This window comes from Micromonospora sp. RL09-050-HVF-A, assembly GCF_019374995.1.
Taxonomy (GTDB): Bacteria; Actinomycetota; Actinomycetes; order Mycobacteriales; family Micromonosporaceae; genus Micromonospora; species Micromonospora antibiotica.
On sequence record NZ_JAGKQP010000002.1, the window covers coordinates 3,343,397 to 3,574,082 of the forward strand.

Consider the following 230,686-nt stretch of genomic DNA (forward strand, 5'->3'; position numbering starts at 1 on the left):
GGCGAGCGGTAGATCGGCAGCTCGATCCCCCTATAGCCGTCCCCGCTGATGTCTCATGGACGCCCTGTCGAGCTGATGACGTAGACGAATCGCCACTCCGGCCGACAGACCATGCAGAGCATTGATGAACACCATCCACGAAAAGAAGGGTCCGCTCCGACCGCCGACGACCGACGGGTCGGGATCGGGATCAGTGGCTGACGGCGGGATCGGTGCCGGTCACCGGGACCGGGATAGGGAAAGGGATAGGGATCGAGAACGGATGTAATCCGGGGTCGGCGGGTCGGCGGGTCGGCGGGTCGGCGGGTCGGCGGGTCGAGGGGTCGGCGGGGCCGGCGGGGTCGGCGACCGTGAATCGTTTACGGCATCAGCTCTAAAGGAAGCGAACCACTACCACCCTGCCCGCCAGGAGGATGCCGTCCCGTTGGACGCCGGCCGGGCCAAGCCCCGAGGGCGGCACCATCACCGCTCGACAGCGGACACGGTGGGATTCGGCTCCGGCGGCATCGTCGGGACGGATGTGGGACCCTCGACCGGTGGGCACAATGTCCGGAAAGCGGCATTGGCGGTTGGCGGCAGGATCGTCAGCGGGTTCGTGGACGGGTGCGCTGGTCTGGGCGGTTCCGCTGCTGGTCACCCTGGCCGCCGGCTGCTACGGGATCAGCCAGGCCCAGCCCTGGCGCGACGAGTTGGCCACCTGGAGCGCGGCCACCCGAGGTGTCGGGGACGTGTTCCGGCTCACCCGAACCGTCGATGCGGCGACCGGGGCGTACTACCTGCTGGTGCACGGCTGGACCGGGGTGTTCGGCGACTCGGTGGCGGCGCTGCGGTTGCCCTCGGTGCTGGCGATGGCGGGGGCGGCGGGCTTCACGGCCGTACTCGGTCGGCGGTTGTTCGGGGCACGTGCCGGCCTGGTCGCCGGCCTGCTCTTCGCGGTCCTGCCGGGTACCTCCCGGTATGCCCAGGAGGCCCGGCCCTACGCGCTGGTGACCTTCTTCGCGGTGCTGGCCACCGTGCTGCTGGCCCGCGCGTTGGACGGCCCGGGGTGGCAGCGCTGGTCCTGCTACGCCGCAGCCGTCGCCGGGCTCGGTCTGGCCCATCTGCTCGCCCTGGGCCTGCTCGCCGCGCACGCCGTGGTGGTGCTGGCCGCCCGGGTCCACGGCCGTCCGACCGCCGACCCCACCGGTCCGCCCGCCAACAGCAACAGCCGACCGGGCAACAACCAACCAGGCAACAGCAGACCGAAAGATAGCGGGCGGGGCGACAGCAGACCGGGCAAAGGCGGACCAGGCGAAGGCGGACCAGGCGAAGGCGGACCAGGCGAAGGCGGACCAGGCGAAGGCGGACCAGGCGAAGGCGGACCAGGCAACAGCAGACTGGGTGATAGCGGACCGGGCAAAGGCGGACCGGGTAACAGCGGGCGGTGGGACCGGCGGTTGGGGTGGTGGGCGGTGGCCGTGCTGGTCGCCGGGGTGGTGCTGTCACCGCTACTGGTCACCGCGCAGGGGCAGCGGTCCCACCAGCTCGACTGGGTCGCCCCGGCCCGGCTGGCCGACCTGGCGGCGTTGCCGGGCGGGCTGGCGCAGAGCGGCGTGGTGGGCGGGCTGCTGGTCGGACTCGCCGCGCTCGGGGCCGCCCGCTCGGGGCGGCGCGGTCTGCTCCCCGACGCCTGCGTGGTGCTGCCGGTCCTGCTGCTCTTCGTCGCCGCGCTGGCCGTACCCCTGTGGGTGCCGCGTTACCTGTTCTTCACGGTGCCCTTCGCCTGCCTGCTCGCCGGTGCCGCCCTGGCCGCGCCGCCGCCCACGGCCCGGACGGGAGCGGTGGCGGTGGTGGCGCTGGCCGCGCTGCTCGGGCTACCGGACCAGGCGGCGGTACGGCACAGCCACGGCTGGCCGCGCAGCGCGACCGTCGACTACCGGGGGGCGGCGGCGGTGATCGCCGCCGGGCAGCGGCCCGGTGACGCGGTGGTCTACTCGCCCCGCGACGGTTGGCTCTTCCTCGACCTCGGCATCGACTACCACCTGGCCCGGACAGCCGGGGACCGGACAGCCGGGTCCGCCGCCGGGGTGCGACCCCGGGACGTGCTGGTCACCAGCGGGCGGCAGGACCGAGCCGATCTGTGGGTCGACGAGTGCCCCCGACCCACCGGGTGCCTGGCTGGCGTGGACCGGGTCTGGCTGGTGGTGGCCGGGCGACACGACGATCCGCTCGCGGCGGTGCCGGGCGGCAAGGGCGACGCGCTGCGGGCCGGGTTCACCGTCGAGCAGGTCCGACCCCGGCCGGGGGTGACGGTGGCGCTGCTCGTCCGTCGGCGTTGACCACACCCGCCCGGCCCGGCGGACGCCGGGCGGGTGCCCGGCGCAGCTCCCCCGTCAGGCCGGTTTGCGTTCCAGCAGGACCACCCGGACCCGGTCGAACCGCTCGACGTGCCGGATGAGGAAACGCTGCCGTAGCAGGGCCTCACGGGCCGGTGGCAGTCCGGCCAGCGGGTCGTTGAGGTGGCCCGTCTCCACCAGCCAGATCCGCCTGGTGTCGCCGAGGCAGGGCAACGGCTCCCGGCACTCGCGGGCGGTCAGCCAGCCGGTCTGCCGGGCCGGTACGGCCACGAAGACGTCCCGGGGGTGCACTTGGTCGCGCAGCCCGTAGTCGGTGGCCTTGCGGGCCACGTCGCTGGAGCCACCGAACCCGTCGTTGTAGGCGACCCCGTCGCCCGGCTTGACCTGCTTGCCCAGGTAGCGGACCGCGTCGAGGTAGCGGGGCTGCCCGTCGGCCTCGTTGGAGCGCACCCGCTCCTGCGCCGGCAGGGTCTGCCAGGCCAGCACCGGCAGCAGCACCAACGCGCCGGCCAGCCAGGCCGCCGGCACCCGCCCCCGGATCGCCAGCCGGGCGGTGCGGCAGACCGCGAACGCGGCGAGCAGCGCCCACGCCGGCACGGTGAACAGGAAGTACCGGGCCAGGAACAGGTGCACCACGCTGAACGTCAGGTAACCGGCGACCGGGGGCAGCACGGCCCAGATCAGCAGCATCAGCACGGTGTTCCGCCACTGCCGGCCGGCCACCGCCACCGCGAGGGCGGCGAACGCCGCGACCAGCGCCAACGCGGCCGTCGTGCCGGTCAGGTTCGCCAGGAAGCGCAGCACGGCGTCGCCGTCGTTCTCCACCCAGGAGATCTGCCCGGACTGCCGGCTGCCGAGGATCAGCACCGGGAGGACGAACAGCCCGGCGATGCCGGTGGACGCCGCCCACCGCCACCGGGGCTCCTCGCCGCGCACCGACCGCCACAGGTGGAACAGGTGCGCGACCACCACCAGCAGCGCGACGAAGTGCAGCCAGCCGACCAGCACCAGCAGCACGCCGTACGCCCACCAGCGGCCCCGGGTCGGCCGGTCCACCGCGCGCAGGAAGAGCCAGGTGGCCGCCACCGCCGCCAGGGTGACCAGGGCGTACGAGCGGGCTTCCTGGGCGTACCGGGAGACGGTGGGCAGCAGGGCGAAGACCAGGCCGGCCAGCACCCCGACCGGGGTGTCGAAGAGTCGCCGCCCGATCAGGGTGACCAGCCCGGCGGTGAGCCCGATCGCGAGCACCGACGGCAGCCGCAGGGCGGTCGTCGAGTCCCCGGTCAGCGTGGTCAGCACCGACATGATCACGTAGTAGCCGGCGTGCACCAGGTCGATGTTGCCGACCAGCATCCGGAACTGCTCGACCGACAGTGACGTGACGTGCCAGGTGACCAGTTCGTCGTTCCACAGGTCCCGGGCGTCCAGCCGCCACCAGCCGAGGCCGAGCGCGACGACGGTCGGCAGCAGCGCCCACCAGCCGCCGCCCCGGCCCGCCGCCCGCCGGGGTACGGCGTGACCGGTGACCTCCGCCGGGTCGGCCTGCCCGGTCCACTGGATAGCCGGCGCGGTCACTTCACGGTCCGGATGTCGAAGCCGAAGGTGTCCTTGGCGGCGGACCGGCGGAACGCGCGCAGCGCGGCGTCGTCCCGGTCGATGTTCCACTTCCCGGAGCCGTTGATGTTGAAGTACGCCACCCCGAGGAGGTCCTTGCGCTTGGTCACGTTGGTGAGCAGGTCGGTGATCTGGGCCGGTCGTCGGCTGCTCGGTTCGGCCCCGGTCTCCACGATCAGCAGCGGACGCCTGGTGAAGGTGCGGATCTGGGTGATGGTGGGGACGAAGAGGTCCTGGAACGTCTTGAGGCCACGGTTGGTGTAGTACCCGTCCATGCCGACCCAGTCGACGTAGGCGTCCCCGGGGTAGAGCGCCCTGATGCTGACCTTGCGCAGGTAGTTGACGACGTTCGGGGTCCACGTCCAGATCACGTTGGTGGCGCCCTGCTGGGTGAAGATGTCGTGCAGGTGCCGCCAGGCGGCGACGTACTCGCTGGCCTTGGTCTGCTTCGTCCCCCAGGAGTACCAGTGCCCGTTCATCTCGTGGGCGAAGGTGAGGGCGATCGGCAGGTTCAGGGTGCGCACGGCGGCGGCGAACTCCTTGACGTACGCGTCGTGCTTGCCGGCGGCGATGTCCCGCAGCGGCACGTCGTACGGCTCCCAGCGGATCACCGCCAGCGCGCCGTAGTTGTGCAGCTCGCGGACCTCGCTGGCGGCGAACCTGTCGTCGAAGCTCTCGAAGATCGCCACCAGGTTGGGGGTCTTGCCGGTTTCCTCGGCGAAGGCGCGGACCCGGCCCATCTCGGCACCGCCGGTCACGGTGACGCCGAGGTACTTGCCCTTGGGTGACTTCAGCGCGGTGACGTCGTACGCCGGAATCTGTTCCTCGGCAGCGGCGGCCCCGCCCGGCCCGCCGGCGGACCCGGCGACCTTGATGTCGACCCGGCGCAGCACGGCGAACTCGGTGAACGCCAGCGCGACCACCAGCAGGAAGGTGACGAGGTATTTCGTCCTCACCGGACGACCTCGACGTCGCGTTCCGGGTCGACCAGCAGCGCCTGCCCGACGACGGCCAGGTAGAAGACCGCGCTGAGCAGGGCCGGTACGAAGATCCACGGTTCGGGTTCGACGAGCATCCGCCAGCCGGCGACACCGGCCCAGACCAGGCCGGTGCCGGCGGTCCAGACCTTCATGGCGGTCCACAGCCGTCGGGTCTTGCTCTTCTTGGCGGTGCCGCCGGTGGGCTGCCAGCCCATCCGCCGGCCCCGGACGATGTCGATGATGGCGAAGGCGTGCGCCCAGCCGTAGAGCATCTTGACCGTCCAGCTCTCCAGGCCGTAGCGGCTGCGGTGCCAGAACGGAAAGATGATCATGTTGTAGACCACGCTGGGCAGGATCAGCAGGTAGTTGGCGAGCGCGATCTGGTGCGCGAACGCGGTGAGCATCAACACCGGGATGACCGGCGCGACGAAGGTGAACAGCCCCGTGTGCAGGTAGTAGCAGAAGCCGGAGATGTAGCTGAGCCGGGCCCGCAGCCGCAACTTCGTCGACCAGAACTTCCTCGACCCGAGCAGGCTCATCGAGCCGGCGCACCAGCGGTACTGCTGGGTGAAGAACGAGTCCACGTCCGACGGGCAGAGCCCGGCGGCCAGCACGACCGGGATGTACCGCAGGTTCCACCCCTTCATCCGCAGGTCGAAGCCGGTGTGCACGTCCTCGGAGTGCTCGATCAGGGTGGACCCGCCGATGGAGAACAGCGCGTCGCGGCGGTAGACGGCACAACTGCCCACGCAGATCGCCGAGTCGTGGGCCTGTCGGGACACCTGCACCGACCGGTAGAACAGCTCCTGCACCGCCCCGGCTCCCCGCTCCACCCAGGTCTGCCCCAGGTGCACCCGGAAGAACTGCGGCGACTGCACGATGCCCGCGTTCGGCTCGGCGTCGAACCAGGGCAGCATCTGGTCGAGCATGTCCTTACGCGGGACGAAGTCGGCGTCCAGCACCAGGATGAAGTCGCTCATGGTGCGTTCGAAGGCGTACCGCATGTTGCCGGCCTTCTTGAACCAGCCCCGGTTGGGTCGCCGCTGGTAGACGAAGCCGAAGGCGAGCGCCATCCGTTCCATCGCCTCGTTGGGCGAGTCGTCGAGCACGTAGACGGTGACCTCGCCCCGGTAGTGGCGGCCCATCGCCCGCACGTGCTCCCAGGTGTTGCGCAGCACGTGCGCAGGCTCGCCGCAGACCGGCAGGAACACGTCGACGCTCGGGTAGCGGGCCGGCCGCCAGGTGCGCACCAGTTCCTGGTGGCGGGCCAGGTCGAAGCCCGGGGTGAAGAGGTTCACCGCCAGCGAGATGAGGTAGTAGACGACGGTGAAGAACAGCAGCGGGGCGAGCAGCCACAGCCACGGGGTGAGCCGGACGAAGAGCAGTTGGCTGGTGATCAGGCAGCCGAAGCTGACCAGCGACGGCACCATCAGGGCGGCCAGTCGCCGCTTGCGGTAGGAGAACAGCTCGGCGTCCGTCGGCGGCAACGGCACCGGGGCGTACGCGGGCCGGTGCGCCTCGTCGGAGGGCTTGCGGGGGGTCCACTTCGACGTCTGACGCGGCACCCGGAACTCGGCGGTCGGCGACAGCACCGCAGCCGGATCGACCGCAGGCGGTGAGGTCATCGCTTCGTCTCCCCCGCCCACCGGGCGCACGCGCTCCCCGACAGGGCGAGCGGATGTCGCCGGACGCGTCCAGGAAGCCGGGCACGGTGAGCTGGCCGTGTCTGCTTGGTGGTGAAGCTAGAAAACTATTCAGTCGGCTGCAAGGTGTCAATGCCCGCCAATCGACCGAAAGCCTCACCGGGCCGCAGATCGTACGTCGCTCTACTCACATTCATCCCGGCGTCACCACCGGGCAACCGGGCCGTCGGGCGGCCGGTTCAGGCCTTGGCCAGCGGGAGCACCAGCACCGCCTCGGTGCCGCCGGTCGGGCCGGGACGCAGCTCGATGCTGCCCCGCAGCTCCCCGGTCACCAGCGCCCGGACGATCTGCAGACCGAGCCGCCCACCCTTGGCGGCGTCGAACTCGGCCGGCAGGCCGCGCCCGTTGTCCGCCACCGAGACGTGCAGCTGCTTACGCTGCCGGTGCGCCGTGACGACCACCTCCGGGCGGGCCTCCGACTCCGGGACGTCGACCCCCTCCTCGGCCGGCGGGAAGCCGTGCTCGACGGCGTTGAGCAGCAACTCGTTGAGCACCATCACCAGCGAGGTGGCGATCTCGGCGGGCAGCACCCCGAAGCTGCCGGTCCGGCGCATCCCGACGCTCACCTCGGTCGCGGCCACCTCGGTCGCCGCGCTCGCCACCCGGTCGACGATCCCGTCGAACTCGACCGCCTCGTCGCTGGACATGGAGAGCGTCTCGTGCACCAGGGCGATGGAGGCGACCCGGCGTACCGACTCCTCCAGGGCGACCCGGGCCTCCGGCATCGACACCCGCCGGGCCTGCAGGCGCAGCAGCGCGGCGACGGTCTGCAGGTTGTTCTTCACCCGGTGGTGGATCTCCCGGATGGTGGCGTCCTTGGTGATCAGGGCCCGGTCGCGGCGGCGTACCTCGGTGATGTCGCGGACCAGGACCAGCGCGCCGATCGGCACCCCGGCGGGCATCAGCGGCAGGGCCCGGGTGAGCATCGTCGCCCCCCGGGCGTCGATCTCCCGCCGGGGCGGGCCCTCGCCGCGCAGCGCGGCGAGGATGCCGTTGGCCGCCTCGGTGCCGTCCAGCGGGTCGCTGGCCAGCCGGCGGTGCAGCTTGGCCAGGTCCTCGCCCACCAGGTGGGAGGCGTAACCCAACCGGCGGTACGCCGACTGCGCGTTCGGGCTGGCGTAGGTGACCTTGCCGCCCGCGTCGAGGCGGACCAACCCGTCGCCGACCCGGGGCGCGGAGGTGGTCTCGCCCGGGTGCCGGGGCGGCGGGAAGGTGCCGTCGGCGATCATCTGGGCCAGGTCGTCGGCGGTGGTGAGGTAGTTCAGCTCCAACTGGCTGGGGGTGCGGGCGGTGGACAGGTTGGTGTCCCGGCCGACCACCGCGATCACCTCGCCGGCCTCCCCGTCGGCGGTGCGCAGCCGGACCGGGATCGCCTCGTGCCGGGCGGGCACGTCGCCGTACCAGACCGGGTCGCCCTCCCGCCAGATCCGGCCCTGCCGGTACGCCACCTCCAGGTGGGCCACCTCCGGCCCGCCCACGATCCGCCCCACCTGGTCGTCCAGGTAGGCGGTCGGGGCGGTCGTCGGGCGGACCTGGGCGACGCAGAGGAACGTGCCGTCGTCGTCCACCGGCACCCACAGCAACAGGTCGGCGAAGGACAGGTCGGACAGCAACTGCCAGTCCCCGGCGATGCGGTGCAGGTGGTCGATGTCGGCCGGGCGGAGCTGGGTGTGCTCCTCGGCGAGGTCGCGCAGCGTGGACACGAGACACAGCGTGCCACGCCCACCCCGACCCCGTCCCGCTGGCCGGCCCGGCTCACATCGTCGCGGTGACCTTCTTCAGCCCGCGTGGGGCGTCCGGGTCCTCACCCCGGGCCAACGCCAGGGCGAGCGCGAGGCGCTGCAACGGCAGGATGTCCAGCAGCGGGGCGTACCGCTCGTCGACCTCGGGCACGGCCATCCGGGTGACCCCCTCGACCTCGGCCGAGCCGACCACCACCACGTCGGCGCGGCGTTCGCCGAGGCGGGGCAGCACCTCACCCATGGACCGGCCGCCGGGGCCGGAGCCGACCACGGCCAGCACCGGCACGTCCGGGTCGGTCATCGCGAGCGGGCCGTGCAGCAGGTCCGCGCCGGAGAAGGCCAGCGCCGGCAGGTAGGAGGTCTCCATCAGCTTGAGCGCCGCCTCCCGGGCGGTCGGGTACGCGTACCCCCGGCCGGTGGTGACGAGCTGGCCGGCGAACCGGTAGCGCGGGGCGAGCTGGGCCGGGGTGGGGTCGGCGAGGGTGTGCTCGGCCAGCTCGGGGAGGCGTTCCAGGGCGGCCCGCTGGTCGGCCGGCAGCACCCCGTCCCCGGCCCGGATGCCCTCCACCAGCAGCAGCAGGGCGAGCAGTTCGGCGGTGTAGGTCTTCGTCGCGGCGACCGCCCGCTCGTGCCCGGCGGCGATGTCGACGCCCAGCTCGGCGGTCTGCGCCAACGGCGAGTCGGGGTCGTTGGTGACCGCCAGGGTGAGCGCGCCGGCCTCGCGGGCGGTGCGCAGCACCTCGGTCAGGTCGGGTGAGCCGCCGCTCTGGCTGACCCCGACGACCAGCGCGTCGGAGAGGTCGGGGCGGGCCCCGTAGACGGTGACCGCGCTGGGCGAGGCGAGCCCGGCGGGCAGTCCGAGCCGGATCTCGGTGAGGTACGCCCCGTAGAGGGCGGCGTGGTCGGAGGTGCCCCGGGCGGTGAAGACGACGTGCCGGGGCGGCGTCGCGCGACGGCCGCCGCGACCCGGGCGATCGCCCCGGCGTGCTCGGCGGAGAGCAGCCGCGCGTAACCGGCCGGCTGCTCGGCGATGTCGGCGGCCATCCCGGCCCCTGGATGTGTCACGGAGACTCCCCCTCCTTGCGCATTTGCCGCGCGTTTCATGTTCAGTCTTGCACGAACGAGCCATTCTCACCATTGCTGCGAGCACTAACGCGCAGGAGATCCACACTTGTTGCCGGCATCCCCTACGCTTGCCCAGCCCTGGCAACCCCCCTGCGAGCGAGAGGCCGACGTGTCGGAGGAGCCACCCGCGCTGACCGCGGCGGAGGAACTCGCCCTCGCCCGGATCGCGCTCGACGAGGGCGACCTGGCCCACGCCGCCGACCACCTCGCCGCCGCGCTGGTGCTGGCACCGACCCTGCCCGACACCCACGAGACGCTCACCCGGATCGCCACCGCGGCCGGCGGTGACCTCGACCTCTTCCCGCTCGGCCACCGCGCACACGTCGGGGCCGTGGTCGCCCGCGCCCACCTGCTCGCCGCCGCCGGCCGGCCCGCCGAAGGGCTGGACCTGCTGGTCGCCGCCACCGGTCACGCCCCCGGCGTCGACTGGGCCGGGGTGCCCTGGGTGACCGACCCCGAGCTGGCGCAACGGCTCGACCCGGACCGCTGCGCCCGGATCCTCATGCAGGTCTGCGCCGCCGTGCCCGACCCGGTGCCCCGGACCGGCCGGGCACCCCTGCAGCCGTACCTCACCCTGGCCCGGCACGCGGTCGCCGCGCACCCCCGGCACGCCCTGCTGCTCGGGGCGGCGTCCGCGCTGGCCCGGCGGCTCGGCGAGGTCACCCTCGCGGTCACCTGGGCCAGCCGCGGGGTACGCGAGGCGCCGTCCAAGCTCGGCGAGGTCTGGCTCGGGTACGCCTACCGCAGCGCCGGCCGCACCCGGGAGGCCCTGGCCGCCCTGGAACGGGCCGTCGCGCACGACCCCGACGACCTCGCCGTCTATGCCGACATCGCCGGCACCCTGGCCGACCACGGCCAGCTCGACCAGGCCCTCGGCTGGATCGACCGGGCGCTGGCCCGCGACCCGAGCTTCGACTGCGCGGTGCACACCGCGCACCGGCTGCGGTTCCTGCGCGACGGCGACGTCGGGCACATGGTCGCCCTCGCCGACTTCACCCGCGACCACCCCGACGACACCCACGAGCACACCGACCTCGCCGAGTCCTGCCGGGGACGCCCCTGGCTGGGGCAGGTCACCCCGGCGACGGGCGCGATGGTCGACGCGTTGCGCCGGGCGCTCGCCGCCGACGGCTTCCCCGACGCGGCGGTCCGCCTCGACTCGGTCGAACCGCCGAGCGCGATGCGTACCGTCACCGCCGCCGTGCCCGGCCTGCACGTCGAGGTCACCGGCGTCGCCGAGCCGGACCCACGCGAGCCACGCCGGGCCACCGAGTGCCGGCTCTGGCGCTACGACGGCACCACCGCCGCGCCCACCCTGCCGGCCCCGTCCACCGTCGCCGCCGACCGGGTACGCCAACTCGCCCACCCGGCCTGGCCGCACCCACCGGCCGCCTACGACGCGGCGGTCGGGCTGGCTACCCTGGAGTTGGCCGACCTGCTGGGCCTGCTGGTGCACCCGCCCGAGGCACCGCCGACCGCGCTGGGTCGGGTGCTCACCGGCCAGGACCCGTCACTGTGGGTGCGCTGCGTCCAGGTCTGGGCCTGCCTGGGTCTGCTGCACCACCGCACCGACGAACCCTGGGCCGCCTCGACCCGCCGTCGGGTGCTGGTGGAACTGATCTGGGGCGTCGAGGACTGGATCACCGAGGCGGCACTGTTCGCCCTGGTCACCGCCGCCTGGGTGGACCCGGCGGTGCGCCCCGACGTGGCCGGGCTGGTGGCCGAGCGCCTCGCCGACGTGGCGACCGTCGCCCAGGGCCGGCCGGTGCCGATCGCCATCTCCCTGGCCCACCTGGCGCTGGCCACCCCGACCGTGGACCCGGACACCACCGCGCTGGCCCACCGGCTGCTCGCCACCCCGGCCCGCCCCGCCGGACCGGCCACCTGGCCCGCGCCTGGCGTCGCCTCACCGCCCTGGTCCGCCGCCACCCCTGACGCCGCGCGGCCGGCCCTGACGCCACGCGGCCGGCCCGTACCCCCGGGAGGGGATGGACCGGCCGCGACGAACGGGACGGGATCGGGTCAGGAGACCGGGGCCTTGCCGAGGGCGACCTCGGCCTGCTCCTCGCCGGTGGCCTCCGGCGGCGGGACGGCGTTCGCCGTGCGCAGCGGGATCTCCCGGATGAACCAGGCGAGCACCGGCACCGCGATCGTGATGATCATGGCCCAGAAGAAGACGTGCGAGATGGCGTCGGAGAGGCCGCCGAGCACCACCTCACGTGCCTGCGCCGGCAACTCCTTGAGCTTGGTCAGGTCCATCCCCCGGCCCTCGCCGGTGCCACCTTCGAACGCGCTGCCGGCCGGCGAGTCGGCGAGCCGGTTGGCGAAGATCGCGCCGAACAGCGAGATGCCGAACGAACCGCCGATGGAGCGGAAGAAGGTGGCCGCGCCGCTGGCCGCACCGAGGTCCTTCTGCTCCACGCTGTTCTGCGCGATGAGCATGGAGGTCTGCATCAGGAAGCCCATGCCGGCACCGAGGACCAGCATGTAGAGCGACGACTCGACCTTGCCGGTGTCGACCTCCAGCAGGGACAGCAATGCCATGCCGACGGCCATCACCACACCACCGACGATCGGGAACACCCGGTAGCGCCCGGTCCGGGTGATGGCCCGGCCGACCACCAGCGACACCACCAGCATGCCGAACATCAGCGGGAGCAGCAGCAGACCGCTGTTGGTGGCGGAGGCACCCTGCACGGTCTGCTGGTAGAGCGGCAGGAAGTTCATCGCGCCGAACATCGCGAAGCCGAGCAGGAAGCCGATCATCGAGATCAGCGCGAAGTTGCGGTTGGCGAAGAGGCCGAGCGGCAGGATCGGCTCGGCGACCCGACGCTCGACGAGAGCGAAGGCCACCAGGCTCACCAGCGCCAGCGCGGCGAGACCGAAGATCTGCGGGGACGCCCAGTCGTATTCGTTCCCGCCCCAGGTGGTGACCAGGACGATCGCGGTGATGCCGACGGACAGCAGTCCCGCGCCCAGCCAGTCGATCCGGTGCTCGGTGCGGTACTTCGGCAGGTGCATCGTGGTCGCCAGGATCAGCAGCGCGAGCCCACCGAGCGGCAGGTTGACGTAGAACGCCCAGCGCCAGGAGAGGTTGTCGGTGATGAAGCCGCCGACCAGCGGGCCGGCGACCATGGCGATCGCCATGATGCCGGCGATCATGCCCTGGTAGCGGCCCCGCTCCCGGGGCGGCACCAGGTCACCGATGATCGCCATCACGCCGACCATCAGGCCACCGGCACCGAGCCCCTGCACGGCCCGGAAGGCGATCAGCTCGACCATCCCGTTGCCGGTGCCGCCGAGCAGCGCCGAACCGGACATCCCGCAGAGCGCCGACCCGATCAGGAAGATGACCACCGAGGTCAGGAAGATCGCCTTGCGGCCGTACAGGTCACCGAGCTTGCCCCAGATCGGGGTGGAGACGGTGGTGCCGAGCACGTACGCGGTGACCACCCAGGTGAAGTGGTTGACGCCACCGAACTCGCTGACGATCCGCGGCAGCGCCGTGCTGACGATCATGTTGTCGAGCATCGCGAGCATCATCGCGATCATCAGACCGAACAGCACCACCCGGATGTTGGGTTTCGCCGTCGCCTGGGTTTCCTGAGTCATGGGTAAGCTCCCCCGAGATATGTCGCACTTACTTGCCGCCCGGCTAGTCACCTTACTAGCCGCACGGTAAGTTGGACAGCCGGACCCCGTCAAGCGAGTTGGGTGGTAATGGTGAGTCAGAGCACAGGTGGCACGCGGGAGCGCATTCAGGCTGTCGCGCTGGAGCTCTTCACCGAGCAGGGGTACGAGAAGACCTCGCTCCGCGAGATCGCCGAGCGCCTCGGGGTGACCAAGGCCGCCCTCTACTACCACTTCAAGAGCAAGGAGGAGATCGTCAACAGCTACGTCGAGGACCGGTTGCACCGGATGGACGAGCTGATCGACTGGGCCCGCGACCAGCCGGCCACCCAGGCCACCCGGCACGCCCTGGTCAGCCAGTACGCCGACACGATGTTCGCCCCCGGGCAGTCCGTGGTGATGCGCTTCTTCGAACAGAACCAGACCGTGCTCAAGAGCCTCGTCGCCGGCCAACAGATGCGCGAGCGGATGTTCCGCCTGGCCGACGCGATCTGCCAGGGCGACGACTCACCCCGGGCCCAACTGCGGGCCACGCTCGTCCTGTTCGCCGTGCACAGCAGTTGGTTCGCCGTGCGGACACCGGACATCAGCGACGACGAACGCAAGAAGATCGCCCTTGAGGTGGCCGACGAGCTGCTGAACGGCATCGAGGAGAGCTGACCGACCGGGCGGGACCCGGGGCGCACGGGCAGGCCAGGGCCACGAACGGATGCACGCCCCCGCCCCGGGCCGGTGCCTCGCCGGGGGGACGGGACAGCCGACGCCGGGCGGGTCCCGGGCGGATGAAGGTCAGTCGGTGGGCGGGCGGGCCCAGGTGAGGAAGCGGTCGGTCACGTCGACCGGGCGACCGCTGTCGAGCTGCGCGAGGTGGTCCTCCGCCTCCACTTTCCAGCCCGCGAGCAGCGTCAGCAGTCGGGGCCGGTCGTCGGCGTACTTCGCCAGCAGGGCGAGTTTCGCCTCCCCGCAGGGCCACGGGTGCGCGTCCACCCGGCACAGCCAGGTCGGGGGCAGGGGCGTGTGCCGACCCGGGATCACACCGGTCACGAGGTCGACACCCTTCGCGGGACCGGCCCGCGGGCTACCGGCGTGCGGGCTGCCGGCGTGCGGACCGGGGCCTTCAGGCGCCCGGCACCGGAAGGCTGGAGGAACAGGGTCCGCCGGGAGACCGCGTCGCCTGCGGCGTCGAGCACGTACGCGTCGACCCACACCCACCCGTCGTACGTGTGCCAGTCGGTCAGTACCCGGATGACCCGGACCGTGATCGGCCGGACGAACTGCACGCTTGCGGCGCGGGACAGGCGCAGCACGTCGCCGGAGCGAACCAGCGGCGGGGTCACCGCGCGGGCCTCCGCTCCCGCCAGCGGTGCCCGGGAGTGACGTTCGCCAGGCGGCCGGGACCCCGCCACGGCGGGACGACCGGGCCGATCGGACCGGGCAGGTACGGGCGCGCGGGCGGCGGCTCGGCGGCCGGCTTCGGTTCCGGTGCCGGTGGCGGGTCGGCAGGCTTCGGCTTATCGGGCACGGTGCTCCCCTGACGTCGTGGCGTTGGAGAGGGGCCGCCTCTCACCCCTCGAAAGAGACGGCCCCCCAGCAAACGCGACCGGCGGGTGTCCTCTTCGACCGGCGGCGTCGCTCTACACACGACTCTTGCAGGCAGTTGCGGGACGGGTACACAGCGTTAGATCATGGCAACGGGACCGTCGGGACGTCCCGAGTGCGCTACAGAGGGGTAACGGGGATGAATCACGCGGTGAAGGTCGCGATGCTCGACGCAGGCGAGACCGCCGAAAGCCTGGCAGCCCAGGTGGGCGTCGACCCGAAGACAGCGGCGCGGTGGGTGAGTCACGGACGCATCCCGCGCGCCCGGCACCGGGTGCGGGTCGCTTCGATCCTCGGGCGGGACGTGCTCGACCTCTGGCCGGACGCGTTGAAGCGCCGCGAACCGGCATGGTTCCGGCGGTGGGCGGACATCGAGCGCGAGGCGGTCGAGCTGCGGTGGTTCGAGCTGGCGTGGGTGCCGGGTCTACTTCAGACCGAGGCGTACGCGCGGGCGACGCTGTCGATGGAGGCGCTGTTACCCGAGCAGGTCGACGAGTTGGTGACGGCGCGCATGGCACGCCAGGCGATCTTGCAGCGGGGCCGGCCACCGCACCTCATCGCGGTCGTAGACGAGACTGCCCTCCGGAGACGCGTCGGCCGCGACCGCGCAATCATGCGCGAGCAGTGCGAGCACATCGCCGCGTGCGCCGATCTGCCCTCCGTGCAGGTGCACGTGGTTCCACTCGATACTCCGATGTATCTCGGGATGGGCGGGCCGTTCATCATGGCCGAGCTTCCGGACGGGGCCCGGGTCGCACACGAGGACGGTCAGGTCCGGGCTCACATCACGGAAGATGCGGCGGAAATTGCTACCCTGGAGAGCAGGTGGGCGCGCATAGTGGGCGAGGCTCTACCTCGGATGCTATCGCTCAAACTCATCAGGGAAGTGGCAGCGACATGGACATGACCGGCGCGCAGTGGCACAAGAGCACCAAGAGCGGCAGCAACGGCGGGGCGTGTGTCGAGGTGGCCGACAACCTGCCCGGCGTCGTCCTCGTACGGGACACCAAGGACCGCGACGGCGCAACGCTGATGTTCGCTCCCGGCGCGTGGCGTGGGTTCGTGACCTTCGCGAAGGCATCCCGCTAGACAAGGCGTTGGGGCCCCGGCCGGACGGCGGTCGGGGGCCACCTGCTGTCCGGGGCCACCGTGACCCAGCGACCCCGGCGTGGGTCCACTCGACCCGGCGCCCCCGAGGTGTCCACCCGCCTGGAAGCCGAAGCCCACCGACGCGGGATCACCCCGAGCGCCCTGATCTGCGAACTGGTCGACGCGGGACTCACCCCGGCCACCGACGACACCACCGTCACCGTCCGAGCCGCCGACCTACGCCGCGCGATCGACCACGTCATCCACGACGCCGCAGCCTGACCTGAGGTTACTGCCGGTTGTTACCCGCTTGGAGTGGCCGGTAGCACCGCCGGTGCTACCAGCGGGAGTACGCTGCCACCATGACCGCGAAACGCTCCATCAGCGTGCCCGACGACGTCGCCGAGTGGCTCGACGGCCAGCCCAACGTCAGCGCCGCCATCACCGCAGCCGTCCGGGCCCAGATGGCCGGCACCCAACTCGACGAAGTGCTGCGCCGCGCCGGCATCGAGGTCACCGAAGCCGGCAAGGCCCGCTGGCGCGACCGCCTGGCCGCGCCGATCCCCGACGACGCCCTCGCCGAGGGGCAGCGGATGCTCGACGAGGGCGCGTGAGCGACAACCAGGTCGCCGTGGTCCTGGACGCCACCGCCCTCGCCGCGTACGTCGACGGGCAGCTCGCCGTCGGCGAGCTGATCGCCGAGGTCGCCGACGAAGACCGCACCGTCGGCGTGCCGGCGGCCTGCCTCGCCGCCGCCTATGCCGCCACCAGCAGCGACGTCGGCACGGCCCTGCTCACCCTCCTGACCACCACACCCGCCATCACCGTGCTGCCCCTCGGAGCCGAACCCGGCGTCGACGACGCCCGCCAAGCCGGCGTCCTCGCCCGCGCCGCAGACGGCGACATCGCCCTCGGGCACGCCGCCCGCACTGCCATCGCCCACCAGGCCCATCTGGCCACCACCGACCCCAATCCGGCCGCCGCCGTGCTGCCCGCCGGCTGGAGCATTCTCGACCTCAGCCAGGCGTGACCGGTGCCTCTGCGGCACCCCAGCCGGCGGTGAGGATCCGCCGGCGCGTCGCGCGGCGTGTGGTGATCGCGCGCTTACTGTCTGCGGGTGCTGCTGACTTACCTGGACGAGTCGTACACCGATCGCTGGTACTGGATGGGCGCGCTACTTGTCCCCGACGTCGTGGCCATCCCGTTGAGCACAGCCTTGGACGAGGTGATGCTCGACGCGGCGAAGGCCTACGGCGTCGCGGCGGAGTCTGAGCTTCATGGCTACGACCTGTTCCAGGGCCGAGCGCCGTGGACAGGTCTGCCGCCCCGGGCCCGAATCGCGGTGTACAACTCCGCGCTCAAGGCCATCGGCTCGCACGAGGTCACGATCATCCTGCGAGGGGTCGACCGCCATGGCCTCACCCGTCGGTACGCCACACCAAAGCCGGCACACGAGGTGGTGCTGTCACACCTGCTCGAACGCATCGACGGGTACGCGGCGATGCGCGAGCAGCTGGTCCTGGTCATCGCCGACGAGGTCGACAACCCGGCAACCCATCGTTCCGACCTGAGCCGCTACCGGACTGCTGGAACCGGCGGCTACCGATCTCGCCGGCTCACCCACATCGTCGACACACTGCACTTCGCCCCATCGCATGCCTCACGGCTCGTGCAGGCCGTCGACCTGGTGACATTCCTGTTCCGCCGAATAGCCAGCGGTACCGTAGCGGACCCGCGCGAGATGGCCGCGAACGAACGGCTGTGGTCGTGGGTCGAGCCGCGCCGCTACCACTCCTGGTGCTGGTCCCCGACCGCCCCTCAGATGCACGAAGGGCCCGCGTGAGCGGGCCCTAAGGCGGCTGCGGGAACCCCCGAAAGGGCCTCCTGCGCTCCCCAGATTAGCAGCAAGTTGTGCGCGACACACAAACTTCGCGAATCGGCTTGGGGTCGGGTGCCGGGTGCCACCGGGGTATGACCCCGATGTCGCCGACGAAGACCGCACCGTCGGTGTGCCGGCTGTCTGCTCGCCGCCGTCTACGCGGCCACGAGCAGCGACGTCGGCACTGCCCTGCTCACCCTGCTGACCACCACGCCCGCTGTCGCCGTGCTGCCTCTTCGCGGCCGAGCCCGGCGTCGACGACGCCCGCCAGCCCGGCGTCCTCGCTGACGCCGCAGGCGGCCACATCGCCCTCGGTCACGCTACCCGCGCGGCCATCGTTCACCAGACGCACCTAGCCGCCACTGACCTGCCACGGGCGTGGCACAGATGGGCAGCGCGGATGGCGCGGTCGCAGCGTTCCCAACCCTGTGCAGGCCCGCCGCGATGCCATCCCGGTGTTACCCCTCGGGCTGCTCACCGTCGCCGCGCTGTTCAAGCAGAGCCCTCAGGTTGCTCATCGCCGGCCGGTGGCCGGTGCCGGCTGCGCGTCGATACCACTGCTCCGCCTCGTCTTGGCTGCCGCGCTGTTCGAGCAGAATCCCCAGGTTGTACATCGCGTCGGTGTGGCCGGTGTCGGCTGCGCGTCGATACCACTGCTCCGCCTCCTCCTGGCTATCGCCGCGCTGTTTGAGCAGAATCCCCAGGTTGTTCATTGCGTCGGTGTGGCCGGTGTCGGCTGCACGTCGGAACCACTGCTCCGCCTCCTCCTGGCTATCACCGCGCTTGGCAAGTAGAACGCCCAGGTTGCTCATCGCCCTGGTGTGGCCGGTGTCGGCTGCACGCCGATACCACTGCTCCGCCTCATCTTGGCTGCCGCGCTGTTCAAGCAGAACGCCCAGGTTGCTCATCGCCTCGGTGTGGCCGGTGTCGGCTGCACGCCGATACCACTGCTCCGCCTCATCTTGGCTGCCGCGCTGTTCAAGCAGAACGCCCAGGTTGCTCATCGCCCTGGTGTCGCCGGTGTCGGCTGCACGCCGGAACCACTGCTCCGCCTCCTCCTGGCTGCCGCGCTGTTCAAGCAGAACGCCCAGGTTGTACATCGCCTCGGTGTGGCCGGTGTCGGCTGCACGCCGGAACCACTGCTCCGCCTCCTCCTGGCTGCCGCGCTGTTCAAGCAGAACGCCCAGGTTGCTCATCGCGTCGGTGTGGCCGGTGTCGGCTGCATGCCGGAACCACTGCTCCGCCTCCTCCTGGCTATCACCGCCCCGGGCAAGCAGAACGCCCAGGTTGAACATCGCGTCGGTGTGGCCGGTGTCGGCTGCGGTGCGCCACGCCTGTTCGGCGATGTCTAACCGTTGGGTGAAATAGGCATGAGTGCCGATGGTGGCGGCTTGGGGGGTGGTGGCGATGGGGAGCAGGGTGTTCCAGACATGGTCGGGGACTGGGGTGGCTGCGAGGGGGCCTTGGCCGGTGGTGGTGCGGTCGAGGAGGTAGTCGGAGGCGGTGTAGGTGTCGTTGTCGTGGGGCAGGAGGCAGGAGCTGGCGCCGAGGACCCGTTCGCATGCCCATTGGAGTCCTTGAGTGATGGTGGGTAGATCGGCGCGGTGTCTCCAGGCGGGGGACAGGTAGGGGCGGTAGAGCTTGGCGAGAATGTCGCGGGAGACGGGAGTGGTGTAGCCGGCGCGGCGACAGTCCACCGCGGCGCTGATGAGGGCGTGTCCGACTTCGAACGAGGGGCCGTCGCCGACCGACCAGCGGCGCATCATGGCCGGGCCGGCGGCGAGGTATTCGGCGAACCCGACCCCGGCGGTTAGCGCAGCCGTGATCCGGTCGTCGCCAGTGGCCTCGGCGGCGGTGCGCTCGGAGTCGGTGAGGTGCTGACCGACCGGGATGCGACGTCGGCCGCGGATCTGGGCCACCAGTTTCGCCGCAGCCTCGTCCAGCCCGGCTGTGATGAGTTCTTGGCCTTGGCCGCCTCGGGTGGCGGCGTGGTCGAGGCGGGATAGTTCCTCGTCGCGGATGGTGGCCACCACCACCACGTCGGCCCGCCCGGAGGGGCACAGACGTTGAAGTAGCGCCTGGTCGATGCCTCCGGGGGTGAGGAAGCGCTCCAGGTCGTCGAGCCACACGACCGCATCGCTGATCGGATAGCCGGCCTCGACCAGATCTCTCAGCGCCCCTGCGTACGCCGGGGTGAGTAGCTGGTGGTGCGGGCGGAGGCGGTGGATGGCCTCGAACGCGCTGCGGCTCTTGCCGGCGGCTGCCTTGCCGTGCAGCAGCACGATCCCGCCTTCGGCGATGGCCCATTCCAGATCATCGTCACCAGTGCGGGGAACGTAGCGAGGAAGGTCCTGGTCATGGCGGTCGGTGGTATCGATGGCAGGTTTGACGCCCAGGTCCAGCGGGTCGACCTGCTCCACCAACGGCGGCCGTCCGTCGTCGCGAAGATGCAGCAGGCACCCGAGGGGCACGGACTCAGTCGGGCTGGCGGTGCCGGGTTTTTTGCCTGGTCGCGCCGTGCGCCAGCCGACCACCAGCCCTACCGCTCCGAGGAGCCCGAAACCGATGCTGGTGATTTTCTCAGCCCGGTCCAGACCTTGCTTCACCAGGAAGTACACCACCGGGACAACGACTGCGACCGAGGAGAACAGCAACACGATCTGGCGGAGTCGTCGCCGCACCGACATGAAGGCCACACGTCATTCTGAAGGTGACCGGCAAGAAGCGCAGACCCGCCATCTCACCCACGCTAGCCCGCCCATCAGCTGAGAGCATTCTCGACCTCAGCCAGGCGTAGACGGCGTGCTCGTCTTCTTCAGGCGTCACGGGTGGCCAACGAAGATGACGGCCGCCGATGTCGGGTGCTCCGAGCACGACGGGCAGCGCATGGCCCGATGTGACGAGGGGTGCGACGCCGTCCACGGCCAGGCGGCGGGCAGACCGGTGCGACCCGGTCAGGCCGGGCCGGCGGGCAGGGCCATGCGCAGGGCGAGCAGGTCGACGCCGGGCAGCGGAGACCAGTCCCGCTCCGGGGTACGCACGAAGCCGAGCCCCGCGTACAGCCGGTGGGCGGCGTCGGCGAGCCCGCTGCGGACGCAGATGACCATCGCCGAGCAGCCCTGGTCCACGGCCCGGGACAGGCAGGCCCGGACCAGCGCCGCGCCCGCGCCCCGGCCCTGGGCGGCCGGGTCCACCGCCAACATCCGGAACTCCGCCTCACCCGGCCGGGACAGCTCCGCGTACGGGCTGCCGGGCAGCACGTAGGTGACCGAGCCGAGCACGGCACCGGTCGGCTCGTCGACGGCGACCAGGATCTCGCCGTGCTCCGCCCGGCCGGCCACGTCGGCCAGCACCCCGCCGTAACCGTTCTCGCCCTTGAGCTGGCCGTCGGCCTCGTAGGCGGCGACGGTCAGCCGGGCCACCGCCGGAAACTCGGCCGGCCCGGCCCGCCGGACCAGCAGCCCGGTCGACCGGTCGCCGGGAATCAACCGATCACCGCGATCAGGTCACCGTCCTGCACCACGTCGCCCTCGTTGACCGCGAGCTGCTCGACCACCCCGTCGGACTCGGCGACGACCGGGATCTCCATCTTCATCGACTCCAGGATCACCAACGTGTCCCCCTCGGAGACGGTGTCACCGGTCGACGCCACGACCTTCCACACGTTGGCCACCATCTCGGCGCGGATCTCCTCGGCCATCACGGCCCTCCCTCTCCACCGGGTGTGTCTGCGTCGGTATCCAATCACGTGCCGCCCCCGCGCGGGCGACGAGCGCCGACACCGGCCAGGCCACGCCCACCGACGTACCGCTGCCGCCCCGGCGCACGACGGCGGGTGCCGGCCGCACTAGCATCATCAGGTCGGACCCCGACGCCGGGAGGACCGGCGGCGTGCCCCGACGTCCAGGGTCGCCGCAGCAGGGGTCGGACCCATCACGAGGAGGTCAGCATGGCGAAGAAGGCCCGTAAGAAGAAGGCCCGTAAGAAGAGCGGCGCGAACCACGGCAAGCGCCCCAACTCCTGAGTCGTCCCGGCGGTCCACCGCCGCGACGCCAGGGCCGGCCGGAGCCGGACACACCGGTGGCCCGGGTCGACGTCGACCCGGGCCACCGGTGTGCGTGCCGTCAGCCGGCCGGTGCGGGCCGGATTTCATTCGACGCCGGGTGGGGTGCGGGCACCGGCGCGTCGGGCGGCTGCGGGGTCACCCGGCCGCCGCAGGGTCACTCGGCGAGTTCGCGGGACTCGCTGGCCTCGAAGACCACCAGCTCGGTGAGGCGTACCCGCAGCCGCTCGCGCAGCTGGTCGGGGGCGGTCTCGTTGCCGCAGCAGCGGGCCACCAGCGCCCGTACCTCCTGCTCGATGCCGTACTCACGCAGGCAGGGCCCGCACTCGTCCAGGTGGTAGCGGATCAGCGAACGGCGTTCCTCGGCACACTCCAGGTCCAGGTAGAGGTAGACCTCGGCGAGCACTTCCCGGCAGTCCGTCTCGTGCGGCTTTCCGCAGCTCATGTCACACCTCCCGACTGGCAGTGGCGGTGGTGGTCGAGCCCTTCGCGGGCTGCGCGGCGCTGAAGCCACGCTCCGCGGCGTACCGCTCGAGCAGCTTGCGCAGATTGCGACGCCCGCGGTGCAACCGGGACATCACGGTGCCGATCGGCGTGCCCATGATGTCGGCGACCTCCTTGTACGAGAAGCCCTCGACATCGGTCAGATAGACCGCCAACCGGAACTCCTCCGGCAACTGCTGCAGGGCCTCCTTGACGTCGCTGTCGGGCAGCCGGTCCAACGCCTCGGTCTCGGCCGACCGCAACCCGCTGGAGGTGTGCGACTCGGCCTCGGCGAGCTGCCAGTCGGTGATCTCCTCGGTGGGCGCCTGGATGGGCTGGCGCTGCCGCTTGCGGTAGGAGTTGATGTAGGTGTTGGTCAGGATCCGGTAGAGCCAGGCCTTCAGGTTGGTGCCCTGCTCGAACTGGTGGAAGGCGGCGTACGCCTTCAGGTACGTCTCCTGGACCAGATCCTCGGCATCGGCCGGGTTGCGTGTCATCCGCAGCCCGGCGGCGTAGAGCTGATCGACGAAGGGCATCGCGTCCCGCTCGAAGCGGGCCTTACGCTCGTCCGTCTTCTCGGTGGTCAACCGCACATCCCCTCGCGTCGGATGCTGTCCCGCCGAGGATACGCGGCCGAACCGGCCCACAGCTTCGGTTCCGCCGGGTGTGCTGGTGCTCACCACCTCGTGACCGGTCCCCACCGCCGGCCAGTCCGGGCCGTCCAGCAGCTGTCTGAGCTGCCGTGCGCCCTGCTCGTCCCGCTCCCGGTTCCGTGTCTCGGTCGGCACCGGTCACCCCCCTCGCCAGATTCTTCGTCCGGGAGGCGTAACACCCGACCGCAGGCCGGGCATTCCGCCGGCCCCCGCTCCTGGTCCCGACCCACCGGTCGGCTACCGGCGGGCTGGGACCAGGAAGGGCCTGGGAGGGACGGTCCCGACCACCCGAACCGGAAGGTCGACACCATCGGATGCAACGACGGCTCCGGCGGGGCGGAAACGGGTGGTCACCGCGTCGGTCCGCGCCGGGGCGACCGGTCGACGCGGCGCGGGACGACCCGGTCCGGGCGGATCAGCGGGCCCAGCCGTGTGCGCGCAGCCAGGTGAGCACCACCCCGGCCGTGCCGGTCGGATCCCGGCGCAGGTCGTGACGTTCGCCACCGCGTACCACCACCTCGACCGGGCCGGCGGCGGTGGGCGTCCCGAACGGGTCCCGGTCGCCGTTGACCACCAGCGTCGGCAGCCCGGTGACCAGTTCGTCGGCCCGGGAGCGCTCCGGCCGCCCCGGCGGGTGCAGCGGAAAGGCCAACGCGACCACCCCGGCCGCACCCACCGCGCGGGCCGTCCGACAGGCCACCCGGGCACCGCTGGACCGCCCACCGACCAGCAGGGGCAGCTCGGGATGCCGGTGGCGCAGCGCGGCCAGCACCGCCGTCCACGCCTCGTCCAGGTGCCCGGCCGGGGCCGGGGCCCGGCGACCGGCCACCCGGTAGGGCTGGGTCACCCGGGCCACCACCACCCCGGCGTCGCGGGCGGCGTCGCGCAGGGCGAGCAGGTCCGGCGCGTCCACCGCACCACCGGCGCCGTGGCCGAGCACGAGCAGCGACGTCGGCGCGGCGGCCGGCAGGTCGGTGTCGACCCGGGCCGGGCCCCGGGGGGTGTCGAGTTGCGTGGGGTGCGGCACCCGGCCATTCTGCGCCGCCCCGACGGGTCAGCTCAGCGGAACCAGGGTGAGCAGCCGGTCCCGCACCGGTGGGCCGGCGTCGTCGGCCGCGGCGGGATCGGATCCGACCTCGCCACGCCAGGCGACCAGCATGGCCCGGCGCTCACGTGGGGTGGTGCCACCCCACACCCCGTGGGTGTCGCCCACCTCCAACGCCCAGGCCAGGCAGGATCCCTGGACGTCACAGCTGCGGCAGAGCGCCACCGCCGAGTCGGCTGGTTCGTTGGGTGCCGGAAAGAACGTCTCCGGATCCACACTCTGACAGGTTCCTCTGGTCCGCCAGGCATCGTCGGAACGGCGGTCCCGCAACGCGCGCAGCAGTCGCGGATCCCGTCGTGCGGCGGCCACCTCGTGCGGTCGGGGCATACGCGCCCGGGTCATCACACCCACCTCCCCCGTGGGACCGGCAAGATCGACGGGCGTCGTTCACACTGCGCGAAGACGCTCCCAGTGCCAGCGCTGTGTTCTATCGCACTGTTGGCTACGGGGACAAGGGGTCTGCCGGAAAGATGGCTAAAGGTCCGAGCGACGTTTCGCCCGGAACTCTGGCAATTCGTACGCGACAATGTCGCCAATCGCGTTCAGAACAGCGCAGTCTCCCCGTGGGAGCGTTCCCGGTCCACCGGCACCCGGGCGGTCAACTCCGGGCCGTTGTTGCGCACGTTGCCCACCGCCGTCCCGACCGGACGGATCTCCAACCCGGCGAGCCACCCCGCCGGCGGCGGGACCAGCAGCGCCGCCGGATCGTCGGCCGGGGCGAGCCAGTCCGTCCACCGGTCCGACGGCAACAACAGCGGCATCCGGTCGTGCACCTCGGCCAACTCGCCCACCGCCGCCGTGGTCAGCACGCTGAACGTGAGCGACTCCTCCCAGCGGGACCAGATGCCGGCCAACGCCAGCACCGAGCCGTCCCGCGGGGTCATGAAGTAGGGCTGCTTCGCGCCACCGGACCCGCGTACCCACTCGTACCAGCCGTCGGCCGGGACCAGGCAGCGCCGACGGGCGAACGGCACGGCGTACGCCCGGCTGGTGGCGACCGTCTCGGCCCGGGCGTTGATCATGCGGGCCGCGCCGGAGGCCGACTTCGCCCAGTGCGGCACCAGGCCCCAGCGGCCGACCGACAACACCCGCCCCTGCTCGGTGTCGACCCGGACCACCGGCACCGAATCGGTCGGCGCGACGTTGTGGTCCGGCCCGAGCCGACCCTCGGTGTCGTCGTACGACTCGAAGACGGCGCTCAGGTCCCCGGCACTGCGGGTCGTCGCATACCTGCCGCACATGCCGCATACGCTAACGCCCCGCCCCGTCGTGGGTTGTCCCGCCAACCGGGAGTCAGCCGGACGGTCGGCTCGAAATCGTCGCCGGGTTGGCAGAATGTGACCGTGGGAAACCTGACCGCCACCCGTCCGCAACAACCCTGGGCCGCGCCGACCGCCAGTGACCCGGTCACCGCGACGCTGCGCCTACCCGGCTCCAAGTCGATGACCGCCCGCGCCCTGGTGCTCAGCGCGCTGGCCGGCGGCCCGTCAACGCTGCACGGGCCGCTACGGGCCCGCGACACCGAACTCATGGCGGGCGGGCTGCGCGCGATGGGCGCGCACGTCTCCGTCTCCGACGACGACCGCTGGCTGGTCCGGCCGCACCGGCTCGTCGGCCCGGCCCACGTCGACGTCGGCCTCGCCGGCACGGTGATGCGGTTCGTCCCACCGGTCGCCGGCCTCACCGAAGGGCAAGTCACCTTCGACGGCGACCCGCAGGCCCGGGTCCGGCCGCTCGGCCCGCTGATCGGCGCGCTGCGCTCCCTCGGCGTCCGGATCGACGCGCCCGAGACCGGCAGCCTCCCCCTGGTGGTGCAGGGCACCGGTGGGGTCGCCGGTGGCGAGGTGGTGATCGACGCCTCCGCCTCCAGCCAGCTCGTCTCCGGCCTGCTGCTCGCCGGGGCCCGCTTCGACCGGGGCGTGGTGGTCCGGCACCAGGGCCCACCGGTGCCGTCCGCGCCGCACCTGCGGATGACGGTGCAGATGCTGCGGGCCGCCGGAGCAGCCGTCGACGACAGCGTCCCCGACGTCTGGGTGGTCGAGCCGGGGCCGCTCGCCGGCCGGAGCTGGGAGATCGAGCCCGACCTCTCCGGCGCGGTCCCCTTCTTCGCCGCCGCCCTGGTCACCGGCGGTGAGGTCACGTTGCAGGGGTGGCCGCACAACAGCGTCCAGCCGGTCGAGCAGCTCCGCTCGCTGCTGCACCGGATGGGCGGCGAGGTCACCCTGACCACCGCCGGGCTGACCGTCCGCGGCACCGGCACCGTGCACGGGCTGACCGCCGACCTGTCCGACGTCAGCGAGCTGACCCCGGCCCTGACCGCACTGGCCATGCTGGCCGACTCGCCGTCGACCTTCACCGGCATCGGGCACATCCGGGGGCACGAGACCGACCGGCTCGCCGCCCTGGCCCGGGAGTTCACCGGGCTCGGCGCCGACCTGACCGAAACCGCCGACGGGCTGGAGATCCGACCCCGGCCGCTGCACGGGGGAGCCTTCCGCACCTACGCCGACCACCGGATGGCGCACGCCGCCGCGGTGGCCGGGCTCGCCGTCGCAGGCATCGAGGTCGACGACGTGGCATGCACCTCCAAGACCATGCCGGAATTCCCGGCACTATGGTCGGCGATGGTGACCGGCAAGAGCTGACGACGGAGGGGGCAGGTCCTGACGACCAAACGACGGGAGTACGACGAGGACGACGTACGGGTCCGGCCCGGCCGGTCCTCACGTCCCCGTACCCGCACCCGCCCCCGACACGACGACGCGGTCGACGGGTTCGTCATCGCCGTCGACCGGGGCCGGTACACCTGCGTACTCCCCGACGCCCCCGACGGTGCCGCGATAACCGCCATGCGGGCCCGCGAACTGGGCCGCAAGTCGGTGGTGGTCGGTGACCGGGTGAGCCTGGTCGGCGACGTCTCCGGCACCGACGGGGCGCTGGCCCGGATCGTCCGGATCACCGAACGGCGCTCGGTGCTGCGGCGCACCGCCGACGACGACGAGAACACCGCCGAGGGGCGGCTGGAACGGGTGGTGGTCGCCAACGCCGACCAGCTGGTGATCGTCAGCGCGCTGGCCGACCCGCCACCCCGGACCGGCTTCATCGACCGGTGCCTCGTCGCCGCATACGACGCCGGCATCGAGCCGCTGCTCTGCCTGACCAAAGCCGACCTGGCCGGCCCCGAACAGGTGGTCGGCTACTACACCGAGCTGGAACTGCCGTACGTGCTGGTCCGGCCCGACTCCGACCTCGACGCACTGCGCGCCCTGCTCGCCGGCCGGGTGTCGGTGCTGGTGGGGCACTCCGGGGTGGGCAAGTCGACGCTGGTCAACCGGCTGGTGCCGGAGGCGCTGCGGGCGGTCGGCGTGGTCAGCGCGATCGGCCGGGGCCGGCACACCTCCACCAGCGCGGTGGCGCTGCGGCTGCCCCGGACCCCCGGCGGCGACGGGGACCCGGGCTGGATCGTGGACACCCCCGGCATCCGCAGCTTCGGGCTGGCCCACGTCTCGGCCGAGAGCCTGCTGCACGGCTTCCCCGACCTGGTCGAGGGAACGGTGGACTGCCCGCCCAACTGCCCGCACACCCCGGACGAGGCGGACTGCGCCCTGGACGCCTGGGTCACCGCCGGCAAGGCCGACCAGCGCCGACTGGCCTCGTACCGTCGCCTGCTGGCCTCCCGGGCCGGCGAGGGCGACCCCCGCGAGGTGGAGCGCAACCCCGGCGATCCCCTGGCCGGCTCCTGACCTAGCGGGCCAAGCGGTCCAGCAGCTCGCCGAGCAGCGCCCGTTCGCCAGGGGTGAGGTCGCCCGGGTCGTCGCCGACCAGTGCGCGCAACGTCAGTGCGGCGCTCGCCCGGGTGGCGGGGGCATCGGCGGAGGGGGTGTGCAGGACCCCGGCCAGCGCGGCCTCGCGGACGCGTTCGGACAGCCCGAAGTCCGGCTCCGGCTGGCTGATCAAGGTGAGCGTGATGCCGACGTTGGCGGCGAGCACCTGTTCGGCGGCGTCGGCCGCCGGCACCTTGAGCATGCCCTGGGCGGCGGCGCCGGTGAGCCGCTCGCGCAGCGCGGCGTGCGCGGGAGCGGTGACGGCGCAGGGCCTTCCCGGTTCGGCCCGGCCGTAAAGCAGTCCGTAGAACGACGGGTGCTCCAGCCCGAACCGTACGTGGCGGTCCCAGCCCTCCCGCAGGTCGCCCAGCGGGTCGCCGGAACTCTCGACCGCCGTGTACTGGGTGAAGCCGTGGTTGACCACGGCGTCGATCAGGCCCTGCTTGCTGCCGAAGTGGTGGTAGAGCGTCGGGGCCTGCACCCCGGCGCGTTCGCACACCGCCCTCGTGGACACCGTGCCGCTGCTCTCCAGCAACTCCGCCGCGGCGAGCAGGAGTCGATCCCGCGCGTTCTGCATGGTTGCTACAGTAGCGCATGTAGCGCTACATTGGCCCCTGTAGCGAAAGGAGAAGTCCCATGAGAACGTGGTTCATCACCGGTGGAACGCCAGGAGGGTTCGGCCTGTTCTATGCCGAGGCCGCACTGAAGCAGGGCGACCAGGTGGCGGTGACCTCCCGTCGCCCCTCCGAACTGCGAGAATGGGCCGAACCGTACGGTGCCCGGGTGCTCGTACTCCCGCTCGACGTCACCGATGCCGAGCAGGTGCGGGCGGCGGTCCGCACGGCGGAGGAGCGGTTCGGCGGGATCGACGTGCTGGTCAACAACGCGGGCCGCGGCTGGTTCGGCTCGGTCGAGGGCGCCCCCGACAAGACGATCCGCCGCACGTTCGACCTCAACCTGTTCGCCGTGGTCGAGGTGATCCGCGCGGTCCTGCCCGGCATGCGGGCACGCGGCGACGGCTGGATCGTGAACATGTCGTCGGTGGCGGGCCTCGTCAGCGCACCAGGATTCGGCTACTACTCCGCGGCGAAGTTCGCCCTCGAAGGACTGTCGGAGACGCTGCGCCACGAAGTCGAACAGTTCGGGGTACGCGTGCTCCTCGTAGAACCTGGAGCATTCCGCACCAACGCCTTCGCCGGCTTCCAGGACGAACCCGTCAACGAGACCGTCGACGCCTACGTGCCGCTGGTCGAGGGCGTCAAGGCGGCATTCGTGGACCACAACGGCAGGCAGGAGGGCGACCCCGAGCGCGGCGTCCAGGCCGTGATCGGCGCGCTGGCCGCGCCCGTCCCGCCGCACCGGATCGTGCTCGGCAACTCCGGCTACGACGCCGTCGTCGCGATGCACGAGAACGCCCTCACGGAACTACGCTCGAACGAGAAGCTCTCGCGCTCGGCGGACTTCTGAGCCTGCCGACTGAGACCGCGTCGGAGCCTGCCGACAGGAACCGCGTCGGAGGAGCCTGCCGGCAGGAGCCGCGCGGCGCCTGCCGACAGGGCCGCGTCGGCAACCGTCGGAAGTCGGCCGTGCCGCGAACGCGCGGAGCCGCGCCGGGGCGGACCGGGTCACCACACACCACCGAACCGACGGGGCCCTCGCCGACCGTCATCCCGCACCTGAACTGATCACCATGCCGCACGGCCCGTGGCGGGACGGCACCCGCAGCATCACCGTGCCGCCGAGCCGCCACAGGAACACGCCCGGACGCACCCGCGCCCCGGCAACCCGAGAAGACCGGAGAGCAGAGATGGACACCGTCACCCTTCCCCAGGCCGTCGAGAACTTCGTCGCCGCCACCAACGCCCACGACCCGAACGCGCTGGCCGCGGTCTTCGCCGACGGGGCCACCGTGCACGACGACGGGACGGCCTACACCGGCGAGTCCGCGATCCGCGAGTGGATCCAGGTGCACCTGATCAACCCGAAGATCGTGATCACGCCGACCTCGTTCGTCGACGACCGGCTGGTGGCCTCCGGGGACGGGGAGTTCCCCGGCGGGCCCCTGTCCTTCGCGTTCGTGTTCGGCATCAAGGACGACCAGGTCACCGACCTCGCGATCACCCCCGTCTGACCCCTCCCCGACCACAGCCACCCCACCCCTCCCAGCCCTCTCACCGCCCCTCCCCCGCCCCGGCCTCGCCGCCGGCCTCGCCGCCTCACCGCCCACCCACCCCGCCCCACCCACCCCGCCCGGCCCCGCCGCCCGGCACTCCTCTCCCGCCCCGCCTCACCGTCTCGCCTCGCTGCCCAGCCCCCTCTCCCGCCCCGGTGATCAAGAGGTTTGCGTCAGGTGATCAAGAGGTTTACGTCATCCCGGAGCCCTCCCATGACGCAAACCTCTTGATCACGCGCGCGGGAAGTGGGTGGGAGCGGGAGGGGAGGTGGGAGGGGCGGGGGCGGGGGCGGGGCGGGGGCGGGGGTTAGGGTTTTGGGGTGACGGGGCATGTGGGGGATGTTGATCTTGCTCATCGGCTTGCGGATGCTGCCGATGCCATCTCGATGAGCCGGTTCCGGGCGCTGGATCTGCGGGTGACGGCGAAGCCGGACCTGACTCCCGTCTCCGACGCGGACACCTCGGTGGAGCGGGAGATCCGGGCGCTGCTGGCCGACCAGCGGCCCGGCGACGGGCTGCTCGGCGAGGAGTACGGCGCACAGCCGGCCACCGGCCCGCACGACCGACGGTGGGTGATCGACCCGATCGACGGCACCAAGAACTTCGTCCGGGGTGTGCCGGTGTGGGCCACCCTGATCGCCCTGCTGGAGGGGGACCGGCCGGTGGTCGGGCTGGTCTCCGCCCCGGCGCTGGGCCGACGCTGGTGGGGCGCCCCCGGCCTGGGCGCGTACGCCGGACCGGACGCCGCCTCCGGCGAGCCGATCCGGGTCTCCGGGGTCCGCGACCTCGCCGACGCCAGCGTCTGCTACTCGTCGCTGACGGGGTGGGAGGCCGCCGACCGGCTGGACGCGGTGCTCCAGTTGATGCGCGACACCTGGCGCAGCCGCGCCTACGGCGACTTCTACGGCTACATGTTGCTTGCCGAGGGGGCACTGGACGTGATGGTGGAGCCGGAATTGTCGCTCTGGGACATTGCCGCGCTGGTGCCGATCGTGACCGCCGCCGGGGGCACCATCACCACCCTGGACGGCACTCCCGCCCCTGGTGGGAGCGTGTCCGGTGAGATCAGCGCGATCGCCACCAACGGTCCGCTGCACGCCGACGTCCTCTCCCGGCTGGGTCGGCCGACCGAGCGCTGAGGCCACCAGCCCTCTATTCTCGCCTGGTGGTGTCCTCCGGCTGGTGCTTCCTCGCGGCGATGATCGTCGCGTACGGCTTCGCCAACATGCTCCAGTCGGTGGCCGCCGCCCGGACGACCGTGCACCACACCTTCGACCCGGGGCTGCTGCTGCGGCTGGCCGGGCACCGGACGTACCTGATCGGGTTGCTCTGCCAGGTGACCGGCTTCGTGCTGGCCTTCCTGGCCCGCCGGGACCTGCCGTTGTTCCTGGTCCAGGCGAGCGTGGCGGCGGGGCTGGGGGTGACCGCCCTGCTGGGGGTGGTGGTGCTCAAGTGGCGGCTGCCCGCCGCCGAGGTGGCGCTGCTGGTGCTGCTCTTCGCCGGGATCACCGCGCTGGTGCTCTCCGCCCAGCCGGCCCCCTCCAAAGGGCTCGGCACCGCCGGCCTGGTCGCCCTGGCGGTGGCGCTCGGCGGGATCGGGCTGCTCGGCTTCTTCGCGGTACGCCTGCACGGGGCGCCCGGTTCGGTGGCGCTCGGTTCCCTGGCCGGGCTGGCGTTCTCCGCCGCCGCGGTGGCCGCCCGCCCGTTGGCCTCCGCCCCGTCGGCCGAGGCGTTCGTCCGTGACCCGCTGCTCTACCTGTTGATCGCCCACTCGCTGGTGGGTCAACTGCTGCTCGGGCTGGCGATGCAGCGGGGCTCCACGACGGCCGCCGTAGCCGCGATGGACGCCGCCGGTGCGGTGCCCGCCGCGATCGTCGGTCTGCTGCTGCTCAACGACAAGATCTGGCCGGGCCGGGAGTGGCTGGCCGCCGTCGGCTTCCTGATCACCCTCGCCTCGGTGATCGGGCTCACCCGGTACGCCGCACCGCAGCACCACCACACGGTGACCCGCCCCCGGGAACGCGCCATGGTCGGCGCGGTCCCCCGCGTCTGAGCGGACGGCCCGGAAACCACGACCGCCCGAAAGCCACGACCGCCCGGAAACCACAACCGCCCGGAAACCACAACCGCCTGGAAACCACGACCGCCCGGAAACCACGACCGCCCGAAAACCACAACCGCCCCGAAGCCACGACCGCCCCGAAGTCACGACCGTCCGGATCTCCCGGCCCGGTCAGACGCCGACCGGGCCGGCGGTCGCGCCCTTGACCGGGGCGTCAGTGTCGGCCTCGGCCACCGTCGCGGCACCCTCTTCGACCGACGGGTCGACGCCGCCCCCGACCGGCACCACGTCGGGCACCTCGACCGGCGTACGCCGGCCCACCACCCGCTCGTAGAGCCGCTCCAGCGCGCCGGCCGTCCGTTCCCAGGTGTAGCTGCACCGCACCCGGTCCACCGCGGCGTGCCCGTACGCGAACCGGCCCGGGTTGTCGGCGAGCAGGCGGCGCAGCGTCATGCCCAGCGTGCGGACGTCGCCGGGGGGCACCAGCCGGCCGGTGACCTCGTCGACCACCGCGTCGGCGATCCCGCCCACGGCGTAGCCGACCACCGGCACCCCGCAGGCCATCGCCTCCAGCGACACCCGCCCCGCACAGGAGTAGTGCGGGGTGCAGGCCACCACGTCGGCGGAGCGGTACCAGGTCGCCAACTGGTCGTGCGGCACCGCGCCGACCAGCGTGACCTGGTCGGCGACCCCGGTGCGCTCGGCCAGTTCCCGCAGCCGACGGGCCTCCGCGTGGGTGGCCAACTGGTCGGCCGGCGGCCCTCCGGCGATCACCAGCTCCGCGTCGCCGACCAGCCGCATCGCCCGGATCAGGTCGTCCTGCCCGTGCCCGGGGGAGAGTCCGCCGACGGAGAGGATCCGGGCCCGCTGCTCGCGGGGGGCGGCCTCGCCGTCGGGGTGGAACCGCTCGACGTCCACGCCGGTCGGCACCATCGCCACCGAGGTCCGTTGCAGCCCCATCCGGGTCAGCTCGTCGACCTCGGCGTTGCACTGGGCCACGGCGACGTCCACCGCCCGGGTGAGGGCCCGCTCCAGGGGGATCCGCTCATCCGGGCCGTCGTACTGGTGGCCGAGGTGACGGCGTTGTTCGACGCCGAGCGAATGGAAGGTCTGCACCACCGGGATGTCCGTTTCGCGGACGGCGTGCGCGGCGGCCAGGCCACCGATCCAGTAGTGCCCGTGCACCACCTCGGGCGCCCACTCCCCGGCCCAGTGCTCGGCCAGCCAGCGGCCCAGCTCGGGGACGTACGGGACCAGGTCGGCGGTGGCGGTGGGCTGCGCCGGGCCGACGGGCACCCGTTGCACCCGGTAGCCGTCGACCTCGACGCTCGCCGGCAGGGCGGGATCGTCGCGGCGCTCGTACACCCGGACGTCGTGGCCGCGTGCGGCCAGTTCGCCGGCGACCCGGGCGACGTGCTCGTGGGTACCGACGGGTGGTTCTGCCGCGGACCGGGACGGCCCGGCGTGCGCGCAGACGAGGCCGACGCGCATGGTGCACCTCCATGCGATCTGCGAGGGTGGTCTCCGGTCAGAGCGTCCCATTAACCGGGGTCCCACGAGCCGAAACCTCGCAGATCGGAAGCGGTCAGCGGCTGGTGGCGGCGGCGGTGGGCGGCGCCGCCACCCGTCGGGCCGCCCGCCGGGTGGCGCCGCACGATCAGTCGGCGTCCCCCGGCATGACCCGGCCGCCCCGGGGGTACCGACCAGAGATGCCGCTGACCCGCATCCCCGTCGAGGCCACCACGCTGGTCCCCGACGCTCCGGGCGGGATCGACGCCAGCCCGGCGTACCCCGTCCCCCGACACGGCGTCGCCGTGGGCACGCCGGGCGTCGCCGCCCGGCCCGACCGGGCGGGACGACGATGAGCCGCTCCGACCTGCCGCCGACCCGTCGCCCGGGGGCCGGTCCCCCCGGGACGGCCCCTCCACCAGCGGTGGGGTGCCGGGTGGCCGTCGACGACTCGTCGGCGGTGGTGTGGCTCAGCGGGGTGCTCGAACCGGCCGACCACGACCGGGTCCGCGACGCCCTGCTCGCCCGGCTCGGTGACCGGCCCGGCCCGATCGTGGTCGACGTGTCGGGGCTGCGGTCCGCCGGGCCCACCGTCGACCGCCTGCTGGCTGAGGTACGACGGACGGTGCGCGACTGGCCGGCGGCCGACCTGCTGGTGGTCGACCCCGCCGGGACGGTCAGCGGGGAGCTGGCGGTCCACGCCACCCGCGACGGGGCGACGGCCGCGTTGGCCCGTACGCCGATGGCGGCGGTGCTGACCGAGGAACTGGCCCCGGCGGTCGGTGCGGCCCGGCGGGCCCGGGAACTGGTGACCGACGGCTGCGCCCGGTGGGGCGTGCCGGAGCTGGCCGAACCGGCCTGCATCGCGGTCACCGAGCTGGTCAACAACGTGGTGGCGCACGCGGCGACCCCGATGACGCTGCGGTTGGCCCCGGAGGGCGGCACCCTGCACGTGGCCGTCCGGGACCACTCCCGGCAGCAGCCGAGGTATGCGGGGTTGGCCCCGCTCACCTCGGCCGGCGGCCGGGGCCTGCTGCTCATCGACACGGTGGCCCGCCGCTGGGGCAGCACCCTGCTCCCGGATGGCAAGGTGATCTGGTGCGTGTTGCACACCGAGGACGAGTCATCCTGGCATCACGACTGATTTCTGCATTTTCGTCCCGATCCGGGGAGCGGGACCCGGTTACCCGGCCCCCGCCAGTGGGTAGTGCTCAGCCATGCGCGACGACGAGTTCCCGACCCCCGTGTCCGACCCCGAGGCGCTCGGCCTGCCCGACACCGCCGACGACGACTCGACCGCCAACGACGACGTGCTGACCGGCCGGGAGGCCGACGGCCCGGACCCGGCCCAGCTGCCCGGCGACCGGACCCCGGTCGCGGTCGACCACTTCGGCACCACCGCCGACGAGCAGCTCGACGGCGAGTCGTTGGACTACAAGCTCGCCCGCGAGCAGTACGAACGGCGGGCCGACGATCCGCTCGCCGGCCCGGTCGACCCGGACATCGCCGCCGAGGCGGAGAACGAGGAGGCCGCCGCGCAGGCCCAACTCGACGCCGACGTGCTGAACCCGGGCCCCACCTCGGACCCGAACTCCCCGGTCTCGCTCTATGACCACGGTCAGCTCGGCACGGTCGCCGACGCCCAGGTGGGCCGCCTGGTCGAACCGGACGAGGGTGCCCGCACCGACCAGGAGACCGACAGCATCGCGTACGACGCGGGTGCGGCCGGCGGCGGCGCGAGCGCCGAAGAGCTGGCCATCCACGAGACCCGGCCGCCCGAGGCGCACTGACCCCGGCCGTCCCGGCCCCGCACTGCCCAGTCGCCCAGCCCAGCACTGCCCCGGCCGTTCAGGCCCCGCACTGCCCAGTCGCCCAGGACCGCACTGCTCAGTCGTCCAGGCCCCGCTCGATCGCGTAGCGGGTCAGCTCCACCCGGTTGTGCAGTTGGAGCTTGCCCAGCGTGTTCTGCACGTGGTTCTGCACGGTGCGGTGCGACAACCCGAGCCGCCCGGCGATCTGCTTGTAGGACAGCCCCTTCGCCACCAGCCGCAGCACCTCGGTCTCCCGTTCGGTGAGCCGGGGTGCCGCGTCGTGTCCGCCGTCGGCCGAACCGCCGGCCGACGGCGGGTCGGCGGCGAGCCGCCGGTACTCACCCAGCACCAGGCCGGCCAGGCCGGGGGTGAAGACCGGCTCACCGGCTGCCGTGCGGCGCACCGCGTCCAGGAACTCCGCCGGGCCCGCCGACTTCAGCAGGTAACCGGTGGCCCCGGCCTTCACCGCGTCCAGGACGCCCTGCTGCTCGCCGCTGGCCGACAGCATCAGCACCCGCACCCGGGGCAGCGCGGCGCGCAGCCCCTGGATCACCTCCACCCCGGAGATGTCCGGCAACTGGAGGTCGAGCACCACCAGGTCGGGTCGGGCGGCGGCGGCCACCCGGACCGCCTGGCGGCCCTCGCCGCTGGTCGCCACCACCAGGTGGCCGGCCTCGGTGAGGTCCCGGGCCACCCCCTCCCGCCACATCGGGTGGTCGTCGACCACCATCACCCGGGTCCCGGTCATCGGTTCCTCCTCGGCACCATCAGTTCGAGTTCGGTGCCCTCCCCCGGCGTCGAGACGATCCGCGTCTCGCCCCCGAGATCGGCTATCCGACCACGGATGGCCTGGGCCACCCCCAGCCGCCCCTGCCTGGCCGCCTCGGCCAGCCGCCCCTGCGGGATGCCCGGACCGGCGTCGCGGACCGACACGGTCACCGTCTCCCCCTCGTCCTCGACCAGCACCCAGGCCCGCCCGTCGGCGTGCCGCCGCACGTTGTCCAGCGCCGCCGCCGTCGCGGCGGCCACCTCCAGGGCCACCGGGGCGGGCAGCGGCACCGGGGTGGCCGGGGCGGAGACCTGCACCGCCGCCGAGGCGTACCCGGCCAGCAGGGAGCGCAGGTCCACCTCGCCCACCGGGTCGGCGGGGGAGGTCGGCGGCGCACCGGAGATCAACGCGCGCAGCGCCACCTCCTGCTGACCGGCGAGCCGGGCCAGCTCACCGGCCTCCCCGTCGAGGTGTGCCCCGCGCCGCTGGACCAACGCCAGCACCTGGAGCACCGAGTCGTGGATGTCGCGGGCCAGCCGCTCCCGTTCCCGGGTCGCCGCCTCCAGCTCCACCGCCCGCTGCAACCGCTGCTCGGCGGTCACCGCCAACCGGGCCACGTGCCCCACCACCACCCCGGCGAGCAGCAGCAGGATCACCCCGGTCAGCGAGGACGGGCCGACCCGGCCCCGGGTGGCCAGGTCCGTGCCGCCGACCAGCAGGGCGGCCACCGTGCCGCGCCGCCGTCCGCCGGACACCGCCCAGGCCAGCACCGGCCCGGCCAGCCAGGCCACGGCCAGGGCCGGCACCCCCGCCGCCAGCGCCGGACGGCCCACCACCCACGGCGTGACGGCCAGGATCGACAGGACCACACCGAGGTCGGCCAGGAGCAGCGGCCAGCCCCGGTTGGCCGGCCGGGCGTAGCCGACCGCGGTCACCCCGGACCAGGCCAGCATCACCAGGAGTACGCCACCGGCGGCGACCGGGTGGGCGTACCGGTCGGCGTCGCGCAGGACCAGCAGCCCGACGTACGCCAGCGAGGCGAAGCGGAAGACCGCGACGGAGCGCCAGAGCGGGACCTCGAAACCACCCGGCGGGGACGACGGCATGGGCGTCACCATGCCACAGCCACCCCGGTGACCCGCCGGGCCGGCCGGTGCGGCACGGACAACCCTGACGTACGGTAGAAACAGCGCGAAAGACTCCGAGATCGCTGCCGGGACAGGGCCCATGACGAACGCAGAACTTCCCACACCGCGTACGGTGGTGCCCATCGAATCTTCCCTTCTCATCGCCGAGGCGTTCGACCAGGCGCAGGTGACCGAGCTGAGACACTCGGTCAGCTCCTGCGCGCACGCCGCCGGGCTGTCCGGCCAACGCCTCGACGACTTCGTGCTGGCGGTCAACGAGCTGATCACCAATGCCGTCCGCCACGGCGGCGGTCAGGGCTGGCTGCGGCTCTGGCGACGCCCCGGCGAGCTGGTCTGCGAGGTCGCCGACCACGGCAACGGCATGAGCGAGCAGCAGCTCGACGACCGCAGCCGGCCGGCCCCGGACACCGCCGGCGGCTGGGGGCTGTGGCTGGCCCGGGAGCTCAGCGACGCGATGGAGGTCGAGAGCGGCGCGGCCGGCACCACGGTCCGGATCAGCGCCGCCGCCAACTGACACCACCGGGCGGCCCTCCGCCGGGGGCCGAGCTGGGCCGGCGCGCAGAGCCGCACCCGGGGCCGGCCGCCGGGCCGGTCAGCCGAACAGGGCGCTGACCGACTCGCCGTTGTGGATCCGCCGCATCGCCTCGGCCAGCGCCGGGGCCACCGAGAGCACCGTCAACTCCGGCACCCGCTTCTCCGGCGGGATCGGCACCGTGTTGGTGCAGACGATCTCGCGCACCCCCTCGGTGGCGCTGAGCCGCTCCAACGCGCCGCTGGAGAACAGGCCGTGGGTGCAGGCCAGCCGGATCGACCGGACGTTGCGCTCCCGCAGGTGGGCGATCAGCTCGATCACCGTGCTGCCCTTGGCGATCTCGTCGTCCAGCACGATCACGTCCCGGTCGGTCACCTCACCGATCACCGTGCTGATGGTGACCCGGTCGTCGCTGAACCGCTGCTTGGCCCCCGCCGCGACGGGGGTGCCGAGCATCCGGGCGAACGCCGCAGCCTCCTTCGCGTTACCCAGGTCCGGCGAGACCACCACCGTGTTGCCCAGGTCGTCCCCCCGGAAGTGGGCGGCCAGCTCCCGCAGGGCGTGCAGGTGGTCGACCGGGACGCTGAAGAAGCCGTGCACCTGCGGCGAGTGCAGGGTCATCGCCAGCACCCGCTGGGCGCCGGCCGAGGTGAGCAGGTCGGCCACCAGCCGGGCCCCGATCGAGATGCGCGGGGCGTCCTTCTTGTCCGACCGGGCGTACGCGTAGTGCGGCAGCACCACGGTGATCCGCCCGGCCGACGCCCCCCGGGCCGCGTCGATCATGAGCAGCAGCTCGACCAGGTTCTCCTGGACGGGCGGCACCAGGGGCTGGATCAGGAAGACGTCCCGCTCCCGGCAGTTCGCCTGCAACTGCACCTCAAGGCAGTCGTTGGCGAACCGGGACACCCGCACCGGGTGCAGCGGCACCCCCAGGTGGGCACAGATCTCGGCGGCGAGGTCGGGATGGGCGGTTCCACTGAACACGGCGATGTCGCGCACGTCTGGAGATCGTACGGAGCCACCGTGGTTCTCCGGAGCGCACCCGGCCGGTACGGTGCCGAAATGACCGGAGAGTACGTCGCCGCCATCGACCAGGGCACCACCTCGTCGCGCTGCATCGTCTTCGACCGGGCCGGTGGGATCGTCGCCGTCGCCCAACGCGAGCACCGGCAGATCTTCCCCCGGCCCGGCTGGGTGGAGCACGACGCCGAGGAGATCTGGGCCAACGTCGAACAGGTGGTCCGTGACGCGCTGGCCGCCGCCGGTACCGGCCCCGACGGGTTGGCCGCCGTCGGCATCACCAACCAACGGGAGACCACCGTGGTCTGGGACCGGGCGACCGGCCGGCCGGTCGCCAACGCCATCGTCTGGCAGGACACCCGCACCGGCCCGCTGCTGCGCGACCTGGCCGGGTCGTACGGCGAGGAGAAGCTGCGGGCCCGGACCGGCCTCACCCTGGCCACCTACTTCGCCGGCCCGAAGCTGCGCTGGCTGCTGGACAACGTCGACGGGCTGCGCGGGCGTGCCGAGCGGGGCGAGGTGCTCTTCGGCACCATGGACAGCTGGTTGATCTGGAAGCTGACCGGCCGGCACGTCACCGACGTGACCAACGCCAGCCGGACCATGCTGATGGACCTGGAGACCCTCGACTGGGACCCGGAGCTGCTCGACGCGCTGGGCGTACCGGCCGGGATGCTGCCGCAGATCCGCAGCTCGGCGGAGGTCTACGGGACGGCCCACGGGGTGCTCGCCGGGGTGTCGGTGGCCAGTGCGCTCGGCGACCAGCAGGCCGCCCTGTTCGGGCAGACCTGTTTCCAGCCCGGCGAGGCGAAGTGCACCTACGGCACCGGCAGTTTCCTGCTGCTCAACACCGGGGCCAGCCCGGTGCCGTCCACCCACGGCCTGCTGACCACGGTGGCCTACCGGATCGACGGCCAGCCGGCCGCGTACGCCCTGGAGGGGGCGATCGCGGTGACCGGTTCGCTGGTGCAGTGGTTGCGGGACAACCTCGGGTTGATCTCGTCGGCGGCCGAGATCGAGGAGTTGGCCGCCAGCGTGGACGACAACGGCGGCTGTTACGTGGTGCCCGCCTTCTCCGGGTTGTTCGCGCCGCACTGGCGTCCCGACGCCCGGGGGGTGATCGCCGGGCTGACCGGTTACATCACCAAGGGGCACCTGGCCCGGGCGGCGCTGGAGGCGTCGGCCTGGCAGACCCGCGAGGTGGTCGACGCGATGAACGCCGACTCCGACGTGGCGTTGCGTCGGTTGCGGGTGGACGGTGGGATGACCGCCAACGGGCTGCTGATGCAGTTCCTCGCCGACGTGCTGGCGGTGCCGGTGGTCCGCTCCCGGATCACCGAGACCACCTGCCTCGGCGCGGCGTACGCGGCCGGCCTGGCGGTCGGCTACTGGCCGGATCTGGCCACCCTGCGCGCCCAGTGGCGTTCCGACGCGCAGTGGGAGTCCCGGATGGACCCGGCGGACCGGCAGCGCGAACTGGGCCGGTGGCGCAAGGCGGTCGCCCGCACGCTCGACTGGGTCGACTGACCCCCATGGCGACCCGCCGGTCGATCGGTTCCCGACGCCCCGACCGATACGATCGGTCGGGGGGATGCCACATGCAGACAGTCGGTCCGTACGCGCTGCACCGCAAGCTCAGTTCGTGCGAGCTGGGCGAGGTGTGGGCCGCGCGGGACACCGCCGAGCGGCCGTTCACCGTGGCCGTGCTCGCGCCGGCCGCCGCCGAGGGCGGCTGGCGGGAGGCGTTCGCCGCCGCGGCCAACACGCTCGCCCGGTCCGACGGCCTGCCGATCACCGGGGCCAACCACACCGGACCGGTCCCCTGGGTGGCCTGCGCCGCCGAGCAGGGCGCGGGGGCCGCGCACGTCTTCCTCGCCCTCGGCCAGCGCCTCGTCCCGGCCGGGGAGCCCCCGACCGGGGTCGGGCCGCAGCGGCTCGGCCCGCCCGGTGCGACCGCCCCGGTGAGCCCGGCGGCCGGCGCGGCACCGGTGACCGGCCCGCCGGCCGGGCGTGCCGACGGTGGCGCGACCGGTTCCCCGGTGGACGGGTCACGCCCGGCGACGGCTGTGGCCACCTCCGCCGGGCCGGTCACCGACGGCACCGCGACCCCGGCCGGCGTACCCCGGTCGTCGGGGCCGACCTCGCCCGCCGCCCGGCCGGCCCCGCAACCGCCGGCCCCGCCCCGGACGACGCCGCAGCAGGGGGTGCCGGCCGGGCAGCGGGCAGCCCCGGTGCCCTACCCGCAGCCACCGGTCGCGCCCCGACCCGCGCCGGCCGGGTACCCGGGGGCCTACCCGTCGGGCGCGGCCCGTGGCCGGGGCGTACCGGCTGGTGGTTGGCGCTGGTGGCGCTGGTCGCGGTGGGCGCGACGGCGATCGGCGCGGCCGGCGGGTTCGGCGTCGCGAGGTGGTCCGCCGACGACCCGACGACCGTCGCCGCCACGGCGGCACCGACCCCGAGCGTCGACCTGGGGCTACCGGGCACACCGCCGCGTCAGCCGGGCGTGGAACCCCCGGTCGGCGGCGGTTGGCCGACCGGGGCGCCGACCTTCGCCGCCACCGACCCGACCCGGGAGATCACCGGCCTGGCCGGGGTCGACTTCAGCTTCCGGGTGCCCACCGGGTGGAGCTGCACCGAGGCCGGCCGCACCAGCGGTTCGGCGCACTACCGGTGCGGCGTCCCGGCCGCCGACGGGTCGATCATCGGTGGCGACCTGGTCGTCCGGCAGTGCCCCCGGCTCTGCACCGACGAGCGCCGCACCGCGCTGCGCCGGCAGGAGGAGGCATGGGGGTTGCAGTGGGTACGCAGTGGCGAGTTCACCACCTGGGCCGAGACCGCCCGGGTGGACGGCGCGTCCCGCTACGGCCTGGTCTACCTCTCCTACTGGCGCAGCGTGCCGGAGGACGCGATCGACAGGCAGCTGGTGCTGCGGATGACCGCCCCCCTGGACCGTGCGGACGAGGTACGCAAGGTGGCCGCCTCGGTGCGCGAGGCCACCTTCACCATCTGACGCGGGGGCGAGACCACCCCCACTCGACCGGTACCCTTCGACCGGACGTCGACGACGAACCGGTCCGTCCTTCCACGACCGAGCGGGACCATGGTGCGCATGCTGACTGTCTCCCCTGACCGACCCGGTGCCTGTCCGACCATCACGGACGCGCTGGAGATCGCGCCGGACGACGCGGTCGTCTCGATCGAGCCCGGCGTCTACCCCGAGGCGCTCCGGTTGACCGGCCGACGGGTCCGCCTGGTGGCCGCTGGTGAGGCCGGTTCGGTCACCGTGGACGGTCGGGCCACCGGTCGACCGACGGTGGCCTGCGACGGTGGTGAGGTGCTGTTGCAGGGGCTGATCATCCAGGCCGCCGACCACCCGGCCGTGGACGCCGTCGGCGGTCGGCTCCGGATGGAGAAGTGCCAGGCCAGCGCGGGCTACGCCGCAGCCGTGTCGGTCCGCGACGGGGCCCGGATCGAGGCCGTGGAGGTGACCGTCACCGGTGGACAGCACGGGCTGGTCGTCTCCGACGCGGGCGGCACGGTCGAGCAGTGCGAGATCCGGGACGTCACCGACGACGGGATCATCGTGCGGCTCGGTGCCGACCCGACCATCCGCAACTGCACCGTCGGCAACGCCGGCTTCCGGGGTGTGTACGTCTACCAGGCGGCCCGACCCACCATCGAGCGTTGTGACGTCTCCGGCACCGGCGACGCCGGGATCGTGGTGGCGTTGCAGAGCAGCCCCACCATCGTGGACTGCTGGGTGCACGACACCCGGGGTGTCGGCATCGACGTCGGCCGGGGCTGCGGTGGGACGATCGAGGGCAGCCACACCGAGCGGACCGCCGCTCCGGGCGTCCGGCTCGCCGAGGGGTCGACCACCGTGTTCCGGGCGGCCGAGGCGAGCGGGCGACCGTTGGCCGGGGTGAGCGCGGGCGGCGGCCCGGTCGGGCAGGACGAGCACAAGGTCGAGGAGCTGCTCGCCGAGCTGGACTCGATGATCGGCCTGGCCGGGGTGAAGGCCGAGGTGCGCTCGCTGATCGACGAGATCCAGGTCAACGAGTGGCGGCGCAACGCCGGCCTGCCGGTGGGCGCGGTGAGCCACCACCTGATCTTCACGGGCGCCCCGGGCACCGGCAAGACGACAGTGGCCCGGGTCTACGGGCGGCTGCTCAAGGCGCTCGGGGTGCTGCCCAACGGCCAGTTCCGCGAGGTGTCCCGGCGGGACCTGGTCGGCCAGTACATCGGGCACACCGCCGAGAAGACCTCGTCGGTGTTCACCGAGGCGCTGGGCGGGGTGCTGTTCATCGACGAGGCGTACACCCTGTCCCGGGCCGGTGGTGCCGGCGGCGACTTCGGCCAGGAGGCCATCGACACCCTGGTCAAGCTGATGGAGGACCACCGCGAGCAGGTGGCGGTGATCGTCGCCGGTTACACCACCGAGATGGCCGCCTTCCTGGACGCCAACTCCGGGCTGGCCTCCCGGTTCGCCAAGACGTTGGAGTTCGAGAACTACAGCCCGGTCCAGTTGGTCGACATCGTCGGGCGGATCGCCCGCAACGACGAGTACCTGCTCGCCGACGGGCTGGCCGACGGCCTGCTGGAGTGGTTCGGCCAGATCGAACGGGACCAGAACTTCGGCAACGCCCGGGAGGCCCGCAAGCTGCTGGAGGGGATGCGCAAGGCGCAGTCCGGGCGGCTGCGTGCGCTGGGCCGGATGCCGAGCCGGGACGACCTGCGCACCCTCGTCCTGGACGACCTGCTCGCCGCCACCCGGTGACCGGGATGTCGCCCACCGGGGGCACCGGTGCCCGCAGCGACGCGCCGACCGCCCTGATCGTCCGGGTCCGCGACGCGCCACCCGAGCCGGCCGCCCCGTGGCGGCCCACCGAGGCCGACCAGCCGGCCCCGCCGGAGCCGCTGGACGCGCCCTGGCTGCGTCACCTGGCCCGGCTGTTGCCGATGGCCGTCGTCGCCGTCCTCGGCGGGATCGGGTTGAACCGGCCCGGCCTGTGGGAGGACGAGCTGGCCACCTGGGGCATGGTGACCGTCGGGTTCGACGACTTCGTCGCGGTGCTGCGTAACGTCGACGCCTCCATCGGCCCGTACTACCTGCTGCTGCGCGGGTGGGTGGCGCTGGCCGGCAGCTCCGACGTCGCGCTGCGGGTGCCGTCGCTGCTGGCCATGACGGCGGCGGCCGGCCTGGTCGCCGCGATCGGCCTGCGGATCGGCGGGCTACGGGTCGGGCTGGTCGCCGGCCTGCTGTTCGCGGTGCTGCCGACCACCTCCCGGTACGCCCAGGAGGCCCGACCGTACGCGTTCGCGGTGTGCGCCGCCGCGCTGGCCACCCTGCTGCTGATCCGGCTGCTGGAACGCCCCCGGTTCCTGCGCTACCTGGGCTACGCCACCGTGGTGGCGTTGCTCGGGTTGCTGCACCTGGTCGGGTTGCTGCTGCTCGCCGCGCACGCGGTGGTGGCCTGGCGGGGCGCGCAGCGGCGGCGTTCCCTCGTCGGCTGGCTCGGCGCGGCGGTGGCCGGCGTGCTGCCGGTCCTGCCGGTGCTCTGGTTCGGCCGCCTACAGACCGGTACGCAGATCAACTGGATTCCGCCGGTCACCCTGGACCGCCTGGTCGACACCCCGGAGGCGCTGTTCGGCGGGCCGCTGCTCGCCGGTGCGGTGCTCGCCCTGGCCTTCCTCGGCATGTCGATGCGGGAGCGGGCGGCGGTGGCCACCACCTGGCTGGTGCTGCCCGCCCTGGGCCTGCTGGTCGCCGCCCAGCTCACCCCGCTCTGGCTGCCCCGCTACCTGCTGTTCACGGTGCCGGCCTGGGCGCTGGTCGCTTCGTTGGCCCTGCGCCGCAGCTCGCTGCTGCGCGGCACGGCCGCGATGCTGGCGGTCGGGTTACTCGGCATCCCGATGCAGGTGGAGATCCGTGGGGTCACCGGCCACAGCCAGGGCACCAAGGAGATCGCCGCGGTGCTGCGGGCGCACGCACGCCCCGGCGACATCCTGGTGTACGGCCCGTTCGACGCCGGTGACCAGCGCACCAGCCGGGACGCGGTGAACCGGTACGTCGACGAGAGCTGGCGACCCCGGGACGTGCTGATGACCGTTCCGGCCCGCCGGCAGGGCACGCTGGGCGCGCGGGAGTGCGCCGACCGGGACGTCCCGGTGTGCCTGGGTCGCCCGGAGCGGGTGTGGATCGTGCGTAAGGGGGCGTTCGACAACCCGGTGCAGCGGATCGGGGCGGCGAAGGAGGCCGTGCTCAAGCCGTACGCCGTCGAGCGCACCTGGCGGGTCCGGGGCTTCAGCATCGGGCTGCTGGTGCGCAAGCCCGAGGTGACGAAGTGAGCACCCGGGCCGGCGGGGGCCGCACCGACGAGACGACGGAGTTCCACCGCCCGGTGCCACCGCCCCGCCCCGGCCCGCCGGCACCACAGCGCGGCCCGGCACCACAGGCCGGCCCGCCGGCACCGCAGCACGGCCCGGCACCGCAGCGCCGCCCCACGACCCGGCGCGGCCCGGCAGTGCAGCCCGACGCCACACCGGTCGGCCCGACAGCCGCCCGACAGGGGTCGGCGGTGCCCCCGCAGCGGCCGGCGGTTCCGCAGCGGGGGCCGGTGCCCCCGGCGTGGCCGGGACGGGCGGGCGAGCCGGGTCGGCCGGCGGCGGTGCCGACGCCCCGCGAACCGACGGCGGTGCCGGGTGGCCGGATGCCGGCGGCCCGGACACCGGCGGTGGTGCCGGCCGGCCGCGAACCGGCGGCGGTGCCGACGCCACGGGCGCCGACGGCGCGGCAGGTGGTGGCACCGGCGGCGCTGGGCCGCCCGACGACCGTCGACCCGGCGCTGCCGTTGCCGCCGGACGACGACGAGAAGGCCGCCTACCGGCACCGCCGGCTACCGGTGCTGATGATCGCCTCGTTCGTCAGCTTCACCGGGCTGCTCACCAGCCAGTTGCTCTTCGTCCGGATGGCACCCTGGCTGCTGGCGCTGCTGCCGCTGTTCGGCTTCACCGTCCTCTACTACCTGATCTCGGCGACGGTGAACATCGGCACGCCCGGGTTCGACCTAGACCGGCACCGACGGCTGGTCCGCGACTTCCGGCCGGCCGTCCACCCGTCGGTCGACGTGTTCCTGCCGGTGTGCGGCGAGGCGACCGAGGTGCTGCGCAACACCTGGGAGCACGTCAGCCGGATGGTCGACCACTACCCGGGCCGGGTGCACGTCTACGTGCTCGACGACTCGGCCACCGACGAGCGGGAGGCGATGGCGCTCGCCTTCGGCTTCGTCTACCAGCGCCGCCCCAACCGGGGCTGGTACAAGAAGGCCGGCAACATGCGGTACGCGTACCAGCGCACGCTGGGCGAGCACATCCTGGTGCTCGACGCCGACTTCACCCCCCGACACGACATGCTCGACGAGATGGTGCCCTACCTGGCCGCCGAGCCGGATCTCGGGATCGTGCAGTCGCCGCAGTACTTCCGGGTGCACGCCGGCCAGGGCTGGCTGGAACGCGGGGCCGGGGCGGTACAGGAGCTGTTCTACCGGATGGTGCAGGTGTCCCGGCAGCACCACGAGGCGGCGATCTGCGTCGGCAGCTGCGCGCTCTACCGTCGGGAGGCGCTCGACGCGATCGGCGGTTCCACGCTGATCGAGCACTCCGAGGACGTCCACACCGGGTTCGACATGCGGCGGCGTGGCTGGCGGCTGCGCTACCTCCCGGTGCCGCTGGCCACCGGGTTGTGCCCGGCCGACGTCAGCTCGTTCTTCACCCAGCAGTACCGCTGGTGTGCCGGGTCGATGAGCCTGCTCGGGTCGACGAAGTTCTGGAACACCCGGATGCGGCTGCGCACCCGGCTGTCGTACCTCTCCGGGTTCTGCTACTACCTGCACACGGCGCTGTTCACCTTCGTCGGGCCGCTGGTGCCGATCGTGCTGCTGGCCTGGTTCCCGCAGTCGGTGGCCCCGGCCAACTACCTGTGGATCGTGCCCAGCCTGATCTACAACCTGGTGGTGTTCCCGCTCTGGCACCGGTGCGCCTACCGGGTGGAGGCGTGGACCGTCAAGATGGTCTACGGCTGGTCGCACGCCTTCGCGATCTGGGACCTGCTGCGCGGGCAGAGCATGGGCTGGCAGCCCACCGGCGGCACGGGACGGAAGAACAGGACGGGTCGACTGTGGTGGGGAATGGCCGTCTGCACGGCGGGCAGTGGCGCACTGTGGACCGGCCTGGCAGCCCACCGGATGATCACCGACCAGCTGTGGACCTTCGCGCCGGCCTTCCTCGGGGGAGCGTTCTACCTGGCCGTCGCGTTGCAGGCGCTGCTGGTGAAGCCGGCGCGGGACATCCGGCCGGGGCGTTCCCGGTGACCTCCCGCCAACTGTTCACCATCGTGACGATGTTCGTGATCGGGGTCTTCGGCTACGCCGCGCTCGCGCCCGCCCCGGCCGGCCGCCCGGCCCGGTTCGCCACCGGACCCAGCGCGTCGCCCTCCCCCACCGGCCCGCCCCCGGCGTACGACGTCCGCCCGCTGGTGCAACCGCAGGGCCGCTACCTGGGGGTGGCGCTGAGCGGGGCGCCGCAGGACATGAGCCGGGTCGACCGGTTCGCCGACCTGGTCGGCAGCAAGCCCAACATCATCACCATCTACGAGAGCTTCGACGACGAGTTCGCCGCCGCCGAGGTCCGCCGCGTCCACCAGTACGGCGCACTACCGATCGTCCGCTGGGAACCGTTCAAGGCGAAACTCAAGGACATCGCCGCCGGGCGGCACGACCCGTACCTGGTGGAGTTCGCCGTCGCGGTACGCCGGCTCAACCTGCCGGTGGCGCTCACCATCGCACACGAGATGAACGGCCACTGGTACTCCTGGGGCGCGCACGACAACACGGCCAAGGACTTCGTCGCCGCCTGGCGGCACATCCACGCCGTCTTCGCCCGCGCCGACGCCACGAACGTCATCTGGACCTGGACCCCGAACGTGATCAACCCGGTCCCCTCGGTGAAACTCGCCCCGCTCTACCCCGGCGACGCGTACGTGGACTGGGTCGGCATCGACGGCTACTTCACCCGACGCGGCGAGCAGACCTTCGACGACCTCTTCGCACCCACCATCAGGCAGGTCCGCAAGTTCACCGCCCGACCACTGCTGATCGTGGAGACCGGGGCCGAACCGGGCACGATGCGCCGCCGCGCGGTCGACGAACTCTTCACCGCGATGCGGAAACGACCCGACCTGCTCGGGTTCGTCTACTTCAACCAGAAGGGCTCCGGCGACTGGGTCATCGACTCGGACCGACCGGCGGTGGCCGCGTACCGGGCCGGGGTGGCCGCCGACCCCCGGATCGCTTTCCGGGTGAACTGACAGGCCGCCCAGTTCCCGGCCCTGGAAGACTTCGCCCTCGACTCCGCGGTCGACTGTGGACCAGCCCGACCCGGGCCCGCCACGAGCCGGCCTGCGGACGAGTCGACCTGCAACGGACCGGCCGCCTCGGCAGCCCGGCGGCGGGTGCCCGGCCGCCGACCCCACGGGCCCCGGGTGGCGGCGGCGGGTTCCTATGATGAGGGCGGCCCACCGTGGGTGGGCCACACGGGTCGAGGCGTCTGGGGGGCAGCCGGAGATGACCGGAGCACCACGACCGGGACACACCACCCTCCGGCCGGAACACTCCGACGCCCGCCTGCACCTGGCCCCCCGTCGCCGTCCCGGCCGGATCGGTGAGCTGCACGTCCTGCAACTGCTCCTGGTGGAGGCGGTGCTGATCAGCGTCCTCGCCAGTGGACTGTTCGGCATGCCGGTGCTGGTCGTCGCCGCGCTCTGCGGCGTACTCCTGCTGACCGTGGTGTTCCTGCGCTCGCGGGGCCGCTGGTGGCTGGAGAAGCGGTCGCTGGCCCGGCAGCACCGGCGGCGGGCCGCCGCGGCGGTGCCGGTGGCCGCCGACGCGGGGTTGGACGCCCTGCAACGACTCGCCCCCGGCCTGTCGGTGGGCACCGTGGCGCTGGCCGACGGGACCCGGATCGGGGTGGCCCGCGACGACGCCGGCTGGTTCGCGGTGGCCGCCGTCGGCGGGTCCGGGCCGACCGGTGACGCGCCGGGCGGCCTGCCGCTGGACGTGCTGGCCACCGCACTGGCGGAATCCGGGCAGCCGGGCGCCGTGCTCCAGGTGGTGACCAGCACCGTCCCGGCCGGCGGGCCGGGTGACGACCCGACCGCCCCGGCCCGGGAGTCCTACCGGCAGTTGCTGGCCGGCCTCGACGGCGGTCCGGTCCCGGGGGCGCGGGCGACCTGGGTGGCGGTCCGGCTGGACGCCCGCGCGCTGGCCGAGGCGATCGGCGACTACGCGGTCGACCTGGGGATCGCCCCGTCGGTGGTGGCCGCGCTGGCCCGCCAGGTCGGCAGGTCACTGCGCCGGTGCGGGGTCGAGCACCGCTTGCTGGACGCCCACGGCCTGCTCGCCGCCGTCGGCCGGTCCTGTGGGTTCACCCCGGGCGTCCCGCTCGGCGCAACCCCGGTCCGCGAGGAGTGGTCGGCGTGGCACTGCGGCCCGCTCGCGCACCGCTCGTTCTGGATCCGCCGCTGGCCCCCCGTCGACCGGGCGGCGGCCATGCTCGGCTGGCTGGAGACCCTGCCCGCCTCGCTGGTGACGGTGTCGTTGACGGCCGCCTCCAACGGGCCGGGGGAGGATCTCGACCTGCGGGGGCTGGTCCGCGTCACCGGGCCGACGGAGCTGCTGCCGCAGCTGTGCGGGCCGGCCGTCGACGGGGTACGGCAGGCGGGCGGGGAACTCTTTCCCCTCGACGGCGAACACGGCCCGGCGGTGTACGCGTCGGCACCGACGGGGGGTGGCGCGGGATGACCGGACCGGATGACGAACGACGCACGACGGTGCCGGCCACCTTCGGCGCGTCCCCGGCCCGGCCGGCCGGGCCGTACCGGGAGCCGGCCGGTGAGCCGTACCCGGCGGAGCCGGCCGGTGAGCCGTACCCGCAGGGCCCGACCGAGGGGTCGTATCCGCAGGATTCGACCGGTGGACCTCGCTCCCCGGGTCAGGCCGGTGGGGCGTACCGCCCGGGGCCGGCGGCTGCCGGGGCGTACCCGGGCGGACCGGTCGCCGCTGCCACCGCACCAACGCCGGTCACCGCACCGCCGGTCACCGCACCGCCGGTCGCTGCGGACGCACCGGTGCTGGCTGCCTCAGGCGCCCGGACCGGTGGCGACGCCGACGCGGCCGGCACCGCCACCGCCACCGCGCTGGCCACCGCCGACCCGCTGACCCGGTCCCTCGCCAGTCCGCTGGCCGCCCCGGAAAGCCATCCACCCGCTCCACCGGGGCCACCGCCGGCCCACGGCCTCGGGGCCGAGGACGTCCCCGGCCGTGGCGGGCCGTCCGGGCGGTTGCCCCGGCTGCGGATCGGCACCCACGCGGTCTCCCCGGCGGCCCTCGCCCGGCTCAGCCCCACCCCGCTGCCGGCCGGTCTGGTGCTCGGGGCGGACCGCCGCCGGGCAGCGGTCACGATCCGGCTGTTCCGCCCGGAACCGACCCGGGTGACCCTGGTCGGCGGGGTGTGGGCGGGGCAGCTCGTCGCCTTCCGGGCGCTGGCCCTGGGGGCCCGGGTCGTCGTGCTCACCGCCGACCCGGCCGGCTGGGCCGGATTCGGCACGGCGGCGCTCGGCCGGGCCGCCGACCGGGTCGAGATACACGCCGACGGCCGCCCGCTGCCCACCGCCGGCACCGCCCAGCAGCCCGTCCTGATCGTCCGCGACCTACCGCCCGGCGCGACCGCCCCGACCACACCCGGGTCGACGTCCCCCGACCCGACCGCGTCCGGGACGGCGTCCCCCGGGGTGTGGCAGGCCGAGCTGACCGTGTTGCGGCGGCTCGATGCCGGCACCGCGCCCGCCCTGCACGACAGCGATCTCTGCGTGCTGCAACGGCTCTCCGCCGACGAGTCGGCGACGGCGCAGCAGGCGCTGCGGCTGCCCCCGGACGGCGGCCGGTTCCTCCAGGTGATGGCCGACGACATGCTCACCCTGGTCGGTGGCGGCACGGACCGGCACCTGTGGATCAGCCAGACGTCGGTCGAGCAGCACCTGCTGGGCGCACCCCGCCGCTGACGAGCAGCCCGGCCAGGCGCTTCTTCCGGCTGTTCTCCCGGACGATCCAGGCCACGTCGCCGTCGTCGACGCCGGCCAGCGCCCGGAACAGCGGCAGGCCGGCAGCCGGATCGGCAGCCACCGCGACACTCCAGCAGTAGCCCAACGCCTGACGCAGGGCCCGGACGTCGTCGTCGCGGCGACGGCCGGACGGCAGCGCGGCCAGCCCCGCCGTCGCCCGGTCGCACAGGACGACGGCGCGGGCGGCGGCCTCCGGGTGGGTCAGCAGTCGCGGTTCGCAGACGGCCGCGACGGCCGCCCGCCGGACCAGCGGGTGCGGGTCCCCGGCCCACGCCGTGCCGAGGTCGAGCAGGCTCGGCAGGTCGGCGTCGCCGAGCCGCTGCAACGCCAGGGCCACCGCCTCGCGTACCCGCCAGCGGGGGTCGGTGGCGTGGTCGTGCAGGCGTGCCTCGATGCGTCTGGGGGCCCGCCCGCCGGCCGCCAGCAGACGACCCAGACCGAGCACCCCGCAGAACACCAGATACTCGTCGTCGGTGCCGATCAGATGGTCGAACGAGGCGGGCCCGCCCTCGTCGGCGACGGCCTGGGCGAGCTCAAGGTTGGCCCGTGGCCCGGGCAGCCCCGAATGCTCCCGCAGGAACGCCGGCCACCGCGCGGGACCCCGCTCCCGCAGCTCGGTCCGGTACTGGTCACGCCGGCTCACCAGCGCAGCGTAACCCGCCCGATCCCCATGCAGAGTCGGCCCGACACGCGCACCCTCGGATGGGTAACTCCCGGCCGTCACCCAAACGGGTCGTACTCTCACGTTGCGCTGCTCTGCTACGTCGACGAGTCGTGCACCGCCCGGGGTCTACCGGGTCGGAGCGTTGCTGGTGCCCGACACCGTGGCGATCCCGCTCAGCGAGGCTCTCGATCGCGTCATGGTCGACGCCGCGAAGACGTACGGGGTTCCCGCCGACGCGGAGCTGCACGGCTACGAGATCTTCCACTCAACGAGCAACTCTGGTCGCTCGTCGAGCCACGCCGCCACCACTCGTGGTGCTGGGATCCGCTGCGAAGGCAAACCCGAGACGGATGCACGAGAGGCCCGCATCAGCGGGCCTCAAGGCGGGCGCGGGAGCCCGGCGGGCGTCCTGCATCATCCAGGCTAGCAGGCAGTTCTGCTCTTCGGGAGCAGAACCGACCGTCGGACCGACGGCCCCGCTCACGCCGGGGGCACCAGGGGGAGTTGGACGAGTTGGGCGCCGTGGCGCCGGGTGAACAGCCAACCCCGGCCGGCGGGCAGCCGCTGCGGCCTGACGGTGCCGAACAGCGCGCCCTCCTCCCGCGGCCCGGACATCATGATGCCCGGGGAGGCCAGTTCCCTGATCCGCCCGATCATCGGGTCGAACATGGCCCGTCCGGCACCGCCGATCCGTCGGGTCAGCACCAGGTGCAGGCCGATGTCGCGGGCCTGCGGCAGGTACTCCAGCAGCGGCGCGAGCGGGTTGACCGCCGCCCCGGCCACCAGGTCGTAGTCGTCGACCAGCAGGTAGAGCTCCGGCCCCTTCCACCAGCTGCGGTCGCGCAGTTGCTCGGCGGTGACGTCCCGCCCCGGCAACCGCTCCCCCATCACCGTGGACACCTGCTTGACCAGGTCGGCGGTGACCTGCGGGGAGGTGCCGTAACCGATCAGGTGCTCGGAGTCCACCGCGCCGAGCAGGCTACGCCGGAAGTCGACCAGGATGATCCGGGCCTGCGCCGGGTCGTTGCCCTCGACGATGCTGCGGGCCAGCCCACGCAGGAAGGTGCTCTTGCCGCACTCGACGTCCCCGAAGAGCAGCAGGTGCGGCTCGGCGGTGAAGTCGAGGCGTACCGGCTGGAGGTCGGTCTCGGCGATGCCGATCGGGATCAGGCCGCCCTGCGCGGCGGGCAGCGCCTCGAAGGGTAGCTCGGCGGGGAGCAGCCGCACCGCCGGGGCACCTGCCGACGTCCAGTGCTGCTGCACCTGCCTGACCAGGTCGGCCAGCGCGTCCGGCAGGTCGTCGACCACGGGCCGGCCGTCGAGGCGGGGCAGGCCGGCGAGGAAGTGCAGGCCGTCGGGGGTGAGCCCGTGGCCGTGCTGCTCCGGCACGTTCACTGCGGCCCGCCGGTTGATCACCGAGTCGGCCGGCTCGCCGAGGCGCAGCTCCACCTTCGCACCGAACATGTCCCGCACCGCGGGCCGGACGTCCATCCACCTGTTGGTCGCGGCCAGGATGTGGATGCCGTAGCCGAGCCCCCGATTCGCCAGCTCGGTGACCAGGGGTTCCAGGTCCTCGAACTCGGCCCGCAGCGCCGCCCAGCCGTCCACCACCAGGAACACGTCACCGAACGGGTCCTCCTGGAAACGGCCCTCCCGGCGGGCCCGCCGGTAGGCCGCCGCGCCCTCCACCGCGTGCGTGGTGAACAACGCGTCCCGGGCCTGCATCAACCCGTGCAGCTCGGCGATGGTCCGCCGGACCTTGTCCACCTCACGTCGGCTGGCCACCCCGCCGACGTGCGGCAGGCCGGCCAGCGCGGCCAGGGTGCCGCCGCCGAAGTCGAGGCAGTAGAACTGCGCCTCGCGCGGGGTGTTGCCCAGGGCCAGGCTGGTGATCAGGGTACGCAGCAGGTTGCTCTTGCCGGTCTGCGGTGCGCCCACCACCATCACGTTGCCGGCCGCCCCGGCCAGGTCCAACCAGAGCGGGTCGCGGCGCTGCTCCAGCGGTTTGTCGACGATGCCGGCGACACCGTGCAGTGCGCCGTGCCGGTCCTCGGCGGCGATCGTCAGGCCCCGCACCGGGGACACCTGCACCGGTGGCAGCAGCGCGTCGAGGGTGGGCGGCTCCTCCAGCGGCGGCAACCAGACCTGGTGGGCGGCCGGCCCGTGCCCCCGCATCCGCGCCACCAGCACGTCGAGCAGGCTCTCCCCGACATGCTCGTCGACCGGGGCCCGGGTGGGCTCGTCCGGCTCGTCGTCGGTGGCGAGCGGGACGTAGTCGGTGGTGTAGTCGCGTACCGGGTCGATCAGCCGGCCACCGACGGTGGGCACCCCGCCGTGCTGCCGGACCGCCCCCGAGACGTACGCGGCCTTGAACCGGATCAGCCCCTCGGTGCCGGCCTTGAGGTAGCCGTGCCCCGGCGAGCGGGGCAGCTCGTACGCGTCGGCCACCCCGAGCACCGCGCGGGACTCCATCGAGGAGAACGTCCGCAACCCCAGCCGGTACGACAGGTGCGTCTCCAGGCCCCGCAGCCGCCCCTCCTCCAGCCGCTGCGAGGCCAGCAGCAGGTGCATGCCCAGCGACCGGCCCACCCGGCCGATCTGCACGAACATGTCGATGAAGTCCGGTCGGGCGCTGAGCAGCTCGCTGAACTCGTCCACCACGATCAGCAGGCTGGGCAGCGGGGCGAGCGGCACCCCGGCCGCGCGGGCCCGCTCGTAGTCGCGCTGCGAGGCGTAGTTGCCGGCCCGGCGCAGCAGCTCCTGCCGGCGGGTGATCTCGCCCTGGATCGCCCCGAGCATCCGGTCGACCAGGAACAACTCGTCGGCCAGGTTGGTGATCACGGCACTGGTGTGCGGCAGCCGGTCCAGTGCGGCGAAGGTGGCACCGCCCTTGAAGTCGACAAGCACCAGGTTGAGGATCTCCGGGCTGTGCGTGACGGTCAGCGCCAGCACCAGCGTCCGCAGCAGCTCGCTCTTGCCGGAGCCGGTCGCGCCGACGAGCAGCCCGTGCGGGCCCATCCCCTCCTGGGCGGACTCCTTGAGATCCAGCTCGATCGGCCGGCCGCTCTCGTTGACCCCGATCGGCACCCGCAACCGACTGCGGTTGGGCCGGCTGCCCCAGGCGGTGGCCAGGTCCAGCTCGTAGGGGTCACCGAGGCCGAGCAGATCGGCCAACCCCAGGTCGGCGGCGACGGTCGGCTGGTCGGCGTACGACGCGGCGGACAGCCGCAGCGGGGACAACTCCCGGGCCAGCACCTCGGCCCGGGCCGGATCGAGGGTGTCGGCCCGGCCGACCCGGGTGCTGCCGTCCATCGTGGTGCCCGAGATGGTGCCGTCCTCGGCGACGTCGAGCACCACGGAGGTCTCGTCGAGCAGGCGCGGGGGGTGACCGGTGAGGTCCAGCAGGGTCACCCCGGCGACCCCGCCCTCGGTCATCAGGTGGTCGGAGCCGGCGACCTGCCCGCCGTCGATCACCACCAGCACGTACGGCGCGACGGTCGCCGTCGCCGACGGGTCGAAGCGCGGCCGGTTGGCGAGCACGTCGACGAGCATCGCCTCCAGCGCCACCACGGTCGGGGCGAAGAGCCGGATCGGCCCGACCGCGTCGAGTTTCGTCGGGTGCTGGGCGTGCGGCAGCCACTTCGCCCACTCCCACCCGGCCCGGCGGTCGGGGTCGACGCAGAGCGCGACCAGCAGGTCGTCGGGGGCGTGGAAGGTGGTCAACTGGGCCACCACCGCGCGGACCAGCCCGCGTACGGCGTCGTCGGCCCCGCGCAGGTGGACGTGGGAGAAGTCGCGCAGGGCGATCGCCACCGGCAGGTCGGGCACCACCGAGTAGGTGGCGACGAACCGGCGCAGCGCCACCGCGCACAGCGGCTCCAACTCGTCCACCGGGCGGGTCTGCGGTGGGATCAGCGGGGTGGCGACCTCCTGCGGGCCGAGCCCGATGCGGACCACGCTGAAGTCGGCGTCGCCCCGCCGACGCTCCCACAGCCGACCACTGGTCACCGTGGACCAGAGCGAGTCCGGGTCGGGGTGCCGGTAGTGGATGGCCTCCCGCTGCTGGCGGACCGTGTTGCGGACCTGGGCCCGCAGCTGGGTGAGGCGGCGCAGGTACTGCCGGCGTGCCTCGATCATCTCGCGTTTGCCCGGCCCGGACTGGTTGACCACCATCACCGCGATCATGCCGAGGATGGAGACCCCGTACATGCCACCGACCACATAGGTCATCACGCCACCGCGCTGCATGCCCATCATCAGGCCCATCGCCGCGGCACCGGCCGCCATCGGCAGGATCATCAGCATCCGGGTCCAGCCCCGGCCGCCGGCCGCCGGCACCTCCGGCGGCGGGTCGAGCAGCACCTCCCCGGTCGGCAGCGGGGGTGCCGGCCGGCGGGGTGGACGCTTGACGACCACCAACGACGACATCTCCCCCGTACCTCCCACCACATAGGTCACCGGCGGCCCACTCTATCGACCGGTCGCCCCTGGCAGGGACCGCCGTCCGCCCGTCGGCCGGACCCCCCGACGGGCGGCCCCGCCGTGCTACCTTGACCGCCGCGGAGGGCCCAGGAGGCGACCGCGCGGACGCGTGGCACACGGGGAGGTGACCAGCGTGACGGCCCCGGGCGGTCTCAGTCTGGCCAGGGTGACGATCGCCGCTCCCCAGCGGCGGATGAACGTGGCGTTGCCCAACGGCATGCTCGTCGGGGAGTTGTTGCCGCACCTGCTCCGGCATGCCGGGGAGGGTCTCGGCGACGTCGGTGAGCAGCAGGGCGGCTGGGTGCTCCGACGCGCCACCGGCACCCTGTTGGAGGCCACCCGCAACCTCGCCGTGCAGGGCGTCCGCGACGGCGAGCTGCTGCACCTCACGCCGGGCCGCGACGAATGGCCCGAGCTGGCGTACGACGACGTGGTCGAGGTGATCGCCAGCGGCGCGCGCCGGACCGGTCGGTCGTGGAGCAACGACGCCACCCGGCGGGCCGGGTTGACGGTGACCGCCGCGCTGCTCGGATTCGGGCTGTTCGCCCTGCTCGCGGTCGGCTCGCCGTGGCGGGCCCCGGGCCTGCTGGCGCTGGGGGTCGCGGCGCTGCTGGCGGTCGCCGGGCCGGTGCTGTCGCGGGCCGTGCCCGACGCGACCGCCGGTGCCGTGGTCGCCGCGGCCGGCCTGCCCTACGCCCTGCTCGGCGGGGCGTTGCTCGCCGCCCCGGACGGGGTGCGGATCGTCGACCTGGGCGCACCGAGCCTGCTGCTCGGCTCCGCCGCGCTGCTGGTCTTCGGCATCGCCGGGTACGCGGCGGTGGGTGGGGTGCAGCGGCTGTTCATGGCCGGGGCTGCCGCCGGCCTGACCGGCGTGCTGGCCGCGCTGCTCTGCTACGGCGGGGTCTCCCCCGCCGGGGCGGCGGCGGCGACGTTGACCACGGTGATCGGTCTGCTGCCCGGTTACCCGTTGATCGCCGGCTGGTTGGGCAGGCTGCCGGTGCCGGAGCTGCCCGACCGGCCGGAGGAGATCCTCAAGGACCGGCCGGTGCCCGAGCGGGCGAGGGTCTTCGTGACGGTGGCGCGGGCCACCGAGCTGCTCACCGGGATGCTGCTGTCCGCGTCGGTCTGCGGCGCGCTCGCCATCGCGTTCCTGCTGACCGAGGACCGCACCCCGGCCGGCGTGTTGCTGGCGCTCTGCGGTGCCGGTGCGCTGCTGCTGCGCGGGCGACTGTTCCCGACCGCCGCGCAGCGGGTGCCGCTGCTGGTCAGTGGCCTGTTGGGGCTGTCGGCGCTGACCGTCGCCGCGCTGTTGGCCACCACATCGGGCGGTGACCGGATGCTGATCGGGCTCGGTGTGGTCGCCGTGGCGGCGGTGACCCTGGTCGCCGGCCTGCTCTACAGCCGTCGCCGGCCGTCACCCTATCTGGGCCGGGCCGCCGACATCGCCGACGTGATCGCCATCATGGCGTTGATTCCGCTGGCCTGCGCGGTCATCGGCCTGTTCGGGGCGATCCGGGGGATGTTCGCCTCGATCGGCGGGTGAGGCGACGATGACGACCCGCCGCGACCAGCTCCAGTCCTACCAGTTCATGACCCAGCGGGTGATGTCCGCGTTCGTGATGCGCGAGACCGACCCGCAGCAGTCGCCGCTGCGTCGGGGCATCGGCGCGTTGTTCGGCGGCCTGATGGTGGCCGTCCTGGTCGCCGCCGGGGTGGGCATCTACGGGTTGCTCACCAAGGTCGGCGGGGACAGTTGGCGCAAGCCCGGCTCGGTGGTGGTCGAGAAGGAGACCGGCGCCACCTACGTCTATCTGGACGGCCGGCTGCACCCGACGCTCAACTACGCCTCCGCGTTGCTGGCCGCCGGTCGCCCCGGCACCCCCGTGGTACGCGTCTCCAGCAGCACCCTCAGCGCGGTCCCCCGGGGTGTGACGATGGGCATCCCGAACGCCCCGGCCTCGCTGCCGGCAGCGGACCGGCAGGCGGGTCTGCCGTGGACGGTCTGCTCCGCCCCGGCGACCGACGACACCGGCCGCACCACCGACACGGTGACCCTGGCGCTGGCCGCCCGCCCGGTCGACGGGCGGGGCGTCGGCGACGACGGGCTGCTCGTCAAGGACGCCACGCTGGGCATGAACTACCTGGTCTGGCACGGTCGCCGGCACCTGGTGCAGGGTTCCCGGGTGGTCGTGCCCGCCCTGTTCGGGGCGGTCACCCCGACCCCCGTCGGCACCGCCTGGCTGAACGCGCTGCCCGCCGGGGTGGACCTCGCCGCCCTGCCCGTCGCCGACCGGGACGACCCGTCCCGGGAGGTGCCCGGCCGCCGCAACGGTGACGTGCTGGTCACCCAGACCGCTTCCGGCCCGCAGCACTACCTGGTGCTCACCGACGGGGTCGCCCCGATCACCCCGGTGCAGCAGGCCATCCAGACCGGCCAGTCGGGGCGGCAACCGGCGCCGGTCGCCGTCTCCGCGGTCACGGCGCTGCCGAAGAGCGGGCAGCTACCCCGCCCGGCGGACCGGGGCCAGCCGCCCGCCACCCCACCGAAGCTGCTCGGCCCGGAGCCCGGCCAGCAGCTCTGTGCCGCCACCTCCGACGCCGGCACCCCGCCGGAGCTGACCGTGGGCGGCACGCTGCCCGGCGCGGACCGGGCCGCGCCGACCGGTTCCGTCTCCCCGGACGGCGTCCCGCTCGCCGACCGGATCGCCGCCCCCGCCGGCCGGGTCACCGTGCTGAAGCTGCTCGGCAGCCCCGGGGCCTACAGCATCGTCACCGACCTGGGCATCCGGTACGCGGTGCCGTCGGCCGAGGCGTTGCGCCTGCTCGGCTACCCGGCGGAGGGTGCGTTGGTGGTGCCGCCGAGCCTGACCATGCTGGTCCCGACCGGCCCGACCCTGGACCCACGGGGCGCGGTCCGTCCCGCCCCGGTCACCGTCGGGGGCTGACCGACCCCACCGGGCGTACCGGCCCGCCCGACCGCTGTCCCGGGCGGCCCGCCCCGGCCGGGCACGGCCCTGAACTGCGGGCGGTGTTCATCGGCCGGGGCCGGGTTCCGGGTCGTCGAAGAGCTGCACCGGGGGGCCCGGTTCGGTGGGCTGCGCCGACCGGGCGGGTGCCGGCGCGACGGCGGCCCGCCACCGGCGGCGGCGCACCCTGGGCAGGGTCAGTGCGACCGCACAGATCACCAGGACGGTGCCGAGGGCGAGCACGGCACCGGCCAGCGCGATCCGCCGGCTCTCCCGCAGCGCCGGGTCGGGCCGGTCGACGGCAGGCCGGAACCGGGGCAGCGGGGCGGGTCTGGCCTGCGGCAGCAGTTGGTCGTTGAGCGCCCCGTACGGGTTGACCGTGCCGTGGCCGTACTCGGCGCGGTCGGCGCCGGGGACCGCCGTCACCGTCAACAGCCGGACCAGTTCGCTGCGCGGTGCACCGCCCCGCTTGGCCAGGGTGAGGGCGACCGCAGCGGCCACGAACCCGCACGCCAACGCGGTGCCGTCGGCGGCCTCGACCAGCCCGCTGCCGCGCTGGGTGGTGGTGACGGCGACGCCCGGCGCGACCAGGTCCAGGTACGGCCCGTACTGCGATTTCGGCCACCGCCGCCCGTCCGGGCCGATCGCCCCGACGGCGAGGACCTCCGGGTAGCCGGCCGGGTAGGACACCGGGTTACCGTCCCCGCCCCGGTCGCCGCTGGCACCCACCACCAGCACACCCCGGACGACGGCCCGCCGCACCGACGTCCGCAGGGCCGCGCTGTCCCGGTCGGCGGCCACGGTCACCGCGACCACCCGGGCACCCCGGTCGACGGCCCAGTCGATGCCCCGGGCCAGCACCCCCGGGTCGACCGGGGCGGCACCGAACGCCCGGTCGTCGACCACCCGTACCGGCAGCACCCGGGCGCTCGGCGCGAGCCCCGCGAACGGCGACGGGCCGGCCTGCCGGGCGACGATCAGCCCGGCCACCCGGGTGCCCTGGCCGGTGCAGTCGGTGTCGGCCCGGCCGCTGCCCCGGACCGCGTCATAGCCGGGCTCGACCCGCCCCCGCAACTGCGGGTGGTCACCGTCCACTCCGGAGCCGAGCACCGCGACGGTGACCCCGGCACCCTGGCTGAACGGCCACACCTGTTCCGGGGCGAGCACCTGCTGGGCCCAGGACGGCGCGGCGACCTGCCCACCGGCCTGCGCACAGTCGGGTGCCGCCGCAGCGGGCGGCACCGGCCCGGCCAGCAGTCCGGCGGCGAGCCCGACGACCACCCCACCCGCCACCCGACGCCGGCCCGCGCGGGCCGGGCCGCCCGTCGCCGGCCTGTCGGCCACCGGACCACCCGACCGGGTCACGCCGCCGGCCACCGGACCGCCCGACCGGGTCACGCCGCCGGTCGCCGGACCGCCCGACCGGTGCGGGTCGGCGATGACCGTCCGGGCCCGTGCCTGCGTGGCGTCCGGCTGTCGCCCGCGCCGTCCGTACCCCGTCATGTGTTCCTCCGTCCCGGCCTCACGCCGCCGGCTGCCGGCGGGCCGGCGGCAACGCCGACCCGGTCCGCTCGTCCTCGACCCGGGTCACCCGCCCCCCGGCCACCGCCTCCACGGCCAGGTCACGCAGCGGACCCGGCACCGCCCGCAGGGCGTGCCAGAAGACGCCGAAGCTGTCGGCGCAGCGGTGCAGCAGCCGGTTGCCGACGTCGGCGGCGGTGTCGTCGTCGCGGGCCCGGGGGTCGTCGTCGTCCCAGTACCAGACCGACCCCTCGTCGCCGCCGGCCACCCGGACGGCGAGCAGCCCACCCTGCACGTGCCCGACCGCCAGCCAGTCGGCGGTGAACCGGTCGGTGAACCAGGCGTTGGCGTGGCACAGGTCCTGCATCCGGTCGGTGCGGGCCACCCCGAACAGCGGCTGGTCGACCACGAAGCCGAACCGGGGGTGCACCGCCGGCCAGTCCGGCCAGCCACCGTTGGTGCGGGCCAGGAAGTCCCGGTAGCCGGCCGGCAGGGCGCAGCCGAGCCGCTGCTCGACGCGGGCCACCGCCGGTGGGCTGAGCCGTTCGGCGAACCGCAGCGGCGGCGGCTCGGCAGTCTCCACCGGCAGCCCGCGCCGCCGGGGGTCGGCGTCGCCGGTGCCCACCCCGCCCAGGTGCCGCAGCGCCACGTGCAACTCCGCCGGCACCAGCGCGACCCGCCGGCTGCGTGCCAGATGCGCCCAGACCCACCCCGCCGGGGTACGCCCGGACGCGTCCGGGTCGGCCGGGTCGGGTACGGCCAGGTTGGCGGTGAGCACGTCCAACACCCGGGCCGCGTCCACCCCGATGCCCGGCGGCAGTGGCGGCAGCTCGACCACCGCCCGCGCGTACGGCGTCCAGTCCGGAAAGCCGTACGGGTCGACCGGCACCCCCTGCCGGTAGCGGACCCGCAGCATCGGCGCGACCGGATGGACCACCCCGAAGGCGTACCGGGCACCGGGGATCAGCGTCGCCCCGCTCACCGGCCCCACCCGGCATCGGCCGGCCGCCCGGCGACGGCCCCGGCGGAGTTCGGGTCGTCGGTGGCGGCCCCGGCGCTGGTGACCTCGTCGGGGCCCGTCTCGTCGGGGGTGGGCCAGAGCAGGAGGAACGGCACCTGGTCGGCGGGGACGGTGATGCCGGCCGGGGAGTCCGGGTCGACGGCCAGGGCGTGCCCCGGCGGCCAGACGGTGAGCAGGGCGGCCATCGTGGCCCGCAGGCTCGGCGTGCCGTCCGGGTAGGCCCGCGCGAAACGTTCCGGGGCGGTGAACACCTCGATCACCGGCGTCTCCCCCGCGTCGACCGCACGCCACGGGAAGTCCGGGTCGACCAGCCGGGCCGGGTCGGGCACCGGGGCACCGGTGGGGAGCACCACCAGCGCGTCGAGCAGCGCATCCAGGTAACCGACGGAGTCGCCCCGCTCGGCCGCGTCCCGCAACAGCGCGGCGGTGTCCGGCTCGTCCGCCGGGCCCGGGGCGGGTGCCGGTGGGGCGGGCGCGGCAGCCGGATCGTCCGACCCGTCGGCCGTCGCGGCGGCGATCTCGTCGTCGGCCGCCGCCTCGGCCAGCTCGGTGAGCAGCTCCGCCCCGGCGGGCACGGCCAGCTCCCCGTCCGCCGCCGCCCGGACCGCCTCCACCGGCAGGTACGCGTCCAGCGGGGTGCCCGGGTTGACCGCCAGCCGCCACCCGGCCACCGGCCACCGCTCGCACAGCTCGTCGTACCCGGTCACGGTGTACGCGTCGGCGACGCCGGCGACCTGCGGCACCATCGACTCCAGCGAGGTGAACACGGGCAGGAACGGCTGTCCGAAAAGGTCCATCGTGACGAACCGCTGACCGCCGTCGGCCGGCTCGTCGGCACGCAACTGCGGCAGGAACAGCTCGGCCCGGGTGAGGATGCGGAAGAACCCGGTGCGGTCGTCGTCGCGCGCCGCGCGCAGCAACGCCCGTTCGGTGTCGTTGGCCGGCTGCCACGACTCGTCCACGACGGGTCTCCTCCCTGCCCGGTGCCGACCTGAGCCTAGCGATGTCCCACCGGCGGGCGGGACCCGCAGCGGGCGCACGCTAGGCTACGGGCCGGTCGCCGTCCGCCGCCGTTGCGCAGGAGGTTCCATGCGACGTGTCGCCGCTGTGGCCGCTGTGGCCGCCACTGTGGCCGGTTGTTCCGCCGGCCCGTCGCCCGCCCCCGCACCGGCCCCGGTGGAGTACGTGGTCACGCTCACCGTCGAGGTGGTCGGCGGCGGGGGTGGGCTGTTCGGGATGGCGGTCACCTGGGGGCACAGCGCGCTGAAGGCACAGTCCGCCACCAGCCTGACCTGGGCCTGGTCCCACGCGGTGACGCTGCGTCATCCCGACGTCGAACGGGTGTGGGTGTCGGCGACGCCGCAGGCCCGGCCGGGGGTCGACGAGCGGTTGGCGTACGCCGGCGGGATCCCGACGTTGCACTGCACGATCCTGTTCGACGACCGGATCGTGCAGGACCAGACCAGCATCTCCCCGACGTGCGTGGCGAACCTGTCGGCCAGCCCACCGGCCGGCAGGGCCGCCACCCCCGCGCAGCGGTCGGGCGGCACCGCCGACTGACCGCGTCCACCCCCGACGGCTCAGCCCAGGCGGCGCAGCGCCCCCACGTACGCCGACCGCACCGCGACCAGCCGGCCGGCCCGGAACCGGCCCGGTTCCCGCTGGTAGACCGTGCGGCCCAGCGCCGTCCAGACCGCCGTGAACGGCACCCGGGCCCCGCCGGGCGGCACGAACTTCACCACCTCGTCGAGCGCGGCGACGGCGGCGGTCAGCCGGGACCGGCACCGCCGACGGTCCGCCTCCGGCAGGGTCCGCGCCCCGGCCGGCACCGCCCGGGCGTGGTTCTCGGCCACCCACAGCCACTCCCCGGCGTCGATCAGCCGGGACGGCTCCGGGCCGCCGTACCGGAAGCCCTCCTCGACGCCGACGGGCGCGGCGGGCAGCCGGAACAGGAACTCGCGGGCCGCGCCGCACCCCTGGCACGCGCCGGTGTAGCGGCGGGCCAGGTCGCCGTCGGGCAGGGTGAGCACGGTGGAGGCGCGCGGGAAGCGCCCCTGCCCGCAGCCGCACGGTTGCAGGTCCATGTAGAGGTGGGCCTCGTGGGTGGAGCGCGCGGCCAGCGGCGTCACGCCGGGCTCCACGGCATGTGGTCGAGGTGGAAGTCGCGGACCACCTCGATCCGGCGACGACGGAACCGCCCCGGCTCCCGCTGGTAGACCGTCCGCCCCCGGGTCGACCAGAAGGCCGCCTCCGGCACCGCGTCGCCGGTCTCAGGCAGGAACTTACGGACCTCCTCCAGGGCGGCCACGGCGGTCCACCGCAGGTCCGCCGCCTCGGCGTCGTCGCCCTGCCGCTCGGCCACCTCCGCCGCCTCCCCGCACCAGTCGGCGACGAGCAGCCACTCACCGGGGTCGAGTAGGGCGGACGGCTGCGGGCCGCCGAACCTGCTGCGGGGGTGCGGACCGGCGTCGGCGGGTGCCGTCCAGGTCCGGACGGCGGGCAGCAGGGTCACTCGGTGTCCCGGTAGTGGCCGGTGTCCGGGTCGAGGCCCATGATCTCCCGGGCCTGGCGCATGTACTCGCGCTGCGCCTGTGCCGACGGCGGCCGACGCTGCGCCGAGTCGGCGCCCTCGGGGGTGAAGTCGGCGTCGTCCACCTGGTGCGTGGCCTGCCACCGGGCGTGCAGGTCGGCCAGGTCGCGCAGCCGGCGCTGCCGCTCCGGGTCGTCGGTCATCGCCATCGGGTCACCTCCGGATGCCGTCCGCCGCCGGGCGGACCGCCCGCCCGGCCCGACGGGCCGGGGCTGGTCTCTGCTGGCCGGCCGGTTCCGGCGGTCCGACCGGTCACGGCAGCGGACGCTCCACCCGCTCGGCGACCGTCTCCCGGACCCAGGTCGCCGCCCGGTCCGGTCCACCCGTCACCGTCCACCGGTACACGTCCACCGCGGAGCGGATCTCCAACAGGTAGTGGTTGTGCGAGAAGAACCGCAGGGTCCAGCCCCCGTCCGGGTCGGGCACGAACGTCGGGGGCGTCACCGCAGGCGCGTCCGGCACCGCGAGCACGTGGGTGAAATGGTCGGGGTCACGGATCAACCAGCCGGCGCGGGTGCCCTCGGTCACCGAGAAGGGGCGCACCACCGAGCCGTCGATCGTCCATGCCGAGCACAGCTCACCCAGCAGCTCCGCGTACGCCGACGGCTCCAGCCCGGCACCCACCCGGCGGCCCAGCTCGGCCATCACCCCGGGCCGGTTGAGGTGCAGCGTCCCGCCCGACGTGGTGCGCAGCAGGCCATGGGTGACGAACATGGGTTGCCGTGCCGCCACCACCCGGACCGCCTCGGCCAGCCAGTCCGCGTCGACGACGGCCCACTGTGCCGGCCGGGCCCGGTAACGGAACCGGTCGGTCTTCACGGTGACCGACTCCGGGCCTACCCACACCTGTCCGGTGGCCTCGTCGGGGGCCAGCACGTACCGCTGGAGCGCCCCGGTCGTCCACTCCGTGTCCACCAGCAACCTCCCCGTCCGGCCGTCGGCGCACGTCATTCTGCCACCCGACCCGCCAGGCGTCGGCCCGCGCGGCGCCCTGCCGGGTTCACCGCGTCCTGCCGGCGTCACCGCCGCCGTCGTCGTTCAGGCGAGCGGCAGCCGGGTGCCGACCGTCCGGCGTGACCAGGACGCCGGTCCGGCCGGGTCACCGGTCACCTCCCACTCGTGGACGTCGACCGCCGCCGCCAGCGCCTCCAACAGGTGGTAGTCGTGCGACCAGAAGCGCAGCGTCCAGCTTCCGTCGGCCCGACCGGCGAACGTCGGGGGCCCGACCGGGGGTGCCGACGGCACCAGAAAAGCGGTGCGGAAGTGGTCCGGGTCGCGGATCAGCCAGCCCGGCGGGAACCCGGGGGTCGCGGAGAACGCGTACCCGAACCGGCCGTCGGGCGTCGCGCCGGAGTGGAGGACGGCGAGCAGTTCGGCGTACGCCACCGGATCGAGGTCCACCCCTACCCGTCGGCCCAGCGCCGCCATCGTGGCCGGCGAGTTCAACACCACGCCCTCGCCGGCACGGGGGAACAGCAGGCCGAAGGTGGTGGTCACGGCACCGTTCGTGCCGACCACCTCGATCACCTCGTCGACCCAGCTCTCCCGCGCCACCGCCCAGTCCGCCGGCCGCGCCTCGTAGCCCATCTGGGCCGTCTCCAGCCCCAGCAGGGCCGGCCCGCCGAACGTACGCCTCACCCGTTCGTCGCCGGTGAAGACGGCACGTTCGAGCATGTCGATCACCCGTCGGGTGTCCATCCACTCCTCCGTACCTGGCTGGGGTCGATCGGCGGGCCGGTGCGCCCGGTGGCGGGCACGCCGGTCACGACGGCACCCAGGGCACCCGGTTGAGGTAGAGGTCCAGCAGGACCTGCAACCGGCGACGCCGGAACCGGCCGGGTTCCCGGTGATAGACCGTACGGCCCCGCACCGACCAGAACGCCGACTCGGGTACGGCCTCCCCGTCGGCCGGGAGGAACTTGCGCACCTCCTCGATCGCGGCCACCGCGGTCCACAGTGAGTCCGCCGCCCCCGTGTCGTCGCCCCGGGCATCCGACGACGACCATGCCTCGACACACCAGTCGGCGACGAGCATCCACTCGCCGGGGTCGAGCAGCAGGGAGGGTCCATCCCCACCGAACCGGGTCCTCGGACGTGGCCCCGGCGGGGCCGGTCCGTCGCCATCCTCGGAAACCTCGAACAGGAACTCCCGGTTCTCGTCGCAGTCGGCGCAGCGGCCGGCGTACCGGTGAGCCCGCCGCGACCGCACCGTCACGGGCCCGTCCCGCCAGGCGGTTTCCATCGAGCCGCAGCGCGGGCAGGGGTGCAGGTCGAGATAGATGTCGGCCTCGTCCCGGGTACGCAGCGCCGGCAGCAGCACCACGCCGCCCTCGTCGTGCGGGTTCCCGACCGAACAGGAACCCGTCGACGCGCCCTCCGGCTGCCGCCGGTCGGGTTCTCCACCGGCCGGGGTCATCGGTCGGTACGGCGACGCAGGTCGTCGGCCAGCTCGCGGGCCAGCACGCTGAGCGAGCCGTCGGAGCGGACCGGGCCACAGCTGAATCCGGGCCGGACCCGGGCCGCCAGTTCCCGCAGCATCGCCGCGACGACCAGGCCACGGGCGCTCGACATCGACACCAGCCCGGGGGCGGCCCGACCGAGCCGTTCCTCGGTCGGGCGTCCCGCGTCGACAGTCGCCCGCCACTGGGCGGCCTTCTCGTCGAGCCCGACCCTTCGCGCCGTCGTACGACCGCTGGCGTCCCGCTGGTAGTCGGGCCAGATCAGCAGCTCCCGGGTGGGGTCGGCCGGTGGGACCGGGACGGTCAGGTCGTCGTCGCTCATCGCCACGTCCCCTCAGTAACCGGTGCCCGACTCAAGGTGCCGGGCGAGCCGCGTCGCCAGCTCCGCCAGCGAATCGTCGGCCCGCACCGCCGGCGTGGACCTCCCGGGCTCGACCCTGGCCGCGAACTCCTCCAGCAGGGCCGCCACCACGTGCGCCCGCGCGGTCGAGAAGGCGATCACGTCGCCGCCCTCCTCCGGCGCGTCCACCGTCGACTCGGCCGCCCGGCCGGACTCCAGGGCCCGCCGCCACAGGTCGGCCGCCTCGGCCAGCCCGATGGGCCGCCGTACGCCGGGCCCGTCGCCGGCCGGCCCGTGGTCGTACTGGCAGAGCAGGTGCGCGGCGGCGTCCCGGTCCGGATCAGCGTCGGTCATCAGGCTGCGCCCTTCCCTCGTCGACACCTGCACGGTCGGCCGGTCGGCTCCGTCCCCACGCTAGCGGCCCGACGCCGGACGGTCGACGTCGGGAGACGGCACGTCGGGCGTCGGCGCGTCGGCGTCGCCGTCGTGCCCGGACCCGGTGCCGGCGGAGTCCGGGCGGGACCCGGCATCCGGACGGGACACCGGCCCCGGGTGGGACCCGGCTTCCGTCGGGCGTGACAACACCTCCAGCAGCTCCCGGGCCGCGTTGCCCGGCGGATACCTGACGTCGAGGTAGCGGCGCAGGTCGAGCGCCCGGTCACGCTGGGTCGACAGCTCGCCCAGGAGCCGCTGCACGTGCTCGGCCCACACCGGGACCCGCTCGTCGGCCACCCGGTCCAGCAGCGCCCGCTGGTCCGCCGGGTCGACCGTGCCGTCCGGGCGGGTGATCGCCGCGAGTCCGCTCCGCCACGCGGCGACGGTGACCCCGTCCCGTACCGTGGCCGCCTCGCCCAGGGCTGCCGGCACGTACCTCGGGTCGCCGAAGAACAGGCCCGCGCCGGTGCCCTCGCCGACCAGCACGGGCACCCCGGCCCGGGCGGCCTCACTGGCCACCAGGCCGAAGCCCTCGTGGATCGACGGCATCAGCACCAGGTCGGCGGTGTACAGGTCGGTCATCAGCTCCGGGCTGCCCGGTTTCACGAACGGCAGCACCCGGATCTCGGTCCCGGCGAGGTGGGCGAGCCGTTCGGTCTGCGCCGCGACGTCGGCGGGGGGCGCACCGCGCACGGTGAGCCGGACGTCGACCCCCTCGGCACGCAGGTGACGGATCAGCTTCGCGGCGAAGTCGATGCCCTTGATCGGGTCGGTGGCGCGACCCTGGACGACCAGGTCGAAGCCCACCTTGTCGGCCGGCCGGACGGCCGGCTCGCCCGGCAGGCGGGGCATGTCCGAGACGATCTCGTGGGTCCGGGGCGGGTGGGCCGTCCCCTCACCGGCCAGCCGGGCCGCCTCCTGACCGAGCAGCGGACCCAACCCGGTCACCAGGTCGGCACCGGCCATCAGGCGACGTTCCGTCTCGGCGTGTCCGAGACCCTCACCCGGGTTGCCCCGCAGACCGTCGAGCACCTCCGGCGCGGTGTGCAGCACGTGGACGTAGCGGGCCCCGGGGTAGAGCTGCTCCACCAGCAGCCGGGCCACGCCACCGCTGAACCGCGAGTGGCCGACCACGACGTCCACCTCGGGCGGCAGGTTCTCGAAGAGCATCAGCAGCGCCCGCGTGTCGGGCAGGCCCTTGGCGTCCAGCACCCCCCACACCGGCCGTACGCCCGTCACCTCCAGGTTGTCGGCGACGCGTTCCCGGACCAGTTCCGGCTGGTCAGGGTCGACCGCGGACACCCGCGCGTGCACCTGCGCCCCGGCCGCCGCGAACGCCTCGGTCAGCTCCCGGTTGGCCGTCGGCACCCCGCCGAGCTTCGAGTGCCACTCGGTGCAGGTGGTCATCACCCGCAGCCGCCCGGCGGTCTCCCCGCTCGGGGCCGGGTTCCGACGGACCACCTCGTACGGCGAGAGTTCGCCGAACCAGTCGCCGTCGGCGACCCGGCCGCCCCGCACCCCGGCCGCCGCCAGGCCGTCGTGCACGACCTGCGCGGTCACCTCCGGTCCGAACCGTCCGGTGAGGTGCCGCCGCAGCTCCAGCGCGCGCTCGCGGCCGGCGACGGCGTGGTCGGTCAGCCCCTGGACGCGGTCCGCCCAGGCGGTGGGGGCGGACCGGGGTTCGTCGACCACGGAGTCCCGACCCAGGCCGGCCGGGACCCGGTCGGGGTCGGTGAGCAGCCGGCCGGCACCGGTCGCGCCGTCGACCAGGACGGGGACGCCGTGCTCGGCGGCGAGGACAAATCCGGGGTCGTAGCCGCCCCGGGACGACGCCAGCACGACGTCCGCCGCGTGGAACGTCGCGGTGACCGCTTCCGCCTCCGTCGGCAGCGCACGGACCTCCACGAACGTGCCGGCGAGCGTGCTCAACTCCCGGCTCAGCACCTGCCGCACGCCGGGGTCGGACTCCACACTGGTCACCACCAGCCGGGCACCGTCCAGACCCCGGGACCGCAACTCGGCCACCACCCGGGCGGCCTGGCGGTGGGCGGCCGAGTCGCCGTCGTACACCAGGAGCCTCGGGCCTGCGCCGGGGCCGTCACCGGCGGGCGGCACCGGACGGGGCACGAACCCCGGCGTCACCTCGCGGATCTCCGGCATCCGCCCGCCCAGCCCGGTCAGCCCCTGCCGCAGCCCGTCCGCCACGTCCGGGCCGACGGCCACCACCAGGTCCGCCCGGGACAGCACCCGCAGGTGTTCCGGGTCGGTCGGCACCCGGTCGAGGAGCTGCACGACCGTGGCGTCCGGATAGGCGTCCCGCCGGACGTCCGCGATGCCCGCCGTCTGCCCGTGGCCGACCAGCACGTCCACGTCGCCGGGCAGCCCGTCGGGGCGCAGCAGCGGGCTCAGCGACCCGGTGACGCCCGGGACGGGATCGGCGCCGAACACCCGCACCCCGGGGGCCGGCGTGGACGGCTGTGCCCCCGGCACCCGGATCCTCAGCTCGTCGCCGCGCCCACCGAGGGCCTCGGCCACCCGGTGCACCGTCCCGCCGGGGGCGACCCCCTCGGCGAAGCCGAGCATCCGCAGCGTCGGAGTCCGGGCCGGCGGGTCGGCGCCGACGAGCGCCTCCCGGCCGGCGTCGCTCAGCCGCCCGTCGAGCAACCGCAGCCGGGTCGCCAGGCCCGGATCGTCCGGGTGCAGCCCGAGATGGTCGCGCAGGGCCCGCAGTTCGGTGCGGGCGTACGCCGCCTGCGCCGGGTCGTGCAGCAGGTCGGCCAGCACCTCCGCCTCGGCCAGCCGGCCCAGGTCGTGCGGGCTCAGGCCGACGCCGTCGGCCAGCGCCCCGGGGGTCAACGCGTCCGGGGCGAACGGGTCCAGCCCACCGGCCGCCCGCTCGCTGATCGCGGTCAGCTCGGCGGCCTCGTGGGCGACGGCCCGCGCCACGGTGACGTCCGCCGCCCGGTCGGACAGTTCGATCCGCCACCCTCCCCCGTCCGGCGGGACGGTGCCGTGCGGCAGGTCCCGGCCGGCCACGTCGACCGGCACCGACCGGGCCACCGCGCCGTCGGGCAGCGCGTCCGCCGGCACGGCGGTCAACTCCAGCCGTACGTCCCGCAGCGGGCTGTCGGCCGGCAACCGGCCCATGGTCTGCCGCAGGGCGTCGTCGCCGAGCTGCCGTACCAGCTCCGGCTCGGGGGTGTCCCGGCCGTACCCGTGGAACTGCGCGTCGGGGACGCGGGCCGCGGTGACCGGCGGATGGCCGCCGCTGAGCAGGCCGTGGATCGCCGACGGGTCGGGCACCCGGGGCAACCCGACGGTGTACGCGGAGCGGGGGTGCAGCGGGCCGGTGTCGCTGACCGGTTTGACGCCCTTCCAGTCCGCGCCGAGCAGGGCCCGCTTGCCGATCCACGAGGCGTCCCGCCCCTGGTGGTGTTCCCCCCAGCCGGCCTGGCTGATCTCGAACGGGGTCGGATACCGGCTGCTGCCGAAGGGGTGCCGGGCCGCCCGGTCCAGGATCTCCCGCCCCGCCTCCCGCTGCCGGTACGCCTCGGCGAGCACCCGCTGCGGATCGGTGGTGCCGTAACGCGCCCGGAGCCGGTCGGGGTTGACGGGGCCGTCGGTGGAGCGGCCGGCCAGCGCGATGTCGGCGTCCACCTCGCGCAGTTCGGCCCGGAGCCGGTCCAGCACGGCGTTCGCCCGGTGCCCGGTGTCCGGCGCCCAGTCGTAGCCGTCGCGCGCCCACGCGTACCCGCCGACGGTGGAGGCGGCGTGCACCTCGATCCGCTGCACGCCCGACTCCCGGTACCAGTCCTCCAGGTAGGCGTTCCACTCCCGGGCGAAGCCCCGACCCTGCACACTCTCCGCGAGCCGCAGCGAGGTGTGCTCCACGAAGAGACTGCCGTCGTGGTCGCGCTGGAACACCCGCACGACCCGCCCGACGCTGCCACGTTCCGGATCGACGATGTCGGCCCGGACGATCACCTGGTCCCGGTGCACACCGACGCTGTACTCGTCGGCCAGGTCGACGCGAATCCGCAGGCCGGCGAACTCACGCCCGTCCAACTGGGCGGCGACCTCCGCGCGGACGACGTCCGACCAGGCCGCCACCTCCTCGTCGGAGGAGGGGAGCAGTTCGTCCAGCGACGGTCGGCGGTCCTCCTGCCGCCACCGACGGTCGGTCCAGAGCTCGTCGTGACGGGAGTGGTCGCGTCCGTCGACGTGCGGAGAGTCCTGCGGCTGGGGAGCCTCGGGGACCGGTTCCAACTGGTGGACGGGATACCCGCGCCGGGCGAGGTCGGCGTCGAACCGGTCCAGCTCCGCACGCAGCCGTGCCTGGTCGATCGGGTCCGTCGCGGCACGCAGCTCCTCCAGCGCGTACCGTCGTTCCTCGGCGCGTAGCAGGGTGGCGGCATCCACCGCCGGGCCGGGCGGGCGCAGCCCACCCCGGGCGGGTCCGGCCTCCCCCGTCGCCTCCCGGTGCGACCGGGAACCGTCGGAGGCCCACGGTCGCGGCTCACCGGGAGGCTGCCGGTCGACCGGTTCCGACCACCCGGCCGGAGCCCTCTGCGGATCGTCGCCCCGGGGCCGGCCCTGCCCCTCCGGGGCCGGCGGAGGTTCCTCCGTCGACCGGAACACACCGGCGACCCGGTCGACGATGCGCCGCAGCCCACCCCGGGGCCGTTCGGGGCCGGATCGGACGGGTGGAACCCGGGACGGTCCGCCCGGCCCCCGGGACCCCACTCCGCGAGCGGCGGGGGTGCGGCGGGGTCCTGGTGAACGGTCGGGGCAGAGCCACCCCGGTCACGCAGGGGCGGTTCCACCCGCGCCGCCTGTTCCCTGCCCAGGGCATCCAGGTCGAGGCCGAACCGTTCGGCGACATCACGGCTCATCGGGCCGTGGAGGGTTCCCTGTCGCCGCTGCTCCGCCAGGGGGTGGGTGGCCTCCTCGATCGCCTGCCGCGCTCGTTCCACGAAGCTCTCCGGCGGCAGCTCGGCGAGCCGCCGGAGCATGTCCGGGGAGAGTGCCGACCGGCTGGTGGGCGCGACGTAGCGGCTGGTTACGTACTCCTGGAGCTGCCGGGGGGTGAGGTCGGCCAGCGACCGGTAGCCGTCGGAGCGCGGCAGGCGCGGGTCTGCGGAATGGTCGGCCGAACGGAATCCGGCGAGCCCCCGCAGGAACTGCTGCTGCACGGTGAACGCCTGGAACTCACCCTCGAAGCGGAGGCTGACCAGGACTTCGTCCCGCGCGGTACGCGGAAGCCGGCCCTCGGCCACCGCTTCGAGCAGGTGCGACCCGATGTGGTCCGGGTTCGGTTGGAGGCGGTGCATGCCCTCGTGCAGCACGGTCGCGGCGAGGGCACTGATCGGTCGCGGCTGCCCGCCGTCCTCCGCAGCGACGAAGGTCAGCCCGTGCCGGGAGTCGAAACCACCACGCGCACCCTGCGCGATCCACTGTTCGAGGGCGGGCGTGTACGCCTCGGCCGGCACCAGGGCACGGGCGGAGTCGGGGTCCTTCGGGATGACGCGTTCGAAGGTGTCGGCCGCGTGCCGCTCGAACGCCGGCCCGAGCACGTCACCGATCTTCGCCACCGCGATCGCCTGGTCGATGACGTGGAACCGGTGGGTGACCGGGTCCACGCTGACCACCCGGTGCGCCATCTCGACGGAGTTGAGCGGGTCCACCCCGTCCAGGTCCCGCCAGCCCGGGTCGGCGTGTTCCCCGCCCCGGGAGAAGTCCCGCCAGTCGCGGTAGCGGTCGGCGTACCCGTCGACCGCCCGGCTCAGCGCGCGTACCTCCCGCACGACGTCACCGAGCGGGCCGCCGTCGCGGGCCCGGTCGGCGGCTGCCTGCAACCGGTCGGCCTGCCCGGCCACCGCGTCGAGGTCGGCGAGCCGGCCGGCGACCGCCGCCTGCGGGTACCGGGCGAGCAGGTGCTCCTTCGCCCTGCCCACCAGCTCGTGCACCTGCTCGGGTAGTTCCGCGCCGGTCCGGGTGCGGTGGGCGGGGAAGTTGCCGCTCGGCGCGAGTTCCTGGCTGATCGGCAGCTCGCCGCCGGCCCGTGACGGCCCGTCCGACGGCACGTCGACGGTCCGGGGTGTGGCGGTATCCGGCACGGCGGCGGGTGGTGCGGCGTTCGGGTCGGCCGGGGTCCGCTGCGCGACCAGCGCGGTCGTCTCCGCGCGCAGCCGGGCCACCACGGCGTCGATCTCCGCCTGGCTGCGCGGCAGGTAGGAGCCGTCCTGCTGGCGTACCGCGAGGTGTTCCCGGGCCCAGTCCCGCAGCTGCCCGGGGGTCGCCGGGTCGCCGGCGAGCAGGCCGCGCACGGTGTCCGGGGTCAGCGGCGTCGGCGGTGCCGGCGCGGGGGCGGCGGCGTCCCGGAAACCGACCGCGTCGGCGTCCAGCACCGGCGGGTCGGGTCGCACCGGCGCCTCCAGCGCCGCGAGCGACGGCTCCGGCGGCGTCCGCGCCGGTCCGGGTCGCGCCGGCCCGTCCGGCGGCGTCGCCCCGTCCCGTCCCCCTTCCGGTACGCCGTCCGCTGCCACGCCCTCCGTCGGCACGCCGTCAGCCGGTACGCCCTCCGTCGGCACGCCGGACCGGCCGGGCTCGACGGGACGGTCGAGCACCTGGTGGATCTCGTGGTGCAGGGTGCGCCAGGCGTCGCCGAGTTGCCGGTCGACGAAGGCGGCCCGCGCGGCCGGGTCGGTCGGCAGGTGCTCCGGCAGGACGACCCCGGCCGGGTCCCGCTGCACCCACTGCCCGTGCTCGACCGTCATTCCCGGCCGCAGCACCACCGGTTGCCCGGGTGGTAGCGCCGAGTTGACCTGGAGCACCACCCCGACGCGGAGCCCGTCCGGGTACTCGACGGTGAGCAGCCGGGACGACTCGTCCCAGCTCGCCCGGTGCGGCTGGTCCACCGGCCCGGCGGCCCGGCCGGCCAGCAGCTGACCGACGTGCCCGTCGAACGTCGACCGCACCACCTCGGGCAGCGGCACCGAGGGCCCGATCGGGTGCGACCCGGCCGGCACCAGCTCGACCGGGACGTGTCCCTGCGCTACGCCGCGTAGCTGCCCCCCGGCGGCCAGCTCGCCGCTTCGGCCTGCATCCGCAGGATCCTGCCGTACGCCTTCCGGTACCGCATGTCCGCCGGCCCGTCCAGGACCGGCCCCTTCCGGGACCCCTTCTGGATGACCAGCCGACGGTTCTTCTCCGGGTAGCCGAACCTGTACTCGATCTCCCGACTGTCCTCCCGGACCAGTTCGAACTCCACCAGAATCGCCATCACCGGTTCTCCTCGGCCACGAGTTGTCCAGGTCCTCTCCGGCCCGGCCGGGCGCGACCCGCTCCCAGTCGGCCCGGTCGACCCGGCCCCCGCCGCTGGCCGGCCCACCGTCCCCTGTGGTCGGCGACGACTCGGTGCGGACGGACGGTGGGGGCGGGCCGTCAACCTGGTCACGGCGGACCAGGTCAGGGTCGTGACGGGCCGGGTCAGGATCGTGACGGGCCGGCTCAAGGACGGGACGGACCAGATCAGGATCGTGACGGGCCGGGTCAGGGTCGCGGCGGGGCGGGTCGGCGTCGGGGCGGGTGGGGCTGCCGTCGGGTGGACTTCCGCTGCGCTGCGGCGGGGTGTCGGCAGTCGCCGACCGGGTGGTCTGCTCACCGGCAGCCCACTCACCGGCCGGCCGGAGCGGCCCGGCAGGTCGCACTCCCCCCTCCGGGCTGCGTACCGGTGTCGGGTGGGCGGGCTGGCGCGGGCCGCCGCCGTCCCCGCCTCCGGTGCCGCCCACCAGGTCGGTGCGTTGCGGCAGGTCGGCCGGGGGCAGCTCGGGTCGCGGCGGGTGCGGGCCACCCGGGCCGCCGGGGGTGGGCCCGTCGCCGTCGACCACCGTCGGGTCGGGCGACCGGACGCCGTCGCGGGCGAGCACGGTGCCGTCGGCGGCGATGGCCCCGCCGTCGAACCGTTGGCCGTCGCCGTCGACGTGGGCCCAGATCGCGCCCCGTTCGCTGTAGGTGACCCGCAGGCCGGCGGCCCGGTCGACGGCGGCCATCCCCTCGGGGAGCACCATCACGTCGCGCCCGATCCGCAGGTTCGTACCGCCGACCCGGACGGTGTCCAGTTTGTTCTGCGCACCGAAGATGACGCCGGCCTTGGCCCCCTCCGCGCCGCCGTGCAGCGCGTTCTGCAGGTCGAACTTCCCCTGCGCGGCGTCGGTCGCGCCGGTCACCAGGGCGCCGGTGACCCCACCGCCGATGACATGGCCGGGGATGCCGCCGAACATGGACGCCCCGAACAGCCCACCCTGGACGGTGGAGACGCCGAGCTGACCGAGGTCGAGGCTGGCCCGTTCGCCCCCGGCGATCTGGTACATCTGGCCCAGCAGGTTGCCGCCGCCCATGAATCCCGCCCCGAACGCCACCCGCTGACCCAGGTACCTCGTCAGCTCCCGGCCGAAGGTGGTGGTGGCGATCTCACGGGTCGCGTACTGGCTCAGGGTGGCCCGGCTGAGCTGCTCGAAAGCCTCGGTGCCGGCCAGGCGTACGCCGCCACGGGTGGCGAGGTCGGTGCCGACCCGGGCACCGAACTTGCGCAGCAACTGTTCCTCGATCTCCCGGGCGAGCTGGTTGCGGGCGGCGAGCAGGCTGCGCCCGGCCAGCCGTCGGGATTCCAGCCCGGCCTCCCGGCCGAGTTGACGCAGCAGTTCCCGGTTGGTGACGCCGCGCAGCCACTGACCGGCCATCCGGTCGGCGACCGACCGGGCGATGACGTTGCGCGGCAGGGTGTTGCGGGCCAGGGTGCCGGCACCCTGCCGGATCACCGTCGGCAGGGTCTGCCGGACGAAGGCGGGGACCTGGGTCCGCGCGAAGCGCGGCAGCTGGGTGGTGACCAGCCGGGGGACCTGGGTGCGGACCAGGTTCGGCAGTTGGGTCCGCACCAGGGTCGGCAGGGTACGGGTCAGCAGCGCGGTCACCTCGGCGAGGGCGGCGCGGACGGAGATGCTGCCGATGGCCCGTACGGCGTTGGTGGCGGCGGCCCCGATCGCGGCCCGGCAGGCGGCGAACGCCCCCGGGATGCCGGCGGTGGACAGGCCGAGCGACGGGATGGCGGCGGCGACCAGCATGAACAGCGAGACGGCGAGCATGATCAGGCCGAGCAGGGCCATGAACTTCATCAGCTCGACCTGGAGGCCGAAGCTCTGTACCGCCTCCTCCATGGACGCGAGGGTGTCGACCGTGCCGGCGAGCGACTCCAGGTAGGACAACCATTCCCGGGTGAACACCTCGGCGGCCCCGTCGCCGCTCCAGTTGGTCAGGATGCCGTCGGCGGCGTGCACCGCCTCCTCGTAGAAGGCCGCGAGTTCCTGCGTCGCGGCACCCCAGGCGTCGGAAAGCTCATAGACGGCGTCGATGTCCGACTCGGGGATCTTGCCGATGAGGATCTCACCGACGGTGGAGCGGACGCCCGGGATGGCGGCTTCGAGGTCGGAGAACCACTCCAGGATCTCGGCGAGGGCGTGGTCACTCTCGCTCACGCGGGGTCCTCCCCGGCACCGTCGGGTCCCCCGGCCGGCCGCCTCGGGTCAGCGCCGGCCACCGGCCCGGTCGATGTCGGTGGCGTTGTCGTCGTCGGTGCCGGTGTAGCTCCACATGGCGTCGGCCACGTACGCGCCGAGCTTGTCCATCGCCTCGCCGAGCTTGGGCACGGTGGCCTTGATCGCCTCGTTCATCTGCTGCCCACCACCGCCGGAGACCTCGACCGACTTGTGGTACGTCTTGAGGAACTCCTCGGTGAACTCGTCGCGCGGCAGCGTCCCGGGCGCGGCCTCCAGCGTGGTGATCGCGCCGAGCTTGCCGTCCATCGCGGTGGACATCGACTGCCCGTTGATCCGGAGCCGGTTGGCGATGCCGAGGATGTCGGCGACGCTCGTCCTGATCTCGACGAAGCTACTCATCGTCGTCCCCCTTCAGGCGCACGTCGGCGTCGTGGCTGTGCAGCAGCTTCTCCAACTGGGCCCCACCGGGGGACATCCGGCGCAGGTCGGGGGCGATGCTGCCGTCGAGGATCTCCTTGGACTGCTCGGCGGCGTCCTCCACGGCGAGCCGCACGGTCGCCACGATGGTGGCGGCCAGCGCCTTGGAGTTGGGGTTGCGGAACACCCGCGGGTCGATGTCCAGCTCCAGCAGGTGCCCCCGGGGGCCGACGACCGCCTTGACGGTGCGGTCGTCCGACCAGGCGGTGCCGGTCACCCGGAGCATCCGACGCTGCACGTCGTCCATTCCGGACCAGGCCTTCTTGAGGTCACCGATCATGGCGGTCAACGCGCCGAAGTTCGGTCGTTCCTCCATCGTCCCTCCCCCGAGGTCCCTTCCGCCGGGCAGCCTAACCGGGCCGACCCGGCCCCGGCCGCCCCGCCGGTCCGACGCCCTCCGGCCGGGAGGGCGTCGGACCGGACGGTCACATACCGGCGGCGATCTGCTGGTCGACCTGCTGCATCCGCTCGGCCGACGCGCCGAGCTTCACGCCGACCCGGGTCAGCGCCTCCTTGATCTCGGTGGCGCCCTGGTTCCACTTCTGCCGGGCCTCGTCGCACGCCTGCCCCGCCGGCCCCTGCCAGTCCTGCGCGAAGAGCTGGGTGAACTGGGTGTAGAGGTCCTGGAGGCTGCCGTCCATCTGGCCCTGGTAGGTGCCGATGGCGGTGGCCACGTCGGAGATCTGGGCGAAGTTGTAGGTGATGGGACTGCTCACTGGGGGGTCACCTTTCGCTGGTCACAGCGGCACGGGTCGCCCGGGAGGGTCGACGCGGCCGCGGCGGATACCGGCGGCGTCAGCCGCGCAGGATGCTCATCACGCTGGCGTCGCCGGTCTCGGCGGCGGCCTGGCGGATCTCGGTCGCGGCGTCCTCGTCGTTCATGCCGTACTGGGTGGCGGCGCTGGTCATCTTGCCGGACAGCTCGTCGAGCGCCGAGATGATCTTCTTCAGGCCGTCGTTGAGCTGCACGGAGACGTCCTGAAGCGCGTTGTTCGCCGAGCCGCGCATGCCGCTGCCGCCCAGGGCCTGCACCCGCTCGATGAGCCGTGCCATGCCCAGCGCGAGGCCCTCTCCGGTGTCGTTGCAGCGCGTCGCCATCTGGTTCAGCTGATCCTGGGTGGCGTGAACCTGACCCAGTCCAGGAGTGTCGGTCAAGGTGGACTCACCCGCTCCTCTGCTTGCGCCCCCCGGTCAGGGAAGCGTCCCCTCGATGGTGGTGGCCGTCGTGGCCGACCCTGACGGTAGCGCCCCGTAACGAATCGGGCTACCTCACTACGTCCAGAGTGGCTGGTCGGGGTGGCGACAGCGGCGATACCGGGTCCCGGCGGTGGTCGGCAGCGGTTACGCTCGGGGCGTTTTCCGGTGACACTCGGGCGGGGGCCCGCCGCACCAGGGGAGGTTCGGTGGCCGAGGACGACGGCAGCACGGGCGGCAGCAACCCGTACCAGCACGAGACCGAACAGAACACCCGGACCGACTGGCTGGGCGATCAGAAACCCGTCGACGTCGATCCGGACGGGCTGGTCGACTACGGCAAGAACATGGTCGTCATCCAGGAGAACCTGCAGAGCCACGGTGGCCGGTTGAGCCAGCTCGGCCAGTTGCCGCATCGCGCCTGGGAGGGCGCCGCGCTACCCGAGGGCGTCTACGTCCGCACCCAGCTCACCCTGAACTACGCCGAGTTCCAGCAGTACCTGACCTACCTGGGTGCGGCGCTGACCAACATCGGCATGGCCGCGCAGACGGTGGCGGACGCCTACGCCAACACCGACGGCTGGTCGGCGGCCTCGCTGGACGCGGTCCGGTTCGCCTTCGGCGAGGCCGACGCGCCACGTCCGGCCGGGCTGCCGCCGTTCGTCTCCGGCAAGACCTGGTGGGACCAGTACCTCGAAACGGTGTCGAGCGGTCAGGCCAACGCCGCGCCGACCCCCGAGCAGTTCGTCGACCAGGGTCAGCCCCGGGTCGCCCCGGACGGCAGCATCACCTTCACCGCGCTCGGCCCCGGCGGCGTGGTGCGCACCATCGTGCAGCGGTCGTTGCCCGGTGGCGTGGGCACCGAGACGGTCACCACCACGGCCGACGCCACCGGCAAGGTGCTCGACAGCAGCACCAGCCGGACGACCACGGTCGTCACCGGCAACTCGACGGTGGTCACCACCACCAACACCGACGCCGAGGGCCGGCGCACCGGCGGCAGCCGGGAGACCACGTCGTACGGCGTCGACGGCGGTCACACGGTGACCAGCGAGCAGCTCGACGCCGGGAACAAGCCGACCGCCACCCGGGTCGACGCGCAGCACGCCGACGGGACGCACACGATCACCACGACCGACGGCAAGGGCACCGTCACGCAGGAACTGCACATCGGTCAGGACACCGAGGGCGTGGACCCGGCCGAGCTGACCGACTCCCCCGCCAAGCGGGCGCTGGACGAGATCAAGCAGCACGACTACGGCATCTGAGCCCGGGGAGGACACCATGGCCGACTACTGGGGTGCCCAGGCCACGTACGCGCACGGTGGCCCGCGCGGCGAGGGCACCCGGTACGTCATGCCGCCGGAGAACCGGGACCTGAAGTTCACCCCGGCACCGGGCGGCGAGGGCGGGGCCACCATCGAGGCGGTCCGTCAGCAGGTGCTGGGGCAGCACCCGGAGGACATCTCGGCGCTGGCCGACCAGTGGCAGAACGCCTACAACCTGTTGCAGAGCATCCACCAGCAGTTGTTGTCCGCCAGCCAGACCCTGCACGACGAGCACTGGAAGTCCCCGCAGGCCCGCGACGCGTTCCTCAAGGCGGGGCCGGGCAAGACGCTGGCGTACCTCGACGAGTGGATGGACGCGGCCCAGCACAACGTGACCGCGCTGCGGGCGATGGTCGGCATCGCCCGCGACTCCCGGGCGGAGATGGAGCGGCTCTGGACGGAATACCGGGAGGCCATCGACGACGCTAAGAACTCCGACGGCTGGACGCAGTTCTCCGAGGGTTTCAAGCAGGGCTTCACCCTGGGTCTGTACGACGGCGAGAAGGGCATCCAGGCGGCCGAGGCCGAGGCGGTCCAGGAGAAACAGCAGGAGTTCAACCGCCGGGCGCAGGAGTTGGCCCGACGTACCGCCGACGACTACGTCGAGACGTTGAGCAAGGTCAGCGGCGGGCACGGTCCGCCGTTCTTCCCGATGGACGCGGTGCTCAACCCGGTCGGTCACCCGCCGTGGCGCGGGCCGGTCGGCGTGCCGCCACCGGTGGGGCCGCCCGGTGTGCGTCCGCCCGGCGGGACGAACCAGCCCTCGACTCCGGTGCGGGCGGTGCCCCGACCCACCCCGACCGATCCGGATCAGTTGGCCCGGCAGGTGCTGGACACCCTCAGGCCGCCGCCGGAGACCGGGGCGCCGGTTCCTACGCCCGGCACCGACGAGCGGGCGGGTCCCGCCGTGACGCCGCCGCCGGTGGTCGCGCCGCCGCTGGTCGCGCCGCCACCCGGCCTGCCCACCGGTTCACCCGGGTTGAGCGGCGTGAACGCCAATGCCAACGCCGCCGGGGTGGGCCGGGCCGGGCTGGTCCGGCCGCCGGGCCTGGACGGGCTCACCGGTGAGCGGGGTGGGTTGCGCAGCGGGGTGCTGCGCGGTGGTGCCGGAGCGCCGGGAGTCACCGAGCCGCCCCAGGCGTCGTTGCGTTCCCCCGGTGCGAACGCCACCCCGCCACCGACGGGCGGCCGGGCCGCGCCGCCGGGCGGGCTTCGCCGGCCCGGTGCCCCGTCGGCGGCGACCCCACCGCCGGGGGTACGGGGTGCCGGCGGCCCTTCGACGACGGGGGCGCCGCACTCGCCGGGCACCCGCCGGCCGGGCACCGGGCAGGGGGAGGACGAGGCGCGACGCGGGTCCGTCCGCCCGGGTGCCGGCGACGCCGACCTGTTCGGCCGGCCGGCCGGTGAGACCACCGCACCGGTGTTGCACAGCCGTCGTCCGGAGGTTCGACGGGCGGCCGGCGGTGGCCGCGCCACGGGGGAGCGGGCCGGCGACGCCGCTGCGGCGACCCGGCCGGGCACCACCCCGTCCGTGCTGGGCAACCCGGCCAGGAGTGTCGCGGTGCCGGGGACGCCCCGGTCGAAGCGACGTGACCGGGGCGACGCGGCACGCCCGGCGGCCTCGGGCGGCGAGTGGCTGGCCGACGGCCGGTCGGAGGCGACCGCACCGGTGCTGGACGCGCCGGCCGCGCCACCGTCCGGCGGGCGGGTGTCCCGGCTGGAGGAGGTGCCGGGCGCGTTGCGGGGTCGCCCGTCGGCCGGGCCGGCACCCCGACCGGCACGGGGCGGGCAGCCGGTGCCGCCGGAGCTGGCTCCCCGGCGGGCCACCGCCGCGCGGCACGACGACCGGGACGAGGGCCGCGACGGCCCGGGGATCGTCACCGACGAGCAGGCGTTCAGCGTGGAGACCCCGGGTGGCGGTGTGCTCGGCAAGCAGGCCGAGGACCGCTCCTACCGGGCCGAGCCGAAGACCGTCCTGGGCGGCAACTGACCCTGTTCCCGGCCGGCCCGTGCAGCGCCGGCCGGGAACGGTGGGTCAGGACCAGCGTTCGCCGGTGAGCCGCTCGTAGACGTCGACGTAGCGGGCCCGGGTCGCCTCGACCACGTCGGCCGGGACCTCGGGCGCGGGGGGCTGCTTGTTCCAGCCGCTGCTGGTCGCCCAGTCCCGGACGTACTGCTTGTCGTAGGAGAACTGGGTGCGACCCGGCTGGTACGACTCGGCCGGCCAGTAGCGGGACGAGTCGGAGGTGAGCACCTCGTCGCCGAGGACCAGGGTGCCGTCCGCCGCCCAGCCCAGTTCGATCTTGGTGTCGGCGACCAGGATGCCCCGGTCGGCGGCGAGTTCCGCGCCCCGCCGGTAGACGTCGAGGGTGATCTGGCGCAGCCGCTCGGCGGTCTCGGCACCCACCTTGTCCACCACCTCGGCGAAGGTGATCGGCTCGTCGTGCTCCCCGGCCGGCGCCTTGGTCGACGGGGTGAAGATCGGCTCCGGCAGGATCGACGCCTCGACCAGGCCACGTGGCAGCGGCACGCCGGAGACCGCGCCGGTGCGCTCGTACTCCGTGCGGCCACCGCCGGTCAGGTAACCCCGGGCGACGCACTCGACGGGCACCATGTCCAGCCGGCGGCAGCGGATCGCCCGACCGGCGAACTCGGCGGGCACCTCGGTGGCGGAGATGACGTGGTTCGGCACCAGGTCGGCGAGTTGCTCGAACCACCAGAGCGACAGGGCGGTGAGCAGCCGACCCTTGTCCGGGATCGGGGTGGGTAGCACCACGTCGTAGACGGAGATCCGGTCGGAGGCGACCAGGATCAGGTCGTCGCCGTCGGTGTAGACGTCCCGGACCTTGCCCGAGTGCAAAAGTTCCACGCGCCCTAGTACACCACGGGTGCCCGGCCCGCCGGTGCGCCCACCCGGAGCCGGGGCGGCCGGCAGGCCGACCGGCCCGTTGACACCCACCTGCGCCACCTGCGTGAATGATCCGGCTACCGGCCCACCCCTTCCCAGGAGCACCCGTTGCCCGCTGTGCGTCCCCCGCTGCCCCGACCCGGCATCGACCCGGCCCGCCGGCGGCTGCTCGGTGCACTGCTCGGGCTGCCGGTGCTGGCCACCGGCGGCCTCAGCGGGTGCGGCGTCGAGGAGGAGTCACCGGTACAGGACGGCCCGGTGGAGCTCTCCGTCTTCTGGTACGGCGGCACCAAGCGGGCGGAGGCCACCGAACGGGCCCTGCGGCTCTATTCGGCCCGGAACCCGCTGGTCACCTTCCGGGTGACCTGGCAGGGGCAGGGCGGCTACTACGACCGGCTCGCCACCCAGGCCGGCGGCGGTAACGTGCCCGACCTGTTCCAGATCGACGACTCGATGCTCGGCGAGTACGCCCAGCGCGGCATCCTCCTGGACCTCGGCGGCTACGTCGACGACGGCCGGATCAACCTGAACACCCTGCCGCCCGGCCTGGTGGACTACGGGAAGATCGACGACCGGGTCTACGGCGTGCCGGCCGCGCAGACCCACGCCGCCGTGGTGTTCAACCGCGCTCTGCTCCGCCGGCTCGGGGAGCCCGAGCCGACCACCGCGATGACCTGGGCCGACTACCTGAGCTGGGCGGCCCGGGTGACCCGGGCCGGCGGCGGCCGGGTCGCCGGCTCGATGGACCCGTCGGGCGACCACCGCGCACTGTGGCTCTGGCTGCGTGGCCTGGGCACCAAGTTCTACCAGGGACGCCAGTTGGGTTTCGGCTCGGCGGCGCTGCTGGACTGGTTCGAGTTCTGGGAGCGGGCCCGCAGCCAGCAGGCCACTCCGGCGGCAGCGCTGGTCGACCGGGCCGACGGCGGCGAGCCGGCCCGACAACTGGTCGTCACCGGGCACACCGCCGCGTCGTTCGCCTGGTCCCACCAGTTGCCCGAACTTCAGCGCTACTGCGACGACGAGTTGACCCTGGTCGGCTTCCCCGGCCCCCGGGCCGCCCAGTGGGACCGGGCGTCGATGTACTGGGCCGGGTTCCGGGGCACCCGTCATCCGCAGGTGGTGGCGGACGTGGTCGACTTCCTGACCAGCAGTGTGGAGGTGGGCCGGCTGCTCGGCGTGGAACGGGGGCTGCCGGCCAGCCTGACGGTGCGGCAGGCGGTGGTCCAGACCATCGACGATCCGCTGGCCGAGCAGGTCGCCGCCCTCGGTGAGGCGCTGCGCCAGCAGGTGGGCCCGGCACCCGAACCGCCGCCGAAGGGGCACGGCGAGGTGCGTGACCTGCTCACCGAGGCGGCCCGGAGCATCCGCGCGGGGCGCTCCGGGGCGCGGGCGGCGACTACCCAGTTCATGGCCCGGGCCCAGGCGGCCCTGGCCCGGTGACGGGTCAGGGCCGCCTGGGCCCGGTGACGGATCAGCGCGGCGGACGGCTGCGGCGGTTGCGCATCAGCAGGACCACCAGCAGGACGATGCCCCCGACCACCACCAGGCAGCAGAGCAGCCCGATGACGCCGAATCCACCGCCCCTCGACCGGCGACGGGCGGCCTCCACCACCAGTTCGCCGGTGCCTGTGGACGCCCACGCGGCCACCGGCACGAAGACCGAGAGGACGACCGCGCCGAACACCGCGCTCAGCCGGCCCCACCACGTCACGGCAGTTGACTTGTTGATCCCAGTAGACATGCCCTCATCCTGACCGAGGAGAGCAAGTCCGGCACCCCGAAGCACCCGCCCACCCGGCCCCAGCTCCGCCCGGGCTGAGCTCCGCCCGCCGCCGCCCGCTCCGCCCGGGGCTGAGCTGGGCCCGGGGGCTGGGCCGGGGTGCCGGAGGCGACAGGCGGGTCGCCGGAGACGGGCCACAGACGGCGACAGGCCCCGGAGGGTAAAATCCGGGGCCTGTCGTAACAGTAGCGGGGACAGGATTTGAACCTGCGACCTCTGGGTTATGAGCCCAGCGAGCTACCGAGCTGCTCCACCCCGCGTCGGCTAGATAAGCTTAACCCACCCGCCAGACGGAGATCAGCCGGCCCCCCAATCCGCCATCCGCCCAGCTCACGCCCGCCCACCACGCCGCACCACGGCTCCACGGCTCCACGGCTCCACGGTGTCGGGGCACGGTCACCGGGCAGCGGGACCAGATTGCCGGTGGAGAGGCGACATGCCGGTGAGGATGCGCGGTAAACGCAATCTGATCCTGGGCTACCCACCCCCGACGGGCAACTTCGTGAACCCGCAAACGAACGTGGGAACCCGGAAAGGGCCCAGCAGAACCGGTGGAAGAACCACAAACCGGTGGGTCGACGAGGGAACCCGGAGAGAGAAAACGACAGGCCCCGGAGAAGAAACTCCGGGGCCTGTCGAACAGTAGCGGGGACAGGATTTGAACCTGCGACCTCTGGGTTATGAGCCCAGCGAGCTACCGAGCTGCTCCACCCCGCGTCGCCTGGTTAACCGTAGCGCACCGACCCCCGGGCCCGCAAAACGGCCCCGGACGGGTCACCGTGGGCCCTGCGGATCAGGCCCGGCGCAGCTCGACCGACACCGGCCCGTCGCCCTCCGCGTCGCGTACCACCTGCGCCGGGGACGGGCAGCGGCGTCGCCGGTGGCGGGGCGACCGGCCGCAACGGCGACGGGCCCCCGATCCCGACTCGGATCGTGGGGCCCGTCGACGCGGGAGCGGGTGGGTCAGCCGCCGGAGGACGGTGCCGGCGTGGCGGGTGGGTTGCCGCCGGACGGAGCCGCCGGGTTGCCCTGCTGAGCCTGCTGGAAAGCGGTGATCGCCTCGTCCAGCGCCTTCAACGCCCGGCCGTACCGCTCGAAGTCGCCGGACGCCTGCGCGGCCTTGACCTCGGCGATCGCCGTCTGGACCCGCTGGGCGGCGGCAGCCAGGTCACCGCTGGGCGGTGGGCTGCCCGCCCCGGCCGAGGGTGAGGCCGACGGCGACGCCGAGGGGGAGGTCGGCGGGGGTGGCGTCTCGCCGCTCGGCGGTGGGGTGCTCCCCTGCCCGGCCCGTTTGCCCTGCTCGACGAGCTGCTTGATGCCGTCGCTGACGTTGTTGGCCAGGACCACGTACGAGCCGCCGTCGCCGTAGGACAGGAGCACCTTCTGCAACAGCGGGTACGCGTCCTGCTGGTTGCTCTTGACGTAGACCGGCTCGACGTAGAGCATCCCGTCGGCGAACGGCAACGACAGCAGGTTGCCGTACTGCACCTGCGCCTGGTTGGAGGAGAGCAGGTTCAGCTCGGTCCGGATGGTCGCGTTGTTGGTCATCTGCTGGTGCACCTGCACCGGGCCGGAGATCCGGGTCTGGTCGGGTAGCTCCAGCACCTCCAGCTTCGGCTGCCCGTCGACGTACGACCCGGAGATCAGCGCGGCGAGGTTCTGCCGTCCGTTCGGGGTGACCGCCGAGGTGAGCTGGAACCGTGGGGCGTCCTGGTTGGGGAACTGGGTGAACAGGTAGTACGGCGGCTGCTTCTGCCCGCTGTCCGGCGCGTCCGGCACGTTGGGCACCTGCCAGAAGTCCTGGCCGGAGTAGAAGTCGCCGGGGTTGGTGACGTGGAACTTGGTGAGCAGGTTGCGCTGCACCTTGAACATGTCGGCCGGGTAGCGGAAGTGCGCGGCCAGGTCGGCCGGGATGGCGCTCTTGGGCAGCACCAGGTCCCCGCCGAACGCCTTGTTCCACGCCTTGAGCACCGGGTCGCCGTCGTCGAACTCGTAGAGGCGGACCGTGCCGTCGTACGCGTCGACGGTGGCCTTCACCGAGTTGCGCATGTAGTTGACGTTCTCCCGGGCCAGCTGGAAGGTGCCCCGGTTGGTCAGCTCGTCGGTGGTCTCCTGCTGGAGGTTGATCCGCTCGGCGTACGGGTAGGTCGCCGCCGTGGTGTAGCCGTCGATGATCCACTGGACCTTGCCGCCCACCACCGCCGGGTACGGGTCGCCGTCCAGGGTGAGGAACGGGGCGACCTTCTCCACCCGGTCCCGGGGGTTACGCACGTACAGCAGCTTGGAGTTGTCGTTGACCGCCTCGGAGAGCAGGAAGTTCGTCTCCTGCTCCTTGATCGAGTAGAGCAGCCGCCTGGTGAACGAGCCGATCTCGACGCCGCCCTCACCGGTGTAGGTGTAGTACTGCTCGCCGCCGGTGGTCGGGGTGGGCCGGTCGAACTCGGCGTTCTTGCCCTTCTCGGTCTGCCCGACGATGGCGTAGTCGTCGGCCTGCATCCGCTCGCCGTAGTAGATCCGCGGCTGGCTGGCCGGGATCTGCTCGGCCTGCGAGGAGCACGCCTCCTGCGCCTTCTCGCCGAGGAAGCCGGAGACGAAGTACGGCTGCCCGCCGCAGACCACCTGGTTGGCCGGGGCCGCGACCAGGCCGTAGCCGTGGGTGTAGACGGTGTGCCGGTTGATCCAGTTGTTCTGCTGGTCGGTCAGCTCGCCGTAGTTGATCTCCCGGACCCCGACCACGTAGTCGGAGGTCTTGTTCTCCACCGAGTAGCGGTCGATGTCCAGCTTGGGACCGAAGTCGTAGAACCCCCGGACCTGCTGGAGCTGGGTGTACGTCTCGGAGACCAGCTGCGGGTCGAGCAGCCGGACGTTCGGCACCACCGAGGTGTCGGTGGCCAGGCTGGGCGGGGGGACCAGGTTGCTGGCCGCGTACCCCTTGGTCTGCACCTCGGATATGTCGAACGCGGCGCGGGTGGCGTCGATGCTGCGCTGGATGTACGGGGCCTCCTTGTCCCGGGCGCTCGGCTTGACCTCGAAGGTCTGCACCGCCCACGGGTAGATGCCGCCGATCGCGACGGCGGAGACCCCGAGCAGGGCCAGCGAGATGCCCGGCCAGACCAGGTTCCGCATCACCGCGTTGGAGAAGACGATGATGGCGATCGCCACCACCACCGAGATGTACGCCAGGATCTCCTTGGCCGGCAGCAGCGCGTTGACGTCGGCGTAGCCCGCGCCGTACAGCTTGGCGCCCTCGTTGTACTCCAGCAGCATGGCCCGCCGGTCCAGCACGTACGCGATGGCCTTGAGTAGGACGAAGACCGCGACCAGCGTGCTCAGGTGGGCCCGCGCGGCGCCTGTCATCCGGTCGCCGACGCCCTGCAGGCGTACCCCGCCGAAGATGTAGTGCACCGCCAGCGCGCCGATCAGGGCCAGCACCACGGCGGTGAAGCCGACCCCGAGCAGGTAACGCCAGAACGGCAACTGGAAGACGTAGAAGCCGACGTCGATGCCGAACTCCGGGTCCTTGACGCCGAAGTCGCCACCGTTACGGAACAGCAGCCACTGGGTCCAGCGGCCCTGCGCGGAGAGCCCGGCGAACAGGCCGAGCACCACGGCGGTCAGGCTGATCCAGGTGCCGATCCGGGGGGCGAGCAGCATCCGGTACCGCTCGAGGGTGGCCTGCTCCAGCGAGTGTGGGCGCAACGTCGGCCGCAGCCGGTACGCCAACCACAGGTTGCCGCCGACGAACGCGGCCAGGCCCAGCCCGACGGTCAGGAAGAGCAGCGTCCGGGTCAGCAGCACGCCGGTGAAGACCTGGGTGTAGCGGACCTCGTCGAACCAGAGCCAGTCGGTCCACGCCTGCACCCCCCAGCCCAGAAGGGTGAACAGGAGGAACACCCCGACCAGGACGCCGATGGTGACGCGTCCGCGCCGACTCATCCTCGGCAGGGGGCTGCTACGCATGGCCACTGTTTGGCTCCGCACGCTCGATGTGATCGGCTCCGGACAGGCACCCAGAGTACGGGGTGTTCCTGAACGTCACGGGTCAGGTCGTGCCCGGCCGGTCCGGCGTGCCCGCCCTCAGCAGCGGGTCGGCTCCGCACCGGCGCGCAGGGCGTCCAACGCGGTCAATGCCTCGTCCAGCGAACCGACCTTGAGCATGGGCAGGCCGGGCTGCGGGTTGCGGACCGCCTCGGCACAGTTGTCGGCGGGCACCAGGAACGCCTTGGCCCCGGCCTTCTTCGCCCCGACCAGCTTCTGGGCGATGCCGCCGATCGGGCCGACCCGACCCTCGTCGTCGATGGTGCCGGTGCCGGCGATGACCTTCCCGCCGGTCAGGTCCTCGGGCTTGAGCTTGTCGATGATGCCGAGGGCGAACATCAGCCCGGCGCTCGGACCACCGATGTCCTTCAGGTCGATCTTCAGGGTGAACGGGTGCGGCTGCCGCTGGTCGGGGACCACCCCGATCCGGGGTCGGCCGTCGGACTCCCGGCTGGTCACGGTGGCGGTGCCGGGGGCGCCGTCGCGGACGTACCCGATGGTCAGCGCGGTGCCGGCGGGCTTGCCCCGGACCAGCTCGACCAGCCGGGACGCCGAGGTGACCTTCGCGCCGTCGACGGTGGTGACCACGTCGCCGGCCTTGAGCGAACCGGCCGCCGGCCCGTCCGCGGCGACCTCCTTCGCCACCACCTCGACCGGGTAGCCGAGCTTGACCAGCGCGGCGGTCTCGGCGCTGCTCTGCGAGTTCTGGAAGTCCTCGGCGTTGCGCTTCTCGACCTCCTCCTGCGACTCGCCCGGCGGGTAGACCAGTTCCCGGGGGACCACCGCCTCGTCCTTCGACAGCCAACCGACGATCGCGGCACGCAGCTTCACCGTCGGCTGCACGCCGACCGTGGTCATCCGGAGCTGACCGGCGGAGGTGGACGTCTCCCGGCCGGTGACCTGGATGACCTCCCGGCCGTCGGAGGTGCCGAGGGTGTTCACCGTCGGCCCGGGGCCGAGCACCACGTACGGGATGGGCGCGCCGAGCACGCCGATGCTCAGCAGGGTGGTGAGCAGAGCACCGAGGAGGACGGTCACGCCACGACGTCTCATGCGGCAGAGCGTACCGACCGGGGGCGGCGGGTCCGGCAGGCTACGGCGGACTTCGCCCTCAGCGCAACGCCGACGGCGGCTACCAGGGGCGCGGCGCGCGTACCGTAGACGTCGTGCCTGATATTCCGTTCGGTTTCGCGCTCCCGGGTGGGCAACCACCAGACCCCAACGATCCCGCGCAGATGCAGCAGTTCATGTCGCAGTTGCAGCACCTGCTCTCCGCGCCGGGCAGCGGGCCGGTCAACTGGGACCTGGCCCGCCAGGTGGCCGCCAGCCAGCTCGCGGCCACGGGTGACCCGATGGCCTCACCGTACGAGCGGCACGCGGTGGAGGAGGCGCTGCGGCTGGCCGACCTCTGGCTGGAGCCGGCGTCGGCCTGGCCGACCGGCATCCGCCTCTCCGTGGCGTGGAACCGCAACGAGTGGATCTACAAGACGCTTGACGTCTGGCGCAAGCTCTGCGACCCGGTCGCCAGCCGGATGGTCGGCGCGATGGGTGACCTGGTCCCGCCGGAGGCCCGCGCCCAGCTCGGCCCGATGCAGTCGATGGTCGCCACCCTGGGTGGCGCGCTCTTCGGCGGCCAGCTCGGCCAGGCCCTCGGGCAGCTCGCCGCCGAGGTGCTCTCCGCCGGTGACATCGGCCTGCCGCTCGGCCCGGCCGGCACCGCCGCGCTGATCCCGGCCAACATCCGGGTGTACGGCGAGGGCCTGGAGCTGCCCGAGGACGAGGTACGCCTCTACGTGGCCCTGCGCGAGGCGGCCCACCAGCGGCTCTTCGAGCACGTCCCGTGGCTGCGCGGGCACGTGCTGACCGCGGTGGAGAACTACGCGTCGGGCATCCGGGTCAACCGGGAGGCGATCGAGGAGGCGATGGGCCGGGTCGACCCGACCGACCCGGAGTCGATGCAGGCGATCGCCCTGGAGGGGATCTTCACCCCGGAGGACACCCCGGCGCAGAAGGCGTCCCTGGCCCGGTTGGAGACGGCGCTCGCGCTGGTCGAGGGCTGGGTCTGCCACGTGGTGGACAGCGCGGCGGCCGACCGGCTGCCCAACGTGGTCCGCCTCGGCGAGGCGTTCCGTCGCCGCCGGGCGGCCGGTGGGCCGGCCGAGCAGACCTTCGCCGCGCTGGTCGGCCTGGAGCTGCGACCGCGCCGGCTGCGGGAGGCGTCGGCGCTCTGGGCGGCGCTGACCGAGCACCGGGGCATCGCCGGCCGGGACGCGGTCTGGGGCCACCCCGACCTGCTCCCGTCGGACGCGGACTTCGCCGACCCGGTGGCCTTCGCGACCACCTCGACGGATCTCGACGACGAGCTGGCCACCTTCGACTTCACCGCTCCCGGCGGCCCCGAGGAGCAGGCGCCGGGCAGCCGTCCCCGCACCGACGACACCGACGGCGACACCGACCGGCCCTGACCGCTGCGGACCAGCCGCGACACCGGCCGGACCCGCCCGATCACCGGGCAGGCCCGGCCGGTCGCCGTTGGTGGTCAGGTGCGGTGGCCGGTCAGGTGCGGTGGCCGGAGAGCAGGGCGCGGGTCGCCTCCCAGCCCTCGACGGCCGGGTCGAGGGCGGCCAGGTCGGCCGGGCCGCGCAGCCGGTGCCAGCCGGGGGTGACCGCCACGTCGGTCGGGGCGGGCGCCGCGCGCCGCAGGTCCGCCGGCCCGGCGGCGTCCAGGTCCAGCGCCGGCAGCCAGCCGGGTACGGGTAACCGGCACGCCACGCCGAGCAGCCCGGGGCCACCGCCCTCGACCGGAGCGACGGCGACGGGTCGACTGGTCAGCGGTCGGAGCAGCTTGCCGAGGGTGAGCCCCGGCAGGTCGGGGGCGTCGGCGACGACCACGGCAGCCTGGTCGTACCCGTCGAGGGCGGCCAGCACGGCGTCGACGGTCGGCTCGGGCACCTCGTACACGGGGGTGTCGGGCCAGCGCACCGCGTCGGCCAGCCAGCGGTCGGCCGGGGTGACCGCGAGCGCGGTCTCCACCTCGGCGAGGGTGGCGAACAGGTCCACCACGTCCTCGGCCAGCGCGGTACGCCAGCGCGTCAGCTCGACGCCGGGCGGCGACCAGGCGACCGGAGCGAGCAACGCCACCACCACCCGTCGGAGCATTCCCCGACTGTAGTGGGCACCCTGCGGGTGATCGACTCCTGTGGGCCGAAGTGGTGGCGTCGACGCCCGGCGGACCCCGCTACCTGCGCCCGGACGAGTCGATCTGCACCTGGACGAGTCGATCGACCCACGGCCGGACGGTCGACGGGGGTGGCGGTCAGCCGGCCACCGGGACGGCCGAGGCGGCGGCCACGCCCTCCAGATAGCCCCGGGCCCGTTCGGTCTTGGCGTACCGGCCGACCAGGGCCCAGAAGCGGGCGTTGTGGCTCGGCACGATGAGGTGCGCCAACTCGTGCAGCAGCACGTAGTCGAGCACCCACTCGGGCATGTCCTGGAGCCGGTGCGAGATCCGGATGGTCCGGTCGGCGGGGGTGCAGGACCCCCATCGGCCGTTCTGGTTGGTGACCCACCGGACGCTGGCCGGCAGGGTCTCTCCGCCCTGGTCGGACAGGTACAGGTTGATCAGGCGGAGGGCCCGGTCGAGCAGCTCGTTGTCGTTGCGGGCCAACCGGCCCTCCCGGGCGGCGAGCCGGGCGAGCATCCGGTCGACCCACTCGCTCTCCTCGGCTCGGGAGAACTGGTCCGGGATGAGCACCACGACCCGTTCGCCGTCCCGGTAGGCGGACACCGTCCGTCGCCGGCGCTGACTGCGCCGTACCTCGACGACTGGCTTCCGCGCCGCCATCAGTGGGCCGCGCAGCCGTGGTTTCCTGCCACGAGGGAAAGCTAATGCGTACTGACCAGGGGTCCGCAAGGGTCAACACCCCGACACGCGCCCAGAAAATGGGGGTTAGTAGTAAGGAGTCCGAAAAAAACTGGTGGTGACCATGAGGCTGGACCCTCGTCACCCTTCGTGGCGAGACCGACCGCCCCCCACCGGGCGCGATCTCCACCGTAGTTGATCAGCTCCGGTAGCGTCGCCGCACCCCCGTCCGGGGGACCTCCCCTGGCACTCCACACGGCGTGTCCCCGGCAAACTCACTTATCCCGCCTATTTCGGGATGCACACTCTCGACGTCGACTTGCTCACAGTGTCGATGCACAGCTGACATGGAACCGCCCAGAGCTGGGTAGGGTCCGCCAACCGGCGGTCACGTGGGTGGCCGCGGAGAAGGACCCGGCGCCGCGCCCCGCGTGGCCCGCCGCCGGGAGAACCGCCGGACCGACGTGCCCGGCGGACGAGACGAGGAGGCTACCGTGGCCGACCAGGCCCAGACCTACAACGGTTACTGCGTGAAGTGCAAGGAGAAGCGGGACTTCGAGGGGCACGTCGAGGTCTCGAAGACCGGGATGAACATGGCCAAGGGCAAGTGTCCGGTGTGCGGCACAACAGTGAACCGCATCCTGGGCAAGGCCAAGGTCTGACCCGTCCGGGTACGACGCCGGAGGGGCGGCCGGTCGGCCGCCCCTCCGGCACGTCCAGCCAGCCCACGGAGACGACCCGGCCGACCGATCCGCGACGACGCCCTCCGATCGGTGGGCAGCGCCCGCCGAGCGGAGGGCAGCGCGCACCGATCGCAGGGCAGCGCCCACCGGACGGCCGGCCCACAGCAGCCGCCCACTCCCCCGCCGGGCGATCTGTCAGCTGCCCGACATGACGCGCGGTGAGCTGTGGATAACCCGCCAACTCCTGTGGACAACGCTGGATCTGGCGCTGCGCACCTGTGGACAACGATCGACTCACCGCAGGGATTCGGTCACGATTCGTCATCGTGGCCCCCTCTCCTCCCGCACCCAGCGACGCTGCACTACTCCGCCCCGTACTGGTGCCGGGTCTGACCCGGCTCTGGCGCGACCGGCACACCCTGCAACTGGGGTTGAACCCGGGTCGGGCCGTGCTGCTGGAAGTGACCGATTCGCGGGTCACCCGGCTGCTCGACCTGCTCGACGGCACCCGGAGCGTCCGCGGCGTCCTGGCGGACGCGGTGCACGCCCAGATCGACCCCGGCCAGGCGCGCGGGTTGATCGACACGCTGCACGCGGCCGGGCTGGTCGTACCGGCGCACACCCTGCTCCCCCGCGAGCTGACCGGCCCGGACCGGCTCCGGCTCGCCGCGGAGGCCGCAGCACTCGCCCTGGCCGCGCCCGCCCTGCCCGGCACCCCTGCCCAGGTGCTCCGCCGACGACGCGCCGCCCGGGTGGTGGTGGCCGGGGCCGGCCGGCTCGGCGCACCGGTCGCCGTGGCCCTGGCCCAGGCCGGTGTCGGGCACGTGGCAGCCGAGCTGACCGGCCCGGTGGACCCGGTCGACCTGGTCGGGTCCGGGTTGGCCGCGACCGACGTGGGGCGACCGCTCACCGAGGCGGTCCGGGACGCCGTCGCCCGCACCGCCCCGGGCACCCGGACGCACCCGGCCGGCCGACGCCCGGCCGCCCTGGTGGTGCACCTCGGCACGGACCGCCCGACGGACCTGCTCGCCACCGGGTACGCCCGCCGTCGCCAACCGCACCTGCTGCTCACCCTCCGGGAGGGGGTGCCGGTGGTCGGTCCCCTGGTCCGGCCACCGGTGGGCCCCTGCCTGCACTGTCTGGATCTGCACCGCACCGATCGCGACCCGGGCTGGCCGGGGTTGGCCGCGCAGCTCGCCACCGGCCCGGCCGACCGGTCCTGCGGCACGGCCACCCTGCTCAGCGCCGTCGGCTATGCGGTCGCCGAGGCCCTGGCCCAGGTCGACGGGGGCACCCCGGAGACGGTGGGCTGCGCGGTGGAGATCGGGTCGGCCGGCCGGTTCCGACGTCGGGCCTGGGCCCCGCACCCCGGCTGTTCCTGCTCCGGCCCCGGTCGCCCGCAGTGACGGGTGGGAGCGCGGTGGGCGTCCCACCGGGCCCGCGGAATGGGGTATGCGCCGACCCAGCCCAGCTTGGAGCAGCAGCGGGGCCGAGAAGTCGGTAACAATGGCCAGGTGACCGACATCCCGCGCCGCGCCGTGTCCCGGACCGCCAAGCTCGCCGCTCTGCCGCTCGGCTTCGCCGGTCGGACCGTCCTCGGGATGGGTAAGCGCGTCACCGGCATCGCCTCCGACGTCATCTCCGCCGAGATCCAGCAACGCACCGCCGAGCAGCTGTTCAGCGTCCTCGGGCAGCTCAAAGGCGGGGCGATGAAGTTCGGCCAGGCGTTGTCGGTGTTCGAGGCGGCGTTGCCTGACGAGATCGCCGCGCCCTACCGGCAGGCGTTGACCAAGCTCCAGGAGGCCGCCCCACCGCTGCCGGTGGCGAGCGTGCACAAGGTGCTCGCGGAGCAGCTCGGGCCGGACTGGCGGGACCGGTTCGTGGAGTTCGACGACACCCCGGCCGCGGCGGCCAGCATCGGCCAGGTGCACCGGGCGGTGTGGCGGGACCCGGAGACCGGGGTGTCCCGGTCCGCCGCCGTCAAGATCCAGTACCCGGGTGCGGGGGACGCGCTGCTCGCCGACCTCAAGCAGCTCTCCCGGCTGGGCGGGATGTTCCGGGCCATCCAACCCGGCCTGGACGTCAAGCCGCTCCTGGCCGAACTGCGGGAGCGGATCACCGAGGAGTTGGACTACGAGCTGGAGGCCGAGTCACAACGCGCCTTCGCCGCCGCGTACGCCGACGACCCGGAGATCTTCATCCCGGCGGTGCTCTCCGCCTCGCCCCGGGTCCTGGTCACCGAGTGGATCGAGGGGACACCGCTCGCGGACATCATCCGGGAGGGCACCGACGAGCAGCGCAACTCCGCCGGTCGGCTGATGGCGACCCTGCACCTGTCCGCCCCGCCCCGGGCCGGGCTGCTGCACGCCGACCCGCACCCGGGCAACTTCCGGTTGCTGCCCGACGGCCGGCTCGGTGTGATCGACTTCGGCGCGGTGGCCCGGATGCCCGAGGGTACCCCGGAGCCGATCGGCCGGTTGCTCGGGTTGTCGCTGCGTGGCGACGCCGACGCGGTCGTCGCCGGGTTACGCGAGGAAGGCTTCGTCAAGGCGACCGAGCCGATCGACGCGCAGGCGCTGCTGGACTACATCCGGCCCATGCTGGACCCGGTGGCGCAGGAGGAGTTCCGGTTCACCCGGGCCTGGCTCCGCGCCGAGGCGACCCGGCTGGCCAGCCCGAAGTCGCCCGCCTTCCAGCTCAGCCGGCAGCTCAACCTACCGCCGTCGTACCTGCTCATCCACCGGGTGACGCTGGGCTCGATCGGGGTGCTCTGCCAGTTGGAGGCGAAGGCGCCCTACCGGGGCATCCTGGAGCGCTGGCTGCCCGGTTTCGCCCCGGTGGCCTGACCGACGCGCGGCAGCGGGACCGGCGGCGGGCCGGCCCGGCCGACGGACGACGCGGGGGCGGTGACCGGAACCCGGTCACCGCCCCCGCGTATCGCAGGTGGTCCTAGAGAACGCCCAGGTCGCGAGCCGACTGGCTCCGGCTGCTCATCGCGACGGTACGGGCAGAACGGTGCGCCTCAGTGCTCGTGGTGGTACGACCGGCCTGAGGCTGGCGCATTCGAGCCCGGGACAACGCTTCGTGGAGTAGTTGCATCTCGGTTCCGTTCGGCAGGTGCAGCATCGTGGTCAACTTTCTCGCGGCCGATGGTCATCGGCGGGTGGGTGGAACGGATCGGGTAGGTCAGGCTGCCAGCCGGACCGCACTGCGCGAGGTGGCCACACCACTGGCCGCCATCCGCGCCTCGGCCTCGACCTGAAGGGCCGCGTCACGGGCGAGGTCCTCCTTGCGCGGACGGCCCCGGGGCCGCTTGCGCGGGACGACCGCGCCACGCTCGAAGATCTCGCCGCCCCAGACGCCCCAGGGCTCGGCCCGCTCGACCGCACCGGCCAGGCACTCGACGCGCAGCGGGCAGTCCCCGCAGAGCGACTTGGCCAGCTCCAGGTCGGTGGGCGAGTCGGAGAACCACAGGTCGGGGTCGAACTTCCGGCAGGGCAGGTTCGCCTCCAGCTCGACGCTCACGTCGAGGGGGGCCAACGCCAGACTCATCTCCCGGTCACCTCTCTCTCACTTCGATCTCGTGGATCGCAATTCCGACGTACTTCGACGGGCAAAAAACTGAGGCCGCGGATCCCGGTGAGCGGGTTCCGCGGCCTCGAGGTGAGCCGGTGGTCTGAGTGTCAGACCGGTCTACCTCGAGGTGGAACGCCGCGGACATCCATGCGCTGCTTAGCGACATCAATGCCCAGACCCGTGAAGCCACTGGTCCCCTCGGCTCCCGCAGTGGGTGCAACAGTCAGGTTCAGCTCGGCCTGAACCGAGACCTGGTGCACCTGCGGGTTCGACGGTCGCGGAGCGGCAAGGGCCACCCGGACAGCCGACAGCGGAGCGAAGGCAGCTGGCATCGCCGCCGGACGCTCATAAGTGATGATCTCCACGGTTGCCACCTCCCTCACGTTCCTCGTGCCGATTCGGACTCAGCCCCCGTGAGCAGCCGTTATGGCGCTGCTCCCGAGGTGCGTCCTGAGGCTATTCCTCGCCACGGGGCGAGGGCAAACGAATTTACGACGAGATTTCGAGAGTTTTCTCCGGGCCGATCTCGTCGACCGTCGCGCCCGCCACCAACGCCAGCACCGCCTCGCCGTACAGGCCGAGTTTGCGGGGGCCGATGCCGGCGATGGCGATCAGCTCCTCGACCCGGCCCGGTCGCCGTTCGGCCAGCGCGACCAGGGTGGCGTCGGTGAAGACCACGTACGCCGGGACCCGCTGCGCCCCGGCCACCCGGGCCCGCCAGTCACCCAACCGCTCGTAAAGATTCTCGTCAATGTCCGACGGGCAGGTCGGGCAGCGGCCCAGTTTGCGGTCCGCCCCGGCGAGCAGGGTCGCGCCGCAGATCCGGCAGGACACCACCTGGGTCCGCCGACGTTCCACCGCCCGTTTCGCCCCGGCCACCCCGCCCGACCGGCCCGCACCGGCCCGCTCGCCCCCACCGGTCCGGTCCAGCTGGGGCAGGAACCGCGACGGCCGGCGGGCCCGACCACCGGGCGAGCGGGCCGAGGCGTACGACAGCCAGAGCCACTGCCGGGCCCGGGTGATCCCGACGTAGAGCAGCCGCCGCTCCTCCTCGACCTGCTCCGGGGTACGCGCGTACGAGGTGGGCAGGGTGCCTTCGGAGAGGCCGACCAGGAACACCGCGTCCCACTCCAGCCCCTTGGCCGAGTGCAGGGAGGCCAGGGTCACCCCGTCCACCGTCGGCACGTGCTGCTGGGCGGCCCGACGGGCCAACTCGTCGTTGAAGTCCGCCAGGGTCGCCTGACGTTCCACCGTCGCCGCCTCGCCGATCGGCAGCACCTCGGGGCTGGCCGCGTACTCCTCGGCGAGCTGGACCAGGGCGGCGAGGGCCTCCCAGCGCTCCCGGGCGGCACCACCGGGCGGGGCGGCGTCGGGGGCCCAGCCGACCGCGGTCAACGCCTCCCGGACGGCGATCGGCAGCGGGGTGTCGCCCGGGATCGACCGGGTGGCGGCCCGCAGCGCCACCATCGCCTGGCGTACCTCGGCACGCTCGAAGAACCGCTCCGCCCCCTGCACCACGTACGGGACGCCGACCTCGGTCAACGCCTTCTCGTACGCCTCCGACTGGGCGTTGGTGCGAAACAGCACGGCGATCTCCTTGGCCGGGGTGCCCCCGTCGACCAGGGTCCGGCAGCGGGCCGCCACCGCGGTCGCCTCGGCCGGCTCGTCGGTGAAGATCCGCAGCTCCGGTTCGGGGCCGGGCGGGCGCTGGCCGTGCAGCTCCAGCCGCAGCCGCGCCTCGGTGCCCCGGGCCTGCCCGATCACCGCGTTGGCCAACCCGACGACCTGCGGGGTGGACCGGTAGTCACGCACCAGCCGGACCACCGTGGCCGCCCGGTGCCGACGCGGGAAGTCGATCAGGTACGCCGAGGTGGCCCCGGTGAACGAGTAGATCGTCTGGCTGGCGTCCCCGACCACTGTCACGTCGTCCCGGCCGCCCAGCCAGGCGTCGAGCAGCCGCTGCTGGAGCGGGTTGACGTCCTGGTACTCGTCGACGACGAAGTGCCGGTACTGGCCGCGTACCTGCTCGGCGACGTCCGGGTGCTCCTCGATGCCCCACACCGCGGCGCGCAGCATGTCCTCGAAGTCGATCACCCCGGAGGACCGCTTCAACCGTTCGTACGCGGTGAAGACCTCGGCCACCGTCGCCGGCTCGTACGGCGTCTCGCGCAGCGCCCGGGCCGCGGCGACCACGTAGTCCCCCGGCTCGACCAGCGACGACTTGGCCCACTCGATCTCACCGGACAGGTCCCGGGCGGCGGCCCGGTCGGCCCGCAGGCCGACCTTGGCGGCGGCCAGGGTGACCACCCGGACCTTGCTGTCCAGCAGTTCCGGCATGGCCCGGCCGGACAGTAGCCGGGGCGCGAAGTAGCGCACCTGACGCAGCGCCGCCGCGTGGAACGTCCGCGCCTGCACCCCGGGCACCCCGAGCCCGGTGAGTCGGGCCCGCATCTCGGCGGCGGCCCGTGCGGTGAAGGTGACCGCCAGCACGTGTCGTCCGACGATCTCCCCGGTCAGCACCCGGTGGGCGATCCGGGAGGTGACCGCGCGGGTCTTGCCGGTGCCGGCGCCGGCCAGGATGCAGACCGGGCCGGCCGGGGCGGTCACCGCCGACCGCTGCTCCGGATCCAGCCCGGCGAGGACCGACTCCGCTGAGTGAACCACCACAGCGAGGAATCATCTCAGCTCCGGCCGGTGTTGTACCGGTCAGCCTGGCCTGACCGGGCCGGGGCGCGGCGAACCGTGGAGGATCCGACGATGTTGACCATGTATTCCACCCCGTGGTGCGGCTACTGCCACCGGCTGAAGTCGCAGCTGGACCGGGAAGGCATCGGGTACGAGGTGGTCGACATCGAGCAGGACCCGAAGGCCGCCGACTTCGTGATGAAGGTCAACGGTGGCAACCAGACCGTCCCGACGCTGCGCTTCGCCGACGGCAGTGCCCTGACCAACCCCTCCATCACCCAGGTCAAGCAGCACCTGGCCACGATCACGGGCTGACCCCGTCGACCCGCCGCGGGGAGCGGCCGGCCCCACCGGGCCGGCCGCTCCCCGCGGTTGCGGGGTCACCGACCGGGGAGCCGGTGGATGGTGGGATCGGGCAGCGGCCGGCGGGGTGCCGGGATGTGGGCGGCCGGTGTGGGCGGGACCGGCGTCGGGGGTGTGGGCGGGACCGGTGTGGACGGGACCGGGGCGGACGGGACCGGCGTCGGCGGGGCGGGCAGCCGCGGCGGGGTGAGCCGGCGACCCTGCCAGAGCCAGAGGCCGGCGACCGTGGTGACCACCCCCACCAGGACGAAGAGCAGCCGGTAGTCGAACACGCCGACCAGCAGCGCCCCCGTCCCGATGGAGACCGCCTGCGGCCCACTGACCAGCGCCTCGGAGGCCGCGGTGACCCGACCGAGCAGTCCCGGCGGGGTACGCCGCTGGACCAGCGTGGTCAGCCCGACCATGGTCAGTGGCAGGGACAGCCCGGCGAGCAGCAGGGCCAGCACCCCGAGGCGCAGGTCCGGCCAGGCCAGGGCCAGTGCGGCCGGACCGAACAGGGTCACCCCGGCGGCGAGCGCCCCCAGTTCGCCGACCCGACGCACGACCGTCGGCGAGAGCAGGCCGCCCACCAGGCCCCCGATCCCCTGCACGGTGATCAGCACCCCGACGAAGGCGGCGTCCCGGCGTAGTCCCTGATCGACGTACGCGAAGATCAGCGATTCGGTGAAGCCCATCACGAGTGAGCCCAACCCGTACCCGAGCAGGGCCCGGCGCAGGGCCGCCTCGTGGGTGAGGTGGCGCAGCCCGGCGCCCAACTCGGCCGGCCAACGCAGGGTGGCGGTGGCGGGCGCGTGCTCGGTCACCCGCAGCAGCCCCACCACGGCGGCGGCGACCACGAAGCCGCTCATCGCCAGGCTGGTCAGCAGCCAGCCGCCGACCGCCGCGTACAGGGCCGCCCCGGCCAGCGGGCCGCCCAGGCGCAGGCCCTGCCGGACGGTCTGCAACGCCCCGTTCGCGTCGGCCAGCAGCTCGCTCGGCACGATCTGGCGGAGCAGCCCGCTCAGGGTCGCGTGCAACGTCAGGTAGGACAACCCGTAACAGGCTGCCACCACGTAGATGATCCAGACGTCGGCCCGGTCACGGACCAGGAAGAGCGGGCTGAGCACCAGCGCCGTGCCCAGGTTGGCGACCACGAAGAACGGTCGGCGACGGTAGCGGTCGACGACCCAGCCGATCAGCGGGGCCAGGATCATCGGCGCGATGATCGCGAAGATGGTCGCGCCGGCCAGCCCGTCGGAGCCGGTCAGGTCCTTGACCCAGATGGCGAGGGCGAGCAGCAGCAGCGACTCGGCCGCCATGCTGGCCAGCAGGGCGACGAAGAGCAGTCGGAAGTCGGGGCGGCGCAGGACGGTGCGCATGGGGTTCCCTCCGGCGGGGGGTGGCGTCCGGTGGACGCGTACGGGGGAACTGCCGCCAGCTGGGACGACGTCGTCCCCGGGCTCGGCCGGCACGTTCCACAGTCCTCTTTTTGACGCAAGACACGCCCTCGTCGGGACCTCCGACGCCGGTCGCGACGTCCATACTGACCGTGGGGGGCGAATTTCATACAGTTACCGCCGCGCCTCGCGACGGTCGACGGAATCGAGGACACCGTGCCTCCAGCCGTACCGAGTCCGATCCTGCGCCGACGCAGGCTCGGCAATGACCTGCGCCGCCTGCGCGAGGCGGCGGGACTCACCGGTGACCAGGTGATCGACCGGATCGGCTGGGCGTCGGCGTCGAAACTCTCCCGGCTGGAGAACGGCCGCAGCCGGCCCGACCCGGAGGACGTCAGCGTCCTGCTCGACCTCTACGGCGCCACCGCCGACCTGCGCCACGAACTGCTCGCCATCACCGACGAGGCCGGCGACATGCGCGCCTGGCGCAAGTCGTACCCGGTGATGACGCAGCAGCAGTTGGGCTGGGCGGAGCTGGAGGCGGGGTGCGCCCAGATCCGTGAGTACAACCCGGTCCTGGTGCCGGGGCTCCTGCAGACCGAGGGGTACGCCCGACTGCGGATCCTCTCGGCCGACGCCGCCGCCGCCGAGTCGGCGGAGCCGCCCGGGGACGACCCGGAGACCGAGGTCAAGGCCCGGCTGGGACGGCAGTCCCTGCTGGACCGGGCGGACGGCCCCCGGTACACGGCGGTGTTGGAGGAGGCGGCGCTGGGCCGGCGGGCCTGCCCGCCGGAGGTGCTGCGGGAGCAGCTCGCCCACCTCTGCGAGCTGGCCATGCTGCCGAACGTGACCCTGCACCTGCTGCTGCGGGACACCCGGATCGGGGAGTTCTACCTGCCACCGACGGCCTTCTCGCTCTACCGGTTCGCCGATTCGCAGGATCCGGAGACGTTGGCGATCGAAGGAGGCTTCATCGACGTCATGTCGACCGAGGTATCCACGGTAAATCGCTATAAAGTGGCATTTGAGTGGCTCTGCTCGGCGGCGCTCTCCGCATCGGACACCCTTACCTGGCTCTTCGCGGCAACGGGACGGCTGACCGACACGGCGGCCTCGTCCGTGGTGGCTCCGGGACCGACAGCAGCGCCGGCCCAACGCCGCCGGCAACCGGGGCGCCTGACGGAACGGTGACCCACACCGATCCGCCGGGGCCGGGCGACCGCCACTCGTTCCGTCGAGGCAGTTCCAGAAAGCAGGAGCAGAACCATGAACGAGATCCAGACCGTGCCCGCCGACGCGCGCTGGCACAAGAGCACCCGCAGCCAGACCTCCAACTGTGTGGAGGTCGCCCACCTGCGTACCGCGACGGTCGAGGTGGCGCTGCGGGACAGCAAGGACCCGAACGGCCCGGTGCTGCTGTTCCCGAGGGCCGGCTGGCTCGGCTTCCTCGCTGGCACCAAGAACGGACAGTTCGCTCTGGACTGATCCCGGTCGCTCAGGGTGGGGCCGTCGGCAGGATTGCCGGCGGCCCCACCGTCGTCCGGCGGCCCCGAACCCGTCATCCCCGGACGGCAACCGGTCTGACCAGGCATCGGATGATCGGACAGGGACCCGGTCGATCGCCGCGTTTCACTTGCTGGGACCCCGCGCGGGCGTAACATGACGATTCAGTGACGTGGAAGTTCCACCACGTACCGGCCACCCGCGGTCCGTCCGGAGACAGCCATGCGTTTCCTGATCGTTCGTACCGACATCCGCACCGCCGCCGACATCGACCTCGCCGCCGCCTGGGCCGGCGGGGGCTGCCTACGCAACGAAACCACCACCCCGGAGTTCCGCCGGCAGACCGTCCACGCCGAGGACCGGGACGCGGCCCTGCTGCTGGCCCGCGCCCTGTCCACGGTGGGCGCGGTCCGCGCCGGCCGGCAGCGGGTCAAGGTGCTTCCGCTCGACGAGCCGGGCCGACGCTCCCGCAGACAGCACCCGCCCGGCTGACCGACGTCAGTCGGCAGACCCGCACGGCGTCGGTACGCCACCCGACCGGTCAGCAGTGCCCGTCGAGCCAGCGGTGGATCAGGAAGAGGGCGATCGACGACGGCGGCGGCAGGAGCACCCGGTCGCCGTCCCCGGCGTCCACCGCCCGACCGGCCAGTACCGCGCCGATGTCCCGCCGGGTGAACCACCGGGCGTACGCGATCTCCGTCGGGTCGACCCGCACCGGCTCCCGGGGGTCCGCCTCGGCCAGGTAGCCCAGCATCAGCGAGCCGGGAAACGGCCAGGCCTGGCTGCCCGCGTACGTGATCCGCTCGACCCCGACGCCGACCTCCTCGCGGACCTCGCGCAGCACCGCCGCCTCCGCCGACTCCCCCGGCTCCACGTAGCCGGCGAGACAGGAGAACCGCCGCTGCCCCGGGGTACGCGGCCAGGTGGCGTTGTTGCCGAGCAGGCAGCGACCCTCCGGTCCGCCCATCCCGTCGTGCACCAGGACGATCATCGCCGGGTCGGTCCGCGGCCACATCCGCTGGCCGTCCGTGCCCACCCGTGTCCAGCCGCCCTCGGCGACCTCGGTCCGGTGCCCCGACCGGGGTGACCAGCCGTGCCCCAGGTGCCAGTTGACCAGGGCGAGCGCCGTGGTGAAGATCCCCGCGTCCCGGTCGTCGAGCAGGTGGCCGATCTCCCGCAGGTTGGCCGCCCGGGTGCCCGGCAGGTCGGGGAGCGGGGCGTCCACCGCGAAGACCGGCACCCCGTCGGGCTCCACCCCCAGGAAGAGCGGGTACGCCTCCCCCGGCGGGCCGACCTCGGCGGCTTCCCGCAGCACCAGCACCGGCGGGTTCGCCTCGGTGTGCACCAGCGCCCGCCCGTCCCGGGTCGAGTCCAACACCAGCACCCGGGCCCGCTGCCACGCCTGCGCCAACCACTGCGGGTCGGTACGCCGGTGCGCCGCCCGGTCCAACGTGGACCGGGCCAGCGGGGGCGCGGCCTCCCCGCTCACGCCGACTCCGTCCGCACCGGGGTGAGGGCGGACAGTGGTCCGGCGACCCGCTCGGCGTCACCGAGCACCACCACGACCGCCCGCGCCGGGGCAAGATACCGGGCACCCGCCTCGGCGACGTCGTCGACGGTGGCCTTCGCCAGCCGGGCGGCGTGCTCGGCGAGGAAGTCCAGGCGCAGCCCGCTGCCCGCGTACGCGCTGGTCAACGCGGCCAGCCCGGCCTGGGTGGAGATGCCGAGCTGGAGGGTGCCCAGGGCGTACTGGCGGGCCTGCTCCAACTCGTCCGCCCCGGGCGGCACCGAGGCCAGCCGGCCCAGCTCGTACGTCGTCTCCAGCAGGGCCGGGCCGGTCACCTCGGTGGCCACCTCGGCCCCGGCGACCAGCACCGACCCGGCCACCGAGTGCTCGACCGACGAGTGCGGGCCGTAGGTGTACCCCTTGTCCTCCCGGATGTTCTCCGTCCAGCGGGACGAGAAGTAACCGCCGAAGATCAGATTGGCCAGTTGCAGCGCGGCGTGGTCCGGGTGGGTGCGGGGCACCGCCGGCAGCGCGATCCGCAGCGACGACTGCACCGAACCGGGCCGGTCCACCAGCAGCAGCGGACCGGGTTCCAGCGGGGGTGCCGGCGGCAGGGCGGCACCCCGGCTGTCCCCGGTCCAGCCGGCCAGGGCCTTCTCCGCCGCGTCCAACGCGCGTTCCGGCTGCACGTCGCCGACCAGCACCAGCACCGCCTCGGCCGGGTGCACCCGCTCGGCGTGCAGCCGGCGCAGCGCCGCCGGACGGACCGCGCGGACCTGGTCCGGTTCCGGGGTCTGCACCGCGTACGGGTGCCGGCCGTAGATCCGCCGCAGCAGCGCGGTACGGGCCAGGTGGGCCGGCTGGCTCTGCGCCACCTGGATCCGGTCCACCAGCCGGTCCCGCTCGGTCTGCACCCAGTCGGCCGGGTAGCTGGCGTCGGTCAGCACGTCCGCCAGGATCTCCAGCATCCGGTCCAACCCGGTGACCAGACCCGCACCGGAGAGCATCAGCCGGTCCGGGTCGGCCCCGGCCGAGAGCCCGCCGCCGACCTTCTGCAACTCGGCGGCGATCTGGGTGGCGGTGAGGGTGCCGGTTCCGGCCAGCACGGTCTCGGCGAGCATCGCCCCCCGGGCCAGGTGGGTCCGGCCGAACGGCATCCACAGCCGCAACTCCACCAGGGGGACGGCGGGCCGGCGTACCGCGAGCACGGTGAGCCCGTTGGGAAGCCTGCGCTCGGCCTGCTTGGGCAGCTTGAGCCGCCGGGTCGGACCGAGCGCCGGCAGCGCCCGGGTGACGCTGGTCATTTGGCACCTCCTGGGATGACCTCGATGGAGGCGCGGCGCTCCGGGCGCAGGGTGGCGGCGGCGGCGCGGACCTGGTCCTCGGTGACCTCGCCGACCAGCCGGGGCAGGTCGTTGAGCAGGCCCGGCTCGCCGCGCTGCTGTTCCAGCACCGCCATCCGCAGCGCCCGGCCGAGCACCGCGTCGGTGTCCCGCAGCAGGTGGGTGGCCATCCGTGCCTGGGTACGGGCCAACTCGCCGTCGGTCAGCCCGTCGGTGGCCAGCCGGTCCAGTTCCTCGTCGATCGTGCGCAACGCCTTGTCCACGTCGCCGCCGGGCGGCAGGTGCGCCTGGAGCAGCAGTGCGGTGGGGTCGCGGACGTCGAACGGGTCACCCATGAAGCCGAGGTAGCCGCCGAGGCCGGTGACGCTGCGGTCGCGCTGGACCATCCGCTCCACCAACCGGGACGCGTCCCCGTCGGTGAGCACCTCGGCGAGCACCACGTAGGGCAGGTAGCCGGCGAAGTCGACGACCGGGTCGGGCACCCGCCACGCCGAGGCCACCGCCGGCAACGGGGCCAACTGATCGGTGTACGAGGTGCGCCGCTCGACGGTCAGGTCCGGCTCGGTGAAGTCCGGACGCTCCGGGGCGGGTCGGGCCGGCACGTCACCGAAGTGCCGTTCGACCAGGGTGGTCGCCTCCGCGACGTCGATGTCCCCGCTGACCGCCAGGACGGCGTTGCCGCTGGCGTAGTAGCGGCGGAAGAAGTCGGCGGCGTCGGCGACGGTGGCGGACTCCAGGTCGTCGAACGAGCCGTAACCGTCGTGCGCGTTGGGGAAGGTGTCGAACATGACCGGCGGCAGGGTCAGCCAGGGAAACCCGCCGTACGGCCGGTTGAGCACGTTGACCCGGATCTCCTCCTTGACCACGTCGACCTGGTTGCGCAGGTTCTCCTCGGTCAGCCGGGGGCCGCGCATCCGGTCGGCCTCCAGGAACAGCGCCCGTTCCAGGGCGTTGCCGGGAAGCGTCTCGTAGTAGTCGGTGTAGTCCAGGTGGGTGGAGCCGTTGAAGGTGCCGCCGGCGCCCTGCACGTGCCGGAAGTGGGCAAGCTTCTCCAGGTTCTCCGAGCCCTGGAACATCAGGTGCTCGAAGAGGTGGGCGAAGCCGGTACGCCCCTGCGGCTCGGAGCGGATGCCGACGTCGTAGACGACCGCGACGCCGATCACCGGGGCGCTGCGGTCCGGGGTGAGGACCACCCGTAGGCCGTTGTCGAGGGTGAACCGCTCGACCGGGTATTTCGTCGCTGGAATTCTCGCTCTCCGGGTCGGCACGTGATCGACCCTAGCGTGTCGCCAGCGGTGACACGGCCGTCCGCGACCCGCGTCTCAGTGCGACACCGCGACGGGCAGCGCGGTGACCCGGGGCAGCACCTCCGCGCCGACGCGTTCCGCCTCCTCCCGGTGCGGCCAGCCGGAGAGGATGAACTCGTCGACGCCGCTGTGGGCGTACTCGTCGAGCCGGGCGGCGACCTCGGCGTAGCTGCCGACCAGCGCGGTGCCCGCCCCCTCGCGGACCAGGCCGATGCCGGCCCACAGGTTCGTCGCGACGGCGAGGCGTCCGCTGCCGCCGCCGTGCAGCGCGGTCATCCGGGCCTGGCCGACGGAGTCCATCCGGCCGAACCGGGCCTGGGCGGCGGCGATCCGCTCCGGGCTCATCCCGGCCCGCAGCCGGTCGGCCTCGGCCCACGCCTCGGCGGCGGTGTGCCGGGCGATGACGTGCAGCCGCAGCCCGGTGCGCAGGGTGCGGCCCTGCTCGGCGGCGCGGGCGCGGACCCGGGCCACCCGGGTGGCGATCGCCGCCGGTGGCTCGCCCCACATCAGGTACGCGTCGGCCTGCCGGGCGGCGACCGCCTCGGCGGCCGGGGACGCGCCGCCGAGGTAGACCGGGGGCGGGTCGACCAACGGGCTGGCGAGCCCACCGCCGTCGATCCGGTAGTGCTCACCGGCGAAGTCGAACGGGCCGCCGCGCCAGGAGCGGCGGAGCACCTCGATGAATTCCCCGGTACGGGCGTAGCGGGCGTCGTGGTCGAGGAAGTCGCCGTACGCCCGCTGCTCGGTGGGGTCGCCGCCGGTGACGATGTTCAGCGCGAGCCGGCCGCCGGAGACCGCCTGGAACGCCTCGGCCTGCTGGGCGACCAGGGTGGGCAGGGCGAAGCCGGCGCGGACGGCGACCAGCAGGCCGATCCGTTCGGTGTGCTGGGTGACGGCGGCGCAGACGATCCACGGGTCGGGGCAGCCGGAGCCGACCGGGGTGAGCAGTGCGCGGAACCCGCCCGCCTCGGCGGCCCGGGCCACCTCGGTCAGATATCCGATCGTGGCGGCCCGTGCGTGCCGGGCCGCGCCTGCGGCGACGGTGGCCGCGCCGACCTGGTCGCCGTCGCCGGAGGTGGGGAGGAACCAGTGGAAGGTCATGTCGGCAGCCCTCTCGCCGTGTCCCGCCCGGTCTGCCTCGCCGGGGCAGCTAAACCTATCAAGAAGGTAGGAAAACCAGGAATATCTGAGACCCGACATCCCATGATGTGGATGGCGCTTGACGTCAATGGACCCCTGGCCCACTCTTCCTACCAACTAAATAGGAATACTGCGGATTGGACAGATGATGAGACGGCTCCCCTTCCGTCGGCTGATCTCCCTCGCCACCCTCGCCGTCATCGGCGCGGCCACGATGGGCACCACCGCCGCGTGCGGCGACGACGACAGCGCCGGCGGCGACTCCGGCCCGGTCACCCTGCGGCTGGGCTACTTCCCCAACATCACGCACGCCCCGGCCGTGGTGGGGGTGGAGAAGAAGATCTTCGAGGACAAGCTCGGCAGCGACGTCAAGCTGGAGACCAAGACGTTCAACGCCGGCCCGGCCGCCATCGAGGCGATCTTCTCCGGCGCGCTCGACGCCACGTACATCGGCCCGAACCCGACGGTGAACGCGTTCTCCAAGTCCAAGGGCGAGGCCGTCCGGGTCATCTCCGGCGCCGCCTCCGGCGGGGTCGCCCTGGTGGTCAAGCCCGGGATCACCTCGGTCGAGCAGCTGCGCGGCAAGAAGATCGCCACCCCCCAGCTCGGCAACACCCAGGACGTCGCCATCCGCTACTGGCTCAAGGAGAAGGGCCTCAAGACCACCAAGGAGGGCGGCGGCGACGTCAAGATCGTCCCGCAGGAGAACGCCCAGACCGTGGAGACCTTCTCCAGCGGCGCGATCGACGGCGCGTGGGTGCCCGAGCCGTTCGTCTCCCGGCTGGTCAACGCGGGCGGCAAGGTCCTCGTCGACGAGCGGGACCTCTGGCCGGACAAGAAGTTCGTCATCACCAACCTGATCGTCTCCACCAAGTTCCTCAAGGCCCACCCCGACGCGGTGAAGAAGCTGGTCGAGGGGCAGGTCGCGGCGAACGACTTCGTCAACACCAAGCCGGACGAGGCCCAGCAGGCCATCTCCGACCACATCGGCAAGATCACCGGCAAGCCGCTGGACCTCAAGCTGATCAAGCAGGCCTGGCCCACCCTGCTGTTCACCAACGACCCGATCGCGTCCTCGCTCAAGACCGGGCTGGACCACGCCGTCGCCGTCGAACTGACCCAGCCCGTCGACCTGAACGGCCTCTACGACCTGAAGTACCTCAACGAGGTGCTCAAGACGCAGGGCCAGGCCGAGGTCACCCAGCCGTGACGTCGACCACGACACCGCCGCAGAGCGCGACCGCCGCGGTCGCGCTCTCCGGCGTGACCAAGGTGTACGGGCGCGGGACGAACGCCGTCCTCGCCCTGGACGGGGTCAGCCTCGACGTCCGGCCCGGCGAGTTCGTCTGCCTCGTCGGCGCGTCCGGCTGCGGCAAGAGCACCCTGCTCAACCTCGTCGCCGGGCTGGACCGCGCGCAGGGCGGCACCATCACGGTGGCCGACGACGCCCACCCCGGCCTGATGTTCCAGGAGCCGGCGCTCTTCCCGTGGCTGACCGTCGAGGCCAACGTCGAGGTGCCGTTGAAGCTGCGCGGGCTGCCCCGGGCCGAGCGTCGGGAGCGGGTGGCCGAGCTGCTGAGCACCGTCCACCTGTCCGACTTCGGCCGCAAACGGCCGCACGAGCTGTCCGGCGGCATGCGGCAGCGGGTCGCCCTGGCCCGCACCCTCGCCCTGGACACCCCGGTCCTGCTGATGGACGAGCCGTTCGGCGCGCTCGACGCGATGACCCGGGACATCCTGCACGACGAGCTGGAACGGATCTGGGCCGAGCGGCAGCTCACCGTGCTGTTCGTGACGCACAACGTCCGTGAGGCGGCCCGGCTCGCCGACCGGATCATCCTGCTCAGCAGCAGGCCCGGCCGGATCATCTGGTCCACCGAGGTGAACGTGTCCCGCCCCCGGCGTATCGACTCCCCCGAGGTGGCCGCGATCGCCTCCGAGGTCACCGACCGACTCCGTACCGAGGTGGGCCGCCATGGCAAGTGACACCCTGACCGGCTCGGCCCGCACCGACGCGGAGATCTCCGGGCTGGACGCGCTGGAGATCGCCGGTCGCGACAAGGAGGTCTCCCGGGGGGCCCGGCTCTGGGCGTCCACCTGGCCCAAGCTCGCCGCGCTCGCCATCGCCATCGGGTTGTGGCAGGTGGTGGTCTGGAGCGGCTGGAAGCCGCCGTACTCGCTGCCCGGCCCGGTCACCGTCGCCGAGGAACTGGCCCGGCAGGCCAGCGGGCGGCAACTCTGGGACGGGCTCGCCACCACCCTGCAACGGGCCGCCCTGGGCTACCTCTTCTCCGTCGCGGTCGGCCTGCTGGTCGGCCTGGCGGTGGCCCGGTCCAAGGTGCTCCGGGCGGCGATCGGCTCGATGATCACCGCGTTGCAGACGATGCCGTCGATCGCCTGGTTCCCGCTGGCCATCCTGCTGTTCGAGCTGAGCGAGAAGGCGATCTTCTTCGTGGTGGTGCTCGGTGCCGCGCCGTCCATCGCCAACGGGGTGATCAGCGGCGTCGACTACGTGCCGCCGCTGCTGGTCCGGGCCGGCCGCAACCTCGGCGCCCGGGGGCTGAACCTCTACCGGTACGTCATCGCGCCGGCCGCGCTGCCCGCCATCGTCGCCGGGCTCAAGCAGGGCTGGGCCTTCTCCTGGCGCAGCCTGATGGCCGGTGAGCTGCTGGTGGTCGGCATCTCACAGACGTCCCTGGGTGCCCAGCTCACCTACTCACGGGAGTTGTCCGACGCGCCCTGGCTGCTCGCCACGATGATCGTCATCCTGGTCGTCGGGCTGGTGGTCGACGCCGCGTTCGGGGCGGCCGACCGGGCGATCCGCCGCCGCTGGGGCGTACTGGACCAGGCTGGTCAGTGACGTGTACATCTCCGCGCGCAGTGACTATGCGCTCCGGGCCATGCTCGCCGTCGCCGCGTCCGGCGACGGCGAGACCACCCACTCCACGGATGGGCCCGGCCGCCCCGAGGGCGGCAGCGGGCCCGAGGGCGGCAGCGGTCGGCCTGACAGCGGCGACCGGTTCGAGGACGGCCGGTCCGGGGGTGGTGGCGACCGTGGGAGCCCTGGTGGCGGCGGTGGGGGCCGTGGCGGTGGCGGTGGCGGTGAACTCGTCAAGGCGGCGTGCCTGGCGCAGGCGCAGGGTATTCCGCTGAGCTTCCTTCAGGGCATCCTGCTCGACCTGCGCCGCGCGGGTCTGCTGCACAGTCACCGGGGCACCGAGGGCGGCTACGCGCTGACCCGACCCGCCTCGCAGATCAGCGTCGGGGACGTGCTGCGTGCCGTCGGTGGATCACTGACCACCGTCCGTGGGCTGCCCGCCGAGGACGCCGGCTACCACGGGGTGGCGACCGGCCTGCGCGACGTCTGGCTCGCCGTGGACGGCGCGATCGCCGTGGTGGTCGACCAGACCACCCTGACCGACCTGCTGGTCCGCCAGGACCATGCCCCGGCCCCACTGCCGACGCCCAGCCGCTGACCCGGTTCGACCGGTGACGCCGGCCGGCCCGCCTGCGGGCAGGGTCCGGACGCGGTGCCGTTCGGCCGCTGACGACACCCGACCGGCCGCACCGTTCGGCTGCGACGACACCTGACAAGCCGCGCCGTTCGGCTGCGAAGACACCCGACCGGCCGCGCCGTTCGATCGCTCACGGCAGCCGACCCGCTGACCGCCTGCGAACCGCTGGTCCGGGGTGTCCGTCCGACCGTCGACCCCCCAGGATCCGACGGTCGGACGGGCACCCGGGCCCTCGGCCCCGCGGGCCCCACGGCCCCCGCGGGGTCGACTCAGCCGGCGGTCAGCTCGACCGTCGGCGGGCGCCCCTCGTCAGGGCTGTGCAACTCGACCAGCCCGGCCGGGGCGGTCCGCCCCGGCCTCGGGTGCCAGGGCGCGAACGCCGCGACCATGGCGAGCAGGAGCCCGGCACCGGCCACGGCTAACACCACCATCAGCTCGCGTCCCGCTCCCGACTCGACGTCGCCCCCCATGGTCACCCCTCCCGTGCCCGACCGTGCCGGCCGGTTCTTCCCCCGCGAGCAAGCTTCGACCAGCCGGGCACGGTGGAACAGTCACCGATCGGACGCAATAGAGCCGGCAAACCGACCCACCCGCCACCATGATCACCGAGGGTCTCCGCCCGACCCCGCACCGTCCATCGGCCGGCGGCACCCGACCCTCACCCGGCCCGAAAGCACGATCGACTCAGCCGGGCCGATGTGCGGCATCGTCGACACGATGACACCGCAACACGGCCCGGCTGAGTCGAACGTGACCAAGCCCGGCGGACGGCCCGGGTCGGGCGGGGACCGGTCGGTCAGGCGGTACGGGGGCGACGCGGTCGACGGGACCGGCCCGACGCCCGGTGCGACCGACCACCCTCGCCACCGCCACCGGTGCCGCCACCGACAGCGGCACGCGGCCGGGCGGCCGGGGTGGGCGTCGGGACGACGATCGTCACCGGCACACCGGACGGCTCACGGGCCCCGGTCACCCGGGCCAGCGCTCCGTCGCCGAGGCGTACCTGGGTGGACTGCGGCTTGATGCCGGCCACGCTCATCAGCCGGGAGACGTCCCGGCGCTGCTCCGGCAGGACCAGGGTGACCACCTGACCGGCCTCACCGGCGCGGGCGGTACGGCCACCCCGGTGCAGGTAGTCCTTCGCCTCGGTCGGCGGGTCCACGTTGACCACCATGTCCAGACCGTCGACGTGGATGCCCCGGGCCGCCACGTCGGTGGCGACCAGCGCGGTCACCTGGCCGGTGCGGAACTGCTCCAGGATCCGGGTGCGCTGCGGCTGGGACTTCCCCCCGTGCAGCGCCGCGGCGCGGACGCCCTTGGCGAGCAGCTGGCGGGCCATCCGGTCGGCCCGGTGCTTCGTCGCCATGAACAGGATGGTGCGGCCCTCGCGGGCGGCGATCTGGGTGAGCGCGGTGGGCTTGTCGACCGCGTCGACGTGCAGCACGTGGTGGGTCATCGCGGTCACCGTGGCGGTGCCCGGGTCTACCGAGTGCGACACCGGGTTGCTGAGGAACCGGCGGACGAGGCGGTCCACCCCGCCGTCCAGGGTGGCCGAGAAGAGCATCCGCTGGCCGTTCGGGGCGACCTGCTCCAGCAGCTTGGTCACCTGCGGCAGGAAGCCCATGTCGGCCATCTGGTCGGCCTCGTCCAGCACGGTGATGGCGACCTGGTCGAGGCGGGCGTCGCCCCGGTTGATCAGGTCGTGCAACCGGCCGGGGGTGGCCACCAGCACCTCGGTGCCGGCGCGCAGCGCGTCCGCCTGCCGCTGGAGGGAGAGCCCCCCGACCACGGTGGCGCAGCGCAACCCCAGCGCCCGGGCGTACGGGGTGAGTGCCGTGGTGACCTGGGCGGCCAGCTCACGGGTGGGGACCAGCACCAGGGCGAGCGGGCGACCCGGGCGGGCCCGGTGACCGGCGGTGCGGTGCAGCAGCGGGAGCCCGAAGGCGAGGGTCTTGCCCGAGCCGGTGCGGCCCCGGCCGAGCACGTCCCGGCCGGCCAGCGAGTCCGGCAGGGTGGCCGTCTGGATCGGGAACGGCTCGGTGATGCCCTGCTTGGTCAGCTCGGCGAGCAGCGCCGGCGCGAGGCCGGTCGCGGCGAAGGTGGGAATGGTCATGGTCATGCGGAATGCCTTCCTCGACGCGGCACGTGTCGAGGGAGGGCGCCGAGACTCGGCGCGGTCTCCGACGGAGCAGTCCGTCGAAGACTCACAAGCACGAACCGATGGGGTACGGGCCGGTCCGCCGCAGCACGCCGCGTCCCGCCGGAGCGGGGGCGGCGCGGCGGACCGGTCCGTCACCGGGTCCGGAGGACCCGGTGGGTGTTACGGACGATCCGAAGATCAGAGCGGGCGGATGTTCTCCGCCTGCGGGCCCTTCTGGCCCTGGGTCACCTCGAACTCGACCCGCTGGTTCTCGTCCAGGCTCCGGTAGCCGGAGGACTGGATCGCCGAGAAGTGGGCGAAGACGTCGGCGCCGCCGCCGTCCGGGGTGATGAAGCCGAAGCCCTTGTCAGCGTTGAACCACTTGACGGTGCCAATTGCCATCTGTTTCGTCTCCTTGACGGAACGTCGAACCCGCACCTGTTGCGGGCCCGAAGAGGAGCGCCCCGCGCGGGATGCGCGAATCGCCTGTTGTTTTTGGTCGCCCCGCCCGGAGAGCTCCGGACACAACAAAGAGCGCCTGGGGCCACAATCCGCCAGGCGCACACAGAGTCTCTGGAAACCAAAACTGCAACAAGAACAACCTACCACGGATCTTCGGGAGCGCCACCCCCCGCTGGAATTTCCGGCAACCCGGCGATGATCGTGGTCAGCCCGTCGGCGTCCAGCAGGTCCGCCGGCCGCACCGTCACCCCCTCCCGGACGTAGTGGAAGGCCGCCCCCACCCGGTCCACCGGCACTCCGGCCAGCTCCGCCCAGGCCAGCCGGTACACGGCCAGCTGCACCGCGACCACCTCGGCCTCAACCCCGGTCGGCTGCCGGCCGGTCTTCCAGTCGACCACGTCGTACCGGCCGCCGGGGCGGGTGAACACGGCGTCCATCCGGCCCCGCACCACCACGCCGGCCAGCACCGTGGCGAACGGCACCTCGACCTCCACCGGCACCCGGTCGGCCCACTCGCTGGCCAGGAAGCGCTCCTGGAGCTCGGCCAGCGCCGCGTCGGGGGCGGCGTCCGCGTCGGCCGCACCCGGCAACTCGTCCACGTCGAGCAGCCGGTCGGCCCCGAAGCGGGCCTCCAGCCACGCGTGGAAGGCGGTACCCCGCCGGGCGTACGGGCTGGGCGGGGCCGGCATCGGCCGGCGCAGCGTACGGGCCAGCTGCGCCGGGTCCCGGCGCAGCGCCACCAACTGGGTGACCGACAGGTGCCCGGGTAGCACCACCTCCACCGCCTCGGCCTGCCGCAGCAGCTCCGCCCGCTCGGCCAGGAGCAGATCCGCCTCCCGCCGCCACCGCGCCACCTCCGGATCGGGCTCCGGACCCGCCGCCTCCGGACCAGCCGCCCCCCTGCCCGCCGCCGGCGTGCCCGTGGGAGGCGGGGCCACCGCCTGGGGGGCCACCACCTGCGAGGCCACCACCTGCGGGGCCGCCGCCTGGAGGGCCACCACCTGCGGGGCCGCCGCCTGCGGAGACACCGCCTGGGGGGCCACCACCTGTGGGTCGCCGGGCACCACGGCGGGCGCGGGATCGCGGCGGGCCGCGTCGGGGTCGGCGAGGAAGCGGCGGACCAGGGCCGCCGCCTCGGTCAACGCCGGCCGGCGGGGGCCCAGCGGGTCGGCCGGCCACTCCGCCCGCAGCACCACCTCGGTGGTCGGATTGACCGCGTCACCGGCCGGCTCGGGCGTCCACTCGTCGACCAGCAGGCCGTCCCCACCGGCCAGGCAGGCGTCGTACACCTCGCGGAGCAGCACCGACGGGCCCCGGAACCGTTTGGTCCCCTCCCCCCACCAGTAGCCGGAGCAGAGCAGCAGCCGCCGGGGCCGGGTCACCGCCACGTACGCCAGCCGGCGTTCCTCACGCTCGTCGTGGGCCCGCCAGGCGTCGGTGAAGTCGGACACCACCCGGGCCACCCCGCGCTGGTCTATCACCTCGGTCAGGTCGAGCGTGGGCAACCCGTCGGCGTCGCCGCGCAACGGGAACGGCAGCACCCCGAGCCCACCCAGCCAGTGGTCGGAGCTACGGACCTGACCGGGCCAGCTGCCCCGGGTCAACCCGGCGACCGCCACGACGTCCCACTCCAGGCCCTTGGCGGCGTGTGCGGTGAGCACCTGCACCGCGCCCTCCACCACCTCCACCTCGCCCGGGGACAGCCCACGTTCCTCGTCCTCGGCGGCGGCCAGGTAGGCCAGGAAACCGGCGAGCGTCGCCGCCGGGGTCTCGCCGCTGAACCGGGCCGCCACGTCACCGAGCGCGTCCAGGTGCCCCCGGGCCAGTCCGGCGTCGCCGGTGCCGTCCCGGCCGGCCCGGACCGCCACCTCGACGTCCAGCCCGATGGTGCGTTCCACGTCCGCGATCAGCTCCGGCAGCGTCTGGTCCAGCCGGTAGCGCAGCAGGGCCAGCTCCATCCCGTACGACCGCAGCCGCGCGTAGCCCTCCGCCGAGTACGTCTGCGCCGGCCCCAGATCGGCCAGCGCCTCCACCAGGGTCGCCTCGTCGAGGGTGTCCACGACGATCTCCGACCCGTCGTCGCCGGTCAGCTCCCGGCGGGCCCGGGCGATGACCCGCGCCCGCCGGTGCAGGGCGACCAGGTCACGCGGCCCGATCCGCCAGCGCGCCCCGGTGAGCAGCCGCAGCAGCGCCGCACCGTCGGTCGGGTCGGCGAGCACCCGCAGCGTGCAGACCACGTCCCGTACCTCAGGGGTGTCCAGCAGCCCGCCCAGGCCGACCACCTCGACCGGCAGCCCCCGGGCCCGCAGGGCGGCCTCGATCGCCGGGATCTGGCTGCGCAGCCGGACCAGCACGGCGGTGGCGGGGCGCTGCGGCACCGGGATGTGCTCGGGCAGCGCGCCGGGCATCCGGGCCGCCCCCCGCCAGGCGGCGAGCACACTGTCGGCGATCCAGTCCGCCTCGTCGACGTACGTGGGCAGCAGCGCGCAGTGCACGGTGCCGGCGGCCCGTCCGCGCGGGCTGCGGTGCGGGATCGGGTCGCGGACGCTCAGCGCGGCGTGCAGCTCCGGCACCCGGGCGCCGGCGGCCCGCAGCGGCACCGACAGCGCGTTGGCCACGCCGAGGATCTCCGGCCGGTTACGCCAGCTGGTGGTGAGGCTCATCGCCTCGGCGGGGGCACCGTCGGCGCGGGCGAAGTCGGTGGGGAACCGGTCCAGCGTGCCGGCGCTGGCCCCCCGCCACCCGTAGATCGACTGGCAGGGGTCGCCGACGGCGGTGACCGGGTGACCGCCGCCGAAGAGGTGGTTGAGCAGCACCACCTGGGCGTGGCTGGTGTCCTGGTACTCGTCGAGCAGCACCACCCGGAAGCGGTCCCGCTCGACCGCGCCGACCGCCGGGTGGTCCCGGGCCACCCGGGCGGCACGGGCGAGCTGGTCGGCGAAGTCCATCGCCTCGAAGTCGTCCTTGCGCCGGGCGTACGCCCGCACCAGCGGCAGCAGCTTCAGCCGGGTGCGTTGCAGCTGGAGGGCCTTGCGGACGTCGGCGTAGACCCGGCCCGGGTGGGACTGCACCTCGGCGAAGAACCGGCCCGTCCAGGCGGCCAGGGTGTCCGGGTCGACCAGGTGCTCGTCCAACTCGCCGGCCAGCGCGAGCACGGCGTCGGTGATGGTGCTCGGCATCCGGTCGACCTCGGACATGTCGCCGTCGTAGTTGCGCACCAGCAGATCGACGAGCTGCCACCGGGACGCCTCGGTGAGCAGCCGGGTGGTCGGCTCGTAGCCGGCCCGTAGCCCGTGCTCGGTGACGATCCGCCCGGCGTACGAGTGGTAGGTGGAGACGGTGGGCTCGCCGGCCAGCGGGTCGTCCAGCGGGTTGCGGGCCCGCCGCCCGAGCCGCCGCACCAGCTGGTCGAGCCGGGTCCGCACCCGGTGCGCCAACTCACCGGCCGCCTTGCGGGTGAAGGTCAGCCCGAGGATCTGCTCCGGGCGGACGTAGGAGTTGGCGACCAGCCAGACCACCCGGGCGGCCATCGTCTCGGTCTTGCCCGAACCGGCACCCGCCACCACCAGCAGCGGCGCGACCGGTGCCGCGATGATCGCGGCCTGTTCGGCGGTGGGGGCGGGTAGCCGGAGCAGCCGGGCCAGCTCCACCGGCGTGTAGCGCGGCCCGGCGTCGGCGGCGCGGGGCGCGGGGGTGGCCGCGCTGAACAGCGTCGGTTGGGTCACCCCTCCCCCTCGTGGCCGGTCGCCGGTGGCTCCACGACCTGGCGGCCCTGCCCGGAGACGGGGCAGCTGGTCCGCACCGGGCAGACCCGGCACTTCGCGTTGGCGACGGCGGCGAAGGTCGAGGCGGCCATCGTATCGGCGGTGCGCCGGACCAGGGCGGTGGCCCAGCCGGCCTCGGGGCCCTGCCCGGCGGCGGCCTGGGTCTGCTCGCGGGCGTCCTTCGCACCGGTACCGAGCTGCACCAGCGCCGCGCCCCCGGCCTCGTCGCCGAACTCGGCGAACCCGCCCGCCTCCACCGCCGCCTGGTACGCCCCGAGCTGCGGATGCTCGGCCACCTCCCGCTCGGTGACCATCGTCGACTTGCCGGTCTTGAGGTCGATCACCACGAGCCGGCCGTCGGCGTCGACCTCCAGCCGGTCGACCCGGCCGGTCAGCTCGATCGGACGGGTCGGGTCGTCGAGGCGGACCGCGAACTCGTGTTCGATGGCGAGCAGCCGACGCGGGTTGCCGGCCAGCCAGCGCAGCAGCTTGTCCACCATGGCCTCGGCGCGGTCCCGTTCCGGGCCGACCATCCACCGGGCGGCCAGCTCGATCGCGTCGAACCGGGCGGCCACGTACTCCAGCAGGGCCGTGCGGTCGGCGCTGGCGTCCTCGGCCAGCATCGCGGCGGCGTGCACCAGGTTGCCGACGCCCTGGGCGGCGCTGGCCGGCCCGCTGCCGCCGTGCCGTTCGAGCAGCCAGCGCAGGCTGCACCGCAGCGCGCTCTCCATCCCCGACGGGGTGACCCGGACCGGTTCGCCCTCGTCGGCCAACGGCCGGTCGTCGGAGAGGCTGCGCAACCCCCACCAGTCGTCCGGGTGCGCGCCGGGAATGCCGGCGGCGGCCAGCCGGGCCAGTTCGGCCGCCGCCGCACGCCGCCGGGCCACCGACGCCGCCGGATCGACGACTGCGGTACGCAGCTCAGCCACCAGCGCGGAGAGGGTGAGCGCCCGGGGTGGCCGCCCCACGGGCAACTCGCCGGGCAGGGCGTCACCGGCCTCCCCGGGCCCCGCCGCCGACCCCTGGTCAGCCGCCTCGGCGCCGTGGCGGCGGGCGGTCGGCGGATCGTGGCGGGAGGGTGCCCCTGCGGGGGCCGGCTCCGGCCGCGGGTCCTGGTTGTCCACGCCGGCAGTGGGCAGGGCCGGCGTGGTGCTGTCACCCTGCGCCCGGTCGGCACCGACGCCGCCGACGGACGGGGTCCGAGCGGGGCCCCCGGGCGAGGTCGGGGGCCGGGTCGGGGTCGGGATCGGATCGTCGGGCGGGATCGGATCGTCAGGCGGGATCGGATCGTCAGGCGGGATCGGATCGTCAGGCGGGGTGGGGTCGTCGCCGGAGGTGCCGGTGACGCCGAGTTCGTGCAGGAAGCGGCTGGGCTGCTCCTCGTGGTCGTCGCCACCGACGGCCGCCGAGGCGACGGCGGTGACCAGCAGCCGACGCCGGGCCCGGGTCACCGCCACGTGGAACAGCCGGCGTTCCTCGTCGAGCAGGGCGGAGGTCTGCCCGACCAGGCCGGCCCGGGTGCCGGTGCCGTCCGCCCGGCCGACCAGCACGTCGACCAGCCGTTCGGAGCCGAGCAGGCTGCCGCGCAGCCGCAGGTCGGGCCAGACGCCCTCCTGCACGCCGGCCACCGCGACGAGGTCCCACTCCAGTCCCTTGGCGGCGTGCGCGGTGAGCAGGCGGACCGCCTCGCCCCGGTCGGCGCTGGCCGCCAGGGTGTCCGCCGGCAGATCCTGGCCGAGGACGTGGTCGAGGAATACCTCGGTACGCGCGCCGGGCAGCCGGTCGACGAACCGGGCCGCCGCGTCGAAGAGCACCAGCACCGCGTCGAGGTCCCGGTCGGCGGCCTCGGCCCGCCAACGCTGGGCGGTCTCGTGCTCCCCGGTGGCCTCCCGGCCCCGGTTGATCGCCCCCGCCCAGCGTTCGGCGAGCCCGCTGGCGTCCCACACCGCCCAGAGCACGTCCTCGGCGGTGGCCCCGGGCACCGCCGCCGCCGTCCGCGCGGTGGCGAGCAGCTCCGCCACCGTCCGGGCCGGCTCGACCCAGCGGCGTTCGATGCCGGCCAGCTCCGCCGGGTCGGCCAGCGCCTCGACGATCAGCTCGCCGGAGGGCCGCCGGTCGCCCCGGGCCAGCGCGAGCGCCCGCAGCCCCTGCCGCAGCCGCCGCTCGGCCAGCGGGTCGGCCCCGCCCAGCGGCGAGTGCAGCAGGGCGACCGCGGACTCCTCGTCCAGCCGGGCCGGTTCGAGCGCGCAGCGCAGCAGGAGCAGCAGCGGGGCGACCGCGGGTTGCAGGTGCAGCGGCAGGTCCTCGCCGTGCACGACGGTGGGCACCCCGGCGGCGTGCAACGCCCGCCGCAGCGCCGGCAGGTGCAGGTGGGTCGAGCGGACCAGCACCGCCATCGCCGACCAGGGCACCCCGTCGAGTAGGTGGGCGGAGCGCAGCGCGTGGGCCAACCAGGCGGCCTCGCTGGTGGCCGAACGGAAGGTACGCACCTGCACGCTGCCGGGTGGCGCGTCGGGCAGCGGTCGTAGCCGCCGGTGCCCGGCCGGCCCGCGCAACCGCCGGGCCAGGCGACCGGTGGCCCCGAGCAGCACCGCACCCGCGCGGTAGGACGTGGTGAGGGTGACCTGCGCCGCCGGGGCCCCGGAGGCCGTCCGGAACCGGTGCGGGAAGGCGGTCACCACGGCCGGGTCGGCACCCCGGAAGGCGTACGTGGAGGAGTCCGGGTCGGCGAAGGCCACCAGGGAACGGCCACCACCGGCCAGGACGGCCAGCAGGTCCTGCTGGGCCGGGTCGGTGTCGGCCAGTTCGTCGACGTAGACGTGGGCCAGCCGGCGACGCTCGGCCTCCAGCAGCTCCGGATCGTCGAGGAGCATGCCGGTGGCCGCCCGCACCAGCTCGGCCGGGTCGTACGCCACGGAGCCCCGGTTGCTGACGTCGCGCAGCGCGAGGACGGCGACGTACTCCCGGAGGAACCGGGCGGCGGCCGGCCAGTCGGTGCGGCCCAGCTTCTCCCCCAGCCGGGCCAGCTCGACCGGCCCGACGCCGCGTTCGGCGGCCCGCATCAGCAGGTCACGCAGCTGGCCGGCGAACGCCCGGGTACGCAGGGCGGGGAGCAGGTCGTCCGGCCAACCGACCGGGTCGTCGGGTTCGGTGCCGACGACGTCCAGCAGCTCCCGGATGATCAGATCCTGCTCGGGCCCGGTGAGCAGCCGGGGGGACGGCTCGCCGCGTTCGGCGGCGGCCCGGCGCAGCAGGCCGAAGGCGTACGCCGGGAAGGTGCGCACCAGCGGCTCGCGCAGCACCCGGTGGCCGTCGGCGGCGATCCGGGCCTCGATCCGGTGCCGCAGCCCGGTGGCCTGCCGACGGCTGAAGGTGAGCACCAGCAGGCGCTCCGGGTCGACCCCCTCGGCGACCCGGGCGGCGACCGCCTCGACCAGGGTGCCGGTCTTGCCGGTGCCCGGCCCGCCGAGGACCAGCATCGGCCCGGCGGTGTGCGCCACGACCTCCGCCTGGAGCGGATCGGGCCGACGCGCCGGCGGGTGGGTGGCCCCACTCGCCGTTGCCCGGGGCCGCAACTCCCCCCGGGGGTACGCGGCATCGCCCGCCGACCCCCCGGGCCGCGGCTCCCCCTCGACGCCTGACCCGGCCCGATCCGGGCCCACGGTCGCCCCGCCGTGCCGACCGTCCCCCGGACGCTCGCGGCGGACCGGCCGCCTTCCGGGCCCGATCCGGCAGGTCGGCGCACCAGCCGGTACCCCTGCACCCCCACATCCCACCACGCGGGTACGACACCACCCACCGCACCACCCCGCCCGGGCCCGGCCGGTGGCCGGCGGTCGGAAGTCGGTGCCGGCCACCCGGCCCGAACCCGCACCGCCCGGCCCCGGCGACGGGTGGGGATCAGGGCAGTTGGGACTCCAGGGCGTCCAGCGCGGTCGAGACGGTGGGGGCGACAGTGAGCAGGCCCAGGCCGGCCGGCTTGAGGAAGGTCTGTTCGGTGATGGTGCCCAGCCAGTCGAGCAATGGACGGTAGAAGCCGTCGGTGTCGACCAGCACCATCGGCTTGGTGTGCATGGCCAGGGTGGCCGTGGTCCAGACCTCGAACAGCTCGTCCAGGGTGCCCAGTCCGCCGGGCAGGGTGAGGAACGCGTCCGACTTCTCGATCATGATGGTCTTGCGGCTGGCCATGCCGTCGGTGACGAGCAGTTCGTCCGAGGCCAGGTCGGCGACCTCCAGGTCCACCAGCGCCTGCGGGATCACCCCGACGGTGCGCCCACCGGCCGCCCGCGCCCCGTCGACGAGGGCGCCCATCATGCCGACGCAGCCACCGCCGCTGACCAGCGTGTGCCCGCGCCGGGCCAGCTCCGCGCCGGTCTCGGCCGCCAGATCCAACCAGCGCTGGTCGAGGGTACGGGAGGACGCGCAGAAGACACAGATCGCCGCCACCGGCTCAGCCCTCCCGACCGTCGACGACACCCCGGCCCGCCCCGGACCCCGGCTCACCGGACCCTGACTCACCGGACCCCGGCTCACCAGGCCCGGCCGGACCGGACGCGGGGCTGCCTGGCGGCGGGCTACCGGAATCGGCGCTGCTCGACGTCGGACTGCCGGACGCGTGGCTGCCCGATGGGTGACTGCCCGATGGGTGGCTGCCCGACGCGGGACTGCCGGGCGAGAGACTGCCCGACGCGGGACTGCCCGACGCGGGACTGCCCGACGCGGGACTGCCCGACGCGGGACTGCCCGACGCGGGGGTGCCGGGCTTCGTGTCGGTGGCGTCTGCGACGGCGGCGGCCCGGCGGGCGGCCTGTTGGTCGGCGGCGGTCCGGGCGACCGCCTCCTCACGTACCGCCTCCTGGTCGACGGCGAGGGCCGCCTCGGCCTCGACGATGTGCCGTACCGCCGCGTCGACGTCGTCGGTGAGGCAGATCAGCTCCAGGTCCACCGGGCCGATCTTGCCCTCGGCAGCCATGCTGTCCCGCAGCCAGTCGAGCAGCCCCCGCCAGTAGTCGGTGCCCATCAGCACCACCGGGAAGCGGGTCACCTTGCCGGTCTGCACCAGGGTGAGCGCCTCGAACAGCTCGTCCATGGTGCCGAAGCCGCCGGGCAGCACGACGAACGCCTGGGCGTACTTGACGAACATGGTCTTGCGGGCGAAAAAGTAGCGGAAGTCGATGGCCAGGTCGACCCAGTCGTTGAGCCCCTGCTCGAAGGGAAGTTCGATGCCCAGCCCGACGGAGAGGCCGCCGGCTTCACTGGCACCCCGGTTGGCCGCCTCCATCACTCCGGGGCCACCGCCGGTGATCACCGCGTAACCGGCCCGGGCGAGGCCGGCCCCCAACTCCTCGGCCAGCCGGCACTCCGGACTGTCGGGTTTACTACGCGCGGAGCCGAAGACACTCACCGCGGGCGGCAGGTCGGCCAGCGTGTCGAAGCCCTCGACGAACTCGGCGAGGATCCGCAGCGCGCGCCAGGCGTCCTTGGTTTTCCAGTCGCTGCGCCCCCGGGAGTCCAACAACCGCTGGTCAGCGGTGCTGGTGGGGATCGCGCCACGGCGCAGCGTGACCGCTCCCCGGTGCCGCTCCGGATCGCGGCCCGGCCGCCGCCCGTTGGTCTGACTCATGACAGCCACCGTAGTGGAGGCGCACGTCAGGGCGGTGCCGGCCGACAGGTCGGAGAAAAAGTTCGCGATCATGGGCAACTAATTCTGTCGCCCGTACGTCTTACTATTCACATACCGGGTATGGCCCGGCGCGCGCCTTCGGGGGAGGAGCAAGCGTGATCAGCAACAACGAGCGGATGCGTATCCGCCGGCAGATGCAGCGACGGATCAACGAGGTGGTGGCCGAGCGCCGCCGCGCCCGACAGCTGGAGGTGCCGGTGGAACCCGCCGCCCAGCCCGTCGAGCCCACCGAACCCGACAATCCCCGCCTCACCACCGTCTGACACCCACCACCCGCCCAACCAGCCCCACCCCGCTCCCCACCCAATCAGCCTCACCCCACCAGCCTCACCCAACCAGCCTCACCCTGAGTTTCACCCCACCAGCCCCACCACGGCCCCGGCGGTCCCCGACCCCGGGGCCTCACCATGCATCCCCCACCCCTTCCAGCGCCCACACCCCACCCGCGCCCCTCCCCGCACTGGCGATCAAGAAGTTTGCGGCTGGTGATCAAGAAGTTTGCGGGCCGGGAGAGCGCTCCCCGTGACGCAAACCTCTTGATCACCGGGCCGAGCCGGGGCGCGGGCGGAGCGCGGGGTGGGGTGGGTTGGGGTGGGTTGGGGTGGGTTGGGGTGGGGGTGGGTTAGGCGGGGGTCAGCCAGCGGTGGAGGGTGGCGGCGCCGTCGCGGATCTTGGTCAGTTCGACGTGCTCGTCCTTGTGGTGGGCCAGGTTGGGGTCGCCCGGGCCGAAGTTCAGCGCCGGGATGCCCATCGCCGCGAACCGGGCGACGTCCGTCCAGCCCAGCTTGCCCCTCGGGGCCGAGCCCACCGCCGCCAGGAACTCCTGGGCCACCGGGGCCTTGAGGCCGGGGAGTGCGCCGGCCGCCGCGTCGGTGACCGTCAACTCGTAGCCGGCGAGCACTTCGCGCAGGTGCGCCTCGGCTGCCGCCGGGTCGCGGTCCGGGGCGAACCGGTAGTTGATCTCGATCTCGCAGCGGTCGGGGACGACGTTGCCGGCCACCCCGCCGCCGATCCGCACCGCGTTCAGGCCCTCACGGAAGTCGCAGCCGTCGATGGTGACCCGCCGCGCCTCGTACGTCGAGAGCCGGCGCAGCACCTCGCCCGCCCCGTGGATGGCGTTCACCCCACGCCAGGACCGGGCCGCGTGGGCCCGCTCGCCGTGCAGGGTGACGACCGCCCGCATGGTGCCCTGACAGCCGACCTCGACGATGCCGTACGTCGGCTCCAGCAGCACCGCGAAGTCGGCCTGGAGCCACTCCGGGTGCGCCCCACCGACCAGGGTGAGGCCGTTGTACCGGGACTCGATCTCCTCGGCCTCGTAGAACAGGTACGTCACGTCGTAGCGGGGGTCGGGCAGGGTCACCGCCAGGTGCAGCGCGAAGGCCACCCCGGACTTCATGTCGGAGGTGCCGCAGCCGTACATCAGGTCGCCGCGCATGGTCGACGGGAAGTTGTCGTTGAGGGGCACCGTGTCCAGGTGCCCGGCGAGCACCACCCGGGAGTCCCGGCCGAGGTCCGTGCGCGCCATCACCGTGTTGCCGTGCCGGAAGGTGCTCAGGTGCGGCACCCGGCGCAGCACCTCCTCGACGCAGTCGGCGATCGCCTTCTCGTCGAGGGAGACGGACTCGATGTCGACCAGGGCACGGGTCAGCGCCACCGGATCGGCCAGGACCTCGGGGGTAAGCGGGTTCTCCATGGTTCGCACGGTACCGTCCTGAACGGTGGGCGCGAGGGGTGAGCCCACCGGCCCCGCAGCCGCGAACGAGAGGGTAGAACAGTGACGTCCCAATCCGCCTGGGGAATCGGCGTGGCCACCGTGACCGCCGCCGAGCAGGTGCTCGACACCTGGTACCCGACCGGCAAGCTGGGCCTGGGTGAGCTGCCGCTGGTCCCCGGCGAGGACCAGGCCGACGTGCTCGACCTGCCACCCGGCGCGATCGGCGAGCGGGCCCTGCCGGGTCTGCGTACGGTGCAGGTGGTCACCGTGATCGGCGCGCTGGACGAGCCGATCAAGGACGCCGCCGACGCGTACCTGCGGCTGCACCTGCTCTCCCACCGCCTGGTGCGGCCCAACGAGCTGAACCTCGACGGCATCTTCGGCAAACTGGCGAACGTGGCCTGGACCTCGGCCGGGCCGTGCCCGCCGGAGCGGGTCGACGAGCTGCGGGTGATCGAGCGGGCCGCCGGCCGCCACCTGGCCGTGTACGGGGTGGACAAGTTCCCCCGGATGACCGACTACGTGGTGCCCGCCGGGGTGCGGATCGCCGACGCGGACCGGGTCCGGCTCGGCGCCCACCTCGCCACGGGAACCACCGTGATGCAGGAGGGTTTCGTCAACTTCAACGCCGGCACGCTGGGCACCTCGATGGTCGAGGGCCGGATCGTGCAGGGCGTGGTGGTCGGTGACGGCTCCGACATCGGCGGCGGCGCGTCGATCATGGGGACCCTCTCCGGTGGCGGCACCGACCGGGTCCGCATCGGTGAGCGGAGCCTGGTCGGCGCGAACGCCGGGGTCGGCATCTCGCTCGGCGACGACTGTGTGGTCGAGGCCGGCTGCTACGTCACCGCCGCCTCCAAGATCACTCTGCCGGACGGCCGGGTGGTCAAGGCCCGTGAGCTGTCCGGCGTCGACGGGCTGCTGTTCTGGCGTAACTCGGTGACCGGCGCGTTGGAGGCGAAGCCGCGCACGGGTCGGGGCATCGAGCTGAACGCCGCCCTGCACGCCAACGACTGAACCGCCCGAAACGCCGACGCCCGGGCCGCCCTGCACGCCAACAACCGAACCGCCCGAGACGCCGACGACCGGGCCGCCCTGCACGCCGACGCCCGAGCCGCCCGGCGGCGTGCGGGCCGCCGTCGGTGCGCGCACGGGCTCCGGGCCCGCGACGTCACCGTCGCGGGCCCGGACGTCGGGTCACTTCAGGCGGTACGCCTGGATGATCCGGGTGCTCGCGGTGTTGCCGTCGGTGTCCCGGGCGGTCGCCCGCAGGGACGCGTACCCGGCACCGGCCGGGTGCTTGACCAGCGCCACCGTGCCCTGGCCCGGCACCTTCACCACGGTCGCCCGCCGCCAGGTCTTCCCGCCGTCGTACGACACGTCGACGCTGAGCTTCGCCAGCTTGGCGGTGCCGGCGCCCGCCTGCCGCCGCACCTGCACCGGTACGGCGAAGACCTGCCCGGCCGGGGCGGTGTTGTCGGCGTTCAGCCGCGGGGTGAACCGGATCTCCGACAGCTGCAGCCGCTTCGGCGTGTCACCCGCCACGTGCCCCGAGCGGAAGGTCCAGCTCGCCTCCACCTCGGTGCTGAGGTCGGTGAGGTTCCGCTTGGCCCCGACGGTCAGCTTGTAGTCGGCGTCCCCCTTCGGCACGGTGAACTCGCCGTACCCCGAGGTGTCGAGCTCCTCCACCAGCTTGCCGTTGCGCCACAGGACGGTACGGGCGGTGTCGTTGAGCGACACCCCGATGTGCCCGGCCGCGTCACTGTGCAGTGCCACGCTCACCAGGATGGTGTCCCCGATCCGGGTGACGCTCTCCTCCGGCCAGCGTGGGGTGGGCAGGGACGGCCCGAGCGGCGCGGCCCCCCAGGTCTCGGTGACCCGGCGGCCTGCCTGGTAGGCGGCGGACCGGCTCAGGAGGATCGCCTGGAGGTCCAGCCAGCCATCCTCGGTCCGGGTGCCGAAGTCCAGTTCGGAGTCCCAGCGCACACCCTTGGTGCTGTAGTGCTCGACCCGCTGGCCGGGCACGTCGGTGGCGAGCCCGACGGCCCAGCCGCCGGTGTTGTAGCCGTTGTCCGGGAAGACCAGCCGCTCGGCTTCCATCTTCGGGTACGGGTCACGGAACCTGTGCACCACCGTGGCCAGGTCACGCTTGCGGTAGTCGCGGACGAAACCACTGGGCAGCCTGCCCGGGATGGTCTCGGCCAGCGCGTACAGGTAGGGGCTGTGCTCGGCTTCGAGGTCGGCCCACTGGCTGTTGACGGTGGCGACGAACTCGTCGGCCGACACCGCCCTGCCGAGCTGCCCGGTGGACAGTCCGTCGAAGGTGTCGAAGGAGACGATGCCGGAGCCGAAGCTGCCGCCGTCGGGGGTGAGGAAGTTGGCGCTGACGTCGACCAGGGCGACCTTCGCGTCGGCCTGCGGGACGGTCATCCGCACCGGCTTGGCCTTGCGCAGATCGATGGTGACCGCCGTGTCGCCGTCGACCACCAGCTCCGGCTGGGCGAGCAGGGCCAGCCCGCCCGACTGCTCGTCCGGCCCCGGCTCGAAGAAGACGCTGCTCAGCCCGTACCTGCCCTTGGGGACCCGGACCTCGGCGACGCCGTCGAAGTCGGTGACGTCCACCAGGTCGTACCCGGTGAGGTCGGCCAGGGTGGTCGAGTAGTCGCCGCCGGGCTTTCCGCTGCGGTCGAGGTGGGTGAGCGTGACGGTGTAGCTCTCCACCTCCCGGTGCACGGCCAGCGGGGTCACCGCGACGGTGGACCCCGACCGGGCCACCACCCGACCGGTCCAGTAGCCGTCGACACCGAGTCGGGTGTCGGCGGTGACGGTGGTCTCGGCCCGACCGCCGGCCGGGACGGTGATCCGGTTGACGCCGAGGGTGAACATGCCGGCCGGCGCGGCCTTCCCGCCCGGTCCCTGCACCTCAAGGGTCAGGTCGAGGGTGACCGGGGCCGTCCCGGCGTTGTGCCAGGCGACGGTCCGGGTGATCGGGGCGTCGTCGCCGTGCGGCCAGAGGGCCCGACCGAACGAGACGCTGACCGGGTCGGTGGTGACCTGCTCGGTGATCGCCCGGGTCAGGTCCACCCGACCGGCGCCCTGTTCGTATGCGGTCTGCGTGGGGTGCGGCTTGGCGGCGGCCATCAGGGTCGCCTTGAGCTGCCCGGCCTTCCAGCCGGGGTGCTGCTGGGCCAGCAACGCCACCGAGCCGGCGACGTGCGGGGTGGCCATCGAGGTGCCGGAGAGTGCGACGTACTGCGTCCCCACCGGGTCACCGATCTGGCCGTCGACGGAGCGGGCGGCCACGATGTCGACGCCGGGTGCGGTGATGTCGGGCTTGAGCGCGTCGTCACCGACCCGGGGACCCCGGCTGGAGAAGTCGGCCAGTTCGTCGTCCCGGTCGACCGCGCCGACGGTGAGCGCGGCGTCGGCGCTGCCAGGTGAGCCGACCGAGCCGTCCCGGCCGTCGTTGCCGGCGGCGATGACGAAGAGGCTGCCGGTCTGGGCGGTCAGCGTCTGGACGGCCTCCTCCAGCGGGTCGACCTCCGGGGTGTCCGTGCCACCGAGGCTGAGGTTGACCACGGCGGCCTTCTTGTCGACAGTGGCCCACTGCATGCCGGCCAGGATCGACGACTCGGCGCAGCCGAACTCCTCGCAGACCTTGCCGTCGAGGAGCTTCGCGTCCGGCGCGACGCCCTTGTACTTCCCACCGGAGGCGGCACCGCTGCCGGCGATGGTGGACGCGACGTGGGTGCCGTGCCCGACGGTGTCCTTCTGGTCCGGCGTGTCGCTGAAGTTGCGTGCCTCGCTCACCTTGCCGGCCAGGTCCGGGTGGGTGGCGTCGACGCCGGTGTCCAGCACCGCGACGGTCACCCCCTTGCCGGTGTAACCGGCCGCCCATGCGGTCGGCGCACCGATCTGGGGCACGCTGTGGTCGAGGGAGAGTGCGCGACGACCGTCCAACCAGATCCGCTCGACGCCCCCTGCCGCGCCGAGTCGGGCACTGCCGGCACCGGTGAGCGTGGACCAGACCGCGCCGGCTGAGGACTTGCCGGCGGTCAGGGCCGCGCCCTGGATCGCCGGGAGCTCGCGGGTCACCCGGGTGCCGGGCAGCGCGGTCGCGCCACGCCGGGACTGCTCCGAGCGGTACGACACCAGCAGTGGCAGATTGTCCCGGTGGGCGTCGTCGTAGCGGGCGGCGATCAGCGCGGTGACGTCGAACAGCCGCCGGTCGACCTGGCCCGAGCGCAGCAGCGGCAGCGCGTCGCGGGGCACCACGTTGAGGTGGCCGTGTTCGCGGCGGACCAGGAACTGCTGGTGCTTGCGGCCGACGCCGGGGCGCACGGCGGCGCCACCGGTGCGGGTGACGGTGACCTGGTCCCCGGTGATCAGGGTGACCGTGGTGGAGCCGGCGGCCGGCGTGGTGGGCCGGGACGCGGGCGGGGCGGCCGGGGCGGCGTTCGCGCCCGTCGCCGGCAGACCGAGAGCCAGGGCGAGCACCAACCCGCCGGCCGCGGTTCTTCTGCTTCCGTGCAACGGATCCTCCTTCTGGGGCGTTTCATGACCGGAGTCACATCGACGCCTAGAATTACATACCCGGTATGCAAATAGAAGGCCGAATGATGACCGTCCGGACACATTGCTGCGACAGGACCGACCCACTTCCCACCCCGGGGACGACCGACCGGTGACCATGGCCTGGTGACGTCCATGAGGGAACGCATGCTCGCCGGCGAGCCGTACATCGCGAACGAGCCCGAGATCATCGCCGACCTGGACCGCGCGGCGCGGCTCACCGAACGCTTCAACCGCAGCGCCGCCGACGACCCGCAGGGCCGGCTCGCCACCCTGCGCGACCTGCTCGGCAGCCTCGGCGAGGGCGCCTGGGTACGCCCGCCGCTGCACTGCGACTACGGCTGGCAGACCCACCTCGGGGCCCGCAGCTTCGTCAACTTCAACGCGGTCCTGCTCGACGTGGCCCGGATCACCATCGGCGCGGACGTCCAGATCGGACCCAACGTGCAACTGCTCACCGCCACCCACCCGGTCGAGGCGGAGCCCCGCCGGGCCAAGTGGGAGTCCGCCCAGCCGATCACCATCGGCGACAACGTCTGGCTCGGCGGCGGGGTGATCGTCCTCGCCGGAGTGACCATCGGGGCGAACACGGTGGTCGGGGCCGGCGCGGTGGTCACCCGCGACCTACCGGCCAACGTGGTCGCCGTGGGTAACCCAGCACGGGTGATCCGTACCCTGAAATAGCGGCTGAGCTGCGAGAACACCGGACAGATCGGTGGGCGAATCAGGAAATCCGATGCACTCTGGGTAGTGAAGACGTCACCAGGGAGCACCGATGGCCGAGCGTGTACTCGAACTCCGGGTGCACGGCGTGTCGAACACCCCGCCCGACCAGATCCTCGGCCTGCCCACCGACCCGACCGGTGTCGGCCAGCCGCCCCGACTCGTCTCCGGCGGTGACGTCACGGGCTTCTACCGCGCCAGCGACTCCGCCCCGGACGACCCGGTCGTCGTCGAGGCGTACAGCTGGGGGCAGTTGACGTCGGGGGCGCGGACCGCACGTGACGTCGAACGGGCCCTGTGGACGCTGCTGCTGCCGTTCACCCTGGCCAACGTCGCGCTGTACGCCCGCCCCGGCATCCCGCCCGACCCGGACACCGAACGCTGGGGCAGCCGCTCCGGCATCACCGCCTGGCTGATCCGGCTGTTCTGTCTGAGCCTCACCGGCACCCTGGTGCTCGCCGCCGCCGGCGTCGGGGTCGACCTGATCGCCTGGCAGTGCATCGATCAGGAGTGCCTGCGGCAACTGCCCGGCTCGTGGGAGTTCCTCGGCCGGGGCTGGTGGCGCACGGACGCCCACGCGCTCGCCGCCGGCCTGCTGGTGCCGTTGTCCATGCTGCTGGTGCTCGGCGTCGTCGCTTGGCGCACCTACCAGTACGAGGCCGAGATGCCCGCCGACCCCCGCCCCCCGCTGGCCGACGACGGGGAACAACCCGCCGCTGCCGGGCCCGGCCTGGCCAACCCGTTGCAGGACCCCACCTTCTGGAGCGGGGAGGGCCAACTGCGCCGCGCCGCCGTCCTGCACCTGTGCGTCGGCGCGGCGCTCGCCGCCGCGGTACCCGTCGGCGCAGTGCTGGTGATGGACCCGGCCCGGGGCGTACGGGCCGTGATCGCCGCCCCGACCGTCACCGCCCTGGTCGTGGTGGTGGCGATCGCGGTGGTGGCGGTGGGCCGGCCCTGGCTGACCCGGCGCAGCGGGGCCACCCCGCTCGGCCGGTGGAGCCTCGCCGTCGGCGTGCTCACCGGCCTGGCCCTGGTCGGCACCTTCACCCTCCTGCTGCTGCCGGACGGCCCCGCCGGCACCCCGCTGGCGCAGTGGCGTCCGCCCGCCGGGTGCGCCCGTGACCCGGGCCTCGCCGGCTGCCTCACCGACCACTCCCTGCCCGGCTACGACGGTCTCGTCGCCTGGCTCGCCACCTACCAGGTGCTGCTGCTGATCGCCATCGGCACGGTCGCCCGGTCGGGACGACGCGCCCTGCTCCTCCCCGGCACGGTCGGCGTGCTGCTGCCCCTCGGGATGGCCTGGCGCGACGGCTGGCTGCCCGGCCTCCCCACCGCCCCCGACGGGCTGCTGATCTGGATGCTCGCCGCACCGGCCATCGCGGTCGCCGCGATCGGGTTGCTGCTGCCGCGCACCGGCAGCGACGACGACCAGCAACCGCTCGGCACGTACACCGACGTGGCCTGGGGCGGCCGGGGGGCGGCGGTGATCGCCGGCTTCGGCTGGATGATGGCCATCGCCTACTGTGCCGGCCTGCTCTACTGGATCGCCGACCGGCTCGACGGTCCCGCCTCACCCAGCGGATTCTCCCCGATCGCGCCGCCGCTGCCGGTAATCTGGGCCGGCCTGGCCTTCACCGTCGCCACCGCCGCCCTGATCGGCACGCTGATCCGCGCCGCAATGATCTTCGGCGGGCTGCGTCGCGCCGAGTACACCCGGCTCACCGCCGGCCGGCGGGACCTCTCCGCGCACGACCTGCGCCGCTGCCGGGACGTCAGCACCTTCCGCGCGCTGCACCGCCTGGTCGGCGAACACGCGGTACGGCTGATCGGCCACTACGCCGCCATCGCGGCGGTGCTGGTGGCCTTCTCCTGCGTGGCCGCGCTCACCCGTACCCGCCCCGCACCGGCCGGCGCGTCGGGCTGGGTGGGTCTGGTACGCGCCGCCGCCGACCTCGGCGACACCATGCTGGGCTGGCTCCCCCTGGTGGTCGCCGGCCTGGGCCTGCTCGTCTACCGCAACGACACCGTCCGGCGCAGCGTCGGGGTGCTCTGGGACATCGGCACCTTCTGGCCGCGCGCCGCGCACCCGCTCGCCCCGCCCAGCTATGCGGAACGGGCCGTACCCGAGTTGCAGACCCGGGTCGCCGGAATCCTGGCGCTGAGCGAACAGGACCCGCGCCGGATGGACGGGGTGATCCTCTCCGGGCACAGCCAGGGCACGGTGATCTGCGCGGCGACGCTGCTCCAGCTCCCGGCCCGGTGGCGGCGGCGGATCTGGTTCCTGTCGTACGGCTGCCAGCTCACCCGGCTCTACGGACGGGTCTTCCCCGCCTACTTCGGCCCGGACCGGCTCCGGGTGCTCGCCGACAACCTGACCTGGCCCTCCGGCCACGTCGCGTGGACCAACTTCTGGCGCGACACCGACCCCCTCGGCTGGCGGGTCAGCGCCGGGGAACGGGACGTGCCGGTGACCGACCCGGAGGCGCTGCACCCCAGCGGGGGTGAGGTCGCCGACCCGCCGATCCGCAACCACAGCGGCTATCCGGAGGCGTTGGAGTTCCACCGGGAACGGACCCTGGTGGCCCGGCTGCTGCGGCGTACCGTCCCGTCACCCCGGGTCGGTTGACCGGATCACCAGGTCGGCCCGGTCGGCGGTGCCCGCCACCAGCGCGGCGTTCGCCTCGTCGCTGCCGTACGCCCAGGTGTGCGCCGCCTCCGGCGACCGCCCGTACGCCACGTGCCGCGCCACCAACCGACGCAACCGCAGCTCGGCGTCCAGGTCGAGGAACCACGCCTCGTGCAGCAACGACCGCACCTCGTCCCAGGGGGGATCGTCGAGCAGCAGATAGTTGCCCTCGGTCACCACCAGCCGGACCGAGGGCGGCACCTCCACCGCCCCGGCCACCGGCTCCTCCAGATCACGGCGGAACAGCGGCGCGTACACGGCGGTCGGCTCCAACCGGCGCAACCGGCGCAGCAACGACACGTACCCGTTGGCGTCGAAGGTGTCGACCGCGCCCTTGCGGTCGGCCCGGCCCAGCCGGACCAGCTCCGCCTGGGCGAGGTGGAAACCGTCCATCGGCACCAGCCGGGCGGTCGGGCCGACCGCCGCGACGATCCGCTCGGCCAGCGTGGACTTGCCCGCCCCGGGCGCACCGGTGATGCCCAGCAGCTGCCGGGGGCCGGCGTCGGCCAGCGACCGGGCCCGGGCCACCAGGTCGTCGAGGGAGCACGGACGCGCCTCGGGCATCAGGTCAGGACCGGCTCGCTGATGGTGAACCGGGCCCGCACCACCGCGTGCACCGACTGCGGGCGGGGGTCGAGTTCCAGCTCCGGTGCGCCGGCCATCCGGTCCTGGCGGGCGTACATCGCCCCACCCCCGGCGAACCCCTCGTCGGTGTCGGCCAGCTCCAGCAGGGCGGTCACCCGGGCACCGAGCGCCTCGGCGTACTCCCGGGCCCGGCGCAACGCGTCGGCGATCGCCTCGTGCCGGGCCTCCCGGTGGGCCGGGCTGTCCGGCCGCAGCGACCACCAGGGGCCGGCCACCTCGACGTGGTCCAGCTCGGCCAGCCGCAACATCAGCTCGGCCAGGGAGCCGAAGTCGGTGACGGTGACCGTGGTGGAGACGCTGCCCAGGTAGCCGACGACCCGCTCACCGGACCGGTTCGTCTCGGGTCGCACCCGCAGCTCCCCGGCCTCCCGGCGGTCCACCGCCGGCTCGTGCTCGTCGAGCAGCACCCGGACGGCGGCGGCCCGCTCGGCGAGCCGGGTCAGGGCGACCTGACGGTCCCGTTCCCGGGCCGTCGCGGTCACCTCGAACCGGGCCAGCTCGGGTGCCACCTCCCGGTACGCCTCACCGCGTACCGCCACCACCGGTCCGTCCGCCACGCACCCACCCTAACGGCGCAACCGGACCGCCGCCGGTTTCCGCACGGTCAGGCCGGGGCCTCGGCGGGCCGCAGACCGGTGTACGTCACCGTCTCCCCCGCCACCGTGCAACCGGTGAGGTGCCCACCGGACTCACCCACCGACCGGACGAACGCCAACTCCTGCGCCGGGTCCCCGGCGAGGGCGAACCGCCGGTGGACGGGTCGCACGTCGCCCGGCGGCAGCCGTACCGTCCGGGCCCGCTCGTAGTGCGCCACCAGCGCGGGCAGGTCGTCGTCGCGGACCGCCTCGGTCAGCCCGTCGAGCGCCGCCCGCACCTCGGCCAACTGCCGCAGCACCTGCTCCCGGTTGGCCAGCAGCATGTCGGCGGTACGCCGGGCCGGGGTCGTCGCGACCCGGGTGCCGTCACGGAAGCTGCCCGCCGCGAGCCGGACCACCGCGTCCCGCACCGCCGAGTCGGCGGCGGCCCCGGCCAGGCTGCCGGCCAGCAGGTGCGGTACGTGGGAGGAGAGCGCCACCACGGAGTCGTGCACCCCCGGCGACATCGGTACGACGTGCGCGGCGAAGACGTCGACGATGAGCCCGACCAGCGTCCGGAACGGCACCAACCCGTCGACGCTCGGGCAGAGCACCCAGGCCGCGTCGACGAACAGCCCGGCCAGCGCGGCCGTCAGCCCGGCCCGTTCGGTGCCGGCCATCGGGTGACCGGGGACGAACCGGCCGGTCAGCCCGTGCGCCCCGGCGAACCCGGCGACGGCCGCCTTGGTGCTGCCCACGTCGGTGACGACACACCGGTCGTCGGTCAGCCCGGACACGGTGAGCAGGGTCTGCGGCAGACTCGGCAGGGGACCACCGAGGAACACCACGTCCCGGTCCCGGACCGCGTCGGCCAGCTCGTCGGGGAAGGTGAGGCCCCGGCGACGGCCCTCGGCCCGGGTCGCCGGGTCCGGGTCCCAGCCGGCCACCGGCGTACCCGCCTCGTGCAGCCGCAGCAGGATCGAACCGCCGATCAGGCCGGTGCCGACCACGGCGACCCGGGGCCGGCCCACCTCGTCACCCACCGCAGCCGCCCCTACGGCTGGGCGAGCCGCTGGGCGACCGCCGCGACGTGCGCGTCCGACCCGGTCAACGCCACCCGGACGTGCCGCTGCCCGGCCGGGCCGTAGAAGGCCCCGGCGGCGACCAGGATGCCCCGTCGGGCCAGCCGGTCGACGGTGTCCCAGCAGTCCTCGTCGCGGGTGACCCAGAGGTAGAGGCCCGCCTCGGAGTGGTCCACCCGGAAGCCCGCCCGGGTGAACGCGGCGAGCAGTGTCTCCCGCCGGGCCCGGTAGCGTTCCCGCTGCTCGTCGGCGTGCGCCTGGTCGGCCAGCGCGGCCACCATCGCGGCCTGCACCGGAGCCGGGACGATCATGCCGGCGTGCTTGCGGATCTTCAGCAGCTCGGCGACGAGCGCCGGGTCACCGGCGACGAACCCGGCCCGGTAGCCGGCCAGGTTGGACCGCTTGGACAGCGAGTGCACCGCCAGCACCGAGTCGTACGACCCGCCGCAGACCTCCGGCGCGAGCGCCGACACCGGCGCGGCGTCGGCCGTCCAGCCCAGCGGCAGGTAGCACTCGTCGCTGGCCACCACGGCACCGCGCTCCCGGGCCCAGTCGACCACCTTGCGCAGGTGGGCGGCGGGCAGCACCCGACCGGTCGGGTTGCCGGGCGAGTTGACCCAGACCAGGCGTACCCGGGAGGTGGGGCCGACCGCGGTCAGCGAGTCGGCGCGGACGGTGGTGGCGCCGGCCAGCCGGGCCCCGTCCTCATATGTCGGATAGGCGACCGACGGCACCACGACCACGTCGCCGGGGCCGATCCCGAGCAGGGTGGGCAGCCAGGCGACCAGTTCCTTGGAACCGATCGTCGGCAGCACCCCGAGCCCGTCGGCACCCGCACCGCAGGCGCGGGCCACCCAGCCGGCGATGGCGTCGCGTAGCGCCGGGGTGCCCGCCGTCAGCGGGTAGCCCGGCGCGTCGGCGGCGTCCGCCAGCGCCTGCCGGATCACCGGGGGCACCGGGTCGACCGGCGTGCCCATGGAGAGGTTGATCAGGCCGTCCGGGTGCGCCGCGGCCAGGGCGGCCGCGGCGTCCAGCGTGTCCCAGGTGAACTCGGGCAACCGCGCCGACACCGGACCGGGCCGGGCCGGGCCCGACGCGGACCCGGCCGACGACCCCGACGCACCACCGGCCGGCACCACCGACCCGGGGCCGACCGGCACCACAGCCGGCCCGGCCGGCGAGCCCGGCACCGCAGCCGGCGAGCCCGGTGTCCCGGCTGCCGGCCGGTTCAGTGGCCCTCGCCGCGCGGCGGCTGGCCGGCGACGAACGTCGCGTCCTTCTCCACCTTGCCGATCTTCGACGCGCCGCCCGGCGAGCCCAGGTCCTCGAAGAACTCGTAGTTGGCCCCGGTGTAGTCCTTCCACTGCTCCGGGACGTCGTCCTCGTAGAAGATGGCCTCCACCGGGCAGACCGGCTCACAGGCACCACAGTCGACGCATTCGTCGGGGTGGATGTAGAGCATCCGGTTGCCCTCGTAAATGCAGTCGACCGGGCATTCCTCGATGCATGCCTTGTCGAGCACATCCACGCACGGCTCGGCGATGATGTAGGTCACCGGTCTTCTCCTCCGCCAGACTCGTCGCGATCACCCGCGACGCTAAGAGCCTAGTATCTCGCCGGGGAGGAGGTCGATCGTGCTCCGACAGCAGGATGTGGGACACCGGATCGTGGTTCGCCGCATTGTGGGGATTCGCGAGGGCCGGCCCCTCTTTTCGGACGCCCTCGGTGAGCTGGTCGAGCTGAGCGAGACTCATCTCACCATCGCCACCGCCCAGGGCCGGCTCCGGGTGCCGGTGGCCGAGGTGCACCGGGCCAAGCGGGTGCCCCCCACCCGCCGGCCCACCGCCTCGGCCGTGGTCGAACTGGAACTCGCCGCCGACGAGGCGTGGCCGGCACCGGTACGCGCCCGGCTCGGCGACTGGCTGCTGCGCTCCGCCGACGGCTGGACCGGCCGGGCCAATTCGGCGCTGCCGGTCGGCGACCCGGACCGCCCGCTGCCGGCGGCGATCGACGCGATCGAACGCTGGTACGCCGAACACGGCCAACCCGCCATGGTCAACACGCCGTTGCCGCTGGCCGTGCCGGTCGGCGCCGAACTGGACGCCCGGGGCTGGACCGCCCGGCCGCTGACCCTGGTGCAGACCGTCCCGCTGGCCACGCTGCGGCCGGCGGAGCCGCCCCCCGCATCGCCCCCCGGTCCCACCCCGCAAGGCCCGGCCGGCGGTGCGGCGGTCGCCCTCACCGGCGTGCCGTCCGAGGAGTGGCTCGCGGTCGCCGCCGGGCGCAAGGGCGGCCTGCCGGACTCCGCCCGGCACATCCTGACCGCCGTGGCCCAGGTCCGCTTCGCCCAGGTGTACGCCGACGGCGCGCTGCTGGCGACGGGCCGGGGCACGGTCACCGGGCAGGGCCGCTGGCTGGGGCTCAGCCTGATCGAGGTGGCCCCGCAGGCACGCCGGCAGGGGCTGGCCGCCCGGGTGATCCGGGCGCTGGCCGACTGGGGCACGGCCGAGGGCGCGACCCACGCCTTCCTCCAGGTGGAACAGCGCAACATCGAGGCGGTCTCGCTCTACCGCAAGCTCGGCTTCACCACCCACCACACCTACCTCACCCGCGTCGCCCCTCCCACCTGACCCACCCCGGGCGGGTGGGTCAGCGGCGGACCACCCGGCGGGGCTTGCCCACGTTACGCTCGGCGTACCGTTGGAGCTGGCGGGAGCGGTGGTCGCGGCCGAGGGCGATGAGCACCAGGTAGCCGATCGCCACGCCGGCCGCCGCGGCGGCGAGATAGAGCCAGATCTGGGCGAAGAAGAGCCCCGCTCCCCCACCGAACGGATCGTTGCCGACCAGCAGCGGGCCGACGAGCACGGTCAGCAGCAGCGCCACCGCCACCGCGGCGGCCACGTCGGCTCCCCAACGCGCCGCCGGCACGACCCGGCCCCAGGCGAAGACCACCCCGGCCAGCACCAGTCCGACCACGATGAACATGCCCAGCGAGACCCGGTCGGCGGCAGTGTCGTTCCCGTCGAAGCCGAGCTTGATGATCACCCGGGCCACCACGTTGACCGCGAACAATGCCGCCGCGAGTACGCCGACAGCCCGCCACCGATCTCTCATCACACGCCTCCTGCCACACCGCCCGCCGCGTCGACGGGGCTCCTGGCAGGAATATCTACCACCGTCGGCTGTGTGCCGTCATCACCCGTCGTGGCGGCGCGGCTGCGGGCTGAGGATCTGCCGGAACGCCATCACCGCGAACGTCATCGCGCCGGTGGTGATCATCGCCAGCCCGACCCAGTTGTCCCCGGCGACCAGCAGGTCACCCTCGGCGGTACGGACCGCTGCCACCGCCATCAGCACGAACCACGGCAGGGCCGGCAACGCCACCGCCCACTTGCGGCCGATCGTGGCGTACGCGAACCAGCTCACCGCGATCGCCCCCAGGATGGTGACCACCACCGACACCCCGATCAGCTGCCCGCCGACCCGGACGGTGGACAGCAGCAGGCCGATCAGGGCGGTGAGCACCCCGCCGACCACGGCGACCAGCCCGCCGACCAGCCGCAGCACGACGTCGAACAGGCGTACCGTCGGGCCGGGTGGCGGCGGGACGGCGGCGGTCTCCTCCTCGACTACCGGCATCGGCGTGGCGGGCAGCGTCACCGGAGCCCGGCCGTCGCCGAGGCCGGCCCGCCCCCCACCGGGTACGCCTGCTCCGGCCGACGTGCCGCCGCCACCGGCTGACCGGCAGCCGGGTCGGGCCGGCCGGCGGACGAGCCCGACGGGTTCGTGTCGATCCCGGCGAAGAGGTCACTCTCCCAGCCGTTCGGTCCACCGGCCGGGCCGGGTTCCCCCACCGCCAGGGTGAAGAACTCCACGCCCATGAACTCGGCGCCGAAGTTGCCGGCGATCGCGTACAACCAGGAGTTGGCGGGGATCTGGGTGCCGTGCGCCCGCATCGCCGCCTCTTTGGCGGCGTGCTGGTCGGTGGCGTCGATCCGGGCGGCGATCTGGTCGTCCGGGGTGCCGAAGGGCAGTTCGTCGACGCTGTCGATGCCCGCGAACGGGTTGTCCGAGGACTCGGTGAAGTGGCTCATGCCGGCCTCCAGGACGCTGCGTGGCAGCGCCGTCCAGTAGACCTTGGCCGGGGCGATGCCCTCCGCGGCGGCCAGCTCGTGTGCCCGCATCGTCACCCGGTGCGCCTGGATGTGGTCCGGGTGACCGTAGAAGCCGTTCGGGTCGTAGGTGACCATGACCTGCGGGCGGATCTCCCGGATGACGTCCAGGAGCTGACCGGCGGCCACGTCGAGGTCGGCCGCCCAGAACGCCCGGGGGTGCTCGTTGGTGGCCAGCCCCATCATGCCCGAGTCCCGGTAGCGGCCCGCGCCACCGAGGAAGCGGTGGTCGGTGACGCCGAGCGCGGCGCAGGCGGCGGCCAGCTCCCCGATCCGGAAGCCGCCGAGCTGGTCGGCCTCGGCGGCGGCGAGCTGCGCCAGCTCCGGCACGTGGATCTCGCCTTCCTCGCCGAGGGTGCAGGTCACCAGCGTGACGTGGGCGCCGTCGGCGGCGTAGTGCGCCATCGTCGACCCGGTGCCGATGGACTCGTCGTCGGGATGCGCGTGGACCAGCAGCAGGCGTCGGTCGGGCAGCGTCGTCACGACGGTCACTCTAACCGGCGGTCCGTCCGCGCCGGGGCGTACGCGTCCACCCAGGTCGGCCACATCACGCCCGGCACCGCTCTACGATCCGGGTTGTGGACTTTCCCGAGCTGGCCGCCCGTACCCGTCGGTTCAGCCACGGGGCGCCGCGTGCCGTGTCCGTGACCGGTGACGGTTCCCGGGTGGTCTTCCTCCGCTCGGGCGGCCCGGAGGACCCGGCCGACGCGCTCTGGGCGCTGGATACCGCCTCCGCCGAGGAACGCCTGGTCGCCGACCCGGCCGTGCTGCTCGGCGACGACGCCGACCCGGTGGCGCTGGCCCCCGGTGAGCGGGCGTTGCGCGAACGACGCCGGCTTAGCACCGCCGGCATCGGCTCGTACGCCCTGGACGGGGCGGGCCGGGTGGCGGTGTTCGCGCTGGCCGGCCGGCTGTTCCGGGCCGATCTGGTGCACGGCGACGTGATCGAGGTGAGCACCGTCGGCCCGGTGATCGACCCGCGTCCCGACCCGACCGGTCAGCGGGTGGCCTACGTGACCGACACCGCCGACGGGGTACGCCGGGGCGAGCTGCGGGTGGTCGCCCCGGACGGCACCGACTCCCTGCTGGCCGGCGAGGACGGTGGGGTGAGCTGGGGGCTCGCCGAGCATGTGGCGGCGGAGGAGTTCGGCCGGTTCCGGGGTTACTGGTGGGCCCCGGACGGGCGGATGGTGCTCGCCGCCCGGGTCGACGAGTCCCGGCTGCCGCGCTGGCACCTGCACGACCCGGCGGACCCGGCGACCCCGCCGACCACCGTCGCGTACCCCCGGGCGGGTGGGCCGAACGCCGAGGTCAGCCTGCACCTGCTCGACCTGGACGACGGCTGGGTCGACGTGCACTGGGACCGGGAGACCTACCCGTACCTGGCCTCGGTCGACTGGGCCGACGGCAACCCGCTGATCACGGTGCTGCGCCGGTCGCAGCAACACGGCCTGGTGCTGGCGGTGGACCCGCGTACCGGGGAGACGCAGGTGCACGCGGAGCTGGCCGACCCGCGCTGGGTGGAGCCGATCCCGGGCACCCCCGCGCACCTGCCGGACGGCCGGGTGCTGGTCGGCGGCGAGCTGGCCCACGACGGGTACGACGCCCGCTGCCTGTTCGCCGACGGCACCCTGCTCACCCCGCCCTCGCTGTACGTACGACGGGTGGTGGGCCGGCTGCCCACCGGTCCCGGGCCGGCCGACCTGCTGGTGGAGGCGAGCGAGGGCGAACCGAGCCAACGGCACCTCTACCGGGTCCGTACCGTGATCGGTGGTGGGGTGGACGCCCGCCGGATGAGCAGCACCCCCGGCTGGCACACGGCGGCGGTCGGCGGGGACACCCTGGTGGTCGGCACCGCCTCGCTGGACGAGGCCGGGACGAGCTGGTCGGTGTGGCGCGGCGACCGGGAGGTGGCCCGGCTACGGTCGCTGGCGGCGACCCCGTCGTCGGCGCCCCGGCCGATGCTGGTCCGGGTGACCGACCGCCGGTTACCGTCGGCGGTGCTCTACCCGACCGAGCACGTCAAGGGCACCCGGCTGCCGGTGCTGCTGGACGTCTACGGCGGCCCCGGCCACCAGGAGGTGGTGGCCGCCCGGTCGGCCTGGCTGGAACGGCAGTGGTGGGCGGACTGCGGGTTCGCCGTGGTCACCATCGACAACCGGGGTACGCCGGGCGTGGCACCGTCGTTCGAGAAGGCCATCCACCGGCGGGTGGCCGACGTGATCCTGACCGACCAGGTGGACGCGTTGACCGCGCTCGCCGGCAAGCACCCCGACCTGGACCTCGACCGGGTGGCGATCCGGGGCTGGTCGTTCGGCGGCTGGCTGGCCGGGTTGGCCGTGCTACGCCACCCGGAGCTGTTCCGGTGCGGCATCGCCGGCGCCCCGGTCACCGACTGGACGCTGTACGACACCGCCTACACCGAGCGCTACCTGGGCCTGCCCGACGACGGCATCGACGTGTACGGGCACCACTCGCTGGTGGAGCTGGCGGCGGAGCCGCTGCATCCCGGCGAGCCGGCCCGCCCGCTGCTGCTGGTGCACGGGATGGTCGACGACAACGTGGTCGCCGCGCACACCCTGCGGCTGTCGGCGGCACTGCTGTCGACCGGCCGGCCGCACGCGGTGCTGCCGCTGACCGGGGCCACCCACATGGCGGCCGGTGGGCTGTCCGAACGCCTGCTCCGCCTGGAACTCGACTTCCTCCGTACCCACCTGACCTGAGCCGACGCCGGACCGTCCCGCCGGATCGCGCCGGGGTCGCCTGGGCCGCCGGCTGGCCGGGCGGCGGACCGCCGGGCGGGGCGGGTCAGCGGGCAGTGGACCGCCGGCCGGGCGGGTCAGCGGGCGGCGGGGCGGCGGCCGGGCGGGTCAGCGGGCGGCGGGGCGGCGGCCGGGCGGGTCAGCGGGCGGCGGGGCGGCGGGCCAGTAGGGCGAACGCGTTCGGCAGGCGGCCCCGAAAGGCCGCCGCGTCGATGTCGCCCATCCGCCAGAACGGCTCCGCGTACTCGTCGAGCTGCCGGATCTCCAGACCCGCAGCGACCACGGCGGTGACGATCCGGCCGAGCGTCCACTGCCACATCACCGCCCCGTGCGCGGGGAAACTGTCGTCGGCGCAGACGAACGAGCGGCCGAAGTAGCTGCGGTCGGGGCGGATGCGCGGCTCGTCCAGATCCCAGGTCCACAGGTCGGTGGCCGGATGACCGTCGTGGATGAACAGGTGACCGCCGGGGCGCAGCAGGCGGGCCATATCCGCAGCCCAGGCGTCGATGTCGGGCATCCAGATCAGCGCGCCCTTGCCGGTGTAGACGAGGTCGACGCTGCCGTCACGCAGCGGCACCCCGGGGACCGTCCCGAGCAGGTAGTGACAGGCGGCACCGAGGGCGTCGGCACGCCCCCGCGCTCCCTGGATCGCGCTTTCGCTGTAGTCGACACCGACCACCATCCGGGCACCCGCGTCGACCAGGGCGATGTCGTCCTGACCGTTGCCGCTCTGCGGATGCACCACCAGCGGTCGGGTCGCCAGGATGTCCCGGAGCAGCGCGCGTTCACTGGCGATGAGCGTGACGCCGGCCGCCGCCTCGGCCGCCATCTGATCGTTGGCCCAAACCCGCTCCTGATGGGCCAGTTCCCAGGCGGTCCGGTTGGCACGCGACGTCGGGTCCATGCCCTGCACTCTCCCGACCGACCACCCGACGGTCAATCGATTTGCGCCTCTACCCGGCCACACCCCGCCCCGCCCGGCCACGCCCCGCCCGGCCACGCCCGCCCGGCCACGCCCCGCCCGGCCACGCCCCGCCCGGCCACGCCCCGCCTTGCCCCGGTGATCAAGAGGTTCGCGTCATCCTGCGGCCGGAATCTGACGCAAACCTCTTGATCACCGGGGTCGGGTGGTGGACGAAGCGACTGAACGTCGGAACGGGGCTGCGGGAGAGGGCAGTTTCGATCACACTTTCGGAGGTCCCGCCCGCCCCACACCCCGGAGACGACATGCAGCCCTTGTACGCGGAGCGGACCGCGCGGCGTCGTCCCGGGTGGATGTGGGCCGGTGCTGCTGCGGGGCTACTGCTGGCAGGGGGCATGTTCGTGGGCAACAGCACCAGGGCCCGCACTCCGGTCGCGGCGAACCGGCTGCCGAGGGAGACGTTCGTGGCCTCCGGCACAGTGCTGCTCGGCGACAGGGGGTCCTTCGTCACCGACGGTCATGGTGGCTGCGCCGGGACGGGCGACCACGCCGACGTCAGGGAGGGTGCCCAGGTGGTCATCTTCGCCGGCACCGGATTCGCCGGTGGACGGTTGACCGACCCCCGCGCGCTCGCCGACGACACCTGCCAGTTCCGGTTCACCGTGTCGGGGATTCCCGTTCGGCAGGACAGCTACCTGTTCATGGTTGCCGACCAGGATTCCCGGCAGTACGTCGAACAGGAGCTGAAAAGCGCCCTGCTGGCCCTGCGGGTCGACTGAACGCTGATCCGTCGCGCGACCCGGTCAGCGGCTCCTCCGCACCCGGTAGACACCTCCGCCGGGCGATCCGGCAGGCAGGACCGCTCCTCGTCAGAGCAGTCCGAGACTGACGGCGAGCGGGGTGATCGTGGTGGGAGCGCGCGGGTCGCGGGCGAGTTGGTCGACCACCTTCCGTACCGCCGGCCGGTGCCGGACCTCGGCGGGCGCGACACGGTCGGCACGGATCAGTGCCCGCGCCGCGCCGACCGGATCGCCGGTCAGCAGGTACCCGCGCGCCGCGTCGACCAGGTGCGCAGCCCGATGCTCGACCGGTAGCCAGCCCACCCGACCACCTCCTCGTGCCGGGCGACCGCCTGCGGGCCGTCGCCCAGTTCCACGGCGGCGGTGACCCGTCCCGCCGCGACGGCCGCCGGCCCGAACCCCGTCCGGTGATGGTCGTGACCGTCGCCCACCCGGGCGGCCATCTCGGTGGCCTCGTCCAACAGATCGTCGGCCGCCCGATCGTCCCCCGTCCGTGCCGCGATCAACGCGGCCTGCACCAGTAGCGATCCGCACAACGACCACTCCTGCGGCGTACCACGGTCGGGATCGACCGGGGCGATCTGGTACGCGGCGGCCAGCATCACCGACCGCGCCCGCGCCACCGTCCGCAGCACCTGACCGAGCTGCACCGCCGCGCCCGCCAGCAACACCCGGTCACCGGCGGCGGCAGACATCGCCCGCTCGACGGCCAACCAGGCAAGGCTCCCCTCGTCCAGCTTCACCAGCAGCGCCGCCGTCACCCGGTACGCCTGCACGACCGCCACCCGGCCCGCCTCCGGGTCCCGCACGTGGGCACGGTGCACCTCGGTCAACAATCCCGGCAGCAACTCCACCAGGCGCGGATACCGGGCCTGCTGGTACGCCGCCCACGCGTGCCCCAGCGCCCGCGCCAGTCGATCCGTCGACATCACTTCCCGGCCCTTCTCCTGACCAAGAGCCATCTCGTACGTCGACAGCGTCGCCCTGATCCGGGCGACGCCCGTGTCGCGCGCGGCCGCCTCGGCGGGCTGGACGTCCCGACCGAGCAGCGTCGCGGTGTCCACCCGCAGCACCGCCGCGACCTCGCGGATGGTCGACATCCGTTCCAGCGGGCGGACGCCACGCTCGACCTTGTCCACCCAGCTCTTCGACTTGCCCAGCCGGTCGGCGAACGACTGCTGCGACAGCTTCCGCCGCACCCGCAGGTAGGCCACCCGCCGGCCGATCGGCAACGCGTCACCGCCCACCGCGCCACCGCCGATCCGGCACCGCCCGGGTCGTCTCCTCCACGGGTATCCGCTCCGCCTCGGCCTGCGCCAGAATCCGCTGCCGCGCCGCCTCCCGCTCGGCGGCATCGATCTGCTCACCCCGGCTCATCGTCGATCCGTCGCCCCGACGTTCCACCGCCACCTCCGTCAACAACGCGGTGGCAGGTTCAGCCACCACATGCCATCTAGATTGACGCTGGAGTGTCGCCACGCACGACGTCATAGGGAGTGACAAAAAGGTCTTTCAACAGGCGACATTAGGGCGACACAGCGGTACCGTGGCGACATGGTTGCCCCCAACATCACGCTGCGCACCGTCCGGACCAGGATGCGTATGAGCCAGGACGACTTCGCCCGCGCGCTACAGGCCGCCGGCCACCGTGCCGGCGAGCCCAACGACGCCAACAAGCGACTCGTCCAGCGCTGGGAGTCAGGGATGACCGCCGCCCCTCGGCCCGTGTACGCCCGCGCATTGGAGGTCGTCACCGGCCTACCCATCACGCTGCTCGGTTTCGCCACGAGCCCTGACGGTGACGCGGGGAACGACCAGCACGGCGGCGACGGCCGCACCTCGCCCATGTCCGACCTGGCCACCCCGACACCCAGATCAGCAGCCACGCACGGGTCACACGAGGGCGTGTGGCTCAGCCGCTACCAATACCACTCCAGCAGCCGGGGCGAGTCCTTCGCCGGGCAGCACTTCGTGGTCGTGCTCCAGCACGGCGACCGGTTGACCGTGCGCAGCCTGCCCGGCTCGGCGGCATCGTCGCTGTCGCTGGACCTCAGCATGGACGGTGCCGTCGTCACCGGCACCTGGGTGGAGCAGACCGATCCCGCCGGTCACTACCGGGGAGCCCGCTACCACGGCGCGATCCAACTGCTGGTGGAGCCGACCGGCCGGCGGATGAGCGGGAAATGGGTCGGGTTCGGCAAGGACATGGACGTCAACACCGGCCCGTGGGAGTTGACGTTCCAGGACGCTTCGACGTCCAAGACGACGCTCGACCGCTACAACACCCCGCCCGAGTAGTCTCTTGACGCCATGTGCCTCCGTTCGGGATCCCACTACTCACCGATCAGGGCGCGAGGGGGCGATTCCCCCGCCGCCACAGGGCCGTCCATGGGTGGCATGCTTCGTCGGACCGTCGCGGCGAAGCGTCGTGCGCCTGCGCTGGCCAGGTAGTCCAATACCTGGTGGGCCGTCAACTGACGACCACGTCGGCCCGTGCCGGCCGCCTGCTCGCCGAGAATCCGCAGCAGGGTTCGCGGCTCACGGGCCCACAGATCGAGGAGAACGGTGTCGGGGTGTTCGGCGACCACCCCGTGGGGTTCGCAGGCGGCGAGGGGGAAGTCCCGCAGGTTGCAGGTGATGATCGAGTCTGCTCCGGTTGCCACCGCAGCGGCCAGCACGTGCCGGTCCTTGGGGTCGTTGCGCATCTGGTCGATCAGGTGCTCGTAGCCGGTGACCAATGCGTCCTCGAAGGCCGCGTTCATGAACGCGATTCGCCGGTCGATCGCGGCTGCCGGCACCGGCACGTGTCGTCGGACCTCCGCAAGAATGGCCGGTGACCAGCGCGGTTGATAGAGGTCTTCCTCAGCCAGCCGCAACAGGAAGTCGCACAGTGCGTTGGGGATCAGAACGTTGGCGTCCAGGACCGCGATCGTCGTCACCCGTCAGGCCGCGTCATCCGTCTCGACCGGTGCGGGCTGTCCGTACATGCCCATCTCGACCGCGTCTGCAGTCAACTCGTCGAGGAGCGCCCGCCGGGCCTGCCCACGCCGATCCCGATAGGCCAGAACCTGGTCAAGCGGGATCCGGCGCGACGAGTTCGGCCGCGAATAGCCGATCTCGCCGGCCTCCAGCAGTTTGATCAGGGTGGGACGGGACACTCCGAGCAACCCCGCTGCCTCGGTGGTCGTCAACTCCCGGTCCACCGGCACGATTGCCACCCCCCGACCGGAGGCCAGGACATCGGCGATCCGGGTCAACACGTCCCGCACGGACAACGACACCTCGACCTGCACCCCACCACGGGTTACCGCCAAAGCCCCCGAGCCGTCGTGGAGCAGGCTGACCAACTCGGTAAGCGAATGGCGTTCGCTGTCCCCCGGCATGATCGCTTCCGCAGCCATAGCCCCTCCCTACCGTTCGACGCCATCACCATCATCCCCTGAAGTGAAAAAAGTGCAACCACCTTCGCGGTTCGGAGCGGCCCGAGCTGGCGGCGGGCTCGCTCATGTCAACAATTGCGCAAATCGTACGAGTCGTACAAGCTTCGACGGACGCCGCCATTACCACTCAGCGCGCCCACGAGCGCCGACGGGCTCCCTCCCGACGCCGACCGGGGAGGGAGCCCGCCGGCTCAGGGTGGCGTCACTGTTTGACGTGGGCGTTGACGAAGGACGGGTAGCCGAAGACGCTGGAGATGAAGACCCCGCCGGCCTTGGACCCGTGGACCGTGTAGGCCACGTCGACGAAGAGCGGCACCACCGGGGCGTACTCGGTCATGATCCGCTGGTCGAGCTTGCCCCACTCGGGCCCCTGGTCGGCCGGGGGCATCGCCTGGATCCGGTCGATCTCGGCGTTGACCGCCGGGTCGTTGAAGTACGCCTGGTTGCTGTTGCCCTCGGCCTTGATGGTGCGGCCGTCGTAGAGCACCGGCAGGATCGACGCGCCGCTGGGCCAGTCGGCGGCCCAGTTGCCGATGTAGAGGTCCCACGGGTTGTTCTTCTTCTTGATCTCGTCGAGCTTCGCGTCGTCCGGGATGTTCCGCACAGTGATCTTGAAGCCGGCGCGCTCCAGGTTGCCCTTGAGCTGGGTGCCGATCTGCTGTTCGGTGGCGCTGTCGGCCACCCCGAGGACCAGCTCCGGGGTTTTCCCGCCGAGCAGCTCCTTGGCCTTGTCGACGTCGCCGTTGGCACCGGCCGGGTAGGCGTCGTACGCCTGGTAGCCGATGGTGGACGGCGGCATCAGGGTGGTCATCGGCTGGGCGACGGTCTGCCCACCGAGGGCCTTGACCAGTCCGTCCCGGTCGATGGCGTAGTTGAGCGCCCGCCGGACCGCGAGGTCGGTCACCCGCTGGTTGTTGATCACCAACTGGTTGGCGCTCGGCGTCGGGGACAGGATGCTCCGCGCCTTGAGGGCCTGGTCCTGGGCGACCCGCGCGACCAGCGAGGCGGGCACGTAGTTCCAGGCCAGCGCGCTCTGGTCGGTGCCGTTGTCGGCGATCACCCGGTTGACGGCCGCGTCGGGGGTCGGCCCGAAGGTCCAGACGAACTGGTCCGGATACTGGTGGCGGACCGGGTCGGTGGCGGCGTCCCAGTGCGGGTTGCGGTCCAGGGTGAGTTGCACCCCGGCCTGGTTCTTGGCGATCTTGTACGGTCCGGAGGAGAACGGCTTCTGGTCCAGGTTGACCCCGGTGTCCCGGTCCGGCCGCAGTGGCGCGGTCGTCGGCAGCGAGACCGCGAACGGCAGGTCGCAGCGGGGCTTGGCGAACTCGAACCGCACCGTCTTGGCGTCCGGGGTGGTCAGGCCCGGCGGCAGCGACGTCCTGTTCTTCGCGAAGTCCCACTTCGTGTCGTACTGCGGGCTGTCGGCCAGCCACTCCTGCAGGTAGGTGGGGCCGCCGGTCAGGTCGGGGTCGAAGGAGCGGGCGATACCGTACGCGATCTCCTTGGACGTGATAGGGCTGCCGTCCTCGAACTTGACCCCGTCCTTGACGGTGAACTCCCAGACCCGGCAGTCGCTGTTGACGTTGTTGCCGGGGGTCTGCGCCAGGTCACCGACCAGGACCAGGCCACCCTTGCCGTCGTCCTTCCAGGTGGTCAGGTAGCGGGCGAAGAGCGGGTTGGCCATCAGCCCGGCGAAGGAGTACGTCCGCTGCGGGTCCAGGTGGGAGATGGGCGTCTCCCGGATGACGGTGAAGGTGCCGCCCTTCGCCGCGCCGGCCACCTCGGCGGCGGGGCCCTGCGAGTCCTTCGGGTCGGTGGCGATCACCCCGGTCTGCTGCCGGCCGGTGTCCACGGTGGTGCCCTCGCCGGTGTTCTCCGAGCAGGCCCCCAACGCCACCACCAGGGCGATCGCGCCGCCTACGGCGGCTGCTGCGCGTGGTCGCATTCCTACCTCCTCCACCCCGTCACCGTCGGGCGTGAACGCCGACGTCCCGAGGATCGTCAAGAAGAAAAACTTCGGACTGTCTAACAGATGTCGACAACTCTTGTCGCCCGGCGGGCCGGGTGCGCTGCACCCGACAGGCCGCCCGCCGGCTCAGCGCAGCCGTACCCGGGGGTCGATCGCCGCGTACAGCAGGTCCACCAGCACGTTCGCCAGCACCACGAAGACCGCCGCGATCAGCACGGTCGCCATGATGGTGGGCAGGTCACCGGCGCGCACCGCGTCGACCGCCGTGCGCCCCATGCCGTTGAGGCCGAAGGTGGTCTCGGTGATCACCGTGCCGCCGAGCGCGCCGCCGACGTCCAGGCCGGCGATGGTCACCACCGGGGTGATCGCCGCGCGCAGCGCGTGCCGGCCGTACACCGTGGGTTGGGACAGACCCTTGGCCCGCGCGGTGCGGACGAAGTCCTCGGACAGCGTCTCCAGCATCTGCGCCCGGGACAGCCGGGCGTAGATGGCGGAGAAGAGGAACGCCAGCGCCAGCCAGGCCAGCACCAGGCCACTGGCCCAGCGCACCGGGTCGTCCAGCAGCGGCGTGTAGCTGGGCACCGGCAGCCAGCGCAGCGTGTAGACGAACACCAGCAGCAGCACCGCCCCCACGAAGTAGAGCTGCAACGACGCCCCGGTCAGTGAGAAGCCGATCGCCGCCCGGTCCAGCCAGGTGCCCCGGCGCAGCGCCGACACCACACCCAGGCCCACCCCGAGCAGCAGCCACAGCACCGCCGCCGGGACGACGATGCTCAACGTCACCGGCAGCACCCGGGAGATGGTGTCGCTGACCGCCTCGTTGGACACGTACGACCAGCCCAGGCAGGGCGCGTCGCACCGGCCACCCTGGGCGCTGCCGAGGTCCCGGCCGGTGACGATGCCCTTCATGTAGCCGGCGTACTGGCTGATCAGCGGGTCGCGCAGGCCCAACTCCTGACGGACCCGTTCCAACCGTTCCGGGTTGCAGTTCTTCGGGCACATGCCGGTGACCGGGTCCCGGGGCAGGGCGAAGAACATCAGGAAGCTGAGCACGCTCACCGCGAAGAGCGTCAACGTCGCCGAGAAGAGCCGCTTGACCAGGAACCGCGCCACCGCCGCGCCCTCCTACCGGGACGACTTCGGGTCGAGCGCGTCGCGCAACGCGTCACCGAAGAGGTTGAAGGCGAACACGAGCGCAAAGATCGTGACGCCGGGGAAGAAGACGTACGCCGGGTCGGTCTGGAGGTAGTCCAGGCTGCGGTAGATCATCCGGCCGAAGCTGGGGGTGGCGTCGGTCAACCCGACCCCGATGAACGACAACGCCGCCTCGCCGGTGACGTACGCCGGCACCGCCAGCGAGAAGGACACCAGGATCGGCGCCCAGAGGTTGGGCAGCAGTTGCCGGAACAGCATGTGTCCCAGCCCCGCGCCGCTGGCCCGCGCCGCCTCCACGAACTCCCGCTCGCGCAGCGCGATCACCTGTCCGCGCACCAGCCGGGCGGTGCTCGTCCAGCCGAACAGCGCGAAGACGGCGATCAGCACCCCGATCTGGAACGCGGCCGGCACCTCGTCCCGCTGGCCGTAGAAGCGCAGCGCGAGGGTCGGCGTCAACGCCAACGCGATGATCAGGAACGGCATCGCCAGGGTCAGGTCGGTGACCCAGTTGACCACCGCGTCCACCCAGCCACCCAGGTAGCCGGCGACGGTGCCCAGCACGACACCGATCACCGCCGTGGTCACCGCCGCCGCCACGGCGATGAACAATGAGGTACGCAGCCCGTGCACCAGCCGGATGAAGATGTCCCGGCCCAGCCCCGGCTCCAGCCCGAACCAGTGTTCCCCGGTCACCCCGCCGGCATAACCGAGCGGCATCCCGAACCCGTCCAACCGGGACTGGAACTGCTCCCGGGGTCCGACCCCGTACGCCCACTCGATCAGCGGGACGGCGAGCGCCACCAGCACGAAGAAGACCAGCAGCGCACCGCTGACCAGCCCGGTCCGGTCGCGCCGCAGCCGGGCCCAGGCAAGCTGGCCGGGCGAGCGTCCGACGAACCCGGGCCCGGACCGGTCGCCACCCGGCCCCGTCCCGGTCTCGGCTTCGGCCAGCGCCGCCGGATCGACCGGGGACACACTCATCGCGCCACCTCCCCGGCGTTCCCGTCCAGCCGACCCGCACCGTCGCCCGCAGGCGTCGCGTCCACGACGGCACCGCCCGGACCGGCCGCGCCCGGGTGGGACGGGGTCGGCGGTCCGGCCTCCGGGAAGTGGCAGGCGGCCGTCTGCCGGGCCTCGTCGCGGGCCACCAGCGTCGGCTCCTCGCGGGCGCACACCTCCTGCGCCCGGGGGCACCGGGTACGGAACCGGCACCCCGACGGCGGGTCCAGCGGCGTCGGCACCTCCCCGGCCAACCTGATCCGCCCGGCCGGGCCGAGCGTGCCCACGTCCGGGATCGCCGACAGCAACGCCCGGGTGTACGGGTGCCGGGGTCGCTGGTAGATGTCGTCCCGGTCGCCGATCTCCACGATCCGGCCCAGGTACATCACCGCGACCCGTTGGCAGAAGTGCCGCACCACGGCCAGGTCGTGCGCGATGAACACGAACGCCAGGCCGAGGTCGCGTTGCAGGTCCCGCAGCAGGTTCACCACCTGTGCCTGGATCGAGACGTCGAGGGCGGAGACCGGCTCGTCGGCGACGATCAGCCTGGGTCGCAGGGCCAGCGCGCGGGCGATCCCGATCCGTTGCCGCTGCCCACCGGAGAACTCGTGCGGGTACCGGTTGTAGTGCTCCGGATTGAGCCCGACCAGTTCCAGCAGTTCCCGGACCCGCGCCTTCACCCCGCCGGGTGGGTCGATCCCGTTGACCTGCAACGGCATCGCCACGATCCGCCCGACGGTGTGCCGGGGGTTCAGCGAGGCGTACGGGTCCTGGAAGATGATCTGGAGGTCCTGCCGCAGCGGGCGCAGCTCACGCCGACGGGCGTGGGTGATGTCCCGGCCGGCGAACTCGATCGTCCCGGCGGTCGGCTCCAGCAGCCGGACCAGCATCCGGCCGGTGGTGCTCTTACCGCAGCCGGACTCCCCCACGAGCCCCAACGTCTCGCCGGGCCGCACGTCGAAGTCGAGCCCGTCGACGGCCCGCACCAGCCCCCGGGACCGCAGGCCGCTGCGTACCGGGAAGTGCTTGGTCAACCCCCGCACCCGCAACAACGGCTCGGCCGCGTTCACGGCATCCGCCTCTCGCCCGCGACTGCGGGACTCCGCTGCGCTACGTTCCTCGCGCTCATGGCAGCCGCCTCTCGCTCAAAGCCCCGGCTGCCAGGCGGGTGCGCTCGTCGGGGGGCAGGTGGCAGGCGACCAGGTGGCCGTCCGCGCCGGTCGGGACGAGGCGCGGCACCTCGGCGCGGGAGCGGTCGCCGGCGTACCGGCAGCGCGGGTGGAACGCGCAGCCGGGGGGCAGGTGGATCAGGGAGGGCGGGTTGCCCGGGATGGGCACCAGGTCCGCGTCCGGGTCGTCGTGCAGCGACGGCACGCTGGAGAGCAGTCCCCAGGTGTACGGGTGCTGCGCCCGGCGGAGCACCTGTGCCGCGCTGCCCTGCTCGACCACCCGACCGGCGTACATCACCAGCACGTCGTCGGCGACCTGGGCGACCACCCCCAGGTCGTGGGTGATCAGGACGATCGCGGTGTGGAACTCGGCCTGGAGGTCGGCGAGCAGATCGAGGATCTGCGCCTGCACCGTCACGTCCAGGGCGGTGGTCGGCTCGTCGGCGATGATCAGCGCCGGGTCGTTGACCAGCGCCATCGCGATCATCGCCCGCTGCCGCATGCCGCCGGAGAACTCGTGCGGGTACTGGTCGTGACGGCGGGCCGGCTGCGGGATGCCCACCCGGTCGAGCATGTCCACGGCACGGGCCCGTGCCGCCCGCCGCCCCGCCCGGGGGTGGTGCACCCGGTACGCCTCCGCGATCTGCCGCCCCACGGTGTAGTAGGGGTGCAGCGCGGAGAGCGGATCCTGGAAGATCATCGCCACGTCCCGGCCGCGCAGCCGGCGCATCCGGTCCTCGGGGAGGCCGACGAGTTGCCGGCCGCCGACGGTGATCGCGCCGGTGACGGTGCTGCGCCGGGGGTCGTGCAGGCCGAGGACGGCCAGCGAGGTGACGCTCTTGCCGGAGCCCGACTCGCCGACGATGCCGAGCGTCCGGCCGCGCCGGACGGTGAAGGACACCCCGTCGACCGCGCGCACCACACCGTCGGCGGTGTCGAACCGCACCCGCAGGTCGTCCACCCGCAGGTACGGCTCGTCGCCGCGTGGCTGCGGCACGGCCGGCACGGCGTCCGGCGGGCCGGGCGGCGCTGCTTGCGGACTGTCCACGACCGCCTCCCTCGGGTTGTAGGGAACCTACAACAAAGAGCCGAGGCTGAAAATAAGCTACGGACAGCGAGCTGACGCCGGACCACAGCGTAGCGAGTCGATGACCCCGCCGCGCACCCTCGGCCGCCCTGTCCGAACCGGCCCGAACCGTCGCGGCCCGCGTCGCCGTGCGGTGTCGTCGCCCGCCGGTCGCACCAGGAGTGCGACCATGGCCCTGGTGCCCGGCGGAAGATGCCGGACGACACGAGGTGGAGGTGACCGATCATGACCGCAGCGGTGTTCGGCCACGACGGACCGTGGACCGAAGAGGAGTACCTCTCCCTCGGCAGGACGTCCCAACGCGTCGAACTCTTCGACGGGAGCCTCCACGTGACCCCAGCCCCAACCCCCCGCCACCAGAACATCTCGGGTGAACTCCGGGCCGCACTACGGCAGCCGGCCCGCAGTGCGCACCTGCGGGTCCTGGAGGCGGTCAACGTCCGCCTCAAGCCGGGTCGGATCACCATTCCCGATCTCGTCGTCACCGGCGAGATCGACTTCGACGAGGTCTACATCGAGGCGCACGACGTCCGTCTCGTCTGCGAGATCATCTCGCCAGGCAACGCGGCGACCGACAAGGTCCTCAAGCTGCACTACTACGCCACCGCCGGGATCGAGTGGTACCTGCTGATCGAGCAGCAGAACGGCAACCTGCACCTCTACCGGCGACACGGCCGGCACTACCTGGAGCAGACGGTCGCCAAGGTCGGGGAGTCGCTGGAACTCACCGAGCCGGTACAGGTGCGCCTGCGACCCGAGGATCTGCTGCCCTGACGAATGTCGGCCGGCTGGCCTAGGGTCGGTCCATGACCGAGTTCGATGCCGCAGCCGCCGCCGTGCAGGCCGCCCTCGACGCGGGCGCCCGGTATGCCGACGCCCGGGTGATGCACCTGCGCTACGAGTCGATGTCCGCGCGCAACGGCGACATCGAGGAGCTGACCCAGGACGAGAGCCTCGGCCTGGGGGTGCGCGCGCTGGTCGGGTCGGGGTGGGGCTTCCACGCCGTACCCGAGCTGTCCGACGCGGCGGCGCGCGAAGCCGGCCGGCGGGCCGCGCAGGTCGCCGCCGCGAGCGCCCGGGTGCCCGGCCCACCGATCACGCTGACCCCGGCCGAGCCGGTGGTGGCGAGCTGGGCCTCCGACTGCGCCGTCGACCCGCTCGGGGTGGCCCTGTCCGACAAGGGTGACCTGCTGGTCCGGGCCACCGAGGCGGCCCGTGGGCAGGGGGCCGACCTGGCCCAGGGGCTCTACCAGGTCTGGGACACCCGCAAGTGGTTCGTCTCCAGCGAGGGGCACCGCATCGACCAGCACATCCGCGAGTGCGGCGGCGGCATCTCGGCCACCTCGATCGGCGAGCACGAGACCCAGCGCCGCTCCTGGCCGAGCTACCGGGGCCAGTACGGCACCACCGGCTGGGAGCTGGTCGAGTCACTGGATCTGACCGGGCACGCCGCTCAAATCGCCGACGAGTCCCGGGCGCTGCTCACCGCCCCGCAGTGCCCGGCCGGCGAGACCGACCTGATCCTCGGCGACGAGCAGCTCGCGTTGCAGATCCACGAGTCGGTCGGGCACGCCATCGAGCTGGACCGCATCCTCGGCTGGGAGGCGGCGTTCGCCGGCACCTCCTGGCTCGACCTGGCCCAGCTCGGCTCGCTGCGCTACGGCTCCGAGCTGATGAACGTCACCATCGACCCGACGATCCCCGGCGCGCTGGGCAGCTTCGGCTTCGACGACGAGGGCTCCCCGGCGGTCAAACGCGACGCGGTACGCGAGGGCCGCTGGGTCGGGGTGCTCGCCGGCCGGGACTCGGCCGCCGTCGCCGGCCTGGACCACGGCGGCAGCGTACGCGCCGACGGCTGGGCCCGGCTGCCGATGGTGCGGATGACCAACGTGGGCCTGGAACCCGGCCCGCACACCCTCGACGAGATCATCGCGGCGACCGACGACGGGGTGCTGATGGACGTCAACCGGTCCTGGTCGATCGACGACCGGCGGCTCAACTTCCAGTTCGGCTGCGAGATCGCCTGGGAGGTGCGCAACGGCCGGCGCGGCCGGATGCTGCGCAACCCCACCTACACCGGCATCGGGCCGCTGTTCTGGCGGTCGATGGACATGCTCTCCTCCGAGATCGTCCCGTGGGGCACCCCGAACTGCGGCAAGGGTCAGCCCGGCCAGATCGGGCACACCGGCCATCCGGCCGCGCCGGCCCGGTTCCGGGGCGTCCGGGTGGGGGTGCGGGCATGACCGGCCTGCGGGACGCCGGGGCGACCGAGCTGGACGTCGCCGCCCGGGTGGTGGAGCTGGTCCACCAGCTCGCCGGGCCGGCCGCCGAGGCCGAGGCCATCGTCGTCCGGCACGACCTGGCGCTGACCCGGTTCGCCAACTCGTTCATCCACCAGAACGTCGCCGGGTCTCAGGTGACGGTGCGGCTGCGGGTGCACGTCGACGGCCGCACGGCCACCGGTGGCGGCAGCCTGGTCGACCCGGACGGGCTGCGCGCCCTGGTCGGGCGGACCCTCGCCGCGGCCCGGCTCTGCCCGCCCGACCCGGCCTGGCCGGGGCTGACCCCACCGTCGGCGGTCCACTCCAACGGCCTGCTCGACGAGGCGACCGCCTACGCCGAGCCGGCGGACCGCGCCGACCGGGTCCGGGCCTTCGTCGACGCGGTGGGCGGGCTGGAGGCAGCCGGCTACTGCCGCACCTCCTACCGGTCGGGGGCGTTCGCCAACTCGGCCGGCCAGTCGGCGCAGGGGCGCACCACCGAGGCGGCGATGGACGGCATCGCCCGCACGGGCGGCGCGGACGGGGTGGCCCGGCTCTGCGCCGGTCGCCTCGACGAGGTGGACGGCACGCTCCTGGGGGTCCGGGCGGCGGCGAAGGCACGGGCCGCCGCCGACCCGGTCGAGCTGCCCCCGGGCCAGTACGAGGTGGTCCTCGAACCGGCCGCCGTGGCCGACCTGTTGCAGAATCTCGCCTGGTCCGGTTTCAACGGCAAGCGGTACGTCGAACGTCAGTCGTTCGCCCGCCCCGGCACCGCCCAGTTCGATCCGGCGGTGACCCTGGTCGACGACCCGACCGGCACGCTGCCGTTCGACCTGGAGGGCACCCCGCGTCGGGCGCTCACCCTGGTCGAGGCGGGCACCACCCGTGCGGTGGCCCACGACCGGCGCAGCGCCGTCGCGGCGGGCACGACGTCGACCGGGCACGGGACGCCCGACGGGTCCACCTTCGGCCCGGTCCCCAGCAACCTGCGGTTGCTCGGGGCACCCGACGGCGGCCCGACCGGCGGGGCGGTGGACCCGGCGACAGACGGCGACCCGACCGGCGACCCGGTGCCGGGGGCGGTGGTGGATGCGGACACCGCCGCGCTGGTCGCCCCGATGACCCGGGGGCTGCTGGTCAGCGACTTCTGGTACACCCGGGTGCTCGACCCGTTGAGCCTGGTGATCACCGGGTTGACCCGCAACGGGGTGTGGCTGGTGGAGGACGGTGTGCCGGTGCGGGCGGTGCGGAACTTCCGCTTCACCGAGTCGTACCCCCGGGCGTTGGGGCCGGGCACGGTGCTCGGCCTCGGCCGGCGGCCGGTCCGCCAGCCGGACCGCACCGACGGCGGCTGGTGGGAGGGACCACCGCTGCGGCTGGCCTCGTGGAACTTCACCGGTGGCGCCTCGGGCTGACCGGTTCCCGCTGGTCCGCCGGGGGGTGTGGCCGGTTGGCCGCAACCGGTCAGGATTGATCACGGTCCGGGTCTTTCCAAGGTGCGGGACACACGGGACACTGCGTTGCGCGGCCCGACCGTGATGATCGGCGTAACGTGTGTCACTTAGCTGCGCCGATGTCCCGGCGTGGTCGCCTGCTTGCGCACGACGCGGCAGTGGACACGGTCCGGCCGGTCCACTGACCGGCACGGAACGTGAACCGCCCGCCCGCGAGGGCCCGTCCCGTCAGGAAGACGACTCGAATGACATCAACGGCAACGAAGCCGCGGGGTGCGCGGGCGCGCGCCGCCATCGCGGCGAAGACGTTGCGGACCGACCGCTGGTGGTTCGCCCCCCTGATCACCGTCGTCGGGCTCAGCGCCTGGGTGGCGTACGCGACCGTCCGGGTGTTCATGCACAAGTGGTACTGGGTGGACCAGTACCACTACCTGACGCCGTTCTACTCCCCCTGTGTGACCGACCGGTGTGTCGAGGGTTCCTCGCACTTCGGCACTCTCCTGCCCGGCTGGTGGATCATCCCGGACGCGGCGCTGACCCTGCCGTTCCTGCTGCTGTTCCGGTTGACCTGCTACTACTACCGCAAGGCGTACTACCGGTCGTTCTGGTTGTCGCCGCCGGCCTGCGCGGTGCCGGACGGGCACAAGTCCTACTCCGGGGAGACCCGGTTCCCGCTGCTCGGGCAGAACCTGCACCGCTACTTCTTCTACGCCGCCGCGATCATCTCGCTGATCAACACCTGGGACGCGGTCCTGGCCTTCCACTCGCCCGAGGGCTTCGGCTTCGGGCTGGGCAACATCGTCCTGCTGGTCAACGTGGTGATGCTGTGGGCGTACACGATCTCCTGCCACTCCTGCCGGCACATCATCGGCGGCCGGTTGAAGCACTTCTCCGCGCACCCGGTGCGGTACCGGGCCTGGACGTTCGTGTCCAAGCTGAACACCCGGCACATGCAGCTCGCCTGGATCACCCTCGGCACGCTGGCCTTCACCGACTTCTACGTGATGGCCATCGCCGCCGGCTGGTTCACCGACCTGCGGTTCATCAACTAGAGGGCGCGGCGACATGACCACTACCACTCGCATCGAACGACACCACTACGACGTCGTCGTGATCGGGGCCGGCGGCGCCGGCCTGCGCGCGGCGATCGAGGCCCGGCTCGCCGGCAAGAAGACCGCGATCATCTCCAAGTCGCTCTTCGGCAAGGCGCACACCGTGATGGCCGAGGGCGGCGCGGCGGCCGCGATGGGGAACGTGAACAGCCGGGACAACTGGCAGGTGCACTTCCGCGACACCATGCGCGGCGGCAAGTTCCTCAACAACTTCCGGATGGCCGAGCTGCACGCGAAGGAGTCGCCGCAGCGGATCTGGGAGCTGGAGACGTACGGGGCGCTCTTCGACCGGACCAAGGACGGCAAGATCTCCCAGCGCAACTTCGGTGGGCACGAGTACCCCCGGCTGGCGCACGTCGGTGACCGGACCGGCCTGGAGCTGATCCGCACCCTCCAGCAGAAGATCGTCTCCCTGCAGCAGGAGGACAAGCGCGACCTCGGCGACTACGAGGCCCGGATCAAGGTGTTCTCCGAGACCACCGTCACCGAGCTGCTGCTCGACGGCGACCGGGTGGCCGGGGCGTTCGGCTACTACCGGGAGTCCGGGGAGTTCATCCTGTTCGAGGCCCCGGCGGTGGTGCTGGCCACCGGTGGCGTCGGCCGCTCCTACAAGGTCACCTCGAACTCCTGGGAGTACACCGGCGACGGGCACGCGCTGGCGCTGCGCGCCGGGGCCACGCTGATCAACATGGAGTTCCTCCAGTTCCACCCGACCGGCATGGTCTGGCCGCCCTCGGTGAAGGGCATCCTGGTCACCGAGTCGGTGCGCGGTGACGGCGGGGTGCTGAAGAACTCCGACGGCAAGCGGTTCATGTTCGACTACGTCCCCGACGTCTTCCGCAAGCAGTACGCGGAGACCGAGGAGGAGGCGGACCGCTGGTACACCGACCCGGACAACAACCGACGCCCGCCGGAGCTGCTCCCCCGCGACGAGGTCGCCCGCGCGATCAACAGCGAGGTCAAGGCCGGTCGGGGTACGCCGGCCGGCGGTGTCTACCTGGACATCGCCTCCCGGCGTTCGGCCGACGAGATCCGTCGCCGGCTGCCGTCGATGTACCACCAGTTCAAGGAACTGGCCGACGTCGACATCACGGCCGAGCCGATGGAGGTCGGGCCGACCTGCCACTACGTGATGGGCGGCGTCGAGGTGGACCCGGACTCCGGGGCCGCGTACGGCACCGTGCAGGGGCTGTTCGCCGCTGGTGAGGTGTCCGGTGGCATGCACGGCTCCAACCGGTTGGGCGGCAACTCCCTGTCCGACCTGCTGGTCTTCGGCAAGCGGGCGGGCGGGCACGCGGCGTCGTACACCGATCAGCTGACCTCGCGGCCGAAGGTGCCGGTGGGTGCGGTGGAGACCGCCGTGGAGGCGGCGCTGGCGCCGTTGCAGCGGGACACCGGGGAGAACCCGTACACCCTGCAGCAGGACCTCCAGGCGGTGATGGGGGATCTGGTCGGGATCATCCGCCGGGAGGGCGAGCTGGTCGACGCGCTGCACAGGCTGACCGAGCTGCGCGAGCGGGTGGCGAAGGTGAGCGCGGCCGGCGGCCGGCGCTACAACCCGGGCTGGCACCTGGCGTTGGACCTGCGCAACATGCTGGTCGTCTCGGAGTGCACCGCGAAGGCGGCGCTGGAGCGGCAGGAGTCGCGCGGCGGGCACACCCGCGAGGACTTCCCGACCATGGATCCGAGCTGGCGTCGGGTCAACCTGGTCTGCGCCCTGGACGGCGACACCGTCCGGCTGGAGCACAAGCCGCTGCCGAAGATGCGGGCCGAGTTGATCGGTCTCTTCGACCGGACCGAGCTGGCCAAGTATCTGACCGACGAGGAGCTGGCCGACTTCGACGCCCTCACCGAGGAGGCGAACTGATGGGAAGCAAGAGGGAGTTCCGCATCTGGCGGGGCGACGAGACCGGCGGTGACCTCCAGGACTACTCGGTCGAGGTGAACGAGGGCGAGGTCGTCCTCGACGTCATCCACCGGCTCCAGGCCACCGAGGCGCCGGACCTGGCCTGCCGGTGGAACTGCAAGGCGGGCAAGTGCGGCTCCTGCTCGATGGAGATCAACGGCAAGCCCCGGCTGAGCTGCATGACCCGGATGTCGACGTTCGAGGAGTCGGAGACCGTCACGGTCACCCCGCTGCGGACCTTCCCGGTGATCCGGGACCTGGTCACGGACGTCTCGTTCAACTACGAAAAGGCGCGGGAGACGCCGGCCTTCGCCCCGCCGGCCGACCTGGCCCCGGGCGAGTACCGGATGCAGCAGGTCGACGTGGAGCGCTCGCAGGAGTTCCGCAAGTGCATCGAGTGCTTCCTGTGCCAGAACGTGTGCCACGTGATCCGCGACCACGAGGAGAACAAGCCGGCCTTCTCCGGCCCCCGGTTCTTCATCCGGGCCGCCGAGCTGGACATGCACCCGTTGGACGCGAAGACCGACCGCAAGCAGTACGCGCAGCAGGAGCAGGGGCTCGGCTTCTGCAATATCACCAAGTGCTGCACGGAGGTCTGCCCCGAGCACATCAAGATCACCGATAACGGGATCATCCCCATGAAGGAACGGGTCGTCGACCGCAGGTACGATCCCCTGGTATGGCTCGGTAGCAAGATCTTCCGTCGGGGCGAGACGCCCCAGAGCACCGCGAACAGCGCGGGAAAGGGGTCCGTGGTGCACAGCGGCGCTCGTCAGACCGGGGTCCACTCGCACGCCGGCGGTTCCGGCGACCCGGCCGCGGAGGCCCAGGCGCAGCAGGGTGTGAACTGGCACCGCGAGGTCCCGCACCCGACGATGCCGGCGGTCGACGACCGGGGCAGGCTCCCGCTGACGGAGCTGACCTTCGACCGGGCGGCGGCCCCGTCGCCGTTCGGTGACGACGTCACCTTCCCGCTGCCGCCGGAGCACCTCAACTTCGCCCACCCGAGCCAGGACGACAAGCCGGCAGGCGAGGGCGACAGGCACTGACGCCAGCCGGCGGGCCCGCAAGCACTGACGCCACCCGGCGGGCCCGCAACGGGCACGACAGACGACGGGGGTCGCGGCGCAAGCCGCGGCCCCCGTCGCCGTCCGCACCCGGGTGGCCGACCCGTCAGTCGGCGGCCAGCAGCGGGCGGAGGACGGCGACGATCGGCGCGTCGGCGGGAAGCCAGGTGACGCTGTCCAGCTCACCGGCGGCGAGCCAGCGCAGCGCGGAGTGTTCCAGCGCGCGCGGCTGGTCGCCGTGCAGCAGGCGGGCCGCGTACACCTTCAACACCGACCGGCCGTGGGCCATCCGGACGTCCCGGCCGATCCGGTCGCCGATCGCCACCCGGACGGCCAATTCCTCGGCGCACTCGCGGATCAGCGCGGCCGTCTCGCTCTCGCCCGGCTCGACCTTGCCGCCGGGAAACTCGAACATGCCGGCGACCTCGGGGGGCGCGGTGCGCGCACAGGCGAGCACCCGCCCCGCGGAGATGATCGCCGCACCCACGACCACCCGCGGCTCACGCCGGTCGGTCTGCCCGTCACCGCTACACCGTTCGGTCTGCACGGGCGTCCAGCGTGCCAGATCAATCGTCGGTTTGGGTACCGTCCTCGACCGGTAGGCCAATAAGAGACGGAAGTGTGGGCGTGGACACACCGCCGTCAGGTCGACAGACTGTTAACACCACGAGGACACGGGACGGCGACGATTTGGCCACAAGCCGGCAACGGCGCCTGGGAGGTGCGGTGATGCGTGCGCTGTTCACCAGCCGAACCAAGCACGACTATCTCAGTGACGCCCTCACGCTCCTGCACGGGTGGACCCGTGACGGTGAGCAGATCCGCCGCACCCTGGTGATAGACGACTCCCAGCACGCGGAGCTGACCGAGCGGGTCAAGGTCGTCGCGGACGCGCTGCGGTTGCGACCGGACATCAGCCGGCAGGACACCGAGACGCGCATCCGGGTCGGCCACGGCGACGGCGAGCCACTCACCGACGGTGAGGTGCTGCTCGCCGCCCGCATCGAGGACGCGTACCGTGCGGTGACGGCGGACTGAGCGCCCCGCGACGGCGGGCACCCGTCCGACGGCAGCACGCCCACGGCCACCCCCGTCATCGTCGGCCCCCGTCCGCCACCGCACCGTCGCCACCAGCCTCAGCCTAGGGCCGATCAGCGGCCGGCCAGCTCCCCGGAACGTCCGACCCACCCCCACCGAGTGGTCAACTCGACACCGTCGGTGACGGTCACCGCATCGGTTCACCCTGCGCGGTGGGCAACCGAAGGGCCTGGCGTACGGCGAGCTCGGTGGCCGGGTCCGGGTGCTGCCCCGCCTGTGCCACGATCTGGAGCAGCCTGCCCCGGTCGGGCTCGCCGTCGGCGTCCCGCCAGGCCGGCTCGTCCTGCTCCATCTCGGTGAGCAGCCGCTCCATCGCCGGCCGGACCGCCTCCGGCCAGGGTTCCCGGCGCAACCGGAACCACATGTCGGTGTGGGTGCCCTCGGCCCGGCGGACCGCGTCACGCAACGTCGCCGGGGTGGCGGTCGACCCGCTGGCCACCAGGGCGGCCCGCGCCTCGGTCCAGTCCCGGCTGGCCAGCAGGTAGCCGAGCTGCGCCGGGTCGAGCACCGTACTGTCCATCCGCAGCGGACGGGACAGCTGGGTCGGTGAGGTCAGATAGCAGGTGATGGTGGGATCGGTGGACCAGTCGACCCGGGTCGGCAGGTACCAGCTCAACCGCACCTCGGCGGGCAACCCCAGCGGGTCCACCACGTAGCTGCGCTGGCGCTGCCGGCAGAGCGTCTCCGCCCGCTGGGAGAGCGCCGCCGCGCCGGGGTAACGCTCGTCGGCGGAGCGTTCGTACGCCGGAAAGTCGTCGACGTACTCGGCGTTGTGGGGCGCGTCACAGCCGACCCGGGTGACCTGCTCCGGCGCGGTACGGCTGGCGGTGGCCCCGGTTGGCACCCGGAAGCAGTCCCCCACCCGCAGCCCCCGCAGCCCGGTGTCCGGGTCGGTGCCGGTCGCCGTGACGCCCCACGCCACCAGGCCGGCCAGCACCCAGCCGCCGAGAAGCACCAGCCCGGCGGTCACCAGACCCTTCCCCCGCTCGCCCTCGCGCCTGATCCGTCGCAGCGCGAACACGGCGGTGATCGGCGCGAGCACCCCGCCGAGCAGGCCGAACACGAGGGTGACGACGGCCATCCGGTTCAGCCGGCCCCGGGTGGGCGGCCGCTGCGGCCACGGCTCCCAGTCGGGCACGTCGGTGGTGCCCGCCCGACGGGGCGCAGCCGCGTCCGCGCCACCGGCCGGTGCCGACGAGGGCTCCGGCCGGGCCTCGTCGGTGGGTTGCGCCTCGGAATGCTCGCTGGTCACGCCGCTTCCCTCCCCCGTCGCCCGCGTCTGGCCAGGCATGGGGAGACTAGTCGACGGGGCCAACCGGCGGGCAACCGCCGACGCTGGCGGGCACCTCCTACCGTGGATTCCATGGCAAATGCGACGTACGACCGCAAGGAGCAGTTCAACCAGATCCGCAGTGGACTGCTCGACGGGGAACAGATCATCGCCGTCTACGACGCCGTCGGCACCGGCACCGGGTTCATCGGCCTGACCGACCGGCGGGTGATCATCCAGGACCGGTCATTCGTGGGGAAGAAGTTCGCGATCACCAGCATCCCGTACTCCAAGATCACTAGCGTGAGCGTGGTGAGCAACAAGTCGTGGGGCGGGGAGTTCTTCTCCACCGGCTCGATCGCGGTGCACGTCGGCACCCACACCTACGAGGTGGAGTTCCGGGGGGCGCAGAAGAGCCACCACGTGCACAACGTGATCCTGCACTACATCTCCTGACCGCCCCCGCCCTGCCGGCCACCGACCCGCCCGCCGACCCGCCCCTCCCGCCGCGCCGCCGACGGGTGCCCACCCCGCTCCGCCTGACCCCCGGATCGGGCGGTCCCTGGAATACTCGGCCCATGCGGACGACTCTCCACTGTGGCCGGCGGGGGCAGGTGCGGCGTGTTCCTGCGTGACGTGCTGGCCACCGACGTCGAGGCGTACCTGCGGATGCGCTGCGACCCGGTGATGATGGCCGAACTCGGCGGGCCGCTGCCGCCGGCCCACGTGACCCGGCAGGTCCGCCGGGACGCCCGGTTGGCCGCCGACGGCACCGCCCTGATCAAGATGATCGTGGTGGACGACGCCGTCGCCGGGACCGTCACCCTCTGGCGGCCCGCGCCGGACGACGGGACGGCCGCCGAGATCGGCTGGATGGTGCTGCCCGAGTTCCAGGGCCGGGGCCTGGCCAAGCGGGGCGTCCGCGCGCTGCTCGACCAGGCCCGGGCCGAGCGACGGTGGGACACCGTGCACGCCTTCCCGGCCGTCACCAACGGCCCGTCCAACGGGATCTGCCGGGCACTCGGATTCACCCCGCGCGGCGAGGAGGACGTCGAGTTCAACGAGCAGGTGATCCGTACCCGGCACTGGACGCTGGACCTGGCCCGCCCGCCGGAAACCGGGTTGCCCCACTGACGGGCCGCTGCTTGGCTGGGCGTGAAGCCGACCGGAAGGAGCTGACGACATGTCGTACCCGACGGGGTCCACCCAGGCACCGACAATCCTCCAGCAGCGGGAATCGAGGCTTCGTGACCACCAGCGACACGGCAGTGCCGGCGCGGCTGCGCGCCGGTAACGACAGAGCGGTCCGGCCCGGGGAAGGGGGCCGCTGATGTCGGTCTTCGACGACCCGGGCCACTTCGGCAGGATGTGGGCCGACGGCTACGACAACCCCGGCAACCCCGACCCGGCACCGGCGGTGGACTTCCTCGCCGGTCGGGCCGACGGCGGACGGGTGCTGGAACTCGCCATCGGGACGGGCCGGGTGGCGTTGCCGCTCGCCGCCCGGGGCGTACCCGTCGACGGGGTCGAGGCGTCACCGGAGATGGTGGCGAAGCTGCGCGCCAAGCCCGGCGGAGACGGCATCCCGGTCACCGTCGGCGACCTGGCCGACGTGCCCGTCACGGGTCCGTACCAGCTGGTCTACCTGGTGTTCAACACCCTGTTCAACCTGGTGCGCGCGGAGCGGCAGCAGGACTGCTTCCGCAACGTGGCCCGGGTGCTGGCCCCCGGTGGCGAGTTCGTCGTCGAGGCGTTCGTGCCCGACCCGGCCAACTTCGACCGGGACGAGCAGGTACAGATGCGGGCGGTGACCGAGGACTCCGCCACCATCCGGCTGCACCAGTACGACCGGGCCGCACAGACCTTCATCCGGCAGACGATCACCTTCGACCGCGACGGGGTGCACCTGGAACCGTTCGCGATGCACTACCGCTGGCCGGAACAGATCGACGAGCTGGCCGAACAGGCCGGACTGCGGCTCGTCGCCCGGTACGCCGACTGGCACCGGCAACCCTTCGACGACGGCAGCAGATCGCACGTCTCGGTCTACCGGCGCTGACCCGGTGACCGGCCGGGGTCGGGGCGGGGTCGGGGCGGGCGTCCCGACCCCGGCCGGGCCAGCCGTCGATCGTCGAGGTGCCGGTGTTGGCGCCGGCACGCCGTCGCCCGCTCCCGGGGCGCTCGTTCAGGCGGCCCGGGATCCGCACGTCACAGCCGCTTGGCCATCCGGATCGCGGTCACCTCGAAGCCCATCTGCTCGTAGAGCGCCCGCGCGCCGGTGTTGAACCCGAACACGCTCAGCCCGATGGCGACCACGCCCCACTCCCGGCAGAGCCGCTCGGCGGCCTCGATGATCGCCCGGCCGTAGCCCCGGCGGCGCAGCTCCTCGCGTACCGCGAAGTCGTAGCCGAAGGCGTGCAGGCCGTCGGACTTCTGCTCCAGGTGCAGCCAGAGCCGACCGACCTCGACGTCGTCGTCGTACGCCGTCCAGAGCCGGTGCCCCTCGGTGGCCAGGCCGTCGGGCAGCAGGCCCTGGAAGTCCTGCCGGGCCTTCTCCCGCGCCTCCGGCAGCGGCATCGCCCCGGAGGCGGCGATGTTGCGCGCGTAGTCCTCCTCGGCGCGTTCCCGGTAGCGGAGGTACTGCTCGTCGGTCATCGGTTCCAGCCGCAAGGTCACCACACCACCACCGTAGGGTCAGCACCACCCCGCCCGCTGTCCCGTGGTCGCAGGGTCGACCGGTGACCCGCGAGAGCGCCGGTTCCCGACTGGCGTCCGGCGGGGCCGGCTGTCAGCCTGGGTCCGTGCGGTACGACCCTCAACGGCACCTCTGGTCCGCGCTCTCGGTCGCCGAGGTGCACGAGTTGTTCGCCGGCTGCCCGGCGCGCTGGTGGCTCTCCGGGGGATGGGCCATCGACCACTGGCACGGCAGCCCGAGCCGACCGCACGGCGACATCGACGTCAGCACCCTGCGGCCGGCGCTGCCCGCCCTGCTGCACGCACTACCGGCGGACCTGCGGCCGTTCGCGGCCCGGCGGGGGCACCTGTTCCCGCTGGCGGACGGGCACGACGCCACCGGGCTGCACAACATCTGGGTGTACGACGCCGGCCGGGACCGCTTCGTCCTCCAGATCAACCTGGAGGACGGTGCCGAGACGGACTGGCGCTACCGACGCGATCCACGGATCACGCTCCCGTGGGACTCGGCGGTAGTGTCCGTCCGCGCCGTACCGACCGGGACGCCCGGCACCCAACTGCTGTGGAAGTCACCCGACCCGCGCCCCCGCGACGAGCACGACCTGGACGTCGCCCGACACCTGCTGACCCCGGCGCAGCGCCGGTGGTTGCGCGACGCGGTCCGACTGGCCCACCCGCACTCACCGTGGGCGGACGACCCCCGGCTGGGGCACCCCTGACCCGCGCCCCTCGGCGGCGGCGAGGCACCCGCGGTCCGCGGCTGGGCGGGCTGGGATCAGACGTTGAAGCGGAACTCCACCACGTCGCCGTCCTGCATGACGTACTCCTTGCCCTCGATCCGGACCTTGCCGGCGGCCTTCGCCGCCGCCATCGAACCGGCCGCGACCAGGTCGCCGTAGGAGACCACCTCGGCCTTGATGAAGCCGCGCTGGAAATCGCTGTGGATCACCCCGGCGGCCTCCGGGGCGGTCGCGCCGACCGGCACCGTCCAGGCCCGCGCCTCCTTCGGCCCCGCCGTGAGGTACGTCTGGAGCCCGAGCGTGCGGAAGCCGACCCGGACGAGCTGGTTCAGCCCCGGCTCGGACTGCCCGATGGACTCCAGCAGCTCGCGGGCCTCCTCCTCGGGCAGATCCACCAGCTCGGATTCGATCTTGGCGTCCATGAACACCGCCTCGGCGGGGGCCACCAGGGCGCGCAACTCGTCGAGGAAGGCGGCGTTGGCCAACTCCGCCTCGTCGACGTTGAAGACGTAGAGGAACGGCTTGGTGGTGAGCAGGTGCAGCTCCCGCAGGTGCTCCAGCTCGATCTTGGCGGCGGCTGCCCCGGCGTACAGGGTGATGCCGCCGTCGAGCACCTCGACGGCCTGCTTCGCGGCGGCGACGGCGGCGGCCCGGTCCTTACGGAGCTTGGCCTCCTTCTCCAGCCGTGGCAGCGCCTTCTCCAGGGTCTGCAGGTCGGCCAGGATCAGCTCGGTGTTGATCGTCTCGATGTCGTCGGCCGGCGAGACCTTGCCGTCGACGTGCACCACGTTCGGGTCGGAGAAGGCCCGCACCACCTGGCAGATGGCCGAGGCGTCCCGGATGTTCGCCAGGAACGCGTTGCCCCGGCCCTGCCCCTTCGACGCCCCCCGGACCAGACCGGCGATGTCGACGAACGACACCGGCGCGGGCAGCACCTTCTGCGACGAGAAGATCTCCGCGAGCTTGTCGAGCCGCCCGTCCGGCAGCCCCACCACCCCGACGTTGGGCTCGATGGTGGCGAACGGGTAGTTCGCCGCGAGCACGTCGTTCTTGGTCAACGCGTTGAACAGGGTGCTCTTGCCGACGTTGGGCAGGCCGACGATGCCGATGGTGAGACTCACGACGGGCCAGCTTACGCCGTCGGCCCCCGGTACCCGGCAGGCAGGCCCGTCGGAGACGCTCAGGCGGTCAGCAGCCGGGGCTCGATCCGGGTCTCCCGCACCCCACCCGCACCGTCCGGCACCACCTCGTACGCGGCCACGCCGGGCCGGTCGGCGACCGCCTCGGCCAGCCGGGTGCCCCGGTAGACCAACCCCACCCCGTCGTCGGTGCAGTGGCTGGCCGGCAGGGTGCCGTCGGCGACCAACCGGTGCAGCAGCGGCCGGCGCTGCGCCTCACTGTCGTAGTGCACCCCGTTGCCGTACCGCAACCAGCCCAGGCCGTCGGTGTAGGCGCGCAACTGCCGCCCGAAGCTGTCGGTGGGCCCGCCGACGTGCCAGCAGATCGAGCCCGCGGAGACCCCACCGAGCACCACCCCGGCCTCCCAGCACTCGCGCAGGATCTCCGGCAGGCCGTGCACCCGCCACACCGCGCACAGGTTGGCCACGCTGCCGCCACCGACCCAGATGATGTCCTGGCCGAGCAGGTGGGCCCGGACGTCCTCGACGTTGGGCATCGGAAACAGCGCCAGGTGCGACGGGCGGTAACGGGTACCGGCGAATGCGCCGTGGAAGATCGTCAACGAGGTGGGCTGGTCGCCGACGGCCTGGTTGAGATAGCAGATCCTCGGCTCGTCGACCTGCGCCAACTCGGCCATCAGGTCGAAGACCGGCCCGGGGGCGGCATCCAGGGGCCCCCGACCCCGGCTGGTGAAACCCATGCTGGTGGCGACGATCGTCGGTTGAACGGCGGGCATCCTGGTCCTCTCGCTGGCTGACTCCCGCCCCCATCCTGCGCCACCGCCGGCCCCGCCCACCCCAACCCCCGGCAACCGCCACCCGGCGGGTCGCGCCGCCGCTGCGGTCACCGGCCCGGGTCACCCGGCGAGACGCCAGCCCACCCCGCCGTCGGTCACCCCGGGCAACTCACCCGCCGCCGCGAGCGGCAGGGTGAACCGGTCCGGCGCGGTCGGGCCGGCCCGCTCGGACTCACCGAGCATCCAGTGGACCTCGTCGGCCGTCCAGCCCAGCCCCCGCCGGCCGGCGATCTCCCGGACCAGCCGCCGGCCGACCCGGGTGTCGTCGTCGTAGAACCGCATGCACCAGTGGTGCGCCCACATGCCCAGCGCCCGCAGACCGGCCGCGTCGAGGGACCCGGCCAGCCGACCGCACGCGGTGTCGGCGAACGGCCGCGCCGGGTCGTCGGCCCGGTCCCGCTCGATCGCACCGAAGGCGGCCGGCGCGACCACCCGCATCCGGTCGTAGAGGCCCTGCGCGGCGGCCTCGTCCAGCCGCGCCCGCCCTGACCGAGGGTCGCCCCGCCCGGTCACGCTCGCCATCGCCGCACCCTTCTGGAGTTGGTGCCGGGACGCTACCGACCACTACCGACACTTTGCCGCGGGAAACTCCCCGCGGATCCCGGGATAGCTGCGCCGGGCTGGGGCGTCTGTATCGGTGACAGCCAACATCGGGGAGGGCGGGTGGACGAGGACGACCGGGCCCGGCTGGCCGAGTTCGTGGCCAGCCGGACGCCGGCCCTGATGCGGGTCGCGTACCTGCTCACCGGGGACCGGCACGCCGCCGAGGACCTGTTCCAGTCGGCGCTGGCCAGGACCATTCCGAAGTGGCGCGACCTGCGTCACGCCGACCCGGAGGGTTACCTGCGCGCGGTCATGTACCGGGAGCAGGTCAGCTGGTGGCGGCGACTGCGCCGGTACCGGGAGACGTTGCTCACCGGTGCCGCCGAACGGGCCGGTCCCGACCCGTTCGGCGGCACCGACGTACGCCTGGCGATGCGGGCCGCGCTGCGCGCGCTGCCGGCGGCCCAGCGCACGGTCGTGGTCCTGCGCTACTACGAGGACCTGACCGAGACCCAGGTGGCCGCCGCGCTCGGCTGCTCGGTCGGCACCGTGCGCAGCCGCACCCACCGGGCCGTGGCCCGGTTGCGGCAACTCCTGCCGGACATCGAACTGCTGGAGGTACGGCGGTGACCACGCCCATCGAGGACCTCATCCGCGCCACCCTCACCGACCTTGCCGAGGAGGCACCGACAGTGCACGACCAGTTGACCCGCGCGGAACACCGGGCCCGTACCCGACGCCGCGCCACCGTGACGATGAGCGCCGTGGGTGCCGTCGCCGCCGTGCTGATCGCCGCCCCGCTCGCGATGGCCGCCAGCGGTCGCGGGGACGCCCCGCCCGCCGTACCGGCCTCGACGCCGAGCAGGGGGCCGGCCGCGCCGGTCCCCGCCCCGGCCCGGACCGCACCACCCGTAGACCGGCCACCGCTGACCGGCCGGACCGCCGAACCGGGCGCACCCGTCCCGGCCCGCACCGCCGCACCGGCGGCACCCGGGATGCCCGCACCGGCCCGCACCGCACCACCCGTCGACCAGCCCCGGACCGGCCGGGTCCCCGCCGCACCGGTCCCCGCCCGCACCGCACCGCCCGTCGACGAGGGCCCGCGGGGCGGCCGGCCGGCCGCCCCGACGACGGGGAACTGACGCACGGCGACCCTGCCGGCCGTCGACTTACTGCTGTCGGCCGGCGGGGTCGCCCGCCCTCGCGCCGGGCGGCGCGGACGGTGGCCGCCCTCGGACCGGGCATGCTCAGGTCCGATTCCCGCGAGCCACCGCTGCTGAGCTGCGGGCATGATCGGTGGCGTGGAGTTGGACTTTGAACGGTGCTATCGGGCCGTGGACAGCCGTGACCAGCGGTTCGACGGCTGGTTCTACACCGGCGTCACGTCGACCGGGATCTACTGCCGGCCGTCGTGTCCGGCGATGACGCCGAAGCGGCGCAACGTCCGGTTCTTCCCGTCGGCCGCCGCCGCGCAGGGGGCCGGGCTACGGGCCTGCCGCCGGTGCCGGCCGGACGCCGCGCCCGGTTCCCCGCAGTGGGACGTCCGCGCCGACGTGGTGGGTCGGGCCATGCGGCTGATCGCCGACGGGGTGGTCGACCGGGACGGCGTGCCGGGGCTGGCCGCCCGGCTGGGCTACACCGAGCGGCACCTGCACCGGATGCTCCGGGCGGAGTTGGGTGCCGGCCCGTTGGCGCTGGCCCGGGCGCAACGGGCACAGACCGCACGGACGCTGATCGAGACCACCGGACTGGGCCTGGCGGAGGTGGCGTTCGCGGCCGGCTTCGGCAGTGTGCGGCAGTTCAACGACACCGTCCGCGAGGTGTACGGGACGGTGCCGTCGCAACTGCGTACCGGGCGGGGCAGCCGACCGGCACCGGGCGGGGCGGGCACGATCACGCTCCGGTTGGCGTACCGGCCGCCGCTGCACGCCGCTGCCCTGCTGGAGTACCTCGCCGCCCGGGTGCTGCCCGGCCTGGAGGAGGTGCGCGACGGGACGTACCGCCGGGAGTTGCGGTTGCCGCACGGCCCGGCGGAGGTCGCGTTGACGCCGACGAGCGGACACGTCGTGGCGACGCTGCGGCTGGCCGACCTGCGGGACCTGGCCCCGGCGGTGGCCCGGTGCAGGCGTCTGTTCGACCTGGACGCCGACCCGGAGGCGATCGACCAGACACTGGCCGCCGACCCGGTCCTCGCCGGGGTCGTCGCCGCCGAACCCGGGGTCCGTGTGCCCCGGTCGGTGGACGGCTTCGAGTTGGCCCTGCGCGCCATCGTCGGCCAGCAAGTCTCCCTCCCCGCCGCCCGCACCACCCTCACCCGCCTCCTGACCCACCCCACCCCCACCCCCGGCCCCACCCCCACCCCCGGCCCTGGCCCCGGTGATCAAGAGGTTTGCGTCACGGAGAGCGCTTCCCCGCGACGCAAACCTCTTGATCACCCCGGCGGGGCGGGCGGGGGCGGCGGGACGGGCGGGGACGGCGGGACGGGCGGGACGGCGGGACGGGCGGGGCGGGCAGTGGGGGTGGGGGTGTGGGGGTTCCGGGGGCGGAGGAGGTGCTGGGGTTGCCGGATGCGGCGTTCGGGATGCCGGTCGCCCGACGGGAGACGATCCGGGCGCTCGCCCGGGCGGTCGCCGCCGGGGAGATCGACCTGGAACCGGGTGGGGACCGGGCCGAGACGGTACGACGGTTGACCGCGCTGCCCGGAATCGGCCCGTGGACGGCCGGTTACCTGGCCATGCGGGCTCTCGGCGACCCCGACGTGCTGCTCCCCACCGACCTCGCGATACGCCGGGGCGCCGCCGCCCTCGGCCTGCCCCACACCCCCACCACCCTGGACGCGTACGCCGACCGTTGGCGGCCCTGGCGGTCGTACGCGGCGATCAGACTCTGGAGAGCGGCATGACCACCATCGGCACCACCACCATGGACACCCCGGCCGGCCCGCTCAGCGTGCTGGTCGACCCGGACGGCGCGGTCCGGGCCGCCGGGTTCACCGCCGACCCGCAGAGCCTGCTGCCGTTGGTGCACCCGAGCCTGCGTGGCCCACTGGAGCCGTACGCCGACCTCGGGCCGGTGACCGCCGCCGTCCGCGCCTACCTCGACGGGGACCTGACCGCGATCGACGGGGTGCCGGTACGGCAGCAGAGCGGCGGCGCGTTCCAGACCCATGCGTGGACCGTGCTGCGCGACGTCAAGCCCGGTGAGCCGATCACCTACACCGGGTACGCCGCGCTGGCCGGCCGGCCCGCCGCGGTCCGGGCGGCCGCCGCCGCCTGTGCCCGTAACGCCGCCGCCCTCTTCGTCCCCTGTCACCGGGTGCTGCGCACCGACGGGACCCTCGGCGGCTACCGGTACGGGCTGCCGGTGAAGAAGTGGTTGCTCGGGCACGAGCGCCGGCTGACGGCAACCTGACAGCGGCATCGACGCGGATCGACGCTACCGTCGGGTAGTGCCTGCGCAGCGCGACGGCGACCCGGCCATCCCGAGGGCGGACGGCCGGGTCCCTCCGCTGCGCAACCTCTGGCGGCTGCGCCGCTACCTGCGCCCGTACGCCGCCGCGTACGTGCTGTTGCTGCTGGCCGCGCTGGCCGCGACGGGGGCGGGTCTCGCCGTACCCCTGGTGGCGCAGCGGGTGGTGGACGGGCCGATCGCCCGGCACGACCCGGCGGGGCTGCTCCGCCTCGGCGGGCTGGCCCTGCTGCTCGGGCTGGTCGAGGCGGTGCTGATCTTCATCCGGCGGTGGAGCCAGTCGTCCTCCTCGGTCGGCATGGAGGCGACCATCCGCGCCGACCTCTACGCCCACCTGCAACGCCTGCCGGCCGGCTTCCACGACCGCTGGCAGTCCGGGCAGCTGCTCTCCCGGGCGATCAGCGACCTGTCGGTGCTGCGCCGGTTCCTCTCCTTCGGCCTGCTGTTCCTGGTGCTCAACGTGGTCACCTACGTCGCCGTGGTGGCCCTTCTGCTCCGGCTGCACGGGCCGCTGGGGCTGCTGGTGGCCGCCAGCGCGGTGCCGCTGTTCCTGATCAGCCGCCGGTTCGGCCGGCACTACCACACGGCGTCGCGGCGGATGCAGGACCAGCAGGGCGACGTGGCCACCCTGGTCGAGGAGACCGCGCAGGGGCTGCGCACCATGAAGGCGTACGGGCGGGGGCCGGAGCTGGCCGACCGGTTCGCCGGGCGGGCCCGCGCGCTGCACGACACCGGCGTCGGCAAGGGCGCCCTGCTGGCCCGCGCGTCGGCCCTGTTCGACCTGGTGCCCAACCTGACCCTGGGGGCGACCCTGGTCGGCGGCGCGACGCTTGTCGCCCGGGGCACGTTGACCATCGGGGAACTGGTCGCGTTCGTCAGCCTCCAGCTCATGCTGATCTGGCCGGTGCAGTCGCTCGGTTGGATCATCGCCAACGGGCAGGAGGCGGCGACCGCGGCGGACCGCATCCAGGAGGTGCTGGACACCCCGCCGTCGATCGTGGACGCCCCGGACGCGGTCGCACTGACCCGGTCGGCGGTGCGCGGCCGGCTCCGCTTCGAGGGGGTGTCGTTCCGCTACCCGGGCAGCGCCGAACCGGTGCTGCGGGAGATCGAGCTGACCGTCGAGCCGGGCGAGACGCTGGCCCTGGTCGGGGCGACCGGATGCGGCAAGAGCACCCTGCTCTCCCTGGTCCCCCGGCTCTACGACGTGACCGGCGGCCGGATCACCCTGGACGGACACGACCTGCGGGGGGTACGCCTGGACGCGCTGCGCCGGCTGGTCGGGGTGGCCTTCGAGGAGCCGACCCTGTTCTCCATGTCGGTCTGGGAGAACCTCACCCTGGGCTGCCCGGACGCGACCGGCGACGAGGTCCGGGCCGCGTTGGCGCTGGCCCAGGCCGACTTCGCGTACGACCTGCCGTGGGGGTTGGCGACCCGGGTGGGCGAGCAGGGCCTGTCGCTCTCCGGCGGGCAGCGGCAACGGTTGGCACTGGCCCGCGCGGTGCTCGGCCGGCCGGCGCTGCTGGTCCTCGACGACCCGCTCTCCGCCCTGGACGTGCAGACCGAGGCGCTGGTCGAGGCGGCGTTGCGCCGGGTGCTGCGGGACACCACCGCGCTGCTGGTGGTGCACCGGCCGTCGACCGTCGCGCTGGCCGACCGGGTGGCGCTGCTCGACGGGGGGCGGATCACCGCCGTCGGCCGGCACTCCGAACTGCTGGCCACGGTGCCGGCGTACCGTGCGGTGCTCGCCGCCGAACCCTCGCCGGCACCAGGCCTGGTGCGTTCGTGAGCCGTCGACCACCGCGGCAGCACCCCCCGGCCGGTGACGACGGCCAGCCCGGCACCGCGTTGTCGCACTGGCGGGGCCGGGCCACCGACCCGGACGCCGACCGCAGCCGCGCCGAGGACGACTCCCCCGAGGCGGTGGCCCGGCTGCGGGGTCGCAGTCGGGCGCTGCTGCGGGACCTGCTCCGTCCGCACCGCCGGCCGTTGGGCGTGGCGGTGGCCCTGCTGCTGGCCCAGAACACCGCCGCGATGGCCGGTCCGTACCTGGTCATGCTCGGTATCGACCGGGCGGTGCCGCCGCTGCGGGCCGGCGACCCGGGTCCGTTGGCGGCCGTCGCGGGCGCGTTCGCCGTCGCGGCCGTCACCGAGTACGTCGCCCGGCGCAGCTACCTCACCCGCTCCGCCCGGATCGGCCAGGCCGTCCTGCTCGACCTGCGCCAGCGGGTGTACGGCCACCTGCTGACCCTCTCGGTCGGGTTCCACGAGCGGTACACCTCGGGTCGGGTGGTGTCCCGGCTCACCAGTGACGTGGACTCCATCGCCGAACTGGTCGACGGGGGGATCGACACCCTGGTCGCCGCCGCGCTGTCGGTGCTGTCGGTCGCCGCCATCCTGCTCTGGCTGGACCTGCCGCTGGCGGCGGTGACCCTGCTGGCGTTCCCGTTCCTTTTCTGGCTGTCCCGCTGGTTCGCCCGGGCCTCGGCCCGGGCCTACCGGCACAGCCGGGAGGCGGTAGCGCTGGTGATCGTCCACTTCGTGGAGTCACTGCGCGGCATCCGTGCGGTGCAGGCGTTCCGGCGTGAGCCGCGCAACCAGCAGATCTTCGTGACGGTCAACGACGAGTACCGGCGGACCAGCCTGCACGGCTTCCGGCTGATCGCCACCTACTCGCCGGGGATCAAGGTGATCGGCAACGTGACCGTGGCGATGGTGCTCGGGTACGGCGGTTGGCGGGTGCTGGGCGGCGCCACCGAGGTCGGGGTGCTCGCCGCGTTCCTGCTCTATCTGCGCCGGTTCTTCGAGCCGATGCAGGAGCTGAGCCAGTTCTACAACTCCCTCCAGTCGGCGACCGCCGCCCTGGAGAAGCTCGCCGGGGTGCTGGACGAGCAGCCCGGGGTGCCCGAACCGGCGTCGCCGGTGCCGTTGCCGGCCGGGCCGGGCCGGGGTGCGGTGACGTTCCACGCGGTGTCCTTCGGCTACCTGCCGCAGACGCCGATCCTGACCGGGTTGGACCTGGTCGTGCCGGCCGGGCAGACGGTCGCCCTGATCGGCCCGACCGGCGCCGGCAAGTCGACGGTGGCGAAGCTGCTCGCCCGGTTCCACGACCCGGACGCCGGCACGGTCGAACTGGACGGCGTCGACCTGCGGGACCTGTCCGACGCCGAGCTGCGGCGCGCGGTGGTGCTGGTGACCCAGGAGAACCACCTGTTCGGCGGCTCGGTGGCGGAGAACATCCGGTTCGGGCGGCCGGACGCCACCGACGCGGCGGTGCAGGCGGCGGCGCGGGCGATCGGTGCGCACGACTTCATCGCCGCCCTACCCGACGGGTACGCCACCGAGGTGCACCGGCGCGGCGGCCGGCTCTCCGCCGGGCAGCGGCAGCTCGTCGCGTTCGCCCGCGCGTTCCTGGCCGACCCCCGGGTGCTGATCCTCGACGAGGCCACGTCGTCGCTGGACGTGCCGACCGAGCGGTTGGTGCAGCGGGCGCTGTCCACCGTGCTGCGCGACCGCACCGCGCTGGTGATCGCGCACCGGCTCTCCACGGTGGAGACCGCCGACCGGGTGCTGGTCGTCGACTCCGGACGGATCGTCGAGGACGGCCCACCCGCCCGGCTCGCCACCACCGGCGGCCGGTACGCCGCACTGCACCGGCAGTGGCGCGATTCGCTGGTCTGACCCGGCCGGGGGGCAGCCCGGTGGCCGTGGCACGACTAGACTCTGCCCGCATCGATGGGCCTCGCCCCCGTTTCCACCGGTCCGCCCGGTCGGGTGCGGCGGGGTCTATCACATCGCCGGCATACGGGGAGGTTGCGGCGTGCGGATCCGTGGACGAGTGGTGCTGGCAGCGGCATTGGCGCTGAGCACGATGGGGACGACAGGCGTGGCGTTGGCCGTGGACCGGGATGCCGGTGCGGCCACCGGCGCGACCGGGGGCACCTGGGCGGCGGGGACGGTCCCGGTCGCCGGGGAGGTCCGAGCGTCGGCCCGCGCCGACACGGCTGGCCGGGCGGCGGCGCCGGCCGCAGCACGCCCGGCGCCGGTGGTGACCCGCCCCGCGACCCAGGTCGCGCAGGCCGCCCCCGCCTCGGTGAGCTACCTGAGCGACCGTTACCGGGTCGCCCCGGGCGAGGCCGCCCGCCGGCTGGCCCTCCAGGAGCTGTCCGCGCCGCTGGCCGACACCCTCGCCGCCCGTTTCCCCGACTCGTACGCCGGGATGTGGCTGGACCAGGCCGGTGGCGGGGTGCTCACCATCGCCGCCACCGATCCGGCACCGGTCACCGAGGCGGTCGCCGGCCTGCCGGACGCCCGGCACGTCACCGTCGTGCCGGTCCGCCATTCGCGGCGCGACCTAGACGCGGCGGCGGCCCGGCTGGCTGGGACGCTGGGCGTCACCGCCGGTCGGGACGTGCTGGTCGACGAGCGGGCCAACGAGGTGCTGGTGCTCACCGGCGACGCGGTGCCCGCCGACGACGCCCGGCTGGCCGGTACGCTCGACGCGGCCGGGGTGCCGGTGCGGGCCCGGGCCCGGCTCGACGGCTCCGCGATCCCCAAGGCGTGCGACCCGCGCTACTGCGCCAAGGCGCCGATGCGCGGCGGCATCCGGCTCGACGTGCCCCGCGACGACGGCACCGTCGGCGGCTGCACCACCGGCTTCAACGTCCGGGCGAAGTCCGGGCAGTACTACGTGCTGACCGCCGGGCACTGCGTGGTCGGCGGCCGGCACCAGCGCGTCGACGACACCTGGCACCAGTTCCTCGGGCCGAAGGTGCCGGTGGGCCTGGAGTCGACCAACCCGGTGCTGGCCGAGAACGCCTTCCCCAACGACTACGCGGTCCTGCCGTACGCGAAGGGCGCGACGACCCGCTGGGCGTACCCGAGGCGGACCGTGGGCAACGCGCCGAGCCTGGTCAACTACTGGTGCGTGGCGGACAATCCGGCCTGCGCCAGCAAGGGCAGCCGCGACGTGCCGATCACCGGCGTCACGCCGTACTCCGCCGTGCAGGCCGGCTGGGTGGTCTGCGCCACCGGCTCGGCGTACACCCCGAAGGCCGGCGAGCAGTACGTCGACTCGGGCGCCGGAGCCGGCTACCTGCCGGGCACCCGCTGCGGTGAGGTCATCGGCAAGGCCAGTGGCGGCATCGACGTGCGGGTGTGCGCCCGGCCGGGTGACAGCGGCGGTCCGCTGTTCACCGAGTCCGACGGGCGGGCGCTGGGCATCCTGAACAACGGCGACCCCGGTGAGGGCCCCTGCACCAACCCGGACGAGAAGAACACCTACGCGCCGGTCTCGGTGATTCTCGACCGGGTCAACGGCCGCACCGGGCTCGGCTTCCAGATCGCCACCCAGGGCCCACTGCTCACCCCGCCGGTCGGCTCCTCGAACCGGTAACCCACCGGGTCCGGCCGGCTCCCCGAACCGTTAGGTCGACGGGTCCGGCCGGCTCCCCGAAGCGGTAGGTCGGCGGGTCGGGTCGGTCGACGGGTCGGGTCGGTCGCCGCGCCCGGCCCGCCCCACGTCGCACCGCACACCCGGCCCGCCACGAACCATGACGTGCCGGCACCCGGCGCGAGGAAGCCGGCACGCCGGATAAAGCCGGTGGGCGGGAGGTCGCAGGCTGCCTACGATCGACCGATGACTGATACGGCGAGGACGGTCCGCGCCGGTGTGCCCGAACGTCCCACCCTGGACGGCATCGAGGAGCACTGGGCGCACCGCTGGCAGGAGGAGGGCACGTACGCGTTCGACCGGGAGAAGGCGACCGTAGCGGGTCGCGGGCCGGCGGGAACCCCGCGTCGGCACGGTCGCGGCGACGACGTGTACTCCATCGACACCCCGCCGCCGACCGTATCCGGCGAACTGCACATGGGGCACGTCTTCTCGTACACGCACACCGACACGGTGGCCCGGTTCCAGCGGATGCGCGGGCGCAACGTGTTCTACCCGATGGGCTGGGACGACAACGGCCTGCCCACCGAACGCCGGGTGCAGAACGTCTACGGGGTGCGCTGCGACCCGTCCCTGCCGTACGACCCGGCGTGGCAGCCGCCCGACGCCCCGGTCACCGAGGCCCGACGCCGGGAGCCGACGCCGATCTCCCGACGCAACTTCGTCGAGCTGTGCGAACGGTTGACCGCCGACGACGAGCAGGTCTTCGAGGCGCTCTGGCGGCGGCTCGGGCTGTCCGTGGACTGGTCGCTGACGTACACCACGATCGGGCGGGCGGCGCGGGCCACCTCGCAGCGGATGTTCCTGCGCAACCTGGCCCGGGGTGAGGCGTACCAGGCGGAGGCGCCGACGCTGTGGGACGTCGGGTTCGGCACCGCCGTGGCGCAGGCGGAACTGGAGGACCGGGAGCGCCCGGGGGCGTACCACCGGCTGCGGTTCACCGGGCCGGGCGGGCGGGAGGTGCTGATCGACACCACCCGGCCGGAGCTGCTGCCGGCCTGCGTGGCGCTGGTCTGCCACCCCGACGACGAGCGGTACGCCGACCTGGTGGGCGCGACGGTGCGTACCCCCGTGTTCGGGGTGGAGGTGCCGGTGCGCGCGCACCCGCTGGCGGACCCGGCGAAGGGCACCGGCGTCGCGATGGTGTGCACGTTCGGTGACCTGACCGACGTGACCTGGTGGCGGGACCTCGACCTGGAAACCCGGGTGGTGATCGGCCGGGACGGTCGGCTGCTGGCCGAGCCACCGGCCGACGTGCCGGCGGCCCCCTACGCGGCGTTGGCCGGGCAGCCGGTCAACGCCGCCCGCCGGGCCCTGGTGGAGCTGCTGCGCGAGGCCGGTGACCTGGTCGGCGAGCCGCGCGAGATCACCCATCCGGTGAAGTTCTACGAGCGCGGCGACCGGCCGTTGGAGATCGTCTCGACGCGGCAGTGGTATCTGCGCAACGGCGGCCGGGACGCCGGGCTGCGGGCGGAGCTGCTGGCCCGGGGTGACGAGCTGCGCTGGGTGCCGGAGCACATGGGGCACCGCTACGCGCACTGGGTGGGTGGGCTGACCGGTGACTGGCTGGTCAGCCGGCAGCGCTTCTTCGGGGTGCCGGTGCCGGTGTGGTACCGGCTCGACGCCGTTGGCGAGCCGGACCACGCCAACCCTCTCACACCGGACGAAGCGTCGTTGCCGATCGACCCGTCCAGCGAACCGCCGCCCGGCTACGACGAATCGCAGCGCGGCGTGCCGGGCGGTTTCGTCGGCGACCCGGACGTGTTGGACACCTGGGCCACCTCGTCGTTGACCCCGCAGATCGTCGGCGGCTGGGAGACCGACCCGGAGTTGTTCGACCGGATCTTCCCGATGGACCTGCGCCCGCAGGGGCAGGAGATCATCCGGACCTGGCTCTTCGCCACCGTGGCCCGCGCCCACCTGGAACACGGGGTGCTGCCCTGGCGGGACGCGGTGTTGTCCGGCTGGATCCTCGACCCGGACCGCAAGAAGATGTCCAAGTCCAAGGGGAACGTCGTCACCCCGATGGCGCTGCTGGAGCAGCACGGGTCGGACGCGGTCCGCTACTGGGCGGCCAACGGCCGCCCCGGCATGGACCTGGCCTTCGACCCGGCGCAGATCAAGGTGGGGCGGCGACTGGCCACCAAACTGCTCAACGCGTCGAAGTTCGCGCTCGGCCTCGGTGCCGGCGACGCCCTGCGCGCCCCGGCGACCACCCCGCTGGACACCGCCATGCTCGCCGAACTGTCCGCCGTGGTCACCACCGCGACGACCGCCTTCGACGGGTACGACCACACGACCGCCCTACAGGCCACCGAGGCGTTCTTCTGGCGGTTCTGCGACGACTACATCGAGTTGGTGAAGGAACGCGCCTACGGCACCGGGCCGGGTGCCGACTCGGCCCGGGCGGCACTCGCCACCGCCCTGTCGGTGCAGCTACGGCTCTTCGCCCCGGTGCTGCCGTACGTGACCGAGGAGGTCTGGTCGTGGTGGCGGTACGGCTCGGTGCACCGGTCGACCTGGCCCACCACGTACGAGGTGGACCGGGCCATCACCGGCACCGGTGACCCGGCCCTGCTCCGGCTGGCCGGGGACGCCCTGGCCCAGATCCGCCGGGCCAAGTCCGACCGCAAGCTGTCGATGCGGGCGGAGATCCCGCTGGCCGAGGCGTTGGGCCCGGCGGCCCTGCTCGACCAGCTCACCCTGATCGCCGACGACGTCCGCGCCGCCGGCCGGATCACCACCCTCGACCTGCTCCCCGACCGCGCCCCCGAGCTGGTTATCGCCAGCGCCTTCTGACCGGCATGGCCGCACGGGGTCGGCATGGCCGCGCGGGGTCGGCGACCCCGCGCGGAGGTTCGCAATATCGCCGATATAGCGGTGTCAGCGTGGGGCGGATGCCGCTATATCGGCGCACCTGTGTCGATCATGCTGCCCCATCCGGCCCGCCCAGCCCAGTCGCACCACCGCCCGGCCCGGGACAAGGCTGCCGGGCCGGGCGGGGTGCCGGGATCAGCTGGTTTCGCCGGCGACGCTGAAGGAGCGGAGCCGGTCGATCGCCAGGACGGTGAAGCCGACGCTCACCAGGGCGATCAACACGACCGCCACCGGCACCGAGACGGTCGTCGACAGCAGTGCCGTGGGGGCCATCCGGTCGGCCAGGGCGATCACCCACTGCTGGATCGACAGCACCCTGGTGCCGCTGACGAAGTTGCCCAGCAGCCCCTCCCAGATCAGCACGTACACTAGGCCGAGCAGCACCGGCCGCCGGGTGACCAGGCTGAGCGCCAGGAACAGCGCCGAGTAGGCCAGCGCACCCAGCGCCGAAGCGGCGGCGAGGGCCAGGCCGAGGCGTACCGAGTCGGCGAGCACGCCCGCGACGTAGAGCGGCACGGCGACGGTGACCGCGCTGACCCCGGCGGCCACGGCGAGTTTCGGCAGCACGATCTGCCAGCGCGGCAGCGGCTTGGTCAGGATGTGCACCACCGTGCCGTCGTCGATCTCCGCGCCCAGCACGCCGGTGCCGACGATGAGCGCCACCACCGGCAGCACCACGGCCAGACCGAGGCCGACCAGCACCGGCGACGCCCACTCGCCCGGGTCGACCCCGAGCGACCGGCAGAGCACGGCGAGCAGCACCAGCACCGCCGGCAGCGGCAGCAGCATGAGGAACCGGCGACGGCCGAAGAGCCCACGCGCGGTGATCCAGGAAACGGTTGACATCAGGCCTCCACCAGGTAGGAGAAGACGCTCTCCAGGGACTCGTCCTCGGGGGTCAACTGCCGGACCCGGATCTGCCGGGCGAGCGCGATCTTGGGCAGCGCCCGGGTGAACGCGCCGTAGTCGCCGGCCCGTACGGTCAGGCCGGTCTTGTCCAGCTCGACGCCGGTGACCGACGGGTCGGCCATCAGCGCCACGGCCAGCGCCCGGTCGTCGGTGGAGCGGACCGCGAAGACGTGCGGTCGGTTGGTCATCAGCCGGCGGATGGTCCGGAAGTCGCCGGAGGCGGCCAGCCGCCCGGCGACCATCACCTGCACCGTGCCGGAGACCTGCTCGACCTCCTCCAGGATGTGCGAGCTGAACAGGATGGTCCGCCCGGCGTCGCCGAGGGAGTGCAGCAGACCCATCATGTGCAGCCGCTGGCGCGGGTCCATCCCGTTGAACGGCTCGTCGAGCAGCAGCACCTGCGGGTCGTGCACCAGCGCGGCGGCCACCCGGGTACGTTGCCGCATCCCCTTGGAGTACGTGCCGATCCGGCGGTCCTGAGCGTCGGTCATCTCGACCAGCTCGATCGCCCGGCGGGCCGCGGCCTGCGGGTCGGGCAGCCGGTGCAGCTTCGCACTGGCCAGCACGAACTCCTTGGCGGTGAGGAAGGAGTGCACCGCCTCCCGCTCGCTGACCAGCCCGAGCTGCCGGTAGACACCGGGATTGCGCCAGGTCGACTCGCCGTCGAGGGTGAGCGTGCCCCGGGACGGGGCGAGGAAGCCGGCCATCATGTGCAGCAGGGTGGTCTTGCCTGCGCCGTTGGGGCCGAGCAGGCCGGTCACCCCGGGGCCCAGCCGCATGGTGACGTCGTTGACCGCCACCACGTTGCCGTACCAGCGGGAGACCCCGACGAGATCCAGGGTGCTGGTGGTGACCGCCGGTCGGGCGTCGGTGTCGAGTGTGGTCATCGGGCGGCCACCTTCCGGTATCGCAGCAGCAGCAGGGCGGTGCAGGCGGTGACCAGCAGCACGGCGACGACCGCGTAGACCGGGCCGAAGCTGCCGATCGGTGGGCCGGCGCCGGCGCCCGGGTAGAGCAGGTCCTGCATCGCCCACGAGCCGACCCCCTGCACCAGGGTCGACGGCGAGGCCAGGAGGGCCAGCTCGTTGACCGCGCGGGACGGCAGGATCGACAGCACGCCGACGACCGGGGTGGTCATCAGGAAGACCGCCACGATCCCACCGGCGGCGAAGGCCCGCTTGCCGGTGAGCGAGGCGACCAGCAGACCGATCGAGGCGAAGACCACCGCCCACAGCCCGGCGTAGAGCAACCCGGGCAGCAGGTCCAGCAGCTCGTTCCAGGTCCCGCGCAGGCCGTCGGGGGTGGTGAACGCCGCCCCCAGGAACATCACCAGCTGCGGCCCGCCCAGCAGCAGCCAGATCGCGCTGACCAGGGAGAGCAGCTTGGCCAGCGCGTAGTCGTCGCGCGGCAGCGGCCGGGAGAAGTAGAGCGGGAGCACGCCGCTGCGCAGGTCCCGGGAGACCAGCTCGGGGGCGGCCACCGCGACGAAGAAGATGACCAGCCAGCTCATCGCGTCGGCGAACTGGGCGTACGTCATCACCACCTCGCCGAGCTGGCTGCGGACGGCGGTAAGGCCCGCGGCCACCACGGTCACGATGCCGACGACCAGCCAGGGGAAGATCTTCGCCTTGGCGCTGCGGCCCAACCCGAAGACCGTCCGCAGGCCGTGCCCGTAGAGCGCGCCGAAGACGTGCCGGCGGCCCAGCCTCGGGCCGGTGTACCGCTGGTAGCCGATGTCGTGGATGACGCCGGTCGGCTCAGGCATTGCTGGGCTCCCTCGGGGCGAAGAGTTCGGCCACCCGGTGCCGGCGCTGGTCCAGCCGGTGCAGCGGCAGGTCCAGCTCGGCGACCACGCCGAGGATCAGGTCGTAGGTACGCTCGTCGACCAGCGGGACGAGCAGCATCCGGCCGTCGCGGGTCACCGGCAGGTCGAGCGCGGCGAGCCGGCCGGCCAGCTGGTCGGTGCCCTCGCTGACCTCGACGGCGAGCAGGTCGGTGGCCGAGGTCATCGCGTCGATCCGGTCGGCGCGCAGGAGCCGGCCACCGTCGATGGCGATCAGGGTGTCGCAGATCCGCTCCACCTCGCCGAGCAGGTGCGAGCAGACCAGCACGGAGATGCCGAATTCGGTGCCGATCCGGTGGACCAGGGCGAGCATGGCGTCCCGGCCGGCCGGGTCGAGGCCGTTGGTGGGCTCGTCGAGCAGCAGCAGGTCCGGGTCGTGCACCAGGGCCTGGGCGAGCTTGACCCGCTGCTTCATCCCGGTGGAGTAGCCGCCGACCGGCCGGTACCGCTCCTCGTAGAGGCCGACGTGCCGCAGCGTCTCGGAGGCGCGCTCGCGGGCCACCGTCCGGGGCAGGCCGCTCATCCGCCCGAGGTGGGTGACGAGTTCGGCGGCGGACAGGTCGGGTGGGAGCGCCTCGTGCTCCGGCATGTAGCCGACCCGGGCGCGGACCGCCGCCGGGTCGGTGGTGGGGTCGAGGTCGAGCACGGAGACCCGTCCGCTGGTCGGCGGGAGCAGGCCCAGCAGGATCTTTATCAGGGTCGACTTGCCGGCGCCGTTGGCGCCGACCAGCCCGATGATCCCCGGCTCGACCGCGACGGTGAGGTCGGTCAACGCGGTGACCCGGCCCCCGTACGTCTTGGTCAGCGACTCGGTCGCGATCAGTGTCACGCCGCCAGCCTAGGGAGGCGGCACCCTGGCGGGTATCCGGAATCGCCCGGGGACTTCCCTGAGGTCGGTGACGGGACGCGGGCCTGGTGCCGGCCCGCGTCCCGTCGGCTTCAGCTCCGGGTGATCACCTCGTGCTTGCCCAGGCTCTCGGTCCGCTGGCCGATGAGGGTGCGTAGCTGGGCCACGTCGGAGTCGACGGCGGCGGCGTCCGCCCCATCGACCTTCTTCAGCACCGTGCTGATCGCGGTGAGTGACTCCGCCGCCTTCCCGCTGCCGAAGACCTGTTGGTACAGCTCCCGGTAGGCGTCCTCGTAGGTCGCCTTGAAGGCGTCGCTGGCGAGGAAGCGCTCCTTGAGCTTGTGGCCCATCATCATCCCGCCGCGCGGGCCACCACCCTCGTTGTCCGCACCCCGGGCACCCGGCCCGGCTGGCTGCCCGGGTGGCGCTCCGGCCTGCTGACCCGGCTGCTGACCGGCCTGTTGCCCCGGCTGCTGGCCCGGCCCGCCCGGTGCTGCCTGGTCCGTGACCGCACCGTTGGCACCGGCCGCGCCGGGGAAGCCCCGGCCCGGGCCGAACCCGCCGCTGTCGTGCGGGCCCTGGCTGGCGTTGCCGCTGAAGGTCAGGTTGTGGTCCCAGCTGATCACGCTGAACTTCTTCGTCCCCAGGTCGTACCAGAGGTAGTAGTTCTTCCCCGGGCCGGCCATGTCGTCGAAGTTGAGCAGCAGGTTCTGCAACGCGACGTACCGGGCGAAGGACGCCACGTCCACCCTGTCGGCGAGGTGCGCGTCGAACTCCTCGTCGCTGGCCGAGTTCACCCACCGGATCAGGTTGATCACCGGTTGCAGGTCCTGACTGCCCTTCATGGTGATCTGCTTGAAGTCGTCGGCGTACTCGGTCGGATCGTCGCCCTGGTCGGTGAAGCTGCCGCTGGCCAGCGACTTGTAGAGCACCCCTGTGCCGTCCATCTGATCGGCGAAGTGCTCGTCCGGGTGCTCGACCAGCAGCCGGGCGGTGGTGGGCCGGTCGTTGACGGTGAACGAGGAGTACGCGTACCGCTGCGCGGGCTCACCCGTGGCGTCGAGCAGCGACAACGACAGGGCCTCGTTGAGCACCGTCGAGCCGCCGCCCATACCGCCCACCCGGACGGCCACCTCCCGGTGCCCCTGGTAGCGCCGGCCGTCGACGAACTCGTCGAAGCTGAGCAGCCACGGCAACGTCTCCGGCTCCTCGGCCTTCAACGCCGCCCGGGTCATCCCACCGGGGAACTGACCACCACCGGCCTGCTGACCGCCGCCGGCCTGCTCGCCTGTTCCGGGCTGCTGAGTGCCGGGAGCAGCCCCGTCCGGCAGCCCGCCGTCGGGGAATCCTGCGCCCTGCGGCGGCCCGCCGTCGGGTGGCCCGCCCGGGAACCCGCCGCCCGGTCGCGGCCCACCGCCGTTCTCACCCCGGCCCCCGGAGGGCCGCGTCTCGCCCTTCCAACTGAGCTGGCCGAGCGTCGAGTTGCCCTTGAGTCGGATGCCCACGCTGGGGATCGTGGTCCCGTCGACGGTCAGGTCGGCCTCGACGTACCCCTTCTCGCCCTCCTTCCAGTAGGCGTCGAGCATCCGCTCGTAGTCGGCGTTGCGGAACGTCAGCGAGATCTCGTGCGCGCGACCGGCGTCGAAGAGGTCGACGGTGCCGGGGATGTCCACGCTCACCACGTCGCCCCCGGAGCCCCCGGCACTTGTCACGTAGGGGCGGATCCGTTCCGTCCCCAGCACCAGGGTCAGTACGGCGAGGAAGGCCGCGCAGGTGGTGAGCAGCTTCCAGTTCTGCCGCACCCGGACCGGCAGTCGGCGACGCAGCCGGGGCGGCAGCACCGACCGGGTACGCAGGGACTGCGCCATCACAGGTCCGTCTGGTCGTAGCCGGTCAGCACGGTCACCCGCTGGCCCGAGGTCCGCTCGCTGAGCGCGCTGATCAGGTCACCCGGCTCGCCGCCCTTCTTCAACCGGACCGTGTACGTCATCTCGGTGAGCGCACCGGCCCGGATCGTCTCCATGCTGACCAGTTCGAATTCGGTGGTGTGCCGGACCAGCACGTCCTGGATGTCAGCGGTGTGGTTGCCGCCGGCCGGGACCTGGACCTTGACGACCTGCCGCTGCACGTTGAGCGCGAACCAGTTGAACCGGTACATCACCACGATGATCAGGCTGATCGCCACGGCGGCGACGACGGCCAGGCTGTAGAACCGGGTGCCGCAGGCCATCCCGACGCCCATCACCAGGAAGATGAAGCCGACGTCGCGGGTCTCCTTGATGGCGTTGCGGAACCGCACCACTGACAGCGCGCCGACCAGGGCGAAGGCCCGAGCGATGTTGGAGCCCACCACCAGCATGATCAGCGAGATCAGCATGCCCAGGATGATCAGCGTCTGGACGTACGACTGGCTGTACGACACGTTGCGGTGGGTGGACCGGTAGACCCAGCCGATCATGGCGCTGAGCAGGAAGGACAACGACAGCGTGAGGGCGATGTCGCCCGTGCTGAAGGTGCCGGACAGGTCCTGGAACGTGATGTCCATCGGGGTTCAGGCCTCGCTTCTCGGGGTGGGGGCCACCAGGTCGGCGGCGGGATCGGCATCCTGGACGTGGAAGATCGAGCGCGGCACGCGGCCGAACGCCTCGACGCTCTGGCAGTACTTGGAGACCCGCACCACCGACAGCTCGGCCCGGCCGGCCAGGTCGGTGAGCCAGTACGGGACCCGTTCGTTCGCCTTGACCTCGACGATCGACTTCGAGGCCGGAATGATCAGGCGGTTCTCGGCGTCCGCGCCGAGGTGGAAGTCGCGGTCCCGGCCGCGCACCCGGTGGTCGAGGGTGACCCGCAGGCCCAGGTCGGCTGCTTGGCCGACGAACGCCTCACGCTGGTAGCCGGTCATCGCCACCGGACGCAGGTCGAGGCCGGAGACGAGTCCCAGCACCTCCTCGACGAAACCGCGCTGGGAGGGATCGTGTTCGATCATGACGCGCTCGTCGCAGAGTTGGCGGGCCACCCGGTAGGGCACGGCGATCCGGCGCTTCTGGGTGACCCGGTTGACCCGCTGCTTGATCTCGACGTGCACGGTCCCGTCGTCGGTCACGCCGGACCGGTCGCCGTAGTGGCGTACCCGCAGCTTGCGACGGAACTTCAGCCCCTCGATCTTCTCCCAGTAGAAACGCAGGTCGGTGGTGTCGTAGTAGACGCTCCAGACGCCGTAGCCACCGTCACCGCCGTGCGCGTCGGGCGTCATCCGGGCGGCGAGTGCGGCCCGCAACGCCGGTACCTTCGTCGTCTCGACCAGGTACTTGATCTCGTACCGGTTGAACGCGTGCAGCTTGCTCGGCGCCCGGAGGGCGTGGCCGGCGTGGTCGGTGTCACCGGCAGGGGGCGACGACTCGCGGTGCCCTCGGGCGGAGGGTTCGGCGATGGTGGACGGATCGGATCCGGGGGTCCGGCGGGGGAATCGTAGTCGCATGCGGTGGGCGCTCTCTGGTCGCGAAGGGGTCGCCGGCAGCTAAGGTGACCGGACCGGAAAGTCGATGTGAACGACCTATGAACGAGCTATGGATCGTGGATATCCGACGACGGTAAGGCTTTCGTAACGCCGCCGGCCGGTGCCCGGCCGCCGCGGTCCGGCAAGACTGGGCGGCATGTCCCGTCGACTGTTTCGTACCCCGCTGACCTGGGTCGCCGTCGCCGTCCTCGGTGTCGGCGTCGCCTTCGGCCTGTACTGGTTCCAACCCTGGAAGGTGGTGACCGACAGCCAGGTCGACGAGCAACTCTCCGAGGTGGACGCCGCCCCGGCCGGCACCACCCCGACCGACGCCCCCGGCGGCACGCCCACCGGGACCACCCCCGCCGGCACCACGCCGACCACCGGCACCCCCGCCGGCAGCCCCACCAGCACCCGGCCGGTGGTGGTCAGCCGGGGAGAGTTCGTCAGTCATGAACACGACACCTCGGGCACCGCCCGGATCGTCCGTACCGCAGACGGGGGGCACCGGCTGGAACTGGTCGGGTTGGACACCTCCAACGGCCCCGACCTGAAGGTCTGGCTGACCGACCAGCCGGTCCGCACCGGCCGGGCCGGCTGGGGCGTGTTCGACGACGGCCGCCGGGTTGAGCTGGGCCGACTCAAGGGCAACAAGGGCGACCAGGCGTACGCCATCCCGTCCGGCACCGACCCCGCCGGGCTGACGAGTGTCGCGATCTGGTGTCAGAGATTCGCCGTCTCGTTCGGTGCCGCACCCCTGGTTCCGGTGGGTTGACCTCGCTCATCGACCGGTCGACACCCTCCCCCGTTGATCCACTTCCGGGTCGGCAGTGGAGTGGCGCTCTCGACCGATCGCCGGCCGACTGAGAAACTGTGATCCGGCCAGCGAGTGAGGGGTACGGATGAGCAACGGTTCAGTGCTGCCCGAGGACGTGCTGCGGGATGCCCCCGCGTACGCGCCGCGCCCCGGTGAGCTGGCCGATCTGGAGTTGCTGCTGAGCGGGGCGTACACCCCGCTGGCCGGCTTCATGACCCGCGCCGACCTGGCCTCGCTACAGCGTCGCGGTCGGCTGGCCGACGGCACCTCCTGGCCGGTCCCGGTGACCCTCCAGGTGCCCACCGCCGTCGCCGACGGGCTGGACCAGGCCGACCCGGGCCGACGGACGCTGGTGCTCACCGACGGCGAGGGTGCCCCGGTGGCGGCCCTTGAGGTGACCGACGTCTGGCCGGTCCGCGAGGGTGTGGCCGGGCTGGGCGGCCCGGTCCGCCGGCTCGGCGACGGCGGGCACGGCCCGTTCCAGCGGCTGCGCCGGGGTCCGGAGGAGATCCGACCGCTGCTGCCCCCGGGACGGGTGCTCGGGGTGATCGCCGACCGGCCGCTGCACCGGCCGCAGCTGGCGCAGATCGCGCACGCGGCCCGTACCCTCGGCGCGCACCTGCTGGTGATGATCCCGGTCGGCGAGGACGGCGCGGGTGGGTTGCCCACCGAGGCCCTGGTCCGCAGCGTTTTCGCCGCCCGGGACCGGATGCCCCCGGCGACCCTGGTCGCGGTGCCGCTGCCCCGCCGCGCCGACGAGATCAGCGACGCCCTGTTGCGGGCGAGGATCTCCGCCGCGTACGGGGTGACCCACCTCCTCTCCACCGGCGCCATGCTCTCCGGGGCGGGGCTGCGGGTGCTGGTCCCCCGCGAGCTGGCCTACGACAGCCGGGACGGCCAGTGGCGCTGGCGGGACGACATCCCGCCGCGTAACCGCAAGCTGGCGCTGAGCGAGGCGGAGATCGACGACCTGCTCGACCGGGGGTTCCCGCTGCCCGAGTGGCACACCCCGCCGGCAGTGGCCAAGGAGCTCGCCCGGGCCCGCCCGCCGCGCCGGCACCGGGGGCTGGTGGTCTTCCTGACCGGGCTCTCCGGTTCCGGCAAGTCGACCATCGCCCGGGGGCTCGCCGACCTGCTCCGGGAGCAGGGCGAGCGCACGATCACCCTGCTCGACGGCGACGTGGTGCGCCGGGAGTTGTCGGCCGGGTTGACCTTCAGCCGGGCCGACCGGGACGCCAACGTCCGGCGGATCGGCTGGGTGGCGGCCGAGATCGCCAGGCACCGGGGGGTGGGCATCTGCTGCCCGATCGCCCCGTACGCCCAGGCCCGGGCCGCCGTGCGGGAGATGGCCCGATCCGCCGGGGCGGGGTTCCTGCTGGTGCACGTGGCCACCCCGTTGGAGGTCTGTGAGCAGCGCGACCGCAAGGGGCTGTACGCCCGCGCCCGGGCCGGCCTGCTCACCGGGATGACCGGCATCGACGACCCGTACGAGACGCCGACCGATGCCGATCTGGTGGTCGACACCACCGGCCAGAGCATCGAGGAGGCGGTGCAGGCGGTGATGAACCACCTCACCGAGACCGGCTGGGTGGAGCCGCGCCTGCCGTCCGCCTGACCTCGGGGGTTCCACTTCCGCCGCTGCCTGCTGCGCGCTAGTGTTCAATCTTGTTTGAACACGTTCGAGCGCGTGCAGGTGTGCGGGGAGGTACGGCGGATGCTGGCACGGCAGCGACAGGCGACGATCCTCGACCGGGTCCGGACCGCCGGTGGCGTACGGGTCACCGAGCTGGCTGCCGAGTTCGGTGTCTCCGACATGACCATCCGGCGGGACCTGGACACGCTGCACGACCAGGGGCTGCTGGCCAAGGTGCACGGCGGGGCCACCACCACCGGCCCCGGCTCGACCGACGAACCGGGCTTCCACGCCAAGTCCGTCCGGCAGTCCGCCGAGAAGGCCGCCATCGCCGGCCACGCGGCCGAACTGGTCCGGCCCGGTGCGGCGATCGCCCTCTCCGCCGGCACCACCACCGCCGAGCTGGCCCGCCGCCTGGTCGACGTCGCCGGGCTGACCGTGGTGACCAACTCGCTGCCGGTGGCCGAGATCCTGCACACCGCCGGCCGCCCCGACCAGACCGTGGTGCTGACCGGCGGGGTACGCACCCCGTCCGACGCGCTGGTCGGCCCGCTGGCCGTGGAGGCCATCCGGTCGCTGCACCTGGACCTGCTCTTCCTCGGCGTACACGGGATCACCGAGCGGGCGGGTTTCACCACCCCCAACCTGATGGAGGCGGAGACCGACCGGGCCCTGGTGGAGGCCGCCGACCGGCTGGTCGTCCTCGCCGACCACACCAAGTGGGGCACCGTGGGCATCTCCTCCATCGTCGGCCTGGGCGCCGCCGACGTGCTGGTCAGCGACGACCGGTTGGCCCCCGAAGCGCGCCGGGTGATCGACGAGAAGGTGGGCGAGCTGGTGATCGTGACAGGCACGGGCCGGGCGACCGGGCAGGAGACGACGCGGTGAAGCGTACGGCGATCGAGCTGGCCGACGGCCGCGAGCTGATCTACTTCGACGAGCGGGACGACGCCGTCCGGGACCAGCCGGACCAGCGGGAGCTGCCCCCACCTCCGCCGGCCTCCCAGCTACGGTACGACCCGCTCACCGACGAGTGGGTGGCGGTGGCGGTGCACCGGCAGACCCGGACCTTCCTCCCCCCGGCCGACCAGTGCCCGCTGTGCCCGTCCCGGGGCGACCGGCACAGCGAGATCCCCGCCCCCGACTACGACGTGGCGGTCTTCGAGAACCGGTTCCCCTCGCTGAGCCAACGGATCGCCGACGAGCCGGCCGAGATCACCGGGTTCACCCCGGTCCGCCCCGGCCAGGGACGCTGCGAGGTGGTCTGCTTCACCGACGACCACCGGGCGTCCTTCGCCAGCCTCTCCCCCGCCCGGGTCCGGCTGGTGCTGGACGCGCTGGCCGACCGGACCACGGCGGTCGGCGCACTGCCCGGGGTGGAGCAGGTGTTCTGCTTCGAGAACCGGGGGGTGGAGATCGGCGTCACCCTGCACCACCCGCACGGCCAGATCTACGCGTACCCGTTCGTCACACCGCGTACCCGGTCGCTGCTCGCGGCGGCCCGCCGGCACGCGGAGCGCACCGGCGGCGGCAACCTCTACGCCGACGTGCTCGCCACCGAGCGCGCCGCCGGGGACCGGGTGGTCGCGGCCAACGACCACTGGACGGCGTACGTGCCGGCGGCGGCCCGCTGGCCGTTCGAGGTGCACGTCGCGCCGCACCGGCCGGTGCCGGACATCCCGGCGCTCGACGACGCCGAACGGGACGCGTTCGGCCCGCTCTACCTGGACGTGCTCCGCCGCTTCGACGGGCTGTTCGACCTGCCCATGCCGTACATCGCGGCCTGGCACCAGGCGCCGGTGCGGATCGACCGGGAGCTGGGCCACCTGCACCTCCAGCTGTTCACCATCCGCCGGGCGAAGGACAAACTGAAGTACCTGGCCGGCTCCGAGTCGGGCATGGGGGTCTTCATCAACGACATCGCCCCCGAGCGCGCCGCCGAGCTCCTGCGCGCCGGCTGACCCCGCTCCCCTGCCCGCCGGCCGACCCCGCACAGCAGGACGCGGGGGCCCGGGACGGGCCCCCGCGGGGAAGGGACGGCTGGCTGTGCTCGACAGCCCGGGAGGCTTGTCGATCGGCACTGGTGCCGTGCGGTGACCGACGTGCTCCCTGGACGCGACTGGCACCACGTCCACCCGGCTCAACGACCTCTTCCCCGACCGGTGACGCCGCCGTCACCCGGACGGGTGGCACCGCCGGTGCCGCCGACCGCAGGCCGCCGGTGCTGCCGGGGCCTGTGCTGCCGGGGTCGCCGGTTCCGGTGCTGCCTGTGCTGCCGGTGCCGGTGCTGCCGGGGCTGCCGGTGCCGGTGCTGCCGGGGCTGCCGGTGCCGGTGCTGCCGACCTTCTGGCACACCGGTGCCGCCGGTGCGCGTCGCCGGGCCGCAGACGACGGAACCCGTCGGCGGACCGCCGACGGGTTCCGTGGGTACGGGCGAGGGTCAGGCGCTGAGCCTGCGCGCCAGGTTCTCGTCGAGGGTGTTCATGAACTCGTCGGTGCTCTGCCACGGGGCGTCGCGCGAGATGAGCAGCGCGAGGTCCTTGGTCATCTGGCCGGACTCGACGGTGTCGACGATGACCTGCTCCAGGGTGTCGGCGAACTCGGTGACCGCCGGGGTGCCGTCCAGCTTGCCCCGGTGGGCCAGGCCCCGGGTCCAGGCGTAGATCGAGGCGATCGGGTTGGTCGAGGTCTTCTCGCCCTTCTGGTACTGCCGGTAGTGCCGGGTGACCGTGCCGTGCGCGGCCTCCGCCTCGACGGTACGACCGTCCGGGGAGAGCAGCACGGAGGTCATCAGGCCTAGCGAGCCGAAGCCCTGCGCGACGGTGTCGGACTGCACGTCACCGTCGTAGTTCTTGCAGGCCCAGACGTAGCCGCCCTCCCACTTGAGCGCGGCGGCGACCATGTCGTCGATGAGCCGGTGCTCGTAGGTGATGCCGGCGGCGGCGAACTCGTCCTTGAACTCGTTCTCGAACACCTCGGCGAAGAGGTCCTTGAACCGGCCGTCGTACGCCTTGAGGATGGTGTTCTTGGTGGACAGGTAGACCGGGTAGCCCCGGTCCAGGCCGTACCGGAACGAGGCGCGGGCGAAGTCCCGGATCGACTCGTCGTAGTTGTACATGCCCATGGCGATGCCGCCGCCGGGGAAGTTGGCGACCTCCATCTCCATCGGGGTGCCGCCGTCGGCCGGGGTGTAGGTGATGGTCACCGTGCCCGGGCCGGGGACCACGAAGTCGGTGGCCTTGTACTGGTCGCCGTGGGCGTGCCGGCCGATGATGATCGGCTTGGTCCAGCCGGGGACCAGCCGGGGCACGTTCGACATGATGATCGGCTCGCGGAAGACGACGCCGCCGAGGATGTTACGGATGGTGCCGTTCGGCGACCGCCACATCTTCTTGAGGCCGAACTCCTCCACCCGGGCCTCGTCCGGGGTGATGGTGGCGCACTTGACGCCGACGCCGTGCTCCTTGATGGCGTTCGCGGCGTCGATGGTCACCTGGTCGTCGGTGGCGTCCCGGTGCTGGATCGACAGGTCGTAGTAGTGCAGGTCGACGTCGAGGTAGGGCAGGATCAGCTGCTCCCGGATCTGCTTCCAGATGATCCGGGTCATCTCGTCGCCGTCGAGCTCTACGACCGGGTTGTTTACCTTGATCTTCGCCATCGGCCGGCGCTCCTCTCGGGGGACACGTGCTCAAGCAGTACGAGCGTACTGGAAACCGGTTCACGGCACCGAGCCGGCCTCGACCCGGCGGCCCCGGACGGCCAAAATCACCGCGTGGGCCGGGGCGGACCCTGGCACCATCACCGGATGCCACTGAGCCGCACCCTCGGGTCTATCACGGTCACCGCCCTCACCGACGGCGAGGGACCGTTCTTCCAGCCCCGGACGCAGGCATTCCCCGCAGCCACCGCCGCACACTGGCGCGAGGCGGACCGGCGCGAACCCGGTTCGGTCACCGACGACGGCGACTGGTGGCTGCCGTTCCGCGCCTTCGCGCTGCGCGTCGGGGACGGGCCGGTGACCCTGGTCGACGCCGGCATCGGGCCGGCCGACTCGCCCGCCGCGAGCTGGGCACCGGTCCCCGGTCGGCTGCCGGCCGAACTGGCCGTCGCCGGCATCGACCCGGCCGACGTACACACCGTGATCCTCACCCACCTGCACAGCGACCACATCGGCTGGGCGGTGACCGGCACCCCGGGCCGGCCCTACTTCCACAACGCGACCTACCTGCTCCAGCGGGCCGAGCTGGCCGCCGTGGAGAGCATCAACCCGGGACTGCCGGCCGGTCTGATCGCGCCGTTGCGCGCCGCCGGCCAGCTCCGCGTGGTCGACGGCGACACCACCCTCACCCCCGGGGTACGCCTGCTACCCACCCCCGGGCACACCCCCGGCCACCAGTGCGTGCTGGTCGACACCGGCGACGACCGGATCCTGTTCACCGGCGACCTGCTGGTGCACGTGGTGCAGCTGATCGACCCGGAGCTGGCCTACGCCCACGAGGCGGACCCGACCACCGCCCGAGACTCCCGCACCACCCTGCTCGACCAGCTCGCCACCACCTCCACCCCCACCCTCCTAGCCACCCCCACCTCACCGCCCCTTCACCCCCACCCGCCCACCCTCGCCCCACCCCGTCCCACCTCGCCCCGTCCCACCTCGCCCCGTCCCACCTCGCCCCGGTGATCAAGAGGTTTCGGTCATGCCAGGGCGATTTCCTGACCCAAACCTCTTGATCACCACCGGAGCCGGGCACCTGCCAGCGGTGATCAAGAGGTTTGGGTCACGTCAGGGCGGTTTCCTGACCGAAACCTCTTGATCACCCGCCGCGAGCCCTGACCCAATGCAGTGATCAAGAGGTTTGGGTCAACTCAGGCCGGCTGGTTGACGCAAACCTCTTGATCACCGGGGCAGGGACGGCGGGACGGGCGGGACGGGGTGGGGTGGGGACGGCGCAGGGGCGGGACGGCGGAAGCCGTCCCGCCCCTGCGGCGGATGGTTCAGCGGATCACATGCTGGCCACGTCGGCCTGCTTGGCGCGGACGGCCTCGGCGGCCTCCTTGAGGCTGGCCAGCTCGTCGGCGTCCAGGTCGGTCTCGACGACCCGCTTCACGCCCTCCGCGCCGATCTCGGCCTCGACGCCCAGGTAGACCCCGGAGATGCCGTACTCGCCGTCGACCCAGGCGCAGACCGGCATGACCGCGCCGGAGTCCTCGGCCACGGCCCGTGCCATCCGGGCGGCGGCGGCGGACGGGGCGTAGTACGCCGAACCGGTCTTGAGCAGCGCGACGACCTCGGCGCCACCGTTGCGGGTCTTGACGACCAGCTCCTCGATCTGCTCGGCGGGCATCGCGTCGCGCAGCGGCTTGCCGTTGACGGTGCTCTGCGACGGCACCGGGACCATGGTGTCGCCGTGCGAGCCGAGGGTCAGCGTCTTGACCGACTTCACCGGTACGTCGAGGGCCTCGGCGACGAAGTTGGTGAACCGGGCGCTGTCGAGCATGCCGGCCTGGCCGAGCACCCGGTTCTTGGGGAACTGGGTGGCGAGCTGGGCGAGCGCGGTCATCTCGTCGAGCGGGTTGGACACCACGATCACGACGGCGTTCGGGGCGTACTTGGCGACGTTCTCGGCGACCTGCCGCACGATCTTGGCGTTGGTCTCCAGCAGGTCCATCCGGCTCATGCCCGGCTTACGGGGCAGACCTGCGGTGATCACCACGACGTCCGAGCCCTCGATGGCCTCGTAGCCCTCGCCGTTGGGGCCGGTGGTGGCACCGACGACCTTGGTCTCGAAGCCCTCGATCGCGCGGGACTGGTTGAGGTCCAGCGCGAGACCCGCCGGCTTGCCCTCCACGATGTCGGTGATCACGACGGTGTCGAAGACGTCGTACTCGGCCAGGCGCTGTGCGGTGGTGGAGCCGTAGAACCCGGCCCCGACGACAGTGACCTTCTTACCCATGGTCGTCCCACTCCCCTGCTACCAGTCGGTTTTCCCGACCGTAACAGTCAACGTGGCACCGTTCGGGCCAGGGGCGGCGACCATCCCCGGGATGGGGCCAACGTCACCACCGCCCGGTTCCCGGTGGGGTACGCGGTGGGCGGCGGCACCTGCGGCGGAGCATCCCGGTAGCGCAGGCGTGCGCCACCGCCGCGCAGGGCAGACCACCCGCCCAGCAGGGAACACCCGCCGCCGCGCTGGGGAGTCAACCGCCCAGCGGGACAGCCGGCCACCCAGCAGATGAGGTCAGCCGGCAGCGGGGAGTCAACAACCAAGCGGGACAGCCGGCCACCCGGCAGGGGAGGTCAGCCGGCACGGGAGGTCAGCCGTCAGCGGGGGAGCCGCCGGACGGCAGCGGAGGTCAGCCGGCAGCGGGGGAACCCGGGCGGCAGGGGAGGTCAGCCGCGTTCGGCGCGTTCGACGACGTTGGTGAGCAGCATGGCCCGGGTCATCGGCCCGACGCCGCCCGGCATCGGCGCGAGCCGGGCGGCGACCTGGGCCACCTCCGGGTCCACGTCGCCGGTGTAGCGGCCCTTGCCGTCGTCGCCGATCACCCGGGTGATGCCGACGTCGACCACCGTGGTGCCCGGGGTGACCATGTCGGCGGTGAGCAGGCCGGGCACCCCGGCGGCGACGATGACGATGTCGGCGGCGCGGGTGTGGGCGGCGAGGTCGAGGGTGCCGGTGTGGCACAGGGTGACGGTCGCGTTCTCGCTGCGCCGGTTGAGCAGCAGGCCGAGCGGCCGCCCGACGGTGTTGCCCCGGCCGACCAGGGCGACGTTGGCACCGCGCAGCGGCACGTCGTACCGGCGGAGCAGCTCGACGATGCCGCGCGGGGTGCAGGGCAGTGGGCCGTCGTAGCCGAGCACCAGCCGGCCCAGGTTCACCGGGTGCAGGCCGTCGGCGTCCTTGTCGGGGTCGATCAGCTCCAGGGCCCGCTGGGTGTCGAGGTGCGCCGGCAGCGGCAGCTGGACGATGTAGCCGTGGCAGCCCGGGTCGGCGTTCAGCTCGGTGAGCACGTCGTCGAGCTGCTGCTGGGTGGCGTCGGCGGGCAGCTCCCGGCGGATCGAGGCGATGCCCACCTCGGCGCAGTCGCGGTGCTTGCCGTTGACGTACGCCTCCGAGCCGGGGTCCGCGCCGACCAGGACGGTGCCCAGGCCGGGGGTGACCCCTCGCTCGGCCAACGCCTTGACCCGTACCCGCAGCTCGTCCTTGATCTTGGCTGCGGTCGCCTTGCCGTCCAGGATGATCGCCGTCACGACCAGATCGTCTCACGGCCGGCGGACGGCGAGCCGGCGACGGGGCGGCCGTCACTTTGAGTTACGTGCCATTGGTCACTTTGTGTCACCTTAGTGTGGCAGGCCACGACGTCGTGGCGGACGGAAGACCCCACACCGACTGCGGGCCGGACAGGCGACGCATACCCCCCACGGCGACCGATCGGCCCTCCGTGGGCATCCGACACCCCCTCCACGCCCATAGTGAGCAGCAAAAATCGCTTCTCCCCGATACCAGGCGAGCAGAACAACCACAAGGGCACTGCCGGTGGTCCGTTATCCGTTCGCAACGCTTCCGTTGTCGTCGGGCCGATCCCGACCTACCGTTGCCGGACGTTGCGCAGAGTCACCCAGCGCCGGGTCCGGCTGCGCTACGTAATGAGATGAGGAGACCCCCATGCGTGTGCGCAGGCTTGCTGCCTGGACCGCTCTCCCGCTCGCGGTGACCCTGGGCCTGGCGGCCTGCGGCTCGGGCGGCGGCAGCGGAACCGGTCAGTCCGACCCCAACGCGGCCGTGCGGATCGAGATCGCCGAGCCGCAGCACCTGGTGCCGACCAACACCAACGAGACCAGCGGTTCGCAGGTGCTCGCCGCCCTGTTCAGCCCGCTGGTCGACTACGACGAGGCCAACAAGCCCTACGAGGTGGCGGCCGAGTCGGTCACCTCGTCGGACAACAAGGTCTGGACGGTCAAGCTCAAGGACGGCTACACCTTCCACAACGGCGAGAAGGTCACCGCCGACAACTACCTCGACGCCTGGAACTACGGCGCGTACGCCCCCAACGGGCAGAACTCCAGCTACTTCTTCGAGAAGATCGCCGGGTACGCCGACCTGCAGGGCGACAAGCCGGCTGCCGAGCGGCTGTCCGGGCTGAAGAAGGTCGACGACCTGACCTTCACCGTCACGCTGACCGAGCCGTACAGCGAGTTCAAGACGATGCTCGGGTACACCGCCTTCTATCCGCTGCCGAAGGCCGCCTTCTCGGGGCCCGGCACGCTGAAGGAGGGCTACGAGCAGGCCCCGATCGGGCAGGGCCCGTTCCGGATGAAGGGCTCCTGGCAGCACGACGCCAAGGTCGAGGTGGAGCGCTACGACGCCTTCCCCGGCGAGCAGCCGAAGGTGGGCGGGGTCGAGTTCCGGATCTACCAGCAGCCCACCGCCGCGTACGCGGACGTGCTGTCGGACAACCTCGACGTGATCAAGACGATCCCGACCGAGAACCTGTCGACCGCCGCGACCGACCTGGGCGACCGGTTCCAGCAGAGCCCGGCGTCGTCGTTGCAGGTGCTGGCCTTCCCGACCTTCCAGAAGGAGTTCAGCAAGCCCGAGGTGCGCAAGGCCATCTCGATGGCGATCGACCGGGACGAGATCACCAAGTCGATCTTCAAGGACTCGCAGCAGCCGGCCCGCTCGTTCGTCTCGCCGGTGGTCGCGGGTTACCGGGAGAACACCATCGGCGCGGCCGGCGAGTTCGACCCGGCCAAGGCGAAGTCGGCGTACGAGGCCGCCGGTGGCCCGAAGAAGATCGAGCTGTCGTACAACGGCGACGGTGGGCACAAGGACTGGATCGACGCGACCTGCAACCAGCTCAAGGCCAACCTGGGTGTGGAGTGCGTCGGCACCGCCGAGCCCAAGTTCGCCGACCTGCTGACCAAGGTCAAGGCGAAGCAGCCGGTGGGCCTGTTCCGGATGGGCTGGGTGATGGACTACCCGTCGATGGAGAACTACCTCGGCCCGCTGTACAGCACGAACGGTTCGTCGAACTACTACGGCTACAGCAACCCGGAGTTCGACAAGCTGCTCGTCGAGGGCGCCAAGGCCCCGAACGAGGAGGCCGCGATCGCGAAGTACCAGGCGGCGGAGGACCTGCTGGCCAAGGACCTGCCGGTGATCCCGCTGCGCTACGGCCAGAACAACTTCGGCCACTCGACCAAGGTGAAGAACGTCCAGATGGACCTCTTCGACCGGATCGACCTGCTGAAGATCGAGGCGGTCAGCTAGTCCGGGCGGCGCGAACGGCCGCCAGCAGGTGAAGGGGCGGCGTCGGCGAACGGCCGCCGGCAGATGAAGGCGCGGCGGCGGCGAACGGCCGACCGGCACGTGCAGGGCGCGTCGGCGGCAACGGGGCCGTCGACGGGAGCAACGGGTCGGGTCATCGGTGGACGGTGGCCCGACCCGCCTCCGTCTCCGCCCCTTATCAGCAAGACTGCACAGTATGTTCCGCTTCGTTCTGCGGCGTCTGCTCCAGATGGTCCTCGCCTTCTTCGGGACCACGCTGATCGTGTACGCCCTGATGTTCGCCGGCCAGGGCGACCCGATCCAGGCGCTGGCCGGCGAACGGCCGGTCACCCCGGCCCAGCGGGCGTACCTCACGGAGAAGTTCCACCTCGACCGGACCGGGATCGGCGGCTTCTTCTACCGCTACCTCGACTACCTCAAGAACCTGCTCCAGGGTGACCTCGGCCAGTCGCTGACCGGCCGATCGATCGGGGACATCCTCGCCGCCGCCTGGCCGGTCACCGTCAAGCTGGCCGTGATCGCGATGGCCGTGACGATCCTGTTCGGGGTCACCGCCGGGGTGCTCGCCGGCATCCGCCGGGCCAGCCTCTTCGACAACGCCACGCTGGTGCTGACCCTGCTGGTGCTGGGCATCCCCACCATCGTGCTGGCCCCGCTCGCGCAGTACCTGCTCGGCGTCCGCTGGCCGATCTTCCCCCCGACCGCCGGCGCCGACCCCGACCTGTGGGCCCTGCTGCTGCCCGGCATCGTGCTCGGCTCCCTGTCGCTGGCCACCGCGCTTCGGCTGACCCGGACCTCGGTCGCCGAGAACCTGCGCGCCGACTACGTCCGCACCGCCCGGTCGAAGGGGCTGGTCCGGCGGCGGATCATCGGGGTGCACGTACTGCGTAACTCGCTCATCCCCGTGATCACCTTCCTCGGCGTCGAGCTGGGCAACCTGATGAGCGGCGCGATCATCACCGAGGGCGTGTTCAACATCCCGGGGGTGGGCTTCAACCTGTTCCGGGGCATCCGCACCGAGGACGGCCCGCTGGTGGTGGGCATCGTCAGCGTGCTCGTCGTCGTCTACCTGGTCGCCAACCTGGTGGTGGACGTCCTGTACGCCGTACTCGATCCGAGGATCCGCTATGAGTGAGCGCGACGAGGTACGGGCATGAGCGACTTCGAGACGGTGGCGGCGACGGAGGACCAGGCCGCCCGCCGGGGGGTCTCCGGTGAGCCCGGCACCCCCGACAGGGTCGGCGTACCGCAGATACCCCGCAGCCTGGCCGGGGACGCCTGGCGTGAGCTGCGCCGCAAGCCGGTCTTCTGGATCAGTCTGGTGCTGGTCGTGCTGGTCGCCGCGATGGCCGCCGTGCCGTCGCTGTTCACCGCCAACGACCCGCGCGACTGCGTGCTGTCCCGCCAGCACGCCGGGGCGTCCGGCGGGGCCATCTTCGGGTACGACTTCCAGGGCTGCGACACGTACGCCCGGGCGGTCTACGGGGCCCGCGCCTCGCTGCTTGTCGGCGCGCTCTCCGCTCTGCTCACCGGGGTCGTCGCGCTGGTGGTCGGGATGGTGGCCGGCTACTTCGGCCGCTGGGTCGACGCGGTGCTCTCCCGGGTGATCGACATCGTGCTCGGCATCCCGCTGCTGCTCGCCGCGATCGTGCTGCTCAAGCGGGTCAGCACCAGCAGCGACACGGTCCGGCTGTTCGCGGTGATCTTCGTGTTGGCGGTGCTCGGCTGGACCACCGCCGCCCGGGTGGTCCGCTCCTCGGTGATCACCGCCAAGGAGCAGGACTACGTCGCCGCCGCCCGGATGCTCGGCGCGGGCGACGGCCGGATCATGTGGCGGCACATCCTGCCCAATGCGCTCGCCCCGGCGATCGTGGTGCTGACCATCGCGCTCGGTTCGTTCATCGCCGCCGAGGCGACCCTGAGCTTCCTGGGCATCGGACTGAAGGCGCCCACCATCTCCTGGGGCATCGAGATCGACGCCGGCCGGGTGCACATGCGCGAGTCGGCGACCCCGCTGGTCGTCCCGTCCGCCTTCCTCGCGCTGACCGTGCTGGCCTTCATCATGCTGGGCGACGCGATCCGCGACGCCTTCGACCCGAAGCTGCGGTGAGCACCGTGCCGGCCACAGCGCCCCCACCCCCCACGCCCGCAACGGGCCCGGCACCCACGCCCCGCACGCCCGCAGCGGGTCCCGCAGTCGCGAGCGAGAGGCAGATCCGGTGACCGAGTCCACGGTCCGGCCCACGCCGGCCTCACCCACCCCGCCCGGCGGTCACCTGCTGGAGGTACGGGACCTGCACGTCGAGTTCCGCACCGGCGAGGGGGTGGCCAAGGTGATCAACGGGGTCTCCTACCACCTGGACCCGGGCGAGACGCTGGCCGTGCTCGGTGAGTCCGGCTCCGGCAAGTCGGTCACCGCCCAGGCGGTCATGGGCATCCTGGACACCCCACCGGCGGCGATCCGTTCCGGTCAGATCCGCTACCGGGGCCGCGATCTGCTCACCCTGCCCGAGGAGCAACGCCGGCAGGTACGCGGCAAGGAGATCGCGATGATCTTCCAGGACGCCCTGTCGGCGTTGAACCCGGTCTTCCCGGTCGGCTGGCAGATCGGCGAGACGCTGCGACACCGGGACGGGATGTCCCGCGCCGACGCCCGACGGCGGACCGTCGAACTGATGGACCTGGTGCGCATCCCGGGGGCGGCCGGACGGCTCGGCGACCACCCGCACCAGTTCTCCGGCGGGATGCGGCAACGCGTCATGATCGCCATGGCGCTGGCCCTGGACCCGAAGGTGCTGATCGCCGACGAACCGACCACCGCCCTCGACGTCACCGTGCAGGCCCAGATCATGGACCTACTGGCCGACCTGCGGCGCGACCTCGACATGGCGATGATCCTGATCACCCACGACCTGGGGGTGGTGGCCGGCGTCGCGGACCGGATCGCCGTCATGTACGCCGGCCGGATCGTCGAGCACGCCGACGTCCACGCGTTGTACCGGGCACCGGCCCACCCGTACACCAAGGGGTTGCTGGCCTCGATTCCCCGGCTGGACGTGCGCGGCCGGGAGTTGGCCACGATCCGGGGACTGCCACCGAACCTGATGCGGATCCCCACCGGCTGCCCGTTCCACCCCCGATGCCCGTACGTGCGGCAGGTCTGCGTGGACGTGGTGCCGGACGACCTGGTCCTCGCTGACGGCCGGACCAGCGCGTGCCACTTCGCGCAGGAGGTCCACGATGACCGCGCCCGCTAGCCCGGCCAAGGTCCGGGGCGAGACCATCCTCGCCGTCGACGACCTGGTCAAACACTTCCCGATCACCCGGGGCGTGCTCTTCCAACGGCAGGTCGGCGCGGTCCGGGCGGTCGACGGGGTCAGCTTCGTGCTGCGTCGGGGCGAGACGCTCGGCATCGTCGGCGAATCCGGCTGCGGCAAGTCGACCCTCGCCCGGCTGCTGATGCGGCTGGAGACGCCGACCTCCGGCCGGGCCACCCTGGAGGGCCGCGACCTGCTCTCCGCCTCCGGGGGCGAACTGCGCCGGCTGCGGCGCAACATGCAGATGGTGATGCAGGACCCGTACACCTCGCTGAACCCCCGGATGACGGTGGGCGACATCATCGGCGAGCCGTTCGACATCCACCCCGACGCCGCACCCAAGGGCAGCAAACGCGGCCGGGTGCAGGAGTTGCTGGACCTGGTCGGGCTGAACCCCGAGCACGTCAACCGGTACCCGCACCAGTTCTCCGGCGGTCAGCGGCAACGCATCGGCATCGCCCGGGCGCTCGCCCTGCGCCCCGAGGTGATCGTCTGCGACGAGCCGGTCTCCGCCCTGGACGTCTCGATCCAGGCCCAGGTCATCAACCTGTTGGGGCAACTCCAGGACGAGCTGGGCCTGTCGTACGTCTTCATCGCGCACGACCTGTCGGTGGTCCGGCACATCTGCGACCGGGTGGCGGTGATGTACCTGGGCCGGATCGTCGAGATCGGCACCGAGGAGGAGATCTACGAACGGGCCACCCACCCGTACACCCAGGCGCTGCTGTCCGCGGTGCCGGTGCCCGACCCGGCCGCCCGCGACGCCACCGGCATCATCCGGCTGACCGGCGACGTGCCCAGCCCGGCCGACCCGCCGTCCGGCTGCCACTTCCGCACCCGCTGCTGGAAAGCCGAGGACATCTGCGCCCGGGAAGACCCGCCGACCGTCCCCCGGCCCGCCGACCCCCACCCCAGCGCCTGCCACTTCGCCGCCCTACGCGACCCGCCGGGCGGGGCCTGACCACCGGTCACCGCGCCGTGTGGACACCTACGGCCGAGCACACACCGGGTGCCGCTCGGCCGTAGGTGATCACGCAGGCGGTGCGCCGGGCCGGCCGGTGGCGGCCCGCCCGGCCGGGGTGGATCAGTGGAAGAAGTGCCGGGTGGCGGTGAGGTACATGGTGACGCCGGCCTGCTGGCAGGCGGCGATGGTGTCCTCGTCGCGGATCGACCCGCCGGGCTGGACGATCGCCTTCACCCCGGCGTCGATCAGGATCTGCGCGCCGTCGGCGAACGGGAAGAAGGCGTCCGAGGCGGCGACGGACCCCCGGGCTCGCTCCGCACCGGCCCGGCTGACCGCCAGCCGGGCCGAGTCGACCCGGTTGACCTGACCCATCCCCACCCCGACCGACGCGCCGTCGCGGGCCAGCAGGATCGCGTTGCTCTTCACCGCGCGGACCGCCCGCCAGGCCAGCACCAGGTCCCGCAGGGTCGCCTCGTCGGCGGCCTCGCCGGTGGCCAGCTTCCAGTTGGCCGGGTCGTCGCCCTCGGCGTCGATCCGGTCCCGCTGCTGCACGAGGACACCGCCGGTGACCTGCCGCCACTCAGCCGGCAGCGGGGCGAAGGCCGGGGCGCGCAGCAGCCGGATGTTCTTCTTGCCCTGGAGGATCTCCACCGCGCCGGGCTCGAACTCCGGTGCCACCAGCACCTCGGTGAAGATCTCCGCGACCTGCCCGGCCAGCTCCACCGAGACCGGTCGGTTGACGGCGATCACCCCGCCGAACGCGGAGACCGGGTCGCAGGCGTGGGCCTTGCGGTGCGCCTCGGCGACGTCCGCGCCGACGGCGATGCCGCACGGGTTGGCGTGCTTGATGACCGCCACCGCCGGCTGGTCGGGGAAGTCGTTCGCGGCCCGCCAGGCGGCGTCCGCGTCGACGTAGTTGTTGTAGGACATCTCCTTGCCGTGCAACTGCTCGGCCTGGGCCAGCCCCGGCGGGCTGCCCGGGTCGGCGTAGACGGCGGCACCCTGGTGCGGGTTCTCGCCGTAGCGCAGCGTCGCCTGCCGGCGCAGGGCCAGCCCGGCGAAGTGCGGCCAGCCGTCCTCGGCGGGGGCGGCGGTGCCGGCGAACCAGTCGGCGACCGCGACGTCGTACTCGGCGATGTCGGCGAACGCGCGGGCGGCCAGCGCCCGCCGCTGGGCCAGCGTGAAACCGCCCTCGGCCAGCGCGGCGACCAGCGCCGGGTACGCGGCCGGGTCGGTCACCACGGCGACCGAGGCGTGGTTCTTGGCGGCGGCCCGGACCATCGCCGGCCCACCGATGTCGATCTGCTCGACGCACTCGTCCGCCGACGCGCCGGAGGCGACGGTTTCCTGGAACGGGTAGAGGTTGGAGACCAGGACGTCGATGCCGGCGATGCCGTGCTCGTCGAGCTGCGCGCCGTGCGAGTCCTTGCGCAGGTCGGCCAGGAGACCGCCGTGGATCTTGGGGTGCAGGGTCTTGACCCGGCCGTCGAGGATCTCGGGGAAGCCGGTCACCTGCTCGACCGGGGTCACCGGCACGCCCGCGCCGGAGATCGTCGAGGCGGTGGAACCGGTCGAGACGATCTCCACCCCGGCCCCGTGCAACGCGCGGGCCAGCTCGACCAGACCACTCTTGTCGTAGACGCTGACCAGTGCCCGCCTGATCGGGCGGCGGGAGTCCTGCGGGGCACTCACGGAACGGTGACCTTTCTTCCGGTGATCGTCCAACCTGCACGAACCAGGCGACCGACCTGCTCGACGAGCTGGCGGCGCTCGGCTTGCTTGATGCGCTCGGTGAGCGTCTCCTCGTCGTCGTCGTCGAGGACCGGCACCGCGACCTGCGCGACGATCGGGCCGGTGTCCATCCCGGCGTCGACGAAGAAGAGGGTGGCCCCGGTGACCTTGACGCCGTAGGCGAGCGCGTCCCGGGGGCCGTGGATGCCGGGGAACGCCGGCAGCAGCGTGTTGTGCGTGTTGAGATAGCGGTCGCCGAAGGCCGCCAGGAACTGCGGCCCGACCAGCTTCAGGAAACCGGCGGAGATGACCAGGTCGGGCTGGTGCTCGGCGACGTGCGCGGTGAGGGCCTTGTCCCAGTCGGCGCGGGTGGGGTGGTCCTTCACCCGGTCGACGAAGGTCGGCACCCCGGCGGCGGCGGCGCGGTCCAGCCCGACGATGCCGTCCCGGTCGGCGCCGACGGCCACCACCCGGGCCCCGTAGCCGGGGTCGGCGGCGGCGTCCAGCAGCGCCTGGAGGTTGCTGCCGGAGCCGGAGACGAGGACGACGAGGCGGGCGACGGGCGCGGGCTCGGTCACACGGGCCACCCTAGCGGGCAGGTCGGCCCGCCCATCCTGCGGGCGGCGACGTTTCGGGTGATCACGCGTGTCGCCCGGACACGGTACGCTGCCGGTCGCCCGGTGGCCGGGCCGCGCCCGCCACCGCACCCCATAGCCAATGATCAGGTACGGACGCCGTACCGACGTGAACGAGGAGTACCACAGATGCAGCCCGGCTACCCCAACCCGCAGCAGCCGATCAACAACAACATGACCCCGTCGATCGTGGCCATCTTCTTCTTCTGGCCGCTGGCGATCCCCGCCATCATCAACGCATCCAAGGTCAACCCGGCCCTGCAGCAGGGCGACTACGCGGGTGCCGAGGCCGCCGCCCGCGAGTCCAAGAAGTGGTCGAAGCTGGCCTTCATCATCGGTGGTGTGTGGCTCGTCATCGTGCTGCTGTGCTGCATCTTCGGTGGTGTGATGGGTGCGATCGACGGCAGCAGCACCAGCAGCTACTGACGGCCCACGACTGAGGAGCAGCCGAGATGCAGCCCGGAAACCCCGGCCACGACCCGTACGGCCAGCAGCCCCCGCACGATCCGTACGGGCAGCAGCCCGTCTCGGGCCAGCCGCAGGACCCGTACGCCGCGCCGCAGGCACCGTACGGGCAGCAACCGGCGGCACCGTACGGCGAGCAGCCTCCGCAGTACGGGCAGCCTCCGCAGTACGGGCAGCCCCCGCACGACCCGTACGGCCCCCAGCCCACCTCGGGCCAGCCGTACGAGCAGCCCTTCCAGCCGGACCCGTACGGCCAGCCCGTCCACAAGGACCCCTACGGGCAGCAGCCGTACGCCGCGGCGGCCTCCTATCCGGGGGCCGGCTATCCAGCGCCGCAGGGGCAGCAGAACACCCTCGGCCTGGTGTCGCTGATCCTCGGCATCGCGTCGCTTCCGCTGCTCTGCTGCCTCTTCCTGGGCATCCCGCTCGGCATCGGCGCGGTGATCACCGGTTGGCTGGGGATGCAGAAGGCCAACCAGGGTCTGGCCAGCAACGCCGGTCAGGCCAAGGCCGGCCTGATCTGCGGCGCGATCGCGGTCGGGCTCGGCATCCTGCTGCTGCTGCTCAACCTCATCGGCAGCTTCACGCTGCCCACCTCGCCCTGACCGGGCGCGACATCGAGGGGCGTCCCGGCACCGTCCGGGGCGCCCCTCGCCGTAAACCGGCAGCACCGCGAGACCGCCGGGCCGGCACGGGACCGGCCAGGCCAGACCGCCGGGCCGGCAAGAGACGGCCAGGCCGGCAGCACCGCGAGGCCGGCGGGCCGGCACGAGACGGCGAGGTCGACCCGGCCAGGCCGGCCGGACCGCGCAGCCGGCAGCAGGGTGCGCGGCGCGGTGCAGCCGGCAGGACCGCGCAGCCGGCAGGAGCGGATGCTCAGTCGACGACCGGGCGGGGCGGCCGGTCGGCGGCTGATCGGGGGCGGTCCCGGCCCGTACGCGACCGGTCCTCGACCGGGCCCGGCCGGTCCGCAGCCGGCCGGGGGCGGGTGACGGGCGACCGCGGCCGGGCGGGTGGGCGGGCCGACGACGGACGGTCGAGCACCTTGGCGGCGGCGGCCCCGAGCAGCGCGCCGACCGCGACCACGGCGGTGGCCACTGCCGCCACCTGCCACGGCACCGGGCCGATCTCGGCCAGCCGGCCGCCGCCGAGCGATCCGCCGGAGGCCACCGCGGCGAGCCCGACGACCAGGCCGACCACCGGCCCGGCGAGCGCCGCCGGGCCGAGCAGCGCCGGCCAGTCCGGCCCGGCCCGGTCGTCGGGGTCCGGGCGGAGCAGCCGGCGGCCGAGCAGCCAACCCGCCGTCATGCCGGCCAGCACCGGCACCGCCAGCAGCGCCGCACCGAGCCCGTCGACCGGGCCGCTGGGCAGGCCGGCGAGCAGCGGTACGGCCGGCAGCGACCCGACGGACACTTCGCTGAGGCGGATCGCCGTGCCGGTGCCGACGGCGAACCCGGGGCCGAGCAGGTAGGCGGTGGACCAGACGGTGGCGTTCGGTGCGTAGGCCAGGCTGACCAGGGTGATGCCGGCCTGCCCGGCCACCCCGGTCCGGTAGGCCCCGATCAGGTCGGCGGCGTCTCCCCCGCCGGTCGCCACCGCCAGGCCGGCCGCCACGGCACCCGCCCCGAGCAGCAGCAGAGCGGCGACCAGGCCGGTGCGGACACCGTCGCGCAGCACCGCCGGCGCACGCTCGGCCAGCAGGCCGGCGACCCCGGTGGTGCGTGCCGCCCCGACCAGGGCCGCCACCGTGCCGAAGAGCAGCAGGGTCAGCCCGGACCGGACCGGGGAGACCCGCAGGCCGGTGCTGTCGACCAGCAGCGCGGCCAGGACGCCGAACAGGGCGTACCCGATGCCGACCGCGACGGCGACGGTGGCCGCCTGCCGGGGGGACCGGCCGCCGCGCGCGCCGACCGCCCGGCTGGCGTGCACCCCGGCCCGGCTCAGCCGCCAGCACGCGAACACCGAGAGCGCCAGCGGGACGAGGCCGATCGGGCCGGCGGTGGTCCCCAGCGGCACCCCGTGGCCGAGCAGCCAACCGGCGAGACCGGCCCGCAGCGCACCGACCACCGAGCCGGCGTCCTCGGTGAACTGGGCCAGCCCGAGCACCACCGCCACCGGCAGATAGGAGGTGACGGCGGCACCGGCGGCGGCCACCCCGGCGGCGACCGGTAACGGCGCCCGGGAGCGTCCGGGCTGCTCCGGCCGACGGGGGGCGGGCACCCGGGCACCACCGGCACGGCCCGGCGGCCGGCCGCCGGCACGGGCACCGCTGGGACGGCGGGGCTGATCAGGGGTGATCGAGGACATCGGGTCTACTCTGGCACGCCGCGCCGGTGGTGGCTGCCCGCCGGGGCCGCCCGGCTCCGGCGAGTTCCGTGATCCACCGCCATGGGCCCCCGATCCGGTCTAGCCTCGGCGCAGGGACGCGACCGAAGTCGCGGCACCGATCGCCCGGAGGAAGCCGTGAATGCTCCGTACCCACCGCCACCGGCTGCGGCCGGGCGGGACCGCACCACGCTCTGGGGGGTGCTCGGCATCGTCCTCGGCCTGATCTGCTGCGGCATCCTGGGCATCGTCTTCGGTTACCTGTCGATCCGCGACGCCAAGCGGTACGGCCAGTCGCCGCTGCTCGGTTACCTGGCCATCGCGTTCGGCGTGATCAACATCATCGGCACCGCGATCTGGCGGGCCAGCGGGAACTACCCGCTCTGGAACAACTGAAGGGGCCGACCGTCTCCGGTCGCCCCCTTCAGCTGTGCGTCGCTCGTTCGGGCTGGTGCAGCCCACGGCTCAGCGGCCGGACATCAGCTCCCGCATCAGCTTGGCGGTCTCGGTCGGGGTCTTGCCGACCTTGACCCCGACCGCCTCCAGCGCCTGCTGCTTGGCCTCGGCGGTGCCCGCCGAGCCGGAGATGATCGCGCCGGCGTGCCCCATGGTCTTGCCGGGGGGCGCGGTGAAGCCGGCGATGTAGCCGACCACCGGCTTGGTGACGTTGTCCTTGATGAAGTCGGCGGCCCGCTCCTCGGCGTCGCCGCCGATCTCGCCGATCATGACGATCGCGTCGGTCTCCGGGTCGGCCTCGAACGCGGCGAGCGCGTCGATGTGGGTGGTCCCGATGATCGGGTCGCCACCGATGCCGACGCAGGTGGAGAAGCCGATGTCGCGCAGCTCGTACATCATCTGGTAGGTCAGCGTGCCGCTCTTGCTGACCAGGCCGATCCGGCCGGAGCCGGTGATGTCGGCCGGGATGATGCCGGCGTTGGACGCGCCGGGCGAGGCGATGCCGGGGCAGTTCGGCCCGATGATCCGGGTCTGCTCCCCCTTGGCCACATTGTACGCCCAGAACGAGGCGGTGTCGTGCACCGGCACGCCCTCGGTGATCACCACGGCGAGCGGGATCTGCGCGTCGATCGCCTCGACCACCGCGCCCTTGGTGAACTGCGGCGGTACGAAGATCACCGTGACGTCCGCCCCGGTCTCCCGCATCGCGTCCGCGACGGAGGCGAAGACCGGCAGCTCGGTGCCGTCGAAGTCGACGGTGGTGCCGGCCTTGCGCGGGTTGACCCCGCCGACGACGTTGGTGCCGGCGGCGAGCATCCGCCGGGTGTGCTTGGAACCCTCGGAACCGGTCATCCCCTGCACGATGACCTTCGACTCCTTGGTCAGCCAGATCGCCATCGTCAGACCCCCGCAGCTGCCAGCTCGGCGGCCCGCTCGGCCGCGCCGTCCATGGTGTCGACCCGCTGCACGAGCGGGTTGCCGGCGCCGTCGAGGATCGCCCGACCGGCCTCCGCGTTGTTGCCGTCGAGCCGGACGACGAGCGGCTTGGTGACCTTCTCGCCGCGTTCCTCCAGCAGGGCCAGCGCCTGGATGATGCCGTTGGCGACCTCGTCGCAGGCGGTGATGCCGCCGAAGACGTTGACGAAGACGCTGCGAACCGACGGGTCGGACAGCACGATCTCCAGACCGTTGGCCATCACCGCGGCGCTCGCGCCGCCGCCGATGTCGAGGAAGTTGGCCGGCTTGACGTTGCCGTGCCGCTCGCCCGCGTAGGCCACCACGTCGAGGGTGGACATGACCAGACCCGCGCCGTTGCCGATGATGCCGACCTCGCCGTCGAGCTTGACGTAGTTGAGGTCCTTCTCCTTGGCGGCCTGCTCCAGCGGGTCCACCGCGGCCTGGTCGACCAGCGCCTCGTGGTCCGGGTGCCGGAAACCGGCGTTCTCGTCCAGCGTGATCTTGGCGTCGAGCAGCAGCATCGTGCCGTCGCCCGTCTTGGCCAGCGGGTTCACCTCGACCAGGGTGGCGTCCTCGGCGACGAACGCCTTCCACAGCCCGACCGCGACCGCGACGACCTGGTCGGCGACCTCGGCCGGGAACCCGGCCGCGGCGACGATCTCCCGGGCCTTTGCCTCGTCCACGCCCTCGACCGCGTCGATCGGGGCCTTGACCACCTTGTCGGGGGTCTCGGCCGCGACCTGCTCGATGTCCATACCGCCGGCCACGCTGGCGATGCAGAGGAAGGTGCGGTTCGCCCGGTCGAGCAGGTAGGAGAAGTAGTACTCCTCGGCCACGTCCGCGGTCACGGTGATCATGACCTTGTGGACGGTGTGACCCTTGATGTCCATGCCGAGGATGTCGGTGGCCCTGGCCACCGTCTCGTCGGTGCCCTCGGCCAGCTTGACGCCGCCGGCCTTGCCACGGCCACCGACCTTCACCTGCGCCTTGACGACCACCCGACCGCCGAGGCGTTCGGCGATCGCGCGGGCCTCCTCCGGGGTCGTGGCGACGCCGCCGGCGAGCACGGGCAAGCCGTGCCGCTCGAACAGGTCCCGCCCCTGGTACTCGTACAGGTCCACGATTGCGCGTCCCGTCCCGTCTCCGCGGCGCGCCGTCGCGCCGCCGCCAGCGTTGTGAAACTCCGTTGACGCCTGTCATCAGTTGAAACAGGCCATTGGCCGCAGCCTAGCGAGGTGGGCACCGGCGGCAACCGAGCGGGTGCGCGGTGTGCGGTAATGCACAGCGCGCCGCTGGCGACTCGCCGGTGACACAAATTGGTCCACAGGTTGTCCCAAGCAACGCGTAACCCCACCGTACGGGCGTCGTTGAGTCTGATGTCGGAGCGCTGGTCAGCGCGAAGACGGGAGCGGCCGATGCCCTGTCGGTCGAGGGGTGGCGGCGGGGCATCGTGCATAGAAGGGCCGGGCGTGTGAGGGGTGCGTCCGGCCCTTCACCCTGCCCGGATTCGGATGCCTCCCGATCCGTCGCCCCGGCCGGGCCACACCGCCCCCGGGATCACACCGCCGCCCGGGTCACACCACCGCGGGGAGCACACCGCCGCCGGGGTCACGGCACGACGAAAACGGCGGCGACCGGAAACCGGCACACCACCGTCGGCGTACGAAGGGGTGCGGCGCACCCGGGTGGTCAGCCCACCGGCTGGGCCACGTTGGCCCGGACCCACTCCACGATCGACTGGGTGGTCGCACCCGGCGTGAAGATCTTCTTGACGCCCAGCTCCACCAGCTCGGGGAGATCGGCGTCGGGGATGATGCCGCCGCCGAAGACGACGATGTCCCGCGCGTCCCGCTCGGCGAGCAGCTCCAGCACCCGGCGGAAGAGCGTCATGTGCGCACCGGAGAGCACCGAGAGGCCGACCGCGTCGGCGTCCTCCTGGATGGCGGTCTCGACGATCTGCTCCGGGGTCTGGTGCAGGCCGGTGTAGATGACCTCCATGCCCGCGTCACGCAGCGCACGCGCCACCACCTTCGCGCCCCGGTCGTGGCCGTCGAGGCCCGGCTTCGCGACGACTACCCGGATACGAGAGTTCATCAGCGCACACCCTTCACGGCTCCGCGGCTACCAGCTGAACGAACGGTAACCCGACCGACCCGGGGTGGAGAACCCGGGCCGGACCCCTACCGTGCCGACCGGCGACCCGGAAGCCGGACGCCTCCGCCGAACGGTCACGGTGCGCGACGAACGGGCAGGAAGAGGGACAGCCGTCCGGCGTCTGGAGCTATGACAATGAGGGACGGAAAGGGACAGAAGGAATCGCCGCTTCGGTGCCTACGCTTGTGACCGGAGCGGTGGAGGGCTAACGTGTCCACGGTTGTCATCAGGTCCACGGACGGGTGATGACGCGATCTACGACCGTTCGATCAGCTGCACCGAACGGTCGGAGATTGCATCGGATCCCCGACAACGGAGGGTGTGCGTGCGCCAGCGCCTGTCGTCTGAGCCCGATAGATATCGCGGCCGCCGCCGTGTACCAACCCCCCCACGGAGCCGCTACGCGGCGGTCGTCACCACCGCGTTCGTCGGTGCCGGGATCGTCGCGCTCGGCGCGGGGGCGATGCCGGACGCCAAGAGCGTCAGCCCGTCGGTCCTCGACGAGCTCCGGCAGGCCTCGATCACCAGCCAGGACGCCGCCGCGCGGGCCGACGCCGCCGACCGGGCCACCCGCGACAACGCCCGGGACACCGCGGCGGGCGTCGACGAGCAGGACCCGTGGCTGCTGCCCATGCAGGGCTACGACTTCAACTCCCCGTACGGCATGCGGTGGGGCAAGCTGCACACCGGCATCGACCTGGTCGCGCCGGAGGGCACCCCGTACGTGGCCATCCACTCCGGCACGGTCACCAAGGCCGGCTGGTTCGGCGGTTACGGCTACGCGGTGATCGTCCAGCACGCCGACGGCAGCGAGGCCATCTACGGTCACTCCTCCGCGGTGAGCGTGCACGAGGGCCAGCAGGTCAAGGCGGGCGACCAGCTCGGCCTGGTCGGCAACACCGGCCACTCGTACGGCGCACACCTGCACCTGGAGGTCCACGTCAAGGGCCAGCCCCTCGACCCGGTGCCGTGGCTCCAGGAGCGCGGAGTGGACATCAAGCTACAGGTCGAGGCGTACTACACCGAGAAAGCCGCCTCCTGACCCTGCGTGACGCCTGTTGACCGCCCGGATCTACGGATCCGGGCGGTTTCGCGTGCGGGTAAGTCTGCTGCGTCACACACCGCGATGTGACCGACGGCACTGGCGACCCGGCCCGGTCAACGGGGCAGACGACACCCCGGCGGGACATAGCCGGGCAGCCCTCCGGGGCGGTCGGGGCTACCCGCCGGTACCGGTTCCCGTCCCGGCGCGCTCCGACACCCAGGATGGTCCGGTCCGAATCCCCTGAGTGTGTGAAGGTCCGCCGTGCAGGAAGACAACGACAGCACCACCGGCAACGCCGACAGCACCACCCGCAGTGCCAGCACCACCCGCAACGCGCGGATCTCCGCCGCCGTGATCCGGCACCGGCGGCGTCACCCACGCGGCGCGCGCGCCCTCGCCGTCGGCCTGGTCGCCCTGGTCGGCCTCGGCCTGGCCGGGGCCGCCACGGCCGCCCTCGACCGGGACGACGCCCCCGAGCCGGCCACCGTCGCGCTCGACGCACAGGCCCGTGCCGAGGCCGCCGACCGTGCCGACCGGTCCACCCGGGAGTCGACCGCCCCGGCCAGCCCCAGCGCCGTGCCGATCCCCACCAGCGCCAGTCCCACCCCGACGGCCGCCCCGACGCGGAAGCCGAAGACCAAGCCGAAGGTCACCGCGAAGCCGAAGGCCGTCGCCAAGAAGACCACCGCTCCCAAGCCGAAGCCGTCCTGGGTGATCCCCATGGCGGGGGCCGGGATCACCTCCTGCTACGGGCAGCGCGGGGGCGCCCTGCACGCCGGAATCGACTTCGCCATGCCGGCCGGTACCCCGATCCACGCCGCTGCGGCCGGCACCGTGGTCAAGGCCGGCGACGTCGGCGACGGCTACGGCATCTCGGTCTTCGTCGACCACGGCAACGGCTACCTGACCCACTACGCCCACCAGAGCAGCGTGAAGGTCGGCGTCGGCGACCGGGTCGGCGTCGGCGAGGTGCTCGGCTACGAGGGCTCCACCGGCGACTCCACCGGCCCCCACCTGCACTTCGAGGTGCACCAGGGGCAGATGTGGAACCAGATCGACCCGGCGCCGTTCCTGCGCGCCCGGGGCATCGACGTGGCCTGCTGAGCCGTACCGGCGAAGGGTCCGGCCCGGCAACGCGCCGGACCGGGCCCTTCGGCGTCGGTCAGAGCTTGTCGAGCGGGGCGTGGCGCAGCACCAGCCACATGGTCTGGTCGCCGAAGTCGATCTGCGCGCGGGCGCTCGGCCCGTGCCCTTCGACCGCGAGCACCCGCCCCAGGCCGTAGCGCTGGTGGTTGACCCGGTCGCCGGCAGACACCTTCGGCCCCTGCGGCAGCTCGCTGGCGGTGGCCAGCCGACTGGCGTCGACCCCGAGCCGTTTCGCCAGCTCCGTCGCCCTCGGCGTGCCCCCGGTGAAGCCGCCACGCCCGCCGGGCACGCGGTCCGCACGCCCCCCGACGCCGCCGCCCCCACCGGCCCACGAGGTGTACGTCCCCTCGGTGCGCTCCCAGCGGACCAGCTCCGGCGGCAGCTCCTCCAGGAAGCGCGACGGCGGGTTGTACGACGGCTGCCCCCAGGCCGAACGGGTGACCGCCCGGGACAGGTAGAGCCGCTGCCGGGCCCGGGTGATCCCCACGTACGCCAGCCGCCGCTCCTCCTCCAACTCCCGGGTGTCGCCCAGCGAGCGCAGGTGGGGGAAGACGCCGTCCTCCAGGCCGGTCAGGAACACCACCGGGAACTCCAGGCCCTTGGCGGTGTGCAGGGTCATCAGGGTGACGACCCCCTGGTGGTCGGGGTCGTCGGACGGGATCTGGTCGGCGTCGGCGACCAGCGCCACCTGCTCCAGGAAACCGGCCAGGGTGGCCCGCTCACCGTCCTCGCCCAGCGCCTCGATCCGCTCGGTGTACTCCCGGGCGACGCTGACCAGTTCCTGGAGGTTGTCGACCCGGCCGGCGTCCTGCGGGTCGACGCTCTCCTCCAGCTCGGTCAGGTAGCCCGACCGGGTCAGCAGCGCCTCCAGCACCTCCTCCGGGGTGCCCTCCTCGGCCAGCTCGCGGGCACCGTCGAGCAGCGCGACGAACTCGGCGATGGAGTTGGCGGCCCGGGTGGAGATGCCCGGTGCCTCCCGGGCCCGGCGCAGCGCCGCGCCGAAGGAGATCCGGTCCCGGCTGGAGAGCGCCTCGACGCACGCCTCGGCCCGGTCGCCGATGCCCCGACGTGGGGTGTTCAGCACCCGGCGGAGGCTGACCGTGTCGTCGTCGTTGACCACCGCGCGCAGGTAGGCCAGCGCGTCGCGGACCTCCTTGCGTTCGTAGAAGCGCACCCCGCCGACCACCTTGTAGGGCAGGCCGACCCGGATGAACACCTCCTCGAAGACCCGGGACTGGGCGTTGGTGCGGTAGAAGACGGCCACGTCGCCGGGGCGGGTCTCTCCCGCGTCGACCAGCCGGTCGACCTCCCGGCCCACCCAGTCGGCCTCGGCGTGCTCGGTGTCGGCGACGTAGCCGACGATCTGCTCACCGGCCCCGGCGTCGCTCCACAGCCGCTTGGGCTTGCGGGAGGTGTTGCGGTCGATCACCGCGTTGGCCGCGTTGAGGATGGTCTGGGTGGAGCGGTAGTTCTGCTCCAGCAGGATCGTCCGGGCGTCGGTGAAGTCCCGTTCGAACTCCAGGATGTTGCGGATCGTCGCGCCCCGGAACGCGTAGATCGACTGGTCGGCGTCACCGACGACGCACAGCTCGGCCGGCGCGATCCCCTCGGTGCCGGCGACCAGCTCCTTGATCAGGGTGTACTGCGCGTGGTTGGTGTCCTGGTACTCGTCGACCAGGACGTGCCGGAACCGGCGGCGGTAGCTCTCCGCGACGTGCGGGTGCGACTGGAGCAGGTGCACCGTCGTCATGATCAGGTCGTCGAAGTCCAGCGCGTGCGCCTCCCGCAGCCGCCGCTGGTAGAGGGTGTACGCCTCGGCGAGCGCCCGCTCGTTGGGGCCCGTGGCCCGGCCGGCGAACTCCTCCGGGTCGGTCAGCTCGTTCTTCAGGTTGGACACCTGGGCGGCGAGCCCCCGGGCCGGGTAGCGCTTCGGGTCGAGATCCAGCTCCCGGGCGACCATCTGCATCAGCCGGCGGGAGTCGTCGGCGTCGTAGATGGAGAAGGTCGACTTCAGACCGGCGTGCTCGTGCTCGGCGCGCAGGATGCGCACGCAGGCGGAGTGGAACGTCGACACCCACATCAGCCGGGCGCGCGGGCCGACCAGGTGGGTCACCCGTTCCTTCATCTCACCGGCGGCCTTGTTGGTGAAGGTGATCGCGATGATCTCGCCGGGGTGGACGTCCCGCGCGGCGAGCAGGTAGGCGATCCGGTGGGTGAGCACCCGGGTCTTGCCGGAGCCGGCCCCGGCCACGATCAGCAACGGCGAGCCGGAATGGGTGACCGCATCCCGCTGGGGACCGTTCAGGCCCTCCACCAGGTCCTGCGGGTCGAGGCGGCGGGCGGGGCCGGGCCGGCGCGGCGGAACCGACGCGGGCTCGGGCGCGGGCGGGGACGCGGGGATGTCGAAGAGAGGATGCATCGCACGGCGAGTCTATGCCGTCGGCCGGACACTTCCCGCCCGCGCACGCCCGGGGCGCCCGAGCCCCGTCACCACCGCCGCGCCACGGCCACCTGCCGCCGCTGTCACGCCACGACCCGGTGACGGCGTCGGCCAGGACTGAGACGAACCTGTCACGCTGGCCCCACTGGCATCTTGGGTCCCGAGGCGCGACGATGACCCGGGAAATCCCCGCCTGCTCCCCCGTAGACGACTTGGGAGAACAACCATGAGTCAACCGCGCTCGCGCGGTCGGGCCGTGCTGCGTCACCTCGCCGCGCCGGTCCTCGCCCTGGCCGTCGTGGCCAGCCTGCCCAGCACCGGCCGCACCACCACGCCGCCGGCCGACGCCGCCCCCGGGGCCGGCCTCGCCCCGGTCGCCGTCTCGTACGCCACCGCGACGGGTGGCGAGGTCAAGGGCCAGTTCCTCAGCTACAACGACTTCCACGGCGCGATCGACCCGCCCGGCGGCAGCGGCGCGACCGTCAACGGCACCCCGGCCGGCGGGGTGGAATACCTGGCCACCTGGCTGAAGAAGCTGCGGGCCGAGGCGAAGGCCGAGGGCCGGGTCACCACCACCGTCGGCGCCGGCGACCTGATCGGGGCCACCCCGCTGGTCAGCGCCGCCTTCCACGACGAGCCCACCATCGAGCTGATGAACCAGATCGGCCTGGACGTCAGCTCGGTCGGCAACCACGAGTTCGACGAGGGCGTCAAGGAGCTGCTCCGGATCGACAAGGGCGGCTGCCACCCGGTCGACGGCTGCCAGGACGGCGACGGCTTCGCCGGCGCGAAGTTCACCTATCTCGCCGCCAACACCATCAACAAGAAGACCAAGCTGCCGATCCTGCCCCCGATCGACGTGAAGTTCGTCGGCGGCGTGCCGGTCGGCTTCGTCGGGGTCACCCTGGAGGGCACCCCGGGCATCGTCAACCCGGCCGGCATCAAGGACGTCACCTTCACCGACGAGGTGCAGACCGCCAACAAGTGGGGCGGCCTGCTCAAGCTCTTCGGTGTCAAGGCGATGGTGCTGCTGGTGCACGAGGGCGGCGCGCAGTCCGCGCCGCCGGCCACCCCGGGCGTCTCCGACTGCGCCAACTTCTCCGGCCCGATCGTCGACATCGTCAAGGGCCTGCGGCCGGAGTTCGGCGTGGTGGTCTCCGGGCACACCCACCGCTTCTACTCCTGCTCGCTGCCGAACTCCTCGGGCAAGCCGAGCGTGGTCACCAGCGCCGGCAACAACGGCCAGCTGGTCACCGACATCGACTACTCGCTGGACCGGCGGTCCGGCCGGTTCACCGGCATCACCGCGAAGAACGTGATCGTGGAGAACGGCGTGCGCAACGCCGACGGGACCTGGCAGCAGACCGGCGGGGTGTTCGCCAAGAACCCGGCCCTGGTCGACGCGGGCGCGAAGACGCTGGCCGACAAGTACCGCACGGCGGTCGCCCCGATCGCCAACCGGGTGGTCGGGAAGATCAGCGCCGACATCGTCCGGGACGTCCGGCCCAACGGGGAGAGCCCGATGGGTGACGTGATCGCCGACGCGCAGCTGGCGTACACCAAGGGCGACGGGGCGCAGCTCGCGCTGATGAACCCGGGTGGCGTTCGGGCCTCCCTGTCGTACGCGGCGTCGGCCGGTGGTGAGGCGCCGGGCGAGGTGACCTACGGCGAGGCGTTCACCGTGCAGCCGTTCAACAACCTGGTGGTCACCCAGACGTTCACCGGCGCGCAGCTCAAGGACGTGCTGGAGCAGCAGTTCGTCGGCTTCAAGGGGCAGACCACCCAGCGCATCCTCCAGCCGTCGGCCGGGCTGACCTACTCGTACGACAGCACCGCGCCGGCCGGCTCGCGGGTCAGCGCGCTGACCCTGAACGGCACCCCGGTCGACCCGGCGGCCAGCTTCCGGGTCACCACGAACGACTTCCTCGCCAACGGCGGGGACGGGTTCACCGAGCTGGCGGGTGGCGCCGGCCGGACCACGGCGCCCGGTTTCGACGTGGACGCCCTGGTGGCGTACCTGGGTGCCGGGGAGCCGGTCGCCCCCACGGCGGCGGACCGCATCACCCGGTTGGGCTGATCTGAGGGCCGGGCTTCCCGTCGGCGCGTCCGCGCGCCGGTGGGGGCCCGGCCCGATCCCGTCGGCGGGGGACACGGTCGCACCCGGTGGCCGGGGACTGCTTGCGCGGACCGGCTTCCGGTCGGCATACTCGACGACGTGATCGAGCGGCGGTTCTTCTTTTACTACGGCACCGGGAGTCCGGCAGCCGTGGGTCGCGCCTGATCGACAGGACCTACGAAAGCCCCGGGCTCGGAGAGCCCGGGGCTTTTTCGTCCCGGGATCCGAACACCGGGCCCGAGACCCGAGGGGTACGACGATGATGACTGACGTGGTGGAGTCCAGCGGTGGCCCCGCGCGGCACGACGAGCCGGCCGGGGCCGATCCCACGGAGACCGACCCGACCGGAGCCGCTGCCGCCCGTACCGGCACCGGTGACACGGCGGCGGCCGAACGGATCGTGGCGATCAGGGAACGGATCGACGAGATCGACCGGACGCTGATCGCGCTCTGGCAGGAACGGGCGGCGCTCTCCCAGGAGGTCGGGGTGACCCGGATGGCCTCCGGGGGCACCCGGCTGGTGCTCTCCCGGGAGCGCGAGATCCTGGAGCGCTTCCGCACCGAGTTGGGGGCCGACGGTACCCAACTCGCGCTGTTGCTGCTGCGGGCGGGGCGCGGCCCGCTGTAAGGGCGGACCGCCGGGCGCTGCGGAAGGGCGGACCGCCCGGGTGTTGGGGGGTGGAGCTGCCGGACCACGGGCCGGCAACGACGAACCGCCTGCCGCCGTCGGGGTGACGGTGGCAGGCGGCCCGGGTGTGGCTCACGCGTCGTGCGTGGCGACGATCTCCCGCTTCTCGGCGAAGTGGCAGGCGCTCGGGTGGTCCGAGCCGGGGCGGATCTCCAGCAGCGGCGGCTGCTCGGCGCAGAGGTCCTGCGCCTTCCAGCACCGGGTGCGGAACCGGCAGCCCGACGGCGGGCTGATCGGCGACGGGACGTCACCGGTGAGCCGGATGATCGCCTTGTTCTCCCGCAGCGTCGGGTCCGGCACCGGCACCGCCGACAGCAGCGCCTGGGTGTACGGGTGGGTCGGCCGCTCGTAGATCTCGTCCTCGGTGCCGATCTCCACGATCTTGCCGAGGTACATCACCGCGACCCGGTCCGACAGGTGCCGGACCACCGACAGGTCGTGCGCGATGAACACGTACGACAGGCCCAGCTCGTTCTGGAGCTTCTCCAGCAGGTTCATCACCTGGGCCTGGATCGAGACGTCCAGGGCGGAGACCGGCTCGTCGCAGACAATCACCTCGGGGCGCAGGGCGAGCGCCCGGGCGATGCCGATGCGTTGCCGCTGACCGCCGGAGAACTGGTGCGGGTACCGGTTGATGTGCTCCGGGTTGAGGCCGACCAGGTCGAGCAGTTCCTTGACCTTGTCCCGGCGGCTGCCCCGCGGCGCGACCTCCGAGTGGATCTCGAACGGCTCACCGATCAGGTCACCGACGGTCATCCGCGGGTTCAGCGAGGTGTACGGGTCCTGCATCACCAGCTGGATCTGCCGGCGCAGCCGCCGCAGCGCGCCACCGGAGAGCTTGGCGATGTCCTGGCCCTTGTAGTGCACCGTGCCGGCGGTGGGCTTCTCCAGGTTCATCAGGACCCGGCTCAGCGTCGACTTGCCGCAGCCCGACTCGCCGACCACGCCCAGCGTCTCGCCGGCCTTGAGGTCGAACGAGACGCCGTCGACGGCCTTGACCTGGCCGATGGTCTTCTTGAACACGACGCCCCGGGTGACCGGGTAGTGCTTGACCAGGTCACGAACTTCGATGATGTTGTCAGTCACGGTTCACCAGCTCCTCGGCGAAGTGGCAGGCGCTGGCCCGACCGGTGCCGATCTGCAACAGCGGGGGGATGGTCTCCCGGCACACCGGCTGCGCCATGGGGCAGCGCGGGTTGAACGGGCAGCCCGGCGGGATGTTCATCAGGTTCGGCGGGAGGCCCTTGATGGTGCGGAGCTGCTGCCCCTTCTCGTCCAGCCGGGGGATCGAGTTGAGCAGGCCGAGCGTGTACGGGTGCGCCGGCTTGGCGTACAGGTCGTAGACGTCGGCTTCCTCGACGATCCGGCCGGCGTACATGACCGCGATCCGGTCCGCGACGTCGGCGACCACGCCGAGGTCGTGGGTGATCAGGATCATGCCCATCCGGCGTTCCCGCTGGAGTTCGCCGAGCAGGTCCATGATCTGGGCCTGCACGGTCACGTCCAGCGCGGTGGTCGGCTCGTCGGCGATCAGCACCTCGGGGTCGAGCGCCAGCGACATCGCGATCATCGCGCGCTGTCGCATACCCCCGGAGAACTGGTGCGGGTAGTTGCTGAACCGGCCCTTGGCGTTCGGGATCTTGACCTGGTCGAGCATCTCGATCGCGCGCTTCTTGGCGTCGGAACGGCTCATCCCGCGCCGGACCCGGAACTGCTCGGCGATCTGGAACCCGACGGTGAAGACCGGGTTCAGGGCGGAGAGCGAGTCCTGGAAGATCATCGCGATGCCCTCGCCACGGATGCGGCGACGTTCCTCGGCGGACATGGTGAGCATGTCCTTGCCGTGGAAGCGGACCTGACCGCCGGTGACGAAGCCGGGCGGCATGTCCAGGATGCCCATGATGGTCTGCGCGGTGACGCTCTTACCGGAGCCGGACTCGCCGAGCACGGCGAGGGTCTCCCCCGCGTCGACGTGGTACGTCACTCCGTTGATGACCTTGGCGACGCCGTCCCGGGTGCGGAACTCCACCCGCAGGTCGTCGACCTCGAGCAGCCGGCCGGAGGGGCGACCGGATCCGTCGGCGCCGGGCGCGGACTGCTCGGACACGAGAATGTCGGACAACTCAGTCTCCCCTATCGGAGCTTCGGGTCGAGGGCCTCGCGGACCGCCTCGCCGAGCATGACGAAGCTCAGCACGGCGGTGACGAGGAACGCGGAGGGGAAGAAGAGCAGGAAGGGCGAGACCCGGAGGTAGTTCTGCGCTTCATTGATCATGATGCCCCAGGAGACCACCGGGCTCTGCAGGCCGATACCCAGGAAGGACAGGGTGGCCTCGGCGCCGATGAAGGAGCCGATCATGATCGTCCCGTAGACCAGCAGCGGCGCCAGGCAGTTCGGCAGCAGGTGCTTGAAGATGATCCGGCCGGTGCTGGCACCCATCGCGCGGGCCGCCACGATGTAGTCGGCCTCCTTGGTGGCAAGCACCGAGGAGCGCATCAGCCGCATCACCACCGGCCAGCTCAGCAGCACCAGCGAGCCGATCACCAGGAACTTGATCTCCCACTCGCCGTTGTTGGCGCCGGCGCCGTTGAACGTGGTGAGGATGACGATCGCGCCGAGCACGAACGGCAGGCCGAAGAAGATGTCGGTGATCCGGGAGAGCAGGCCGTCGACCCAGCCGCCCTTGTAGCCCGCGATGATGCCGACCGCCCCGCCGATCAGCAGGGTGCCGATCGTGGAGAGCAGCGAGACCACGATCGAGGCGTTGGCGCCGTAGATCACCCGGGCGTAGACGTCCCGCCCGAGCACGTCGTAGCCGAACCACGCGTCGCCGGAGGGCTCGAGCCGGCTGCGGGAGAGCGCGGTGGCGTCCGGGTCACCGGAGGTGAACAGCGACGGGAAGGCCGACATCACCACGAACAGCACGATGAAGATGGCGGAGATCCAGAACAGCGGCTTGCGGCGCAGGTCGATCCAGGCGTCGCCGAGCAGGCTGCGCGGCTTCTCCTTCTTGCCCGCCGGGCCGACGGTGGCCGGGGAGCTTGCCTCGGTCAACTGCTCGGGACGGGGCGTGCTCACGATCGAAGCGGCACTCGGGTCGCTCATGCCTGCACCTCGCTGCGCTCGACGCCGGCCTGGTTGCCCGCGCACACTGCAATGACGATTCGTTCGCTGCTGCGCTCACTCATAGCGGATCCTCGGGTCCAGTGCGGCGTAGAGCAGGTCCACCAGCAGATTCATCACCAGGTAGACGAGCACCAGCACGACCACGATGGAGACAACGGTAGCGCTCTCCTTGGTGACGATCGCCCGCAGCACGGTGCGGCCGATGCCGTTGATGCCGAAGATGCCCTCGGTGATGATCGCGCCACCCATCAGGGCGCCGAGGTCGGTGCCGAGCAGGGTCACCACCGGGATCAGCGAGTTGCGCAGCAGGTGGATACCGACCACCCGGCGCATCGGCAGCCCCTTGGCGATCGCGGTACGCACGTAGTCGGCCCGGCGGTTCTCCGCGATGCTGGTGCGTGACACCCGGGCGATGTACGCCATCGACGCGCTACCCAGCACGAAGCCCGGTAGGAGCAGTTCGGTGATCCGCATCTCGTTGGAGACGGTCGGCTTGACGATGCCGAGCTTCACACCGAAGAACCACTGGAGCACGAAGCCGACCACGAAGACCGGCAGCGCGATCAGGAAGAGCGTGGAGACGAGGACCAGGTTGTCCAGGTAGCCGTTGCGGCGCAGGCCGGTGAGTACACCGGCGGTGAGACCGATGACACCCTCGATGACCAGGGCCACCAGGGCCAGCTTGAGGGTGTTCGGGTACGCGGTGGCGATGATCTCGCCGACGTCGCGCCCCGACCAGGTGGTCCCGAAGTCGCCTTGCAGGAGGTTCTTCATGTAGGTGGCGTACTGCACGAACCAGGGCTGATCCAGCTGGAACTTCTCGGTCATCATGGCCCGGTAGTTGTCCGGGCAGCCACGGTCACCGCACTTGCCGGCGAACGGGTCCCCGGGGACCTTCCACACCAGCAGGTAGATCATCAGCGTCGTCCCGATGAAGACCGGGACGAGTTGGAGCAGCCGTCTCACCAGATAACGGCCCATGGGGTGGTCCTCCTGACAAGGGGTGTGCCGGGGGCGGGGGTGCGGCCGACACGGGTGGCGACAACGTGGCGAGGGGTGGGGTGCACGCACTCGCGGAACGGCCCCGGGTCGGGCTCACCGGTAGGCGAGCCCGACCCGGGGTCAGACCGAACGGATCAGAGCTCGACGGAGGTGATGTCGAGCTCGCCGACGTTGGTCAGCTCCATCTTCTTGATCTTCTCGGAGTGACCGGACTGCTGGCCACCGAAGTAGATCGGCATCGACGGAACGTCCTGGTCGATCTTCTCGACCGCCTTGGCGAACAGCTCGTGCGAGGCCTCCAGGCTCGGGGCGGAGCTGGCCTGCTTGGACAGGGCGTCCACCTCGGGGTTGCTGTAGAGGCCGTCGTTCGAGGAGCCACCGGTCACGTAGAGCGGGTTGACCCAGTTCTCCACGTCCGGGTAGTCCTGCTGCCAACCGGCACGGTAGGCACCGTCCATCTTGTGGGCGTTGATGTTCTGCCGGAAGACCGCGAAGGTCGGCACACCGACGGCGACCGCGTCGATACCCAGGGTGTTCTTGATCTGCCCGGCGACGGCCTCCATCCAGTCCTTGTGGCTGGCATCGGCGTTGTAGTACATCTTCAGCTGCCCAGTGAAGCCACCGGCCTCGGCCAGCAGGGCCTTGGCCTCGTCCGGCTTGAACTGGCAGGCGGTGCAGTTGCCCGGCTTGGCACCCGGGGTCAGCGGGTTGGCCCAGCTGTCGGCCGGCTTGCGGTTACCGAAGAAGATCTTGTCGGTGATCTCCTGCCGGTTGACCGACAGCGAGATCGCCTTGCGCAGCTTCGGGTTCTGGAAGCGCTTGTCGTAGATCGGGAACGCGATGATGCCGGTGGACGGCGTGGTCGACGGGATCGCCCGGTCGGCCAGGTCGGCCTTCCACTTGTCGCCGGCCAGCGAGGAGACCGGAACCTGCTGCTGGAAGTCCAGGTTGTTGGAGACCAGGTCGTTGTAGGCCGCCGTGTCGTCCTGGTAGATCTTGACGTTGACGTCCTTGATCTTCATCTTGTCGCGCAGGTTGTAGTCGTCGAACCGCGTCAGCTTGATCGCGACGTTGTTCTCCCACGAGACGAAGCTGACCGGGCCGTTGCCGATCGGCTTCTTGCCGAATGCCTCGGCGCCCTGCGAGAAGAAGGCGTCCGGCAGCGGCATGAAGGTGCTGTAGCCGAGCTTGGTCGGGAACACGGCGGTCGGCGCGGCGAGCGTGACCTCGAAGTTCCAGTCGTCGACGACCTTGAGGCCGGACATCTCCTTGGCCTTGGGCTCGGGCGCCTTCTTCGGGCCGTCACCGTCCGGGTCGGAGGTGTTGACGTCCTCGAAGCCGGCGATGTCGGCGAAGAAGCTGGCGTTCTGCGCGCCGTTCGGCGAGTACGCGCCCCAGTTCCAGGCGTCCACGAAGTTCTTGGCCTTGACGACGGTGCCGTCGTGGAACTTCGTGTTCTGCTTGATCTTGATCTTGTAGACCTTGGAGTCGGTCGTCTCGATCGACTCGGCCAGCGCGTTCTGCGGCGCACCACCGTTGTTGGGGTACTCGACCAGACCAGTCCAGAGCCAGTCGATGATCTTGCCGCCACCGGTCTCGGTGGTGTTCGCCGGAACCAGGGGGTTCTCCGGCTCGGTGCCGTCGACGACGATGGCCCCGTCCGAGCTGCTGGCGCCGCTGCTGCCTTCGTCGTCGTTACCGCTGGAGCAGCCGGACGCGATGAGCGCGAACGCCGCACCCATCGCAATGGCGCCGCTCGCCCGCTTCGAGACTCTCATTCCGAGGGGCCTCCTCTTTCTAACCTGGTTCCGTCGTGGGTTTCACGCACGTTGGGGGGTGACACCGCACGGCGATCATGTGTTGCAGATCACCGGTTACCGCAGAGAAATCGGGACACCCCAGGGGTACCGATCCGCCGGGCCACCACACCCCCGTACTCGGCTCCCGGGCAGGCTCGACGACCACGATCCGTGCCGGAGGCAGCGGCGACGTGGTCGGCCGGGACACACGGGTGCCTCACATCAGGGGTGAGGTGCTGCCACTGTGACACCCACCGGCCCATTACGTGAAGGTGCCGTTATCAAGCCGTTAGTTGCCTGCCGTGTTGCCGATACTTGAGAAAAGATCATGAGATGCCCTGGTCGTACCGCTCTGAGCAGGAAAGACAGCAAGTCCGCTCGACCGGGTGGTGACCCCCGGGTCAGCAGTGTGAGCTTTACCGCCGTCCGGTTGGCGTGCTCCGACCTCCACCGGGCGTCACCGCATTCTGCCCGTCCGGCTGAGGGCGGCTTCGGCCAGCCGGAGCACAGTCCCAGCCAGCCGGCCGAAGACAGTCGACACACCTGCACCGCAGCTGACTGCCGGCCGCCGCGACGCCCCACCCCGCCGACGACCGGCCCTCCGCCACACCGCCCCCACGCCACCGGGTCTCGGAGCCCCCGCAGGGGTGACCGGTGAAACAGCCGGCCCCGGCACCGTCGGGTGCCGGGGCCGCAGGGAGCCGTACGTCAGACGGTGAAGTGGACCTTGCGACGACGGACCAGCAGCACGGCCACCGCGCCGAAGGCCAGCAACGCCAGCCCCGCCAGGGCGGCCAGCGCGACCGGCGAACCGGTCAACGGCAGCCCGCCACCGTTGCTGGCGGGCGAGGTCGACGGTGCCGGGCTGGCCGGCGACGAGGACTCGACCGGGGTGGCCGACGGCGACGGCGACCCGGCCGAGGGGGACGGCGACGGCGACGGCGACCCGGACGGGGTGGCCGACGGCGACGGAGAGGCGGGGGCGGCGGCGAAACTCGCTGCCGCGTCGGCGTTCACCGAGGTGCCGGTGCTGCCACCCAGGATCAGCTTCTGCTTGGCGTTCTTGCCGCCGGAGAAGAGGAAGACCCGACCGAAGGAGACCGAGTCCGGCGCGGAGACCGTCACGGTGACCCGACCGGCGGCGGTTGCGGTCAGCCAGAACCGGCCACCGTTGGTGGTCGTACCGACCGGACGCCCCTCGGCGTCGACGGCACGGCCACCCTCGACCTTCAGCGCGATCTCCCCCGCCGGCCCGTGCACCGTGAACGGCCCGGCCCGCCCGCCGGTGGTCGCGGTGGCCGACGCCGGGTCCAGGCTCAGCTCGGCCTTCGGCTCCGGCTGGTCGGTGGCGTTGCGCACCAGGTAGTCGTGTACCCGGCGGATCACGTCGTACTCGGCGGCGGCGGTCAGCCCCCGCTCCCAGTCGCCCAGGGTGATGCCGTCACTGAAGTGCCAGACGGCCGTCTGGGTGCCGAAGTAGAGCAGCGTGTCACGCCGGGAGTCGGGCAGCCCGGCGGGCAGGGTGGCCCCGGCGGCGGCGAGCAGCTTCGCCCGGTCGGCGTTGGGGTAGCCGTGGGTGAGCACCCACTGCACCCGACCGAGGTTCTTCACCTCCGACTCGCCCCAGGTGCCCTCGGCGTACTCGCCGTCACGGGCCACCGGGGTGTGGAAGTCGATGCAGAAGACCGGCACGGTGCCGTCCTTCAACTCCAGGGCCAGCGCCGAGGTCTTCTGCGCCCGACCGTCCAGCTTCAGCGTGACGCCGGTACCCGGCACCGCCCGCGCCACGCCCTTCGTCGCCGGCTCGGCGGCGGCCGGACCGGCTGCGGCGAGCACCAGCGCGCCACCGGTGACGAGCGCCGTGGCGATACCCGCCCAGCGTCGTCCTCGTTGTCCGAACATCAGTTCCGTGCACCTCTCCCCAGGGGTGGGCCCGCTCCCGGCGGGCCGGTGTGCGTCGCCCCCGGGCGGGGTCGTGACACCACCCGCACGCGCGAAGGCGACGGGGCATTATGCGACACGAATTGATCTCTTGTCAGCCCTGGGGCGATGCTCCCGGAATGGGAGGTCTCAGACGAGTCGTCGGTCCGCCGCCCAGCGGGACAACTCGTACCGGTTGGACATCTGGAGCTTGCGCAGCACGTTCGACACGTGCGTCTCGACCGTCTTGATCGAGATGAACAGCTCCTTGGCGATCTCCTTGTACGCGTACCCCCGGGCGAGTAGGCGCAGCACCTCGCGCTCGCGGTTGGTGAGCTGGTCCAGCTCGGGGTCGGCGACCGGGGCGTCCGGCCGGGCCGCGAAGGCGTCCAGCACGAACCCGGCCAGCCGGGGGCTGAACACGGCGTCCCCGTCGGCCACCCGGCGGATCGCGTCGGTCAGCTCGTCCGGGGAGATGGTCTTGGTCACGTAGCCCCGGGCACCCGCCCGGATCAGCCCGATCACGTCCTCGGCGGCGTCGGACACGCTCAGCGCCAGGAACTTCACCTGCGGGTGGCTACGGCGCATCGCCTCCAGCACCGCCCGACCCCCACCGTCGGGCATGTGCACGTCGAGCAGCACCACTTCCGGCCCGGTCGCGGCGATCCGGGCGACCGCCTCGGCCACCGTGCTCGCCTCCCCGACCACCTCGACGTGTGCGCCCAGCTCGGCCCGGACCCCGGCCCGGAACATGGCGTGGTCGTCGACCAGGAAGACCCGCAACCGCTCCACCCGGGTCGGGGCGTCCGAACCCGGTTCCATCGACTGCTCCGCCATCTCAGCTGTCCCTTTCCGCCGTGGAGCCGGTGCCGGTGATCGGCAGCATCAACCGGACCTCCGTCCCCTCCCCGGGCTCGGAACGGATCTCCGCCCGGCCACCGTGCCGCTTCATCCGCCCGATGATCGACCCTCGGACGCCGTGCCGGTGATCCTCCACCGTATCCGGGTCGAATCCCTTGCCCCGGTCCCGGACGAAGACGCTCACCTGCTCCGGCTCGACCTCGGCGTAGAGCGACACCGTCTGCACCCCGGCATGGCGGGCCGCGTTGACCAGCGCCTCCCGGGCCGCCGCCACCAGCGCCCCGACCCGTTCGTCGGTCTCCCGGTCACCCACCACCACCGCCTCGACGGTGATCGCGAAGGTGTCCTCCACCTCGGCGGCGGCCTGTTCGAGCGCTGCCGCGAACCGTTCGGTCGGCGAGGCGGTCGGCTTGTAGAGCCAGTTGCGCAACGACCGCTCCTGGCCCCGGGCGAGCCGCTGCACCGTCTTGACGTCGCTGGCGTTGCGCTGGATCAGGGCCAGGGTGTGCAGCACCTGGTCGTGCACCATGGCGGCCAGTTCGGCACGCTCCTGCTCGCGGATGCGCCCCTCCCGCTCCGAGCGGAGCTGGTTCCACGTACGCCACAGCACCGGGGCGGCCAC

The 230,686-nt window shown here is 73.0% G+C and carries 200 protein-coding genes, 2 tRNA genes and 4 pseudogenes (1 of these 206 only partly in view); 91 read left to right on the forward strand and 115 right to left on the reverse strand.

Annotation, left to right across the window (positions count from 1 at the left end):
• Window positions 1-545: 545 nt before the first annotated feature.
• A complete protein-coding gene (locus J7462_RS14415; protein WP_219470339.1) occupies window positions 546-2,318 on the forward strand; it encodes a glycosyltransferase family 39 protein in 1,773 nt (590 codons plus the stop codon).
• A gap of 54 nt (window positions 2,319-2,372) precedes the next feature.
• Here the strand turns inward: J7462_RS14415 and J7462_RS14420 are convergent, their stop codons facing one another.
• From J7462_RS14420 to J7462_RS14440, 5 genes and pseudogenes are all read right to left on the reverse strand, one after another.
• Window positions 2,373-3,911: a glycosyltransferase family 39 protein gene (locus J7462_RS14420; protein ID WP_219464518.1), complete on the reverse strand. Its 1,539-nt coding sequence runs from the start codon at window positions 3,909-3,911 to the stop codon at window positions 2,373-2,375.
• On the reverse strand, window positions 3,908-4,906 hold the full coding sequence (locus J7462_RS14425; RefSeq protein WP_219464519.1) for a glycosyl hydrolase: 999 nt from the start codon (window positions 4,904-4,906) through the stop codon (window positions 3,908-3,910). The genes J7462_RS14420 and J7462_RS14425 overlap by 4 nt, the downstream gene beginning before the upstream one ends.
• On the reverse strand, window positions 4,903-6,555 hold the full coding sequence (locus tag J7462_RS14430; RefSeq protein ID WP_219464520.1) for a glycosyltransferase family 2 protein: 1,653 nt from the start codon (window positions 6,553-6,555) through the stop codon (window positions 4,903-4,905). The genes J7462_RS14425 and J7462_RS14430 overlap by 4 nt, the downstream gene beginning before the upstream one ends.
• Window positions 6,556-6,812: 257 nt before the next feature.
• Window positions 6,813-8,336: a sensor histidine kinase gene (locus tag J7462_RS14435; protein WP_219464521.1), complete on the reverse strand. Its 1,524-nt coding sequence runs from the start codon at window positions 8,334-8,336 to the stop codon at window positions 6,813-6,815.
• Between the two features lie 52 nt (window positions 8,337-8,388).
• A pseudogene (locus J7462_RS14440) lies at window positions 8,389-9,419 on the reverse strand (SIS domain-containing protein).
• A gap of 190 nt (window positions 9,420-9,609) precedes the next feature.
• Here J7462_RS14440 and J7462_RS14445 point away from each other — a divergent pair.
• A pseudogene (locus tag J7462_RS14445) lies at window positions 9,610-11,435 on the forward strand (tetratricopeptide repeat protein).
• 87 nt (window positions 11,436-11,522) lie between these two features.
• Here J7462_RS14445 and J7462_RS14450 read toward each other — a convergent pair.
• Window positions 11,523-13,112, reverse strand: a complete 1,590-nt coding sequence (locus tag J7462_RS14450; protein WP_219464522.1) for an MDR family MFS transporter — start codon at window positions 13,110-13,112, stop codon at window positions 11,523-11,525.
• Between the two features lie 108 nt (window positions 13,113-13,220).
• On the opposite strand from J7462_RS14450, the gene J7462_RS14455 reads away from it, so the two are divergent.
• Window positions 13,221-13,790: a TetR/AcrR family transcriptional regulator gene (locus J7462_RS14455; RefSeq protein ID WP_219464523.1), complete on the forward strand. Its 570-nt coding sequence runs from the start codon at window positions 13,221-13,223 to the stop codon at window positions 13,788-13,790.
• A 129-nt stretch (window positions 13,791-13,919) separates the two neighbouring features.
• On the opposite strand, the gene J7462_RS14460 is transcribed toward J7462_RS14455, so the two are convergent.
• Window positions 13,920-14,174: a flavin reductase gene (locus tag J7462_RS14460; RefSeq protein WP_308290904.1), complete on the reverse strand. Its 255-nt coding sequence runs from the start codon at window positions 14,172-14,174 to the stop codon at window positions 13,920-13,922.
• On the reverse strand, window positions 14,171-14,467 hold the full coding sequence (locus tag J7462_RS14465; RefSeq protein WP_308290905.1) for a hypothetical protein: 297 nt from the start codon (window positions 14,465-14,467) through the stop codon (window positions 14,171-14,173). Before J7462_RS14465 ends, J7462_RS14460 begins: the two co-directional genes overlap by 4 nt.
• A 401-nt stretch (window positions 14,468-14,868) precedes the next feature.
• On the opposite strand from J7462_RS14465, the gene J7462_RS14470 reads away from it, so the two are divergent.
• The 6 genes from J7462_RS14470 (at window position 14,869) to J7462_RS14495 (ending at window position 17,661) form a co-directional block, all read left to right on the forward strand.
• The gene (locus J7462_RS14470) at window positions 14,869-15,636 is read left to right on the forward strand and encodes a DUF5753 domain-containing protein (protein WP_219464524.1); all 768 of its coding nucleotides are present in this window, start codon (window positions 14,869-14,871) and stop codon (window positions 15,634-15,636) included.
• Entirely contained in the window at window positions 15,633-15,818 is a 186-nt protein-coding gene (locus J7462_RS14475; protein WP_219470345.1) for a DUF397 domain-containing protein, read from the forward strand. The genes J7462_RS14470 and J7462_RS14475 overlap by 4 nt, the downstream gene beginning before the upstream one ends.
• A gap of 108 nt (window positions 15,819-15,926) precedes the next feature.
• Entirely contained in the window at window positions 15,927-16,100 is a 174-nt protein-coding gene (locus J7462_RS14480) for a hypothetical protein (protein ID WP_219464525.1), read from the forward strand.
• A gap of 80 nt (window positions 16,101-16,180) precedes the next feature.
• A complete protein-coding gene (locus tag J7462_RS14485) occupies window positions 16,181-16,432 on the forward strand; it encodes a hypothetical protein (RefSeq protein WP_219464526.1) in 252 nt (83 codons plus the stop codon).
• Window positions 16,429-16,848, forward strand: a complete 420-nt coding sequence (locus J7462_RS14490) for a hypothetical protein (RefSeq protein ID WP_219464527.1) — start codon at window positions 16,429-16,431, stop codon at window positions 16,846-16,848. The genes J7462_RS14485 and J7462_RS14490 overlap by 4 nt, the downstream gene beginning before the upstream one ends.
• 87 nt (window positions 16,849-16,935) lie before the next feature.
• Window positions 16,936-17,661 carry a DUF3800 domain-containing protein gene (locus J7462_RS14495; RefSeq protein WP_219464528.1) on the forward strand — a complete coding sequence of 242 codons (726 nt, stop codon included), beginning with the start codon at window positions 16,936-16,938 and terminating at the stop codon, window positions 17,659-17,661.
• Window positions 17,662-18,155: 494 nt separating this feature from the next.
• On the opposite strand, the gene J7462_RS14500 is transcribed toward J7462_RS14495, so the two are convergent.
• The 3 genes from J7462_RS14500 to J7462_RS14510 all read right to left on the reverse strand — a co-directional run bounded on the left by J7462_RS14500 (window position 18,156) and on the right by J7462_RS14510 (window position 21,397).
• Window positions 18,156-20,384 carry a tetratricopeptide repeat protein gene (locus J7462_RS14500; RefSeq protein ID WP_255598609.1) on the reverse strand — a complete coding sequence of 743 codons (2,229 nt, stop codon included), beginning with the start codon at window positions 20,382-20,384 and terminating at the stop codon, window positions 18,156-18,158.
• Between the two features lie 267 nt (window positions 20,385-20,651).
• Window positions 20,652-21,182, reverse strand: a complete 531-nt coding sequence (locus J7462_RS14505) for a GNAT family N-acetyltransferase (RefSeq protein WP_308291117.1) — start codon at window positions 21,180-21,182, stop codon at window positions 20,652-20,654.
• Window positions 21,182-21,397, reverse strand: a complete 216-nt coding sequence (locus tag J7462_RS14510; protein WP_145921537.1) for a biotin/lipoyl-binding carrier protein — start codon at window positions 21,395-21,397, stop codon at window positions 21,182-21,184. The genes J7462_RS14505 and J7462_RS14510 overlap by 1 nt, the downstream gene beginning before the upstream one ends.
• A gap of 249 nt (window positions 21,398-21,646) precedes the next feature.
• Between J7462_RS14510 and J7462_RS33640 the strand changes: the two genes are divergently transcribed.
• Window positions 21,647-21,721: a 50S ribosomal protein bL37 gene (locus J7462_RS33640; RefSeq protein WP_369700219.1), complete on the forward strand. Its 75-nt coding sequence runs from the start codon at window positions 21,647-21,649 to the stop codon at window positions 21,719-21,721.
• 196 nt (window positions 21,722-21,917) lie between these two features.
• On the opposite strand, the gene rsrA is transcribed toward J7462_RS33640, so the two are convergent.
• From rsrA to J7462_RS14535, 5 genes are all read right to left on the reverse strand, one after another.
• A complete protein-coding gene (gene rsrA, locus J7462_RS14515) occupies window positions 21,918-22,205 on the reverse strand; it encodes a mycothiol system anti-sigma-R factor (protein ID WP_067312082.1) in 288 nt (95 codons plus the stop codon).
• A gap of 1 nt (window position 22,206) precedes the next feature.
• On the reverse strand, window positions 22,207-23,031 hold the full coding sequence (locus tag J7462_RS14520; RefSeq protein WP_219464530.1) for a sigma-70 family RNA polymerase sigma factor: 825 nt from the start codon (window positions 23,029-23,031) through the stop codon (window positions 22,207-22,209).
• A gap of 280 nt (window positions 23,032-23,311) precedes the next feature.
• A complete protein-coding gene (locus tag J7462_RS14525; RefSeq protein ID WP_219464532.1) occupies window positions 23,312-23,923 on the reverse strand; it encodes an alpha/beta family hydrolase in 612 nt (203 codons plus the stop codon).
• A 27-nt stretch (window positions 23,924-23,950) separates the two neighbouring features.
• Complete coding sequence (locus J7462_RS14530; RefSeq protein ID WP_208568120.1) at window positions 23,951-24,343, reverse strand: WhiB family transcriptional regulator; 393 nt, start codon at window positions 24,341-24,343, stop codon at window positions 23,951-23,953.
• A 200-nt stretch (window positions 24,344-24,543) separates the two neighbouring features.
• A complete protein-coding gene (locus J7462_RS14535; protein ID WP_219464533.1) occupies window positions 24,544-25,242 on the reverse strand; it encodes an SOS response-associated peptidase in 699 nt (232 codons plus the stop codon).
• A 102-nt stretch (window positions 25,243-25,344) separates the two neighbouring features.
• On the opposite strand from J7462_RS14535, the gene aroA reads away from it, so the two are divergent.
• Together aroA and rsgA are read left to right on the forward strand one after the other, a co-directional pair.
• Window positions 25,345-26,646, forward strand: coding sequence for a 3-phosphoshikimate 1-carboxyvinyltransferase (gene aroA, locus J7462_RS14540; RefSeq protein WP_219464534.1), 1,302 nt, complete (start codon window positions 25,345-25,347; stop codon window positions 26,644-26,646).
• A gap of 204 nt (window positions 26,647-26,850) precedes the next feature.
• Window positions 26,851-27,744, forward strand: coding sequence for a ribosome small subunit-dependent GTPase A (gene rsgA / locus J7462_RS14545; protein WP_255597727.1), 894 nt, complete (start codon window positions 26,851-26,853; stop codon window positions 27,742-27,744).
• A gap of 1 nt (window position 27,745) precedes the next feature.
• Here rsgA and J7462_RS14550 read toward each other — a convergent pair whose 3' ends face one another.
• A complete protein-coding gene (locus tag J7462_RS14550; protein WP_219464535.1) occupies window positions 27,746-28,402 on the reverse strand; it encodes a TetR/AcrR family transcriptional regulator in 657 nt (218 codons plus the stop codon).
• Window positions 28,403-28,461: 59 nt separating this feature from the next.
• Between J7462_RS14550 and J7462_RS14555 the strand changes: the two genes are divergently transcribed.
• The 4 genes from J7462_RS14555 (at window position 28,462) to J7462_RS14570 (ending at window position 32,051) form a co-directional block, all read left to right on the forward strand.
• Entirely contained in the window at window positions 28,462-29,292 is an 831-nt protein-coding gene (locus J7462_RS14555) for an SDR family NAD(P)-dependent oxidoreductase (protein WP_219464536.1), read from the forward strand.
• 340 nt (window positions 29,293-29,632) lie between these two features.
• Window positions 29,633-29,956, forward strand: coding sequence for a nuclear transport factor 2 family protein (locus J7462_RS14560; protein ID WP_219464537.1), 324 nt, complete (start codon window positions 29,633-29,635; stop codon window positions 29,954-29,956).
• A gap of 362 nt (window positions 29,957-30,318) precedes the next feature.
• Entirely contained in the window at window positions 30,319-31,137 is an 819-nt protein-coding gene (hisN, locus tag J7462_RS14565) for a histidinol-phosphatase (protein ID WP_219464538.1), read from the forward strand.
• A gap of 59 nt (window positions 31,138-31,196) precedes the next feature.
• Window positions 31,197-32,051, forward strand: a complete 855-nt coding sequence (locus J7462_RS14570; protein WP_255598612.1) for a hypothetical protein — start codon at window positions 31,197-31,199, stop codon at window positions 32,049-32,051.
• Window positions 32,052-32,231: 180 nt separating this feature from the next.
• Here J7462_RS14570 and J7462_RS14575 read toward each other — a convergent pair whose 3' ends face one another.
• Window positions 32,232-33,551, reverse strand: coding sequence for a glycosyltransferase (locus J7462_RS14575; protein ID WP_219464541.1), 1,320 nt, complete (start codon window positions 33,549-33,551; stop codon window positions 32,232-32,234).
• Between the two features lie 218 nt (window positions 33,552-33,769).
• Here J7462_RS14575 and J7462_RS14580 point away from each other — a divergent pair, with 218 nt between their 5' ends.
• From J7462_RS14580 to J7462_RS14590, 3 genes are all read left to right on the forward strand, one after another.
• Complete coding sequence (locus tag J7462_RS14580) at window positions 33,770-33,925, forward strand: hypothetical protein (protein ID WP_219464542.1); 156 nt, start codon at window positions 33,770-33,772, stop codon at window positions 33,923-33,925.
• Window positions 33,926-34,005: 80 nt separating this feature from the next.
• Window positions 34,006-34,713: an ATP-binding protein gene (locus J7462_RS33295; RefSeq protein WP_308290906.1), complete on the forward strand. Its 708-nt coding sequence runs from the start codon at window positions 34,006-34,008 to the stop codon at window positions 34,711-34,713.
• 73 nt (window positions 34,714-34,786) lie between these two features.
• Window positions 34,787-35,359 (forward strand): DUF5709 domain-containing protein, encoded by a 573-nt coding sequence (locus J7462_RS14590; RefSeq protein ID WP_208568109.1) that lies wholly within the window; start codon window positions 34,787-34,789, stop codon window positions 35,357-35,359.
• Window positions 35,360-35,456: 97 nt separating this feature from the next.
• Here the strand turns inward: J7462_RS14590 and J7462_RS14595 are convergent, their stop codons facing one another.
• Together J7462_RS14595 and macS are read right to left on the reverse strand one after the other, a co-directional pair.
• Window positions 35,457-36,128 (reverse strand): response regulator transcription factor, encoded by a 672-nt coding sequence (locus J7462_RS14595; RefSeq protein ID WP_208568108.1) that lies wholly within the window; start codon window positions 36,126-36,128, stop codon window positions 35,457-35,459.
• On the reverse strand, window positions 36,125-37,255 hold the full coding sequence (gene macS, locus J7462_RS14600; RefSeq protein WP_219464544.1) for a MacS family sensor histidine kinase: 1,131 nt from the start codon (window positions 37,253-37,255) through the stop codon (window positions 36,125-36,127). The genes J7462_RS14595 and macS overlap by 4 nt, the downstream gene beginning before the upstream one ends.
• Window positions 37,256-37,376: 121 nt before the next feature.
• On the opposite strand from macS, the gene J7462_RS14605 reads away from it, so the two are divergent.
• Window positions 37,377-37,811, forward strand: a complete 435-nt coding sequence (locus J7462_RS14605; RefSeq protein ID WP_219464545.1) for an ATP-binding protein — start codon at window positions 37,377-37,379, stop codon at window positions 37,809-37,811.
• Window positions 37,812-37,889: 78 nt separating this feature from the next.
• Here the strand turns inward: J7462_RS14605 and J7462_RS14610 are convergent, their stop codons facing one another.
• A complete protein-coding gene (locus J7462_RS14610; protein WP_208568105.1) occupies window positions 37,890-38,828 on the reverse strand; it encodes a ribose-phosphate pyrophosphokinase in 939 nt (312 codons plus the stop codon).
• Between the two features lie 63 nt (window positions 38,829-38,891).
• On the opposite strand from J7462_RS14610, the gene glpK reads away from it, so the two are divergent.
• The 8 genes from glpK (at window position 38,892) to J7462_RS14650 (ending at window position 50,964) form a co-directional block, all read left to right on the forward strand.
• Window positions 38,892-40,376 (forward strand): glycerol kinase GlpK, encoded by a 1,485-nt coding sequence (glpK, locus tag J7462_RS14615; protein ID WP_219464546.1) that lies wholly within the window; start codon window positions 38,892-38,894, stop codon window positions 40,374-40,376.
• An 808-nt stretch (window positions 40,377-41,184) separates the two neighbouring features.
• On the forward strand, window positions 41,185-41,859 hold the full coding sequence (locus J7462_RS14620; RefSeq protein ID WP_219464547.1) for a hypothetical protein: 675 nt from the start codon (window positions 41,185-41,187) through the stop codon (window positions 41,857-41,859).
• 90 nt (window positions 41,860-41,949) lie between these two features.
• Entirely contained in the window at window positions 41,950-43,626 is a 1,677-nt protein-coding gene (locus J7462_RS14625) for a right-handed parallel beta-helix repeat-containing protein (protein WP_219464548.1), read from the forward strand.
• A gap of 5 nt (window positions 43,627-43,631) precedes the next feature.
• Window positions 43,632-45,197, forward strand: a complete 1,566-nt coding sequence (locus J7462_RS14630) for a glycosyltransferase family 39 protein (RefSeq protein ID WP_219464550.1) — start codon at window positions 43,632-43,634, stop codon at window positions 45,195-45,197.
• The gene (locus J7462_RS14635; RefSeq protein WP_219464551.1) at window positions 45,194-47,218 is read left to right on the forward strand and encodes a glycosyltransferase family 2 protein; all 2,025 of its coding nucleotides are present in this window, start codon (window positions 45,194-45,196) and stop codon (window positions 47,216-47,218) included. Before J7462_RS14630 ends, J7462_RS14635 begins: the two co-directional genes overlap by 4 nt.
• Window positions 47,215-48,213 (forward strand): glycosyl hydrolase, encoded by a 999-nt coding sequence (locus tag J7462_RS14640; RefSeq protein WP_219464552.1) that lies wholly within the window; start codon window positions 47,215-47,217, stop codon window positions 48,211-48,213. The genes J7462_RS14635 and J7462_RS14640 overlap by 4 nt, the downstream gene beginning before the upstream one ends.
• A gap of 256 nt (window positions 48,214-48,469) precedes the next feature.
• Window positions 48,470-49,705 carry a type VII secretion protein EccE gene (locus tag J7462_RS14645; RefSeq protein WP_219464553.1) on the forward strand — a complete coding sequence of 412 codons (1,236 nt, stop codon included), beginning with the start codon at window positions 48,470-48,472 and terminating at the stop codon, window positions 49,703-49,705.
• Window positions 49,702-50,964: a hypothetical protein gene (locus J7462_RS14650; RefSeq protein ID WP_219464554.1), complete on the forward strand. Its 1,263-nt coding sequence runs from the start codon at window positions 49,702-49,704 to the stop codon at window positions 50,962-50,964. The genes J7462_RS14645 and J7462_RS14650 overlap by 4 nt, the downstream gene beginning before the upstream one ends.
• Here the strand turns inward: J7462_RS14650 and J7462_RS14655 are convergent.
• Window positions 50,915-51,667 (reverse strand): HEAT repeat domain-containing protein, encoded by a 753-nt coding sequence (locus J7462_RS14655; RefSeq protein ID WP_219464555.1) that lies wholly within the window; start codon window positions 51,665-51,667, stop codon window positions 50,915-50,917. The two genes, J7462_RS14650 and J7462_RS14655, sit on opposite strands and share 50 nt — an antisense overlap.
• A gap of 501 nt (window positions 51,668-52,168) precedes the next feature.
• Complete coding sequence (gene eccCa / locus J7462_RS14660) at window positions 52,169-56,116, reverse strand: type VII secretion protein EccCa (RefSeq protein ID WP_219470351.1); 3,948 nt, start codon at window positions 56,114-56,116, stop codon at window positions 52,169-52,171.
• A 187-nt stretch (window positions 56,117-56,303) separates the two neighbouring features.
• Here eccCa and eccD point away from each other — a divergent pair, with 187 nt between their 5' ends.
• Window positions 56,304-57,713: a type VII secretion integral membrane protein EccD gene (gene eccD, locus J7462_RS14665; RefSeq protein WP_219464556.1), complete on the forward strand. Its 1,410-nt coding sequence runs from the start codon at window positions 56,304-56,306 to the stop codon at window positions 57,711-57,713.
• Window positions 57,714-57,720: 7 nt separating this feature from the next.
• Entirely contained in the window at window positions 57,721-59,115 is a 1,395-nt protein-coding gene (eccB, locus tag J7462_RS14670; RefSeq protein ID WP_219464557.1) for a type VII secretion protein EccB, read from the forward strand.
• Between the two features lie 87 nt (window positions 59,116-59,202).
• Here the strand turns inward: eccB and J7462_RS14675 are convergent, their stop codons facing one another.
• The 3 genes from J7462_RS14675 to J7462_RS14685 are packed head-to-tail and all read right to left on the reverse strand — an operon-like array spanning window position 59,203 to window position 62,640.
• A complete protein-coding gene (locus J7462_RS14675) occupies window positions 59,203-60,639 on the reverse strand; it encodes a S8 family serine peptidase (protein ID WP_219464558.1) in 1,437 nt (478 codons plus the stop codon).
• 19 nt (window positions 60,640-60,658) lie between these two features.
• Window positions 60,659-61,639 (reverse strand): SMI1/KNR4 family protein, encoded by a 981-nt coding sequence (locus tag J7462_RS14680; RefSeq protein ID WP_219464560.1) that lies wholly within the window; start codon window positions 61,637-61,639, stop codon window positions 60,659-60,661.
• Window positions 61,636-62,640 (reverse strand): SseB family protein, encoded by a 1,005-nt coding sequence (locus J7462_RS14685; RefSeq protein WP_219464562.1) that lies wholly within the window; start codon window positions 62,638-62,640, stop codon window positions 61,636-61,638. The genes J7462_RS14680 and J7462_RS14685 overlap by 4 nt, the downstream gene beginning before the upstream one ends.
• Before the next feature lie 127 nt (window positions 62,641-62,767).
• Between J7462_RS14685 and J7462_RS14690 the strand changes: the two genes are divergently transcribed.
• Window positions 62,768-63,238 carry a hypothetical protein gene (locus J7462_RS14690; RefSeq protein ID WP_219464564.1) on the forward strand — a complete coding sequence of 157 codons (471 nt, stop codon included), beginning with the start codon at window positions 62,768-62,770 and terminating at the stop codon, window positions 63,236-63,238.
• Window positions 63,239-63,258: 20 nt separating this feature from the next.
• Here J7462_RS14690 and J7462_RS14695 read toward each other — a convergent pair whose 3' ends face one another.
• The 14 genes from J7462_RS14695 to J7462_RS14765 all read right to left on the reverse strand — a co-directional run bounded on the left by J7462_RS14695 (window position 63,259) and on the right by J7462_RS14765 (window position 78,688).
• On the reverse strand, window positions 63,259-63,807 hold the full coding sequence (locus tag J7462_RS14695; protein WP_308290909.1) for a hypothetical protein: 549 nt from the start codon (window positions 63,805-63,807) through the stop codon (window positions 63,259-63,261).
• Window positions 63,804-64,190 carry a hypothetical protein gene (locus J7462_RS14700; RefSeq protein ID WP_219464565.1) on the reverse strand — a complete coding sequence of 129 codons (387 nt, stop codon included), beginning with the start codon at window positions 64,188-64,190 and terminating at the stop codon, window positions 63,804-63,806. Before J7462_RS14700 ends, J7462_RS14695 begins: the two co-directional genes overlap by 4 nt.
• Window positions 64,187-64,417 carry a hypothetical protein gene (locus J7462_RS14705; protein ID WP_145921565.1) on the reverse strand — a complete coding sequence of 77 codons (231 nt, stop codon included), beginning with the start codon at window positions 64,415-64,417 and terminating at the stop codon, window positions 64,187-64,189. Before J7462_RS14705 ends, J7462_RS14700 begins: the two co-directional genes overlap by 4 nt.
• Before the next feature lie 103 nt (window positions 64,418-64,520).
• Window positions 64,521-65,183 (reverse strand): hypothetical protein, encoded by a 663-nt coding sequence (locus tag J7462_RS14710; protein ID WP_219464566.1) that lies wholly within the window; start codon window positions 65,181-65,183, stop codon window positions 64,521-64,523.
• A gap of 123 nt (window positions 65,184-65,306) precedes the next feature.
• A complete protein-coding gene (locus J7462_RS14715) occupies window positions 65,307-65,966 on the reverse strand; it encodes a hypothetical protein (protein WP_219464567.1) in 660 nt (219 codons plus the stop codon).
• A gap of 64 nt (window positions 65,967-66,030) precedes the next feature.
• The gene (locus J7462_RS14720; protein ID WP_219464568.1) at window positions 66,031-66,591 is read right to left on the reverse strand and encodes a hypothetical protein; all 561 of its coding nucleotides are present in this window, start codon (window positions 66,589-66,591) and stop codon (window positions 66,031-66,033) included.
• Window positions 66,592-66,680: 89 nt separating this feature from the next.
• Window positions 66,681-67,049 (reverse strand): hypothetical protein, encoded by a 369-nt coding sequence (locus J7462_RS14725; protein ID WP_219464569.1) that lies wholly within the window; start codon window positions 67,047-67,049, stop codon window positions 66,681-66,683.
• A gap of 12 nt (window positions 67,050-67,061) precedes the next feature.
• Complete coding sequence (locus tag J7462_RS14730) at window positions 67,062-67,421, reverse strand: hypothetical protein (protein ID WP_219464570.1); 360 nt, start codon at window positions 67,419-67,421, stop codon at window positions 67,062-67,064.
• A gap of 60 nt (window positions 67,422-67,481) precedes the next feature.
• Window positions 67,482-70,649: a glycosyltransferase gene (locus J7462_RS33300; protein WP_308291118.1), complete on the reverse strand. Its 3,168-nt coding sequence runs from the start codon at window positions 70,647-70,649 to the stop codon at window positions 67,482-67,484.
• Window positions 70,650-71,482: 833 nt separating this feature from the next.
• Window positions 71,483-77,035: a hypothetical protein gene (locus tag J7462_RS14745; RefSeq protein ID WP_219464571.1), complete on the reverse strand. Its 5,553-nt coding sequence runs from the start codon at window positions 77,033-77,035 to the stop codon at window positions 71,483-71,485.
• A 48-nt stretch (window positions 77,036-77,083) separates the two neighbouring features.
• Window positions 77,084-77,455, reverse strand: a complete 372-nt coding sequence (locus J7462_RS14750) for a hypothetical protein (protein ID WP_208568082.1) — start codon at window positions 77,453-77,455, stop codon at window positions 77,084-77,086.
• On the reverse strand, window positions 77,448-77,849 hold the full coding sequence (locus J7462_RS14755) for a YbaB/EbfC family nucleoid-associated protein (protein WP_219464573.1): 402 nt from the start codon (window positions 77,847-77,849) through the stop codon (window positions 77,448-77,450). The genes J7462_RS14750 and J7462_RS14755 overlap by 8 nt, the downstream gene beginning before the upstream one ends.
• 109 nt (window positions 77,850-77,958) lie before the next feature.
• Complete coding sequence (locus J7462_RS14760; RefSeq protein ID WP_088644222.1) at window positions 77,959-78,249, reverse strand: WXG100 family type VII secretion target; 291 nt, start codon at window positions 78,247-78,249, stop codon at window positions 77,959-77,961.
• Window positions 78,250-78,328: 79 nt separating this feature from the next.
• Window positions 78,329-78,688, reverse strand: a complete 360-nt coding sequence (locus J7462_RS14765; RefSeq protein ID WP_244252578.1) for a WXG100 family type VII secretion target — start codon at window positions 78,686-78,688, stop codon at window positions 78,329-78,331.
• Between the two features lie 248 nt (window positions 78,689-78,936).
• Here J7462_RS14765 and J7462_RS14770 point away from each other — a divergent pair, with 248 nt between their 5' ends.
• Both J7462_RS14770 and J7462_RS14775 read left to right on the forward strand, forming a co-directional pair.
• Window positions 78,937-79,995 (forward strand): WXG100 family type VII secretion target, encoded by a 1,059-nt coding sequence (locus tag J7462_RS14770; protein ID WP_219464575.1) that lies wholly within the window; start codon window positions 78,937-78,939, stop codon window positions 79,993-79,995.
• A gap of 16 nt (window positions 79,996-80,011) precedes the next feature.
• Window positions 80,012-82,045 (forward strand): hypothetical protein, encoded by a 2,034-nt coding sequence (locus J7462_RS14775; protein WP_219464577.1) that lies wholly within the window; start codon window positions 80,012-80,014, stop codon window positions 82,043-82,045.
• 45 nt (window positions 82,046-82,090) lie between these two features.
• Here J7462_RS14775 and J7462_RS14780 read toward each other — a convergent pair whose 3' ends face one another.
• Complete coding sequence (locus J7462_RS14780; RefSeq protein WP_219464579.1) at window positions 82,091-82,924, reverse strand: phosphoribosylaminoimidazolesuccinocarboxamide synthase; 834 nt, start codon at window positions 82,922-82,924, stop codon at window positions 82,091-82,093.
• A 156-nt stretch (window positions 82,925-83,080) separates the two neighbouring features.
• Between J7462_RS14780 and J7462_RS14785 the strand changes: the two genes are divergently transcribed.
• Window positions 83,081-84,403, forward strand: coding sequence for an extracellular solute-binding protein (locus J7462_RS14785; RefSeq protein ID WP_219470356.1), 1,323 nt, complete (start codon window positions 83,081-83,083; stop codon window positions 84,401-84,403).
• Window positions 84,404-84,434: 31 nt separating this feature from the next.
• On the opposite strand, the gene J7462_RS14790 is transcribed toward J7462_RS14785, so the two are convergent.
• The 5 genes from J7462_RS14790 to J7462_RS14810 all read right to left on the reverse strand — a co-directional run bounded on the left by J7462_RS14790 (window position 84,435) and on the right by J7462_RS14810 (window position 89,834).
• Window positions 84,435-84,704 (reverse strand): hypothetical protein, encoded by a 270-nt coding sequence (locus J7462_RS14790; protein ID WP_208568077.1) that lies wholly within the window; start codon window positions 84,702-84,704, stop codon window positions 84,435-84,437.
• Between the two features lie 225 nt (window positions 84,705-84,929).
• Window positions 84,930-85,003: transfer RNA gene (locus J7462_RS14795), tRNA-Met, on the reverse strand.
• Window positions 85,004-85,386: 383 nt separating this feature from the next.
• Window positions 85,387-85,460: transfer RNA gene (locus J7462_RS14800), tRNA-Met, on the reverse strand.
• A 246-nt stretch (window positions 85,461-85,706) separates the two neighbouring features.
• Window positions 85,707-88,703, reverse strand: a complete 2,997-nt coding sequence (locus J7462_RS14805) for a UPF0182 family protein (RefSeq protein ID WP_219464581.1) — start codon at window positions 88,701-88,703, stop codon at window positions 85,707-85,709.
• 117 nt (window positions 88,704-88,820) lie between these two features.
• Complete coding sequence (locus J7462_RS14810) at window positions 88,821-89,834, reverse strand: PDZ domain-containing protein (RefSeq protein WP_219464583.1); 1,014 nt, start codon at window positions 89,832-89,834, stop codon at window positions 88,821-88,823.
• Between the two features lie 182 nt (window positions 89,835-90,016).
• Between J7462_RS14810 and J7462_RS14815 the strand changes: the two genes are divergently transcribed.
• Window positions 90,017-91,246: a zinc-dependent metalloprotease gene (locus tag J7462_RS14815; protein ID WP_219470358.1), complete on the forward strand. Its 1,230-nt coding sequence runs from the start codon at window positions 90,017-90,019 to the stop codon at window positions 91,244-91,246.
• A 91-nt stretch (window positions 91,247-91,337) separates the two neighbouring features.
• Here J7462_RS14815 and J7462_RS14820 read toward each other — a convergent pair whose 3' ends face one another.
• Both J7462_RS14820 and J7462_RS14825 read right to left on the reverse strand, forming a co-directional pair.
• A complete protein-coding gene (locus tag J7462_RS14820; RefSeq protein WP_219464585.1) occupies window positions 91,338-91,940 on the reverse strand; it encodes a hypothetical protein in 603 nt (200 codons plus the stop codon).
• 157 nt (window positions 91,941-92,097) lie between these two features.
• Window positions 92,098-92,628: a M48 family metallopeptidase gene (locus tag J7462_RS14825; protein WP_208568143.1), complete on the reverse strand. Its 531-nt coding sequence runs from the start codon at window positions 92,626-92,628 to the stop codon at window positions 92,098-92,100.
• A gap of 509 nt (window positions 92,629-93,137) precedes the next feature.
• Between J7462_RS14825 and J7462_RS14830 the strand changes: the two genes are divergently transcribed.
• The 3 genes from J7462_RS14830 to J7462_RS14840 all read left to right on the forward strand — a co-directional run bounded on the left by J7462_RS14830 (window position 93,138) and on the right by J7462_RS14840 (window position 96,172).
• Window positions 93,138-93,305, forward strand: a complete 168-nt coding sequence (locus J7462_RS14830; RefSeq protein WP_007464795.1) for a DUF5679 domain-containing protein — start codon at window positions 93,138-93,140, stop codon at window positions 93,303-93,305.
• 347 nt (window positions 93,306-93,652) lie between these two features.
• Window positions 93,653-94,732 (forward strand): ThiF family adenylyltransferase, encoded by a 1,080-nt coding sequence (locus J7462_RS14835; RefSeq protein ID WP_219464587.1) that lies wholly within the window; start codon window positions 93,653-93,655, stop codon window positions 94,730-94,732.
• 108 nt (window positions 94,733-94,840) lie between these two features.
• Complete coding sequence (locus J7462_RS14840; RefSeq protein WP_208568071.1) at window positions 94,841-96,172, forward strand: AarF/ABC1/UbiB kinase family protein; 1,332 nt, start codon at window positions 94,841-94,843, stop codon at window positions 96,170-96,172.
• Between the two features lie 340 nt (window positions 96,173-96,512).
• On the opposite strand, the gene J7462_RS14845 is transcribed toward J7462_RS14840, so the two are convergent.
• The 3 genes from J7462_RS14845 to J7462_RS14855 all read right to left on the reverse strand — a co-directional run bounded on the left by J7462_RS14845 (window position 96,513) and on the right by J7462_RS14855 (window position 99,569).
• Window positions 96,513-96,878, reverse strand: coding sequence for a WhiB family transcriptional regulator (locus J7462_RS14845; RefSeq protein ID WP_208568070.1), 366 nt, complete (start codon window positions 96,876-96,878; stop codon window positions 96,513-96,515).
• Between the two features lie 131 nt (window positions 96,879-97,009).
• Window positions 97,010-97,267, reverse strand: a complete 258-nt coding sequence (locus J7462_RS14850; protein ID WP_219464588.1) for a hypothetical protein — start codon at window positions 97,265-97,267, stop codon at window positions 97,010-97,012.
• Between the two features lie 124 nt (window positions 97,268-97,391).
• Window positions 97,392-99,569 carry an ATP-dependent DNA helicase UvrD2 gene (locus tag J7462_RS14855; protein ID WP_208568068.1) on the reverse strand — a complete coding sequence of 726 codons (2,178 nt, stop codon included), beginning with the start codon at window positions 99,567-99,569 and terminating at the stop codon, window positions 97,392-97,394.
• A gap of 90 nt (window positions 99,570-99,659) precedes the next feature.
• On the opposite strand from J7462_RS14855, the gene J7462_RS14860 reads away from it, so the two are divergent.
• On the forward strand, window positions 99,660-99,902 hold the full coding sequence (locus J7462_RS14860; protein WP_219464589.1) for a mycoredoxin: 243 nt from the start codon (window positions 99,660-99,662) through the stop codon (window positions 99,900-99,902).
• 65 nt (window positions 99,903-99,967) lie between these two features.
• Here J7462_RS14860 and J7462_RS14865 read toward each other — a convergent pair whose 3' ends face one another.
• Complete coding sequence (locus J7462_RS14865; RefSeq protein ID WP_219464590.1) at window positions 99,968-101,308, reverse strand: MFS transporter; 1,341 nt, start codon at window positions 101,306-101,308, stop codon at window positions 99,968-99,970.
• A 234-nt stretch (window positions 101,309-101,542) separates the two neighbouring features.
• Here J7462_RS14865 and J7462_RS14870 point away from each other — a divergent pair, with 234 nt between their 5' ends.
• The 3 genes from J7462_RS14870 (at window position 101,543) to J7462_RS14880 (ending at window position 103,321) form a co-directional block, all read left to right on the forward strand.
• Window positions 101,543-102,517 carry a helix-turn-helix transcriptional regulator gene (locus tag J7462_RS14870; RefSeq protein WP_219464591.1) on the forward strand — a complete coding sequence of 325 codons (975 nt, stop codon included), beginning with the start codon at window positions 101,543-101,545 and terminating at the stop codon, window positions 102,515-102,517.
• Window positions 102,518-102,592: 75 nt separating this feature from the next.
• On the forward strand, window positions 102,593-102,811 hold the full coding sequence (locus J7462_RS14875; RefSeq protein WP_208568064.1) for a DUF397 domain-containing protein: 219 nt from the start codon (window positions 102,593-102,595) through the stop codon (window positions 102,809-102,811).
• Window positions 102,812-103,051: 240 nt separating this feature from the next.
• On the forward strand, window positions 103,052-103,321 hold the full coding sequence (locus J7462_RS14880; protein WP_208568062.1) for a hypothetical protein: 270 nt from the start codon (window positions 103,052-103,054) through the stop codon (window positions 103,319-103,321).
• 49 nt (window positions 103,322-103,370) lie between these two features.
• Here J7462_RS14880 and nudC read toward each other — a convergent pair whose 3' ends face one another.
• From nudC to J7462_RS14900, 4 genes are read right to left on the reverse strand one after another with little or no spacing between them, the layout of a single operon-like run.
• Window positions 103,371-104,318, reverse strand: coding sequence for an NAD(+) diphosphatase (gene nudC / locus J7462_RS14885; protein WP_219464592.1), 948 nt, complete (start codon window positions 104,316-104,318; stop codon window positions 103,371-103,373).
• Window positions 104,315-105,640, reverse strand: a complete 1,326-nt coding sequence (locus tag J7462_RS14890) for a pitrilysin family protein (protein WP_219464593.1) — start codon at window positions 105,638-105,640, stop codon at window positions 104,315-104,317. Before J7462_RS14890 ends, nudC begins: the two co-directional genes overlap by 4 nt.
• A complete protein-coding gene (locus J7462_RS14895) occupies window positions 105,637-106,947 on the reverse strand; it encodes a pitrilysin family protein (RefSeq protein ID WP_219464594.1) in 1,311 nt (436 codons plus the stop codon). Before J7462_RS14895 ends, J7462_RS14890 begins: the two co-directional genes overlap by 4 nt.
• Before the next feature lie 54 nt (window positions 106,948-107,001).
• The gene (locus J7462_RS14900; RefSeq protein ID WP_219464596.1) at window positions 107,002-108,087 is read right to left on the reverse strand and encodes an LLM class flavin-dependent oxidoreductase; all 1,086 of its coding nucleotides are present in this window, start codon (window positions 108,085-108,087) and stop codon (window positions 107,002-107,004) included.
• A 187-nt stretch (window positions 108,088-108,274) separates the two neighbouring features.
• Between J7462_RS14900 and J7462_RS14905 the strand changes: the two genes are divergently transcribed.
• From J7462_RS14905 to J7462_RS33645, 4 genes are read left to right on the forward strand one after another with little or no spacing between them, the layout of a single operon-like run.
• Entirely contained in the window at window positions 108,275-109,336 is a 1,062-nt protein-coding gene (locus J7462_RS14905) for an ABC transporter substrate-binding protein (RefSeq protein ID WP_219464597.1), read from the forward strand.
• Entirely contained in the window at window positions 109,333-110,112 is a 780-nt protein-coding gene (locus J7462_RS14910; RefSeq protein ID WP_208568056.1) for an ABC transporter ATP-binding protein, read from the forward strand. Before J7462_RS14905 ends, J7462_RS14910 begins: the two co-directional genes overlap by 4 nt.
• Window positions 110,102-110,986, forward strand: a complete 885-nt coding sequence (locus tag J7462_RS14915; RefSeq protein ID WP_219464598.1) for an ABC transporter permease — start codon at window positions 110,102-110,104, stop codon at window positions 110,984-110,986. The genes J7462_RS14910 and J7462_RS14915 overlap by 11 nt, the downstream gene beginning before the upstream one ends.
• A 1-nt stretch (window position 110,987) precedes the next feature.
• On the forward strand, window positions 110,988-111,602 hold the full coding sequence (locus tag J7462_RS33645) for an Rrf2 family transcriptional regulator (RefSeq protein ID WP_374197522.1): 615 nt from the start codon (window positions 110,988-110,990) through the stop codon (window positions 111,600-111,602).
• A gap of 308 nt (window positions 111,603-111,910) precedes the next feature.
• Here the strand turns inward: J7462_RS33645 and J7462_RS14925 are convergent, their stop codons facing one another.
• From J7462_RS14925 to J7462_RS14955, 7 genes and pseudogenes are all read right to left on the reverse strand, one after another.
• Window positions 111,911-112,111 (reverse strand): hypothetical protein, encoded by a 201-nt coding sequence (locus J7462_RS14925; protein ID WP_208568054.1) that lies wholly within the window; start codon window positions 112,109-112,111, stop codon window positions 111,911-111,913.
• 326 nt (window positions 112,112-112,437) lie between these two features.
• The gene (locus tag J7462_RS14930; protein ID WP_219464599.1) at window positions 112,438-113,760 is read right to left on the reverse strand and encodes a DEAD/DEAH box helicase; all 1,323 of its coding nucleotides are present in this window, start codon (window positions 113,758-113,760) and stop codon (window positions 112,438-112,440) included.
• Window positions 113,761-113,979: 219 nt separating this feature from the next.
• Window positions 113,980-114,183, reverse strand: a complete 204-nt coding sequence (locus J7462_RS14935) for a cold-shock protein (RefSeq protein ID WP_007464836.1) — start codon at window positions 114,181-114,183, stop codon at window positions 113,980-113,982.
• Window positions 114,184-114,383: 200 nt separating this feature from the next.
• The gene (locus tag J7462_RS14940) at window positions 114,384-117,968 is read right to left on the reverse strand and encodes an ATP-dependent helicase (RefSeq protein WP_219464600.1); all 3,585 of its coding nucleotides are present in this window, start codon (window positions 117,966-117,968) and stop codon (window positions 114,384-114,386) included.
• Entirely contained in the window at window positions 117,965-121,582 is a 3,618-nt protein-coding gene (locus J7462_RS14945; protein WP_374197523.1) for an ATP-dependent helicase, read from the reverse strand. Before J7462_RS14945 ends, J7462_RS14940 begins: the two co-directional genes overlap by 4 nt.
• A 325-nt stretch (window positions 121,583-121,907) precedes the next feature.
• Window positions 121,908-122,453 carry a TIGR00730 family Rossman fold protein gene (locus J7462_RS14950; protein WP_219464602.1) on the reverse strand — a complete coding sequence of 182 codons (546 nt, stop codon included), beginning with the start codon at window positions 122,451-122,453 and terminating at the stop codon, window positions 121,908-121,910.
• Window positions 122,454-122,808: 355 nt separating this feature from the next.
• A pseudogene (locus tag J7462_RS14955) lies at window positions 122,809-123,630 on the reverse strand (TIGR00730 family Rossman fold protein); the annotation flags it as partial.
• 155 nt (window positions 123,631-123,785) lie between these two features.
• Between J7462_RS14955 and J7462_RS14960 the strand changes: the two are divergent.
• Window positions 123,786-123,953, forward strand: coding sequence for a hypothetical protein (locus J7462_RS14960; RefSeq protein WP_208568156.1), 168 nt, complete (start codon window positions 123,786-123,788; stop codon window positions 123,951-123,953).
• A 359-nt stretch (window positions 123,954-124,312) separates the two neighbouring features.
• Here the strand turns inward: J7462_RS14960 and dapE are convergent, their stop codons facing one another.
• Window positions 124,313-125,386 (reverse strand): succinyl-diaminopimelate desuccinylase, encoded by a 1,074-nt coding sequence (gene dapE / locus J7462_RS14965; RefSeq protein WP_208568050.1) that lies wholly within the window; start codon window positions 125,384-125,386, stop codon window positions 124,313-124,315.
• A gap of 81 nt (window positions 125,387-125,467) precedes the next feature.
• Here dapE and dapD point away from each other — a divergent pair, with 81 nt between their 5' ends.
• The gene (gene dapD / locus J7462_RS14970; protein ID WP_219464603.1) at window positions 125,468-126,424 is read left to right on the forward strand and encodes a 2,3,4,5-tetrahydropyridine-2,6-dicarboxylate N-succinyltransferase; all 957 of its coding nucleotides are present in this window, start codon (window positions 125,468-125,470) and stop codon (window positions 126,422-126,424) included.
• Between the two features lie 180 nt (window positions 126,425-126,604).
• Here dapD and J7462_RS14975 read toward each other — a convergent pair whose 3' ends face one another.
• Window positions 126,605-129,904: a S8 family serine peptidase gene (locus tag J7462_RS14975; RefSeq protein ID WP_219470363.1), complete on the reverse strand. Its 3,300-nt coding sequence runs from the start codon at window positions 129,902-129,904 to the stop codon at window positions 126,605-126,607.
• Window positions 129,905-130,105: 201 nt separating this feature from the next.
• Between J7462_RS14975 and J7462_RS14980 the strand changes: the two genes are divergently transcribed.
• Both J7462_RS14980 and J7462_RS14985 read left to right on the forward strand, forming a co-directional pair.
• The gene (locus J7462_RS14980) at window positions 130,106-130,663 is read left to right on the forward strand and encodes a sugar O-acetyltransferase (RefSeq protein WP_308290910.1); all 558 of its coding nucleotides are present in this window, start codon (window positions 130,106-130,108) and stop codon (window positions 130,661-130,663) included.
• A gap of 91 nt (window positions 130,664-130,754) precedes the next feature.
• Entirely contained in the window at window positions 130,755-133,328 is a 2,574-nt protein-coding gene (locus J7462_RS14985; protein ID WP_219464605.1) for a hypothetical protein, read from the forward strand.
• Here J7462_RS14985 and J7462_RS14990 read toward each other — a convergent pair.
• From J7462_RS14990 to fdxA, 5 genes are all read right to left on the reverse strand, one after another.
• Window positions 133,311-133,952: a nucleoside/nucleotide kinase family protein gene (locus J7462_RS14990; RefSeq protein WP_219464607.1), complete on the reverse strand. Its 642-nt coding sequence runs from the start codon at window positions 133,950-133,952 to the stop codon at window positions 133,311-133,313. The two genes, J7462_RS14985 and J7462_RS14990, sit on opposite strands and share 18 nt — an antisense overlap.
• Entirely contained in the window at window positions 133,952-134,590 is a 639-nt protein-coding gene (locus J7462_RS14995) for an SIMPL domain-containing protein (protein ID WP_219464608.1), read from the reverse strand. Before J7462_RS14995 ends, J7462_RS14990 begins: the two co-directional genes overlap by 1 nt.
• A gap of 47 nt (window positions 134,591-134,637) precedes the next feature.
• Window positions 134,638-135,651, reverse strand: a complete 1,014-nt coding sequence (locus tag J7462_RS15000; protein ID WP_219464610.1) for a prephenate dehydrogenase — start codon at window positions 135,649-135,651, stop codon at window positions 134,638-134,640.
• An 11-nt stretch (window positions 135,652-135,662) separates the two neighbouring features.
• Entirely contained in the window at window positions 135,663-136,760 is a 1,098-nt protein-coding gene (gene dapC, locus J7462_RS15005) for a succinyldiaminopimelate transaminase (RefSeq protein ID WP_219464611.1), read from the reverse strand.
• 158 nt (window positions 136,761-136,918) lie between these two features.
• On the reverse strand, window positions 136,919-137,245 hold the full coding sequence (gene fdxA / locus J7462_RS15010; protein WP_007072862.1) for a ferredoxin: 327 nt from the start codon (window positions 137,243-137,245) through the stop codon (window positions 136,919-136,921).
• A gap of 79 nt (window positions 137,246-137,324) precedes the next feature.
• Between fdxA and J7462_RS15015 the strand changes: the two genes are divergently transcribed.
• The gene (locus J7462_RS15015) at window positions 137,325-138,320 is read left to right on the forward strand and encodes a GNAT family N-acetyltransferase (protein ID WP_219464612.1); all 996 of its coding nucleotides are present in this window, start codon (window positions 137,325-137,327) and stop codon (window positions 138,318-138,320) included.
• A gap of 19 nt (window positions 138,321-138,339) precedes the next feature.
• Here the strand turns inward: J7462_RS15015 and J7462_RS15020 are convergent, their stop codons facing one another.
• The 3 genes from J7462_RS15020 to mshB form a co-directional block, all read right to left on the reverse strand.
• Window positions 138,340-138,804, reverse strand: coding sequence for a hypothetical protein (locus J7462_RS15020; RefSeq protein WP_208568042.1), 465 nt, complete (start codon window positions 138,802-138,804; stop codon window positions 138,340-138,342).
• 81 nt (window positions 138,805-138,885) lie between these two features.
• Window positions 138,886-139,329: a hypothetical protein gene (locus J7462_RS15025; protein ID WP_219464613.1), complete on the reverse strand. Its 444-nt coding sequence runs from the start codon at window positions 139,327-139,329 to the stop codon at window positions 138,886-138,888.
• Between the two features lie 17 nt (window positions 139,330-139,346).
• Entirely contained in the window at window positions 139,347-140,354 is a 1,008-nt protein-coding gene (gene mshB / locus J7462_RS15030) for an N-acetyl-1-D-myo-inositol-2-amino-2-deoxy-alpha-D-glucopyranoside deacetylase (protein WP_219464614.1), read from the reverse strand.
• A gap of 86 nt (window positions 140,355-140,440) precedes the next feature.
• Here mshB and J7462_RS15035 point away from each other — a divergent pair, with 86 nt between their 5' ends.
• Complete coding sequence (locus tag J7462_RS15035; RefSeq protein WP_219464615.1) at window positions 140,441-142,585, forward strand: prolyl oligopeptidase family serine peptidase; 2,145 nt, start codon at window positions 140,441-140,443, stop codon at window positions 142,583-142,585.
• A 178-nt stretch (window positions 142,586-142,763) separates the two neighbouring features.
• Here the strand turns inward: J7462_RS15035 and J7462_RS15040 are convergent, their stop codons facing one another.
• Window positions 142,764-143,528 carry a bifunctional 2-polyprenyl-6-hydroxyphenol methylase/3-demethylubiquinol 3-O-methyltransferase UbiG gene (locus J7462_RS15040; RefSeq protein WP_219464616.1) on the reverse strand — a complete coding sequence of 255 codons (765 nt, stop codon included), beginning with the start codon at window positions 143,526-143,528 and terminating at the stop codon, window positions 142,764-142,766.
• Window positions 143,529-143,851: 323 nt separating this feature from the next.
• Here J7462_RS15040 and J7462_RS15045 point away from each other — a divergent pair, with 323 nt between their 5' ends.
• Window positions 143,852-144,325 carry a hypothetical protein gene (locus J7462_RS15045; RefSeq protein WP_219464617.1) on the forward strand — a complete coding sequence of 158 codons (474 nt, stop codon included), beginning with the start codon at window positions 143,852-143,854 and terminating at the stop codon, window positions 144,323-144,325.
• 90 nt (window positions 144,326-144,415) lie between these two features.
• Here the strand turns inward: J7462_RS15045 and J7462_RS32250 are convergent, their stop codons facing one another.
• Genes J7462_RS32250 through J7462_RS32255 form a run of 3 tightly spaced genes read right to left on the reverse strand, consistent with a single transcriptional unit; the run spans window position 144,416 to window position 145,789 of the window.
• Entirely contained in the window at window positions 144,416-144,649 is a 234-nt protein-coding gene (locus J7462_RS32250; RefSeq protein ID WP_255597734.1) for a hypothetical protein, read from the reverse strand.
• The gene (locus tag J7462_RS15050; RefSeq protein WP_308290911.1) at window positions 144,583-145,593 is read right to left on the reverse strand and encodes a helix-turn-helix domain-containing protein; all 1,011 of its coding nucleotides are present in this window, start codon (window positions 145,591-145,593) and stop codon (window positions 144,583-144,585) included. Before J7462_RS15050 ends, J7462_RS32250 begins: the two co-directional genes overlap by 67 nt.
• Window positions 145,583-145,789: a hypothetical protein gene (locus J7462_RS32255; protein WP_255599271.1), complete on the reverse strand. Its 207-nt coding sequence runs from the start codon at window positions 145,787-145,789 to the stop codon at window positions 145,583-145,585. Before J7462_RS32255 ends, J7462_RS15050 begins: the two co-directional genes overlap by 11 nt.
• 111 nt (window positions 145,790-145,900) lie before the next feature.
• Between J7462_RS32255 and J7462_RS15055 the strand changes: the two genes are divergently transcribed.
• Window positions 145,901-146,644 (forward strand): DNA-binding transcriptional regulator, encoded by a 744-nt coding sequence (locus J7462_RS15055; RefSeq protein ID WP_219464619.1) that lies wholly within the window; start codon window positions 145,901-145,903, stop codon window positions 146,642-146,644.
• A 35-nt stretch (window positions 146,645-146,679) separates the two neighbouring features.
• Here the strand turns inward: J7462_RS15055 and J7462_RS15060 are convergent, their stop codons facing one another.
• The 7 genes from J7462_RS15060 to J7462_RS15090 form a co-directional block, all read right to left on the reverse strand.
• The gene (locus J7462_RS15060; RefSeq protein ID WP_219464620.1) at window positions 146,680-147,285 is read right to left on the reverse strand and encodes a PIN domain-containing protein; all 606 of its coding nucleotides are present in this window, start codon (window positions 147,283-147,285) and stop codon (window positions 146,680-146,682) included.
• A gap of 3 nt (window positions 147,286-147,288) precedes the next feature.
• Window positions 147,289-147,747: an excisionase family DNA-binding protein gene (locus J7462_RS15065; RefSeq protein ID WP_219464621.1), complete on the reverse strand. Its 459-nt coding sequence runs from the start codon at window positions 147,745-147,747 to the stop codon at window positions 147,289-147,291.
• A gap of 241 nt (window positions 147,748-147,988) precedes the next feature.
• Window positions 147,989-149,731, reverse strand: a complete 1,743-nt coding sequence (locus tag J7462_RS15070) for an ABC transporter substrate-binding protein (protein ID WP_219464622.1) — start codon at window positions 149,729-149,731, stop codon at window positions 147,989-147,991.
• Window positions 149,732-149,881: 150 nt separating this feature from the next.
• Entirely contained in the window at window positions 149,882-150,868 is a 987-nt protein-coding gene (locus tag J7462_RS15075; RefSeq protein WP_219464623.1) for an ABC transporter permease, read from the reverse strand.
• Between the two features lie 12 nt (window positions 150,869-150,880).
• Window positions 150,881-151,891 (reverse strand): ABC transporter permease, encoded by a 1,011-nt coding sequence (locus J7462_RS15080; protein ID WP_219464624.1) that lies wholly within the window; start codon window positions 151,889-151,891, stop codon window positions 150,881-150,883.
• A complete protein-coding gene (locus J7462_RS15085) occupies window positions 151,888-152,979 on the reverse strand; it encodes a dipeptide ABC transporter ATP-binding protein (protein WP_308290912.1) in 1,092 nt (363 codons plus the stop codon). Before J7462_RS15085 ends, J7462_RS15080 begins: the two co-directional genes overlap by 4 nt.
• Window positions 152,980-153,034: 55 nt before the next feature.
• Window positions 153,035-154,084, reverse strand: coding sequence for an ABC transporter ATP-binding protein (locus J7462_RS15090; protein WP_308291120.1), 1,050 nt, complete (start codon window positions 154,082-154,084; stop codon window positions 153,035-153,037).
• A gap of 306 nt (window positions 154,085-154,390) precedes the next feature.
• On the opposite strand from J7462_RS15090, the gene J7462_RS15095 reads away from it, so the two are divergent.
• The 6 genes from J7462_RS15095 (at window position 154,391) to J7462_RS15120 (ending at window position 161,947) form a co-directional block, all read left to right on the forward strand.
• A complete protein-coding gene (locus J7462_RS15095; RefSeq protein WP_219464626.1) occupies window positions 154,391-154,939 on the forward strand; it encodes a Uma2 family endonuclease in 549 nt (182 codons plus the stop codon).
• 32 nt (window positions 154,940-154,971) lie between these two features.
• Complete coding sequence (locus J7462_RS15100) at window positions 154,972-156,408, forward strand: TldD/PmbA family protein (RefSeq protein WP_219464628.1); 1,437 nt, start codon at window positions 154,972-154,974, stop codon at window positions 156,406-156,408.
• 527 nt (window positions 156,409-156,935) lie between these two features.
• A complete protein-coding gene (locus tag J7462_RS33650; protein WP_374197581.1) occupies window positions 156,936-157,841 on the forward strand; it encodes a metallopeptidase TldD-related protein in 906 nt (301 codons plus the stop codon).
• A gap of 284 nt (window positions 157,842-158,125) precedes the next feature.
• A complete protein-coding gene (locus J7462_RS15110; RefSeq protein WP_204957815.1) occupies window positions 158,126-158,932 on the forward strand; it encodes a hypothetical protein in 807 nt (268 codons plus the stop codon).
• A gap of 13 nt (window positions 158,933-158,945) precedes the next feature.
• Window positions 158,946-160,859 carry a fumarate reductase/succinate dehydrogenase flavoprotein subunit gene (locus J7462_RS15115; RefSeq protein ID WP_219464630.1) on the forward strand — a complete coding sequence of 638 codons (1,914 nt, stop codon included), beginning with the start codon at window positions 158,946-158,948 and terminating at the stop codon, window positions 160,857-160,859.
• The gene (locus J7462_RS15120) at window positions 160,859-161,947 is read left to right on the forward strand and encodes a succinate dehydrogenase/fumarate reductase iron-sulfur subunit (protein ID WP_208568030.1); all 1,089 of its coding nucleotides are present in this window, start codon (window positions 160,859-160,861) and stop codon (window positions 161,945-161,947) included. Before J7462_RS15115 ends, J7462_RS15120 begins: the two co-directional genes overlap by 1 nt.
• Window positions 161,948-162,071: 124 nt before the next feature.
• On the opposite strand, the gene J7462_RS15125 is transcribed toward J7462_RS15120, so the two are convergent.
• Window positions 162,072-162,512, reverse strand: a complete 441-nt coding sequence (locus J7462_RS15125; RefSeq protein ID WP_219464631.1) for a (deoxy)nucleoside triphosphate pyrophosphohydrolase — start codon at window positions 162,510-162,512, stop codon at window positions 162,072-162,074.
• 182 nt (window positions 162,513-162,694) lie between these two features.
• On the opposite strand from J7462_RS15125, the gene J7462_RS15130 reads away from it, so the two are divergent.
• Window positions 162,695-163,003, forward strand: coding sequence for a 4a-hydroxytetrahydrobiopterin dehydratase (locus tag J7462_RS15130; RefSeq protein ID WP_208568028.1), 309 nt, complete (start codon window positions 162,695-162,697; stop codon window positions 163,001-163,003).
• A gap of 187 nt (window positions 163,004-163,190) precedes the next feature.
• Here J7462_RS15130 and J7462_RS15135 read toward each other — a convergent pair whose 3' ends face one another.
• Window positions 163,191-164,315 carry a septum formation family protein gene (locus tag J7462_RS15135; protein WP_219464632.1) on the reverse strand — a complete coding sequence of 375 codons (1,125 nt, stop codon included), beginning with the start codon at window positions 164,313-164,315 and terminating at the stop codon, window positions 163,191-163,193.
• 111 nt (window positions 164,316-164,426) lie between these two features.
• On the opposite strand from J7462_RS15135, the gene J7462_RS15140 reads away from it, so the two are divergent.
• The 3 genes from J7462_RS15140 (at window position 164,427) to J7462_RS15150 (ending at window position 166,392) form a co-directional block, all read left to right on the forward strand.
• Complete coding sequence (locus tag J7462_RS15140; RefSeq protein WP_208568026.1) at window positions 164,427-164,789, forward strand: PH domain-containing protein; 363 nt, start codon at window positions 164,427-164,429, stop codon at window positions 164,787-164,789.
• 165 nt (window positions 164,790-164,954) lie between these two features.
• Window positions 164,955-165,467: a GNAT family N-acetyltransferase gene (locus J7462_RS15145; protein ID WP_219464633.1), complete on the forward strand. Its 513-nt coding sequence runs from the start codon at window positions 164,955-164,957 to the stop codon at window positions 165,465-165,467.
• 196 nt (window positions 165,468-165,663) lie between these two features.
• Entirely contained in the window at window positions 165,664-166,392 is a 729-nt protein-coding gene (locus tag J7462_RS15150; protein ID WP_219464634.1) for a class I SAM-dependent methyltransferase, read from the forward strand.
• Window positions 166,393-166,541: 149 nt separating this feature from the next.
• On the opposite strand, the gene J7462_RS15155 is transcribed toward J7462_RS15150, so the two are convergent.
• Complete coding sequence (locus J7462_RS15155; protein ID WP_219464635.1) at window positions 166,542-167,012, reverse strand: GNAT family N-acetyltransferase; 471 nt, start codon at window positions 167,010-167,012, stop codon at window positions 166,542-166,544.
• A gap of 122 nt (window positions 167,013-167,134) precedes the next feature.
• On the opposite strand from J7462_RS15155, the gene J7462_RS15160 reads away from it, so the two are divergent.
• Entirely contained in the window at window positions 167,135-167,746 is a 612-nt protein-coding gene (locus tag J7462_RS15160) for a nucleotidyltransferase domain-containing protein (protein WP_219464637.1), read from the forward strand.
• A gap of 56 nt (window positions 167,747-167,802) precedes the next feature.
• Here the strand turns inward: J7462_RS15160 and ychF are convergent, their stop codons facing one another.
• The 3 genes from ychF to J7462_RS15175 all read right to left on the reverse strand — a co-directional run bounded on the left by ychF (window position 167,803) and on the right by J7462_RS15175 (window position 170,264).
• Complete coding sequence (gene ychF, locus J7462_RS15165) at window positions 167,803-168,888, reverse strand: redox-regulated ATPase YchF (protein ID WP_219464639.1); 1,086 nt, start codon at window positions 168,886-168,888, stop codon at window positions 167,803-167,805.
• A gap of 59 nt (window positions 168,889-168,947) precedes the next feature.
• A complete protein-coding gene (locus tag J7462_RS15170; RefSeq protein WP_219464640.1) occupies window positions 168,948-169,682 on the reverse strand; it encodes a peptidase E in 735 nt (244 codons plus the stop codon).
• Between the two features lie 120 nt (window positions 169,683-169,802).
• On the reverse strand, window positions 169,803-170,264 hold the full coding sequence (locus tag J7462_RS15175) for a hypothetical protein (protein ID WP_219464641.1): 462 nt from the start codon (window positions 170,262-170,264) through the stop codon (window positions 169,803-169,805).
• Window positions 170,265-170,405: 141 nt separating this feature from the next.
• Between J7462_RS15175 and J7462_RS15180 the strand changes: the two genes are divergently transcribed.
• The 9 genes from J7462_RS15180 (at window position 170,406) to valS (ending at window position 182,004) form a co-directional block, all read left to right on the forward strand.
• On the forward strand, window positions 170,406-170,915 hold the full coding sequence (locus J7462_RS15180; protein WP_219464642.1) for a SigE family RNA polymerase sigma factor: 510 nt from the start codon (window positions 170,406-170,408) through the stop codon (window positions 170,913-170,915).
• Window positions 170,912-171,427, forward strand: coding sequence for a hypothetical protein (locus J7462_RS15185; protein ID WP_219464643.1), 516 nt, complete (start codon window positions 170,912-170,914; stop codon window positions 171,425-171,427). The genes J7462_RS15180 and J7462_RS15185 overlap by 4 nt, the downstream gene beginning before the upstream one ends.
• A 159-nt stretch (window positions 171,428-171,586) precedes the next feature.
• Complete coding sequence (locus J7462_RS33305; protein ID WP_374197524.1) at window positions 171,587-172,975, forward strand: bifunctional transcriptional activator/DNA repair enzyme AdaA; 1,389 nt, start codon at window positions 171,587-171,589, stop codon at window positions 172,973-172,975.
• Complete coding sequence (locus tag J7462_RS33655) at window positions 172,972-173,187, forward strand: hypothetical protein (RefSeq protein ID WP_374197525.1); 216 nt, start codon at window positions 172,972-172,974, stop codon at window positions 173,185-173,187. Before J7462_RS33305 ends, J7462_RS33655 begins: the two co-directional genes overlap by 4 nt.
• Window positions 173,184-173,696, forward strand: a complete 513-nt coding sequence (locus tag J7462_RS15195; RefSeq protein WP_219464644.1) for a methylated-DNA--[protein]-cysteine S-methyltransferase — start codon at window positions 173,184-173,186, stop codon at window positions 173,694-173,696. Before J7462_RS33655 ends, J7462_RS15195 begins: the two co-directional genes overlap by 4 nt.
• 37 nt (window positions 173,697-173,733) lie before the next feature.
• Window positions 173,734-175,542, forward strand: a complete 1,809-nt coding sequence (locus J7462_RS15200; RefSeq protein ID WP_219464645.1) for an ABC transporter ATP-binding protein — start codon at window positions 173,734-173,736, stop codon at window positions 175,540-175,542.
• A gap of 59 nt (window positions 175,543-175,601) precedes the next feature.
• On the forward strand, window positions 175,602-177,434 hold the full coding sequence (locus tag J7462_RS15205; protein ID WP_255598645.1) for an ABC transporter ATP-binding protein: 1,833 nt from the start codon (window positions 175,602-175,604) through the stop codon (window positions 177,432-177,434).
• A gap of 160 nt (window positions 177,435-177,594) precedes the next feature.
• Window positions 177,595-179,148: a trypsin-like peptidase domain-containing protein gene (locus J7462_RS15210; RefSeq protein ID WP_219464648.1), complete on the forward strand. Its 1,554-nt coding sequence runs from the start codon at window positions 177,595-177,597 to the stop codon at window positions 179,146-179,148.
• A 243-nt stretch (window positions 179,149-179,391) separates the two neighbouring features.
• Window positions 179,392-182,004 (forward strand): valine--tRNA ligase, encoded by a 2,613-nt coding sequence (valS, locus tag J7462_RS15215; protein WP_219464649.1) that lies wholly within the window; start codon window positions 179,392-179,394, stop codon window positions 182,002-182,004.
• Window positions 182,005-182,217: 213 nt separating this feature from the next.
• On the opposite strand, the gene J7462_RS15220 is transcribed toward valS, so the two are convergent.
• The 7 genes from J7462_RS15220 to J7462_RS15250 form a co-directional block, all read right to left on the reverse strand.
• Entirely contained in the window at window positions 182,218-182,928 is a 711-nt protein-coding gene (locus J7462_RS15220; protein ID WP_208568005.1) for an ABC transporter permease, read from the reverse strand.
• Window positions 182,928-183,878, reverse strand: a complete 951-nt coding sequence (locus J7462_RS15225; protein ID WP_219464650.1) for an ABC transporter ATP-binding protein — start codon at window positions 183,876-183,878, stop codon at window positions 182,928-182,930. The genes J7462_RS15220 and J7462_RS15225 overlap by 1 nt, the downstream gene beginning before the upstream one ends.
• Window positions 183,875-184,756: an ABC transporter permease gene (locus tag J7462_RS15230; protein WP_219464651.1), complete on the reverse strand. Its 882-nt coding sequence runs from the start codon at window positions 184,754-184,756 to the stop codon at window positions 183,875-183,877. The genes J7462_RS15225 and J7462_RS15230 overlap by 4 nt, the downstream gene beginning before the upstream one ends.
• Entirely contained in the window at window positions 184,749-185,663 is a 915-nt protein-coding gene (locus J7462_RS15235) for an ABC transporter ATP-binding protein (protein WP_208568002.1), read from the reverse strand. Before J7462_RS15235 ends, J7462_RS15230 begins: the two co-directional genes overlap by 8 nt.
• 110 nt (window positions 185,664-185,773) lie before the next feature.
• Complete coding sequence (locus tag J7462_RS15240) at window positions 185,774-187,549, reverse strand: CotH kinase family protein (protein ID WP_219464652.1); 1,776 nt, start codon at window positions 187,547-187,549, stop codon at window positions 185,774-185,776.
• Window positions 187,549-188,226, reverse strand: a complete 678-nt coding sequence (locus J7462_RS15245) for a DUF4956 domain-containing protein (RefSeq protein ID WP_219464653.1) — start codon at window positions 188,224-188,226, stop codon at window positions 187,549-187,551. The genes J7462_RS15240 and J7462_RS15245 overlap by 1 nt, the downstream gene beginning before the upstream one ends.
• Window positions 188,227-188,232: 6 nt before the next feature.
• Window positions 188,233-189,159 (reverse strand): polyphosphate polymerase domain-containing protein, encoded by a 927-nt coding sequence (locus J7462_RS15250; protein WP_219464654.1) that lies wholly within the window; start codon window positions 189,157-189,159, stop codon window positions 188,233-188,235.
• A 175-nt stretch (window positions 189,160-189,334) separates the two neighbouring features.
• Between J7462_RS15250 and J7462_RS15255 the strand changes: the two genes are divergently transcribed.
• From J7462_RS15255 to galT, 4 genes are all read left to right on the forward strand, one after another.
• Window positions 189,335-189,952 (forward strand): DM13 domain-containing protein, encoded by a 618-nt coding sequence (locus J7462_RS15255; protein WP_219464655.1) that lies wholly within the window; start codon window positions 189,335-189,337, stop codon window positions 189,950-189,952.
• 127 nt (window positions 189,953-190,079) lie between these two features.
• Window positions 190,080-191,609 carry an adenylyl-sulfate kinase gene (gene cysC / locus J7462_RS15260; RefSeq protein ID WP_219464656.1) on the forward strand — a complete coding sequence of 510 codons (1,530 nt, stop codon included), beginning with the start codon at window positions 190,080-190,082 and terminating at the stop codon, window positions 191,607-191,609.
• A gap of 99 nt (window positions 191,610-191,708) precedes the next feature.
• Complete coding sequence (locus tag J7462_RS15265) at window positions 191,709-192,515, forward strand: DeoR/GlpR family DNA-binding transcription regulator (RefSeq protein ID WP_208567999.1); 807 nt, start codon at window positions 191,709-191,711, stop codon at window positions 192,513-192,515.
• Complete coding sequence (gene galT / locus J7462_RS15270) at window positions 192,512-193,588, forward strand: galactose-1-phosphate uridylyltransferase (protein ID WP_219464658.1); 1,077 nt, start codon at window positions 192,512-192,514, stop codon at window positions 193,586-193,588. The genes J7462_RS15265 and galT overlap by 4 nt, the downstream gene beginning before the upstream one ends.
• 479 nt (window positions 193,589-194,067) lie before the next feature.
• Here galT and J7462_RS15275 read toward each other — a convergent pair whose 3' ends face one another.
• Entirely contained in the window at window positions 194,068-195,285 is a 1,218-nt protein-coding gene (locus J7462_RS15275) for an NADP-dependent isocitrate dehydrogenase (protein WP_208567997.1), read from the reverse strand.
• A gap of 147 nt (window positions 195,286-195,432) precedes the next feature.
• Here J7462_RS15275 and J7462_RS15280 point away from each other — a divergent pair, with 147 nt between their 5' ends.
• The gene (locus tag J7462_RS15280; RefSeq protein WP_219464659.1) at window positions 195,433-196,308 is read left to right on the forward strand and encodes an MBL fold metallo-hydrolase; all 876 of its coding nucleotides are present in this window, start codon (window positions 195,433-195,435) and stop codon (window positions 196,306-196,308) included.
• A gap of 322 nt (window positions 196,309-196,630) precedes the next feature.
• Here the strand turns inward: J7462_RS15280 and mdh are convergent, their stop codons facing one another.
• Window positions 196,631-197,581 carry a malate dehydrogenase gene (gene mdh / locus J7462_RS15285; protein WP_219464661.1) on the reverse strand — a complete coding sequence of 317 codons (951 nt, stop codon included), beginning with the start codon at window positions 197,579-197,581 and terminating at the stop codon, window positions 196,631-196,633.
• A 437-nt stretch (window positions 197,582-198,018) separates the two neighbouring features.
• Window positions 198,019-198,879 carry a bifunctional methylenetetrahydrofolate dehydrogenase/methenyltetrahydrofolate cyclohydrolase gene (locus J7462_RS15290; protein ID WP_208567994.1) on the reverse strand — a complete coding sequence of 287 codons (861 nt, stop codon included), beginning with the start codon at window positions 198,877-198,879 and terminating at the stop codon, window positions 198,019-198,021.
• 415 nt (window positions 198,880-199,294) lie between these two features.
• On the opposite strand from J7462_RS15290, the gene J7462_RS15295 reads away from it, so the two are divergent.
• From J7462_RS15295 to J7462_RS15315, 5 genes are all read left to right on the forward strand, one after another.
• Entirely contained in the window at window positions 199,295-200,899 is a 1,605-nt protein-coding gene (locus tag J7462_RS15295; RefSeq protein ID WP_219464662.1) for an ABC transporter substrate-binding protein, read from the forward strand.
• 214 nt (window positions 200,900-201,113) lie between these two features.
• Window positions 201,114-202,052, forward strand: a complete 939-nt coding sequence (locus tag J7462_RS15300; RefSeq protein WP_208567992.1) for an ABC transporter permease — start codon at window positions 201,114-201,116, stop codon at window positions 202,050-202,052.
• 18 nt (window positions 202,053-202,070) lie between these two features.
• Window positions 202,071-203,027, forward strand: a complete 957-nt coding sequence (locus J7462_RS15305) for an ABC transporter permease (RefSeq protein ID WP_219464665.1) — start codon at window positions 202,071-202,073, stop codon at window positions 203,025-203,027.
• A 109-nt stretch (window positions 203,028-203,136) separates the two neighbouring features.
• Window positions 203,137-204,174 (forward strand): ABC transporter ATP-binding protein, encoded by a 1,038-nt coding sequence (locus J7462_RS15310; protein WP_219464667.1) that lies wholly within the window; start codon window positions 203,137-203,139, stop codon window positions 204,172-204,174.
• Window positions 204,158-205,195 carry an ABC transporter ATP-binding protein gene (locus J7462_RS15315; protein WP_208567989.1) on the forward strand — a complete coding sequence of 346 codons (1,038 nt, stop codon included), beginning with the start codon at window positions 204,158-204,160 and terminating at the stop codon, window positions 205,193-205,195. Before J7462_RS15310 ends, J7462_RS15315 begins: the two co-directional genes overlap by 17 nt.
• Before the next feature lie 123 nt (window positions 205,196-205,318).
• Here J7462_RS15315 and purH read toward each other — a convergent pair whose 3' ends face one another.
• On the reverse strand, window positions 205,319-206,890 hold the full coding sequence (purH, locus tag J7462_RS15320; protein WP_219464668.1) for a bifunctional phosphoribosylaminoimidazolecarboxamide formyltransferase/IMP cyclohydrolase: 1,572 nt from the start codon (window positions 206,888-206,890) through the stop codon (window positions 205,319-205,321).
• A complete protein-coding gene (gene purN, locus J7462_RS15325; protein WP_219464669.1) occupies window positions 206,887-207,507 on the reverse strand; it encodes a phosphoribosylglycinamide formyltransferase in 621 nt (206 codons plus the stop codon). The genes purH and purN overlap by 4 nt, the downstream gene beginning before the upstream one ends.
• A 186-nt stretch (window positions 207,508-207,693) precedes the next feature.
• Between purN and J7462_RS15330 the strand changes: the two genes are divergently transcribed.
• Both J7462_RS15330 and J7462_RS15335 read left to right on the forward strand, forming a co-directional pair.
• Window positions 207,694-207,990: a CD225/dispanin family protein gene (locus tag J7462_RS15330; RefSeq protein WP_208567986.1), complete on the forward strand. Its 297-nt coding sequence runs from the start codon at window positions 207,694-207,696 to the stop codon at window positions 207,988-207,990.
• A 26-nt stretch (window positions 207,991-208,016) separates the two neighbouring features.
• Window positions 208,017-208,634 (forward strand): DUF4190 domain-containing protein, encoded by a 618-nt coding sequence (locus tag J7462_RS15335; RefSeq protein WP_219464670.1) that lies wholly within the window; start codon window positions 208,017-208,019, stop codon window positions 208,632-208,634.
• 427 nt (window positions 208,635-209,061) lie between these two features.
• Here J7462_RS15335 and J7462_RS15340 read toward each other — a convergent pair.
• A pseudogene (locus tag J7462_RS15340) lies at window positions 209,062-210,336 on the reverse strand (DUF6350 family protein); the annotation flags it as partial.
• Between the two features lie 156 nt (window positions 210,337-210,492).
• Between J7462_RS15340 and J7462_RS15345 the strand changes: the two are divergent.
• The gene (locus J7462_RS15345; RefSeq protein WP_208567984.1) at window positions 210,493-210,750 is read left to right on the forward strand and encodes a hypothetical protein; all 258 of its coding nucleotides are present in this window, start codon (window positions 210,493-210,495) and stop codon (window positions 210,748-210,750) included.
• Window positions 210,751-210,819: 69 nt separating this feature from the next.
• On the opposite strand, the gene sucD is transcribed toward J7462_RS15345, so the two are convergent.
• The 3 genes from sucD to J7462_RS15360 form a co-directional block, all read right to left on the reverse strand.
• Window positions 210,820-211,707 carry a succinate--CoA ligase subunit alpha gene (sucD, locus tag J7462_RS15350; RefSeq protein ID WP_208567983.1) on the reverse strand — a complete coding sequence of 296 codons (888 nt, stop codon included), beginning with the start codon at window positions 211,705-211,707 and terminating at the stop codon, window positions 210,820-210,822.
• 2 nt (window positions 211,708-211,709) lie between these two features.
• A complete protein-coding gene (sucC, locus tag J7462_RS15355; protein WP_219464672.1) occupies window positions 211,710-212,888 on the reverse strand; it encodes an ADP-forming succinate--CoA ligase subunit beta in 1,179 nt (392 codons plus the stop codon).
• Between the two features lie 568 nt (window positions 212,889-213,456).
• Entirely contained in the window at window positions 213,457-213,861 is a 405-nt protein-coding gene (locus tag J7462_RS15360) for a cobalamin B12-binding domain-containing protein (protein ID WP_208567981.1), read from the reverse strand.
• 385 nt (window positions 213,862-214,246) lie between these two features.
• On the opposite strand from J7462_RS15360, the gene J7462_RS15365 reads away from it, so the two are divergent.
• Both J7462_RS15365 and J7462_RS15370 read left to right on the forward strand, forming a co-directional pair.
• Window positions 214,247-214,963: a M23 family metallopeptidase gene (locus J7462_RS15365; RefSeq protein WP_208567980.1), complete on the forward strand. Its 717-nt coding sequence runs from the start codon at window positions 214,247-214,249 to the stop codon at window positions 214,961-214,963.
• A 342-nt stretch (window positions 214,964-215,305) separates the two neighbouring features.
• The gene (locus J7462_RS15370) at window positions 215,306-216,070 is read left to right on the forward strand and encodes a M23 family metallopeptidase (RefSeq protein ID WP_219470367.1); all 765 of its coding nucleotides are present in this window, start codon (window positions 215,306-215,308) and stop codon (window positions 216,068-216,070) included.
• A gap of 58 nt (window positions 216,071-216,128) precedes the next feature.
• Here the strand turns inward: J7462_RS15370 and pcrA are convergent, their stop codons facing one another.
• Window positions 216,129-218,531, reverse strand: a complete 2,403-nt coding sequence (gene pcrA / locus J7462_RS15375; RefSeq protein WP_219464673.1) for a DNA helicase PcrA — start codon at window positions 218,529-218,531, stop codon at window positions 216,129-216,131.
• Between the two features lie 247 nt (window positions 218,532-218,778).
• On the opposite strand from pcrA, the gene J7462_RS15380 reads away from it, so the two are divergent.
• Both J7462_RS15380 and J7462_RS15385 read left to right on the forward strand, forming a co-directional pair.
• Window positions 218,779-220,629, forward strand: a complete 1,851-nt coding sequence (locus J7462_RS15380) for a bifunctional UDP-sugar hydrolase/5'-nucleotidase (RefSeq protein ID WP_219464674.1) — start codon at window positions 218,779-218,781, stop codon at window positions 220,627-220,629.
• A gap of 298 nt (window positions 220,630-220,927) precedes the next feature.
• On the forward strand, window positions 220,928-221,296 hold the full coding sequence (locus tag J7462_RS15385) for a chorismate mutase (protein WP_208567977.1): 369 nt from the start codon (window positions 220,928-220,930) through the stop codon (window positions 221,294-221,296).
• Window positions 221,297-221,428: 132 nt separating this feature from the next.
• Here J7462_RS15385 and J7462_RS15390 read toward each other — a convergent pair whose 3' ends face one another.
• From J7462_RS15390 to J7462_RS15425, 8 genes are all read right to left on the reverse strand, one after another.
• A complete protein-coding gene (locus J7462_RS15390) occupies window positions 221,429-222,442 on the reverse strand; it encodes an ABC transporter ATP-binding protein (RefSeq protein WP_219464675.1) in 1,014 nt (337 codons plus the stop codon).
• Window positions 222,435-223,463, reverse strand: a complete 1,029-nt coding sequence (locus J7462_RS15395) for an ABC transporter ATP-binding protein (protein WP_219470369.1) — start codon at window positions 223,461-223,463, stop codon at window positions 222,435-222,437. Before J7462_RS15395 ends, J7462_RS15390 begins: the two co-directional genes overlap by 8 nt.
• Window positions 223,464-223,489: 26 nt before the next feature.
• The gene (locus J7462_RS15400) at window positions 223,490-224,461 is read right to left on the reverse strand and encodes an ABC transporter permease (RefSeq protein WP_219464677.1); all 972 of its coding nucleotides are present in this window, start codon (window positions 224,459-224,461) and stop codon (window positions 223,490-223,492) included.
• A gap of 75 nt (window positions 224,462-224,536) precedes the next feature.
• Window positions 224,537-225,463, reverse strand: a complete 927-nt coding sequence (locus tag J7462_RS15405; protein WP_219464678.1) for an ABC transporter permease — start codon at window positions 225,461-225,463, stop codon at window positions 224,537-224,539.
• A gap of 155 nt (window positions 225,464-225,618) precedes the next feature.
• Window positions 225,619-227,262, reverse strand: coding sequence for an ABC transporter substrate-binding protein (locus J7462_RS15410; RefSeq protein WP_219464679.1), 1,644 nt, complete (start codon window positions 227,260-227,262; stop codon window positions 225,619-225,621).
• 729 nt (window positions 227,263-227,991) lie between these two features.
• Window positions 227,992-229,185 carry a thioester domain-containing protein gene (locus tag J7462_RS15415; protein WP_255597737.1) on the reverse strand — a complete coding sequence of 398 codons (1,194 nt, stop codon included), beginning with the start codon at window positions 229,183-229,185 and terminating at the stop codon, window positions 227,992-227,994.
• Window positions 229,186-229,353: 168 nt separating this feature from the next.
• On the reverse strand, window positions 229,354-230,040 hold the full coding sequence (locus J7462_RS15420; protein ID WP_208567972.1) for a response regulator transcription factor: 687 nt from the start codon (window positions 230,038-230,040) through the stop codon (window positions 229,354-229,356).
• A gap of 1 nt (window position 230,041) precedes the next feature.
• Window positions 230,042-230,686, reverse strand: the 3' portion of a protein-coding gene (locus tag J7462_RS15425; RefSeq protein WP_219464680.1) for an ATP-binding protein. Its footprint extends 621 nt past the window's final position; only the last 645 of its 1,266 coding nucleotides appear in the window; the start codon falls outside the window, past its right edge; its stop codon occupies window positions 230,042-230,044.

Coding starts and splice junctions, on each gene's coding strand:
- J7462_RS15405 (WP_219464678.1), bottom strand. CDS start 225,463: ATGGGCCGTTATCTGGTGAGACGGCTGCTCCAACTCGTCCCGGTCTTC.
- J7462_RS15020 (WP_208568042.1), bottom strand. CDS start 138,804: ATGAGAGATCGGTGGCGGGCTGTCGGCGTACTCGCGGCGGCATTGTTC.
- J7462_RS14815 (WP_219470358.1), top strand. CDS start 90,017: ATGCAGCAGTTCATGTCGCAGTTGCAGCACCTGCTCTCCGCGCCGGGC.
- J7462_RS14930 (WP_219464599.1), bottom strand. CDS start 113,760: ATGACCATGACCATTCCCACCTTCGCCGCGACCGGCCTCGCGCCGGCG.
- J7462_RS33300 (WP_308291118.1), bottom strand. CDS start 70,649: ATGGGCCGGTTGCCGGCCGACAGCCCGCTGCGGGACGTACGGCTGGAG.
- J7462_RS15380 (WP_219464674.1), top strand. CDS start 218,779: ATGAGTCAACCGCGCTCGCGCGGTCGGGCCGTGCTGCGTCACCTCGCC.
- J7462_RS14905 (WP_219464597.1), top strand. CDS start 108,275: ATGAGACGGCTCCCCTTCCGTCGGCTGATCTCCCTCGCCACCCTCGCC.
- J7462_RS14575 (WP_219464541.1), bottom strand. CDS start 33,551: ATGCGCGTCGGCCTCGTCTGCGCGCACGCCGGGCCGTCCCGGTCCGCG.
- sucD (WP_208567983.1), bottom strand. CDS start 211,707: ATGGCGATCTGGCTGACCAAGGAGTCGAAGGTCATCGTGCAGGGGATG.
- mdh (WP_219464661.1), bottom strand. CDS start 197,581: ATGGGTAAGAAGGTCACTGTCGTCGGGGCCGGGTTCTACGGCTCCACC.
- J7462_RS15240 (WP_219464652.1), bottom strand. CDS start 187,549: ATGGCGCAGTCCCTGCGTACCCGGTCGGTGCTGCCGCCCCGGCTGCGT.
- J7462_RS14935 (WP_007464836.1), bottom strand. CDS start 114,183: ATGGCAATTGGCACCGTCAAGTGGTTCAACGCTGACAAGGGCTTCGGC.
- J7462_RS14675 (WP_219464558.1), bottom strand. CDS start 60,639: ATGACGGGGTACGGACGGCGCGGGCGACAGCCGGACGCCACGCAGGCA.
- J7462_RS14900 (WP_219464596.1), bottom strand. CDS start 108,087: ATGACCTTCCACTGGTTCCTCCCCACCTCCGGCGACGGCGACCAGGTC.
- J7462_RS14415 (WP_219470339.1), top strand. CDS start 546: ATGTCCGGAAAGCGGCATTGGCGGTTGGCGGCAGGATCGTCAGCGGGT.
- J7462_RS14755 (WP_219464573.1), bottom strand. CDS start 77,849: ATGGAGGAACGACCGAACTTCGGCGCGTTGACCGCCATGATCGGTGAC.
- J7462_RS14570 (WP_255598612.1), top strand. CDS start 31,197: ATGATCGTCGCGTACGGCTTCGCCAACATGCTCCAGTCGGTGGCCGCC.
- J7462_RS14810 (WP_219464583.1), bottom strand. CDS start 89,834: ATGAGACGTCGTGGCGTGACCGTCCTCCTCGGTGCTCTGCTCACCACC.
- J7462_RS14925 (WP_208568054.1), bottom strand. CDS start 112,111: ATGGGGGGCGACGTCGAGTCGGGAGCGGGACGCGAGCTGATGGTGGTG.
- J7462_RS14595 (WP_208568108.1), bottom strand. CDS start 36,128: ATGACCGGGACCCGGGTGATGGTGGTCGACGACCACCCGATGTGGCGG.
- rsgA (WP_255597727.1), top strand. CDS start 26,851: ATGCGGGCCCGCGAACTGGGCCGCAAGTCGGTGGTGGTCGGTGACCGG.
- J7462_RS14475 (WP_219470345.1), top strand. CDS start 15,633: ATGACCGGCGCGCAGTGGCACAAGAGCACCAAGAGCGGCAGCAACGGC.
- J7462_RS15400 (WP_219464677.1), bottom strand. CDS start 224,461: ATGAGCGACCCGAGTGCCGCTTCGATCGTGAGCACGCCCCGTCCCGAG.
- J7462_RS14430 (WP_219464520.1), bottom strand. CDS start 6,555: ATGACCTCACCGCCTGCGGTCGATCCGGCTGCGGTGCTGTCGCCGACC.
- J7462_RS15335 (WP_219464670.1), top strand. CDS start 208,017: ATGCAGCCCGGAAACCCCGGCCACGACCCGTACGGCCAGCAGCCCCCG.
- pcrA (WP_219464673.1), bottom strand. CDS start 218,531: ATGCATCCTCTCTTCGACATCCCCGCGTCCCCGCCCGCGCCCGAGCCC.
- J7462_RS15100 (WP_219464628.1), top strand. CDS start 154,972: ATGACCGAGTTCGATGCCGCAGCCGCCGCCGTGCAGGCCGCCCTCGAC.
- macS (WP_219464544.1), bottom strand. CDS start 37,255: ATGCCGTCGTCCCCGCCGGGTGGTTTCGAGGTCCCGCTCTGGCGCTCC.
- J7462_RS14880 (WP_208568062.1), top strand. CDS start 103,052: ATGCGTTTCCTGATCGTTCGTACCGACATCCGCACCGCCGCCGACATC.
- J7462_RS14890 (WP_219464593.1), bottom strand. CDS start 105,640: ATGACCAGCGTCACCCGGGCGCTGCCGGCGCTCGGTCCGACCCGGCGG.
- J7462_RS14820 (WP_219464585.1), bottom strand. CDS start 91,940: ATGCTCCGACGGGTGGTGGTGGCGTTGCTCGCTCCGGTCGCCTGGTCG.
- J7462_RS14550 (WP_219464535.1), bottom strand. CDS start 28,402: ATGCAGAACGCGCGGGATCGACTCCTGCTCGCCGCGGCGGAGTTGCTG.
- J7462_RS14845 (WP_208568070.1), bottom strand. CDS start 96,878: ATGAGTCTGGCGTTGGCCCCCCTCGACGTGAGCGTCGAGCTGGAGGCG.
- J7462_RS15275 (WP_208567997.1), bottom strand. CDS start 195,285: ATGGCGAAGATCAAGGTAAACAACCCGGTCGTAGAGCTCGACGGCGAC.
- J7462_RS15195 (WP_219464644.1), top strand. CDS start 173,184: ATGACCACCATCGGCACCACCACCATGGACACCCCGGCCGGCCCGCTC.
- J7462_RS14990 (WP_219464607.1), bottom strand. CDS start 133,952: ATGCCCGAGGCGCGTCCGTGCTCCCTCGACGACCTGGTGGCCCGGGCC.
- J7462_RS14485 (WP_219464526.1), top strand. CDS start 16,181: ATGACCGCGAAACGCTCCATCAGCGTGCCCGACGACGTCGCCGAGTGG.
- J7462_RS14875 (WP_208568064.1), top strand. CDS start 102,593: ATGAACGAGATCCAGACCGTGCCCGCCGACGCGCGCTGGCACAAGAGC.
- J7462_RS14555 (WP_219464536.1), top strand. CDS start 28,462: ATGAGAACGTGGTTCATCACCGGTGGAACGCCAGGAGGGTTCGGCCTG.
- J7462_RS14725 (WP_219464569.1), bottom strand. CDS start 67,049: ATGAGCGACGACGACCTGACCGTCCCGGTCCCACCGGCCGACCCCACC.
- J7462_RS15220 (WP_208568005.1), bottom strand. CDS start 182,928: ATGTCAACCGTTTCCTGGATCACCGCGCGTGGGCTCTTCGGCCGTCGC.
- J7462_RS14775 (WP_219464577.1), top strand. CDS start 80,012: ATGGCCGACTACTGGGGTGCCCAGGCCACGTACGCGCACGGTGGCCCG.
- J7462_RS14690 (WP_219464564.1), top strand. CDS start 62,768: ATGCGACGTGTCGCCGCTGTGGCCGCTGTGGCCGCCACTGTGGCCGGT.
- valS (WP_219464649.1), top strand. CDS start 179,392: ATGACTGATACGGCGAGGACGGTCCGCGCCGGTGTGCCCGAACGTCCC.
- J7462_RS15095 (WP_219464626.1), top strand. CDS start 154,391: ATGACCGCAGCGGTGTTCGGCCACGACGGACCGTGGACCGAAGAGGAG.
- glpK (WP_219464546.1), top strand. CDS start 38,892: ATGACCGGAGAGTACGTCGCCGCCATCGACCAGGGCACCACCTCGTCG.
- J7462_RS14470 (WP_219464524.1), top strand. CDS start 14,869: ATGAATCACGCGGTGAAGGTCGCGATGCTCGACGCAGGCGAGACCGCC.
- J7462_RS15360 (WP_208567981.1), bottom strand. CDS start 213,861: ATGAACTCTCGTATCCGGGTAGTCGTCGCGAAGCCGGGCCTCGACGGC.
- J7462_RS14805 (WP_219464581.1), bottom strand. CDS start 88,703: ATGCGTAGCAGCCCCCTGCCGAGGATGAGTCGGCGCGGACGCGTCACC.
- J7462_RS15080 (WP_219464624.1), bottom strand. CDS start 151,891: ATGAGTGTGTCCCCGGTCGATCCGGCGGCGCTGGCCGAAGCCGAGACC.
- J7462_RS15265 (WP_208567999.1), top strand. CDS start 191,709: ATGCTGGCACGGCAGCGACAGGCGACGATCCTCGACCGGGTCCGGACC.
- J7462_RS15115 (WP_219464630.1), top strand. CDS start 158,946: ATGACCACTACCACTCGCATCGAACGACACCACTACGACGTCGTCGTG.
- J7462_RS14535 (WP_219464533.1), bottom strand. CDS start 25,242: ATGTGCGGCAGGTATGCGACGACCCGCAGTGCCGGGGACCTGAGCGCC.
- J7462_RS15170 (WP_219464640.1), bottom strand. CDS start 169,682: ATGCCCGCCGTTCAACCGACGATCGTCGCCACCAGCATGGGTTTCACC.
- J7462_RS14750 (WP_208568082.1), bottom strand. CDS start 77,455: ATGAGTAGCTTCGTCGAGATCAGGACGAGCGTCGCCGACATCCTCGGC.
- rsrA (WP_067312082.1), bottom strand. CDS start 22,205: ATGAGCTGCGGAAAGCCGCACGAGACGGACTGCCGGGAAGTGCTCGCC.
- J7462_RS15385 (WP_208567977.1), top strand. CDS start 220,928: ATGATGACTGACGTGGTGGAGTCCAGCGGTGGCCCCGCGCGGCACGAC.
- J7462_RS14450 (WP_219464522.1), bottom strand. CDS start 13,112: ATGACTCAGGAAACCCAGGCGACGGCGAAACCCAACATCCGGGTGGTG.
- J7462_RS14590 (WP_208568109.1), top strand. CDS start 34,787: ATGCGCGACGACGAGTTCCCGACCCCCGTGTCCGACCCCGAGGCGCTC.
- J7462_RS15140 (WP_208568026.1), top strand. CDS start 164,427: ATGGCAAATGCGACGTACGACCGCAAGGAGCAGTTCAACCAGATCCGC.
- J7462_RS14650 (WP_219464554.1), top strand. CDS start 49,702: ATGACCGGACCGGATGACGAACGACGCACGACGGTGCCGGCCACCTTC.
- J7462_RS15065 (WP_219464621.1), bottom strand. CDS start 147,747: ATGGCTGCGGAAGCGATCATGCCGGGGGACAGCGAACGCCATTCGCTT.
- cysC (WP_219464656.1), top strand. CDS start 190,080: ATGAGCAACGGTTCAGTGCTGCCCGAGGACGTGCTGCGGGATGCCCCC.
- eccCa (WP_219470351.1), bottom strand. CDS start 56,116: ATGTCGTCGTTGGTGGTCGTCAAGCGTCCACCCCGCCGGCCGGCACCC.
- J7462_RS14730 (WP_219464570.1), bottom strand. CDS start 67,421: ATGACCGACGCTGATCCGGACCGGGACGCCGCCGCGCACCTGCTCTGC.
- J7462_RS15250 (WP_219464654.1), bottom strand. CDS start 189,159: ATGCGACTACGATTCCCCCGCCGGACCCCCGGATCCGATCCGTCCACC.
- J7462_RS14580 (WP_219464542.1), top strand. CDS start 33,770: ATGCCGCTGACCCGCATCCCCGTCGAGGCCACCACGCTGGTCCCCGAC.
- J7462_RS14625 (WP_219464548.1), top strand. CDS start 41,950: ATGGTGCGCATGCTGACTGTCTCCCCTGACCGACCCGGTGCCTGTCCG.
- J7462_RS15150 (WP_219464634.1), top strand. CDS start 165,664: ATGTCGGTCTTCGACGACCCGGGCCACTTCGGCAGGATGTGGGCCGAC.
- J7462_RS15230 (WP_219464651.1), bottom strand. CDS start 184,756: ATGCCTGAGCCGACCGGCGTCATCCACGACATCGGCTACCAGCGGTAC.
- J7462_RS14530 (WP_208568120.1), bottom strand. CDS start 24,343: ATGACCCGGGCGCGTATGCCCCGACCGCACGAGGTGGCCGCCGCACGA.
- J7462_RS14605 (WP_219464545.1), top strand. CDS start 37,377: ATGACGAACGCAGAACTTCCCACACCGCGTACGGTGGTGCCCATCGAA.
- J7462_RS14985 (WP_219464605.1), top strand. CDS start 130,755: ATGGCCGAGCGTGTACTCGAACTCCGGGTGCACGGCGTGTCGAACACC.
- J7462_RS14715 (WP_219464567.1), bottom strand. CDS start 65,966: ATGGACACCCGACGGGTGATCGACATGCTCGAACGTGCCGTCTTCACC.
- J7462_RS15130 (WP_208568028.1), top strand. CDS start 162,695: ATGCGTGCGCTGTTCACCAGCCGAACCAAGCACGACTATCTCAGTGAC.
- J7462_RS33650 (WP_374197581.1), top strand. CDS start 156,936: ATGGACGGCATCGCCCGCACGGGCGGCGCGGACGGGGTGGCCCGGCTC.
- J7462_RS15025 (WP_219464613.1), bottom strand. CDS start 139,329: ATGCCGGTAGTCGAGGAGGAGACCGCCGCCGTCCCGCCGCCACCCGGC.
- J7462_RS14455 (WP_219464523.1), top strand. CDS start 13,221: ATGGTGAGTCAGAGCACAGGTGGCACGCGGGAGCGCATTCAGGCTGTC.
- dapE (WP_208568050.1), bottom strand. CDS start 125,386: ATGGAGAACCCGCTTACCCCCGAGGTCCTGGCCGATCCGGTGGCGCTG.
- J7462_RS15295 (WP_219464662.1), top strand. CDS start 199,295: ATGCGTGTGCGCAGGCTTGCTGCCTGGACCGCTCTCCCGCTCGCGGTG.
- J7462_RS14860 (WP_219464589.1), top strand. CDS start 99,660: ATGTTGACCATGTATTCCACCCCGTGGTGCGGCTACTGCCACCGGCTG.
- J7462_RS15120 (WP_208568030.1), top strand. CDS start 160,859: ATGGGAAGCAAGAGGGAGTTCCGCATCTGGCGGGGCGACGAGACCGGC.
- J7462_RS15330 (WP_208567986.1), top strand. CDS start 207,694: ATGCAGCCCGGCTACCCCAACCCGCAGCAGCCGATCAACAACAACATG.
- J7462_RS14645 (WP_219464553.1), top strand. CDS start 48,470: ATGACCGGAGCACCACGACCGGGACACACCACCCTCCGGCCGGAACAC.
- J7462_RS15040 (WP_219464616.1), bottom strand. CDS start 143,528: ATGGACCCGACGTCGCGTGCCAACCGGACCGCCTGGGAACTGGCCCAT.
- J7462_RS15175 (WP_219464641.1), bottom strand. CDS start 170,264: ATGGCGAGCGTGACCGGGCGGGGCGACCCTCGGTCAGGGCGGGCGCGG.
- J7462_RS15070 (WP_219464622.1), bottom strand. CDS start 149,731: ATGCGACCACGCGCAGCAGCCGCCGTAGGCGGCGCGATCGCCCTGGTG.
- eccB (WP_219464557.1), top strand. CDS start 57,721: ATGACGACCCGCCGCGACCAGCTCCAGTCCTACCAGTTCATGACCCAG.
- J7462_RS15410 (WP_219464679.1), bottom strand. CDS start 227,262: ATGAGAGTCTCGAAGCGGGCGAGCGGCGCCATTGCGATGGGTGCGGCG.
- J7462_RS15415 (WP_255597737.1), bottom strand. CDS start 229,185: ATGTTCGGACAACGAGGACGACGCTGGGCGGGTATCGCCACGGCGCTC.
- J7462_RS15045 (WP_219464617.1), top strand. CDS start 143,852: ATGCAGCCCTTGTACGCGGAGCGGACCGCGCGGCGTCGTCCCGGGTGG.
- J7462_RS15420 (WP_208567972.1), bottom strand. CDS start 230,040: ATGGCGGAGCAGTCGATGGAACCGGGTTCGGACGCCCCGACCCGGGTG.
- J7462_RS15315 (WP_208567989.1), top strand. CDS start 204,158: ATGACCGCGCCCGCTAGCCCGGCCAAGGTCCGGGGCGAGACCATCCTC.
- J7462_RS15280 (WP_219464659.1), top strand. CDS start 195,433: ATGCCACTGAGCCGCACCCTCGGGTCTATCACGGTCACCGCCCTCACC.
- J7462_RS14630 (WP_219464550.1), top strand. CDS start 43,632: ATGTCGCCCACCGGGGGCACCGGTGCCCGCAGCGACGCGCCGACCGCC.
- J7462_RS15055 (WP_219464619.1), top strand. CDS start 145,901: ATGGTTGCCCCCAACATCACGCTGCGCACCGTCCGGACCAGGATGCGT.
- J7462_RS15255 (WP_219464655.1), top strand. CDS start 189,335: ATGTCCCGTCGACTGTTTCGTACCCCGCTGACCTGGGTCGCCGTCGCC.
- J7462_RS15110 (WP_204957815.1), top strand. CDS start 158,126: ATGACATCAACGGCAACGAAGCCGCGGGGTGCGCGGGCGCGCGCCGCC.
- J7462_RS14865 (WP_219464590.1), bottom strand. CDS start 101,308: ATGCGCACCGTCCTGCGCCGCCCCGACTTCCGACTGCTCTTCGTCGCC.
- J7462_RS15305 (WP_219464665.1), top strand. CDS start 202,071: ATGAGCGACTTCGAGACGGTGGCGGCGACGGAGGACCAGGCCGCCCGC.
- J7462_RS14915 (WP_219464598.1), top strand. CDS start 110,102: ATGGCAAGTGACACCCTGACCGGCTCGGCCCGCACCGACGCGGAGATC.
- J7462_RS14705 (WP_145921565.1), bottom strand. CDS start 64,417: ATGGCGATGACCGACGACCCGGAGCGGCAGCGCCGGCTGCGCGACCTG.
- J7462_RS14510 (WP_145921537.1), bottom strand. CDS start 21,397: ATGGCCGAGGAGATCCGCGCCGAGATGGTGGCCAACGTGTGGAAGGTC.
- J7462_RS14560 (WP_219464537.1), top strand. CDS start 29,633: ATGGACACCGTCACCCTTCCCCAGGCCGTCGAGAACTTCGTCGCCGCC.
- J7462_RS15300 (WP_208567992.1), top strand. CDS start 201,114: ATGTTCCGCTTCGTTCTGCGGCGTCTGCTCCAGATGGTCCTCGCCTTC.
- J7462_RS15245 (WP_219464653.1), bottom strand. CDS start 188,226: ATGGACATCACGTTCCAGGACCTGTCCGGCACCTTCAGCACGGGCGAC.
- J7462_RS15225 (WP_219464650.1), bottom strand. CDS start 183,878: ATGACCACACTCGACACCGACGCCCGACCGGCGGTCACCACCAGCACC.
- J7462_RS14500 (WP_255598609.1), bottom strand. CDS start 20,384: ATGTCGGTGCGGCGACGACTCCGCCAGATCGTGTTGCTGTTCTCCTCG.
- J7462_RS14790 (WP_208568077.1), bottom strand. CDS start 84,704: ATGTCTACTGGGATCAACAAGTCAACTGCCGTGACGTGGTGGGGCCGG.